Here is a 226511-nt window from a genome sequence, read left to right as displayed (position 1 = left end):
CGGTCGCGCAGCCGTGCCGGCGTCGTCGAAGGTGAAGCCGCGGCTGCCCAGCGCCGACAGGCCAGCGGCGGCATAGGCCGTGTTGAGCGCGGCATTGACGCCGCCGAACGCCGGGATGCCGGAGAAGCGGCCATTGGGAATGTCGCCGCTGCCGCCGCGGATGAAGCCCGGCTCGCCGCCGCCGGCCACGCAGCCCAGCCCGCCCGCCGGGGTGAACGGCGTGCCCGCGCTGCTGGCGGTGCCGCTGCCCGGCACGGTGCAACCATCGTTCAGCGAGTCGAAGGCGAAGCTGCCACGCTCGCCGCGCGTTATCGATCCGCGATCGAGGTAGTTGCCCGACACCACCAGATTGCCGCGCCCGCCCGCAAAGTTGCCGCCGACCGTCAGGTCCAGGTTGACGACCGGCGTGCCGGTGGGATGGTCGATGTTGATCTGCCCCCGCCCCTCCACACCTTCGAAATCGTCGCGGATGATGAAGTTGACGACGCCGGTGATCGCGTCCGAGCCATAGACGGCGGAGGAACCGCCGGTGACGATCTCCGTCCGGGCGATCAGGGTGGTGGGGATGGTGTTGAGGTCGACCACCTGCTCCGGCCCGTAGATGGCGAAGCGGCGGCCGTTCACCAGCACCAGGTTCCGCTGCGACCCGAACCCGCGCAGGTTCACGTCCGCAATGCCGCCCGGCACCGTGTTGCTGAAGGCGTTGCCCAGCTGTGACCCGACCGCTTGCGGCAACTGTACCAGCGTGCGTTCGATGTTCACGTTGCCCGCCAGCTTGATCTGCGTCTGGTCCACCACGGCGACCGGCGTCGGCGAGTCGAAGCCGGTGCGGGCGATGCGTGACCCCGTGACGACGATGCTCGTCTCGGCTTCTTCGACATTCGCGCCATCGCCGGGTTGTGCCTGCTGTGCGATGGCGGGCTGCGCCAGTGCGAGCAACATGGAACCGCCAAGCAGTACCGAACGCAGTGCGATGCGCGAAGCCATAAGTCTCTCCCCGTGTGACACCAAGTTGTTAGCGTTAACAAAAACGCCTGCAGGTGTTCTACATTGTGGAATCAGCATACAGAGATTGGCACATCGGCGTCAATCTACTTCAGGGCAGCGGCAATATTCCCTCGCTGCGCACTGTCCAGCCCTCCTGCGGGAAGCCCGGTGCCGGTCCGGTCGCCCCGTCCCAGCCCGCCGCCATCATCCCCACCGCCAGCAGCAGCGCGCCGTTCGACGGAAAGTAGGTATCGGCAATGCGGCGATATTCTTGTCCGTCAGCACCGCCCGGCTCGCCAGCATGCAGTTCGTTGCGCGGCGTCATCCCGGTCCGGCCCCAGCGATTGTTGGCTTGGTCGGCGAACAGCCAGTCCACCGCTCCGGCCGCGTCACCCAGCCGGGCAGCGGTCATGGCCACCATCGGGTAGTCCCAGCCCCATAGCTGGCGCAAGTCCCACCCTGCCTCCGTCGCCGCCAGGGTACGCCGCATCGCCGCCGGATCGATGGCGGCGCCGGGAATGTAGCCATACGCCATCAGGAAGGACGGATGGTCGCGGTTGAGGCAGCCCTCCCCCGTCGCATCGCCGCGGCACCGGCCCAGCGTGGCCGGCCAGAAATCCGTCGCGCCTGCCACCGGCAGGTACAGGCCATCGGCCTGCTCAGGCGCGGGCAGACCGGCGATCACCTGATCCCACTCCGCATCGCGCGGCAACCCGGCCCGGACGCGCCAGTCCTGCGCGACCTGCAGCGCCCAGCGGTAATATTCCAGCTCGAACGCCGGGTCGCGTGTCGTCAGCGGATCGTGGTTCTCCTGCACCGGCACGATCGGCGGGCCCAGGGTGCGGCTGCCGTCCGCCGCAGCGTGCGGCCAACTGGCGAGCAGCCGGGCGGTTTCCTCCACCAGTTCGGCATGGGTCGCGACGGAGGACGGATCTGCGCGGCGCAGCAGTTCGGCCAGGAAGATCGGATGCGGCTGCTGCCACATGATGAAGGGATTGATCGGGCTCGGGCTCTCGCGCCCTTCCGGCCCGGTCATCTTGGGCCACCACGCCCCCGTGAGCCCATGCTGCCGTGCCCTTGCCAGCGCTTGCGGCAGATGCTCCCGATACCAGCCCATCATGCGCCGCAGATGCTCCGGCCGCCCCCAGCTGGCCCAGTGCGCTGCATGCCACGGCACCATCTCGCCATGGAACTTGCCGTTCCAGCTGTTGGAGAACAGCCCCTCCTCCTGTGGCGGAAGCGCACCGGCCTGGTTCACCCTGGCGAGATACTGCGACAGCACCACCCGCCGCTCCAGTTCCGCCGCGCGGGCATCGGTGCTGCCGGCGAAGTCGATCATGCCGCCGCTGCGCCAGTAATCGCGCCACCCCTCGTCCGCCGCGTCCGCCGCGTCCGCATTGGGTGCGGGCAGGAACGGTGCGCGGCCGAAACCGATGGCGGCGGCCAGCCGCTCGCCCTGTCCGTCGATGCGGAAGGCGTGGGCACCTGTCTGCGCCACGCTGCCGTCCATGGTGCGGATCGCCGCATGGATGACCGTATCGTCGATCGTCCGGCGCAGCAGTACGGCGCCGGGCATGGTGCCGACCACTTCGGTGCGATGCGCCTGCGGGTTCGACCAGTCGGACGGGTCGGGGTTGATGCTGCGGCCGACACCCGGATAGCCGACCGTCACCGCCAGTCGCCCGCTGGCGATCAGGGGAGAACGGACATCCACCAGCACCGTGTCCTCGCCCGCGGCGACGCGCGTTTCCACCACCACCGGCTGCCCGTCGAAGCGGAAGCGGCTGACCAGCACGCCGCGCCACAGGTCCAGCCGCTGGTCGGTGTCAGCCAGCTCCGCCAGCGTTGCCGGCCTGCCGTCCGCATGGCGCAGCTGCAAGGCGATGCGGGCGAGGGAGAAGCGATGCGGGTTCTCCCGCAGCCAGCGCAAGGCCGGGCGCGTCTCCAGCAGAGTGAAATCGTCGAACCAGGCATAAGGCTGCCGTCCCCGCCCCGGCACCGGCACGTCCGTTTCCCCGTCGGCCAAGGTCCAGCCGGCCGGGTTCGGATGGTTGTGCCAGGCCCACTGCGCCATGGTCAGCAACGGAGATTGCGGGGCGTAGGCTTCGGGAAAGGTCTGCAGGCCGGTGATGTCGGCGGTGAACCCCAGATCCCCGTTGCCCAGCATCACCGGCGCATGGGGATCGACCGCATCCAGCCGCACGTCGTGCCGGGCCACCAGCGCCTGCCGGTCGATCGGCTGCGCCGCCGCCGGCATGGGGCCTGCCGCCGCCAGCCATACGATCACGCCCGCCAGCACTGCCCGCAACATCCGGATCCCTCCTGCCTGCCGTTGACGGCCGTGCCCCTGCAACTTAGCCTTTCGGCCGATAATGTGAAAAGCATTCGGTCCGGGAGAGAGATATGTTGCGTGCCTTGCTGCGGCTCTCGGTCCCGCTCGCCCTGCTATCCGCCCCGGCACAGGCGCAGGACGCTGCGCCCGCCACCTACACCAATCCGATATTATGGGCCGACTACTCGGACCCCGACGTGATCCGGGTGGGCGACCGGTACTACATGGTGTCCTCCTCCTTCCACCTGTCACCCGGCTTGCCGGTGCTGGAATCGGCGGACCTGATCAGCTGGCGGATCATCGGTCATGTGCTGCCGCGCCTGCCGTTCGGCCCGCTCTACGACATGCCCGGGCCGCATACGCTGACCGATGCCATTTCCAAGCCGATCGGCGGCACCAAATATGCCAGCGGTCCGTGGGCCCCGGCGATCCGCCATCATGCCGGAAAGTTCTGGGTCTATGTCGCGACGCCGGACGAAGGCATCTTCATGATGCAGGCGAGCGATCCTGCCGGCCCATGGAGCGCACCCGTTGCGGTGAAGGCGGAACCGGGCCTGGAGGATCCCTGCCCCTTCTGGGACGATGACGGCACCGCCTGGCTGATCCACGGCAAGGTCGGCGCAGGGCCGCTGATCCTGCACCGCATGGCGCCGGACGGCACGCGCGTGCTGGACGAAGGCATCGTGGTGGCGGAGGACAAGGCGCGGTTGCCCGTTCTGGAAGGGCCCAAGCTCTACAAGCGGGATGGCTGGTACTACATCTTCGCGCCGATCGGCGGCGTGTCCACCGGTCCGCAGGCAGTGGGGCGGGCACGCAGCATTACCGGCCCTTACGAATGGCGCGACGTGCTGCTGCCGACCGACACCATCAGGGGGCCGCATCAGGGTGGCTATGTCGAGGATGCAGCGGGCCAGGGCTGGTTTGCGCACTTCAATTCCACCGGCGCCTTCGGCCGGATCACGCACCTGCAGCCGGTCCGCTGGCAGGATGGCTGGCCGGTGATGGGCGACGCTGCGCCGGGCGCCATCGCCGGTACGCCGGTGTCCCGCCACGCCGCGCCAATTACGGCGCCGGACGCCCCGCGCTTCACCATGCAGGCGGAGGACGAGTTTTCCGACCGGCAGCTCGGCCTGCAATGGCAATGGAACCACAATCCCGATGACGACCGGTGGAGCCTGACGGAACGGCCCGGCCACATGCGGCTGCGCGCCGCCCCGGCCCGGCACCTGGTCACCGCACGCAACACGCTGACGCAGATGCTGGTCGGGCCGCGCATGGTGATGACAGCGGCGGTGGACCTGTCGCAGATGGCCGATGGCCAGCGCGCTGGTCTGGCGCTGTTCGGCGTGCGCCCATCGTGGGTCGGCGCGGTGCGCGAGGGGGGAACCACCCGCCTCGCCTTTGCCAGCGAAGGGCAGGAGACGCTCGGCCCGCCGCTGCCGCACCAGGTCTGGCTACGGGCCGACGTTGGACCGGACCAGCGCGCCCATTACAGCTGGAGCGCGGACGGCGCACGGTTCGAGCCGTTCGGGGCGGTGCTGGAACTGTCGCAGTTCTCGTGGTGGCGCGGCTCCCGCCCGGCGCTGTTCACCTACACGCATGGGCAGGAAGCCGCCGGGCTGGTTGATGTCGATTTCTTCCGGGTCGAGCGGCCGCAATAGCCCAGCGCCAAGGGGCCGCTCCGCAGCACGGATCAGGCGCTGCGTGGGCGGGGCCGTGGCGGCATCGGCACATCCTGGGTGTGCGTCGGCATTGGCGGCATCTCCGGCGCATCCAGCCCGGTGACCAGATCCGCGATGCGTACCGGCCGGTTGGTCTCGAAACACTGGTTCGCCGCGACGCCGATCAGGATCGCCGCCGAACCCGCCCGTTCGTCGGCAAGCCGCAGCAACGGGTCGGCGGTGACATTCGGATCGAAGATCTCGGCCAGCATCAGCGTGTCGCCGCCACCATGTCCGCCGGTGCCGACGGCCGGCGTGATGTCGCGCGGATCGCCGCGCATGGGGATGATCCGGGTCTGGATCGCATCGCCCATGCTGCTACCGTTCAGCCCCGATATTCCCGCCTGCTCGATCACCACATGCTCCAGCCGCCCCTTCGTGCCGTTGAAGGCGATCGTGTAGCCCTCCCAGGCATTGAAGGCGTTCAGGCTGTAGTTCAGCGTGGTGCCGCCACCGTAACGGACGGTGACGTGCATGGTGTCCTCGATGTCGATCGTCGGCCGCCACACGCACTGGTCGCGATGATAACCGTCATACCGTTCCTGATCGAGGTACATGGCCTTCAGCGCCGGATCGCCCTCCAGGTCGAAGAAGAAGGTGCATTTCGCCTTCTCCGGGCAGGTGTGGCATCGTTCGTGCGGACCATCCAGGCCGAACCGGCGCGCCATTGCGGGGGTGTAGAACTCCCGCTTGCCGACCGCCTGCACCTCCACCGGCATGTCGGACAGCCACCAGTTGACCAGATCGAAATGGTGGCTGGCCTTGTGGATCATCAGCCCGCCCGAGATTTCCTTCTGCGAATGCCAGCGGCGGAAGTAGTCGGCGCCGTGCGTGGTGTTGAGCAGCCACTGGAAATCGACCGACAGCACATCGCCGATCTCGTTCGCCATCAGCAGCTCCTTCACCTGGCTGCGGTAGGGGGCGTAGCGGTAATTGTGCGTGACGCGGATGTGCCGGCCGGACCGCTGCACCGCATCCAGGATGCGCTGCGCCTTGGCCGCGGTGGTGGTCATCGGCTTCTCGGTCACGACATCGCACCCCGCCTCCAGGGCACGGACAAGGTACTCGTCATGCAGCGCATCCGGGGTGGTGACGATGATCACGTCCGGCTTCTGCTCGCGGATCATCTGATCGAACTCGCTCGCCAGATAGGACCGGGGCGCCGCCGCCCCCGCTTCCGCCGCGCTGCGCCCGACCAGCGCGAGCCGGCCGGGATTGGTGTCGACCACCGCGACCAGTTCGGCATGTGCCTTGTGCGGGCCCCAGATGGCCTGCTGGTACATGCGGTTGCGGCTGCCGACACCGACGGAGGCATAGCGCTTGCGCTGCCCTGCCCCGCCCGCGGCGCTGGCCGGCATCGCCTCCGCCGCAGCCGCCAGGACCGTCCCCGCCGCCAGCCCGCCCAGCACCGACCGCCGTTGCATCGGCAGCTTCCCCTGCTCATTCATGTTCGATCCTCTCCCAAGGTCCGCGATCATGCTGCTCTTGCCCCGGAGCCAGGAAGCGCCGGGCACAGCTTGTAAGTTGTGTGACAACAGGATTAGATGTTTTCGAACAGTGAGCAAGCAGAACCAAACTGCGCGCCGCCCAGGGAGAAAGACATGGCCGTTGCCCGACACGCGATCCGCAATGCCGCCGTTCTGCTGACACTCGCCGCCACGATGCCGGCGGTCGCGCAGACCGTGCCACTACCCGCCCAGAGCCGGGCGGCGGTGGACCCCAGCATCGACGGCGCCACGCGACTCGTCCCCGAATATCCCATGCCTTACAGCGGCACGACCGAGGCATCGGTAAAGACGGTGATGGACCGCGTGCTCGGCTATATCGAACGCGAGACACCGGTTGGCTTGGTCGATGCCGACGGGCGCGACGTGGCGGTGGGTGCGGCCCGGCCCGACAGCCGCTTCCGTCCGGGCTTCAAGCTGACCAGCTATGAATGGGGCGTCACCTATGCCGGCGCGCTGCTGGCGGGAGAGGTCACGTCCGATCCCCGTTACACGCGCTACGCCGCCGATCGCATCAACTTCGTTGCCGATCTTGCCGGGCGGTACCGTGCAGGCCGCGTCGATCCGCAGACGACGCCGGTACGCAACATGCTGGCGCCTGACCGGCTGGACGATTCCGGCGCCATGTCGGCCGCCCTGATCAAGGCGCAGCGCGCCGGCGTCGCAGGGGCCAGCGTCCGCCCGCAGGTGGAGGTCTATCTCGACTGGATCGCCAACCAACAGTTCCGCATGCCGGACCGGACGCTGGCGCGACAGCGGCCGACGCCGGTGACGCTGTGGCTGGACGATCTGTACATGAGCGTCCCGGGCCTGGCGCAGATGGGTGCGCTGACCGGAGAGCAGCGCTACTTCGACGATGCGGCACGGCAGATCCTGCAATTCTCCGGCCGGATGTTCGTGGCCGAGAAGGGGTTGTACATGCATGCCTGGGCGGAAGGCATGGACCCGCACCCGGCTTTCCACTGGGGACGCGCGAATGGCTGGGCGGTGATGGCCATGGTCGAACTGCTGGAGGTGCTGCCCGCGGACCATCCCAGCCGAGACGCGGTGCTCGCGCAGCTGCGTGCCCATGCGGCCGGCCTCGCCCGCGTGCAATCGGGCACCGGCCTGTGGCACCAGCTGCTCGACCGGCCCGACAGCTATCTGGAGACTTCGGCCAGTGCGATGTTCGCCTTTGCACTGGGCCGGGCCGTCAATCGCGGGTGGCTTGACCGGCGCGCCTATGCGCCGGTGGTGATGCTGGCCTGGAACGGGGTGACCACCAAGGTCACGGAGGCCGGCGAGGTGGAGGATGTGTGCGTCGGCACCGGCGTCGCCTTCGACCCCGCGTTCTACTACTATCGTCCACGCCATGTGCGCGCCGCGCACGGCTACGGCCCGGTGCTGCTCGCCGGGGCGGAGGTGATCACCATGCTGCGTGCCGGCGCACCTGCCATGAATGGCGGGCTGATCTTCCAGTGATGGCAAGCGGGGGCCGGTCCACCGGCCGGTCCCCCGCCCTTGTCAGAACTTCGCCGTCGCGCCGACAGTGAAGGTACGGCCGATCCGCGTCTCGAACAGGGTGTCCTGCCGCACGCTGTCGATATACAGCGTGTTGCGCTCGTCCGTCAGGTTCTGCGCCTCCAGGATCAGCTTGAGGTTCTCCGTCAGGTTGTACGAGGCCGAGGCATCGACGAACAGGGTCGGCGCATTGGCACGCACATCGCTGTCATTGGCGCCCGACGGGATCGCCCGGTTGAACCGGTCACGATAGCTGGCGGTGCTGCGGATGCTGAAGCGGTCATCCTCGTAATACAGCGTCCCGCTGGCTGCATGCTGCGACAGGTCGATCAGATCGTCGGTGGTGGTCTGCGTCGGCACGCCGTTGGCACTGGCCAGGATGTAGTCGATCTCCGACTGGACATAGGTATAGCTGCCAAGCACGCCGAAGTTGGACAGCGCACCCGGCAGGAAGCTCAGCGGGAACTGCGCGTTCAGCTCGAAGCCCTTCAGCGGCCCGCCCGGCGTGTTGCTCGACCGGTTGACGGTGAACAGGTCCGCCGGGGTCGACGGCGTGTTGTCCAGCAGCGCGTCGGGCAGCCCCAGGGAGCTGTACGGCACCTGGCTGGAGATCGACTGGATGTAGGTACTGATATCCTTGTAGAAGAACGCCGCCGAAAGCAGCGATCCCGGCGCGAAGTACCATTCCAGCGCGAAGTCGAGCGTGTCGGCCTCGATCGGGTCGAGGAACGGGTTGTTGACGTTGCCGGTCCGCGTGGCGACGGTCACGCCGGCGGTCGGGGTCAGCTGCCCCAGTTCGGGCCGCGACACGACCTTCGCTGCCGAGAAGCGCGCCTGCAGCTCGGGCGTGAGCTCGGCCACCAGGTTCACCGAAGGCAGCCAGTTTTCGTACGACCGGTTGACCTCGCCCAGTTGCCCGAGTGTCGGATATTGCGATCCGGCCGGTGCGGTGACCGGGATGTAGCCGAACGAATCCTGATCCGTATGCACGTAGCGCACGCCCGCATCGCCGCGGATGGGGATCGGCAGCGCGTCCCCGGTGTCAAACGTGATCATCAGGTACGCGCCCTTGATCCGTTCCCGCACGCCCGAACGGGCGGCACCGCACTCGATACCGCAATACTGGAAGTCGTCGAACCCGAAGGTCGCGCGCCACTTGTCGGGGTCGATTGCCGAGAACTCGGCGGGCGAGCCGGCGCCCAGCAGGTCGCCGAAGCCGGTGATCTGCCGGGTGATGCTGGCCAGCGTGGTTCCGGCGGGCAAGGCGCGCACCGCCACCTGGCTGGGGATCAGATTGTTGCCCCGCGTCTGGAAGTCGCTTTCACGGTACTGGCCGCCGGCCTTGATCGTCAGCCGTTCAAGCAGGTTCCATTCCACGTTGCCCTCGAACGTCTTGTTCTTGGTATCGTTGCGCAGCGGCCGGCCGGCGGTGCTGAAACCGCCCAGAACGGTGAAGTTGTTGTCCGGGCTGGGCGCGTAGCGGAAGTTGCCCGGATCGGCGACGTCGACGCCGAAGCCCAGCGTGGGAATGTTGCCCCCGTCACGGAAATCGACCGAGAAGCCGTCGACGTCGATGATGTCCATGAAGGTCTGCAGCCGCAGCGGGCTGTAGAAGCGCGAATGCGAGTAGCCGATCAGGCCGGAGAACTTGAACTGGTCCGAGAAGCGATGCTCGATGTTCAGGTTGCCCTGCTTGAAGGTCGAGATGAACTGGTCCACCAGTCCTTCGGAACGGATGTCCACGCCGTCGAACAGGCCGTAGACCAGCGATCCAAGTTCATCGAACTCGATGTCGCGCACCGATGTCATCGGCTTGCCGCCATTGGTGGCGGTCCGCCCGAACGAGATCGCGCTCATGTAATTGTCGCGCCGCTCAACATCGAACCGTGAATACAGCCCGTCCAGCGAGATGTCGGTGTCCTCGGTCGGGCGCCATTGCAGGCTCAGCGTGGCGCCGATACGCTCGGCATCCTGTTCCGAATTCACGTAGCGCGGAATGCGCGGGAAGAAGGCCCCGCCGCCCGGCTGGTTGCTGATGCCGCGCAGCGACTGGATGGTGTTGTAGGCCGCCGCCGTGCTGGTGCGCGGGTTGCCGGTGGAGCAATTGGCGGCGTTGGTACCGCGCGCGGCATTGGTCGCCGGGTTCTGCGGGGCAAACCCGACCGGCGAGCAGAAGCCGCCATCGATATAGGCCGGCAGCACGTTGACCGCGGAGTAGCCGACCTCGCGCAGGTTGCGCTTGCTGTAGGCGAGCGAGCCCAGGACCCCGACCGTCCCGTCGAACAGCTGCTTGGACACCAGGATCGAGGCGCGCGGGTCGACCGTCTTGGCCACCTCGTTGTACAGGCCGCGCGCCGTGGCGGACACCACGAAGTCGGTCTTGAAATCCAGCGGATGCGGGGCCCGCAGGTCCACCGTCGCGCCCAGGGAGCCTTCCTCGACGTCGGCCGACGGGGTCTTGCGCACCGCCAGCGAGGAGAATATCTCGGTTGGGAAGGCATTGAAGTCGAAGCTGCGACCTGAATTGCCCGCGCCGTAGATGTCGGACGCACCGGTCTGCGACGTGCCTTCCATGCCGTTGATGCGCACGCGCGTGAACGCCGCGCCGAGGCCGCGGACGGAAATGTTGCGCCCTTCGCCGCCATCCCCGCGCGACAGGGCGACGCCAGGAATGCGCTGCATCGATTCCGCCAGGTTCGCATCGGGGAACTTGCCGATATCCTCGGCAACGATGCTGTCGATGGCGGCCGTCTCGTTGCGCTTCAGGTTGATCGCGCTGGTCAGCGATGCGCGGAAGCCGGTGACCACGATCTCGGATGCCTCGCCCGGGGCCGGCGTGGGCGGCGTGCCGAGGGCCGTGTCGCCGCGTGGTGCCTGGGTCGCCGGATCATCCTGCGCGCCGGCACCGGGCACGGGCGTCACATCCTGAGCCGCGGCTGGCATCGCCAGCAGCGCCAGCGACAGCGCGATACCGGAGGCTGCACTCTTCAGCACGGCGCCGCGAATGGTTTCTGTGTTCATGCCCTCTCCCTTGTTCCAGCGAGAAGGCTGCGGGCTTGTGCCCGTCATGTCCTCATGCCCCCGCTTGCAGGCGATTACTATGCGGGTTCGCTCCGGTGTAAAGCGGGCTGCGTCCGGCATCGAAAACAAAAGATGCGCGATGCCGAAAGGTCACAAGCACGATTGCGCTGCCACTTCGGGCCGAGCATGCCCGCATGGCCGCAGCGGACCACAAGGTGGCGGGTGGCCGGAAGCGGCAAGCTGCAAGGTAGCCCTGCGCAAGGGTGTACTGGCGGACGGATCGGATACCCGGCGTGACGGCATGGACAGCCGCGGATCCATCGGGGATCACCCGGGGCAGAATGTGCCGGGGGGGTCTGGCACTTGGGAGGAATACGGGAATGGCTGAGACGTGCACGGTGCGGCTGCGCCGGGGATCCTTTGTGCTCGGAACCAGCATGTTCGCGATCGGCACCGCCTTCGCCAGCCCCGCCGTTGCACAATGCGCGCCCCATCCCACGCAGGCCGGCGGCATCACGATCTGCGCCGGGACGGATAATGACGGCCTCTCGGTAAGCACGCGCAGCACCACGATCAACGTGCTGGCAGGTGCGCAGGTGGACGGGCCGATGGTGATCGGCATCCCCGATGGCAGCAGCTGGGATCTGGAACGCGCCACGGTGGATGTGCAGGGGCGCATTGATGGCCGGAACGGCGCAGGCATCGACGTGCTGCCGGCCGTCAGACGCCCCGGCAGCTTCTCCAGCCCCCAGGGCACGGCGGCTGTTGTCACGATCGGGGCCGGGGGCGTCGTCACCGGCGCGGTCGGCATCCGGGCGCCGGTCATCACCCAGAACACGTTCTCCAGAAGCGTGCTGACGATCGACAATGCCGGCACGATCAGCGGCACCACCGGGATCGCCGTGGCCGCGGACAGTGATGGCTTCGGCACCGGCAGCAACATCACCAATCGCCAGGGCGGCACGATCGGCGCGATCCGTGGCCCCGTGGGCCGGCTCGACAATGCCGGCGTGATCGATGGCGGTTCGCTGTCGGCGATCGACACCACCGCCAGCTTCGACGAGCTGCCTGGGGTGAAGGCGAACAGCGGGACGATCCGGTCCAGCAGCAGTGCTGCCACCCTGCGGGACCTCACCCCCGCCTATGCCAGGCTGACGAACACCGGCGCCATCGCCAACAGCGGCAGCGGCGCGGCGCTGGGCGGTCGGGATGTGCGGCTGGACAATCTGGCTGGCGGCGTGGTCACCGGCGGGACGAACGGCATGGCGATCGACGCCACCAATATCGTCGTACTCGTCAACCGCGGCAGGATCGAAGGCGACGTGATGGCCCGTGCCACTTTCGCCGGCATGGATGCCAGCACGATCGACAGCGTCGGCGGCATCATCGACGGGGACGTGACGCTGGGCCGCACGAACGACACGCTGTTTGCCCGCTATGACGGATCGGCGTCGCTGTTTACCGGGATCACAGGCGCGATCGATGGCGGCACCGGCACCGACATCGTGCAGGTCCGCACGATCGGCGACCTGGTGATCAATACGCCTGTGGCGCTGTTCACCGGGTTCGAACAGCTCGGTCTGGATGTGGCCAAGGGTGGCAGCGTGGTGCTGGGGGCAAACTTCGTCGCACCGGGGGCGGTGGTCGTGACCGGAGCGGGCACGGTGATCAATCGCGGCACGATCGAGGTAGCCGGACAGGCGCTGACCGGCCGCGGCGCCTACGTCGACACCATAATCAACGATGGGACGATCCGCTCGACCGCGACCGACGGCTATGACTTCGCAGTCCGGACCGACGGAGCTTTCACCAATGCCGGCACGGTCGAAGCCGTGGGGCGCGGCATCTATGCCAGCGGTCCGTTCACGAACAGCGGCACGGTAACGGCCGGCAACACCGGCGTGATTGCCTATGGCGGGGTCAACAATAGCGGCACGATCCGCTCCACCGGCGGCGTGGGGCTGGAAGCGTATGGCGGCAGTGATGGCATCGCCACGCCCCGGAACAGCGGCCTGATCGAAGGCAGCGTGGCTGGCGTGGTGCTGAACGGTGCGCTGGTGAACAGCGGCACCATCCGGTCCGCGGGAACGGGTATCTCCATGGGTTTGGCCGCATCGGTCGAGAACCTGGCCGGCGGGACCATCACCGGCGGCACGCAGGCGATCGGGTCCCTGAATGGCGGCAGCCTGTACAATGCCGTGGTGCGGAATGCCGGCACCATCAATGGCGACGTGATCCTGGGCGGGCCCGGCGCGGGCTACGCCTACAGCCGCTTCTTTGCGGAGGATGGCGGCGTGCTGAATGGCAACCTGACTCTGGGCGCGTCGGACGTGCTGATCACCAGTCTGATCAACGCGGGGCCTGGCCAGTTTGCCGGCATCAACGGCAGGGTCGTCGCGAACGGCGGCAACCTGCGGTACCGGGTGGCGGCCGATGCCGAAGCTACCTACGCCCCGCCTTCCGGGTTCGGGTCCACAGGGTACGAGGTTGCCGAAGGCGCGACGCTGGTGCTGAAGGGCAATGGCACCACCGCGCAGACGCTGACGCTGGCCGGTGCCGGCACCGCGGATGTCACGGTGGACATCTCTACCAATGGCAAGCAGGCCATCTTCGTCACGGCCCCAGTGCGGGCCGACGGTCGCAGCCCTATCTCTTCCGCGATGAACGTGATCAGCCGCGGCAGCCTCACGATGGAGCGCGTCGCAGGGGATTACACCGCCGCCAGCACGGCGGTCCTGCTGACCGGGCAGACCTTCACCAATGCCGGTACCATCACCCTGCGCGAGACAGGCACCCCGGTGCCGTACCCGTATGACGACCTGCGCCCCGCGGCGATCCGGGACGACATCCACCGGGAAAGCACCGTCATCAACGACGGCACGATCAACCTGGCCGGCGCGATCGGCGTGCGCAACGTCGCATCGCTGACCAACACTGGCAGCATCGTGCAGGTGGCGGGGGCCGCTGCGACTGCGGCGCGCCAGGTGCAGCTGGTGACCAACAGCGGTACCATCCGGACGGACGGCCCGGCGTTGCAGGAAATCGCCCGCGTGGAGAATCTGTCCGGCGGCACGATCGCCAGCGCATCGGGGTTCGCGGTGTAATCCTATTCCGGCCATGTGACCAATGCCGGTACGATCATCGGCACGGTGGACGTCGGCTATTACAAGCAGTTCGACGGCACGCCGGGCCGGGGCTTCGGATCGGCGACCTTTGTCGCGGCTGGTGGTACCGTCAGCGGCGATGTGCTGTTCGGCGAAAGCAGCGACCTTTTCGTACAGACCAGCGATACGACCGGCATCGCCGGTATCGTTGATGGCGGCCGTGGGAAGGATACCCATGCCCATCTGCGCGACGTCGATGCGACCGTCTCGCTGGACCCCAACCCATCCATCATCAATTTCGAAGACGTCGCGGTGCAGGCGACCACCGCCGGCGCGACGGTGATCGTTACTGCCAGCGCGGCCCATGCAGGCGACCTGTTCGTGGGTGGCGCGGGCAAGGTGGTCAACCAGGCCATGATCACCGGCGCGGTCTATACCCCGACCAACTACAACCCGTATGAGACCGGGCAGACACTCATGAGCAGCATGGCCGCGCTCGAGAACCGCGGCACGATCACGGGCGGCGTTGCGGGGACGATCGGCAGCTTCACCAACAGCGGTACGGTGACGGCCCTGTCGGGCGATCCGTACACCGGGCCCTTCTACGGCGTCCAGCTGTATGCTGCCGGTATCACCAGCCTGACCAATTCGGGCACGATTGCCGGTGGCGCATACGGCGCGGTGGGCATGTTCGGCGATGGCGGATCGACCGTCCTCAACACCGGCACGATCACCGGGGAAGTCTGGTTCTCTGACTACGCCACCGCCGGTGACCGGTTCGAGAACCGGGGCACCATGGCCGGGCTGGTCTGGATGGGCACGGGTGACGATGTGTTCGTGCAGGTTGCCGGCGCACGGCTGGAGGCGGCGATCGGCGGCGCGGGCAACGACCTGTTCGTGATGCAGGCCGACGCGAATGGCAGCCTGGCGGCCAACCAGGTGTACGGGTTCGAACGGCTGATGCAGACGCGCACGCAGGCGATTACCTATCTCGGCGCGTTAGCCGTGCCGACCATCGAGCTTGCCGGCGGCACCCTGATGGTGGCGACCGGCGGCGCGCTGGGCACCACCGGGCCCGTCGCCGTGACTGGCGGCGATGCCGGAGTGACCGTGGTCAATCGCGGCCGGATCGCTGGCGGCGTGCAGCTGGGTTCGGGCAACGATACCTATTTCGAGGGAACCGGGTCGAGCGTCCGCTTCGTCGATGGCGGGGCGGGTCGCGACACCTATGGCGTGCTGCTGTCCGGCGACCGGCAGGGGATCGGTGCGCGCAGCGGGTTCGAACGGCTGGCGGTGGAGGGGCCGGGCACGCTGTCGCTGACACCCGATCAGGACTTCACGGAAGTGACGCTGGCGGGCGCCAACCTGGCGCTGGCCTCCAGCACCTTCAGCATCGGTGCGATCACCGGCAGCAACCTGGTCGAACAGGTGGTGCTGGCGGGCGATGTCGCTTCGGTCGCCCTGGGCGGCGGTGACGACATGCTGACCCTGTCCGTGGCGGCGCCAACGGGCCGCTACGATGGCGGTGCGGGGACGGATCTGCTGCGCCTGACCAATCCGGGCACCACGGTCCTTCGCGGCAGCGTGGCGGGGTTCGAGACGGTCGCGGTATCGGCCGGAACCCTGACGGTCGCAGGCACGCTGGGCCGGGCGGGCGAGACCGTCGCGCTGGCGGGCGATGTCCGGCAACTGGCGCTGGCCGATGGCGGCGCCATCGACGGCACGGTGGATCTGGGAGCGGGCGACAGTCTGTTCACCATGTCCGCCGGTGGCGTGCTGGCCGGCACGGTGGCCGGTGGTGCGGGGATGGATGTGGCACGCTTCGACCTGGCGCGGTCCACAACCCTGTCGGGCATGCTGACCGGCTTCGAAGTGCTGCAAACGCGCGGCCTCGGCGGGCTGACCCTGGCGCGCAACGCCTATGCCTTCACCTCCGTGGACGTCGCGGGCGAACTCGCGATCGCTGGAGACGCATCGCTGGCGGCCAGCCAGGTCCGGCTGGCTACGACCGGCAGCCGCCTGACGCTCGGCGGACGGTTCTCCGGCTCCGTCTCCGGCAATGGCGGCGGCACTGTGGTGGTGAGCGGCGGCAGCCAGGCTGCCCCGGTTGCCTTTGCCGCCATCGATGGCCTCACCAGCCTGCAGATCGCTGGCGGCTGGTCCACGGTGGCGGGCCGGGCCGGCGTGAGCGCGATCACGCTGACGGGCGGCAGGCTGACAGGTCTCGCCGGATCGACGATCGTGGCGGACCGGATCGCGGTCGGCCGCGGGGCGCTGTTCGGCTCCACCGGCACGGTGCAGGCGAATGTCGTGGTCGACGGTACGTTGAGCCCGGGCGCATCGCCCGGCACCATGACGGTCCTGGGCAATGTGTCACTGGCGCCGACATCGCTCACCCTGTTCGAGATCGCACCCGGCCAGAGCGACCGGCTGGCGATCGATGGCCGGCTGACGATCGCGTCCGGCGCGACGCTGGAGCTGGTCGCGACGCAGCGCATCCTGCCCGGCCAGTCGCTGGACCTGATCACCACCACCCGCGGCATCGACGGCAGCTTCGCCAATGTGGTCAAGTCGGCCGGCCTGTTCGGCTTTGTCGTGCAGGATGCCGACAGCATCACGCTGCTGGGACAGTTCATGGACGATCCGGCCTTCGATCCGCAGGTGCGCGGGACGATCGCCTATGTGAACGACCTGCTGACCAGCGGGCGTGCCGGTGCGGGCCTGCTGGCTGCGGCCCCCCTGCTGGTGGATGCGCGGGGCGGAACGAACCGGAGCGCCTTCGCTCAGATTGCACCGCAGGCCTATGCCACGGCCAGCCAGATCAGCGTGGAACAGGGGCTTGAGCTGGCGCGGCTCGGCCGCAGCGGCGTGCTGGCGGCGCCGTCCGACGACGTTGCGGGGCCGTACACCTTCGCCTCCGTCCTGGGCCGCACGGGTGAGCTCGGCGGTGCGGCCGGCGTCGCCAATGCGCGGCTGGACGGTCACGGCGTGCTTGGCGGGATCGGCTGGGGCAATGCCGGGCTGTCGCTCGGCGCCTTCGTGGGGTGGAGCGACAATCGACAGACGTTGCGCTCGCTGGGTGCTCGGACCGATGCGGACGGTGTGATTGCGGGCGTTCATGCAAGATGGCGGAGCCTTGGCGGTATCGGTGTTACCGCCACGATCGCCTATGACGGCGCCAACGCGACGACCACGCGCACGGTGCTGGCCGATGATGTGACTGGCGGGTACGACCTGCGGACATGGACCGGCGACATCGCGGTGGACTACGCGGTGCCGCTGGCCGGCGGCTGGACCCTGCGGCCGTCGGTGGGGGCGACCTTCATCCGCACCCGGCAGGATGGCACGGCCGAGAGTGGCAGCAGCGCTCTTGCCCTGACGGTCGCTGAGCGGCGGCAGGACTGGACGTTCGTGGACGGCACGGTGGATCTGCGCGGCGGTCAGGGGGCAGGCCTGCGTCCATGGCTGACGGCCGGGATCCGTTACCGTGTCGACGGTGCGGGCCCGCGGGCGCTGGCCGGCCTGCCCGGCGGAGCGCTCGCACTCGCCGCAGACGGTGCCGCCCGCGACGCTGCAACCGGGATCCTGGCACTGGGGGCCGATGTGATGCTGGCTCGCGGCGTGACATTGTTCGGCGCGGCTAACGGAGAGGCCGGCAAGGACGTCAGCCAGGGCGCTGCCCAGGCCGGATTGCGGGTTGCGTTCTGACCCTGTGCCGGGAGGCGTCTTCGCCAGCAACGATCGTGCAGGAGGCCGGCCACGAAACAAGGCAGCGTCGCCTGACAGCGATCCCGATGATCGTAGCGTCAGCGGGAGGTCGACGGTGTCGCTGGCGGTGTACCTTGCGAAACGGAGAGCCTGATGGCCAAGGCGCTTTGTAGGGAGCGGTCGATCCACCCGCTTCCTACATCGTCAGTACGATCTTGCCGCCTCCGCCTTTCTCCAGCAGCGCATGCGCGGCGGCCGCGTCACTTAGCGGCATGTGCCGGCTGACCGGCAGGGTGAACGTGCCGTCGCGAAGATCGTCGGCAAACGCGCGCAGCCTGGACGGGTCGGGTTGCGCGAACACCCGGCTCACCTCCACTCCTGCTTCTTTCGCAGCATTGTCCGGGAGCACCGATGCGTAGCCGAACCGGCCGCCGGCTTTGACCTTGCGAAGAAGCCTCGCCGCAGTCTCTCCACCCACCGTGTCGGCGACGGCATCGACGGGTTCAAGCCTCGCCATGGCGTCCTCGTCGTCGAGAGCCACGGCCGCGTGAGCGCCCAAGGCTTCCGCCTCCTCCAGCTGCCGCCCCCGGACGCCTGCGATGACCTTCGCGCCCTCTTTCAGGGCGACGTGCACAGCCGCGCGCCCCACACTGCCGAGCGCACCGCTGACCAGGATGGTCCAGCCAGGCGCCACTTTCGCGGCCACCCGGACGAGCTGATCGCCTGTCAGCGACACAAGCGGGATGGCCGCCGCGTCGATCGCATCGACACCATCGGGGAGGTGCGTCAACAGCGCTTCAGGCACCGCCACGACATCAGCGTAGGTCGCATCGGCCATGGCGATCACGCGATCGCCGGGTCTGAAGTTGCGGACCTCGCTCCCGATTGCCATCACGACGCCGCTCACATCCTTGCCCAGGATCGCGGGCAGCTGCAGCGGGAAGTCCTTCTGCCGGACACCGGAGCGGACTTTCCAGTCGATCGGGTTCACACTCGTCGCGACGGACCTGATCAGCACGGTGTCGGGACCCGCCACGGGGGGCGGGACATCATCCTCATACGTCAGGACGTCTGGTCCGCCGTACTGATACATCCGAACAGCTTTCATCGTCCGAGCCTCCAATCGTCGCTGGCGAGGATCATACGCGTGAGCCTCGATTGAGGCACCACGGGCTCAGGTCAGCCTGCCGCGAACGGGCTTCATTCCCACAGGAAATGACCTGCCCTGCTGACGGAACGGGTTCCACCGGGTATCCTGCAATCTGATGGACCGGCGAGAACTGACCCTGTGGATCGCACGCGAGATCCTGCCGCACGAGCAGGATATCCGTCGCTGGCTCGCCCGCACCGTTGTCAGCTTCCATGATGTCGAGGATATCGTGCAGGAATGTTATGCCCGCTTCGCGCGGTTGCAATCGGTGGCGCATATCGCGCAGCCGCGCGCTTACTTCCGCGTCACCGCGCGCAACATCGCACTGCGTCAGCTGCGGCGGGCCCGGATCGTGCGGATCGACGCGCTGACGGAGATCGACGCGATCACCCTGCCCGCCGATGAGCCGTCGCCCGAACGGATCACCGGCGACCGGCTGGAACTGGCGCATGTGCGGGCGCTGATCGCGGCCCTGCCCCCGCGTTGCCGGCGTGTGCTGGAGATGCGCCGGGTCGAAGGTCTGTCGCAGCGGGAGATCGCGGTCCAGCTGGGCATCAGCGAGAACGTGGTCGAGAACGAAGCCGCGCGGGGCTTGCGACAGATCCTGCGGCAGCTGGCGGGCGAACGGATAGAGAGCGGCACGGAGGCGAGCGATGTCCGACGCACGCGAGATTGAACAATCGGCCTGCGAGTGGGTGGTGCGCGCCCCCCTGTCCCCGGCGGAGGAGGCTGCGCGCGACGCTTGGGTCGCCGCTGACGAGCGCCACGCCGGCGCCCTGTTACGGGCAGAAGCGGCATGGCACCTGCTGGGCGATGTGCCGGATAGCGCAGCGACCTTGTCCATGGCTGATGCTGCCACGGTGGCGCCCGGTCCGGCTCCCCGGCGCCGCTGGAGGCTGGCGCTGTCCGGCATGGTGGCTGCCGCAGCTGCGGTGACGCTCGCGCTGGTGGCACCCTGGCAGGTCGCCGGCGACCGGATGGCGACCCGCAGCGGCGAGATCCGCCGGGTTCCCCTGGCGGACGGGTCGGTCACGCTGATCGACGGCGGCAGCGAGCTGGTGGTCGATCTGCAGCCGAAGGAACGGCGCGTCACTCTGGTCCGCGGCGAAGCCTGGTTCGACGTGCAGCGTGATGAGCAACGCCCCTTCGTGCTGGATGCCGGACGCGCGCAGGTGCAGGTGCTGGGCACCGAATTCGCGGTGGAGCGGATCGGCGGCTCCGTCCGGGTGTCGGTGACCGAAGGCTCCGTGTCGACCTGGTCCACCGCCACACCGGGTGTCCAGCAGATCCTGCATGCCGGCCAGTCGGCCCTGTTCCCCGCATCGGGCCAGACCCCGCAGGTGATCACGGAGCCGGAGGCGATGGAGCGGCGGCTCGCCTGGCGCCAGGGCAGTATCGCGCTGAGCGGGGAGACGCTGTACGAAGCGGCGTTGCGTTTCAACCGGTACAACCACCAGCAGCTGGTGATCGAAGGCGCGGCCCTGCGCCAGCAGCGTCTGGTCGGCCTGTTCCGCATCGGTGATCCGCAAGGCTTCGCTGCCGACGCTGCGACATTGCTCGGGGCTTCGGTCGACGTGACGGGCAACACCATCCGCCTCCGCGAAAAAGATTCCGCGCAACCCTGACGGAAAACCGGTGACGCGGAGTCCTGTTTGTTGAAGCCGGACAAACCGGCCGTACACAGGGGAGAGAACCATGCACCTTCGGGCCGTAACGCTTGCCGGCGTTTCCGTCATCGCTGTCGCCACGATGCCGGCCGCTGCTGCCGTGGCGCAGGAACGGGCATTCAACGTGCCGGCACAATCGGCGGAAACCGCGGTTCCCCTGTTCGCCCGCCAAGCCGGAATACAGGTGCTCGCGACGCAGGATGCGCTGCGCGGGCAAAGCCTGCGTGCCGTGCGTGGCACCATGACCGTCGAGCAGGCGCTCCGGCTCCTGCTGCAGGGCAGCCACCTGACCGTCAGCCGCAACGAAGGCACCATCCTGCTCCGCCGGCAGCCGCCGATCGCGGGACGCGTCGGGCCGATGCTGGTATCGGCGCAGACCCAGGTACAGCCACAGGCCGGCAGCAGCGCGGCAGGCACGCTGGGGCAGGTTCCGCCGCAGCAGAACCCGGTGGAGCAGGCTCCCCTGCCGGCTGGCAGCGATGCCGCCAGCGAGATCGTCGTCACCGGCTTCCGCGCCGCCATCGACCGCTCGCTGCAGGAGAAGCGGCAGGCCAACGGCATCGTCGACGTCATCACCGCCGAAGACGTGGCCGACTTCCCCGACAACAATCTGGCAGAAGCGATCCAGCGCCTGCCGGGTGTGTCGATCGCGCGCGATGCCGGCGAAGGCCGGCAGATCACCGTCCGCGGCCTCGGCCCGCAATTCACCCGCGTGCGCGTGAACGGGGTGGAAGGGCAGAGCACCGCCGGCGGCACCGACAGTTCCGGCGGCAACAACCGCAACCGCGCCTTCGACTTCAACGTCTTCGCGTCCGAGCTGTTCAACAACATCACCGTGCGCAAGACCGCCAGCGCCGAGACGGAGGAAGGATCGCTGGGCGCCACGGTGGATCTCACCACCGCCCGCCCGTTCGATTATGGCGAGTTCACCGCCGTCGTCAGCGCCCAGGCCGGCTACAACGACCTGTCGCAGAAGGTCGATCCCAAGCTGAGCGCGGTGATCAGCGACACCTTCGCGGACGAGACCTTCGGCGCGCTGCTCTCCGTCTCCTACACCGGTCGGCGCATCTACGAGGAAGGGCATGGCTCCGGCGGCTGGCTGGATGGGCAGAATGTCGGCGGGTACAGCCCTGCCTCGCCGTTCCAGGCAGCAAACGACGTTGCGACCTACAGCCCGCGCTTCCCGCGCTACGGCCGGCTGACGCATGATCAGGAACGGCTGGGTATCACAGGCTCGCTGCAGTGGAAGCCGGGTGCCGACACGCTGTTCAGCGTGGATGTGCTGTATTCCCGGTTCGACGCCACCAGGACGGAAAACTGGCTGGAGAACCTGTCCTTTGCACGGCCGGCATCGCAGGGCGGCCGCCCGGAAGCCGTGGTGCTGGATGGCGAGATCGATGCCGATGGCGACATGATCTACGGCCTGTTCAACGATGTCGACATCCAGACCGAGACCCGCCGGGACGAGCTGAGCACGGAATACACGCAATACACGCTGACGGGCGAGCACCGCTTCGGCGACCGGCTGCGCGTCAACGGGCTGGTCGGCTTCTCCCGCTCGTTCTTCGACAATCCGGTGCAGACCACCGTCATCCTCAACCGCAACAATACCGATGGCTACAGCTACGATTACCGGGGCAATGCGGACCTGCCGCTGATCAATTACGGCTTCGACGTCACCGATCCGAACAGCTTCGCCTTCGGCATTCCGCGGTCGGAGATCCGGCTGCGGCCGAACTCCGTCGACAACCGGATCCTTACCGGCCAGCTCAACCTGGCGTACGAACTGACCGACAGCTTCACGCTGAAGGCTGGTGGCAACATCAAGCGCTACAAGTTCGAATCCGACGCGCTTGCCCGGGTGAACGAAGGCGTGGTGCCGCAGCTGCCCGCCGGGACCAGTCTGACCGGCCTGACCTATCTGGTGGACGGGTTCGGTCGCAATCTGGGCGATCCGGCCGGCAACACCGATGCCTGGATCGCGCCCGATATCGATGCGTTCGCCGACCTGTTCAGCATCTACAACAATCAGGGGCTGTTCGAACTTTCGGGTGCCAGCAACGGCAATGCACGGGGCAACATCCGCGGCGTGACGGAAGTGGACACGGCCGGGTACCTGCAGCTCGACTTTGATGTGGATGTGGGGATCCCGCTGCGTGGTGATCTGGGGCTGCGCTACGTCCACACCGACCAGCGTTCGCGCGGCTACCAGCTGGTCGCCGGTGCGGCGCAGCTGGTGGAAGCGGAACGCTCCTACGACGACTGGTTACCCGCCTTCAACCTGACGGCGGAGGTGACGCCCGACATCCTGCTGCGCCTGGGCGCGGCGAAGGTGATGACGCGGCCCAACCTCGGCTCGATCACACCCGGCGGCAGCCTGAGCACCGTTGGCGTGTTCTCCGTCAGTTCGGGCAATCCGCTGCTGGATCCGATCCGCGCCAACACGCTGGACCTGTCGGCCGAATGGTACTTCGCGCCAGAGGCGTTCCTCGGCGTCGGCCTGTTCTACAAGGACATCAAGACCTACATCCAGACGTCCCGCGTGGTGCAGCCCTTCAACCAGTCCGGCCTGCCGCTGGCATTGCTGGACGGCCTGGGTGTCTCCCCGTCGGACGAGTTCGTGTTCAACCTGCCGGTCAATACCGAAGGCGGTCCGCTGAAGGGGGTGGAAGTCAGCTACCAGCAGCCGTTCAGCTTCCTGCCGGGCGCGCTGGCCAATCTGGGCACGCTGCTGAACTACACCTACGTGGATTCCAAGATCACCTACTTCTCGCGTCTGTCGCCGACCGGCTTCACGGATGCCGACCTGCTCGGTCTTTCCAAGCATGCCTTCAACGCGACGCTGTATTACGAGGATGACGTGTTCAGCGCGCGGGTGTCGGCGGCCTATCGCGACGATTATCTGACAGCCATCCCCAGCGGCACCAGCTTCAACAACGCGGACGGGGTCCGTAACTCGCTGACGCTGGACGGGTCGATCGGCTACTCGCTGACCGACAATCTGCGGCTGACGCTGGAAGGACTGAACCTGCTGGATACGTTCAACGAGCAGTTCACCGATACCGGGCGTGACAGCATCCTGGTGAACACCCATACCGGGCGGCAGTTCTACTTCGGCGCACGCTTCCAGTTCTGATGGGGATCGACAGCATGGACCAGCACCTCGCCTTCACCCGCCGCCAGACGCTGGCTGCGGCGGGGCTGCTGGTCCTGGCGGGGTGCGTCACCGCGGAACCCCCGGCCGGCCATTTCGACGCAGTGGTCGCGCCCCTTGCGCGAACGGATGTGCCGGCAGGTCCGCGCCACGCCAGTGTCGGCGGGGCGCTGGCCGCCGCTCCCCTGGCCGGCACCAGGCCGTTCCGGATCTGGATCGCCCGGGGTGACTGGCAGGAGCAGCTGACCCTGTCGGCCCCGCATGTGCATCTGCACGGGGAGGAGCGCGCAACGACGCGGCTGTGCTTCACCGCGGCATCCGGGCTGATCGCGCCGGACGGGCGGCCGTATGGCACCTTCCGCACGCCCGTACTGACGGTAACGGCACCGGGTTTCCGGGCCAGCGACCTGACGATCGAGAACACGTTCGACGGCATTGCCGAGATGCGCAGGACCGGCGCCCGCCTGTTGTCGGACGATCCGCGCGGCCCGCAGGCGGTGGCGTTGATGCTGAACCAGAACAGCGATGATGCCGTCCTGGAACGCGTCACCATCGCCAGCCATCAGGACACCTTCTTCCCCGATGCCGGGCGCACGATGCTGCGCGACTGCCTGATCAGCGGCAGCTACGACTTCATCTTCGGCGCAGGCGCGGCACTGTTCGAGGGGTGCGAGATCCGGTCCCGGTTGCGGCCTGATCCCGCGCAGGTCACCGGCTACATCGCTGCGCCCAGTACCCTGCTGCGGCACGCGACCGGGCTGGTGTTCGATCGCTGCAGGCTGACCCGCGACGATGGCGTGGACGATGGCAGCGTCTACCTGGGCCGCCCGTGGCGCCCCTCCGCCGCCTTCCCCGATGGACGCTACGGCAATCCTGAGGCAGCGGGCATGACCGCCTATCTCGCCTGCTGGATGGACGCCCATATCGCTCCGGCCGGATGGACGGAGATGTGGTACACCGATCGCAGCGGCAATCCCCGGACCATGCTCCAGCCGGAAGAGGCGCGCTTTGCCGAGCATGGCAGCACCGGACCCGGGGCGCGAGGTGAGCGGCGGGGATCGCAGATCGACGCAGGTGAAGCGGCAGTTCTGCGGCGGCTGCCGCGCTGAAGGCTACAGGCTGCGGCATGTCTGGTGAGAAATTGCCTCATCACCTCGGCCTCTTGCGGAACCGTTCGCTGGTCAGCTGAACGGCACGACCCTCGTCACCGGGCGGCAGGGTCGGAATCCCGCCTGAGGGATGCGGCCATGGCGGGGAGGATGGCGTGCGCCCGCCACAGGGTCTCCGCCCGCCATGCGCGGCATCGGCGATATCCGCCGAAGAATTTACGATCGAGATTCTTGGCGGACGTGTCCAGCTCCTGTCAGCATCGCCAGATCGTCTTTGACGGATGCGGCAAAGACTTTCGACGTGACACGATGCAGCACGCTCCTCTCAGCACACGGACCGCCAGGCGGCACGAACCCCAGTGACGAGGCTGGAGCCTGGAAGACTGTCATGAAACAGGCGGTGATTATGCAGGCAAAGGCGCAAACGGAAGCGGAAACAGGAACGAACGTGACTGCGGCAACGCCAGCGGATCGGCAATGGCGACCAGAGCACCTGCACCTGGCCATGAACTCGTGACAAACTCCATGAAGGATGGCGCGCTGCCGGGAAACACGGGTCCGCTCGACATCACCAGTGCAGCCGCTGGCGATCAGATTGCCCTCACCTGGCTGGAGCGTGGCGGCCCGGCGGTGTCACCACCAGACTGCTCGGCAGGCTTTGGCAGCGAGTTGGTGTAAAGATACTTGGCCAGCCAGCTAGGGGGCTCGATCGACTATGACTGGTCGGCAGACGGGCTGATCGTCAGGCCGCATATCGAGCGGGCGTGGCTGGCCTTGTAGGCGGGAGGCGTGCGCGATTGCGGGAGTCTACACTGCCCGGCTGCAGCAGCTGCGCCTTCTCGAGGTTCAGTTCACTGATGCAGCCCGGACAGGCCCCTGCCCTCAGCTCTCGGTGGCGATGATGATGTCATACAGGCGCTTCGCTGAAGGCGTCGGCTCGCCCAGCGCAAACCCGAGCAGGAATGTGGTACCGGGCGTGCTTTCCACCCCATCATCTGCCCGCCGCATCGCCCAGTCGCCGAACTGACGGGTCAGCACGACCCGATCGAAAAGCACATCCATGTCGCGGTGCCTCCGGTCACCACGAATGCGGTCTATCGTGACCGCGACCCCGTCATGTTCCCCTTCGATGACCTGCGCAAAATTCCGTCCGTCCCACCACAGCATGCCCGTCACGCCGACCTCGGTATTCCACGCAATCGACTCTGCCACGATGGCATCGAGCGCGGCCAGGCTGCCGTCAATCAGTGACCTGCTGGTGTAGATTATTCGCCGCATCAGATCCGCAACGTACCGAAGGCGGATTGGAAGCACGCGCAGCAAGAATTATGCGCGCGATCGGCGCATCACCGTCAGCCCGTTTCATGCCCCGGAAGAGATGTTCGAGATTGCCGGCAAGCTGTACCAGAAGTCCCGCTGACGGAATACCGTCGACCACCTCCAGCGCGCCCGGCGGATCGCCCGGCAACGCGACCTCGTCGTTGCTCCAGATGCTGGCGACCTCCTTGTAGTCGTCCGGGCTTCACATGTAGAGCCGGTGATGCGAGCCCTCGGCTAGGTACTTCTTGCATTCGGGGATCTTGCTCAGGTCTATGTTGGGCCTCGGCGGCACGCCGCCACCGCTGGACAGGAAGCTGGCCGCATCGCGTCTCGGCCATCGTCATCGACAAATCGCCGCCATCGTCGGTGTCATCACCATCCGGGCCGTTGACCAGCATGTTCACGCCGGCAAATACCAGTTCGACATGGCCCAGCTCCTCAACGGTGATTGACGCGACCAGGCTGTAGAAGGGCCGCAGCCTCGACTTGAGGTTGAGTCGCGGCAGGATGATCCACTGCAGCGTCGCCGTCAGCATGAGGGATGACGGCAAGAGCTGAAGCGCTGGGGGTGGAAGACACCATCAGCCTTGGCGGCCTGCTGGCATCCGGACGCGCCATCCCCGCTATTCTGGCCAAGTTCGAGGCGCTGTGCCGGTCCAGGATCGCCCTTGTGCAGCGCATGACCGACAGGATGTCCCCGCCGTTCGTCGGTCCGGAAGGATATCGACGGACGTACGAACCGCTCAGGCGGTCGGCGTGACAGCGGTGCTTCCAGCCTGACGAATTGCCGTCCGGGTCTCGCCACGAACGATCAGGCAAAGAAACACCGGACAAAGCTGATTGTTATCACGATATCTTTTACGGCAATACAGACACGATCAGAAGGAGCGAGATGATGACCACCCTCTATCACACCAGTGCCTCCGCAACCGGAGGGCAGCGTCAGCGTCGATGATGGCTCGCTCACCCTCGCGCTCGTCACCCCGAAGGAGCTTGGCGGATCGGGCGGCGCAGGTGCCAATCCGGAACAGCTGTTCGCCTGTGGCTATGCCGCATGCTTCCTCAGCGCGCTCCTCTTCATCTCTGGCCGCCGCAAGATCAGCCTGTCCGACGACAGCAAGGTCACCGCGCAGGTCGGCATCGGCGCCCGCGCCGACGGTGGCGGCTTCGGCCCCGATGTGGGCCTGTCCGTGTCGCTGCCTGGCCTGGAGCCGCAGGTTGCAGAGGACCTGCTGACCGAGGCGCACCGCGTCTGTCCATATTCGCATCCCGCCCGCGAAGGGCTGGATGTCCGCCCAAACCTGACCGCCTGAACCCTCACCGACGCAGAAGGAGAACCACGATGTTCCGCAAGATCATGAACCTTTCCCTTGCCCTCGCCGCGATCGGCCTGGCGGGTACCACCCTGACCAGCGCCGCGCAGGCCCAGCAGACCAGCGCAGCCACTCCTGACGGCGTGAAGAACGTCGTCCTGGTCCATGGCGCCTTTGCCGATGGTTCGGGCTGGCGCGCCGTATATGACGACCTGACCAGCCGCGGCTATCGCGTCACTTTGTCCAGAACCCGCTGACCTCCCTGGACGATGATGTCGCCGCAACGACGCGCGCGCTGGACCAGCAGGATGGCCCGGCAATCCTTGTCGGGCATAGCTGGGGCGGCACGGTGATCACCCAGGCCGGGGTCCACCCGAACGTCGCCGGGCTGGTCTATGTCTCCGCCCTGTCCCCCGATGCCGGCGAGACGACTGCCAAGCTGTATGAAGGCTACACCACGCCGCCGGAATTCGTGATCAAGACCACTGGTGACGGGTTCGGCTACATCGATCCCGCCATGTTCAAGGCCGGCTTCGCCGCCGACACCAGCGACGCCGATGCCGCATTCCTGCGCGACTCCCAGGTGCCGATCAACATGGCATCCTTCACGCAGGAGCTGACCCAGGCTGCCTGGCACACCCGCCCCAGCTGGGCGATCATCCCGACCGACGACAAGGCCTTCGACCAGCGCATGCTGCAGGCCATGGCTGCGCGGATCGGCGCGGAGGTCACGGAGGTGAAGGCGAGCCATGCGGTCTTCATGACCCAGCCAGCGGTGATCGCGCAGGTGATCGACCGCGCCGCCCGCAGCGAGACGGCCGCGGCCCGCTGACAGACCGCTCCGGCCGGCGGGGGCGGCAGGTATCGTGCGATGATCTGCCGCCCTCCATCTTTCCCCGATGCCCTGCTACGGACCAGCCCCGATGCGCGACACCCTGCCCCCTCTCTCGGCCTGGACATCCGCCCTGGTGGCGACGGCCGTGGGCTTTGGCGGCACGATCGCGCTGGTCGTGCAGGCGATCCGCGGCATGGGCGCCACGGTGGAGCAGACCGGATCTGCCATCACCGCGTTGTGCCTGGCGATTGCTGTCGCGGGCGGAGCGCTGTCGCTGCGCTTGCGCATCCCGGTCGTGCTGGCCTGGTCGACACCGGGCGCGGCACTGCTGGTCACGGCACCGCCGACATCCTGGCCGGTCGCATGCGGAGCATTCGCGCTGGCCGGGCTGATCGGCGTCGCGTTCGGCGCGGTGCCGTTCCTGGGCCGGCTGGCGGGGGCGATCCCGCCGCCGGTCGCTTCCGCGATGCTGGCGGGCGTCCTGCTGCCATTCGGGTTGGAGACGTTCCGGCAGGCGGATGCCGACCCGTTCTTCGTCCTGCTGCTCTGCGCGATCTTCGTGGCGGCGCGGCAGCGCGTGCCGCTGTATGCACTGCTGCTGGTTTTGGCCGTGGGTGTCGCCCTGACGCTGGCCCGCGGCGATCTCGGCGAACTTCCGGCCGGTGCCACCTTCGGCAGCCTGGTCCCGGCCGGCATGGCGTTCGACGCCGGCGCGATCCTGAGCATCGCCCTGCCGCTGTTCGTGGTCACGCTGGTATCGCAGAACCTGCCTGGCATCGCCGTGCTGCAGCTGGCCGGCTACTCCCCCCGCCCCGGCCCACTCGTGGTCGGCACGGGCCTGGCCAGCGTGGCGGCGGCGCCGTTCGGTGCCCATGCGGTCAATCTCGCGGCGATCACCGCCGCATTGTGCACCAGCCCCGATGCCGATCCTGCAAAGGAGCGGCGCTGGCGGGTCGGCCTGATCTATGCCGGCTTCTATCTGCTGCTGGCGATCTTCGCCCCCGCCCTTGTCCGCACCTTCCTGGCGCTGCCGCACACGGCCATCGCCGTGCTGACGGGACTGGCGATCGTGCCGACCCTGACCGCCGCGCTGGAGGCCATGCTGAAGGGCAGCGAGCACCGCGATGCCACGATCCTGACGCTGCTGGTGACCGCGTCCGGCCTGACGCTGTATGGCATCGGCTCGGCCTTCTGGGGTATCACGGCAGGCCTGGGCACGATCGCCATCGCCAGATTGCTGCGCGTGCGGAGGACAGCTGCTTGAGGCCGGCTCGCACACGGATCATCCCTGCAGCCATCGCCGCCTCGCTGGTGCTGCTCGGTGCCATGCTGTGGATCATGGGATCGGCCGTGGTGATCGACCGGTCGGGCAACGTCCTTTCCGCCGCGATCACCGGTAGTGGCGGGACGACCCAGCCCCTGCATCACCTGCCCGGCCGGATCTTCTACACGATGCCGCGCGTCGAAGGCGCGATCGAGCTTCGCTGCCGCGATGGCGCGCGCGGGCGCTGGAGCTACGTCACACGGCATATGCACAGCTGGCTGCGTGTCGGGCCGGGTGCCGGCTGCGGCCGGGTTGTTCAGCTGCGCTGATCCGCCGTCGCCGATGCGTGGCGGACGGTGCGGCCGGCAACGGCATCGACGCCCCGCCCCTGCCGCCGCACCTGTTGCAAGATTGGTAGCTTCCATGTGAACCTCCGGAGGCGGCACCATTGCCGACACCCGGATCTTGCCCGCGCCCGCTACCCCAGGATGGCAGGCGCATGTGCACGGCTTACCTGTGTAGCTTTCCGCTCCGATCCATCGTCGACAACATGGGCAGCCTCTTTCCGTTCAGGCCTTGCATAATAAAGTATTATCGCGATATGCAATGATGATATTCAGGTGCAGGGAATTGAAATGGTTGATGCTGCCGGGCCGGTCCCGCTTGAGGACCAGCTGTGCTTTGCCGTCTACACGACAGGGATCGCGATCCAGCGCATGTACAAGCCGCTGCTGGACAGGTTGGGCCTGACCTATCCGCAATATCTGGTGCTGAACGTGCTGTGGCGTTCCGACGGACGCACGGTGGGTGGTCTGGCGGATGAACTCGCGCTGGAATCGAGCACGCTGACCCCGCTGCTGAAACGGCTGGAGGCAGCCGGACTGCTGCGCCGCACGCGCAACCCGCAGAACGAACGTCAGGTCGTGGTCACGCTGACGCCGGAGGGGCAGGCCTTGCGCGCGCGCGCCGGATGCCTCGGGGACGCGCTGCTGACCGCCTCTGGTGAGACACCGGCGGCACTGGCTGACCTCAACCGCCAGATCCGCCAGCTCGGCACGGCGGTGTACGGGCATATGGCCGATCATGCACCCGCTGGCGCCGGCACGGGCACGAAGCGCGACTGAGATCGATCCGCCTGAACGTTCAAACCAGCTTTCCCGTGACGTCCGCCACGGGCCATTCGTGGTTTCGCCTTGATCAGGAAGGCTGATAGGCCATGACAGGCCATGCCTGCTGTGAACCTCCCGGCCTTCCTACCTGCGCGATCGTTCTGGCTGCTGACCCTTTGCCTGACCTGCGTGCCCGCGGTCTGCCACGCGCAACGCGCGGGATTGTGGGAGACGCGGATCAGCGTCGCCGGAGCCCCTGCTGCCGAGCCGATCCGGTCATGTGCAGCCCATGATGCACCGTTGCGGCTCCTGAACGAATGGCCCGCGAACTGCGATGCTGACGAGGTCAGGAAGACGGCTACCGGATTTGCTGCGAGCGCCCGCTGCCAGACCGGGCAGCCGGGTATGGTGCTGATCATACGGCGCGAACTGTCGGGTGATCTGGACCGGCACTATCGGACCCTGATGCAGACCCGCCTGCAACAGTCGGGCGCCCAGATCCAGCCGACCCAGCGTTCGGAGGCTACAAACCGCTATCTCGGGCCATGTGACCCGATCGCCCGGACGGCCACGTCTGATCCGGACCCAGGCCCCGACACGGTGTGGGCAGTTGTGGGCGCCGCGATGATCTTCATCGTCCAGCTGTTGGCGTTCGCAGCAACCATGTATGCAGTGTTCCGCGGGATGGCCTGGTTGTCCTTGCGGCTGGGTCGTCGCGCCTACGAACGGGCAATCGTCGCCAACATCACTGTCGATCAGGCGGGTGCGGCGACCATCCCCGTACTGGCGACCTTTACCGGTGTTCGCGGCTTCCCGTGGTGGTATGCGATCGCGGCGAACAACGCCAAACCGCTGCTGGTGATCGGACCCGACGGCATCCGCTTCCGCGTCATTCGCCAGCATGAGCGGCGATACGTCGACATCGAATGCGTCGATGTCCGGCAGGCCCGCGGCACCGTCAATCTGGATTTCACCTTTCGCGGGTCCCTCCTCACCTTCGCAGCCAATCTCGGTGCCGTGCCGCTCACCGCGCATGTGCTGTCCCTGTTGCCTGCATCGGTGCCGCTCTCGCCCCGCGCCATCGAACTGAAGGCGATGGTCAGCTGAGCCGAAAGGTCGCATAGCGATGCTGTAACTGGTACGCTTGCCTGTCGGACCGCTGGCGGTGACAATCGAAGAAATCGCGCCTGGCGCGACACGAACACATTGAAGGCTGAATGCTACGATGGCTCTGCCAGTTAAGACGCTGATCGCTGCCGCCACGATGCTCGCCAAGGATGAGCGCGCGCAGCGCGTCGCCAAGTCGCTGTGGGACAAGGGCAAGGATGCCTGGGACAAGCGGCAAGGTGGACGGGCAACGACAGCGGATCGGCCAGCGACCGCCGCCGGGGCGGCCGCGCAGGATGCGTCCGGGCCAACCCAGTCGGGCTGGCGGCGCGGCGGCGACCGGCAGCTGCGCTTCCAGGATGGCCAGACGGGCGACCTCATCCGGTTTGCCTATACCGACGAACACGGGCTGACCTGTCAGCGGACGGTCGGCAACTGGCGCATCGTGGGCGGCCAGCTCAACGGCTACTGCCTGAACCGCAAGCAGGACGAGAATTTCGCTGTCGACCGGATCGGCGACTGGGAAGAACTGTCGCTACAAGCCGACCGCTGAACAGATGCGCCTGTGTCTCGCCGGCATGGCCCTGCTCACGATCGCAGCTGCATCGCCTTCCGCCAATCCTGCGCGCCCCGCATCGCCGCACGATCAGGAGAGATGGCTGGCCAAGATCCAGGAGTCCTTTCCCCGGACGAACACTCCCGCGCCAACGGGCGGCCGGGTCAGGGTCCAGGTGACGATCGGCGTGAACGGGCAAGTGGCTGCATGCACCGTCGTGAACACCAGCGGCGCGCGCGCACTGGACGAGGCGGCCTGTGACGGGATGAAGCGGTATGCCCGCTACAACCCGGCGATCGGCGCCGATGGTCAGCCCCGCGAAAGCCTGGCCCGCACAACAATCATCTATGTGAACAGCAAGTAAAGTCATCCCGGCCCGGTTCCGGGGCTCGGCTGCCGCGCTCGGGACCACGGCCGGCGATGTTTCGGCTTCTGATGCATGTCAGGGATTGCAATCTCCCCTGTCACGCAACATATGAAGTTTCATGAAGCGGGACAGCAGATTGTCGGGCGTGCTGCACGTCCTCCTCCACATGGCCGAGATTGATGGTCCGGCCACATCGGAGATGATGGCGAGAGCCATGCAGACCAACCCGGTCGTCATCCGGCGCATACTGGCCGGCCTGCGCGATGCCGGCTTCGTCCGCTCCGAAAAGGGGCATGGCGGCGGCTGGACCATCGCCCGTGACCTCGCATCGATCACCCTGCGGGACGTGTATGCCGCCCTGGGCAGTCCGGAGCTGTTCGCGCTGGGCAACCGTACCGAGGCGCCCGGATGCCTGGTCGAACAGGCGGTCAACGCCGCGCTGGACGACGCGTTCAGGGATGCCGAGGCCATGCTGCTCGACCGCTTCGGCGCGGTCACGCTGGCGCAGCTCAGCGCCGACTTCCACGCCCGCATGGTCGCGAGCGGCCAATCCATCGATCTGGAGATTGTTCATGCAGCATGACGCCATCGTCATCGGCGGCAGCTATGCCGGTCTGTCCGCCGCGATCCATATCGCCCGGGCGCGCCGCTCCGTCTGCGTCATCGACAGCGCCATGCCGCGCAACCGCTTCGCCGATGCTTCGCACGGCTTCTTCGGCCAGGATGGTACCGAACCCCGGGTCATGATTGCCGAGGCGCGGGCGCAGCTCGAGCGCTATCCGACCGTCCGGACCGTGGCCGGCGCCGCCACCAATGCGGCAGCCATCCCCGGCGGGTTCGAGGTCCGGCTTGAAGGTGGCGAGACGCTGACTGGGGCCAGGCTGGTGCTGGCCTTCGGCATCGCGGACGTGCTGCCGGAGATATCCGGCCTGGCGGAGCGCTGGGGCAAGAGCGTGCTGCACTGCCCCTATTGCCATGGGTTCGAATACGGTGACCAACGTCTCGGCGTACTGCTGACGATGCCGATGTCGGCCCATCAGGCGCTGCTCATCGCCGACTGGGGCCCGACGACCCTGTTCCTTGATGGCGGCGAGATACCGGACGCCGAAGCGCGGGCGAAGCTCGCGCAGCGTGGCGTGGCGATCGAACCGGCACGCGTCCTGGCGCTTCGTGGGGACCGGTCGGCGCTGTCCTCGCTGATGCTGGCGGATGGGCGCGAGGTCGCGCTCGATGCGCTCTATCTCGCCCCCCGATCCAGGCTCAACAGCGCCATTGCGGAACAGCTCGGTTGCGCGGTGGATGATGGTCCGTTCGGCCCGGTGATCCGCACAGATGCGGCCAAGCTCACCAGCGTGCCGGGCGTCTATGCCGCCGGCGATGCTGCGCGCGCCCCCCACAACGCCACCTGGGCCGCCGCCGACGGGGTGACCGCGGGTGTCTCCCTCCACCAGTCCCTGGTGTTCGCTCCGCTAACTGTCTGATCGTACAGATCGCTGCCGCGCAGGCTGATGCGGGGCGCCATGCAATGTCCGGTGAGTCAACGCTGGCACGTCCCGTCCAGGTCACCAGGCAGCGGCGCAGCCCCTCGGGGTTATGGGAGCCCCGTCGTTCGCGCCGTTACCGGCAGCAGGGCAACGGCTATCCCGCACTCATTCGTAATGACGAGTTCGAGATCGACATCATTGTGTCCAATCGCAATCTCGTCGGCAACAAGAGCGCGCGCTCCTTGGGCAGCACTCTGGTAGGCTGCCTTCGCATCTGCAAGCATCTCCCCCTCCACATCGATCGCACAATCCCAGCCCTTGCAGACATGCGTATAAAATCTTTCCATAAGGCGACCACTCCCAAGGCAGATGTTAAACCAACCTGATCTGGCAAGGTTCCGGGCTAACAGCGTCACCTATAGAGCATTCGACACCTATGCCCATATTTTATGCCCTACACCTTAACTCGGACAATTACGCCACTCTAAAACCGTTCTATTTACCTTCTGCTCGCATATACAAATTAGCCTGTTCAACATGCTTCATCCCTCGCCTGCGAATGCCTGAGGGTACGGGCATGACGTCGCTGGCAGGATGCGTCCCGCAATCTCCGTCCAATCTGTCCGGAGGTTTGCCCATGCCGGAGCGTTGCTGCCGCTGAGCGGTTAGGGCGAAATGGCCACCTCCACCACACCCTACGCCCTCGCTGTAGATGATAGCCCGCTGATCCTGCTGGATGTCGCCGACATCCTCGAAGAGGCAGGGTTCCGTACGTACGAGGCAAGCAGTGGCGACGCCGCGATCCTGATGCTGCCGGAATACGCCCATACCATCACGCTGCTCTTCTCGGACGTCGAGATGCCGGGTGACACCAGCGGGTTTGCTCTGGCGAGGCATGTTGCCGAGAACTATCCCTGGATCGAGATCGTCATCGCCAGCGGTCAGATCAGTCCCGAAGCCGGCGACATGCCGGAAAAAGCAACGTTCCTGTCCAAGCCGTTCACCGCGGACATGGTTCACGCCCATCTCCGGGACATTCTGCCCGACGGGAAGAAGCCGGTACAGCTGCGTAGCGCCGTCTGACGATCACCATACCGGACACCATCCCGCGCGCCGCGCCGGCACGGCGGGTGGTCCGGTCAGCTGCCGACGGTCGCTCCGGGTGACATGCGCTCCTCGGGCGTCATCTGCGCCTCCAGGGTCGCCAGCATCAGCGGCGCCCGTTCATGCTGTGCCTCCGCCGCCTGCGTCAGCCATTGCCATGCGGCCACCTTGTCGACCGGGCCACCTTCGCCCTTCAGCAACATCACCGCCACGTTGACCATGCCATCGCGATCACCGCGCACCGCGGCGTGGCCGAACCATTCGCGCGCCGCGGCAAGGTCCTGCGGCACGCCCTCGCCCTGGTGGAAGAAGGTGCCGAGCGACGTCATGGCGCCCCCATGCCCCAGAAGCGCGGCATCCTTGTAGAACGCAAGAGCGGTATCCAGGTTGCGCGGCACGCCCTCGCCCCGATCAAAGGCCAGGGCCAGGGCGAACAGCGCACCGGGATGCCGGGCATTGGCCGCCTCCCGATACCAGCCGAGCGCCTCGTCCAGATCCCTGGGCACGCCGTCATCGCCGAACTCCAGGATCTGCGCGAGGGCATATTGTGCTGCCGGCAGGCCGAAGCGGGCCGCCTGTCGGTAATAGCGGACCGCCTGCCGTGCATCCCGCTCGCCGCCTACACCATCGAACGACATGTCGCCCAGCACCTGTGCCGCCGCCAGGTGTCCGACATCCAGCGCGCGATCGTACCAGCGGCGCGCCTCCTCCATGTCGGGTGCCACACCTGCGAAGCCGGTGCGGTACAGATTGCCCAGGATGACCGCTGCCTCGCCCACGGCCGTGTTCAGTTCGGGCTGCTGCGGATCGAATACCGGCAGGTCCCGCGCAGGATTGAAGCGGGCTTTCGCGGCCTTCTTCAGCCATCGGACGCCTTCCTCCGGATCGGTCCAGTCGCCGGGTGCCAGCAGGTTGATCTTGCCGATGAACAGGGCCGCCTCCTCCCCGCCGGTGCGCCATGACAGGCGGCGATGTGCGCGGCGGAACCACGCCTGCGCTTCCTGGTACCGCCCCTGATCGAACAGCCAGAATGCGGTCGGCAGCGTCCGGTCGTTCGCGATCAACCTTCCGGGATTGAACACGGGAACGATGAACCCGGGGCGAAGGCCGCTGCTCGATCGGTCGGCGGAGTTGCGCCAAACATCTTCTTGCTGGATGAGCGAGCTTGCACCCGGTTCATACGCCGCGCGGCATTGTGCGATCGCTTCCGCCCAGCTGTTGAACGCACTGCCAAACGGATCGGACTGCTGGTCCGGGTTGCTCAGGTCAGCGGTGGCCAGCGTAGTGCCGGGGTCGGTCCGCGACTCACCGAAACGCCGACCGTCAGGTTCCGGGATCGGCGATCCAGGCGGGCTCAACGGAGGAGCGTTCCAATCCGGATTGCGCGGCAGGCGCGTCCGGGCAAGCAGCGGGACACCCGGCATGCCCATTTCGTTCAGAGCATCCTGAACGGCTCTGAAGTGCGGATCACGCGCCAGCACCTCGCACATGGCGTAACGTGGCGCTTCTGCCGTGGGCAGGCGCTGCCCCGTAACCTCGATCTCCCGCTCGGCCTCGCCCGAAGGGACCGGCGCCGCCTCCTGCGCGATGACAGTGGTGCTGCCGAGGACGCCGGCGGCAACCATCGTCGACAGAAGACCGGCACGTTGTCTGGCAAACACAACCTTCATCATGCTCCACCTCTCCGGCCGCCGGTTCTGGTCCGGTCGGCCAGGGTAGCATAGCATGCTAAGTCAGGGTGGGAAGCTGCTGTGGCAGGCGACGGCAGTGTGCTGCAAGACGTGCCCGGTCCTCCGCCGATTGTGGCAGTCCAGCCGCCCGGACGCTGCCTGTCTGCAATCCGCCGGAACCGGCTGCCCCGCCCGGCAAAACCGTTTTCCTACTCACCTGCGCCCCGCCTAGTGCCGCGCGCATGAGCCATCGTCGCAACAGTACCGCCCGCCCGCGCAAACCCGTGTCGCAGCGTCCCGCCAGCCGGCCGTGGACCGCCCGGCTCAAGCTGCCGCCGTTCCTGCCGGTGCCGCTGCGCACCCGTCGTGACGGATGGACGCCGGGGCGGCAGGCGCGGTTCATCGGTCTGCTGGCGCAGTTCGGCTGTGTGCGCCGCGCCGCCGCCGCGCTCGGCCTGTCGCGGGAATCCGCCTATCGCCTGCGCCGCCATGCCGGTGCCGGCTCGTTTCGCGCGGCGTGGGATACGGCGGTGCGGGGGGTGGCACAGGCCGGCTGGAAGTTCACAGGTGCGGAGCGGCGGCCGCTGGCGCTGTCCGGCCCGTTCCATGTCCGGCTGTGGCAGGGCCGCCCGGCGGCGATCTACAGAAAGCCGTGCGATTCCCGCCTGTTGTCGGAAGGGAACGCACTGGCCCGGCTGCTGGCGCAGCTACCGGCGGGCGTCGCGGACGACCTGCTGGACTACCTGGCCATACGCGAACAGATCCGCCGTTCGGTGTCACCCCCTGCATCCCGCCGCATGGCAGCCGCGTGACAATCCACCGATCGTTCAGCGATGCTCTTGCACGCGGGCGGTCGCGGCATAATCTTGGATCCGACCGACCTGCCTGAAGGGAGCGCATGGCACGAAAACCACACCGCGCCGGGGGAAACTCCGTCGCTGACCCGTTGGGGTTCCACCCGGAAGACCGCCGTGATGCGGCACGCCGAGAGCGGGCGGAGGTGCTGTTCGACGAACAGGCGATCCTCGGCGCACTGTTCGGCGAATTCGATGCCAATCTGGTGCAGATCGAGAACCGCCTGGGCGTGTTCATCGCCGCCCGCGGCAATCGCGTGGTGATCGAAGGGGCCGGTGACGATGTCGCCCGCGCCCGGCAGGTGCTGATCGCCATGCACGAACGGATGCTGGCCGGGCAGGCCGTGGACACCGGCACCATCGATTCGCTGATCGGCCTCAGCAACGAACCCGTGCTGGACGGCATCATCACCGGCGATGCCAAGGCGCCGCCGATCTCCATCCGTACCCGGCGCAAGACCATCGTGCCGCGCACCGCGATGCAGACGGACTACATGCGGCAACTCGCCAGCCGCGACATCATCTTCGCCCTGGGGCCGGCGGGCACCGGCAAGACCTATGTCGCGGTGGCGCAGGCGGTCAGCCAGCTGATCACCGGCAGCGTCCAGCGCCTGATCCTGTCGCGTCCGGCGGTGGAGGCGGGCGAACGGCTCGGCTTCCTGCCCGGCGACATGAAGGAGAAGGTCGATCCCTATCTGCGCCCGCTGTATGACGCGCTGTATGACTGCATGCCGCCCGAACAGGTGGACCGTCGCATCGCCAGCGGCGAGATCGAGATCGCGCCGATCGCCTTCATGCGCGGCCGCACGCTGGCCGACGCCTTCGTGATCCTAGACGAGGCGCAGAACACCACGCGCGAACAGATGAAGATGTTCCTCACCCGCTTCGGCCAGAACAGCCGCATGGTGGTGTGCGGCGATCCCCGGCAGATCGACATTCCCGGCGGCGCCACGCACAGCGGCCTGGCCGATGCGGTGACCCGGCTGGAAGGGGTCGAAGGCATCGGCGTGACCCGCTTCTCCGCCGGCGACGTGGTCCGCCACCCGATCGTGGGCCGCATTGTCGAGGCGTATGAGGGCGAGAACGCCGCCGGCTCGGTGGGCAGCTGATCGGTGGAGCTGGAGATCGACGTGGAGGAGCCCTGGCCGGCCGCCGACTGGCCGGCGCTGGCCGAGCGGGCGGCGGCGGCGGTGGCCGATGTGGCGCCGGAGCTGGCGAACGAACGCCTGTCCGCCAGCCTGCTGTTCACCTCCGATGCGGAGGTGCACGCGCTGAACCGCGAATGGCGGGACCGGGACAAGCCGACCAACGTGCTGTCCTTCCCCATGCTGGAACGCGATGACCTGCTGGACCTCGCGCCGGACGGTCCGCCCGAATTGCTGGGCGACATCGCGCTCGCGTTCGAGACCTGCCGGCGGGAGGCGGCCGACAAGGGCATCCCGCTCGACCATCATGCCGCCCACCTGATCGTCCACGGCCTGCTGCACCTGGCCGGCCACGATCACGAGACCGGCGATGCGGAGGCCGAAGCGATGGAGGCGCTGGAAACAAAGGCGCTTGCCGGACTTGGTATCGCGGACCCATATGGGGCCGTCCCGGCGATGGTGCCGGACCAGCAAGGGAACTGACCGGGGCAATGCCCGAACCTTCCAACACGTCCGCCGGAGACGCGGACAGTAGACGCGGGCTGTGGCACGCCATCCGCAGCTTCTTCGACGAGGACAGCGAACTCACCCTGCGCGCGCAGATCGAGGAAGCGATCAGCGAGGCGGAGGATGAAAATGCCAGCGGCGAAGGGGCCGGCAACGACCTGACGTCGGTCGAGCTGGTGATGCTGCGCAACCTGCTCCATTTCAGCGAGCATGACGCGGATGACGTCGCCATCCCCCGGGGCGAGATCATCGCCATCTCCGCCGATGCAACCTGGGCCGATCTGGTGGCGCTGTTTGCGGAACACGGCCATTCCCGGCTGCCCGTCTACCGGGAGACGCTGGACCGGGTGATCGGCATGATCCACATCAAGGACGTGTTCGGCTACCTCGCGGCCGGCCGCACCCCGCCGCCCGACTGGACCGTGCTGATGCGCCAGCCGCTCTACGTGCCGCAGGCCCGCGGTGCGCTGGATGTTCTGGCCGACATGCGCGCCAGCCGCACGCACCTCGCCATCGTGGTGGACGAGTTTTCGGGCACCGACGGCATCATCACGATCGAGGATCTGGTGGAGGAGATCGTCGGCGATATCGAGGACGAACATGATGACGCGCCCGTCGAACTGATCGTGCCGATCGGCGCCGGCATGTGGGACGCCGATGCCCGTGCGGAACTGGACGACGTTGCCAAGGCGGTGGGCGATCCGCGGATCGCGGAGGTGGAAGAATCAATCGATACGATCGGGGGCCTAGCCGTGGTGCTGGCGGAACATGTCCCGCCGCCGGGCACCGTGGTCACCCACGCCAGCGGCTGGCGGATCGAGGTGACGGCGGGTGACGAGACCCGCGTGACCCGCCTGCGCCTGCACGAGCCGGAGCCGGAGCTGGTGGAGGCGGAGCCCGGCTGATCCACGCCTCGCTTCATGCTGCACCTGCGAGAAAGAACTCGACACAGGTTGCATAATTTAGAACAGTGAACTCATGCGTCGTCTCCCCCCCCTGAGAGCGCTGGAAGCGTTTGTGCGCGTGGTCCGTCTCGGCTCGGCCCGGGCGGCGGCAGACGAACTCAGCCTCAGCCCCAGTGCGCTGTCCCGCCGGGTCGCGAACCTGGAGGATTTCACGGGCAAGAAGCTGTTCAGCCGCAGCGGCCAGGTCATGCGCCTGACCGACGAAGGCCGCGCCTTCTACGACGCGGTCGCGCCGCATCTGGAATCGCTGGCGGTGGCGGTGGAGTCCCAGTCGGAGAACCTGCAGCTGCTGCGCCTGCGCATCGGCGTGCTGCCGCTGTTCGGCACGCAACGGCTGTTCCCCCGCCTGCCCGAACTGCGCGCCAATCACCCGCGGCTGCACATCGACATCGACACCGGGCCCGACCCGATCGACCGGGTGGGCGACACGCTGGATGCCGCGATCCTGCTCAGCACCGAACCGCCCAAGGGGCTGTACCGGGTGGAGCTGAGCAAGAACACGGTGCACGCCATCTGCAGCAAGGCGCTCGCGGAGGAGCTCGGCCCCTCGCCCACGATCGAGGATCTGTCGCAGCAGACCTTCCTGGTGCACACGGAAATGCCGCTGAGCTTCGGCGCGTGGAAGAATGCCTTCGGTCTGAGCGATCTGCACCCGAACGCCATCGACCATTACGATTCCGGGCAGCTGATCCTGGAGGCGGCGGCCCAAGGGCTGGGCATCGCCATCCTGAACGACGATTACACCAAGCGGCTGAACGATCCGCGGCTGGCGGGCCTGTTCGACACGCCGGTGCCCAGCCCCTACAGCTATTTCTTTGTCTGCCGCCCGGCCGATCTGGAAAGCCGGCCGGTGCGGATCTTCCACGACTGGGTGGTCGCCGCGGGGCTGTAGAACCCGCCGACCGGGCCCGCGAGGAGCCCGGCCGGCCGGATAGTCACGGTCAGGAAATCGTCGCCTTGGCGATCTTGCCCGGATTGCGCGGCGGCTCGCCCTTGGGCAGCGCGTCCACATTCTCCATGCCGCTCTCGACCACGCCCCAGACGGTGTACTGCTTGTCCAGGAAACGGGCATCATCCAGGCAGATGAAGAACTGGCTGTTCGCGCTGTTGGGCGCGCTGGTGCGGGCCATGGAGCAGACGCCGCGGACATGCGGCTCCGCACTGAATTCCGCCTTCAGGTCAGGCTTGTCGCTGCCGCCCATGCCGGTGCCACTGGGATCGCCGCCCTGCGCCATGAAGCCGTCGATCACGCGGTGGAACACCACGCCGTCGTAGAAGCCGGCATTCACCAGCTCGGTGATGCGTTCCACATGGCCGGGCGCCAGGTCGGGGCGCAGCTTGATGACGACGTCGCGCGCCTCGCCATCGCCGGTGTCGAGGGTGAAGGTCAGGGTGTCGGCCATGCAATCTGCTCCCATTGAGGTTCGGCGCGGCATATAGGGTGCCCTCCCGCGAAGTCACGCGCTTGCTTTTGTGGCGGGCGCGCATAGACCCCGGCCATGGCTGACCCGGACGATACCGCCCTGCTGCAGGACTTTCCGTCGCGGGAGGATGGCGAGCAGCTGGACGAGGACAACCGGCTGAAGCCGGCCTTTGTCGATGCGGTGCGCGATGCGGTGAAGGAGGGCGATACCGGCCGCGCCTACGAACTGGTGGAGCCGCTGCACCCGGCCGACATCGCCGACCTGCTGGAACTGCTGGAGAAGCCGGAACGCTACGCCCTGGCGGCGGCGATCACCGACCTGATGACCGGCGAGGTCATCGCCGAGCTGAACGATTACGTCCGCGACGAGATGATGGAGGCGCTGCCCGCCGCCGCCGTCGCCACCATAGCCGAACAGCTGGACACCGACGATGCCGTCCAGCTGATCGAGGATCTGCAGCCGGAGGACCAGCGTGCCGTCCTGGCCGAGCTGGACCCCGAAGACCGCGCCGCGATCGAGAGCGCGCTCGCATATCCCGAGGAATCCGCCGGCCGCCTGATGCAGCGCGAGCTGGTCGCCGTGCCCGAACATATGAGCGTGGGCGACCTGATCGACTATCTGCGCGAGCGGGAGGAGCTGACCACCGAGTTCTGGGAAATCTTCATCGTCGATCATCGGCATCGCCCGGTCGGTACCTGCCAGCTGTCCTGGGTGCTGCGCAGCCCGCGCCATGTCGCGCTGGCCGATGTCATGAAGCGCGAACAGACGCTGATCCCGGTGGCGATGGACCAGGAGGAGGTCGCGCTCCGGTTCCAGAAGTACGGCCTGATCAGCGCCGCGGTGGTGGACGAGGGCGGCCGGCTGGTTGGCCAGCTGACGGTCGACGACATCGTCCACATCATCCAGGAAGAAGCGGGCGAGGATGCGCTGCTGATGTCGGGCGCCGGTGAAGGCGACATCAACGAGCCGCTGCGCGAGACCTACTCCGCGCGGGTCCGCTGGCTGATCGCCAATCTGGGCACTGCGGTGATCGCCAGCCTGATCATCCATGCATTCGGCGCCGCGATCGAGCAGCTGGTGGCGTTGGCGGTGCTGATGCCGGTGGTAGCCAGCATCGGCGGCAATGCCGGCACCCAGACCATGGCGGTGACGGTCCGGGCCATCGCCACCAACCAGCTGACGCAATCCAACACCCGCCGCATCCTGACCCGCGAGATGAAGGTGGCACTGATGAACGGCGTCACGGTGGCGGTGCTGGTCGGGCTGGCGACAGCGCTGGTGTTCACGCCGCAACTGGGGGGCGTGATCGCGCTGGCAGTCGTAATCAACATCTTGACCGCCGGCATGGCGGGCGTCGTGGTGCCGGTAATGTTCGACCGGCTGGATCAGGATCCGGCGGTGGCGAGCAGCGTCTTCGTGACGATGATCACAGATTCCATGGGCTTCTTCGCCTTTCTGGGGCTGGCGGTCGCCACCGGATTGACCGGGTAGTTCGCCACCCTATCTGCTGACACATGCCGCTCAACATGACGAAGGTCGCCTTCGCCTGCCCCACCATCGATGTGCTGCGCCAGCGGCTGGAGGTGTCGGGCCATACCACCACCCGGTACCTGCCCAAGCGCCATGAGGAGATGGTGGGCGGATCGCTGTTCTGGATCATGGATCACACGCTGGTCGCCCGCAGCCTGATCGAAGGGTTCGACCAGCCGGAAGATGGCGGCCGCTGGGCGATCCGCCTGGCGATGCCGCTGGTGGCGGTTCAGCCGCGCGCCCGCCGGGCGCATCAGGGCTGGCGCTATCTGGAGGAGGCCGATGCGCCGGCCGATCTGGCCGCGGGCGAACTGGCCGGCGCGGTGCTGCCGGGCAAGCTGCTGCGCGAACTGGCGCGGCTGGGGCTCGACTGAGCGGGAGTGACCGGAACGGCCCTGGGCGCTGTCCCGTTGATGCGGCGAGGAGAGAGTAGCATGACAGAACGCAATCCCCATCCCGACAACGACCTGATCGCCGAGATCACCGAAGGTGGCGGCACGTCCGGACAGGCCAGCGGATCGCGCGGAGCCCTCCGCGCCGACGTGGGCAGCCGCGCGGAACTGGAACGGGCGCTGGGTGACGAGGACGGCACCACTGCGGTGACCGGCAGCGACAATCCGGCGCAGGACGCGCTGAAAGGTGCCAAGACGATCGACAAGCTTAGAAGCGATGACCCCGGCTGACCCTTGCTGATCGCGAGAGTCGAGAGACGCCTCAGCCGTCCTGGTCCAGCCACCATTGCAACATGGTGCGGGCCACGGCGGCCGCAGGTGGTGGAACGAAGGCGGCATTGTCGCCACCTGCCAGCGCCTGTGCCACTTCTGCCCGGGTGAACCAGCGGGCATCCTCCAGCTCCTGAACGTCGAGCGTCAGCCGATCATCGCCGGCCTGCCCGATACAGGCCAGCATCAGCTGTGACGGAAACGGCCAGGGTTGACTGAACAGGTAGCGCACGTCGCGCACCGTCACGCCCGCTTCCTCCTGCACCTCCCGCGCAACGGCTTCCTCCAGCGTCTCGCCCGGTTCCACGAAACCGGCCAGTGCCGAGTAGCGTCCGACTGGAAACCGCGCCTGCCGGCCGAGCAACAGCCGGCGGCCATCCTTGCCATCATGTTCCACCAGCATGATCGCGACGGGATCAGTACGCGGGAAGTGGCTGGCGCCGCACGTATCGCAATTACGCTGCCAGCCGCCCTTCGCGATAAGCGTCGATGCCCCGCAGTTGGCGCAGAAGCGATGGCGTGCATGCCAGTCCAGCATGGATCGCGCACCGCCATACAGCGCCAGATCGGCCGATGGCAGGCGCTCGATGGCATCCCACAAGGTCTGTCGCGCCAGCACCGGATCGGCATCGCCGTGCAACGGAACGGCGGCGAAGCGCGGGCGCCCGTCAAGCAGGCCGAGGAACACCAGCTCCGCCGCCGCAAGGTCAGGCGAACGCCAGCGAAGCGCGCCGGCCGCATCGGTCCGCGGTGCCAACCCGTCCAGATCCAGCAGCAGCGCCGTGCCGCCGGCGATCAGCGCCGCGAGCCGCGCCGGATCGGTCCGCAGCGCATCGGCGCGATCGATCGGCGATCCGGCAAAACCGATCGCGCCTGCCGCGTGCCTCATCCGAGAGGCACGCCGGTGCTGCGGGCGACTTCAGCCAGGAACTGACCTTGCAGGCGATACTGTCCGCCGGGCATGAACTGGGAGAAGAGCGAGGCACGCACGCCCTGCCCCGTATGCACGAAGCCGAACGTGCCGGCGGCGCCCGACCACCCATACAGCCCCGCCTGCGCGCCCCGCCCGACGGCTCCGCCTGCGCCAAAGCCCGCGGGCTTGCCGTCGAGGTTGAAGCCGCTGTCGGCCGCCAGCGTGTCCGGCAGCAGGTCCGACGTCGCGAGCCGCACCGCCGCCTCGCTCATCACCCGGCGCCCGTCGATCTGGCCGAAGCCGACGATCATCTGCAGGAACCGGTCATAGTCGCGCGGCGTGGACACCAGCCCTGCCCCGCCGAACGGGAATGGCGGCTGGTCCAGGTAGATCGAGTTCGCCGCCAGATCGATCGGCACCAGGGTCTCGCCGGCGATGAGGTAATTGTCGGTCAGGCGGCCGATATCCTCCTGGCGCACCTGGAACCCGGTGCTGGCCATGCCGCAGGGGTCGAAGATCCGTTCCTGCAGGAAGCGGTCGAACGGCATGCCGGTGACCACCTCGATCACCCGACCCATCAGGTCGAGCCCGACGCTGTAGCTCCACCGCTCGCCCGGCTGGTGGACCAGCGGCACGGTGGCGAGATTGTCGGCAAAGATTTCCAGGCTGGCGGCAGGCGTGCCGGCGAAATTGCCCGGTGCCTGCACGCGGCTTACCAGCGCCGGGACCAGGCCCTTCTCACGATAGGCGGCGGCCAGCGGGCCCTGCTGCACGATCGAATAGCCGAGGCCGCCCGTATGCGTCAGCAGGTGGCGCATGGTCAGCGGGCGGACGGCCGCCTCCAGATTGTCGGGCGTGATTTCGCCATCGGGCTGCTTCTGCACCTGCAGCCGGGCAAAGGCGGGCAGGATGTCGGCGACCGGCTGATCCAGTGCGATGCGGCCATCGTCCACCAGCATCATCGCGGCCATCCCCGTGACCGGCTTGGTCATGGAATAGATGCGGTACAGCGTGTCGGCATCGACAGGCGTGCGGCTGATGAAGCCCAGCGTGCCGCGGGCGATCATAGCGGAGGGCTGCTGCCCCTGGCCGATGGCGATCACCATGTTGGCGACCTTGCGCTGGGCCACATAGCTTTCGGCCAGCTGCTCCAGCCCGCCGAGGGAGCCGGCATCCTGCGCCAGCAGCGCCGTCGAGGCCCCGCCCAGCAGGGCCAGCGCACCGGCGCCCGCGCCGCGGGCCAGCAGGGCGCGGCGATCCAGCATCAGTTCCACGGTCGCCATCCTTCACCCATTCCCACGTAGAGTAGCAGCGTGCAGCCACCCGGCAAGCTTGCGCCGATCGTGTGTGGTGCCTACGTAACACACCATGAACATCCTTGCTTTCCTGATCGGCCTGTTCGCCCTGTTGCTGGCGATCCCTTCAACCATCCCCTTCCTTGGCTGGGGCAACTGGCTGGTCCTGCCGATCGCGATCACCGGCGCGGTGGTCGGTGCCCTGTCGCGCAAGAACGGCGGACGCAATTTCTGCCTGGTCGTGCTGGTGCTGGCCGCGCTGCGGCTGATGATCGGCGGCGGCATCATCTAGGCCCAACGCCACCGCCTTGCGGAACAGGGTCGGCAGGCCGGCCTGCTCCGCCTCGCCCAGCGGCACCCATGCGCCATCCATCGGCGCCGCGCCGCTGACGGTGAGGGCATGGACCGTCAGTTCCAGGTCGAAGTGGGTGAAGCCGTGGCGCACCACCCCCAGCATGCGCCAGTCGCCTGCGAGCGGCCTGATGCCGCTGCCGTCGCCCGCCGCGCTCCACCCGTCATCCGGCAACGCACGCATTCCACCGAGCAACCCGGTGCCCGGCCGCTGCACCAGCAGCACCGCACCGGCCCGCTGGATCCAGAACGCGGCACCCTTGCGCTGGGGCTTGGCCTTCTTCGGCGCCTTGACGGGCAGCGCCTCCTGCCGCCCTTCGGCCCGCGCCAGGCAGCCGTCGGCCAGCGGGCACAGCAGGCAGCGGGGATTGCGCGGAAGGCAGATCGTGGCGCCAAGATCCATCATCCCTTGCGCGAAGTCGCCAGCCCGTGTCGCCGGCGTGATCGCGTCGGTCGCGGCGCGGATCAGCGGGCGAGCCTGCGGCAGCGGCGTGGCGATGTTGGCGAGGCGGGCAACGACCCGCTCGACATTGGCATCCACCACCACCGCGCGCCGGCCGAAGGCGATCGCGGCGATCGCGGCGGCCGTGTAGTCGCCGATGCCCGGCAGGCGACGCAGCGCCGCTTCGGTGTCGGGAAAGGCACCGAGGGCCGCCACGAGCTGCGCGCAGGCATGCAGGTTGCGGGCGCGCGAGTAGTAGCCGAGGCCCGCCCAATCGGCCATGACCGCCTCCGCCGGCGCTGCGGCCAGTGCGGCGACATCGGGCCAGCGCGCGGTGAAGCGTGCGAAATAGGGCCGCACCGCCGCCACGGTGGTCTGCTGCAGCATGACCTCGGACAGCCAAACCCGGTAGGGATCGGCCCGCTCCGCCGATCCCGGCGCGATGCGCCAGGGCAGCGCGCGTGCATGCGCGTCATACCAGTGGAGCAATGCGGCGGCCCTATCATCCATCCCGCGCCTATGGCATGGCAACGGGCGTGACGGAACGCAAAGCCAAGACCCCCAGGACCCCCTCGAAGACGGGCACTCGCAAGGAACCCGAACGCGCGCGGGGCGGGCCGGCGCGTCCGGTATCCGACCTGGTGCCGCAGATCGGCCGCGCGGCCTTTCGCCGCTTCGGCTTCGTGCAGGCGAGCGTGGTCACGCGCTGGCCGGAGATCGTGGGCGAGCGCCATGCGCGGGTCTGCCGGCCCGAATCGATCCGTTTTCCCATGGGCGAGAAGACCGAGGGCGTGCTGCAGCTGGTGGTGGTGCCGGCCCATGCGCCGATCATCCAGCATCTGGTGCCCGAAATCGTGGAGCGGGTGAACCGCTTCTTCGGCTATCGCGCGGTCGCGCGGGTCAAGCTGCGGCAGGGTGCGATCCCCGCCTCCGCCAGACCTGCGGCCGCCAGCACCGCGCCGCCATCGCTGAAGCCGATCTCGGCCGAAATGGGCGAGAGCCTGCGGGATGTGGGCGATCCGGAACTGCTGGCGGTGCTGGAATCCCTGGCGCGCAGCCTGTCTGCCCGCAACGAGACGGAAGGACAGGTGCGATGAAGCCGACCCGCATGCTGCAAGCTCTGGGCGTCGCACTGGCTGCGCTGGTTACGGTTGCTGCCACCGGCAATGCGCCGGGTACGGTCAGCGTGCAGCCGGGCGGCCATACGGTCGGCAATCCGGCCGCGCCCGTCACCCTGACCGAATATGTCAGCTATACCTGTCCCCATTGTGGCGCCTTTTCCCGCGAGAGCGAGGGCGCGTTGCAGGCGGGCTATTTGGCGCCGGGCCGGCTGAAGGTGGAGATCCGCCACCTGATCCGCGATCCGGTCGACCTGACCGTGGCCATGCTGGTGAATTGCGGCGCGCCTGCGCGCATCCCGCAGAACCATGCCGCCTTCATGCGGGCGCAGCCCGACTGGCTACCCCGCGCGACGAACGCCACCGCAGCGCAGCGCGCGCGCTGGACCACCGGGACCGATGCCGCCAAGCGGCGGGCAATCGCCAGCGATGTGGCGCTGTACGCCATTGCCGAGCGGCGCGGGATCAACCGTGTGGCGGCCGACCGCTGCCTGGCCGACCAGGGCCTCGCCACGCGCCTGGCCGAGGCGTCGGACGCCGGCTGGAAGGTGCCCGGCATCACCGGTACGCCCAGCTTCGCGCTGAACGGTACCGTGCTGACCGGTACGCATGACTGGGCGGGGCTGGAATGGCAGCTGGCCGCACGCTATCGCGGGCAATGACCTGCCGCCGAACCTTGAGGAACCGTTCTATGATCGCCGCCCGCCATCTCGCCCTGCTGGCCCCTGTGGCCCTTGCCCTGACCGCCTGCGGATCGAACGAGGGCGACACCCCGGCTGCCCTGCCCAGCGGCGAGGCGATTGCCGCTGCACCGGCCCCGGCTGGCCAGAGCTGGACCGAGACGGCCGCTGCCACGCCGGAAGGGGGCTTCGTGGTGGGCAACCCGAATGCGCCGCTGAAGCTGGTGGAATATGCCAGCCACACCTGCTCGCACTGCGCCGACTTCGCTGCCGAGGCTGCGGCCCCGATGGACGAGTACATCGCCAGCGGTCGCGTCAGCTACGAACTGCGCAACCAGATCCATGACGGGCTGGACCTGGCCATCGCCGTGCTGGTCCGCTGCAGCGGGGAGCCGGCCGCGTTCCATCCGCTGACCAAGCAGGCATGGGCCAGCTTTGCCGAGATCATCCAGACGGCGCAGGCCAACGGCCCGGCCGTCGAGGCGGCGATGCAGTCGACCGGCCCGCAGCGGTTGCAGCGCGTGGCGGAGAGCGCCGGCCTGATCGACTTCTTCGCCGCCCGCGGCATCGCGCGCGAGCAGGCGCTGCAATGCCTGGGCAACGAGCAGGTGGCACAGACCATCGCGCAGAATTCTAACGAGCAGTCGGAACGACTGGGCGTGACCGGCACCCCCACCTTCTTCCTGAACGGCGCCCGCGTCGACGGCACCAGCTGGGAAGGGGTGCAGGCCGCGCTGCAGCGCGCCGGCGCCCGCTAACACCTCCATGCTGATCCGCCGGCTGAAGCTCAGCGGGTTCAAGAGCTTTGTCGAGCCGGCGGAGCTGGTGATAGAGCCGGGGCTGACGGGTGTCGTCGGCCCCAATGGCTGCGGCAAGTCGAACCTGCTGGAGGCGATCCGCTGGGTCATGGGCGAGAACTCGCCCAAGAGCATGCGGTCGGGCGGCATGGAGGACGTGATCTTCGCCGGCACCGCACAGCGCCCGCCGCGCGACTTCGCCGAGGTGCTGCTGCAGGCGCAGGCGGGTGACGGCGAGCCGCTGGAGGTGACCCGCCGGATCGAGCGTGGCGCAGGCAGCGCCTATCGCGTGAACGGCCGCGACGTGCGGGCCAAGGATGTGGCGCTGGTCTTCGCCGATGCCGCCACCGGCGCCCACTCCCCTGCCCTGGTCAGCCAGGGGCGCATCGCCGGGATCATCGCCGCCAAGCCGGCGGAACGGCGCATGATGCTGGAAGAGGCGGCGGGGATCGCCGGCCTGCATGTGCGCCGCCGCGATGCCGAGAACCGCCTGCGCCAGACGGAAACGAACCTCGCCCGGTTGCAGGACCTGCTGGCCGGACTGGACAGCCGCATCGCGGCGCTGCGCCGGCAGGCCCGGCAGGCGGAGCGGTACCGTACGCTGAGCGATGCAATCCGGCTGGCCGAGGCGCGACTGCTGTTTGCCCGCTGGCGCGATGCCGCCGCGGCAGCGGACACCGCGCGCGCGGACGCGGCCGGAGCAGAGGCACGCGCCGCCGAAGTGCAGCAGCAGCTGGACGCAGCACAGGCGGCGCAGCGCATGGCGGCCGAGCAGCTCGCCACCGCGCGCGAGACGGTGGCCGACCGGCGGGACGAGGCGACGGCGCAGGGGCACCGCATGGCCGCACTCGCCAGCCAGCTGGAGGCCGCGGAGCAACGGCTGGCCGACCTGGACCGGCAGGCCGCCCGGCTGGAGGAGGATCGCGGCGACGCCGACCGCCTGACCCGCGACGCCGCCGCGGCGCTGACCCGGCTGGAAGGCGAACTGGCCACCGCGCAGGAAGGCCTGGCGGCGGACGAGGCGCGCCGGCCCGCCCTGGCCCGCGCGGCGGAGCAGGCCGAAGCTGCCGCCCGCGCCGCCGAGCTGGCACAGGCGCAGGCGCTGGCCGACCATGCCGGCGTAGAGGCGGAGTGGCGTGTGGCCGGAGCCGCGCTGGCGCAGGCGCAGGCGCAGGTCGGGCGGCTGGCGACGGAAGCTGACCGGCTGGCCGGACACCATGCTGCCCTCCCCTCCGCAACGGCCGAGGCCGAGGCCTTTGCAGCGGCCGGTGCCGCGGTGGAACAGGCGGCCACGCTGCTGGCCATGCGCCGCGACGAGCTGACGGGCATGCAGGCGCGCAAGGAGGAGTTGCGCCATGCGGGGGACCGCGCCGCCGCCGCCCTGTCCGCTGCACGAGCCGAGCTGGCCGGCGTGGACCGCGAATGGCAGGCGCTGCAGCGTGACCGGACCGCGCGGGCCAAGCAGACCGCCAGGGGTCCCGGCGGATTGCCCACCGCGCTGGACCGCGTGCGCGCGGCGCCCGGCTATGAACGCGCGCTCGCCGCCGTGCTGGGACGCGATGCGCGGGCCTTGCTGGGCACAGCCGGCGATGGCGAAGGACGGTTCTGGACCGGGGCGGCGGTGCCCGAGCGGGTGGCAGACAGCCTGGCAGCCCATGTGCCCGATGCTCCGGCCGAACTCGCCGCCCGGCTGGCGCTGGTGCAGGTGACGGAGCGGGATAACGGTCGCGCGCTGGAACCGGGCGAATGGCTGGTGACGCTGGAGGGTCGCTTGCGCCGCTGGGACGGTTTCGTCGCTCGCGGCGAAGGTGCGGCGGAAGCGGCGCGGCTGGAGGCGGAGAACCGCTGGCTGGAGCTCGATGCCGCGCTGCCGCCGTTGCGGGCAGCCGCGGATGGTGCGGAGGCCGAGCAGCGCGCCACTGCGGCGGAACTGAGCGACTTGCAACGCCAGCTGGTCGCCGCCGAACGTGGGGTCGGCGAGGCGGCGGAGGCGGAGCGTGCGGCCCTGCGCCGGCGCGATCAGGCGGAGGCGGCGCGGGAACGCACCGCCGGACGGTTGGCGGAACTGGCGCGTGCGGAGGAGGAGCTTGCCGGCCGCCAGACGCAGGCGGATACCGAACTGACCGCCGCAGCGCAGCGGCGCGCGGCCTTGCCCGATCCCGCGACCGGGCGCGCCGCGCTGGAGGCAGCGCGCACCCGCTACGACGCGGCGCGCACCGGCCTGCAATCCGCCGCCGCCGCGCTGGCCGCCCATGACCAGGCGCTGGCGGTCGGGCGGGAGCGGGCGGCGGCAGGGCGCGCCGACATCCGCGGCTGGCAGGCGCGTGCTGGGGATGCGGCCAAGCGGCTGGCCGGCATGGAGCGCCGCTTCGCCGAGATTGCCGAGGAACGCGCGGTGATCGCCGCCAAGCCGCCCGCGCTGGCGCGCGAACTGGAGGCAGGCGAGGCCGTGCGCGACCGGCTGAGCGCGCGCTTGCGCGAGGCGGAGGCGGTGCTGGCCCAGGTCACTGCCGCAGCAGCAGCCGCCGACAAGGCGCTGGCCGATGCCAATGATGCGCTGGCCGGTGCGCGCGAGGCACGCGCCGGGGCCGCGGCGCGGGCAGAGAGCGCCGATGCGCGGCGGGTGGAACTGGCCCGCAGCGCCGGCGAACGCTTCGGCTGCCCGCCCCCGGTGCTGACCCAGCGGTTCGACTTCGCGGCTGCCGATGTCGGGGCAGCGGACGCGCAGGGTACGGATCTGGACCGGCTGACGGCAGAGCGCGAGCGCATCGGCCCGGTCAATCTGGTGGCGGCGGACGAACTGGCCGCAGCGGAGGCCGAACAGGGCACCGGCGCGGCCGAGCAGGCGGAGCTGCTGGAGGCGGTCAGCCGCCTGCGTGGTTCCATCGGCAGCCTCAACCGTGAAGGGCGGGAACGGCTGCGGGCCGCGTTCGAGCAGGTGGATGGCCATTTCCGCCGGCTGTTCACGCAGCTGTTCCAGGGCGGGCAGGCCAATCTGGCGCTGATCGATGCCGACGATCCGCTGGAGGCCGGGCTGGAGATCTATGCGCAGCCGCCGGGCAAGCGCCTGCAATCGCTGACGCTGCTGTCGGGCGGGGAGCAGGCGCTGACCGCGGTGGCGCTGATCTTCGCGCTGTTCCTGACCAATCCGGCGCCGATCTGCGTGCTGGACGAGGTGGATGCCCCGCTGGACGATGCCAATATCGACCGGTTCTGCGACCTGCTGGACGCGATGGTGCGCGAGACCGCCACGCGCTACCTGATCGTCACGCACAATGCCGTGACCATGAGCCGGATGCACCGCTTGTTCGGGGTGACCATGGTGGAGCGCGGGGTCAGCCGCCTGGTCAGCGTGGACCTGGTCGCCGCGGAGGAGCTGCTGCTGGCAGCGGAGTGAGGGCGCTCAGATCAAGGCCAGCACTGCCCCGCCGATGGCCGCCCAGGGCAGCACCGCCGCCGCTGCGATGAACAGCAGGCGCCGGCGCAACGGCCATTTCTCCGGCGCGCGGGTCTCCGCCTCGACCAGCCAGTCATGATCGTCGCTGGCCACCGGCCGCATCGCCGGCGCGGGCGCGTTCGGCAGCAGGGGCAGGCCGCGCTCCTCCTCCAGCTGGCGGATCTCGCTGCGCAGCCGGGCGGCGCTGAGATCCGCGCGGGTGAGCGGTTCGGTAAAGTTGCAGCCGACGGTCGCGCCGCCGCGCCACACGATCTGGGCCCGGCGCCGGCGCCCGTCGCGCAGGGCAACCTCCAGTTCGGCAGGCGCGTCGGCACCGTCGGCCAGCTGCGCCAGAAAGCCGGTGACGGACAGGTTCTGGATGGCGGCGGGGATCGCCGCGCCGCCATCGGCCGCGAACAGCGTGACCCCCAGCCACAGGCCGGTCCGCGGCACTGCGCGGCGATCGGCATCACTTTCTGGCTGCAGTTCGGGCAGGCTCGCCATCACACATACTCCGGCACCGGGTCCGCAAGGGACGACTGGGCACCGGGTTTATGGCGGAGAGGTAAAGATTCCGTGTGAGACGCGCGCCGGAGCAGGCGTCAGAAGCTGTCCTCGTAGACGCGGCTGATGTCGCCGTTCCATTCGCCATGGAACTTGTCGAGCAGGCGCTGGGCCGGCACCTTGCCGCTGGCGACGATCTCCTCCAGCGGCTCCAGGAAGCCGGCCTCGCTGTCGCCGCTGGCGTTCAGGCGATTGCGGGCGACCAGCCCGGCTCGGGCGATCGGCAAGATCTCGCGGGCGAGGTCCAGCAGGCGGCGATTGCCGGGCACCGGCGCATCCAGCGCCTGGCGTGGCACGGCCGTGCGCAGTGCCTCGCGCTCCTCCATCGACCAGCCCTTCACCAGATCCCACGCGGCATCCAGCGCCGCGTCATCATACAGCAGCCCGACCCAGAAGGCAGGCAGTGCGCAGATGCGGTTCCACGGGCCACCATCGGCGCCGCGCATTTCCAGAAAGCTCTTCAGCCGCACTTCGGGAAAGGCGGTGCTGAGGTGGTCCCACCAGTCGCTGGCGGTCGGCTTCTCGCCCGGCAGCGCAGGCAGGCGGCCATCCAGGAAGTCGCGGAAGCTCTGCCCGGCGGCATCGATGTAGCGCCCGTCGCGAAACACGAAATACATCGGCACGTCGAGCATGTAGTCGACATAGCGTTCGTAACCGAAATCCTCGTCGAACACGAAGGGGATCATCCCGGTGCGATGAGGATCGGTGTCCGACCAGATATGGCTGCGATAGGACAGGAAGCCGTTGGGCTGGCTCTCGGTAAACGGCGAATTGGCGAACAGCGCCGTGGCCAGCGGCTGCAAGGCGAGGCTGGTACGGAACTTCTTGGCCATGTCGGCTTCGGACCCGTAATCTAGGTTGACCTGGATCGTGCAGGTGCGCAGCATCATGTCGAGGCCCATCGTGCCCACGCAGGGCATGTGCCGCAGCATGATCTCGTACCGGCCCTTGGGCATGATCGGCAGCTCGTCCCGCCGCTTGTCCGGCCACATGCCGAGGCCGAGAAAGCCGGTGCCGGTTTCGTCGCCGATGGCCTTCACCTGTGTCAGGTGCCGGCCCGTTTCCGCGCAGGTCTGGTGCAGGTTTTCCAGCGGCGCGCCCGACAGTTCCAGCTGGCCCGCCGGTTCCAGGCTGACGGTCCCGTCGGCCCCGCCCATGGCGATGACCTGGCCGTTTTCCTCGATCGGGTGCCAGTCGAAGCGGTCCAGCGCCAGCAGCAGGTCGCGGATGCCGCCGGGTTCGGCATAGGACGGCGCGTGATGGTCGGCCCGGTTGTAGACCAGCTTCTCATGCTCGGTGCCGATGCGCCAGTCCGCCTTCGGCTTCTCGCCCTTTTGCATCGGGGCGACCAGATCGGCGCGGCTTTCAATGATGGGTTCGGCGGCCTGGGTCGCGGTGCGCGTGCTCATGTTCGCGCCGTTACTGACAAGCCTTCCCGCGCGCCAGCGATAAAGCGGCGGCTCACCAATCGCCCGCGATCCCCATCCACAATGCGGTGGCGGCAATCGCCGCGGTCTCGCCGCGCAGGATGCGCGGACCCAGCGTGATCGGCCGCGCCTGCGGGTGCGCGCGGATCGCGGCGCGCTCGGCATCGTCCCAACCCCCTTCCGGCCCGGTAAGCAGCCCGGCCGGGCCCGGATGGGCGGCAAAGCTGGCCTGTGCCGCTGCCCCGCCCGCCTCGTCCGCGAAGAACAGCGCGCGGTCCGCCGGCCAGTCGCGCAGCAGGGCGTCCAGCTTCGCCACTGCAGCCAGCCGGGGCAGCGCGGTACGGGCGCACTGCTCGGCCGCCTCCATCACCTGCGCGCGGGCACGATCGGGGTTGAGCCTGTCCGCCACGCAGCGGCGCGCCAGCACCGGGTGGATGGCCCGCACCCCCAGTTCCGTCGCTTTTTCCAGCAGCAGGTCGAACCGGTCCTTCTTCAGCAAGGCCGGGCACAACCAGAAATCGGGCACCTGTTCGCGGGGACGCAGCAACTGGCGCGGGGTCAGGACCAGCGCCCTCTTGCCCGCCTCCGTCACCTCGGCCGCCCATTCGCCGGTCACATCGTCGCACAGCACCACGGCATCGCCGGGACCGACGCGCATGACCCGCAGCAGGTAATGCACCTGCGCCTCGGCGATGGTGATGGCGGTTCCGGCCGACAGGGGCTCGGGCACGAACAGGCGGGGCGCGCTGCGCGGCGGCCAGGCGGGGGTGGCAGGCATGGCTAGGCACTAGCGGTCCGTCTGGTTAGGAGGCAAGTCATGGCCGACACCGTCCTCACCCCCGACAGCCAGCATCGCGGCCTGGTCGCCCGCCTGCCGCAGCGCCCACGCGACCTGGCGTTGCTGGCCCGGTTCGACCGGCCGATCGGCTGGTGGCTGCTGTTCTGGCCCTGCGCCTGGGGCGTGTGGCTGACGGGCACGGGGTTGCAGCCGCTGCTGATCGGCTGGCTGCTGCTGGGCGCCATCGCCATGCGCGGCGCGGGATGCGTGTATAACGACATCGTCGATGCCGATCTGGACCGGCAGGTGGCCCGCACCGCCGCGCGCCCCGTTGCCAGCGGGCGGGTCAGCGTGAAGGCGGCTTGGACGTGGCTGCTGGCGCTGTGCGCGGTCGGGCTGCTGGTGCTGTTCCAGTTGCGTTGGCAGGCGCAGCTGGTGGCGCTGGGCAGCCTGTTCCTGGTCGCCGCCTACCCCTTCATGAAGCGGATCACCGGCTGGCCGCAGGCCTGGCTGGGGCTGGTGTTCACCTGGGGCGCGCCGGTCGGCTGGATGGCGCTGCGCGGTGACCGGCCGGAGGTGCTGGCCGCCCTGTATGTCGGCAGCATCTTCTGGTGCATCGGCTACGACACGATCTACGCGCTGCAGGATCGGGAGGATGACGCGATGGTCGGCATCCGCTCCAGCGCGCTGACCTTGGGCACGCGGGTGCGCGGCGGGGTCTGGGCCTGCTATGCACTGGCGGTAGCTGGCTGGGGCACCGCGTTCTGGCTGCTCAGGGGCGACTGGCTGGCGGTGCTGGCGATCGTTCCGGCGGCGGCGCATCTGGGCTGGCAGGTCGCGACACTGCAGGCGGACGATGCCGCCAATCCGCTGGCGCGCTTCCGGTCCAACCGGTTTGCCGGACTGCTGGTGGCGCTGGCCTGTCTGGTCGTCGGCAACGCCTGATCGGTCGTTTCGCCGGGTTACCACCAGCGTCCCGGTAACCTTCTGATAACCCTGCTGCCCCATGGTCCCGATTGTATGCACAAGACAGTCGGTTGCGGTTCGTCGCAGCCAGGCTGACACCTGTCGCAAAGCATCTGCGGCCGTGATCGCCGCTATCGGGGCCAGAGGGGTTTTTCGACGTGGCGATACGGAACGACGTCAGCAGTCTGCTCGACAGGCTCGGCCGGCAGGACCTGCGATACCGCGAATTCAGCGATCCGCTGGGCGACATGGAGATGTGGCCCATTTTCGAAGCCCTGCTGCAGGATCGCCGGATCGTGGGCGAGGCGTCGACCCCGCTGGACCAGCGCCGCCGTACCGCCGATGCGCAGCAGCGCATCAAGGCAGCACCGCCGCCAGCTGGCGGCAAGGCGGACGCCGGGCCGGCGATCCCGTACTCACCACCATCCCCACCCCGTCCCGCGGCCGCAGCTGACGACCCGCAGGTACGTGCCTTCTTCGGACAGCTGGGCGCCCGCGGGATCGAGCGCGACTCATGAGCCTGATCCTGTTTCATTCGCCCAAGGGCGGCGTCGGCAACACCTTCCTGGCGGCGCATTGCGCCATGGAGCTGGCGGCGCGCGGCCATGACACCGTCGCGATCGACTTCACGTACCAGGCCACCCTGAAACTGTTCTTCGGCCTGCTGCCGGACCAGCCGCTGGTGAAGGCCGGCGATCCCTCCGGCGACGAGATCGTCGTGGCCGGGGTCGAGCTGTTCGATGGCGAGGAGCTGGGCCGTTCCGCCGCCTTCCGGCAGCTGCTGCGGCAGCCGGGCGCGCAGCCCTTCCCCACGGACAAGGTGATCGTCGCGGACATCGCGGCGCACGACCGTGCGCTGCGCCAGCTGCTGATGCCGCATGCCGCGCTGCATGTGGTGCCGCTGGTGCCCCGCCCCGCCGCGCTGGCGGCACTCGTCCATGTCGATCCGGACATCCCGCTGATGGAACTGGAGCGCACCGCGCTGGTGCTCAACATGCTGGACGATACCCGCACGCTGGCGCGCCATTCGCGCGTGTTCCTGACCCAGGCCTTCGGCGACATGATGGCCGGATCGGTCCGCCGTGACGAAAGCGTGGCGGAGGCGATGGCCGGCTTCGATTCGCTGGCCAAGTTGTTCCCGCACAGTCCCGCATTGGGCGACGTGGCGCATCTGGTCGGGGTGCTGGAACAACGCGCCGGGCTGGTCGCGCATGAAGCGCAGGCGTCCGCGTGACGATGCCCCGCAGCCGCGCGGCGCGCGGCATCGTGTGGGTCGCAGTCGCCGCCATGGCCGTGCTGGTGGTGGGCGTGCCGCTGGCGCTGGGCGACCAGTGGACCTTTGCCTTCCTGACCATCGCCGGGGCCGTGTGGCTGGCCAGCCGGCGCACCCGCTCCGCGCTGCTGACGCTGGGCATCCTCAGCCTGATCGTGTCCACCCGCTACATCTTCTGGCGCACCACGCAGACGCTGTCCTTCGACAGCCCGCTGGAAACGCTGCTGGGCCTGGGCCTGTATGCGGCGGAGCTGTATGCCTGGATCATCCTGGTGCTGGGCCTGCTGCAGACCGCCTGGCCGCTGGAACGCGGCAACGTGGCGCTGCAGGGCGAGCCGGAGAGCTGGCCGCTGGTCGACGTCTATGTCCCGACCTACAATGAAAGCCTGGCGATCGTGCGGACCACCGTGTTCGCGGCGCTGGACATGGATTACCCGCCGGAGCGGTTTCGCGTCTACATCCTGGATGACGGCAAGCGGCCGGAGTTCCAGAACTTCGCGCGGGAGGTCGGCTGCGGCTATCTGACCCGGGCGGACAACCACCACGCCAAGGCCGGCAATCTCAACACCGCGCTGCGCAAGACCAGTGGCGAGCTGATCGCGATCTTCGATTGCGACCATGTGCCGACCCGCGCCTTCCTGCAGCTGTCGGTCGGCTGGTTCCAGAAGGACCGGCAGCTGTCGTTGCTGCAGACGCCGCACCACATGTATTCGCCCGACCCGGTGCAGCGCAACCTGCGGTCCGTGAAGGACCAGCCGGGCGAAGGCGACCTGTTCTACGGCCCGATCCAGAAGGGCAACGATCTGTGGAACGCGGCCTTCTTCTGCGGATCGTGCGCCATCATCCGGCGTGCCGCCCTGGCCGATGTCGGCGGCTTCGCGTTCGAGACGGTGACGGAGGATGCGCACACCGCGCTGAAGCTGCAACGGCGCGGCTGGAACACCGCCTATCTCGACACGCGGCTGTCCGCAGGTCTCGCGACGGAGCGGCTGGTGCTGCATATCGGCCAGCGTATCCGCTGGGCGCGCGGCATGACGCAGATCATGCGGATCGACAATCCGCTGCTGGGCCCGGGCCTCAGCTGGCAGCAGCGGCTCTGTTACCTGAATGCGATGCTGCACTTCCAGTTTCCGCTGCCGCGCATCGTGTTCCTGACCAGCCCGCTGGCCTACCTGCTGTTCGGCGCGAACATCATCCAGGCGTCCGCCTCCATGATCTTCGCCTATGCCCTGCCGCATCTGTACTGTTCCATGGTGGCGGGCAGCCTGACGCACGGGCCGGACCGGCGCCCGTTCTGGAGCGAGATCTACGAAACGCTGATCGCCTTCCACCTGGTCAGGCCTACGGTGGTGACCTGGTTCCAGCCGCGAAAGGGCAAGTTCAACGTCACCGACAAGGGCGAGACGCTGGACCAAAGCTTTTTCGACCGGCAGGCGGTGCGGCCGCATCTGCTGTGTATCGGGCTGATCGTGCTGGGCGTGGGCTGGGGCGCGGTGAAGCTGGTGTTCTATCCCCACCTGTTCGACATCCAGGGCGACACCTTCGCGCTGAACGCGGCCTGGGCGACCTTCAGCCTGCTGATCCTGATCGCGGCCGTCTCCGTCGCCTATGAAGTGCGGCAGGCCCGCCGTTTCGTGCGTATTCCGGCCGACCTGCCCTGCACCATCCACTTCGCCAACGGCCACATCCTGGACGGCCGGACGGAGGAGATCTCCATGGGCGGGCTGACCGCCCTGCTGCCCAAGGACATCCTGGTCGATACCAGCACGTGGGCCGCCACGCATGTGTCCATGCCCATGGCGCACGAGACGCTGACCCTGCCGGTGCAGCCGGTCAGCCTGAAGAACGGCACGGTGCGCGTGCGCTTCCCGCGGCTGGACCTCAGGCAGGAACGCCAGCTGGTGCGTGCCGTCATGGGCCGCGCCGATGCCTGGACCCGAACAACTCCCCGGCGGCAGGTGCCCGCCTTGACCGCTTTCAAGGACATTCTGGTGATCGCATTTGTCACGATCGGGCGCCTGCTCGGCTTCAACCGGGCGGAACGCCGCGCGGAAGCGGTCGCCATCCGCGTGCAGGAGGAGGAGAACCGCAAGCTGGAGCAGGAACTGGGCGGCCGCCAGGGCGCGCTGCGCGGCGCGGGACGGCCCGGCCTGGCCGATGTGGAGCCGGTCGTCCGCACTCGCGGTCGCACCCTGCCCGCGGCCGCCGGCGCGATCGCGCTGCTGCTGGCGGGTCTGCTGCTGCTGCCGGGCCAGGGCGGCGCTGCCAGGGCGCAGGCTGCCACGCAACCCGTCGCCGGCGCACCGGCAGCCGGCGCCGGTGCCGGCACCAGCCGCCGCGTGCTCACCCTGCGCGACCTGCGCATCCAGCGTCCCATCCGGCTGGAAGGCACCCGGGGCGAGATCGGCATCCCGTTCGGCATGCGGCAGGACGAGGTCGTCACCGGCGCGCGCATGGTGCTGAGCTTCGCCAGCAGCCCGGCGATGCTGGCCGATCTCAGCCAGCTGGTCGTGCTGCTGAATGACGAGGTGGTGCAGGTGATCCCCCTGACCGCCGCGGAGGCGGCCGGGCGGGTGGTCACCATCCCGGTCAACCCGGCGCTGTTCCTGGCCGGCGACAACCGGCTGAACCTGCGGCTGGTCGGCCATTACACCCGCGATTGCGAGGATCCGTTCCACTCCACGCTGTGGACCAATGTCAGCAATGTGCGGTCATGGCTGGACCTGGACGTGCAGCGCCTTCGCCTGCCGCCGGACCTCGCCCGCCTGCCCCGCCCGCTGTTCGATCCGGACCAGACGCAGACGCTGGTGCTGCCTTTCGTCTTCGGCGGCGCGCCCGATGCCCCCATGCTGGAGGCGGCGGCTGCCATCGCCGGCTGGATGGGCGCGGAGGCGAGCTATCGCGGGTTCGACTTCCCGCCGATGGTCGGCCAGCTGCCGCGCGGTGACGCCGTGGTGTTCCTGCGTGCAGGCCAGTCCCTGCCCGGCATCACCCTGCCCGTCAGCGGCGCACAGGCGCGGATCATCACCAATCCCGCCGATCCGTTCGGCCAGCTGCTGGTCGTCAGCGGCAACAGCAACCGGGAACTGAAGCTGGCGGCGGCCGCCATTGCCAGCGGCCGGGTCGCCTTCCGCGGGCCGGATGCCCAGCTGAACGGTGCGCGCATCCCGGCCTACCCGGCCTATGGCGCGCCACGCTGGCTGCGCACCGATCGGCCCGTAGCTTTGGGCGAGCTGGTCGCGGCCAACAGCCTGCAGGGCATGGGCCTGCGTCCCGGCGCCCTGTCCGTGCAGTTCCGCGCCGCGCCCGACCTGTTCTTCTGGCCGCGCGATGGTGGCCAGCTCGATCTCGATTACCGCTACCCCCAGGCGGACTGGATGGACAAGCGCGGCAGCCGCATGGACGTGTCGCTGAACGGCCAGTTCCAGCGCAGCCTGCCGCTGGCCCGTGCCAGCTGGTGGGAGCCGCTGTTCGGCAATTCCGCCGCCAGTTCGCTGACCAGCGATGCCCGCATCACCCTGCCGCGCTATGACCTGTATGGTCAGAACGAGCTGGTGTTCGACTACAACATGGTGCTGGCGAACAGGCAGGAATGCAGCGGCACCCTGCCCGAGAACGTCCGCACCGCCGTGCTGCCGACCAGCACGATCGACCTGACCGACGCCTACCACGCGCTGCGGATGCCCAATCTGGCGAGCTTCGCCAATGCCGGCTACCCCTTCACCATCCATCCCGATCTGGCGCGCACCGCCGTGGTGCTGGGCCGCGCGCCGACGGCCGAGACGATCCGCGCCTTCCTGGTGCTGATGGGCCGGTTCGGCGATGCGACCGGCGCCCCCGCCACCCGCGTGCGCGTGGTGGCGGACGGCAGCGAAGCGCAGTTGCGCGGGCTGGACGTGATCGTGCTGGGCGGTACCCGGCTGGCGGAAAACAATCCGCTATTCGCCAATGCCCCGGTTTCGGGCAGCGGCGGACGGCTGAGCGTGGTGCAGGGTTCGCCCGTCGCGCGCGCCTTTGACGGCTACACCCCCTTCTCCGACCAGCAGGGCAAGGCCGCCGAGTTCGTCGCCACGCTGGACGGGTTCCAGGGCATCGTGGGCTTCCAGTCCCCGTACAATGGCGCGCGATCCGTGGTGGCCATCCTGGCGGACGACCCGGCCCTGCTGCCGCTGCTGGTGCAGAACATGGCCGACCTGCAGATCAACGCCCAGATCGGCGGCGACCTGTCGGTGTTCAACGGCGAGGGCATGTCGAGCTATGCCGTCGGACCGGGCTACTGGAGCGGATCGCTGCCGCTGTGGGTCCGCATCGCCTACTGGTTCAGCCAGTATCCGCTGCTGCTCGCCGCCGGTGGCCTGCTGATCGCCTCCCTGGTGGCTGGCCCGCTGCTGGTGGTCCTGCGCCGCCGTGCCGCCCGCCGGCTTCAGGGAGACGAGGCATGAGCCGGCAGGTGAAGCGCAGCCTTGCGCTGCTGCTGGGCGCCGGCACGCTGGCGATGGGGGGCACGATCCTGCCAACCGACGCCGCGCAGGCACAGGCGACCGGCGTGGAGACGCTGCTGGCGCAGGCGCGCTACTGGCGCAGCCAGGGGCGGGAGGACCGCGCGCGTGACGCCTACCGCCGCGTGCTGCAGATCGACCCTGCCAATGCGGAGGCGCGGCGCGGTGTGGCCGGCGGCGGCACTCCCGCCCCGTCCCCCCGGGCCGCACCCCGCCCGGCTCCTGCGCCGTCTGCGCCTCCGGCCACGCGGACCGGCCCCCCTGCCGCCGCGCCAGCGCGACCGGCATCGCGGCCGGCCGCACCGCGCCAGACGGGTGGCGAGGATCGCGCGGCCGGCTTCCGGGCGCTGGAGGCAGGCCAGCTGGATCGTGCCGCCAATCTGTTCCAGGCCGCGCTGGGCCGCAGCCGTTCGGATGACGAGGCACTGGGCGGGCTCGGCATCGTCCGCCTGCGGCAGAGCCGCTTCGTGGAGGCGCGCGACCTGCTGACCCGGGCGACCGCTCTGGGCAGCGCGGCGCAATGGGCCGACGCGCTGCGCAGCGCGCGCTTCTATGGCGGGATCGAGGAAGCCCGCGCCACGCTGGCGGCCGGCGACCTGACCGGCGCGGAGACGCAGGCACAGGCGCTGGTGCGCAGCGGGTTCGAGACGCCAGCCCCGGCGCTGCTGCTGCTGGCCGAGATCTACGAGCAGCAGGGCCGCTACGCCGATGCGGCCGACATCCTGGCCCAGGCGGGCGCCGATCCCGGCGCAGAGGCGGGTCAGCTGCAAAGCCGCGCGGCGCGCAACCGTGCGCTGGCCGCCGCCCGCACCGGCGATGCCGAGACGGCGGAGGCGGCCTTCGTCAACGGCCTGCTGCTCGATCCTGCCGATCCATGGATCCGCTACGAGTTCGGCCGCTGGCTGATCGCACGTGGCCGGGCGGCCGAGGGCGATTCGATGATCGCCGCGCTGTCCGGCATCGGCACCGCCGATGCGCTATATGCCGCAGCGCTGCTGCAGGAGGAACTCGGGCGCCCGCTGGAGGCGCAGCGGCTGGTCGATCGCATTCCCGACGCGGAGCGGTCGCCGCTGGTGCGCAGCTTCGCCGGCACCCTGCAACTGGACCGGCAGCTGGAGGAAGCGCGCGCGCTGGCGGCACAGGGGCAGGCGGGACAGGCCGGCGCGACGCTGCGCCGCCTCGCCGCCGACCCGGCCTATGCCGCCCGGCGGCCGCAGATCGCACAGGCGCTGCTGGACGCCGGCGATCCGGCGGGTGCGACGGAACTGGCGCGAGCGGCCTTGTCCGGCGGCGCGGTGGATGCGGCGGGTTACGAGACGCTGGTACGCGTGCTGGCGAGCGCCGGTGCGGATGCGGAAGCCCGCGCCGCACTGGCGGGTGCCCGGCAGCGGCTGGGGCCGACACAGGTGGAGCGGCTGGATGCCGTGCTTGCCGTGTCGCGGGCGGACCGGCTGCGGCAGGACGGCCGGCTGGCCGAAGCTTTCGACCTGCTGCAGAATGCCTGGCGGGTGGAGCCGAACAGCACGGAGGTGCTGTTCCAGCTGGGCCTGCTGTACGAAACCGGCAACATGCCGGCGCAGGGCGCGCAGGCGTTCCAGCTGCTGCTGGCGCGGGAGCCGGACGACGTGCCGGCACTGCTCGGCCTGGCGCGCACGGCCACGGCGGCGGGCGACAACAGCCTGGCGGACGATGCGGTGCGCCGGGCCATGGCGCAGGCGCCGGAGGATCACGAGGTCTATCTGGCCGCCGCAGATCTGGCGCGGGCCCGGGGTGACGAGCGGCGTGCAGTGCGACTGCTGGAACAGGCGCGCCTGTTCTATGGCCGCAGCCAGGGACTGGCGCTGGGCGACCTGTCGGCCGGCAATCCGTTTGCCAGTTCGGCGCTCGGCACAAATCCGTTCCGCGCACAGCAGGCGCTGGCGCCCGCTCCTGCCAGCATCAACCCATTCGCGCTCACCGCAGGCGAGACGCGCCTGCCCGGCGCCATGGCTTCCGCAGGTTTTCCACAGGCCTATGCACAGGACGAACCGGCATTGGCGGCCGATCCGGTGCTGGCCCGGATCGACAGCGACCTACGCACGCTGCGCAACGAAGCCGGGCCGCGCGTGGAGGTCGATGCCGGGTTCCGCGACCGTTCGGGCGAGGAAGGCCTGAGCGCGCTCAGCGAGCTGAACGGCACGGCGCGCGTGTCGACCGATCTCGGCCGCGGCCGCATCGGGGTCGAGGCGGAACTGGTCGCGCTCGACAGCGGCGTACCCTCCCGCTCCGCCCAAGCCCGCTTCGGCCGCAATGCGACGGCGGAGGCGCAAGCCATCGTCGACGAACTGCCCACGCCGCTGGCACTAGCGCCGACGCAGCATGCAGCCGGCGTGGCGCCCAGCCTGTTCTATGCCGGTGATCTGCTGGATGCCCGGATCGGCACCACCCCGCTGGGCTTCGAATATCAGGAGATCACCGGCCGGCTGGAGCTGAAACCCCGGCTCGGCCCCAGCACCAGCGCGCGCGCCTGGGTGGAACGGCAGGCGGTGGACGACACCATCCTGTCCTACGCCGGCACCCGGGATCCGGTAACGGGCGACTTCTGGGGCCAGGTGATGCAGACCGGCGGCGGCGTGTCGCTGTCATGGGACCAGAATGGCAACGGCGTGTATGGCGACCTCGCCTATCACCAGTATCGCGGCCGCGCGGTGGCGAACAATGACAGCCTGCAGGCCAATGTCGGTGGCTACCTGCTGCTGCATCAGGGCGCGAACGACCGGATCATCGCCGGGGCCAACCTCAATTATCAGGCTTACGACAACAACCAGAACAACTTCACCTTCGGCCATGGCGGCTATTTCAGCCCGCAGACGTTCCTCGCGGTCAGCTTCCCGCTCCGCTACATCCATACGAGCGACCGGCTGGAGGTCGAACTGCAGGCGGCGCCGGGCTATCAGAGCTTCGACCAGGACCAGACCGCGATCTACCCCACCGATGCCGCGGCACAGGCGCAGCTGGATGCGCTGAAGCGGATCAACACCGATGTGCGCAGCTATTACGATGCGCTCAGCCAGACCGGGTTCGCCTTCTCCGGCAGGGGCCGCGCGACCTATCAGGTCAGCCCCCGTACACGCATCGTCGGCGATCTGGGTTACGACACATTCGGGATCTTCAATGAATTCACCTCGACCATCGGTATCCGCCAGCAGCTGGGCAATGGGGACTAGGGTGCGACAGGCGGTGACCCGGCGGCTGTTCTGCATCGGCGCCGCGACCGGCGTGGTGAGCGCCTGCATCGGCAGCGACAGCTCGGCCTCGCCGCCGACCCCCACGCCCAGCCCGACGCAGACCGGCGCCGTCCCCGTCAGCTGGGCCGGTTTCGGCGGAAGGTTCCTCGACCCGTCCGGCCGGGTCATCGACAATGGCAACAAGGGTGTCAGCCATTCCGAAGGCCAGGGCTACGGCATGGTCATGGCCGCCTTCGCCGGTGACCGCGATGGCTTCGCCCGCATGTGGGAGTGGACACGGACCACGCTGCTGCGGCCGGAGGGGCTGCTGTCCTGGCGCTACGACCCGGCCGCTACCCCGCCGGTGAACGATCCGAACAATGCCACCGATGGCGACATCCTGGTCGCCTGGGCGCTGGGCGTGGCCGGCGCGAAATGGAAGCAGCGTGACTGGCTGGCGCAGGCGGCGATCATGCGGGCAGCGATCCTGGCGCGGGCGACGGTGACGCTGGCGGGAAAGCGTCTGCTGCTGCCGGGCGTGGTCGGCTTCGTCACGGGGGAGCGTGCGACGCTGAACCCGGCCTATTACGTGTGGCCGGCGCTGGATGCGTTCCATCGGCAGGCAGCCGGCGAAGGCTGGGACCGGATCATCGCCGACGGCACCTGGCTGCTGACGCAGGCGCGGTTCGGTCAGCATCAGCTGCCGACCGACTGGGTGGAACTGGCGAGTAACGGATCGCTGCGGCCGGCGCCCGACCGCTCGCCCTGGTTCGGCTTCGACGCCGTGCGGGTGCCGCTCTACGCCCAGCTTGGCGGGCGCAGCGGACTGGCGCGGCCGGCGGTGGAGTATTGGCGGGCGCGGCGCGGCGCCGGGCAGGTGATTCCGGCCTGGATCGATGTCACCAGCGGGGCCACGGCGGAGTATGCCGCCAGTGCCGGGGTGGAGGCGATCGTCGCGCTGACCGCCGGCGGAACAGCGCCGGCGACATTGTCCGACGATTACTACGCCGCCGTGCTGCAGGTGCTGGCGACGCTGCGGCCGTGAACCGGCCTGCGTGATTAGCGCCGCTCTGGACAAGCAGCCCCGCCCCCCGGCATAGGCAAGCCATGCTTGACCTGCGCCTGATCCGCGATGACCCGCAATCCTTCGATGCCGGCCTCGCCCGCCGCGGCGTGGAGCCCGTGGGCGCCCGCATCCTGCAACTGGACGAACAGCGCCGCGCCGCCGCCACATCCGCGCAGGAGGCCCTGGCGCGCCGCAACGAGGCGTCCAAGGCCATCGGCCAGGCCATGGCCAAGAGCGACACCGCGACGGCGGACGCGCTGAAGGCGGAGGTCGCCACACTCAAGACCGACCTGCCCGCGCTGGAGCAGACCGAGCGGGATGCGGCGGCCGGGCTTGATGCCGTGCTGGCCGCCCTGCCCAACATCCCCGCCGCCGACGTGCCCGATGGCACGGACGAGGCCGGCAATGTCGAGGTCGCCCGCTGGGGCACCCCGCCCGAGTTCGACTTCACGCCGAAGGAACACGCCGATCTCGGCCCCGCGCTGGGCCTGGATTTCGAGACTGGCGCAGCGATGTCCGGCACCCGCTTCACCTTCCTGCGCGGGCCGATGGCACGGCTGAGCCGGGCGCTGGGCCAGTTCATGCTGGACCACCAGACCTCGGCGCGCGGCTACACCGAATGCGTTGTGCCGCTGCTGGTGCGGGACGAGGCGGTGTATGGCACCGGGCAGCTGCCGAAGTTCGCGGAGGACCTGTTCCGCACCACCGATGGCCGCTGGCTGATCCCCACGGCAGAGGTCAGCCTGACCAATTCGGTGCGCGAGCAGATCATCGCCGACCTGTCTGCACCCATCCGCCTGACTGCGCTGACACCCTGCTTCCGTTCGGAAGCCGGGGCCGCCGGGCGCGACACGCGCGGCTATATCCGGCAGCATCAGTTCGAGAAGGTGGAGCTGGTCAGCATCTGCCGGGCGGAGGACCACGCGGCCGAACACGCCCACATGGTCGCCAGCGCCGAAGGCGTACTGGAGGCATTGGACCTGCCTTACCGCCGGATGCTGCTGTGCGCCGGCGACATGGGCGCGACGGCCAAGCGGACCTTCGACCTGGAGGTGTGGCTGCCGGGGCAAGGCGCCTATCGCGAGATCAGCTCGATCAGCTGGTGCGGTGATTACCAGGCGCGGCGGATGAATGCGCGCTATCGGCCGGAGGGCCAGAAGGGCACCGCCTTCGCGCACACGCTGAACGGATCCGGCCTGGCGGTCGGCCGCACGCTGGTGGCGGTGCTGGAAAACGGCCAGCAGGCAGACGGTTCTGTCATCATTCCGGCCGCGCTGAAGCCCTATATGGGCGGCATCGAAGTTCTGGAGCCTGCCTGACATGCGCATCCTGCTGACCAATGATGACGGCATCCACGCCCCCGGCCTCGCTTTGCTGGAGCAGATCGCCGCCAGCCTGTCGGACGATGTCTGGGTGTGCGCGCCTGCGCTGGAACAGTCCGGCACCGGCCATTCGCTGACGCTGCACATGCCGGTGCGCCTGCACGAACACGGCCACCAGCGCTTCGCCGTGGGCGGCACGCCGACCGACTCCATCAACCTGGCCCTGCGCAAGCTGTTCGCGGACAGGAAGCCGGACCTGGTCATTTCCGGCATCAACCATGGCGAGAACCTGGCCGACGACATCACCTATTCCGGCACGATCTCCGCCGCAATGGAGGGCGCGCTGGCCGGCATCCCGGCCATCGCCATGAGCCAGGCGCTGCGCAATGCCGGCCACGGCTTCGCCGCGGCGGAAGGCTGGGCGGCAAAGGTGATCGAACCGCTGACCCGCTTCGCCATGGCCAGGCGCACGCTGGTCAACGTCAACTTCCCGGCGCTTCCCGCCGCCGAGGTGCGCGGGATCAAGGTCGCACGGCAAGGCTTCCACGATTACGCCCGCGGCTCGCTGGTCGAAGGGACCGACCCGCGCGGCCGCCCGTATTTCTGGTTCGGGCTGGAGGATGTGGAGCACACGCTGGACCACGGCACCGATCTGGAGGCGGTGAATGACGGCTTCATCTCCGTCACTCCCCTGCAGGTGGACCTGACCGACCATGCGGCGATGGGCCGCCTGGCGGAGGTGGTCGGCCAGTAGCCATGGACAAGCGCGACAGCCACGCGCAACGCATCCGCGCCCGTCGGTTCACGCCGCTGAAGCGCGCCTTGCAGGTGCCGGTCTGGGCCGATGTCGGCCTCCGGCTGGGGGGTGCGCTGTTCTTGGTGTTCGTCGTGGTGCTGATCCACTGGCTGGACCGGGACGGGCTGGTCGACAATTATGACGGCCATATCTCCTTCCTGGATGTCGTCTATTTCACGATGATCTCCATCACCACGACCGGTTTCGGCGACATCGCCCCGGTCAGCACGCAGTCGCGGCTGGTGGAGGCGGTGCTGGTGACGCCGATCCGTTTCGCCGTCATCTTCATCTTCGTCGGCGCGGCCTACAATTTCGTCATCAAGCGCAGCTGGGAGAAATTTCGCATGGACCGCATCCAGGACCAGCTGACCAACCATTACGTCGTGCTCGGCTTCGGTGTGTCCGGGGCGGAATCGGTGGCGGAACTGGTCGCCCGCGGCACCGATCCGCGCTGCATCGTGGTGATGGACATGAACCGCGACCGGCTGGCCCAGGCCGAGGAGATGGGCTGCAACGTGATCGAGGCCGATGCCACGCGGGACGAGCACCTGATGGCCGTGCGGATCGCGCAGGCGCAGACCGTGCTGGTATCGGCCGGGCGGGACGATTCCTCCATCCTGATCGTGCTGACCGTGCGCCATCTGGCGCCGGATGTGCCGATCAGCGTGGTGGTGCGGGCGGAGGACAACGAGTTGCTGGCACGGCAGGCAGGGGCCAACAATGTCATCAACCCGGTGCGCTTCACCGGGCTGCTGCTGGCCGGCAGTGCGCAGGGCGCGCATATCGCCGATTACCTGATGGACCTCGCCAGCGTGGGCGGCCGCGTGCAGCTGGTCGAACGGCCGGTGATGGCGGAGGAGGTCGGCAAGCCGATGAACCAGCTGGCGAATGGCGGCTATGCGGTGCGCATTTATCGCAACGAGCAGGCGATCGGCTTCTGGGAATGTGCCAACGGTGTGTTCGAGCTAGGCGACGTGGTGGTGGAGATACGCCCCAACGACCCCACCAGCACGGATCAGTAGGCGGTCAGTGCAGCCAGCAGTGGATCGCGCCCAGCAGCACGGTACCGGTGGTGAGATAGCCCGCATCGATCGCGAACAGCTTGCCCGGGCGCATCTGGAACAGATACATGATGCCGATCGCCGGCGTCAGCAGCATGGCACCGTACCCGAAGGCGATCATCATCTTGGCCCGGTCGGACGGGCTCGTCATGGCATACTGATGCCCCAGCGTCAGCGAGATCAGCAGCTCGAACGCGAACACCAGCACCATCACCAGCCAGGTCGGGTTGCGGCGCATCGGTCGCCCGCCCAGCGTGCTGGCCCTGGTCGCCATCTCGTCGCCGATGCCGGTCAGGCGGCCCCAGGCGCCGCCCAGCAGTACCGTGTACCACAGCACGCCCAACATGAAGAACGCCGCAGCGCCCAGGAACACCGCCAAGAAGTTCACATTTGCCATTCCGGTCGGCTAGCGCAGAAAGCAGGCTACAGCCAGCCCTCCGCCCGGTACCACGCGGCCGTTGCGGCCAGCCCGTCCTCCGTTGCGATCTGCGCCTGCCACAGCTCCGGCGGCGGCGACTTCCCCGGACGGCAGACCCAGTCCGGATGACTCATGTAGCCGACGCGGTCGGCTGTCAGCTTGGCCCGGTCGCCCCGCATCGCCTTGTCGAGCCTGGCCGCCAGCAGCAGCGCGCCGCGGGGCAGATGCGGTACCCGCACGCGCCGGCCCACGGCAGCGCCGATCGCCTGCGCCATGTCCCGGTGGCTCCACCCCCCTGCCCGCCCGTCGTCCGGTTCGAACAGGCGTTGCGACACGTCCGCGCCGCCCGGCACCAGTGCCAGCAGCAGGTGCGCCAGATCCGTCACATGGATCATCGACGCCCGGCCCGCCGGCGGCATCGGCACCACGCCCCAGCGTGCCGCCTTGAACAATTCCAGCATCTCGCGGTCACGCGGGCCGTAGATCGCGGGCGGACGCACGATCGTCCAGTCCAGTCCGCTGACCTGCACCAGTTCCTCCGCATGGAACTTCGACCGGCCATACGCGGACAGGCCCGGCTCCCGCGCGGACAGGCTGGACACGAACACGAAGCGGCGGATCCCGGCGGCCTGTGCGGCGTGGACCAGCGTCTCCGTTCCTGCGACATTGCCCTGGTGGAACCCGGCTGGGTCGGGTGTGCTGACCACGCCGGCCAGATGCAGCACCGCGCGCGTGCCTGTCACCAGCTGTGCGAGCGCCGCCTCGTCCGCCAGATCGCCGCGCACCCAGGTCACGCCGGGCCGGGACGGCTGTTCCGACCGGGCGAGGGCCCGCACCGGCACCCCGGTGCGGACCGCCAGATCGATCAGCGTGCTGCCGACGAACCCCGTTCCGCCGGTCACCGCCAGCGGTGCTGTGCCGGTCGTCACAGCAGGACCAGCTGGTCACGGTGGACCACCGCCGAGCGCGGCGCATAACCGAGCAGCACCGCATGTTCCTCTGTCCGCCGGCCCATGATCCGCTCCACCTCGATACTGGAATATTCCGCCAGCCCCTGCGCCAGCGCCAGCCCGTGTTCGTCGCGCACGCCCACGGGATCGCCGCGGCGGAAGCTCCCTTCCACCGCGCGGATGCCGCTCGCCAGCAGGCTCTTGCCATGCTCCAGTGCGTCGGCGCAGCCGCCATCCACCACCAGTACCCCCTTCATGCGCTGCCGCCCGCCGAGCCATGCCTTGCGCCCGCGATCGCTGCGGGTCGGCAGGAACAGCGTGCCGATATCATGGGTAATGGCCCGGCTCACCGGATCGGGATGCTGGCCATTGATGATGCCCAGCGTAATGCCGGCGCGGGTGGCGATCCTGGCGGCAACCAGCTTGCTGCTCATGCCACCCGACCCCATACCCGATCCGCTGTCGCCGCTGGCCATCGCCTGTATCGCCGGGGTCACGCCCGTGATCCGCGGCACCAGGCTGGCGCCCGGCTCCTTCGGGTTGCGGTCATACAGGCCATCCACGTCGGACAGCAGCATGACCACCTGCGCATTCGCGGCCTGCGCCACGCGCGCGGCCAGCCGGTCATTGTCGCCGAAGCGGATCTCGTCCGTCGCCACCGAATCGTTTTCGTTGATGACAGGGATGGCGCCGGCGTTCAGCAGGCGGCCAAGCGTTGCCGCAGCGTTGAGGTAGCGGCGGCGATCCTCCAGATCTTCCAGCGTCAGCAGCAATTGTGCGGCAATCAGGCCATGCTCGGCCAGCAATTGGGACCACATTCCCGCCAGCGCGATCTGGCCGACCGCAGCGCTCGCCTGCGCATCTGCCAGGCTGCCGCGCCCACCGCCCGGCAGGCCGAGCCGCGCCGCACCCAGCGCGATCGCGCCGGAACTGACCAGCACCACCTGCTGCCCGCGACCACGCGCGGCGGCGATCTCCGCCACCAGCCCTGCCATCCACGCCGCGTGCGGCACACCGCCCTTGCCGAACAGCAGGGCGGAGCCGACCTTCAGCACCAGACGCTGCACAATCTGCGGGTCGGCAAGGTCGGACATGCGGGTAATGGTCATGGCGGCAGCGTCTAGCGGCTCCGCCGGTCAGGAAACAAGAGCAGGATCAGTCCAGCGGCGACCACGACTCGCCATCGGCCGCCGGCTCTTCTTCCGACTCGACAGTCTTGGTCTCCGTGGCGGTGCGGGCCGGCAGATGGCTGATCACCGCATCCATCAGCGCGGACATGCCCGCGCCGGTCGCGCCGGAAATGGGGAACACCTGCTCCGCGCCCGCTGCGCGCAGCTCCGCTGCAAAGCCTTCGGCCAGCTCGGCATCGGCCAGGTCGATCTTGTTGAGCGCGATCAGCCGCGGCTTCTCGTCCAGCCCGGCACCATAGGCGGACAGTTCGTCCTCCACGATCCGCATCGCCTCCGCCGGATCCTTGTCCGAGATGTCGACCAGATGGATCAGCACGCGGCAGCGTTCGATATGGCCTAGGAAACGGTCACCGATGCCTGCGCCCTCTGCCGCGCCTTCGATCAGGCCGGGAATGTCGGCGACCACGAACTCGCGGTCCCGATGCTGCACCACGCCCAGACTGGGTACCAGCGTGGTGAAGGCATAATCGCCCACCTTGGCGCGGGTGTTCGATACCTGATTGATGAAGGTGGACTTGCCCGCATTGGGCAGGCCGACCAGGCCTGCATCGGCCAGCAGCTTCAGCCGCAGCCATACCCACAGCTCCTCGCCGGTGATGCCGGGCTGGTGGTTGCGGGGCGCGCGGTTGGTGGAAGTCTTGTAGCTGGCATTGCCGCGCCCGCCCATGCCGCCTTCCAGCAGCACGACGCGCTGGCCCGGCTCGGTAAAGTCGGCCAGCACGGTCTCGCGGTCCTCGTCCAGTACCTGCGTGCCGACGGGCACGGGGATCACCAGATCCGGCGCGCTCTTGCCCGTGCGATCCTTGCCCATGCCATGGCCGCCACGCTGCGCTTTGAAATGCTGCGCATAGCGAAAGTCGATCAGCGTGTTCAGGCCAGCGATGGCTTCGAGCACGACATCGCCGCCGCGCCCACCATTGCCGCCATCGGGGCCACCATATTCGATATACTTCTCACGACGGAAACTGACGGCACCAGGGCCGCCGGAACCCGCACGCAGATAAATCTTGGCCTGATCGAGGAAGTGCATGCCGCTCCAGATAGGTAAAGGGGGCGGGTTGCGCCAGTCAGCGGCGCAATATGGCGCCGATCGGATCGGCCCGCCCGCAATACATCATCGCGAACCGGCGGGTGACACTGGTGGAGCCGAGGGGGATCGAACCCCTGACCTCGTCATTGCGAACGACGCGCTCTCCCAGCTGAGCTACGGCCCCGTTCAGTGTCAGCCCCGTCATCGGCCTGGCCGGAGACGCGGAGCGCGCCCCTTAGCGGCAATCGCTAGCGGGTGAAAGGGGTTTGTGCCCCCTCCAACCGCTAGCGGATATGCGGTCAGTTCGCCGGTGCGTCGTTGGCAACAGGCTGGACCACAGGCGAGCTGTTGGCTGCCGCGGGAACGGCGATGATCGGGATGGTCGCGCCGGTCTCATCCGTCACGGTGCCGGCCAGTACCGGCTGCGACGCGTCGGCCAGGCTGGTGGCGACGCTCGGCTCGCCGGAACCGTAGATGGCGACATAGCCCGGCTGTGACGCGCCATAGCGGGCGCCATATTGCGAATCCCAGGCGCGCGATGCGGTCTGGTAACCCTCATATTCCTGGAAGAAGCCTTCGAACACCGCAAGGTAGCGTGCCAGACCCGCGCTGGCGAAGACATCCACGTCGGTCGGCGGCGTAGCGGCCGCCTCGTTGGCGATGTTCAGCGCCTCCTGACAGAAGGACGCCCGCGCACCGGGGCTGGCGAAGAAGTTGTAAACCGAGGTCATGTGCTCTTCCCGGTCGCGGATCGCGGCGCGCCGGTCATTGTTGTTGGCGCGGCGGAACTTCTGATCGATCGCGTTGTTCGCCGCGGTCAGCCGGCGGGCATTGCCGGTCAGGAACTTGCCGTACTGCTCCGTCACGGGCGCGAAGGCCGCGTCCTCGGAACAGTTCAGGGCGGCGACGTTCCAGGCGGAGCGGAAGTGCCACAGCGTCTCGTTCTCGTCGAGATTGCTGTTCACCGTGACCCGCTGCCCGTCGATCCCGCGTTGCGGGATGACCATCGCGTATGGCGCACCTGCCGGCGGGATCGGGCGGTACGGCACGGCCTCCACCACGGGCGGCGGCGGCGGGGGCGGCGGGGGCGGCGGCGGCGGTGCCTTGGCGCACGCTGCCAGCAGGCCGATCGCCGCCGTGACGAGGGTAACCTTCAACGCCTTGCCCAACGAGGCCGGCAAAGTGGATTGCATGTGAAAATCGTCCCTGATGTTACGGAGCCGCCCTCTCGGCCGCATCCGCCTTGCGCCATGTCCAGTGGCGGTGGTGTAACGCCTTCACAGCACAAAGAAAATGCCCGGATTGCAATGAAGCAATCCGGGCACGATCAGTCGATTTCCGGGCAGGCAGGCCGGGACCGGCACTGCCTGCCTCAACGGGGATCAGTCGCGCTGCGCGCCCATGAAGCGCAGCAGGAACATGAACATGTTGATGAAATCCAGATACAGGGTCAGCGCACCCATGATCACCATCTTGCCCAGCGGGAAGGCCGCCACGGCGCCAGGATTGGTCACCTTCATGCGCTGCACCTGCAGGTACTCTGCCTTCAGCCGTTGCGTGTCATAGGCGGTCAGGCCGGCGAAGATCAGCACGCCAATGAAGCTGATGGCCCACATCAGGGCTTCAGACTGCAGGAACATGTTGATCAGGCTGGCAATGATCAGGCCGATCACGCCCATGATCAGGAAGCTGCCCATTGCGGACAGGTTCTTCTGCGTGGTGTAGCCGAACAGGCTGAGCCCCGCGAAGGCGCCGGCCGTGGCGAAGAACGTCGCCGCGATGGACGCCCCGGTATAGACCAGGAAGATGGTCGACAGCGACAGGCCCATCAGCAACGCGAAGCCCCAGAACAGCATCTGCAGCGTACCGGTACTGAACTTGTTGGCGCCGAAGCTCATCGCGAAGACGATCGCCAGCGGCGAGAGCGCCACCAGCCACATCATCGGTCCGCTGGCGAAGCTGTAGGCCAGTCCGGACTGCGCGGTCAGCATCGCGACGACGCCGGTTAGCAGCACGCCCGATGCCATGTAGTTGTAGATGGAAAGCATGTGCTTGCGCAGGCCCGCATCGTTGACCGTGCGGACGTCGCCAGCCTGGCTCGGCGACGCACCGAATGCGGAGCGGCCGAAGCCCTGCCTGCCACGGGGGTCGTTCCAGTCTGCCATGTAAATCCAGTCTCCGTATATGACGGCCCGATGGGGGCCGCTCGTCACCAGGCAATATCATCCTTCGGCAGCGCGCTTTCAAGGAAAACCGGACGGCCGGCAAAAAGCGCCGAAATCAGCAATCCTTTGATACACGGCGTTCCCTGGCCGGGTCGGGAACCCTGCTCGTCGGGATGCTGCTCCGTCATCCTCTGCACACGGGAGACCTGCATGGATCACCGCAAGATCGGCCTCGGTATCCTTTCCATCATGCTCGGCCTTGGCGAACTGCTGGCCAGCCGCAAGATCACGCGCGTGAACTGATCGCCGGGGCCGGCCTGCTCGCCACGCCGATCAACGCCTGGGCGCGTGCCGCAGGCGAAGTGCTGGATATCGCCGCGACCAGCGCCGCCGTGCGCAACAGTCCGCGCAACGGGATCGCCTAGGGGCACCCTCGCCTTTGTGGTCGGCGCGCTGGTGCTGGATACGCTGCCCGCCCGCGAGTTCGCGCGGCGTTGACACCCCGTCAGGCGGTGCGCGCCTCCGCCGCCATGGCGGCACTCCGGTCGCGTGCCGCCCGCAGGCATTCGAGCGCCAGCTCGTTGATCGCGCCCGCTTCGTCGAGCACGTCCAGCCCGGCGCGGGTCACCCCGCCGGGGCTGGCGACGCGATCGGCCAGGACCCCGGGGTCCTCCGGGCTGCTCGCTGCCAGCGCCGATGCGCCTTCCGCCATCGCCACGGCCAGCCGGGCGGCCTTGTCCGGCGCCATGCCCAGCTCCCGCGCGGCCGCCGCCAGCGCATCGATGTAGCGATAGACGAAGGCCGGGCCGGAGCCGGCCAGGGCGGTAACCAGGTCGAAGTCGGCCTCGTCGAACCATTCCGGCGTACCCAGCGGCTGCATCAGCGTGAACACCGCCTCCCGCTCAGCATCGTTCAGCCTGTCCGCCGCCAGCGCCACAGGGCTCTTGCCCAGCGCCACGGCGAGGTTCGGCATGATCCGCACCAGCCCGCCCGCGTCGGCAAAGCGCTGGCGCAGGCTGGAAAGCTCGACACCTGCCAGCAGCGACAGCACGATGGTGCCGGGCCCGGCCAGTGGCGCAATCGACGGCGCCGCCTCATCCAGTCCCTGCGGCTTGATGCCCAGCAGGATTGCATCGAACTGCTCCCCCGCTGGCAACTCCGGCAGGTGCCGCACACCGGCTGGCAGGCCCGTTGCGCGCGGATCGACCACCGTGAAGCGGTCAACCTCCATGCCGCCGGCCAGCCAGCCGCGCAGCATCGCCCCGGCCATGTTGCCACAGCCGACCAGCAGGACGGTGCTCACCATCGGATCAGGCCTCCCCGGCGGCATCGACTAGGGCCGCTTCCAGTGCCTCGCGCGGGCGCTTGTCGCCCCACAGCACGAACTGGAACGCGGGATAGAACCGGTCGCATTCGGCCACGGCGCTCTCGATCGCCTGGCTCGCCATGGCGATGCTCAGCATGCCTTCGTCCCCCAGCATCAGGCCGTGGCGATACAGCAGCACGCCGCCATTCGACCACATCTCGAAATGGCCCAGCCAGACCTGTTCGTTGATCAGGGTCAGCAGCTCCTGCGCGTGGCGACGCTTGGCATCCGGCACGCGGATCTCGGGCAGGCAGAGGATCTGCAGCACGCGATCCTCCGCACGCCAGACGCAGCGCAGCTGGTAGCTGGTCCAGCTGCCCTGGATCTCGCCGCTGATCTCTTCCTCGCTCACCTGCTCGCACGGCCAGCCATGGGCCTCGAACAGCTGGGCCAGCATCTCGACCGGCGCGGCGTCGTCCGCTTCTTCCATCACATCCCGCTCGGTATTCATGCGGCCCCGTTCCGTTTCGTCGTCATGGCCCCGCTTTGCCCGCTGCGGCGGGGCAAAGGCAAACCGCCGGCGCAAGGCTGCGGGGCATAAGCGATATTGCCTGTTGGCAAGGTGTGCACAATCATCACGGAAACAAGCGGTGCGCCCGCCCGGTCAGTCAAGCGCGCGCACATCCTCCCCCCGCGCGCTGGTGAACTGGAAGCTGTCGACCCCGGCTTCCTTCAGCGACGCGACCAGCGCCTCCGCCTCGGCGGAGGTGTACGGTCCGGCCAGCAGGCGCGTGCGGCCGTCCCAGTCGGCCAGGTGCGGCTTGGCCGACTGCAGCAGCTCGCCGGCGGCGCGGCGGATCCGCCGCCAGTCGAACCCGAGCGCGGCGCTGTCGCGGCCGGTCGCCAGCTGCACCCAGTGCCGGCTGGGCACCGGCGGCGGCGCCGGCGGAGCCGGTGGGGCCGGCGGCGGCTTGGGGCGTTCCCGCGGCGGAGCGATGGTGGTGATGTCGACGCCGCCCGCAGCGACCGGATCGGGCATCGCCGCCGGCTGGACAAAGGTCGCGAACGCACCGGCCATGTCGAGCGGCACCTGGGTCTCCGCCACTTGAGGTGCGGGTGCGGGTGCGGGCGCTTCGGCGAACTCCGGTGCCGGTGCGACCGGGGGCGCCTCGGCGAACTCGGGTGCCGGTGCATCGGCAGTCACGGTCTCAGATGCAGGTGCGTCCTGAACAGGCGCAAGCTCGGCCGACGCCACGATGGCTGGTGCCGGCACGTACTCGGACGGCGGCACAGATCCCTCCGTCGGCACATACCCGGTCGGGGGCACATATGCCGGCGGTGGCGGATATGCAGGCACATAGTCGGGCACGGTCGCGACAGGCCCTGCCGCGAGCTGACCCGGCTGTTCCAGAACGGCGACCACCACCGGCTGCGATGCCGGGGTCGGGAGCGGTGCCGGAACCGGGGCTGACGCCGGAGCAGAATGGCTGACCGGGGCCAGTTCCTGGCTGACAGCCGCAAACACCGGCGGCAATTGCTGCGGCACAGGCTCGGGCAGAGGCTGAACGACCGGCACTGCCACCGGTTCGACCGCCTGCTGCTGGACAGGTTGCGCGGGCGCGGGCGCCGGCGTCGACCCCATGGCCGCGCCACCCGGCACCAGGCGGGCATCGACCGTTGCCACCTGAGGCGGCGTGACCGCCCGCGCCGGAGCTTGCCGCGCCAAAGCGGCAATCGCCGGATCGTCCTGTCCGATCTGATGCGCCTGCGGAAAACGGCCCAGATGCGCCGCGGCCGCCTGCTGTGCGCGGGTCAGCCGGGGCATGTAGCGAAGGTAGGGCGCCAGGCGGCTGGACAGCCGCTCCGGCAGCATGGTCTGGGCGATCGACACGGCCTCGTCCTGCTGCCCGTTGATGGCAAGCGCGAAGGCCCGCATGCGGAACGCCGACAGGTCGCCTTGCTGCAGCAGCGGCAGCAGCGTCGCCTCGAACCCGGTGCGATCGCCGGCGATCGCCTGGCTGATCGCCAGCCGCAACGTCACACGGTCATCCGGGCCCAGGCTCAGCGCGCGATCATATTCGACCTGCGCCGCCGCATTGTTGCCGACCAGATCATAGGCGAGCCCGCGATCGGCCGCATAGGCGGTCAGGTCGGTGCCGACGGCCTCCGCCGCATCGAACGCAGCCAACGCATCCGCCGGGCGGTCCTGCCGGACCAGCAGCACGGCATGGCCGGCCGCGACCCGCCCATCCTGCGGCGCGACATCGCGCGCGCGCGCGTAGAAGCTCTGCGCCGCCGCCAGGTCACCCAGATAGAGCGCGGCATCCCCGGCCTGCAGCAACGCCGCGAGATCCTCCGGTTGCTGCGCCAGAACGCGCATCGCCTCGGCCAGACGGTCGGCCTCGGGCCCGGGGATCGCCTGCACCACGGCCTGCGCGAACGCCGGCGTGGCGGGGAACAGCACCGGCAAGGCCAGGATTGCCAGGGGAAGCAGGTGTCGCCCGGCTGCTCTGGCCCGTCCCTCGGCCATCATGGCATATGGGGTGCAGCCGTCCGGCGCGCCTGCTTTCGCAGCACGCAGCGGACGGTCTGCAGGATGGCCCAGCTTACTGATTGCTCTGCCGCCCAAGGAAGCGGGGAATGCGCAACCCTCCGGAGGCCGGCTTGGGCGCCGGTGCGGGAGCCGGGGTCGGGGCAGGTGCAGGCTGCTCCGCCACCGGTTCCGGTGCGCGAGCCGCCGGGCGGGAGACGGTGGACATCCGCTCGAACAGCGAACCCGATGTAGCTGCGGTTGCATCCGCCGCCAGGCTCTGGCCACCGGCCACGATCCGGCGACGCTGCGCCGCCGCACTGACGGCATGCTGGTCCGCCGGGCGCGCGCTCATGTCGCTTTCGTCCAGCAACAGTTCGTCCTGCTGGTCGGAGTGATCGTCGTGCAACGTGTCCAGCGTCAGCTCCAGCGTATCATCATCCTGCCGGTCCGCATCGGAATCGTCCGTCAGGTTCGCCGCAACGGGTTCCGACTGGGTGGTGGTGGCAGCGGCCGGCGCGAACTGCCGCGGTTCGGTCGGCGCGGGACGCGGGGCCGGCTCGGCCGCCGCCGGGCTTGCTGCCGGAGGGGTCGAGGCGATCGCCGGACGGCGCAGACCGCGGCCGGCACCCAGGCCGGAGGGCTGCGTCGCGGCGGCTCGCTGCTGGACCGGGGTTGGAACCTGCTCGCCCGGGGTCTCGATCCCGGTGGCGACCACAGAGACGCGGATCTTGCCTTCCAGGTCGGGATTGAAGGCGGAACCCCAGATGATGTTCGCCTCGGGATCGACCAGTTCGCGGATGTGGTTGGCCGCCTCGTCGATCTCCAGCAGCTTCATGTCCTCGCCACCGATGATGGAGATGATCACGCCCTTGGCGCCCTGCATCGACACGCCATCCAGCAGCGGGTTGGCGATCGCCTTCTCCGCCGCTTCCAGCGCGCGGTTCGGGCCCTCGCCCTCGCCCGTGCCCATCATCGCCTTGCCCATCTCGCCCATCACGGAACGCACGTCGGCGAAGTCGAGGTTGATCAGGCCCGGCATCACCATCAGGTCGGTAATGGACCGTACACCCTGCTGCAGCACCTCGTCACCCAGCAGGAACGCCTCCTTGAAGGTGGTTTCCGCCTTGGCGATCAGGAACAGGTTCTGGTTGGGAATGACGATCAGCGTATCGACCGACTTCTGCAGTTCCTCGATCCCGGCCTCCGCCGAACGCATCCGGCGGGTGCCTTCGAACAGGAACGGCTTGGTCACCACGCCCACGGTCAGGATGCCCTTGTCGCGCGCGATCTCCGCGATCACGGGCGCCGCCCCGGTGCCGGTGCCGCCGCCCATGCCCGCCGCGATGAACACCATGTTCACGCCTTCCAGCGCCCGCTCGATCTCCTCGACCGTCTCTTCCGCCGCCGCGCGGCCGACTTCCGGGCGCGAGCCTGCGCCCAGGCCCCGGGTGCATTCGGGGCCGAGCTGGATGCGGTGCTCCGCCAGCGAATTGTTCAGCGCCTGCGCATCGGTGTTGGCGACGATGAAATCGACACCTTCGATCTGCGCCTCGATCATGTTGGCGATGGCGTTGCCGCCCGCCCCGCCCACGCCGATCACGGTGATCCGGGGGCGCAGTTCCTCAACCGAGGGCGGGCCGATATTGATGCTCATTGCAAAAGCTCTCCTGCGGAGCGGTAACGGATGGGACGTCTAGCGCTCTAATGCCATAAAGCGTGAATAACAGGCAAAATGCGGCAGGGCGCTATCCACAGTCTGCCCGACTGTGCCAGGTCGGGCCTGCCGGTCAGAAATACTCCTTCATCGCCCGCCATACGCGGATGGCGCCGGCAATGCCGGACTGGCGCTGCGCAGCGCCGTGCCGCGGACTGAGGAAGCGGATGTCGGCGGGGTCTTCCAGCACCTGCAGGATCAGGCCCGCCAGGGTGGAGAAGCCCGGCGCGGCATGCGCCTCCGGCAGGCCCTTCAGCGCGGGCGGCTTGCCGATCCGCACCGGTCGGCCCAGTGCCGACTGCATGTAATCGGCCAGCCCGGTCAGTTCCGCACCGCCGCCGGTCAGCACCACCTGCCCGCGCTGATGCCGGGCACCCGCGCCGGCATAGCCCATCGCCTCCAGCGCGCGCGCGATGTCGCCACCCTGCCGGTCAAGCTCGGTCACGATCGTGCTCACAAGATCGGCCCGGCTGATCCGGTTGCGATCGTCCGCTCCGCGCGCGAGCGGGCCGATCTGCTCGTCCCCCGGCCCGTTGACCGGGATCATCTCCCGGTGATCGGCCGGGCTGGCGATCGCCGAGCCATGGAAACATTTCAGCCGCTCCGCCTGATGGCGACGGATGCCCAGGCCGCTGGCGATGGCGTCGGTGATGTCGGCCGATCCGGTCGGGATGCACACCATGTCCACCAATGCGCCGCCGGCATGGATCGACACGGTGGTGACCTGCGCGCCCAGTTCCACCAGCGCCACCCCCAGATCACGCTCCTCCGCGCTGAGACAGGCAAGCCCGGCGGCAAGCGGGCTGGCGACCAGCGCCGCCACGTCCAGATGCGCGCTCTGCACCGCTTCGCGCAGATTGCGCATCGGTGCGCCTTCCGCCAGGACCATGTGGATGTCGACGCCCAGCCGATCGGCATGCAGGCCCAGCGGATTGGCGATGCCGTCGGCACCATCCAGGAAATAGCAGGCCGGTGTCGCGTGCAGCACCATGCGCCCGTCCGGCTCCAGCGTGTCGCGCGCGGCCAGCAGCAGCTGTTCCAGATCGTCTTCTTCCACCCGGCGACCGCCGATCTCGATCTCGATCGGGTCGACCCGCGTGGTCAGGCCGGCGCCGGACGCCGCGATCGTGACGGACTGGACGCTGGTGCCGGCCAGCTTCTCGGCCCGCTCCACCGCGTCGCGCACGGCGTAGGTCGCCGCCGCCATGTCGGTCACGAAGCCGCGCTTGATGCCCTGGCTCGCCCGGTGGCCACTGCCCAGGATCACGGGCGTGCCGTCCTCCTGCACGCCGGCGATCATGGCCGAGATGCGGAAGGAGCCGAGATTGACCGCGCCGATCACGCGGGTGATGCGGGGTTCGGCCATCAGATGTCGCCCGCCTTGGCCAGCGCGGCTTCCTGAGCACGGCCGGGAACGCGCATGTAGATGCGGTCGGGGTTGCGCATGTCGAACCGGGCGACGCTGCCGCCCAGTAGCCGGTTGACCCCGTCCAGCCGGGCAAAGCTGAGCAGCGCGGCGCGGCTGCGCTCCGCCCCTTGCGGCAATGCGAGCACCTGCCCGGTGGTGAAGGTCAGGTCCCAGCGCCGCTTGCCGACCCATTCCGCCCGCGCCACCCGGGGCTGCAGGGCAGGCGCGGCGCCGAGCAGTTCGTCCAGCGCCTCCACCTGCCGGTCGGCCTCCTCGCCGGCGATCTGCAAGCGGCCACGCGCCGCCTGCGGGGACACCCGCTCCAGCCGCTGTCCGCTGCCATCGATCAGCGCCAGCGAGCCGTCGCCACCTTCCAGCACCGCGCGCGGGCTGCGTTCGACGATATCGACCACGATCGTGTCGGGCAGCTGGCGCGAGACCCGCGCATCGGCGACCCAGGGCAATTGCAGCAGCGCGCTGCGCATCTCGCCCAGGCTGACCAGTGGCATCGCCCGGTCGCGCACACCCAGCACCCGCTCGTACACGGTGACCTCGTTCATCCGGGCTACGCCGCGCACCTCCACCCGGCGCACCTCGAACCCGGCATCGCCGATCGCGACGGCAGCCTGCTGTCCGATCATCGCCGGGATCCCGGCCAGGCTGGCGACCAGCCATGCGACCACCGCCGCCGCCAGCAGGATCAGACCCAGGAAGAACCTGTGCAGCTGCTCCTCGGTAAACGGCAGCAGCCGGGCCGCCGCATCCAGCATGCCGCCGGTATGCGCCTTGGCCGCCCGCGCCTTCTGCGCCGCGCCTGCGCCGCGCGCTTGGCGCCGGACGTTGCGCTGCCCGGTGCGGCGGATGGTCTGCGCCATCAGCCCGCCTGCCCGATATCGACCGGTGCCAGACGCCCGGCCAGCCGCAGCGCATCCTCCACGATCAGCTCCACCAGATCGGCGTAGGAGATCCCGCAGGCGCGCGCCTGCTCTGGCACCAGGCTGAGCGGGGTCATGCCCGGCTGTGTGTTGGTTTCGAGCAGGAACAGCCCGGCCTCGCTCTGCTCGTCATCCCAGCGGAAGTCGGACCGGCTGGTCCCGCGGCAACCCAGCAGCTGATGCGCCTGCAAGGCATATTCCAGGCACAGCCGCTCGATCTCCGGCGGGATCTCCGCCGGGCAGACGTGCCGGGTCATGCCCTCGGTGTACTTGGCGTCGAAATCGTAGAAGCCGCTTTCCGGCACCAGCTCCGTCACCATCAGCGCACGCGGGCCGTCCGAACCGGCCAGCACGGCCGTGGTCAGCTCGCGCCCGCGGATGTAGGGCTCTGCCAGCAGGCGGCCGAATTCCTGCCACGGACCAGCGGCATCGGGGCGGATCGGGTTGCCGTAATTGCTCTCGTCCATGACGATCGCCACGCCCACGCTCGATCCCTCGTTCACCGGCTTCAGCACATAGGGGCGTACCAGCGGATCACCTTCGTGCAGCGAGGCGCTGTCCACGATGCGCCCGCCCGGCATTGGTACGCCATGCGGGACCAGCGCATGCTTGGTCAGTTCCTTGTCGATCGCGATGACGGAGGTGGCGAGACCCGAATGGGTGTACGGCACGCCCATCAGGTCCAGCATGCCCTGCACCGTGCCATCTTCCCCCGGCACGCCATGCAGCGCGTTGAACACCACATCCGGCGCCGCCGCCGCGATGCGCGCGGCAACGTCCCGCTCCATGTCGATGCGGGTCACCCGGTGGCCACGGCTTTCCAGCGCGTCGGCCACGCCGGCCCCGCTGGTCAGCGATACGGGGCGCTCGCTCGCCCAGCCGCCCATGAGGACGACGATGTGCAAATGCGGCAGGCCGATGCCCGACTGGCCCTGCTGTTCGCTCATGGCCGGCCCACCCGCTTGATTTCCCATTCCAACGTCACGCCTGTCTGCTCCGCCACCCGCCGGCGGACTTCCTCGCCAAGCTGCTCGATATCCGCGCTGCTCGCAGTGCCGGTGTTTATCAAGAAGTTGGTGTGCTTCTCGCTGACCTGCGCCCCGCCGCGGGTCAGCCCGCGGCACCCTGCCCGATCGACCAGCTGCCAAGCCTTCTCGCCATTTGATACCTCGGGGGCCGGATTCTTGAAGGTGGAGCCGCCGGTCTTGCTGCGCAGCGGCTGCGTCGCCTCGCGCGCGGCAGCGATGCGGTCCATCTCCGCGCCGATGCTGGCGGGATCGTCCGGCATGCCGCGCAGCCGCGCCGCGGTGACGATCGCTCCGTCGGGCAGGCGCGAGTGACGATAGGAGAAGCCCAGGTCACTCGCGGGCACGCTGATCGCCGCACCATCGGGCATCACCACGTCGCAGTCGACCAGCACATCCGCCACCTCGCGGCCATAGGCGCCGCCATTCATGCGCACGAAGCCGCCGACCGTGCCGGGAATGCCGCGCAGGAACTCAAGTCCGCCGATCCCCGCATCGCGTGCGGTGCTGGCGACCAGGATGCCGCTGGCCCCGCCGCCACATTCCAGCACGTGGTCCCGGCGCACCTCCACCGTGGAGAACGGCTTGCCCAGCCGCACCACCACGCCGGGCACGCCGCCATCGCGGATGATCAGGTTGGACCCCAGCCCAAGCGCCATGACCGGCGTGACGGGATCGATCTGTTCCAGGAAGCCGAGCAGATCGTCCTGATCGGCGGGTTCGAACAGCCAGTCGGCCGCGCCCCCGCTCTTGAACCAGACGAGCTTGTCCAAGGGCGCGTTCGCGGTCAGCCGGCCGCGCACGACCGGCGCGTCATCCAGCCGGGTCATGCCGGCTGTCCGGCAACGGCCGGCAGGCGCTCGGCAATGGCGGGCGCCAGGTCCGCGGCCCAGCGGGTGATGTCGCCCGCGCCCAGGCACACCACCATGTCGCCGGGCTGCACCAGCGGCGCCAGTACATCGGCCAGGGCCCCGGCGTCGGGCACCAGCCCGGCCTGCCGCTGTCCGCGCGCCTGCAGCCCTTCGATCAGCGTCGCCGAACTGACGCCGTCGATCGGCGCCTCTCCTGCGGAATAGACCGGCGCGGCGAAGACCATGTCGGCATCGCCGAACGCACCCTGGAAGTCGCCCATCAGATCGCGCAGCCGGGTATAGCGATGCGGCTGCACAACTGCGATCACGCGGCCCTCGGCCGCCTCCCGCGCGGCCGACAGCACCGCGCGGATCTCCACCGGATGATGGCCGTAATCATCGATCACCGTAGCACCATTCACCTCGCCCACGCGGGTGAAGCGGCGGCGCACGCCGCCGAACCGGGCGAAGCCGGTGCGGATCACCTCGTCACCGCAGCCCAGCTCCGCCGCCACCGCGATCGCGGCCAGTGCGTTCAGCACATTGTGCCGGCCTGGCATGGGCAGGTGCACATCGGCGATTACCCGCCGGCTGCCATCGCGCGCCACATGCACCGCATCGAAGGTGTTGCCGCCCCCGCCGCTGCGCACATGGTCCGCGCGCCAGTCCGCCTGGGCGGAGAAGCCGTAGGTCACGATCCGCCGGTCGCGCACGCGGGCGATCACCTGCTGCACTTCCGGATGATCCAGGCACAGCACCGCCGCGCCATAGAACGGCACGTTCTCGATGAACTCCACGAACGCCTCGCGCACCGCGTCGAAGCTGCCGTAATGATCCAGGTGCTCCGGATCGATATTGGTGACGACAGCGATCGTCCCGTCCAGCCGCAGGAAGCTGCCGTCGCTCTCGTCCGCCTCCACCACCATCCATTCGCTGGCGCCGAGCCGGGCGTTGGAGCCGTACTGCTCGATGATGCCGCCATTGATCACGGTCGGGTCCACCCCGCCCGCATCCAGCAGTGCGGCGACCATGCTGGTGGTGGTGGTCTTGCCATGGGTACCGGCGACCGCGACCGTGCTCTTCAGCCGCATCAGCTCCGCCAGCATCTCCGCCCGGCGCACCACCGGCACGCGGGCGGACAGGGCGGCGGCGACCTCCGGATTGTCGCGCTTCACCGCAGTGGAGACGACCACCACCGCTACGCCGGCCACGTTGGCTGCCGCATGGCCGATGCTGACCGGAATGCCGCGGCCACGCAACCGCTCCACGCTGGCGCCCTCCGCCTGATCGGAGCCCTGCACGTGGTAGCCCAGATTGTGCATCACCTCGGCAATACCGGACATGCCGATGCCGCCGATGCCGACGAAGTGGATCGTGCCGATGTCGGTGCCGACGCCCTTCACTGCGCCGCATCCGTCGTGCTGACCGCGCCGGCCAGCGCCGCGCCGGTGGCCGGCTTGGCGGCAGCGGTGCGGATCACGTCCTGCACCGGGGTGCCGCCGAACCCTTCCACCAGGTCGGCCAGGTCGCGCGCAGCATCGGGTCGGCCGCAATTCCATGCGGCATGGGCGGCAACGGCAAGCCCCTCCGGATCGGCGGCGAGTTCGGCCACCTGTCGCGCCAGTTCCTCGGGCGTGAACAGATGCTGCCGGATCGACCGCGCCCCGCCGGCTGCCGCCAGTTCGACGGCGTTGGCAGCCTGATGATCGTCGGTGGCGATGGGCAGCGGGACCAGGATCGCCGGACGCCCAGCCGCGCTCAGTTCGGCGATGGTGCTGGCGCCGGCCCGCCCGACGAACAGATGCGTGCCCGCCAGACGCGCGTCCATGTCCTCGAAGAAGCTGGCGAGATCGGCCGCGATGCCGTTCTCCGCATAGAAGGCGCGCACGCCGGCCAGATCCTCCGGCCGGCACTGCTGCGTCACCTGCAACCGTGCGCGCAGCTCGGGCGGCAGCAAGGCCAGACCCCGCGGCACGACATCGGACAGGATCCGCGCACCCTGGCTGCCGCCCGTCACCAGCAGACGGATCGGCCCGTCGGGCGTAACCAGCGGATAGGGCTCGTCCCGCAGCGACAGCACCGCCGGCCGCACCGGATTGCCCACCACGTGCACCTTGCCTGCCAGTGCCGGATCGAGCCGGGCGACCTTCTCGTAAGCGGTGGCGATCGCATCCACCCGGCTGGCGAGCAGGCGGTTAACCCGGCCCAGCACGGCATTCTGTTCGTGGATCACAGTCGGAATGTTCTCGCCATTCGCCGCCAGCAGCGCGGGCAGAGCGGGATAGCCGCCGAAGCCGACCACGGCGGTGGGGCGCAGTCCCTTGTAGAGCGCGCGCGCCATGCGGCGGCCTTCCAGCATGGCCGACAGCGCCGCCGGCCAGCCGAGCGGATTTTTTGTGAACCGCCCCGCCGCCATGACATGGGCCGGCAGGAAATCGGGCTTGCCGGGGATCGCGGCCCCGCGCGCATCGGTGATCAGCGCCACCACATGACCGCGCCGCTCCAGCTCCTGGGCCAGGGCGTAGGCCGGTGTCAGGTGCCCGCCGGTGCCGCCGGCAACCAGCACGAAGTGGCGCGACACGATGCCAGGCAGCGGGCTTTCCCCGCCCGGTGCGGTCATCGCCCGCGCTCCTGCCCGGAGCCGGGCAGGCCTTCGCGTTCCACGAACGGATTGCGCCGCGTGATCGCCAGCAGCAGCCCCACCAGGAAGCACTGCGCGATGGTGGATGAGCCGCCATAGCTGACCAGCGGCAGCGTCATCCCCTTGGACGGGAACAGCTGCAGGTTGACCAGCATGTTGATGAAGGCCTGCCCGCCGAACAGGGCGATCAGGCCGGTAGCCGAAAGCAGGGTGAACAGATTGTCCTCGCCGATCATCCGCTGCACCACGCGCAGCACGATCGCCAGATAGACCAGGACGACGAAGGCGCAAACCAGCAGACCGAACTCTTCCCCGATCACGGAGAAGATGTAGTCGGTATGCGCCTCCGGCAGCATCATCTTGCGCCGGCCCAGCCACAGGCCGCTGCCGGTCCAACCGCCATTCATGATGGTGCGGCGGGCCAGGTCCACCTGGTCGTAGGCGGTGCCGCCGCCCAGGAAGCTGTCGATCCGGTGCCGGGCATTGTCATAGGTGAGATACGCGATCACCAGCGCGGCGAAGCCTGCCCCGCCCAGGATGCCGATGCGCTTCAGCGGCAGGCCCGCCAGCAGCACCAGCACGAACCAGGCGCCGGTGAACAGGATCGCGTCGCCCAGATTGGGCTGCAGCATCAGCAGCCCGACGACCAGCGCCAGCAGGCCGGCGCTGACGCCGATCACCGGCAGGTCGGGATCGCGCAGCCGCCAGCTGAGCACCCACGCGACCGTCACCAGGAAGACCGGCTTCAGGAACTCGGACGGCTGGAAGCGGATGCCCAGGTTCAGCCAGCGGCGTGCACCGTTGACCTCGCTCCCCACCAGCGGGACCAGCACCAGCGCCAGCAGCATCAGCACCGTCAGCAGGATCGATCCGCGCCGGATCAGCGGCAGCGACAGGAACGACGTGGCGATCAGCACCACCAGTCCCAGCAGCTGGAACTGCAGGTGCAGGTAGAAGAAGTACAGGTCGGGCAACGTGCCCTCGCTGCCCGACAGGCGCCGCGCGCTCGCCGGGCTGGCGGCTGCCACCGCCAGAGCGCCCAGCGCCATCAGCAGCAGCACCATGGCCAGCAACGGGCGGTCGATCTCCTGCCACCAGATGCGCAGCCGCTGACGCCGCGTGCGCGGAAACTGCACGCCGGCCGCCTGGCGGACGCCGGGCCGTGGCACGTAGGGGCGGGCGACATTCATGCGGCACGTTCCGGATCGCAGCAGGCGTCGTCCGCTCCGCTGGTGAGACTGAGGACGATCTCCCGGAAGGCATCCCCGCGCTTCTCGTAATCGCGGAACTGGTCAAAGCTGGCGCAGGCGGGGCTCAGCAGTACCACCTCGCCCGGCTGCGCGCAGGCGATCGCGCGCCGCACGGCCTCGCACATCATCTCGCACCGTTCGACCGGCATGTGAGATTCAAGGATATCGGCAAAGTGCGGCCCGGCCTCGCCGATCGTGTAGGCCCGCACGACATGGGGGAACCCGGAAGCGCATTCGTCCAGATCGTCACCCTTGGGCAAGCCGCCGACGATCCAGTGCACGTGCGGATAGGCGGACAGGGCCGGCGCGGTCGAGGCGGGGTTGGTGGCCTTGCTGTCGTTCACGAACAGCACCCCGTCGAACTCGCCGATCCGCTCCATCCGGTGCGGCAGGCCGGGATAGGTGCGGAGCGCGTGGGCCAGCGCCTCGGCCGGGATGCCGAGGGCCTGCGCTACTGCTGCCGCGGCCCAGATGTTCTGCGCGTTGTGCGGTCCTTGCAGCGCCGGGAAGGCAGCCTGGTCATGAACCGCGAAGTTCGGCTCCTCAGGCGGCAGCGACAGGGTGCCCGGCCCGGTCGGCAGGTCAAGGATGTGCTGCAGCAGACTCTCGTCCGTATCGGCCACGATGGCGGCATGCGGCTCCGTCTGCATTCCGAACAGGCGCAGTTTCGACTGCTTGTAGCCTTCGAACCCGTCATAGCGGTCGAGGTGGTCGGGCGTGACGTTCAGCAGCACCGCCACGTCGCAATCAAGGCTGCGGGTGAGGTCGATCTGGTAGCTCGACAGCTCCAGCACATAGACGCCACCTTCCGGCAGCGGCTCCTGCGCCAGGATCGGCAGGCCGATATTGCCGCCCATCGTGACCGGCAGGCCGGCGACCGCGCAGATATGATGCAGCAGTGCGGTGGTGGTGGACTTGCCATTGGTGCCGGTGATGCCAACTACCTTGTGTGGCGGCAGGCTGGCGCGCGCCTGCGCAAACAGTTCGATGTCGCCGATCACCGGCACGCCGGCGGCGCGCGCACGCGCGGCAATCGGGTGCGTGTTCAGCGGCACGCCGGGGCTGACCACCACGCCATCGAAGCCGGCAAGGTCGATTTCGAGTGGGTCGGCAATCGTGCAGCGCCCCGCCAGCGCCGCGCGGGGGCCGTCCTGCCGGTCCCACGCCGTCACATGGGCGCCGCTTGCCAGCAGCGCCTCGACCGTCGCCATGCCGGACCGGGCGAGGCCCAGCACGGCATAGCGACGACCGGCGAAGGTGGGGGAGGTGATCACCTGACCTTGAGCGTCGCCAGGCCCAGCACGGCCAGCACGATGGCGATGATCCAGAAGCGGATCACGACCGTCGATTCCTTCCAGCCGAGCTGTTCGAAATGATGATGGATCGGCGCCATACGGAAGATGCGCTTGCCCGTCCGCTTGAACCAGAACACCTGGATGATGACGCTGGCGGTCTCCATCACGAACAGGCCGCCGATGATCAGCAGCACGATCTCGTGATGTGCGGCCACCGCGATCGCGCCCAGTGCGCCGCCCAGGGCCAGGCTGCCGGTGTCGCCCATGAACACGGCCGCCGGCGGCGCGTTGAACCACAGGAAGGCCAGGCCCGCCCCCATAATCCCGGCGCAGAACAGCGCAAGTTCCCCGGTACCGCCCACATGCGGGATGCCCAGATACTCGGAATAGTCCACGCGACCGACCAGATAGCAGATGATCATGAAGGCGCCCGCGGCGATCACCACCGGCATGGTGGCCAGCCCGTCCAGCCCGTCCGTCAGGTTCACCGCATTGCCGAAGCCGACAATCACGGTCGCGGCGAACACGTAGTAGAACGGCCCCAGCGGCACGGCCAGCGACAGGAACGGGATATACAGGTTGGTGCTGATCTGGCTGACGATGATCCACGAGGCGACGCCGGCCACGGCGAATTCCAGCAGCAACCGCACCTTGCCGGACACGCCCTTGTGGCTGCTCTTCGTGACCTTGTCGTAATCGTCCATGAACCCGATGAGGCCGAAGCCGACGGTCACCGCCAGGCAAGCCCAGGCGAACGGGCTGGCCGGGTTCATCCACAACAGCATGGACAGCACCAGGCTGGTCAGGATCATCAGCCCGCCCATGGTCGGCGTGCCGACCTTCGCCAGGTGGGTCGGCGGCCCGTCGGCGCGGATCGGCTGGCCCTTGCCCTGCCGCACGCGCAGCATGTTGATGAAGCGGGGACCGATCATCAGCCCGATGGCGAGCGCGGTCAGCATCGTCGCGCCGGCACGGAACGTCTGATACCTGACGAGGTTCAGGAGGCCTTCGAAGCCGAGATATTCTGCAAGCAGGTACAGCATGAGTGCCTGTCAGTCCTGTTCCGGTCCGGCCCCATAAGGGAGCCCGACCGTGTCAATCAGCGGTTTTCTGGGCGAAATGGGCAATCACCTGCCCCAGCCCGATGGAATTGGAGCCCTTCACCAGCACGACGTCGCCGGCGGTCAGGCCCCAGTCCTCCAGCGCCGCGATGGCCTCGCCCGATCCTGTGCAATGGACAAAACCGGCCGGCTTGCCAAGCGCGCGCCGAACCGCTTTCCCCAACTCACCCGCCAAAGCCGTCATCTCCGGCCCGACCAGCACCGCATGGTCGACCCCGGCCGCGGCCAGCGGATCGGCCAGCTGCGCATGGAAGGACGGTGCGAACTCGCCCAGCTCCTTCATCGATCCCAGCACGGCGATCCGCCGCGTCGCCGGCGTCTGCCCCAGTTGCGCCAGGGTAGCGCGCATGGAGGCCGGGTTGGCGTTGTAGCTTTCGTCGATGAACAATGCATGGCCGCCCGGCACCGGCACGCGCAACCGCGCGCCGCGGCCCTTCAGCCCGCCCATCTCCGCCAGCGCCAGCCCCGCCGCACCCAGATCGGCCCCGGCGGCATGCACCGCGGCCATCACGCACAGCGAATTGGCGACCCAGTGCTCGCCCGGATGCGCCACATTGTAGCACAGGTGCCGGTCGCCCAGCCGCGCCGTGACCAGCGATCCGCCATTGGCCGCCGGGATCGCATCCACCAGCTGCATGTCGGCATGGGCTGCGCTGCCGAAGGACAGGATGCGCGCACTGGCCGCCAGCGCGGCATCGCGCAGCTGTTCGAAATGCGGGCTGTCGGCCGGGATCACCGCAGTGCCGCCCGGCGCGAGCCCGGCGAAGATCTCCGCCTTGGCGTCGGCGATCGCCGCCATGCTGCCCAGGTTCTCGATATGCGCGGGCGCGACGGTGGTGATCACCGCGACATGGGGGCGGACCTGCGCGGTCAGCCCGGCGATCTCGCCCGCATGGTTCATGCCCATCTCGAACACGCCGTAGCGGCTGGCGGCGGGCATCCGCGCCAGGCTGAGCGGCACGCCGACATGGTTGTTGTAGGACCGGATGGAGCGATGCGCGTGACCGGCGGCGTGGCGCTGCAGCGTGGCGAAGATCGCCTCCTTCACGCCGGTCTTGCCGACCGATCCGGTGACGCCGACGATCCGCGCCTTCGGCACCCGCCCGCGGGCCGTTGCCGCCAGCGCCTGCAACGCGGCAAAGGTGTCGGCGACCAGCACATGCGGGTAGGGAACGGGGCGGTCCACCAGGGCGGCGGCAGCGCCATTGGCAAACGCCTTGGCCAGAAAGGCGTGACCATCGGTGGTCTCGCCCGCCAGTGCCACGAACAGGTCACCGCTGCGCACATCGCGCGAGTCGATCTCCACGCCGGAAACCTGGAACGCACCGCTGGCCTGCCCGCCGGTCGCAACGGCGATCGCCTGCGCGGTCCACAGCGATAGCGGCACGGGTGGCCGGGGGGCGGCGGGCCAGCGCAGGGACCCGCGGGAGGTCTGGGCGACAGCGTTCATGCGTTGCACTCCGTCAGGCTGGCGGCACAATCGCGCACCACGGTCACATCGTCGAATGGCAGCACGCGGGCGTCGGCACCGCGGCCGATGATCTGCCCCTGTTCGTGCCCCTTGCCCGCCACCAGCACCAGATCGCCCGCACGCGCCTCCGCCAGTGCGGCGCGGATCGCGTCGCGCCGGTCGCCGATCTCGCGCGCGCCGGGTGCTCCCGCCAGTACGGCGCGGCGGATCGCGGCCGGGTCTTCCCCGCGCGGATTGTCGTCGGTCACGATCACCAGATCGGCGCCGGCAGCGGCAACCGCGCCCATGTCCGGCCGCTTGCCAGCATCGCGATCCCCGCCGGCACCGAACACGATGATCAGCCGCCCGCTCGTATGCGGCCGCAATGCCGCGATGGCAGAACCGAGCGCGTCCGGCGTGTGCGCATAATCGACATAGGCCGGGACTCCGTTAGCCAGGATCGCGGCGCGTTCCAGCCGGCCGCGTACCGGCTGCAAGCGGGCAAGTGCGTCCAGCGTGGCCGGCACCGCGCCGCCGGTCGCCAGTACCAGCGCCGCCGCCACCAGCGCGTTTGCCGCCTGATAGGCGCCGATCAGCGGCAGGGTGACGAAATGGCGCGCGCCGTCGATCTCCAGCTGCAGCCGCTGGCCCAACAGGCCGGGTTCGCGGCCGACCAGCCGCAGGAACTCTCCGCCTTCGCCCACCGTCAGCACCCGCAGGCCCCGGCCCCGTGCCACTTCCGCTGCCCGGGTGGACCAGGGATCGTCCGCCCACACCACCGCGGCACCGCCATCCGCCACGACCTCGCCGAACAGGCGCATCTTGGCGGCGAAGTAATCCTCCATGTCGGCATGGTAGTCGAGATGGTCGCGGCTGAGATTGGTGAAGGCTGCGGCGGCTACGGCCACGCCTTCGCTGCGGAACTGCGACAGGCCATGGCTCGACGCCTCGAACGCGACATGCGTCACGCCTTCGCGTGCCAGGCCGGTCAGGTTCGCCAGGAAGGTGACGATGTCGGGCGTCGTCAGACCGGTGGTCACGCTTTCGTCCGGCGTGGTCACACCCAGCGTGCCGATGGAGGCGGCCCGCTCGCCGGCGATGCGCCACAGCTGCCGGATCATCTCCACCGTCGATGTCTTGCCGTTCGTGCCGGTCACCGCGACCAGCGTGGACGGGATCGGCTGGTAGAAGCCGGCCGCCATCTCCGCGAACGCCCGCCGTGGCTCCGCCGCGGCCACCAGGACTGCGCCGTCGGCGGACACGCCGGGCCGGGCGACAATGGCGATCGCCCCTGCGGCGACGGCAGGGGCGATATAATCCTCGCCATTGACCGTCTGCCCGGCGAACGCGCCGAACACGCAGCCGGGCGTCACCTTGCGATGGTCGATGGCGAAACCCGTGACCGTGCGCCCTGCCAGCTCGCCCGCATCGCCGGGCAGCGCCAGGCCGGCGGCAGCGGCAAGGCTGTCCAGCCTCACTCCTTGCCGCCGTGGATCAGCGGGTTGAGGTCGGACAGGTCCACCTCGCGATTGTCGTCCGGCATCACGCCCAGCATCGGCCCGATGCGCGGAACCAGCCGGCCCACGATCGGCGCCGCATTCCACGCGGCGGTCCGCTGGAAGGAACTGGCTGCGGTGCCCTTGGGCTCGTCCAGCATGGCGATCACCACATAGCGGGGATTGTCCATCGGGAAGGCGGCGGCGAAGGTCGCCACCAGCGTGGTGCGGCGGTACCCACCGGCACCAGGCTTCTCCGCGCTGCCCGTCTTGCCGCCGATGCGGAAGCCCGGCGCGTCGCCCTTGCGGCCGGTGCCGCGGGTGGAGATCAGCCGCAACATCTGGTTCATGCGGGCGCTGGTCGCCTCCTGGAACACGCGCCGGCCCTTGGGCGCCTGCCCCGGTGCCAGCTTCATCAGCGTCGCCGGGCGCCAGATCCCGCCATTGACCATGGTGGCGTAGGCAGCTGCCAGATGCAGCGGGGTCACCGCCACGCCGTGGCCATAGGCGACGGTCATCGCCCTCAGCCGCGGCCACTCGCCCGACGGCCAGATGGGGAAGCCGCGTGCAGGCAGTTCGATCTGCGGGCGTGCGTTGAAGCCCAGCCGGGCCATCGCGTCCTTCATCCGTGCCGGCCCCAGCTCGTCCGCGATCTGCGCGGTGACGATGTTGGACGAATGCATCAGCGCCTCCGGCGCATTCAGCGAGGCGCCGATGAAGTGGCTGTCGCGGATGCGGAAGCGGCCCATCTGCAGCGGGCGGGCCGCCTGCCAGCGGCGCGAGATGTCGGTGATGACGCCGGCATCGATCGCCGCCGCCACGGTCAGCGGCTTGAAGGTGGAGCCCAGCTCGTACACCTGGTTGGTGACCTTGTTGAAGACCATGGCCTGCGCCGCCTGATCCATGTGGTTCGGGTCGAAGGCCGGCAGGCTGGCCATGGCCATCACCTCGCCCGTGTCGACGTCCAGCACGATGCCGGCGCCGCCGACCGCGTCCACCAGCCGCATGCCGCGGCTCAGCTCGTCCTCCAGCGCGCCCTGCACGCGAGCATCGATCGACAGGGCGACCGGCTGGTCGCGCAGGGCCGGATCGGACAGGCGCGCCTGCAGCGCGTCCTCCATCCCGACATGCCCTTCGCCATCCTTCACATAGCCGAGCACATGCGCCGCCAGCGTGCCTTGCGGATAATGACGGTCCGCCTCGCGCGGCAGTTCCAGCGCCAGTTCGCCGATGTCGAGCACGCGGTTGGCATCTTCGGGCAGCACGCGCCGGCGCAGATATTGCGGCTTGCCGCTGAGCAGCGCGCGGGTCAGCGCCGTCTCGTTCATGTCGGGGAAGATCGCCACCAGCGCGCGCGCGACCGCCGGTGCGCTCTTCACCAGTGGCGGGCCGCTATCTTCCAGCGCCTGCGGGTTGAACCACAGCGCATAGGCGGGGAAGGCGCGGGCCAGCACCACGCCGTTGCGGTCGGTCAGTTCCGCCCGGGGCGGCAGCAGCGCCTGCGCCATGGACTGTTCGGTGGTCGCGGGCTGCACCACGCCCAGCCAGGCGAGCCGCATGACCGCGACGACCGCGATCGCCAGGAAGGCGAGGCCCAGCCACAGAATACGCGCCTTGGCGGTGAACAGCAGGTTGCGGCGGCGATCGATCAGCGCGATGCGCGTTTCGCCGGCGCCCCGCGAGGCGGGTGCCGGCAGCGGGAACGGGATGGGGGCGCTGGGAACAGGCTGGCGCGCCGCGGCGCCGGCCACCTGGGCAGCCTGCCCGGCGGATACGAAGCGTGGCGCGACGAAGCGGGAAGCCGCCGCGACTGCTGTCATTCAACCCCGCCCCCGGCCAGTGCCGCCAGATGGATGCGCGCACTCTGCGCCGCCAGCTGCTGCCCGGCGCCATCGTCGGCGGATGCCAGCACGATCGTCTGCGCGGGCTGGTTTGCTGCCGCCGGCTGGACCATTGCGGCAAGGCGTGGATTGCCACCTTCCGCCACGGCGCTGGCCAGGCGGATGGGTGACGGCGTGCCGATCGCGGGCGGCAGGCTGAACGCCGCCAGCTGCCGCTCGCTGTTCAGGAACTGCGGCGCGGCCGGCGCGGTGTAGCCGAAGTCCACCCGGTTCCAGGCGGCGAGCTGGAGCTGGCTTGCGCGGGTCTCGAACTCGGTCGCCAGCAGCAGCTTGCGCTGTTCCAGCGCCACGATGCGCCGTTCCGCCCGGACGATCTCGCTCGTCACCGCCTGCACCTGCAGGTGCAGGGCCAGGTACAGCCCGCAGGCGATCGCCAGCAGGACGATCCAGCCCAGACGGATGCGGATGTGGGGCGTCATGCGGCCTCCCTGGCGGGTGCGGTTGTGCGGGTTGCGGCGCGCAGGGTGGCGGACCGGGAGCGCGGGTTGCGGGCAAGCTCGGCCTCGCCCGCGCGGATCGCACGGGTGACGCCGGTAAAGGTCGGCTGTGCGCCATCGGGCGCATCGGGCAGGTGGCGGCTGGCGCGGGCCGTGGCGCCGGCCGCATCGCGCAGGAAGTGCTTGACCATGCGGTCTTCCAGGCTGTGGAAGCTGACCACGGCCAGCCGCCCGCCTTCACCCAGCAGCGTCTCTGCACCGGCGAGGCCGGCCTCCAGCTCGTCCAGCTCGCCATTCACATGGATGCGGATCGCCTGGAAGCTGCGCGTGGCGGGATCCTTGGGCGCCGGCCCCTTGTTGCTGTGCGGGCGATAGCCCAGCGCGCGGCGGATCACCTCCGCCAGCTGACCGGTGGTGGCAAGCGGCCGTGCGGCGACGATCGCGCGCGCCACGCGGCGGCTCTGCCGTTCCTCGCCATACTGGTACAGTACGTCCGCGATCGCCTCTTCCCCCGCCTCGTTCAGGAAGTCGGCCGCATTGGGGCGGCTACGGCTCATGGTCATGTCCAGCGGGCCGTCATGGCTGAAGGCGAACCCGCGCTCCGGCTGATCCAGCTGCATGGACGACACCCCGATATCCATCACCACCCCGTCCACCCGACCGATTCCCGCCTGCTCGAGCGCGGTAACCATCTCGGAGAAACGACGCGGATGGAGAACCAGGCGTGGCGGATTTTCGGAGCATTCGGGCCACTTATCCCCGGCCGCGATGGCATCGGGGTCCCGATCGAAGGCGTGAACTGTCGCACCGGCATCCAGCAGCGCACGGGTGTAGCCGCCCGCGCCGAAGGTCGCGTCGACCATCAGGTCGCCCGGCCCGGGCGCCAGAACCTCGATCACCTCGGTCAGCAGGACAGGAATGTGGGGGGCGACCGCCTCGGGAACGCTCACTTGCGCTTCCCCTTCGCTTCGGTTTCGAGCTGCCGGCAATTGGCCTGCGCGGTCTCGAACCCCTTGGGCATGGCATGGAGTTCTTCGGGGCTCCACAGCGTGAAGTAGCTGCCGGCGCCATTGAAGTAGACCGCCTCGCCCAGCCGGCCGAGTTCGGCCAGATGATCGGGCAGGACAAAGCGGCCGCTGGCATCGAAGGGCAGCTTCGTGAAGCCCCACAATTGCTGCGCACGCATGTCGTAGTCAAATTCTTGGTTGGTACGGGCGGCGCGATCTTCCTCGCGCTGCAGCTGCTCCTCGAAGGATGCCGTGCGCGACAGGCCGAAACCCATCAGGCAGTTCCAGCGTTCATGTTTGGTGAGGCAGAGGATGCGTTCGTCGCCGGCATCGGCGAAGGCCTTGCGGAAGTCCGGCGGCAGGACGAGCCGGCCCTTCTCGCCCCGAAGCGAAAAGCCTTGCCCGCTATACCCGGCCGGCACCCCAACCACGATCCTGCCCCCCAAGTTAAACCCGTCGCCACACACCTTCTCCGCCCGGCACGCACGCTGTTGCGCGGCCGGCCACCCCGCCCTGCGAGATGCACGATGAATGTGTGCCCGATAGGCCAAGCGTATATAGCGGGCTGAGGCGGGAAGGAAGGGGAAATTGCGGGAAGTTAGGGGCAGTACGTCCCACTACGGATTGTTATGCACAGCCTTGTCCACAGGTTGTAAATCGGGTGGGTCAGCCAAGTCATTGTTCTGCTTGATACTGCCGGTGGGAGCGAGCGCCCTTTGCACCAATGCCAACAGCGCCTCCTCGGCTCCGGCAGGCGGGTGGTAGAGGTCCAGCACAGCCGCATCGGCGAGGATGACCACATGCCCTTCCCCGACCACGCAATCCGCAAGGATTTCAGCGCCTTGTAGCACACAGCCTGTGCTTTCAGGCAGTGTCGCAAAGGTGCCTGAAACCTGGTGTGGCAGCAGTATTCCCGCAATTTCCCGCACCTGCCGAACGGGCGCCTGATCGGCGTCAAAGCGCAGGTCGAGGCCCCAGTGGCGCAGCAATGGCGACAACAGCACCACATCCTGCGGGCGCCGCCGATCACCCAGCGGGTAACGTGATTCGGCACTGAGCAGCGGGTCGGCGAACAGCAGCACGCGCCCGCCGGCCCGCACCCACTGGTCCAGCGCAACATTCTCCGCCGGATTCAGCACGCGGGGCTGCGCGATCAGCAGGGCATGATGGCCGGCAAGATCCTCCGCCAGCAGGGTGGCAAGCGGATGCAGCGCAAGGTGCTGTTCCAGCAAGGCCCGCGCCCAGTGCGCGGTGGCGGTGCCGGCCAGCACATCCTCCATGCCGTCACCCTCCCCCCAATAGATCGGGATGGTGCCGAACAGTGCCAGCTGCGGCTGGTCTGGCGTGGCGGGTGCGGCCACATCCGGGCGGGAGACGTCCTGAGCAGCGAGCGCGGGGGCGCCGGTCAGCAGCAGCAATGCGGCGAGCAGCGCCTCAGGGCGCCGGCGACGGCGCACCGGCACCTCCGGACGGGGCAGCCGCGGCGCTGTCGGTCGACATGTCCGGCACCACGCCGGCATCGGCCAGCGGATCGCTGGCCGGCGCCCGGGGCGGCGTCACCGCCACAGTCGGTGCCGCCTCCGGCACCACCAGCGCCTGGTTCTGCTGGGCATTGCGCATGATGATGCTGGCAAGCCCGACCAGCAGGATCATCGCCGCCAGCCCGATCAGGCCGACCTGCACGCGTTGCGTCGCCTGCCGCTTGCCGGTGAAGGGCAGCACCGGCCCGCGACTCGCGCTCCTGTCCGGTTTGCCGTCCGTCATGCCAGCCATCCGAACGGCGGCAGGCCTTTGCCGACCAGCCATTCACGATTGTAGAGCGTCGACAGATAGCGGAAGCCGGTATCGCACAGGATGGTCACCACGCGTGCTTCGGGCCCGCGCTCCGCTGCCAGCTGCCGGCCCAGGGCCACGGCACCCGCGACATTGATGCCGCTCGACAGGCCCAGGCACATGCCTTCCTCGCGCAGCAGCCGGGCGACCCAATCCAGGCCTTCCTCGTCGGCGATGCGGAACTGCCGGTCGACCGGCGCTCCTTCCAGGTTGGCGGTGATGCGGCCCTGCCCGATCCCCTCGGCCACAGAACTGCCCTCGGACCGCAGTTCGCCATGTTCATAGAAATCGTAGAGCGCGGCACCGTGCGGATCGCTCAGCGCGATGACGATGCGCTCGTCCTGCTCCTTCAGGCCGAGGCCGACACCGGCCAGTGTCCCACCGGTACCGACCGCGCAGGTAAACCCGTCGAGCCGCCCGTCCATCTGCCGCCAGATCTCTGGCGCGGTGCTTTCGATATGGGCGCGGCGATTGGCGACATTGTCGAACTGGTTGGCCCAGATCGCCCCGGGCGTGTCTTCCGCCAGGCGGCGACTGGTATGCACGAAATGGCCGGGATTGTTGTACGGCGCCGCCGGCACCGTCACCAGCTCCGCCCCGAGGGCGCGCAGCGTGTCCATCTTCTCCCGGCTCTGCGTTTCCGGCATGACGATGATCGTACGGTAACCCAGCGCATTGGCGACCAGCGCCAGGCCGATGCCGGTGTTGCCGGCCGTGCCTTCCACGATGGTGCCGCCCGGCTGCAGGACGCCGCGTGCCTCCGCATCGCGCACGATCCACAGCGCTGCCCGATCCTTGACCGAGGCGCCGGGGTTGGCCCATTCGCATTTGCCCCAGATCTCGCATCCTGCAGCCTCGCTTGGGCCACGCAGTCTGACGAGCGGGGTGTTGCCGATGAGGTCGAGCGTGTCCGGACGCGCCGCAGGTGCCATCATGCCCTAGCAGGTAAGGCCCGCACGGCACGGGCGCAAGCCAAGCACTGTTTGACGGCCCGGCAGCTAGTCTATCTCGGCGATCCGCACGCGCAGGCCGTCCATCTCCTCGGTCAGCGGGATCTGGCACGACAGGCGCGATGTGGCATCCCGGGTGTCGCTGGAGTCGAGCAGGTCGTCCTCGTCGCGTGACATCGGGGGCAGCAGCGGCAGGAAGTCGGGCTCGATATGGACATGGCAGGTCGCGCAGGAGCAGCAGCCCCCGCACAATGCCAGCAATTCGTCGAAGCCGTTGTCGCGGATGGCTTCCATCAGCGTCAGCCCGTCGCCGACAGCAATGGTACGCTCATCCCCGGACGCGCTGGTGACGATCAGTGTGGGCATGACAACTCCGACTAGGTGCGCTTCCTGCGGGCTGCTACGGGCTCCACCGGGCAATGGCAAGCGAGGCCGGCATGGCGTTGAGCGCGGAACAGATCAGGACCGGCCTCACGGCCGTTGCGGCGCTGGAGCCGGGCATCGCGCGCGCGCTGGAGCGGGCCGGCATGCCGGAGCCGCGGATCAGCCAGCCGGGTTACCGCACCTTGCTGCGCACCATCGTGGGCCAGCAGGTCAGCGTCGCTTCCGCCGCCAGCGTGTGGGCCAAGCTGGAGGCGCTGCTCGGCCCCGAGATCCCGCCCGAGGCGCTGCTGGCCGCGGAGTTCGATGCGCTGCGCGGCTGCGGCCTGTCGCGGCAGAAGCAGGGCTATGCCCGGTCGCTCTGCACGCTGGTGAACGAGGGACAGCTGGACCTGACCGCCCTGCCCGCCGACGACGAGGAAGCGATCGCAGCGCTGACGCAGATCAAGGGCATCGGGCGATGGTCGGCCGAGATCTACCTGCTGTTCGCGGAAGGGCGGCCGGACATCTGGCCGGCCGGGGACCTGGCGGTGCAGGCGGGCATCGGCAAGCTGCTGGACCTGCCTGCCCGGCCTGACGAGAAGGCCACCCGCCTGCTGGCGGAAGGCTGGCAACCCCATCGTGGTGCCGTGGCGATCCTCACCTGGCACTGCTACAACAACCCGGCGCTCTAGCCGCCCCTGCGGGAGACGAGGAACGCCAGCAGGCAGGTGCCCAGCAGCGGCGCCAGCCAGTCGATGAACTGGTCCTTCGTCTGCCAGACCTTCGGATCGAACGGCCCCCACCATGGCATGTTGGCGCGTCGCCCCTGCCCGAACTGCTCGATCCAGCGGTACTCCGCCTGCGCCATCTCGCGCCCGATGAAATAGGCGGAGGCAAGTGCCGCGCCCGCCCACCAGTTGCGGGTCAGCAGGCCCACCGCCGTCTGGATGGCCAGCGCGGCGAGCAGATGTTCCAGATAGTTCACGCGGATCCTCATTCCGGCAGCAACGGACGCCCTTCCAGCCGCGCCACCGCATGGCGCACCACCTTGTCCAACGCCTCGTCGGAGAAAAAGCCGCCCGGGATCAGGCAGCGTTCGATCAGCACGCGGCGATAGGCGGCAAAGGTGTCCGCGTCGGGCGGCACCGGGTTCTGCCAGAAGGCGTCCAGCCCGCCCTGGAACGTCAGGTCTGGCACGTCATAGACGGCATGACCCAGCACCGCCACCGGCACGCCGCTGGCCAGGCCGAACGTACCGCTGGTGCTGTTCACCGTCACCATGCCCCGCGCGCGCTGCGTGATGGGCACGATGTCACCCCAGGGCAGATAATCGACCCGGTCTGCCACGCCGAACAGGGTGGCCATGTCGGCGGTCTCCTGCTCCCAGTTGCGCACGCCATTGTCCAGCGGGTGCTCCTTCACCACCAGACGCATGTCTGCCGGCGCATGGGCAGCGAAGGATTCGATCACCAGCCGGATGGCCGGCGCCATCCCGGCAAACGGCGAGTGCAGGCGGATCTGCGCGTCGGATTCCAGTTGCAGCGGAAACACGAAGTATGGTTCGTCGGCCTGCTGCAGCCTTGCCAGCAGGGCTGCGCTGCGCTTCTCCCGATCCTTGCGGCCGCGCAGCTTGCGGTACCAGCCGACCCCTTCGACCACCGGGTGCCATGGCCGGTGATTGTTCCAGTGGGGGTAGCGCCAGCGGGTGAGCACGTCGGCCACATTGTACACCAGGCCTTCCGTCGCGCGGCGGCGGAAGGATGCGGGCACCTGCCGATGGGGCGGCACCGGCGGCAGGGCGGCGGCGGTGTCGCGATACCATTGCGGATCGCGTGGCAGGCTGGAATGTCCGTTCACCCCGCCAAGCTCCAGCGTGACCCAGTCCGGACGGATATAGCCTTCGTCGAACACGTGCACCGGCACGCCCAGTTCACGGCAGATCCGCGTGGCGGGCAGGTGATGGTCCCGGCAATCCCCGAACATCACCACATCCGTTACCGTCAGGTCGTGCAGCAGGCCCCGGAACACCTCAGGCCATTCCGCCAGCGTGCCGCGATAGTCGATGCCGTTGGGCAGGCGCCAGAACAGCTGGTCGCCGCCGTTGAAGTTGACCTTGTGGACCCGGTGCCCCGCCGCGATCAGGCCCTGCCCCAGCCGGCGGAACAGCGGCCCCATCAATCCCTGCAGCAGCAGCACCGTGCGCGGGTTCGGCACGGCTTGCGGAACAGGCGGGGCATGGGGGGCGGGTTCGCTGGCGGACCCGTATGTGACTGACATCGAAGAAATAAGCTCCCCGCACGCCGTACCGTGCGACTGTTCTGAAAACCCGCGGTAACTGCGCCGGGCCCGACCGGCAAGCCCGTGGTGGTGCCACGATGACAGTTGGCGCAAGTGGCGCTATGGGGCGCCCCGCCCGCACGGAACGGGACAATCGACGGGTCGACGGATACAGTGCGCGTGATGAATGATGACGATCCGGCCATTGCAGTACTGCTGACTGCCGCCGTGCTGCTGGACCGCCTGGTCAGCCCGCGCCCGCGGATCACCCGCGGGCTGGCCGGGCGCAGCGTCGGCGGAACCTGGCTGCTGGCCTGCATGGTGCTGGCATCGCAGGGCCTGTTCCTCGCGCTGTGCGGCAGCGGCCTGGTAGCCGCCTGCCTGGTGCTGGCGGTACAGGCGGTGCTGGTGGTCGCGTCCAATGCCAAGCGCGCCGTACTGGGCGAGCCGCTGCTGTTCCCCGACTTCGCCATGATCCGCAGCATCGTCAATCATCCGGAATTCTACTGGTCGGCCGTGCCCGTGTGGCAGCGCATCGCGGCGGCGCTGTCTGCCTTCGCCCTGATCGCGACGCTCGCCCACCTGTTCGTGCCCGATCCCGCCACGCATGCCGCCGGCCTGGCGCTGTGTGGCGCAGGCATCGGGTTGCTGTGGCTGACCTTGCGCACGGCCCCGTTCCGCGCGCTGGCGCCGACGCCTGACGCGGTCGCGGATGTCGACCGGCATGGCCTGGCCCCGACACTGCTGCTGCACTGGCTGCGCTGGCGCAGCATGCCTGACCCGCTGCCCTGCATCGATCCCCCACGCCTGCCGCCGGTGCTGCCTGCGCCCGAGGTGATCGTGATCATCCAGTGCGAAAGCTTCGCCGACCCGGCCGAACTGTTCGCCGACCCGCAGCTTGCCCTGCCCGCACTGGAGCAGGCGCGTGCCGAAGCCTGGCAGTGGGGCCGGCTGCAGGTCAGCGGCTTTGGCGCCTATACGATGCGGGCCGAATATGGCGTGCTGTGGGGGCGGGAGGAGGATGCGCTGGGCTTCCGCCGCTACGACCCGTTCCTGACCGCGATCGGGGAACGGTCCTACGCCCTGCCCCGCCGGCTGCCCGGCTGGCGCAGCCTGTTCCTGCACCCGCACGATCTGCGCTTCTATGGGCGCGACCGGATCATGCCTGTCGGGGGGTTCGACGCGCTGCTGGGGGAGGACGCGTTTACCCCGCCCGGGCCCGAGGAAGGTCGCTACGTCACGGATGCGGCCATGGCCGACACCATCCTGGCGGAGGCACAGGCGGCGACCGGGTCGACCCTGCTGTATGCGGTCACCATCGAGAATCATGGTCCCTGGGCGCCGGACAGGACCGGGCCAACGCCCGACCTGCGCCAGAGCTACCTGCGCCTGGCCCGGCATGGCGATGCGATGCTGGCGCAGCTCCGGTCCGGTCTGGCTGCCCTCGGCAAGCCGGCGCTGCTGGTGTTCTTCGGCGATCACCGGCCCAGCATTCCGGGAGTCACCGCACCCGGCGGCGATCGCCATACCCCCTACGTCATGCTGCGGATCGACGCCGCCGGACAGAACCTTGCCGGCACGAACCGTCAGTCCGACCTGACACCCGCCGCCCTGCACCATGCCATGCTGGCAGAAGTGCTGGGCTCACCCGCCTGAACCCCGCGCCCCTCGTGGAGGCGGCGCCAGTGACAGCAGCAGCCGGTCACGCAAGGGGCGCGGCAACAGGCGGTCGAACAGCCGCAGCGCCGCAAACGGCCATGGCATGATCGCATGCGCCACCCCCCGCTCGGCCGCCCGCGCGATGCGCGCCGCCGCCGCATCCGGCTGCAGCAGGACCGGGCGCGGGCCGGGCACCTGCCGTCCGGCTGCCGTGTCGATGAAGCCGGGCGAGACCAGCGTGACGGTGACGCCATGTTCGCGCACCGCCAGGCGCAGAGCATCGGCGAAGCGGGCCAGTCCGGCCTTGGTCCCGGCATAGGCCGCCGCGAAGGGCAGCGCATGAAACGCCGCTGCCGATCCCACCAGCACGATTCGGCCCGACCCGCGCGCCGTCATCCGATCCGCCAGCGCCGCCGCCAGCACGGTCGGTGCGGTGAAGTTGATGGCAGCCAGCCGGGCGACCAGCGCGGCATCTTCCACCAAGTCGCCCGGCGCGCGGATGTCGCCCAGCCCGGCGGCGAACACGGCCAGGCCGATCGCCTCCGCCGCATCATCCTCGGCCAGGGCCGCAAGCGCCGCGGGCAGGTCGGCCAGGTCTTGCGAGCGGATGTCGGCCGTGGCGCCGGCAGCAGTGCACGATGCGGCGACCGCCCGCAGCCGCGCCTCGTCCCGCCCCCATAGGAGCAGCCTGACACCGGGCGCGGCATAATGGTTGGCCAGGGCGCTGCCCAGGCCGCCGGACGCGCCGATCACCAGAATGCGGGTGGCGGACGGCATGTGACCTTCCGGCAACGAAAAACTAACCACTTGTCAACGCCAAGGCACGCACAAGCACTCTCCGTCTTGACTTAGACACACTGCTACTGTCCCACACGAGGCCAATGCCATCCCCCGATAATCATGCCGCACGGGTGAGGCTGTTCAAGAACGAGACGCTTGAACGCCTTACAACAATGTCGCCGAGAATGTTCGCGCTCTTCTGGGCGCTGGCGTTGCCGGCGATCGCCTGGGCGGGATGGGGCGCGGTCACGGGCGGTACCGGGCTGGCGCTCGCCGCGGCAGGACTGGGACTGTGGACCCTGTTCGAATATGTCATGCATCGCCACCTGTTCCACCTCCGGTCGGATGTGCCGGCAGTGCGCGCGATGATCTTCCTGATGCATGGCAACCACCATGACGATCCGGGCGATCCCCTGCGCGGCCTGATGCCCCTGCCCGCCAGCTTGCCGATCGCCGGCCTGGTCTGGCTGACGCTATATCTGCTGGCCGGCGCGCCGGGCACCTGGATCTTCCTGGGCTTCATGATGGGCTACGTCCTGTACGACGTCGTCCATTTTGCCTGCCATCAGTGGGACATGAGCGGTCCGGTGGGCGCCATGCTGAAACGGCACCACATGCGCCATCATTTCGTGGATCATGACGGCAATTTCGCCATCACTGCGATCTGGTGGGATCGGGTATTCGGCAGCCAGATCACCAGCCTGCGTCGTGCATCCGGTGACCGGCCGCATCGCGCCGCACGCAAGGCCAAGTCATGATCCTGTGCGGCCGGACCGTCGGCGCCGCGGCGCCGCTGTTCATCATCGCCGGTCCCTGTGTGATCGAAGGCGAATCGATGACGCTGACCATTGCCGAGCGGCTGGCCGAGACAGCCCGCCGGCTGGGCGTGTTCCTGATCTTCAAGGCCTCGTTCGACAAGGCCAACCGCAGTTCCGACGCATCCTTCCGCGGCCTGGGCATGGAGGAAGGCCTGCGCATCCTGCAGAAGGTCCGCGCCGAGACCGGCCTGCCGATCATCACGGACGTGCATGACATCGGGCAGGTCGCGCCGGTGGCGGAAGTGGTGGACGTGCTGCAGACGCCGGCCTTCCTGGCGCGGCAGACCGACTTCATCGCCGCGGTCGCCGCATCCGGCCGGCCGGTCAACATCAAGAAGGCGCAGTTCATGGCGCCGTCGGACATGCGGCAGGTGGTAGCCAAGGCGCGCAACGCCGCAACCGCCGCCGGCGTGGAGCCGGATGCGTTCATGCTGTGCGAACGGGGCACCTCGTTCGGGTACAATACCCTCGTATCGGACATGCGCGGGCTCGCCATCATGGCGGAGACCGGCTGCCCGGTCGTGTTCGACGCGACCCATTCGGTCCAGCAGCCGGGCGGCCTGGGTGAACGGTCGGGCGGGCAGCGGGAATATGTCCCGCTGCTGGCGCGGGCAGCGGTTGCGGCAGGGGTCGCCGGATTGTTCATGGAAACCCATCCCGACCCCGACGCGGCCCTGTCCGACGGCCCCAATGCTCTTCCGCTCGATCAGTTCGAACCCTTGCTCGCGCGGCTGCAAGCGATTGATTCCGTGGTAAAGGAACCTGCGCCCGCCGGTTGACGGCGTGAATGCGTCACTATTGTGGCGCGTTGGCAACGATCCATCGCAAAGCTGCTGCGCTTGCTCTCTTTTGGGCTGCACACGATCGAGGCTGCGATAAAGCGCGGAACTTACACGATTGTCCGGTAAACAACTTTCAATCTTCTTCCGGCCAAGGGTGTAACCGATCCGCTCCGTCTGTCGGGTGGTACGGGCATGGGCGCGATCGGCCAGGCTGGCCGATCCGGCGTCCGGCACGAGCAGAACCGAAGAGGCACACGGCGAAATGACGATCCAGACCATCACCACCCGCCAGTCGACATCGGCACTGCGAACGGTCGACACGGAACTGGAAGCGCTGCGCACGCTGCGGCAGGCGCTGAGCGAGGCGGAACTTGGCAGCGCGGTGGATCAGGCGATCCAGATCATCGCCGCGGCGACCGGCCGCGTCATCGTGACCGGCATGGGCAAGAGCGGCCACATCGCCCGCAAGATCGCCGCGACCATGCGGTCGACCGGAACATCGGCGCTGTACCTCCATCCGGGTGAGGCCAGCCATGGCGACCTGGGCGTCATCACGGAACAGGACGTGGTGCTTGCCATCACCTGGTCCGGCGAGACGACAGAGCTGAAGGACATCTTCTACTACTGCCACCATTACGGCATCAAGCTGATCGTCGCGACCTCCGATTCGGACAGCACGGCTGCCCGCCATGCCGATGTCTGCCTGGTGATGCCGCAAGTTCGCGAAGCCTGCCCCAACGCTCTGGCACCGACTTCCTCCACCACCGTGCAGCTGGTGCTGGGCGATGTGCTGGCGGTCGCCCTGATCGAGGCGCGCGGCTTCACCAGTTCCGATTTCCGGGTGTTCCATCCGGGCGGCAGCCTGGGCGCGCAGCTGGCGACGGTAGCCGACGTGATGGGCACGGATGACGCCGTGCCGCGCGTGGCGGGCGACGCGTCCCTCACCGGCGCCACGCTGGAGATGAGCCGCAAGCGCTATGGCTGCACCGCGATCGTGGACAGCCGGGGCCGGCTGGTCGGGGCTTTCACCGATGGCGACCTGCGCCGGTGCATTGCGACCCACGACCTGACCGATCCGATCGGCCTGCACATGTCGCCCCGCCCCGTCACCGTCACGGCCGACGTGCTGCTGTCCGAAGCGCTGCAGATCATGAACGGCAATGCCGTATCGGTATTGTTCGTGGTCGACCGGGCCGACGTGCTGGTCGGCATCATCCACATGCACGACATCGTGCGTGCGGGCATCGGCTGATCTGCGACCGTTGCCTGCGGACCGTCCCGCATGCCTGACCTGATCGTCATTCCCGCGCGCCACGGCTCCACCCGCCTGCCGGGCAAGCCGCTGCTGCCGATCGCCGGGCGCACCCTGCTCCAGCGTGTCGTCGCGGTCGGCCGGACCGCGGCGGCGCAGGCCGGCGATTGCACCGTGATGGTGGCAACCGATGACGCCCGGATCGCCGACCACGCCCGCGATCTCGGCGTCGAGGTCGCAATGACAGCCGAAGCGCTCGATTCCGGCTCCGCCCGCGCCTTTGCCGCCGCCGAGGGGCGCGTCGGCCCGGACGGGCTGGTGATCAACCTGCAAGGCGACGCGCCCTTCATCCCGCCGGTGGTCGTGGCCGATCTGATCCGTACCCTGCGCAACGGCCAGGCAGATGTGGCCACGCCGGTGTTCCGGCTGGACTGGGCGCGGCTGGACCGGTTGCGGGCGCACAAGCACACGGCGCCGTTCAGCGGCACCACCTGCATCCGCGCCGCCGATGGCCATGCGCTGTGGTTCTCCAAGACGATCATCCCCGCCATCCGCAACGAGGAGACGCTGCGTGCCGCCGGTCCCGTCTCGCCGGTGTGGCAGCACCTCGGGCTGTACGGCTACCGCATGGCCGCGCTCGCCTGGTTCGCCGCGGCCGCGCCGGGGGCGTACGAGGGGCTGGAAGGGCTGGAGCAGCTCCGCTTCCTGGAAAGCGGCCGCACGATCGCCACGGTGGAGGTTGCCGCACCCAGCCATGCGCTGTCGGGCATCGACACGCTGGCGGACCTGGAGCTGGCGGAGCAGACGATCCGGCGGCTAGGCGATCCTTTCCCCGCCTGATAGCGGCAGCGCGATGTCCGCATCCATCCCGTCCCCCGCTTTCGTCATCGTGCGTCACGGCAACACCTTTGCTGCAGGCGAGCCGCCGCGCCGCATCGGCAGCCGCACCGACCTGCCGCTGACCGATGCCGGGTGCGCTCAGGCGGATGCACTCGGCGCGCACTTCGCTGCCATGCGGTGGCGCTTCACCCGCGTGCTGACGTCCCCGCTCCTGCGCACGCAGGAGACGGCTGCCGCGATCCTGCGCCACCTCTCCGGCTCGCCGGCAGCCGAGCCGGCCGACTGGCTGCGCGAGATCGACCATGGGCCGGACGAGGACCAGCCCGAGCCAGCCGTCCTCGCCCGCATCGGCGCCGATGCACTGGCCGCCTGGGACAAGGCGGGCGTGCCGCCGCCCGGCTGGACCGTCGATCCGGACCTGCGTCTGGCTGCCTGGCGCGAACTGTTCGGACAGGATGGCGGGCCGGTACTGCTGGTGACCAGCAATGGCGCGGCCCGCTTCGCCCTGCTGGCGGCAGGCCTGCCCGGCGGTGGCAGCCTGAAGCTGCCGACCGGATCCTTCGGCGCCCTGCGGCGGCAGCCCGATGGCGCACTGCAGGTGGATTGCTGGGGCACGCGGCCATGAGTGCGGCCACCGACCTGCCTGTGCTGCGTGCCCCGCCATTCCCGTGGGCCGATGCCGGCGTTTCGACCGGCGCACCGGCCGACAGGGCACCCGACGATCTTTGCGCCCTGTTCGCGCAGGTGCGGGACGCGCGCGTGGGTGGCAGCTTCTGGGCTCCGCCGGCAGAGATTGCGCCCGCCGGCCGGTGGCTGCTGCGTCCCCGCGCGGCGGCGGATCATGTGGCTGACGAGGATGCAATTGCCTGTCCAGGCGAACTGGACCCGTGGTCGATCCTGCCCGACGCCGCCGGGCTGATTGCGCATGGCGATGATGAATGGGTGCCGCTCGCCCGCATCAACGATCTGCCGGTGCGCCTGTTGTCTTCCGGCCGCTTCGGCACGATAGGCGACAGCGATGCCGCACTGGACCGCCGTGCAGGAGAGGCGCTGACCGCCGCTGCGTGGCGCGATCCGTTTACCGGCGGTCCCTCCACCCTGCCGCAGGTGGTGGAACTGCTGGCGCTCTGGCGGCGCACGTTCGACGCCAATCGCGCAATTGCCGTGGCATCAGGCATGGCCTGGTGGAAGCGGCCGGAGATGCGGCGCTTCCTGTGGCATCCCTCCCGGCCACTCTATATGGCTCGTCGAGCTGGAAAAGCTCTTTCACTGGCGGAACGAGCTGGAGGGGGGCTGGCCATCTGGCCGTCGCGTGTGTCCTCCCGGCTGATCGTCGGGGCTAAGACCCGCGGCGTGCCGCTGGTCCGGGTGGAGGACGGCTTCGTCCGCTCCGTCGGCCTCGGCGTCGATCTGGTGCCGCCATCGTCTGTGGTGGTGGATTTCAGCGGCATCCATTTCGACCCGCACGGCCCCAGCGACCTGGAATCGATCCTGGAACAGGCCGCGATGCCGCCAGCGCTGCTGGCCCGCGCTGTGCGGCTCCGCGAACGGATCGTGGCAGCCGGGATCAGCAAATATGCTGTCGATGGCGCACCCCAGCCGGCGCCGGAACGTGCGCCGGGCAGGCGGCTGGTGCTCGTCCCCGGTCAGGTCGGCAACGACATGTCGGTGCGCGCGGCGGCGGGCGACCTGCTGGCAGCCGAAAATGTGAACGCGGAACTGCTGCGCCGGGTCCGCGCGGTGGAGCCCGATGCGGAGATCTGGTTCCGCCCCCACCCGGACGTCGACAGCGGCCTGCGTCAGGGCGCAGTGGCGGACGAAGAGGTCCTGCGGCATGCCGACCGGATCGTGCGCGGCGGCGGCATGGCACCGCTGCTCGATACGGTGGACGCGGTGCACACGCTGACCTCGCTCACCGGGTTCGAGGCGCTGATGCGCGGGGTGGCGGTGACCTGCCACGGCACGCCGTTCTATGCCGGCTGGGGCCTCACCCGCGACCTCGCCTCCGCGCCAACGCGGCGCATGCGGCGCCTGCGGCTGGACGAACTGGTGGCAGGCGTGCTGATCCTTTATCCCCGCTACCTCGATCCGGTGACCGGCCTGCCCTGCCCGCCTGAAGTCCTGGTGGGCCGCATGGCCGGAACCCGGACCCGCGGCCGGCTGGACTGGATCGGCCCGCTCCGCCGGTGGCAGGGCCGCATGCTGGGGGTAGTGCGATGAGCCAGGTGATCCTCGACATTTCGCGCCTGATCTCGCGCATCCGCTACTCGACACCGTCGGGCGTGGACCGGGTGGAGATGGCCTATGCCCGCGGGCTGCTGGCGCATTATGGCGACGATCTGGCCTTCGCCGCCCTGCACCCGGCGGGCCTGTATGGCCGTGTGCGTCGCACGGCGGCGCTGGCCTATCTCGATACGCTGGAACGGCGCTGGTCCTCGCAGGTGGATGGTCCGCTGCGCCGGTCGCTTCCCTCCATCCTGCCGCAGCTGGATGCGCTGCTGCCGACCCGCCGGGGTGTCGGTGGCGGTGGTGTCTATGTGCAGGCATCCCCCCACCACCTGACCCGCGCCGACGTGGTGCGCCGGATCATGCGGCGGGAACGTGCCCGCTTCCTGTGCCTGGTCCATGACCTGATCCCGATCGAATTCCCCGAATATGCCCGCCCCGCCGGCGCGGCGCTGCACCGGCAGCGGATCGAGACAGTGGCGACGATGATCGCGGAGACGGATGGCGGGGCGATCGTCAACTCCGCCGCCACCGGTCGCTCCCTGCAACCATGGCTGCGGCCCGGCACGCCGATCCATGTCGCCCTGCTGGGCACGGAGGCCCTGCCTGCAGCCGAGCCGGAACGCGGCGACAACCGACCCTATTTCGTGTGCCTGGGCACGATCGAGCCGCGCAAGAACCATCTGCTGCTGCTGCATCTGTGGCGCCAGCTGGTGCAGACGCTGCCGGCGGCCGAGGTGCCCCGGCTTGTCATCGTCGGACGGCGCGGGTGGGAAAACGAGCAGGTCGTCGACATGCTGGAACGGTGCCCGGCACTGGCCGGCCATGTCGAGGAGCTGGGCGGATGCCCCGACCGCCGCCTGTCCGTCCTGCTGCGCGGCGCGGCGGCGCTGGTGATGCCGTCCTTCGCCGAAGGTTACGGCATGCCGGTGGCGGAGGCGCTGTCGGTCGGCACGCCGGTCATCTGCAGCGACCTGCCTGCCCTGCGCGAAGTGGGCGGTGCGGTGCCGGATTACCTGGACCCGCTGGACGGACCCGGCTGGCGCCGGGCCGTGCTGGATCACGCAAGCAGCGGACCGATGCGGGCCGCGCAGATGGAACGCCTGCCCGACTGGCACAATCCGAGCTGGACGGAGCACATCGCCATCGTGGCCGACGCCATCGGGCAGCTCCAGCTTTAGGCCCGGCGGGTCAGCCCCGCCACTCCCGCCGTTCCTCTGCCTGCCGCAGCACGTCGTACGCGACCTGGTATGCATGGAAGGTCCGCGCCGCCTCGGCATCATTGGGGCGCACGTCGGGATGCACCTCCTTCGCCTTGGTACGCCAGGCCTTCTTCACGGTCTCGAAATCGGCATCGGGGTCGAGGTCCAGCACCTCCAGCGCGCGCATCTCGTCCGGGCTGCGGCTGCCATCGCCGCTGCCGCCCCAGCCATAATGCTGCGCCTGGGCATAGCCGGCATTGGTGTTGCTTTCGGCGCCCTCGCGCGCTGCCGCCTCTTCCGCCTCGAGCCCGGCAAAATAGTCCCAGCCACGATTGTATTCCGCGGCGTGCGGCTGACAGAAGTACCAGCGTTCAGGGCTGTTCGGCGCCTTGGGCGCCGGGCAGTTGCCCGGTTCGGCGCAGCCATGCCGGTCGCACAGCCGCACCTTGGCAGCCTCCTGGCCGGACTCGCCATAGGCGCGCCAGCGCGGGAAGCCCCAATCGAGCGTGCGGCTGCTTCGCGCCATCTACCAGGAACCTGCAATCATGGTGCCGATATAGGGCCGCCGGTCGCAGGTGCAAAGCGGCCGGCGGCCACGAACCGTCCGGTTCGCGGGCCGCCGGCCACAAATTGCACCGCAGATCAGTGAATGATGCTGCTCAGTTGATGACCACGGTCACGGCGCGGCGGTTCTGGGCATAGGCCGCTTCGTTGGAGCCGACCGCCTTCGGCCGTTCCTTGCCATAGCTGACCGTGGTGATGCGGTTGGCCGGGATGCCCAGGCTGACGAGGTAGTTGCGTGCGGCGTTCGCCCGACGCTCGCCCAGCGCCAGGTTGTAGTCCCGCGTGCCGCGCTCGTCGGCATGGCCTTCGACCGTGGCGCGGACCTGCGCATACTGCGTCAGGTACTGTGCCTGCTGACGCAGGGCGGCCTGATCCTGGCTGTCGACATCGTACTTGTCGGTGTCGAAGTAGATCGTGTCCTGCCCGCGCATGGTCTGCTGAAAATGGGCCTGCGTACCCGGCGCGGCGGCACCCGGCGCGGTGGTCGCCGGCGGCGGGGTGGGCGTGGTCTGCTGCGGCGGCGGCGGCAGTTCTTCCGGCGCCTTCTTGGAGCACGCGGCAAGGCCCATCGTGCTCACGGCGGCCAGGGCGAGAACCAACTTCTGCATGCCTATATCTCCTCACTCACAGTTCAATAAACGGCCCGTCGCGTCTTCGGAACGCTTCAGGGCAGAACAGGTCCCCATGACGGGTCGGACGCATTCACCGGCGTGTCAAGCTTGCGCTCGTTCCGTCCGGTCAGGTCGACCTGCCAGATGGAGGTTTCGCCACCGCCCTGTGCCGTGCGGAAGAACTGCACGATCCGGCCGTTCGGGGCCCAGGTCGGCGCCTCGTCCTGCCAGCCATCGGTCAGGTGGCGCATGTTGCGTCCGGCCGGGCTCATCACCGCCACCCGCAGGTTGCCGGCAATGTGGGTGAAGGCGATCTGGTCGCCGCGCGGGCTCCATTCCGGGGTTGCCGCCCGGCCGCCAAAGAAGCTGATCCGCCGCTGGTTCGATCCGTCCGCGTTCATGACATAGACCTGCTGGCTGCCCGAGCGGTCGGACTCGAACACGATCTGCGTCCCGTCGGGGGAGTAGGATCCGCCGACATCCAGCCCCGGGCTGTCGGTCAGCTTCACGCTCTGCCCGCCGGTCGCCGGCACGCGGTAGATGTCCGTATTGCCGGACATCGCCATGGAATACAGGATGCTGCGGCCATCGGGCGACCAGCGCGGGGCAAAGGTCGGGTTCTGGCTTTCGGTCACCAGCGTCTGCCGGCCGGTCCCGATGTCGTAGACGAAGATCCGCGGATAGCCGTTGAGGTAGCTGAGATAGACGATCTTGGAATAATCGGGCGAGTAGCGCGGCGTCAGTGCCATGGACTGGCCATTGGTGATGAAGCGCAGATTGGCCCCGTCGCTGTCCATGATCGCCAGCCGCTTGACCCGGTTGTCCTTGGGACCGCTCTCCGCGATGAAGGCGATCTTGCTGTCGAAGAACGGGCTTTCGCCGGACAGCCGGGAATAGACCATGTCGGCACAGCGATGCGCCGCGCGCCGCCAGTCGGACGGGGCGACCTGCCAGCCTTCACGCACCAGCTGCTGACCCAGCTGCACGTCGTAGAGGTAGCAGCCGATGGTCAGCTGGCCATCAGCGCCGGCCCGGACATATCCATGCACCAGCATCTCGGTCGATCGGCCACGCCACTGGTCAAAGGCCGGGGCGGTGATCTGCGGATAGGCCGGGCGCGGCAGGGATCCCGGCCCGGTCGGGCGGAACAGGCCGTTGTTGCGCAGGTCGGAATAGACCACCTCCGCCAGAGCCTGCCCCAAGGCGGTGGTGCCCTGCGCGTTGGCAGGCGTGGCCTGCTCCCGGTCCGTGGCGAAAGCCGGGATGGCAATGCCCAGATCCTGCCACTCGCTTTCATCCGTGACAGAGCCGGTCAGGCCGCCGCCATCCTGCGCGTCGGCGACGGGCGCCTCCGCCGCCGGTGGCACGGTCACAGGCACGGCCACCTGGGCCAGGACCGGACCTGCGCACAGGGCCAATGCGGAAGCGAAGAGCGGGAGGAGAAACAGCTTCATGGGGATCACAATCTCCGGTCGAAGCGCCACGACGTGACGCGGCGCCACTTGTCGTAGAACTGGTCGGGCAGGTTGAAGGGGGCAGCCAGTTGCACGGCCCGGATCGCACGTTCTGCATGCAATTGCGCCTGCGGCCGGTTGGATTCGGTGATGCCCGACTGGCTGACCACGCGTGGCGTGCCCTTCAGGCTGCCATTCGGGTTCAGCTCCCAGCTGAGCACGGTGACGAGCTGGTCCGCATCGACGCCCTGCGGCGCACTCCAGTGCGGGCGCAGCTGGCGGTTGATGGCCTGCGACAGGGACGCCTGCTCCGCCGCGCCGAAGGCGGCAGCGGGCGTACCGCTGGACTGGCTGCGCTCACCGGCACTGCTGCCGGCCAGGAAATCCGCACCGATCCGGCTGCCGCCGGGGCGTTCGGTCGCGCGGCTCGGTTGCGGCGCGGGCCGGGCTGCGGCGCGGCTCGGCTGGGTAGCCGGGCGGGCGGCGCGGCTCGGCGCCGGGCTCGGGCGGGTCTGTGCCGGGCGGGACGGCGCGGGGCTCGGCCGGGCGCTGGACCGCGGGCTTGGTCGTGCCGATGGGCGTGGTGCGGGCTGCGTGCGCTCCACCGGGCGCGGGGGCGGCGGGGGCTCCGCCACCGGCTCTGGCGCCGGGGCAGGTTCCGGTGCGGGGGCGGGCGCCGGCGCGGGTTCGGGCGACAGCTCGGGTGCGATTGCCGCCTGCGCCTGCGCCGACGGATCGGGCGCGGTCGATTGCAGGCTGACCTCGGTCGCCAGGCTGACGCTGATCGATTCCGGCGGCGCCAGCGGCACCGACGGTGCCTTGTCATGCAGCCACAATGCGGCGAACAGCGCGACATGCGCGACTGCCGCAATGGCAAGGCCCAGGCGCTCCTCGCGCGTCAGGTGAACAGCCCCTTCCATGGCGATGTGGCTATGGAGCAGTGGCTGAACCGTTGGTGACCAGCGAGATGGAATTGAACCCGGCCCGGTTCAACTCACCCATCACCGCCACCACCCGGCCGTAATCCAGCGCCCGATCCGCGCGCAGGGTCACCAGCGGCGGTTCCGCACCGCTGCGGGCGGCGAGGGATTCGAGTGCGGCCGGCAGGCCACCTTCGGGCACCTGCCCGTCATCGATGAAGATGAAACCCTCACTGTCGATCGACACGGCGACGCTCTCCGGATCCTGGTCGGCCGGTGCGGCCCGGCTGTCGGGCAGCTCCACCGGTACCGCGCTCTGAAGCAGCGGCGCGGTGACCATGAAGATGATCAGCAGCACCAGCATGACGTCGACCAGCGGCGTCACGTTGATCTCCGCCACGGCAGCCCGCCGGCGCGATCGCCCGCGGCCCCGTCCGCCGCCCGATGCGACACCCATTGCCATCAGCCGCGCTCCAGCTCGCGGCCGATCTGCGCCGCCACCTTGTCGGCGAAGCGCTGCATCCGCGCCTCGTACCCGTTCACCCGGTGGCTGAAGCGGTTGTAGGCGATCACCGCCGGAATGGCCGCGAACAGACCGATGGCAGTGGCGAACAGCGCCTCCGAAATGCCCGGGGCGACGACCGCCAGCGAAGAGTTCTGCTGCGATCCGATCTGGAAGAAGCTGTTCATGATGCCCCAGACGGTGCCGAACAGGCCCACGAAGGGGGCGACGGAACCGGTGGTCGCCAGGAAGTTCAGCCGGTCCGCCAGCGTGTCCGCCTCGGCCGAGACCTGCCCTTCCATCGCGAGCGCGACACGGCCGCGCACACCGGCGGCATCGCGCACGCCATCGGCCGTGGAGGCATCCAGTTCCGCGATGCCGGCGCCGGCGACGCGGGCGAAGGGCGTGTCATGCCGTGACTTGCTGCCCACCAGCCGGGCGGGATCCTCGGCGTCCCAGAACGCCCGCTCGAAATCGGTGGACGCGCGACCGGTCTTGGCCATGCGCAGGGAGAAGCTGACGATGATGGTCCACACCCAGATGCTCGCCAGCACCAGCCCGGCGATCACCAGCTGGACCACGATGTCGGCATCCGCGAACAGCTGCACCGGGTCGAGCCTGGTCGGTGCGGCGGTGGTGGCGCTGGCAGCCAGCAGGGAGACGATCATGGAGATTCCTCGGACGCAATGAAAGACTGGAAGGCGGCCCGCCACGCGGCGGGCTGGCGGGTCGGGCGACCGCCGGGACCGACAAAGCCGACACGCACCTGCGCCTCCGCCAGCATCGGACCCTCGCCCATGCCACGGTCCCTGCCCTCGTCAAGCTGAAGGACAGCTTGCTGGATCAGCCGAACACTGGCCGCGCCGACCTGCTCCGCACGGGTGCGGATCAGCACGGCATCGTCCAGCCGGGCGGGCGCGAGATAGCGGATCGACAGCTCCGACACGGCATAGGTGCCCGTACCGTCCTCTGCCGCGGCGCGCTGGTCTACGCCCAGCAGGCGCAGCAGGTCCGACCGCGCGCGTTCGCACCAGCGCAGGTAATTGGCGTGGTAGGCGATGCCGGACAGGTCGGTGTCCTCGTAATAGACCCGGAGCGCGAACAGGTGGGTCGTACCCTGCAGGATACCCGTCGCCGGGCGCGGTGCCGCCATCGCTCAGGCGGCAATCATGCGGCCGAGCGGCATGCCGCCGAACAGGTGGACATGCAGATGGGCCACTTCCTGCCCGCCATCGCCGCCGATATTGGCCAGCAGGCGATAGCCCGGCTCCACCAGGTCCAGCTGCCGCGCCACCGTGCCCACCGCGCGTACGAAGCCGGCGATCAGCTCGGCCGGCGCATGGGCGGAGAAGTCGTCCCAGCTGACGTAACCGCCCTTGGGCACCACCAGCACATGCACCGGCGTCTGCGGGGCGATGTCATGGAACGCCAGCGCGTGATCATCCTCGTACACCTTGTTGCACGGGATCTCCCCGCGCAGGATCCTGGCGAAGATGTTCTGGTCATCGTACGGCAGGGTCGGGTCGATCGGCATCAGGCTCCCCTTGCGGCTTTCTCGACAAGGCCGGACACGCCCTCGCGCCGGTTCAGCTCCGCCAGCACGTCGTCGAACGGTACGCCGCGTTCGGCCAGCAGCACCATCAGGTGAAACAGCAGGTCGGCGCTTTCGCCCACCAGCTTGTCCGGTTCTGCCAGGGCGGCAATCACCACCTCGACCGCTTCCTCGCCCAGCTTGCGCGCGGCCAGCGGCGCACCGCCGGCGAGCAGCTTCGCCACGTACGACGAGTCAGGCGCAGCCCCGCGACGTGCGGCGATGGTGGCTTCGAGCCGGGCGAGCGTATCCGTCCCCATCAGCTGCGCGCCGGCAGGCCGGCTGCACGCAGGGCGGCATGCGCCTCCGACACGCTGTGCGTGCCGAAATGGAAGATGGAGGCGGCCAGCACCGCGCTGGCGCCGCCCCTGGTGACGCCTTCGACCAGATGCTCCAGCGTGCCCACGCCGCCGCTGGCAACCACCGGCACGCTCACCCGGTCGGCAATCGCGCGGGTCAGTTCGAGGTCGTAGCCGCCCTTGGTGCCGTCGCCGTCCATGCTGGTCACCAGCAACTCGCCAGCGCCCAGCTCCGCCAGGCGCATGGCATGGTCGACCGCGTCGATGCCGGTCGCGCGCCGGCCGCCATGGGTAAAGATCTCCCACCGGCCATCGCCGCTCCGCCGTGCATCGACCGATGCGACCACGCACTGGCTGCCGAACCGCTGCGCAATGTCGGCCACCAGCTCGGGCCGCTCCACTGCGGCGGAGTTCACCGCCACCTTGTCTGCCCCTGCCAACAGCAGTGCGCGGGCATCCTCCGCCGAACGGACGCCGCCGCCCACGGTCAGCGGCATGAAGCACACAGCGGCCGTGCGGCTGACGATGTCGAGCAGCGTGCCGCGCCCTTCATGCGTGGCGGAAATGTCCAGGAAGCACAGCTCGTCCGCGCCCGCCGCATCATAGGCACGCGCCTGCTCCACCGGATCGCCGGCATCCTGCAGGTCGACGAAGTTGACGCCCTTCACCACGCGGCCATCGGCCACGTCCAGGCAGGGGATCACGCGGATACGGACGGTCATGCCGGTTCTGCCACCTTCAGCGCCTCTGCCAAGTCCAGCCGGCCATCATACAATGCCCGCCCGGTGATGACGCCCTCGATCCCGTCTGCCACATGCGCGGCCAGCGCGTGGATGTCGCCGATGTCGGCAACGCCGCCGCTGGCGATCACCGGGATCGACACGGCCCGCGCCAATGCCACGGTCGCCTCGACATTGCAGCCCTTCAGCAGGCCGTCACGGCCGATATCGGTGAACAGCAGCGCGGCGACGCCGGCATCCTCGAACCGGCGAGCGAGGTCGGTGGCGGGCACGTCGCTGACCGCCGCCCAGCCTTCGGTCGCCACCATCCCGTCACGGGCATCGACCGCCACCACGATGCGGCCGGCATGCGCCGCCGCCATCTGCCTGACGAACTCCGGATCCTTCAGCGCCGCGGTGCCCATCACCACGCGGGCGACGCCCAGCGCCAGCCAACCCTCGACCGCGGCCGCATCGCGGATGCCGCCGCCCAGCTGGACCTGCCCGGGAAAGGCACGCAGGATTCCCTCCACGGCCGTGCGGTTCTCCGCCCGGCCGGCGAAGCTGCCATCCAGGTCTACCACATGCAGGTGGGTGGCACCGGCATCGGCGAACAGGCGCGCCTGCGCGGCCGGATCGTCGCCATAGATGGTGGCACGGTCCATGTCGCCTTCGGCCAGGCGGACGACCTGACTGGACTTGAGGTCGATTGCGGGAAACACGATCATGGCGTCGCGGTTAACATCCCCTGCCCGGTTCAGGAAGCCACGAAGGCATCGCGTGGCACATGCGTGATGCGGCAGGCCAGATCCGCCTCGCCACTCGCCACGATGAAACGGTCCGGCTCCTCCACGATGCCGGTCGTGAACACCACGTCCTGCACATACATCTGCTCGCGCAACGGCTCGGTCAGCGCCGGGTTCGCCTCCAGCAGCGGCGGATGACTGGTGGCCAGCACATTCCATGGTTCATCCGGATCCAGCAGCGACCAGTAGGTGCGGTACTTGCCGACGATGCCGGACGGCTCCACCCCGTGCCACAGCGTCAGCCAGCCGCGCTGCCCTGCAACTTCGGTCAAGACCGGCGGAGTGCCGCCGCCGATGCGGGCGGTGCTGACGGTGCCGGCATGCGGGCGGATGCCCGGCTGCAGATGGGGCTGCCAGTGCCGCGCGTCGGGGCTGGTCGAATGATTGATGGACGGGCCGGCATGGTAGGGGCTGCCCGGCGGATAGGCGAAGTACAGGTCGCCCAGCGGCCGGGTCTGTGCCCAGAACTTGCCGCCGATCAGCCCTTCGAAGATCAGCATGTCCTTGTTCTGGTGATCCAGCACGATCCCCTCGAACGTCCAGTCCAGCGCATTGTCGGAGGAGTACAGCGTGGTGGAATGCCGTTCGGGGCTGACCGAGCAGGTGGTCATCCACCATTTGTCCCCTACCCGGCTGATCCGCGCATCCTCCACGCCATAGCACTGCCAGTTGCCGGCCGGGGCGATGACCTTGTCATAATGGAGCGCCACGACCTGCGTCCCGTCCGCCGACAGCTCCACCGGCAGCAGCCAGCTGAGCGACGTCAGCGCCATTACCTTCCAGCCATGTTCGCGCAGCAGGAACTTGCGAGGATCGGCCGTATCCGCCTGGCCCAGCGGCCAGGCGTCCAGCACATAGGCCCCGTCCTGCCAGCGGATCGCATGGACATGCCCGTCGAAGATCGGCTCGCGCAGCGCCTCCGCCACGCGCACCATCAGCAGCAGATTGCCGTCGGGCAGCCGCGTCATGCCGGGATTGAACGCCCCCAGCACATAGGTTTCCACCCCGATGCCGGCGAGCGGCGACCGGGCCAGGTCGATCTGGTCGGGTGTCAGGACCAGGCTGTCGAAGGAGAAGCTCATTCCTCGTTATTGCGCGGCACCAGGATCAGTTCCTGCACCACGGTCCGGCTTGGCTGGGTCAGCATGAAGTGCACGCCCGCCGCGATGTCCTCGGCCAGCAGCATGTTGTCCTCGCCGATGCGCCGCTGCTGGTCCTCGTCGCTCATGCTGTCCGTCGTCATGGCGCTGGCGGTCAGCCCGGGGATCACCAGCCCGACCTTGATCCCCTGCGGGCCGACCTCCCGCCGCAACGCCTCGGCAAAACCGTGGATGCCCGCCTTGATCCCGGCATAGACGGTGGAGGATGGCCCCAGCTTGCGGGTGGCATAGGATCCGGTGAAGATGATGTCGCCGCCCGCCGCCTGCATCTGCCGGACGGCCTTGTGCGCACCCAGCAGGTACCCGGTAAAGTTGATCTCGATCGCGTCGCGCACTTCCTGCTCGCTCATGGCGGTCAGCCCGACCGCCGGCACCGCCGCGTTGAGGATGGCGATGTCATAGCTGCCCAGCTGCGCTGTACCTTCGGCGAAGAACCGGTCTAGCTCGCCTGATCTTGCCAGATCGCAGGTCATGCCATGACCGCTGCCGACGGTGTTGAGCTGCTCCAGCGTCTCGGCGAGGTCGGCTTCATTGCGCCCGCAGGTGAACACCGTGGCGCCTTCACTGGCCAGCAGCACGGCGACCGCCCGGCCGATCCCGGTGGTGCCGCCGGTGATGATCGCCTTGCGCCCGTTCAAGGCGCGTCGGGCAGTATGAACATCAGCGATATGCGGGTCGGCCTCGGCCATCCGGGTCTCCTTTGCACCGGAGACGGCGGGCAGCCTCACGGGTTCCAGTCGAGGAAGCGCGCCAGCAGCTGCAGGCCGTAGGCCTGGCTTTTCTCCGGATGGAACTGCACGCCCACGATATTGTCCTTGCCCACGGCGGCTACCAGGCCGCCGCCATGGTCGGTCATCGCGGCGATGCGCCGGCCATCATCGGGCTGGAAGTGGTAGGAGTGGAGGAAATAGGCCTCGCCGCCGCGGATCAGCTCCGCCCCGTCATGGTGGCCCGCCGGCTCCACATCGTTCCAGCCCATGTGCGGCACCTTGATGGCGGGATCGCTCCGCTCGATCCGCTGGACCGCGCCATCGATCCAGCCGAGACCCGGCGTCACGCCATGCTCGTGGCCTTCGGTCGCCAGCAGCTGCATGCCGACGCAGATCCCCAGGAACGGCACGCCGTCGTCCAGCACGCGGCTTTCCATCGCTTCCACCAGGCCGGGAATGGCGCGCAATCCTTCGGCACAGGCGCGGAAAGAGCCGACGCCCGGCAGCACGATCCGGCGCGCGCCGCGCACCAGCGCGGGATCGGCGGTCACGGCGACATGCTCCGCCCCGGCCGCCTTCAGCGCATTGTGCACCGAATGCAGGTTGCCCGCGCCGTAATCGATCAGGGCGATCGCCTCAGCCACCCAGCTGCCCCTTGGTGGACGGGATGGCGCCGTTCTTGCGCGGGTCCAGCTCCACCGCCTGGCGCATGGCGCGCGCGAAGCCCTTGAAGATGGCTTCGCAGATGTGGTGGTTGTTGGTGCCGTACAGCAGTTCGACATGCAGGGTGATGCCGGCCGCCTGCGCCACCGAGTGGAACCAGTGGTCGATCAGTTCGGTATCCAGCGTGCCCAGCTTCACCTGCGTGAACCCCGCATGCCACACCAGCCAGGGGCGGCCGGAGATGTCCAGCGCCACCCGCACCAGCGTCTCGTCCATCGGGGAGTAGGCGGTGCCATATCGGCCGATGCCACCCTTGTCGCCCAGCGCCTGTCCGATCGCCTGGCCCAGCGCGATGCCGCTGTCTTCCGCCGTATGATGCTCGTCCACATGCAGGTCGCCATCGACCTTCAGCGTCACGTCGATCAGCGAGTGACGGCTGAACTGTTCGATCATGTGGTCCAGGAAACCGATGCCGGTGTGGATGTCGAACCGGCCGGTACCGTCCAGATCGACTTCGACAAGGATATCGGTTTCCGCGGTCCTGCGGGCAATTCGGCCGGTGCGCATGCGGCTGGCTATAGCCCGGCCTGTCGCAGGCGCAAGCATTGGCGCTTGACCCCGGGCACCGGCGCCGCCACCTAGCGCCCTGCCATGAGCGACACGACACCCGATAGCCTGATCCCCTATGACGAGATCGTGCAGGAAGCCCTGCGTGCAGTGGTGGGCCGCGTGCTCGGATCGGTGGAGCGGGGCGGCGGCGCGCTGCCGGGCAACCACCACTTCTACATCACGTTCAAGACGGCGGCGCCGGGCGTGTCGATCCCCAAGCATCTGTCGGAACGTTTCCCCGACGAGATGACGATCGTCCTGCAGAACAAGTTCTGGGACCTGAACGTCGGCCCCGACGGCTTCTCCATCGGGCTGACCTTCAGCGGGATCCCGGCCAAGCTGCAGATCCCGTTCAGCGCCATTACCGCGTTTGTCGATCCGGCGGTCGATTTCGGCCTGCAGTTCCAGGCAGCCGAAGCGGAGCCGGCGCAGCACGATGCCGCCGGCAATGATGGCACGGCCGGCGATGCGGAACGCGGCGATGATGCCGGCGTTGCTGCCAAGGATGACGGATCGAACGTCGTCACGGTCGATTTCGGTCGCAAGAAATAGGTTTCCGGCGCGTTCGACCGCTGCCGGGCAGCAGGGGTGAACGGGGCACATGAGCATGTTTTCGACGCAACGCGGCCTGCGGCGGCGCAGCGCACGCAAGGTCACCCGGGTGGCGCATCGCGTGAGCGACACGGCACATCGCGCGGGCAACAAGGTCACCGCCGGCGCGCGGAAGGTGCCCGGCCCCAGCCCGAACCCCGCGACCAACCTGCTGATCGCCGATATCTTCCTGCAAGGTGCCACGCTGCTGTTCCGGCAGACCATGCAGAAGGGAATGTTGCGGCTGCGCTTCGATGCGGACCGGGCGAAGGACATCGTAAAGGGACGCACCCTGATGCAGAGCGCGATCTCCTACGCTGCCGGCAGCATGGCGACGAAGTCCATCCCGGGATTCCTGGTCGTGAGTACGGGCCTGGTCGCCAAGTCGATCGTCGATCGCGCCATGGGCTCGCGCAAGGCGGGTGCCGAAGGTACCCGCGACCTGCTGGAACAGGCGGAAAATGCACCGGACGACAGCACGGGACGGGGCTGATCGGCCGGCGCGTGTCAGCCTGCCCTTGATCCCGCCCCCCTCCATGCGCCATGTGCGCGCATGGACCCGGCCCCCATCGCCCCGCCCCAGCCTGCTTCCGCCGACTTTGCGCCGCTGACGGTGCCGCGGCGCGGGCTGATGTTCATCCTGTCCTCGCCCTCGGGCGCGGGCAAGACGACAATCGCCCGCAAGCTGCTGGAGGTGGATGGCGGCCTGGACCTGTCCGTCTCCGTCACCACCCGGCCCATGCGCCCGGGCGAGGTGGACGGGCGCGACTACTATTTCACCGATCGCGCCAGCTTTACCCGGATGGAAGCCGCCGGCGCTTTCCTGGAATGGGCGGAGGTGTTCGGCAACTGCTACGCCACCCCGCACGCGCACATCACCGAAGGGCTGGCACAAGGGCGGGACTTCCTGTTCGACATTGACTGGCAGGGCGCGCAGCAGCTGCGCACCCGCATGGGGCCGGATGTCGTCTCCGTGTTCCTGCTGCCGCCCGACATCGCCACGCTGGAGACGCGCCTGCGCGGCCGCGGCACGGATGGCGAGGCGGTCATCAACGGCCGCATGGCGCGCGCCCGGGCGGAGATCAGCCATTGGGACGCCTACGACTACGTTGTGGTCAATGACGATATCGACGGCTGCTTCGCCACCGTGCGCACCGTGCTACAGGCGGAGCGTCTGCGCCGTACGCGCCAGATCGGCCTGAGCGATTTCACCGCCCGCCTGATGCGCTGATGCTTGCTCCTGCCGGGCGGAGCGGTTAGCCGCGCCTGCAATACCCAACGGGAGCCTGCCATGTCCGCCGACCTTGCCACCGCCATCGCCGCCGCCTGGGACGATCGCGCCAGTGTCACGCCCGCCAGTGGCGACGTGCGCAATGTCGTGGAACGCGCGCTGGCCCTGCTCGACAGTGGCGAGGCGCGCGTGGCGGAGCCCGACGGTACCGGTGGCTGGCGGGTCAACCAGTGGCTGAAGCAGGCAGTGCTGCTGTCCTTCCGTCTCAACGAGAATCAGGGCATCCCTGCCGGTGCGGGCGGAGCGCCCGCCTATGACAAGGTGCCCAGCAAGTTTGCCGGATGGACCGATGCCCGCTTCGCCGAGGCCGGCTTCCGGGTGGTGCCGGGCGCCGTCGCCCGCCGTGGCAGCTTCATCGGTAAGGGCGTGGTGCTCATGCCGTCCTTCGTGAACATCGGCGCCTATGTCGGCGAAGGCACGATGGTCGATACCTGGGCGACCGTCGGCTCCTGTGCGCAGATCGGCCGCAACGTGCACATCTCCGGCGGTGCAGGCATCGGCGGCGTGCTGGAGCCGCTGCAGGCCGAACCCGTCATCATCGGCGATGGCGCGTTCATCGGCGCCCGGTCCGAAGTGGCCGAGGGCGTGCGCGTCGGCGAAGGCGCGGTGCTGTCGATGGGCGTCTATCTCGGCGCCTCCACCAGGATCATCGATCGTGCCACGGGCGAAATCCATCGCGGCGCGGTGCCGCCCTATGCGGTGGTGGTGCCTGGCAGCCTGCCCGGCAAGCCGCTGCCCGATGGCACACCCGGCCCGTCGCTGTACTGCGCCGTCATCGTCAAGACAGTGGACGCGCAGACCCGCGCCAAGACCGGCATCAACGAATTGCTGCGGGACTGACGCACGGGGCTTACCCACCCGGCAGGAACCATCCGCTCGGCTGAGCCGTAGCTTGCGTGCCGTTCATGAACGGGCGGCATGGGCAAGGAGGCGGTGCAATGGTGGGCGATCCCAATACGCAAGACGGCGGGGCGCATCTGGATACGACGGAAGCGCGTGCGGGCAGCACATCGGGCACGGTACGCCGGGTCCTGATCCTCGGCACCCTGGCCGCGATCATCCTGCTGAGCGCCGTGTGGATCTTCGGTGCTGCTACCTCCAATGATGACACGCACGAAGCCACCGCGTCCGAGCGTGTCGCCGATTCTGAGGCCGCCGCGCAGGAGAACGATGACACGGATGGGCTGGTCGGCATGGACAGCGACGCTGCCAGCTTCGGCTCCGAAGGCACCAGCCGCCGCCTGCAGGAAAATTGAGCGGAGCCGCGACATGGATCAGGATGAGCGGGACTTGGCCTACGCTGAATTTGGCAAGTGCGTGAACATGACGCCGGCCGAGCTGGAGCGCTGGCTCGACACGGATGAATCACTTTCCGTCGGCGATACGCACGGTGATGGCGAAAGCACCGGGCACAAGTCTGGCAGACGGATCATAGAGCTGCGCCATACGAAGAAGGCCGACCTGTCGGATGACGATTATGCGCACATGCGCAAGGTCGTCGGCTATGTGCATCGTCACTTGGCCCAGCGGCCCGATGGCGACATCGCCGGTACCAACTGGCGCTACTCGCTGATGAACTGGGGCCATGATCCGCTGAAGAATCATGGCTGACACCGGCCTGCAGCGCTTCGTCAGCGCGCAGGACAGCACCTACGTACAGGCGCTGGCGGAGGTGCGCGCCGGCGACAAGACGAGCCACTGGATGTGGTTCGTGTTCCCCCAGCTTGCTGGCCTCGGCCGCAGCCCGACCGCACAGTTCTACGGGATAGCGGACCGGGCAGAAGCCTGCGCCTATCTCGCGCACTCCGTGCTCGGTCTACGCCTGCGCGAGATCACCGGCGCCATGCTCGCATGGGCAGGCCGCCGCAGCGCCACCGCGATCCTGGGGTCCGTGGATGCGCTGAAGTTCCGCAGTTCCATGACCCTGTTCGAAGCGGTTGCCGAGGATCCCGCCCTGTTCGCACAGGCGCTGGATGGTTTTTGTGACGGGCAGCGCGATCCTTTGACGGTGCGGCTGCTCGCCACCGCCTAGGCAGGATCCTCCACCGGCGTTTCCAGCGGCAGATCGCCTGCATGATCCGCGCCATAGGCCTCGGCCCGCTGCAGCACGCGCATCATGTTGCGGCTGCTGATCTTCTCCAGATCCTCCTGGCTGTACCCGCGTCGCGCCAGTTCGGTGAACAGGGCAGGATAGCCGGCGACGTCTTCCATGCCGACCGGGCCGCTCGGCATGCCGTCATAATCGCCACCGATGCCGATATGGTCGATGCCGGCAACGTTGCGGATATGATCCACATGGTCGGCCATGTCGGCGATGGTCGCCTGCGCCGGCGGGTTGATCTTGAGCCATTCGGTCAGGCCGGCATCCACCTGGTCCGCCGCATCGGGATACAGCGCCTCCAGCCGGGTCACTTCCGCGGTCTGCCGCGTGTTCCATTCACGCACATTGTTGCTGATGAAGCCCGGCAGCGCCACGACCATCACGATCCCGCCATTCTCCGGCAATCGCTGCAGCACGCTGTCCGGCACGTTGCGCGGGTGGTCTGCCACGGCCCGGGCGCCCGAATGGCTGAAGATCACCGGCGCGCCCTGCTGCGCCCTGATGACATCCAGCGTGTCCAGCATGGTCGCCTCGCTCACATGGCTGAGGTCCACCAGCATGCCGATGCGCTGCATCTCGCGCACCACCAGTTCGCCGAACCCGGTCAGCCCGTCATGCTCGGGGTCCGCCGTGGCGCTGTCCGCCCAGGGCGTATTGCGGTTGTGGGTCAGCGTCAGGTAGCGCGCGCCGAGCGCATACATCTGGCGGATCACCGCCAGGCTGCTGCCGATCGAGTGGCCACCTTCCATGCCCATCAGGCTGGCGATCTTGCCCTGCTGCATCGCCCGGCTCACATCTGCGGAGGTCAGCGCCAGGGCCAGCTCGTCCGGATAGCGGGCGATCAGCCGCCGGGTCACGTCGATCTGCTCCAGCGTGGCGACCACCGCCTCCGGCTCCGGCAGGGCGGCGCTGACATAGACCGACCAGAACTGCGCCCCGACCTTGCCGGCCGCCAGGCGGGGCAGGTCGGTGTGCATGGCGGTTTCCAGCGGCCCCGCCCCCTGTGCCCGCGTATTGCCGAAGTCGAAGTTCAGCAGGACGTTGTTGTACCGGCCGCGCAGCTGCCAGGGCACGTCATTGTGCCCGTCCCACACCGGGGCTGCCTCCAGCGCGGCATCCGCCACCTCCTCCGGCGGGGGTGCCGGCGTCGCCAGCATGTCCAGCGTCAGGCCTTCCGGCCGGCGGATGTCCTGCGCATTGACGGAGGCCGCCATGGTCAGCGCCAGCGCGGTTGCGCCGGTGAGTGCGGCAGATCTCATTGTGTCCCTTTCAGTCGCTCCGCCAGGGCGATCGCCGCGGCGGGCGCACGTTCCTTCGCGCCGTTGATCAGGAAGGCGAACACGTCGCCTCCCGTTGCCGGCTTATCGACCGCTGCGCCCACCATTGGCAAGCCCGGCGGAACATCGCCCTTGGCCCAGGCCCGGCACATGGCAGCAAGCCGCCCGATTTCCGCAGGCGGGTAGCCGGTCGGCTCGTCCGGCCGCATCTCCTGACAGCGCAGATAGGTGAAGCCGGCAGTCCGGTCGGCGATGCGCGGCCGGTCCGGGTTCTCGGACCACACGATCGCCACGTCAGCCGCGCGGGCGATGTCGACGAACGCGGCACAGGCGAAGCTTTCATGCCCCACCTCGATTGCGTGGCGCAGCGGCAGGCCGGCATGTTCGCGCGGCAGCAGCGTCAGGAAGGCGGCAATGTCGTCCGCATCGAAGGTCTTGGTGGTGGCCAGCTGCCAGCAGATCGGCCCGAGCCGGTCGCCCAGTTCGGCGATGCCCTGGTCCATGAACCTGCCGACCGACTCGCCCGCTTCGGCCAGTACCTTGCGGTTGGTGGCATAGGTATAGCTTACCCAAACGGCTTACACGCAGCAAGCATGCCAAGTGCACGTCGAAGCTATTCGCAGGTGAGCTTTGACGCGGACCGATTGGCCGGACGCTGCCCCACCTGGGGTTAAGTCGCCAAGCCCACCTTGAGCGTGCGAGCCGGCAATTTTGGGAGAAGTGGCCGTTTACGGATGACGTTCCCCCCATCCATCGAAATACAGCCATACTATTTACAAGCGACTACATCGCCTTTATATATTAGCGTGAACCTTCGAAGTTATATATACCGGCCTCACCTTCGACGCCAGCTTGCTGGCAAGTAGGCTTTTTTCAAAACGTCATGGAGGCGGTAATGCAGAGTACTGCAGAGAGCGACGTAAGATGCTTTTTCAACGCTGCTTCGACGATTATTTGTAAGACGAGCTAAGCGGTCTTTGGCTTACCTTCTTAGACCAGATAACGATCAGCTTGCTGAAGCGGAGCTAGACGCCTATCATGGCGTACCATTTCTTGTATCCGCAGATTGGACCTACCTGGACCATCAGAATGCTTTCATTCGAGAGCGCGCTGTTGGTTTGTGGAGTTCCTCCGGCCGTTTTCGCAACGAGCTGACGATCGGCGAACGGCTGAGCGAGAATGCCACTCTCGCGTATAGCCATGATCTAAAGAACTTCACATCGTACCTTGAGCGGCGACGCCTGAACTGGCGAACCCTGAACTACCAAGGCCTCATCGACACGTACGATGCTGACATGGGTGCTGGTAAATGGAGCGAAACGGGTAAGCCGCTTGCAGCGGAAACAATCAACCGCAGAATGCGAGTTGCCTGCCAATTCCTTCTCTGGGCAGGCGACCGAGACCATCGGCCGCCTTTTGTCGTTCCGACCGTACCGAGTCGGCGACGCTCCAGCACCACAAGGTTCGCCTTCGACATTGTCGAAAAGCGAGTTGGAAAGCGTCCACTATATTCATCACAACTAAGATTGCCGACTCGGGAAGAGATCAGGTCCTTCATTGAAGAGGTCCGGTGTCGCCACGGCCGAACACGAGCGCTCGCAATCCAGTTTATATTCGAGACGGGAACCCGTAGGCAAGAAACCTCTCTGATCAGAGCAGAACAAATCCCTGATCCAGAATACGTCGAACTTGATCGATTCGGCCGGATTGCAATTTGCTACGGAACAAAAGGCCATCGTACAGTAGGCGATCCATCCTTGGCAGGGAAGCCACGAGCTTTGCGGATAAGGCGTGATTTCCTAGTCGAGTTGCACAACTACAAACAACTTGGTCGGAAGCAAGCCCTAAGGAATTTCGAACAGAAAAACCCCGGCCAGCCATCTCCACCGCAGTTCTTCTTAGATGAAAGTACAGGAAGGCCTCTTTCATCACAAGCAATTTATCGCGCTTGGAAGACCAACTCCAATAACCCTGTCTCTAAACGAAGTCCGCACTCCGGCCGGCATTGCTTCGCGTGCTATCTCCTGCTGGATATCATCGCCGCAGAAGCAGAGAACCTTGGTCTGTCAAAGGGTTACCCGCAATCACATCTTAGAACCCGAGTTGACGATGTGATTACGACGCATATTAGGCCGGTTCTGGGGCACGTATCAGAAACAACAACTGAGCGCTACTTAGATTGGGTAATCGACCAGCTGTGGGTCGTTCCTGCTCGCGTAAACTACTCGCGTCATCTGGATGAGGCATGATGCGCTTACCACCTGAAAGCGCGTCCCCGGGGAGTGCTGTTACTGGCACCTCACCCAATGTCTTGTTGTTCCCAACTCAGGATACTCTTGCCTGGGAGGTGATACCCGACAACGGAACACCGCCTTATACCATGGACCTAAATGAATTTAGCAGCGGCGACCCAAGTACCGCCGTCCGTTCACGCTTCAACCTTATCAGACAGATTGCTCCGGCGATAAGGATACGCTCGCGAGGTCGAGCGATACATTTCAAGTACGATACCGCTTCCAATCTCAGGACACTTTGGCAGTTTCTCGACAGCTTAGCGGAAGCAGTCGGAACGGATATTGATGACCTATCCCTTATCTCCGATGCTATGGGATCCTTACTGAAAACTTGGTTGCTCCGCAAAAAGGAGCTGGCATTGACCACCGCGCGTGCAAACCTCGCGGCACTTCACCTATTGTTGTCTTTGAGCCGCCAGATGGCAGGCATCTCGCAGGACGTATTGCTCTGGCCTACTATTCAGCAAGATCGCGGCACTAAGCACGTTGATGTCGAACCTGAAGCACTCGCTCAGTTGTATCGCTATGCAAAGCAATTACATCGAGGATTTCGTTCAGCTGAATCGGAGGGTCGAGCTCTTTTAGAACAGGCTCACTCAGCAAAAACCACGATTACTTCCGCAAGAGCATGTAAATCCTGCAGCGATGTAGCCTTTCTGGTTAACGCCTTCCTAGTTGATGGACTAGTCGACAGCAGCCTCAACCTTCGACCGTACGCTGGCGCCAACTTTTTCAACCAGGTTATCACACAAGGCCCACTCTACATTCGAGAAGATGATAGACGACCCTTTGATGCTGTACGTTGGTATGCACCAGCATCTGAAGATGCTGCGGCCGCGTTTATTCTAGTACTACTCCACACAGGGTGGAACCCTGAGACTATCTTCAACATCGATATCACCTCTCCTGATAACTGGTACAGTGATCGCCTAAGTGATTCCAATGAACCGAGCACTAAGAGCACTACTGTTGCGATTTATGGCTTCAAAGGGCGATCGGCGAAGGAGCAGATATCGTTCTGCTTGAAAAATCCTTGGGCGCACCCGTTCCAAGTTATCAAATATATGATTCGCCGAACTGAGCCGCTTAGGCGCTCTCTTCGTGAGGAGCTTGAAGCCCTCGAGTCGATCGGCAGTCCAACTCTGCCTCAGCGCCAAAGAAAATCAGAACTGAAGATAATGATTAGATCACCTTGGCTCTACGTTAAGCGCGGCGGTGGATCTCCCCGCGGCGACCTTAGCAGAGTGTCGATGCTGTCAAGTAGGACTATGTACAATTCCTTCAAATCTGTCTGTGAACAGGCTATTGAGCATATTAGCCCAATTATAACAAAGCACAAACGAGAGACTATTGCAACTAGCCTTGAAGATCTGAAGTTAACCGACGTGCGAGATGGTTTTGCTGCGTTCATTTACGATAATAGCTTGTCTAACATTCTACTCCTAAAACATGCGCTTGGTCACGGCAGCATAAAGGTCACCCGCCATTATTTAAGGCAGCGCAGGCAACTCAAGGATCGCTTCTCTCAGTTCACAATTTTTCAAGAGTCATTTTTCGCTGAAGTAAGAGACTTTAATGCAGTAGATTCAACGGTTTTGTTTTTAAGGGTTAGCAGCGGTCAGATTTCGAACGAACAACGTCAACGACTTGCTGACTACCGGCTGCGCACCAGAATGAACATGGGATGCCTGGATCCATACGACCCACCTGACATGTTCTCGAACTCCCGCGGCGGCTACTGTACTGTTCAGAGATGCACGTTGTGCCGGCATGGCGTCGTTTTCGACGATAGCTTCCCGGAGATCGCGATGCGTAAGGCTGAGCTGCTCCACATTAGATCAACGAGCCCCGCCGACAGTTTCGCGAACTCTACGTTCGCGGTGGAGCTTTCGGCAATAGAGATTCTTCTTGAGCAGGTTTTTCCCCTTCTTCAAAATGAGATCGACAACCTGACAAACGAACATTTGCAAAAGCTTCGCGCAGGCGAGATCTTTCTTTTTAATCAATCACCCGCAATTTAAGGGCGCACCTTGATTAACGAGATCATCCAAACACCTGGCCATAGGGACTTTGTCGCCTCTTACTCAGTTGACGTCCTATCTGAGACCTGGACAGTTCCATGGGAGTCTATCTCTGATGTCGAGGTGCTTCCTCAATATACCATGTCGTCGGATATATGGGTCCTGCCGCTCGCCTGGGTAGCGTGGGGTCCACAACGCCGGCTCGGTATGCGCACGATTGACTTCACGAGAAGTCTTCCGACAACGTGGCAGCGAAGCGAGCCACGGGCGGAGTTTGCGCTACGTCGATTGAAGCGAATGGCTTTTCTACTGTTCACACGTACCCTGAGGCTAAGAGAACGGGTTAAATCTCCGCCACAGCCTGGATCATGGGCTCAGCATGTTAGAGGTTTGCTAGCCGTCGCAAAGACGGCGCTTTCGATTACCGGCCTTGGCTCCGCTCAATCTACCTGCGAAGATGGGGATCCCATCTTTGCAGCACTCTTAGGTTCCCAATTCAAGAGTAAAGTCTTAGACGAGCATTCTAGTGACCTGGCGCGTGTAGCGCCTCGTCTCAACGCCTTGGCACAGACTTCCAGTTTCGATGATTGGCATGTTACGAAGGTTCCACCCGAAAGTGGCAAGAACCCCGACAGTCGGACTTGGGCGCCATTTTCCGATGACTTCACTTATCTCCTGGCCGATTCAGCTTTGTGGTTTGCGGAAGTCTTGGGGCCTGATGTTTTACGTTGCTGGGCCGGATTGCGAAAGCTCCGCGAGCAGAGGATTACCACCTCGAATCCATTGAAGGCAAAGGTACAGCGAGACGTCTATGTCAAAAGCTTTGTCACCTCGTCCCTTCCAACTGACCAGTCTTTCAAGTACTCGATAAAGCTGAAGATGCACAAGGACGGTAGATACCAGATAATTGAAGTAAACCGTTGGTCTGATCTTGACCCTGATAGCTTGAGACAACTTGCAGCTAAAATCCAAGCTTCACACGCCATAATTCTAGGTTTGTGCATGGCTCCGAGAAACGGGGAACTAGCATCACTTCCGCGAGAATGTTTGCGAACTTTAGATGATCTTAGTTTGGTTCGTGGCTATACATTCAAATTGTCCGAAACTTTCGAAGAGAGGGATTGGCCCATCCCTCGCGTTGCTGTGGCAGCAATACGACAGCAGCAGGTTATCGCGAGCCTACTAGATCCTGCGGGTGATCATCTGTTTGTCTCTTTTAGGCAAGAAAGATCTCGGCTTTATGCAACAGAGAAGTTACTTCTCAAGCCCACAGCTTTCACCGATGCTATCGTGATACCTGGTCGCGGGCCACTCACATCTTTATGCAGTGGCAATGTTCACAGTCACCGATTGCGCAAGACAGTTGCTCGCCTTGCTGCACTTTCCTTGGTCGGCGCTAACCAGATCCTTTTTGACATCTTAGGGCATCGTGATCCTGAGATGACAATGAATTATATACTAGCTGATCCATTGCTGCAGGAAGAAATGCAACAGATCACCAAGGAAGCGGCGATAGCAATCGCCCAGAGCGCTTTCGATAACAGCGATGGTAATGGTGGAGCAGCTCGAGATAAGGTGTCGCACTTAGCTGCTCGGCTGAAGGTCCGTTCTGCTAACGATGAGCTCGGTAACAGCTCGTTGTTAGAGGCGGCAAAGCTTCTTTCTCAAGACGGTCGAGTGACTCTTGTTCGTAAAGGTGTCTTGTGTACCAAGACGACTAATCAGAGGGGTGAGTGTAATCGCTCGATCGGAATACCTGACATCGGAAACTGTAGCGTTTCCTGTCTACACCGGTTAGAACTTGCTGCAGCCAGACACGATCGAACACGGGCCGTATTTCAAATCCTTGATGAGATGAAAGCGTCCGGCCCATTGCTGCGGCGATGGTGGCAGGCACAACTATTGACTCAGCTGTACCCCTTTGAGGATTTGCGGCTAGAGTTGTTAGGCAACGCTCAAGTACAAGCGGCTTTGATTGACATACCTGACCACCTTATAGCAAGACTTTGGACTTCCGGGAAAGAAGAAGCAGATCGCCTGTTGGAGGACCTACGATGATCTCTGACAAACTTCGGGCAGTGAAGCAACAGGAGCAACTAGCCACGGTTACAAAGGTGACAAAGGCCATGCGCCTTATAGAAAAAGAAATCCTTAGAAAGGGCTATTATCCAAGAAACAAGGGGCAAGTGACCATGGTTGAGCTTGCTTCAAGAGCTGGGATCGGGCGGTCGACACTTAAGAACCCCGGACATAAGGAGCTTCAGGTCGTAGTTAAAGCTTGGGTCAAAAGAATGCGAGTAAAATCAGCTGTAGTACGTAAGCCGGCAGGCACTCGCCCTTCCGCTTCTCAGCTGCGACCTTCTGAGACATTGGCCTTTCAGCAACTGAATACCTTCAAGGTTCACTATGAAGAGCTTCTTAGAAGAGTTTCAGTCTTAGAGTTGGAAAATGCTGCTCTTCGAAAGAAGGTGCTGACCGCGTTCCCGCACCAGGTGATCTGATACCAACCTGCATTGATCAGAACTCACGCGTCCATTGGCCGCGGCCGATGGTCATGATGCGCCAGGGTTGAGCCTGTTCCAGGCCTCGCAGCAATGATCGACAATGTTGTTTGAGTAGCCCCTAGATTTCTAGACGCCTTCCGCTTTCAACATCCGCTGCCGTTCGAACTCGACGGGTGACAGCATTCCGTTCCTGACCTGCTTGCGCACCGGGTTGTAGAACATCTCGATGTAATCGAACACGTCCTGCCGGGCTTCCTCGCGGGTTTTGTAGGTCCGTCGCCGGATGCGCTCACGCTTGAGCGAGGAGAAGAAGCTTTCGGCGACGGCATTGTCATGGCAGTTGCCGCGTCGGCTCATCGAGTGCTCAAGGTTGTGAGCCCGGATGAAGGCTGCCCAGTCCATGCTGGTGAACTGCGAGCCCTGGTCCGAGTGGATCAGCACCCGCTGCTTCGGCTTGCGCCGCCATACCGCCATACCGCCATGTGCAGCGCCTGCAGCACCACGTCGGTGGTCTGGCGGCTCTGCATCGACCAACCCACCACGCGGCGCGAGTAGAGATCGACCACGACCGCCAGATACGCAAAGCCCTCCAGGGTGCGGATGTAGGTAATGTCTGTCACCCAGGCCCGGTCTGGCGCTGCCACATCGAACTGGCGATCCAGCGTGTTGTCGACCGCCAGGGAAGGTTTGCCGTCATAGCTGCCAGGCCGGCGCTTGTAGCCGACCTGGGCCCTGATACCCGCCAGCCTGGTTAACCGCGCAACGCGGTTGGGGCAGCAGGTCTCGCCGTGATCCAGAAGGTCATCGTGCAGCTTGCGGTAGCCATAGACCTTGCCGCTGTCGTTCCAGGCCTTGCGGATCAGATCGGTCTGCCGGGCATCTTCCCGAGCCCGCCGGCTAAGCGGGCTCTTCTGCCAGGCATAGAAACCGCTGGGCTGCACGGCAAGGCAGCGGCACATTGCCCGCACGCCAAAACGATCGCGATGCTTGGCAATGAACGCGTATCTCACTTTGCATCTCGAGCGAGATACGCGGTGGCTTTTTTTAGGATGTCGCGCTCCTCGGTCACCCGGGCCAGCTCGCGCTTCAGCTGGCGGATCTCGGCATCCTTGCCAGCATCGCCGGATACGACCTTCGCCAGCTGCCGCTTCCACGCATACAGCGAATGCGGGCTGACCCCGAGCCGCTGCGAGAATTCCGCTACTGGATACCCGCGCTCGGTGATCTGGGCCACCGCATCGCGCTTGAACTCATCGCTGAGATTGGGCTTCCCCATCATCGCCTCCTGTCCTCAAAATTAGGATCGAAGGCGTCCAGAAATCTAGGGGCTACTCAGCCCTTCAACTCCACGTGCTCGATGTTCCCAGTGAGTCGGTCTCACCTGGTGAGGTCAGAGCCGGGTTCTGCAATCTACAATTGTTCATTTATATTAGACCGGTTCCAAAGGGCTTGGGGGTACAGCTGCCACCGTTTGGCTCGTGCAGGATCCAACCACGGGCACCGAGGGTTGCGGCGATCGGATGCCGCGGCCTGCCCGTCCATCTACCCTGCTGCTGACAGGCACTACGGCCATCTTTATTGGAACGGCCTCGATGTACGAAAGGGGATCGTTCAGCGTACTCTCTCCACCCTGGTCGGTGACCCACGGGAATGCGCCACCCGATGAGTCTCAGAAGGCTGGTACGATATGTTTTGCAGTGATGGGGCCTCATACGTTACACTTGGGCCCATGATCCACACGCTGATCGGCTATGCCCGCTGCTCGACCGACAAACAGGACCTTGCCGCTCAGCAGGATGCCTTGCTCAAGTTGGGCGTGGCGGCCGATCGTATCTACACTGACAAGGGCTTCACCGGTACGAACCGGGATCGGCCCGGTCTCGACCAAGCGCTGGCGGCGGTGCGAAGTGGGGATACGTTGGTGGTGCCTAAGCTCGACCGGCTCGCCCGATCAGTTCCAGATGCACGTGCGATCGGTGACAGCCTGACTGCACGCGGTGTGAAGCTGCAGCTAGGTGCCAGCATCCATGATCCGGCGGACCCAATGGGCAAGCTGTTCTTCAACATCCTGGCGACGTTTGCCGAGTTCGAGGCGGACCTCATTAGGCTGCGAACCCGTGAGGGCATGGCGGTCGCACGATCAAAGGGGAAGCTGCGCGGCAAGAAACCGAAGTTGTCCGATCGCCAGCAGAAGGAGCTTCGTCGGATGTACGATACCGGCGACTACTCAATCAGCGACCTGGCAGAGCTGTTCTCCATCTCGCGGCCGACCGTGTACCGGACCTTGGCGCGTCAAACGACTGTCCTGGCGACGGCGGCATGACCAACTTCGAGACCGGGGCGTCTGAAGGGGAGCAATGCGGGTTACGCAATGTTCGCAACAGACTTGATAACCGTCGCGCCGGTTCGAAGGCGATGATAGGGTAGCTCGTGGCTCGCAGCGATCTTCTTGTCTCCCTTGTCCGCGCCGGGGCTGCCGGAGACCGCGACGCGTTGCGGTCCACGGCCGAGGCGCTGGCAGCAGACGAGCGTGCCAAGAACCATCACATCGTAGCTGATCGCATACAGCGGGCACTCTCCGCTGTACCGGTGACGCCGCCCGCTCTGACCGCGGCTTCCCCGCACCTTTATGCGGCGAGCGGCCGTGAGGCGATCCTTGAGATTGAGGCGCGTCTCTCCCTTGGCGAGCTGATCCTACCGCTCCCGGCAGGCGAGAGTGGCCGCCAATTGATCGAGGAGCACCGACGCGCCGACGTGCTGCGGGCCAGCGGTTTCGAGCCTCGTCACCGCGTGCTGCTGTCGGGGCCGCCAGGTAATGGCAAGACCTCATTCGCCGAGGCTATCGCCGAAGGACTCGGGCTTCCCTTTTTTGTAGTGCGTTACGACGCGCTAATCGGCAGTTACCTGGGTGAGACTAATGCTCGCCTACGCAAGCTGTTCGACTATGTTCGAACGCAGCCTAGCGTCCTGTTCTTCGACGAGTTCGATGCGATCGGAAAGGAACGTGGCGATACGCACGAGACCGGTGAGATCAAGCGCGTGGTGTCCTTCCTGCTGATGCAGCTTGACCAACTGCCGAGCTATGTCGTGGTGGTCGCGGCAACCAATCACGGTGAACTTCTCGACCGTGCCGTTTGGCGGCGTTTCCAGATGCGTTTAGCCTTGCCTGCGCCACGTCGATCCGAGATTGCCGTTTTCCTTGACCGGATTATGTCGGGTTGGAAGGTGGCACCGGCCCTTTCTGTTTCGAAGATCGCGACCAAACTTGGTCACGTCAGCTATGCAGAGGCGCTCGACTTCTGCCAAAATGTACGACGTCGCCAAATCCTCGGTTTGGGCGAAGTATCGGTCGATGCCGCGCTCACCATGGAACTCGACCTATGGACGAAGCGCGTGACACCTGAGATCCTGAATGCCGAGCGACCCAACCAAGCCCCTCCTACGCCTGACGCCACAAGCTGATCGACCGCGCGCTGTTGGCGTGGCCCGCGCCATGCCACGGCCCGACGGTTTCGCTGTTGAACGCCAAGATCAACGGATCGGACCCAAGTTCAGCCGCTTAGCTGATGTGTTGGCGCGTGGCGGTGGCGCACTTGAGCTTCGGGCCGATCCAACAGCGCTCGCGCCGGAACGCCTTCTGGTTTTCGAAGTGCGGGGCGCGATTGCTCCCTTTGCTGAGGCTATTCGGCGTGCTGGTCTTGAGCTCGTCGACGAAGAAGAGCTCGCTGGCGACGAAGACGACAAGGCCCCGGTAGCCTACCTGATGGTTCCCGACCTCGTGGCGCTGCAGAACATTGCCTCCATGTGGCGTCGCTGGCGTGCCGGGCAGCTCGTCCGCGGTGAAACCGTGTGGGCTGACGTTTTCGAGAGGCTCCGCGACCTGAGAACGTGGGGGCCTGCCGACCGCGTGCAGCCACATGATGCGGACATTCTGGCCGCCGAGATTGAGGGCCTTGTAGATAACGACCTTATCCGGCTTGAGATCGAACTCGTGTTCCGCGCCGGCGAACCCGCCGCGCGTGATGCCGAAGCAATCGTGGCAGCCGCAGTGGCAGCTCGGGGCGGCCTTGTCGTCTCCCGAGCTCGTATTCCTGAAATCGCCTATCATGCGTTACTTGCCGATTTGCCGGTGTGGGCAATTCAGGAGGTCTTGGCTCACGGCCCGGGCGGAATAGCCGGGCTGGAGCCCGTCATTTATCTTCGCCCGCAGAGCGTTGCTACCGGGATCGAAGTTGACGAACCGCTTGTCCCCGATCCTGTCGCTCACGAGGCGCGTCCGCTCGGCACGCCGATCCTTGCGTTGCTCGACGGCGTGCCAGTTGCCGGCCATCGCCTACTGGTCGACCATATCACGCTGGACGATACGTTTGATCTTGAACCCGGCGCGCTTGTTGCTCAGCGGCGCCATGGGACAGCAATGGCCTCCCTAATTATACATGGTGACCGCAACCGACGCGAGCCAAGCTTGCCGCGTCGTGTTCACGTCATACCCGTCATGGGAAATGGCGATGCCTTCCCGCACGATCGCCTTGTAGTCGACCTGATCTACCTTGCGGTGCTTCAGCTACGCGAAACAGCCCCTGACGTGGTCATCGTTAATCTCTCGCTCGGCAATGCGCACCGCCCCTTTCACGGGCAGCTATCGCCTTGGGCAAGGCTAATTGACCGCCTCGCTCAACGCTTCGGTCTGCTTTTCATCGTTAGCGGCGGTAACCAGACGAACGACATCGGCGTCCCAGCATACCAGAACAGCATTGCCTTTGAAGATGCTGCGGAGCCCGATCGGGTGACAGCAATGGTCACTGCCATCAACAACATCGCCGCAGATCGAAGGCTGCTCTCCCCGGCTGAGACAGTCAACGGGATCACTGTTGGCGCCTGCAACGACGATGCCGTCTCCCCGGCAGATCGCGCGCTGGCCCGTGTTCTGGTCGACCCCTTCCCCGGACGCCGTATGGCAAACCCGTCGAGCGCATTGGGGCCCGGCTTTGCCAACGCGGTCAAGCCCGACATCCTGATGCCCGGATCGCGAGAACATCTCAGGGTGGTACGCACTCACGCTCATATTGACGTTCGCTCAAGCGGACCTGCGCGGGGTGCCGGCTTGCGTGTCGCTGCACCACCAGCGGGAGGGCGAGAGGACCTAGATGGCTATACAAGCGGCACCAGTGCAGCAGCGGCGCTTGCGTCTCGTACCTGCCACCGTATCCACGATGCTCTGGAGGCGGCCTATGGAGACGAGTTTCTACGCCTGCCATCGATCAACCGGGCCGTGCTCTTGAAAGCGCTGCTAATTCATCCCGCACGCTGGCCAGAAGACATGGCCGAGGTAATCCGCCGGACCATCGGTCCGATTGGGCGCGGGCAAGCCAGTCGGCAAAAAGATAATATTCGACGCTTCTTGGGCTTTGGTTGCGTTGATGCAGATGAGGCGCTGGCCTGCACAGCCGACCGTGCAACATTCTTCGCCACGGGCATGCTCGCTCGCGACCGCACCGCCACGATCGAGGTGCCCGTGCCGGCAGCGATCGGCGGTCAAGCGCGCCCGCACCTTCTTGCGGCGACGCTCGCCTGGTTCACGCCTGTGTCGCCCGGCCGCAAGAGCTATCGCAGCTGCAAGTTGCGCATCCTTGACCCCGATGAGACGGAGGCGCTGGCGATCAAGGCGCACTCAAATCAGCCTGACGGCAACCAGACAAACCGGGGCACAGTCTTCACACGCGTCTGGGCCGGCGACCAAGCGCCTGCTGTGACGCCGAACATGACGGTCGCGCTAAAAGTGCAGCGCGAGCCCGATCAGGCGGCGATAATCGACGAGCCTATTGCCTATGGACTGGCGGTAACGTTGGCGATGCCCGGCGAACTCCGCCTTTACAACGAAGTAGTGGCCCGGATCGCACCGCCCGTCCGAGCCGGCGGTGCCTGATGGCCGACCACTGACCTCTGCCGGTGTATTGTCCATGCTCGCTTGAGACTGAGATCACTGCACAGGACTCACACAAGTTCAGGCTAGCACAGCTCGGCCGAAAGTTGCGCCTGGGACGCAAAGGTATCGAGTGTGCCGGGCGCGCGCTGCGTCATGCTTATAGGCCAGAATGAATAATACCGGTCTCTTTTGGGTAGTCTGCTGAAGCCTAGTCTTCCATACATCGTTCGCATACGGGAAAGAGACCGCTTTGTACCTGGTCTTCTAGAGGTATACCCAAAAGGCATCGTTTTTGGCGGAGATTGGCAGAGCTTCGGGCATAAGGTACGTCGGCACGTTTGTGGCACGGGCGCTTCTGTGTGGCGCGAAAGAGCTCTTCTTGCACCCGCGCGTGCTCAGACCTACACAGCGCCTACGAGCCGCTAATCCCTCGAGGTGCTTCCATGACTCTCCAGATTAACATCACGCCGAACGGCCGCATGAGCCTGCCCGCTGACGTTCGAAAGCGCCTGGGCCTGACAGGTGGCGGAGCGGTCTATCTCGACGAAACGGAAGATGGCATCATCTTGAGAACAGCTACTCAGTCAGTGGCGCGAGCTCAGGCTCTGGCCAAGCAGTACACCGGCGATAATCCCGATGCTTCGGTCGATGCCTTCCTTGCGCGACGCCGTGAAGAGAGCGGAGAGTGAGTGTGGTACTCGATGCCTCTGCCCTCATCGCAATGCTCAAAGGGGAGCGGGGCGCGGCTAAGGTGGCAGCTGGCATCGCAGGCGCGCGGGTTAGCAGTGTGAACTATGCCGAGGTGGTTAGCCACTTTGTCCATGCAGGTATGCCCGAACGGCAAGTCGACGCCATGCTGGATCCCCTTCCCCTTACCTTGGTGCCGGCAGACAAGGCGCTTGCGCAGATTGCTGGACGAATGCGGGCTGCAACAGCCGAAGCAGGCTTGAGCCTTGGTGACCGCTTCTGCCTGGCGCTCGCGCGGCGCGATGGATTGCCGGCGTGGACCAGTGACCAGAGCTGGAGAAAGATCGCCGATGCTGTCGAAGTCAAGGTTGTAGCGATCCGCTAGCTGCCGGCTCGTACGTGTGCGGCCGCGCCAGGCGGCTGATGCCGCACCCGCCTGGGCTCCCGAAGCTAAGGCTGACTGTTTACTGCTCTTGCTTCCCCATTCCGCGGAGCATCGCATTCAACGTCGCGATCTCGCGGTTCTGGCTGTCGATCGTCTTCTGCGCTTCGCGGCGCACATCGACGTTCTCGGTATTGGTAAGTGCAATCTGTGACATGTCGACCGCGCCGCGGTGATGCTCGATCATCTTTCGGATCCACGTTTCGCCAGCATCCGCGCCTGCCGCTGCCATCATCTGCTCGTGCATCTTCATTTCAGAAGGCGCGTAGGGATTGGCAGCGGTCGGCTGCATCATCTCGGCATGGTTCATCTGACTGTGGTCCATACCCTGCTGACCTTGATCCTGAGCGAGCGCTGGGCTCGCCATTAGCAAGGCAACGGTCATAGTGGCTGCGATCTTCATTGCACGCTCCTCAAAGCTCAACCCGTCCTAAGCGTGATACGCGGAGCGTTCCATCAGCCCTTAGAACCAAAGTCTCACGCCCGTCACAAAGCTGAAGCCGCCGGTGCTCTCGCCTTCGTCCCGCGCGTAGCGAGCGGTGTCGCCAAACTTCCGCTCCCACGACACGCCGATGTACGGCGCGAACTCCCGACGGATTTCGTAGCGAAGGCGCAGCCCTAGTTCGGCATCGGAAAGGCCGGAACCGATCTCCTCCGCTGGCATGTCCTGGGCGGCGAAGTTGAGCTCGGCGCGAGGTTGGAGCACGATCCAGTTGGTGATGCGCTGGTCGTAGTAGGCCTCCGCCCGTGCGAGCACGTCACCCTTGTCCGACAGGAACAACGTCCCCTCAACGTCGAAGAAGTACGGCGCGAGAGCTTCAAAGGCGACGCTCGCGTAAGCCCTGCTCGGATCGGGTCTGATGTCGTAGCGAATGCCCGCCTGCAAGTTGACGTATGGGTCAAGAGCGCGGCTGTAGAGGAGCTGTATCTCCGCATCCTCGACTGAACGGCCGAAATCTCCCGCTCCTTCGGTCTTCACCACCAAGCGGTTGATGTCACCGCCGAACCATCCCTCACCGTCGAAGCGGTAGCCATCGCGGCCATCCCTAATCTGCACTTCGGCGAGGTTGAAGATAATCTGGCTGAACGAGCCCCCGCCGTGCTCCTGCTTTAGTTCGCGGACCTCTCGGGCCATCTCCCTCTCGCCGTAAAACTCGCTGGCAGCGCTGCCCGGAAAGGCATTCGGTGCGGCGGCGCCACCTGGCGGCAAGTTGGTTCCGATGGGACCGTGGTGCTCGGCCATGTTGCCGCCACCCATTTGGTGACCTGCATGAACATCTGTCGCGCTCTGCTGCGCCGGCATTGCCCTCATGTCATGGCCAGCGTGCGGATTGCTCTGCGGCGTTGGCGTAGGTGCTGCTGGCATCGCATGGCCTGCATGGACGTCGTTCGGCGATTGCGCAGCAGGTGCAGCGCCCTCCATGGCTCCCATGTCATGTCCGGCATGCGGGTCTGGACGTGTCTCCTGCTCTTCTTGCGCGGCGCTCGGTGCAGCCGGCATGTTATGCTCCGCATGTACATCGCTCGGGGGCGGACTTTGCGGCGCGGGGCTGGTATGACCAGCATGCCCGCTATGCTGCGCGAGTGCCGGAGAAGCGAGCGCCAACCCGGCGACACCGGCGACTAGAGCCGCCTTCATGCGACCTCTCCTTGCTCGTTCCTGACCTGAACCACCTGCATCATGCCTGCGTGCATGTGATAGAGCATGTGGCAATGGAACGCCCAGTCACCGGCCTCCGCCGTCATATCCCAGCTCACCTTACCGCCCGGCTGCACGAGGACGGTGTGTTTGCGCGGCGCGTAAGCACCGTGCCCGGTGACCAGCTCGAAAAAGTGGCCGTGGATGTGGATTGGGTGGCCCATCATGGTGTCGTTGACCAGCGTGATCCGCACCCGCTCGCCGGTGCGGAACGGGATGGGCTCCTTCACCTCCGACAACTTCTCGCCGTCGAACGCCCACATGTAGCGCTCCATATTGCCGGTGAGATGGATCTCCAGCTCGCGACCCGGCGCGCGCGTGTCGGGGTTGCGATCGAGCGCCATGAGCTGCCGGTAGTTGAGCGCGCGGTGCGGCACGTCCTCTAGCCCCTGACCGGGGAAGTCGGTGCGATCGACGGGCATGGGCGAGATGGTCTGGACGCCCGGCCCCTTCTTCACGCCGGGTGCATTGGAGAAGTCGCGCATGGAGTGGTCCATGCCGCCTGAGCCGTGGCCCATCGCTGCGTGATCGGCCGCCGACATGCCGGCCATGCCTGCGGCGGCCGCGCCCGTGGCCGCCTGGCCGTGGCCCATCGCCGCGTGCTCAGCTGCCGACACTGCGGCGCTGCTTGCAGCTGCGCCATCATGGTTCATCATGCTGGGATCCATCGCGGGCCCAGGGGCGGACGGCGAGCCTGCTGCCATGCCGTGGCCCATCGCCGAGTGATCCATGCCGCCACTAGTGCCATGGTCCATGCCACCCATGCCCATGTCCTTCATGGTCGCCAGCGGTCGTTGGCGGAGCGGCGGGACAGGCGCGATCATTCCTTCACGAGGAGCCAAGGTCGCCCGAGCCATGCCAGACCGGTCGACGCTCTCGCCCACCAGCGTGAAGGCACGATCCTCAGACGGTATCACGATCGCATCGTAAGTCTCGGCAGGACCGAACTGGAATTCATCGATCTCTACTGGCTGCACGTTCAAGCCGTCCGCCGCCACGATCGTCATCGGCAGACCGGGAATCCGGACGTTGAAGGTGGTCATCGCGGACGCGTTGATGATGCGCAGCCGGACCCGCTCGCCCGGCCGGAACAGTGCCGTCCAATTATCCTGCGGACCGTGACCGTTCACCAGATAGGTGTAGGTTGTGCCAGTCACGTCCGCGACGTCAGCCGGATCCATGCGCATCCCGCCCCACATGAGGCGTTCTGACGCACTTTGGCCCTCGCCGGCGAGAAGACCGCCAAGCGTCTGCCGCTGCCGATTGAAGTAGCCTGCCTCCAGCTTGAGCCGCCGGAAGATCGCGTGCGGGTGAATAGGACTGTGGTCGGACAGAACGATGACGTGCTCGCGGTCGAACTGGACGACGTCCTCGCCCTGGGGATCAATCACGATGGGACCATAGTGGCCCATCTGCTCCTGCAGCCCGGAGTGGCTGTGATACCAATAGGTGCCCGACTGGATGACCGGGAACTCGTAACTGAATGTCGAACGAGCAGGAATGCCGGGAAAGCTGACACCCGGCACGCCGTCCATCTGAAATGGCAGCAGCAAACCATGCCAGTGTACCGAAGTTTCCTCATCCAGCATGTTCTCGACATGCAGACGGACGTTCTGACCTTCGCGCAGCCGAATGAGCGGAGCAGGAACGGTACCGTTGATGCCGATGGCGTGGCTCTGCCTTCCATCGATGGTCATCATCTGATGCGCGATGCGCAAGCGGATATCCTCGCCAGACACGGTCGGGAGCGGCCTGGAGATGCCTTGGGATATGGGCTGCGCCCACGCGGGCATGTGGCTCGCTAGCGCGAACCCACCGCCTGCAAGGGTCGCGCCGCGGAGCAGCGCCCGACGATCAAACTGTGCGTTCATGAAGCTTTCGGACTCGATTGCTGGTGTCATGAGGGTACGCGGGCCGCAGCCTTATCCCTGAAATCTTTTTCCTGAGCGGCAGGCCATCATTCGCTCGTCGCAAGCATATCTGCCAGTTTGGCGCGGGCACGATAAAGCCGGGTTTCGACGGTCTTTGCGCTCACCCCCAGTGTTTCCGCCGTCTCGGCCTGGCTCAGACTCTCGATGGTGCGAAGGATCAACACTTCCTTCAATGGTGCTGGCAGGTTCGCGATGGCCGTCGTGACCCGGGCAAGCTCTTGCCGATCCGCTGCAGCTGTATCCACCTCAGGCTGTGCCTCGGGCACGTGCCGCGCGTCTTCGATCGGGGCTGCGAGCGAAAAGAACCGGCGCACTGCGCGCTTTCTGCCCCAATCGCGACATTTGTTGATGGCAATGGCACACAACCAGGTGAGCAACGACCGTGCGGGATCGAACCGGCGAAGTGCTCTCCACGCCGCGACGAACGTCTCTTGAGTGAGGTCCAACGCTTCGTCGGCATCGCCGATATGCGATCGGATCAATCGGAAGACAGCTGCACGATGTCGGCGCATGATCTCGGCAAAGGCCGGCTGCTGACCAGCGAGGCTGAGGGTCACCAGCTCTCCGTCGGAGGCTGACTGATAATCGAGGCTCACTGCCTGTCTTGGGTGAGCGCCTTCACCACCGCCCGATCAAACTTCTCGGCCTGATCGGGCCTCAGGATCTGACGCATCGCGAACATGTGCGCGAGCGTCTCTTTTTGTAGTTCGCCCATCGCTGCATGGCTGCGGTCGACAGCTTGTGCCACGCGCGGGCCATAGCCGTGCTCGGCTTCGATGGCGGCGGCAAGGCGGGCATTATCGGCCCGCATCTCCTCCTCCAATGCACGGCGCTTAACCGCGAACGCTCTCTCCAGCTCGGTCAGTTGCGCATCCTGCGTCGGGTTTAGGGCGAGCTCATCATGAACGATGCGGTGAAGCTCACTGCCCGGGGGACGAGATGGGGCAAACAGCTCCCTGCCGAGCAGGACACCGCCGACCGCTGCCACGAACGCCGCGAAGACAATCAGGAACGTACGCGTCGACACCTTTGTCACCGCGTACCAGCAAGCAACGCGGACGGCGCCAGCGCGGTACCGAGACCAAGAGGCGCAACCTGACCTTCTGCTTCAATAGTGATCGCAGGTGAGCCCGCGCTCACCACGCCCAGACCGAGCGATGACAGCACTATCACCGCCCCGATGCCGAAGCCGAGGGTGGCGCGCGGCGGCTCGCCGAGCCGGGCCAAGACAGCAGCTTCAATACCCTGCAATCCCGCGTGGTCGGGCTCTGCCGTCAACCGTGCGAGCATCTGATCCAAGTCTTGCATCTTCGTCCCTCCGGCCCTGCCCTGATCTTGATACGTTCGAGCGGCACCAAACCCTCACATGAGTTCGACCCGCAGCCAAGGGGTGGTGGCTGTTCGCGCGTAGAAGCAGGGATAGTTCAGCAAGGAAAAGTCTCATGCGTAGTGTGTATCTGGCTGCCGCCCTCACGTTCGCCGCCCTGACGACCGGCGTGGCGAGCGCACACCCCAGGCTCGTCGCCGCGACCCCCGCGGCGAGTTCCTCGGTTGCCGCTCCGTCTCGGGTCCAACTGCGTTTCAGTGAGCGCCTGATGCCGCGTTTTACCGGCGCCGAGCTGGTGATGACCGGTATGCCAGGCATGACCGATCACCCGCCGATGAAGGTGGCGAGCAGCGCCGCTGTTGACGCTGACGGCCACACGCTTGTTGTCACGCCAGCACAAGCACTGCCGCGCGGAACCTACCGTGTCGACTGGTACGTAGTCTCGGCCGATACGCACCGGATCACCGGCACCCATATCTTCGAGGTCAAGTGACCGACTGGCCGCTCATCGTAGTCAAACAGGGGCTTCATGGGACACTGATGGTGCTGTTTGGTCTGGCATCCTTTGCTCTGTACACCCTGCCTGGCCATGAGCGCCGCTCGGCCTTTGCCTTACGAGTCTGGTTGAGCGGAAGCGCGGGCGTAGGACTGCTTCTCTCAGCGGCGCTCCTTGTTCTGATGGCGGCAGGTATGGCCGGCACGACGCCACTCGGCGTAGATCGTGAAACCATCACAATGGTCGCCACGGCTCCAGGCGTGGGTGCCGCCTTTATGGTGCGAATGAGCGCGTTGGTGCTCGCGCTGCTTGTCGCCCGCCGGGCGGCCTCCACAGTTCCTCTCGTGGTAGTCGCGGTCGCTGGCGGGGTGGCGCTCGGTTCCCTTGCCTGGAACGGGCACGGGGCGATGAACGAGGGCATCGCCGGATGGACACAACTTGGCGCCGTTATCGCCCACCTGCTCGCGGCCGGCATCTGGATCGGGGCACTCGTTGCTCTCCTCCTGCTCGTCGCACGGCGAGCTACGCGCACAACCCGGGCGCACCTGATAATCTCACATCGCGCGCTGCACGGCTTTTCCTCAGCGGGCACGCTCGCCGTGGGGGTTCTCGTCGTGAGCGGGCTGTTCAGCTCCTGGGTGCTGGTCGGCCCTGACAATTTGGACAGCCTGGGAGCGTCGCTCTACGGACAGCTCCTACTCGCCAAACTAGCACTGTTTGGCCTCATGCTGGTGTTGGCGGGTCTCAACCGGCTCCATTTGACGCCAGCATTCGCCGGAGCGCTCAACACCGGCGACACCCGCAGATCAGTAGGGGCACTGCGTCGTTCACTGGCCATCGAGACCCTCTGTGCACTAGCCATCCTTGGGCTGATTAGTTGGGCAGGCACGCTTGCGCCGCCGGCCTCTGGCGATCCTGAAGCGCAGCCACAAAAGGTCGCCGGACCGGTCGAGCTGCTCGGAAAGTTAAACGGGTGAACCTCATGAACAATCCCCCGCAAGTCCGTGAGAAGCGGGCTATCGTCCACCGAATGGTGATGGACAAACACATTTGTCCCTGGGGATTGCGCACCGTCCACCTCTTGAAGACGCAAGGCTTCAAAGTCGAAGACCGCTGGCTGACGACGCGACAGGAGACCGACGCCTTCAAGGCGAAGCACGACGTGAAGACGACGCCGCAAACCTTCATCGACGGCGAGCGGGTCGGCGGCTACGATGATCTTCGTCGCTTCTTCGGCAAGCCGGTAAAGGACCCGGACGCCACCAGCTACAAGCCGGTGATCGCCATCTTCGGCATGGGGGCATTGCTGGCGCTGGCGGTCAGCTGGCTCGTGTCCGGCCAACTGCTGACCGTTCTGACGATCGAGCTGTTCATCTCGATTTCTATGTGCCTGCTCGCCATGCAGAAGCTGCAGGACGTGAGCGGCTTCGCGACGATGTTCCTGGGGTACGACCTGCTTGCGCAGCGCTGGGTTCCCTACGCCTACCTTTATCCGTTCGGGGAAGGCCTCGCGGGCGTGCTGATGACCGCGCATGCGCTCGACTGGCTGTCTGTCCCGATCGCGCTGTTCATCGGCGGCGTTGGCGCGGTGTCGGTGTTCTACGCCGTCTACATTCAAAAACGGGAGCTGAAATGCGCCTGCGTCGGTGGCGGATCGAACGTGCCGCTCGGCTTCGTGTCGCTGACGGAAAATGTAATGATGTTCGCAATGGGCGTCCGGATGCTGATCGGGTAATCATTCCTATCATGGTTTAACGCGATCGAGCTTGTCGTATCCGATAGAGCGAAACTAAAGGAGCTTCTGGCATGGAAAGCAAGCAACAGGAGCATGGCGGCGGAGGCGGCCATTACGGTCGCTTCATGGCGATGGTCGGAACATCGACCTTCTGCATGTTCCTCCTAATGTACCTGAACACCTACAGCGCCGATCATATCTTCTTTTCCGAAACCCGCTTCTGGATGACGTTCGTCATGGGAGCGGTCATGGCGGTGGTGATGCTGCTGTTCATGTGGTCAATGTACAAGAACACCGCCAAGAACTTCATCATTCTGGGCGTCGCCGTAGTGACCTTCTCGCTCGCGCTTTGGCTGGTGCGCAGCCAGGAGACGATCGACGACGTCGAGTATATGAAGGCCATGATCCCGCATCATTCGATCGCGATCATGACCAGCGAGCGGGCGCATATCCGCGACCCGCGCACGCGCGAGCTGGCTCGGGACATCATCATCGCGCAACGACGCGAGATCGCCGAGATGAAGTATCTGATCGAGGATATCGAGAAGCACGGCGTCCGCACTGTCGAGCGCATGCCGACGCCGGCCGAACTCGGCTCGGCCGCGGCACCGGTTGGCTCCGCACAAGGAGGCGCACGATGAACCGCCTTGCGCTTCTTGCGGCTCTCGCGGCCGTTGCGGCTCTTCCCGGCTGCAACAGCAACACCGAACCTGGCAACGACAAGGAAGGGCAGCTTGACCCGGCACCGTCTCCTGCCCCCCGCATGCCGGCGGCGCAGGCACTATCGGGTATTGCGACCGAAGCCGTGCAGGCCGAGACAATGACCGACGCCGACATCGCCAGCCTGGGCGGCCCTGCCGGCAAATGCTCGGTGCGGCTGACCGCAGTCGGCTTCCCCTCGTTCATCTACGACGACCTCCAGGGGACCGGGGTGATCAAGCTGAACGGAAAGCTGATTCCACTTCGCGCGGCCGGAAATGGCCTGTTCGAGGATGGTGGCTTGCGGGTCATGCTGCGCCCCGTCGATCAGGAGTTCGGATCGGACGGACGGCGCGAGGCCGAGATGATCCTGATGCTGCCGGACGCAACGGATGAGCTTGGCTATCGTGGCTACGAGCAATGTCCGGAGGACCGGCAGGGGTGAAGATCGCCGGCGGGTGGCTCGGCTGAGCCTCTGTCGGCGGACACGCAAGGAGACAGAGCGATGAAGCAAATCCAGTGGCGCAGCTTTGGCTTTGGCGTGCTTGCACTGTCCATGCTTCTATTCGCCGCCGCGTTGATCACCGTGCTCACGGGCGCCTACGATGTCGCGGCTGATGACAGGCATACGCCTCTGGTCGGATGGGGCTTGGACACAACCATGCGTAACTCCGTGCAAAGCCGCGCCGACAATCTGACAACCCCCGCGTTCACGCCTGCAATGATCGCCAGTGGTGCCGGCGAGTACAAGGCGATGTGCCAGCACTGCCACGGCGGCATTGGCGCCGAGCGCGCCGAATGGGCTGGCGGCATGCGACCGCATCCGCCCGCGCTGGCTTCTGCGGCCAAGGGATGGTCGCCCGAGGAAGTCTTCTGGCTGGTGAAGCATGGGATCAAGATGTCCGGCATGCCGGCGTTCGGCGGTAGCCACGACGACCCCACAATCTGGAACATCGCCGCCTTTGTAAAAGCCATGCCGACGATGAGTGCTGAACGCTACGCTGCCTATGCCTCCGAAGGCGGAGATCACGGTAACGGCGACGAAGCCGGGCAGGCGCACCATAATTGACCCGATACTCCCCCGGGCCTCAATAGGCTGCTGAAGAGCAGCGCCTCGAAATGTCCGCTAACGCCAATCGCCTCCAAAACCTACAATTAGCAAACCGCCCCGTGCTGTCGTTCGCTACCTGTTCGCGTCTAGCGTACGTAGAACGCACTTTCGTGCAGTGACCCCTTGCTGCCGGCATCTGGTTTGGAGCGCCGGTTGCTCTCGTCCTGCTCGTCTCGCGACGGGCTACGACCCGAGCCCATCTGATACTCTCCCATCAGGCGCTGCATGGCTTCTCCTCGACGGGGACGCTTGCTGTAGGGTTCTCGTCGTCAGTAGGCTGATCAGCTCCTGGGTCTTGGTCGGGCCTGACAACTTGGGCAACCTGGGAACATCGCTTTACGGCCAGCTCCTTCTTGCCAAGCTCCTGCTCTTCGGCCTCATGTTGATGCTGGCAGGTTTGAACCGCTTCGGTTTGACGCCAGCTTTCGCTGGAGCGCTCAACACCGGCGATACCCGTGAGTCGCTACGGGCCTTGCGTCGTTCACTGGCGGTCGAGACCTTTGTGCGATCGCCATCCTCGGGCTGATTAGGTGGGCAGGCACCCTCGCGCCGCCAGCCTCTGGTATTTAGAGGAAGTGCGGGCGGCGCGATCGGCCGCCCACGCCACCCTTATGCCGCCATGGCTTCACATGTCTCCGCACACCGCAGGCAGGCAGCCACACAATCTTCCATGCCATCAAGCTTCTCGCAGCTTTCCGCACACGCCCGGCAGATCTGGGCGCAGATGCCACAGGTGAGCTTATGCTGCTCGGAGCCCCGCGCCATGAAGTCGAGCGACGTCGCGCAAATCTGGGCGCAATCGAGCATGATCTTGATGTGCTCAGGCGCCGCGTGCGCCCCTCCCGCGGGCAAGCAATGCTGGGTCACCATCGACAGACAGGTGACGTGACAATGATGGCAGGCATCCATGCATTGCTGCATCTCGGCGCTCATATGGTGGTGCATCCGGTCATCTCCTTAAGCTTGAGCCCCTCCCACCCTTGCTTACGCGGCTTGGCCGCTGAGCCCTCAAGCTGACGCTCGTCTAGAAGATCGACGCTTACTGCCGAGCGGCAGATCACATGCTCATACGCAGCGCCATCCACACGGCCATCGCCACCATCATGATGTTCTCTGTGAGCGACACGAACCCCAGTGGTACGTTGCTCGATCCGCCGACGCAGGCGCATTTCAGCTCGCGCCGATCGATGTAGACCGCCTTGAACACCGAAACCGCGCCTACCGTGCCGATGAACAACGCAATCGGGACCGACAGCCAGGTCAGCACGCCTGCAATCATCAGGATGCCGGCCGTCGCTTCGGCGAAGGGATAGATGTAGCTGTATGGCACCCAGCGCGCGGCCAGGACGTCGTAGTTCAGGAACATGGTCGCGAACTTCTCGACATCCTGAAGCTTCAACAGCGCGAGGACCGTCATGCTGAAGGCGATGAACCACTCCGCCGCTTGGAAGGTGAAAGGCGAGCCATATGCCGCCTGGCTTGCCGCAAGCGCCATGAACGCTGTGAGCGCGAACAACGTAGCAACCGGGCGGTAGCTGGTCGCACCTGGCTTCGCGACGTGCTTGCCAAGATGACGTCGAAGATCGTCGTAGCCGCCGATTCGCTCACCCCCGATAAACACCTGCGGCGTCGTCTTCACGTTGTGCGCCGTCTTGAAAGCGTCCGTTTCTTCGCGAGTAGTGAGCGGGTGATCTTCCACCTTGAAGCCGCGGCGACGAAGAAGATCGACAGCCTTCAAGCCATACGGGCAGGTGTGCCCTGGCATAACCATCCGATGGATAACCGCGCGGCTCGGCGTGGCGTTGCTCATGGGGATTCCTGCGCGTTGTTTCTCAATCCCCACCCATATAGGGTCAGTACCATAGTACGGAGTCAAGCCTTGAGCGCGATGACAATTGCAAAGCTGGCAAAGGCTGGAGGAGTCGGCGTCGAGACGGTGCGCTACTATCAACGGCGCGGGCTCATGAGTGAGCCCGCACGACAGGATGGCGCAGGTGCTGGCGGTCGCATCCGACGCTACGGTCCAACTGACGTTCACCGGCTCAGATTTATTCGGCAGGCGCAGATAGCCGGGTTCACGCTGGCTCAGATACAAGAGTTGCTGGAACTCGATATGACCGATGATCGGGCACGTGCGCGAGAGATGGCGCTTGAGCGCATCGTAGCGTTGGAAGAGCGAATTGCCGAACTGCAGACCGCTCGAGATGCGCTACGACGCTTGGCAGACGATTGCGGGTCAACGGCCTCTGGACCGTGTCCGATACTTGCATCGTTTGATCGCGCATCCTGACCTGAGGCTTTGTAGCGGAGAGGAAGTTCGTGAGACTCCGCGATCGAGCAACCCCGTGACTCACGTACAGTCGCCTGCTACCGCCCAATCGTGCTAGCTGATCTGCGCCTTGCAGGCAGGCGGTCGTTTGCCGTCTTGCTGCTCCTCGTTGCCACCGTGCTTGGTGGCGCGGTCGAGGCTGCCGCTTGCCAGGCTGAGAATGCGGCAACCTCGGTTATATTTCACGAGGGCAGCGATCGTTCGCAATCTGGCGCGGCTGAACAGCATGGCATGTGCGTTCACTGCCACTGCCATCATGTGTCGCAGGCACTTGCAGAAACGTCGGAGGTTGCTCCGTCCGAGTTGGCGAGTGCGGCACCCGTCAGCACCCCTGAAGATGTGCTCCAGCCTCTTGCCGGCGCTACACTCAAACGACCGCCCCGCGCTTAACCGAACACGCCGCGCCGTAAGCGCGGCCTGCTCTGGTTTTCAGGCAAGCGGGATGCATCATGACATCGTTGGATTTGCGGGGTGCCCTCCTGGGGGGGCTGGCCCTGGCGACGTGGTCCGCTCCGGCGGCATCACAGTCGAATGACATACTTACGTTGGGAGAGGCACTTGAGCTCTCCGGCGCAGCTACAATCGGTGAGCAAGCCTTCAATCCACGTCTCGTAGGGCCGCAGGAAGAAGTCACTGCGGCCGAGGCGGAGATCAGCCAGGCAGGGTTGCGGCCCAACCCGGTCGTCTCGCTCGAAGTGGAGAACGTCGCCGGCACCGGCGCGTTCTCGGGCGCACAGGCGACAGAGTTCACCCTCGCTGCCAGCTTGCCCATCGAGCGCGGAGGCAAGCGCCAGGCGCGGGTAAATGCGGCCGAGGCTGACCTGGCGGTCGCAGGTCTGCGCAGCGAATTGGCAGGTGCCGAGCTCGGGCAAGCCGTGCGCGAGCGCTACGTCATTGCCGTTGCGGCGCAGGCCCGGGTCGAGCTGGCGGAGAACGTCCTTGAGCGAAACCGTGAGCTGGCGCGGATCGCGCAGGCGTTGGTCGATGCGGGACGCGAACCTCCGCTGCGAGCGCTGCGGGCGCAATCCGAGCTGGCGCAGGCAGAGGCGCAACTCAAGGTCGCTCAAGCAGAGGCGCTCGCCGCTCGTCTTGGGCTCGGCGCGTTGTGGGCACCACAATCTACACCCGAGGTTCCGGCAACCTTCCCTGACATCGACCCGCCCGATGCGCTGCTTGCCAGCTATGCCGGGATTGAACTGAGGTTGGCCGCTGCCGAGCGCGAAGCGTTGCAAGCCGATGTCGCGTTGCAGCGCTCGCTCGGCGTGCCTGATCCTACCGTCTCTGCGGGCATCCGGCGACTTCAGCAAACGAGTGATCAGGCGTTCCTGGTCGGGGTGTCGATCCCGCTGCCGCTGCGCAATCGCAACCAGGGCAACATTGCCGCTGCCGAAGCGCGTGCCCGTGCCGCGTCTGCTCGGGAGTCCGTGGTGCAGGCTGACTACCGACAGGAGGTAGCACAAGCCCGCGCCGACTTCCTGGCTGCCGAGGCGCGCGCCGACACCCTCGAAAGCGGCTCGCTCCCGCAAGCCGAGGAGGCGCTGCGCCTTGCGCAGATCGGTTACCGCAACGGCCGTTTTCCGCAGCTTGAAGTGCTCTCCGCAGCCGAAGCTCGCGACACCATCCGCCGCTTCCTGATCGACGCCCGCGAAGCCCAAGGGCGCGCCGCGGCACGGCTCATCAGACTGGCAGCGCAATGAAGGATATCATCATGACCCGCAGAGGCTTGGCGCTCGCCGGAGCTGCGCTCGTACTCGTTCTCATACTCTGGTTGGCGTTACGACCGACTACGCCGGAAGAGCAACCGGCAGAAGCCGAGCATGCAGAAGAAAGCGAAGCACCAGAAGGTTTCGTCGCGATCACCCCTCAGCAACTCAGCAGCTCACAGATTGCAGTGCAGGATGTGCAGCAGGGTTCAGCAGTCGAGCTGGTATTTCCTGCGACAGTGGGGGCTCGGCCGACCGGGGCGGCCCGGCTTGATGCAAGAGCATCGGGCGTGGTGCGCAGCCTGTCCAAGACGCTTGGCGACCCTGTGTCGCGCGGCGAAACGGTCGCCCGCATCGAGAGCGGCGAAGCTGCCGGCCTGGCAGCGCAGCTCAGCGCGGCGCGGGCGCGGGTCACCGAGCTGACCGCAGCTTACGGACGGGAGCAGCGCCTGTTCTCCGAGAATGTGACAGCGCGGCAGGATCTCGAAGCTGCGCGAGCCACGCTTGCTGTGGCGCAATCGGAACTGCAGAGGGCGCAAGCGGCGGTCTCAGCAGCCGGCGTGAGCGGTGATGGAAGATCGCTGGCGGTCACCAGTCCCATCAGCGGCCGCATCACTGCGGCGCCCGTCGTGCTCGGCGCCTTCGTCAATGCTGGCGACGAGCTGTACCGGGTCGTCAATCCTTCTGCGCTGCAGGTCGAGGTCGCAATTCCTGCGGCCGATCTTGCCCGCATCGCGGCAGGCGACGAGGCGACGTTGGCTCTGCCGGACGGGCGTGAGATCAGCGGTCGGGTCCGTTCGCTAACCCCTGCGGTCGACATCGAGAACCGTGCTGCCACTGCAGTGATCTCGCTCGCCGGCCAGGTTGCGGGTCTTCAGCCGGGTGCGTTCCTCGAGGCGCGCATCAGGCCGTCAGGCGAGGTCGATGGTGACCTCGTCTCCATCCCGGAGGACGCGATCCAGACGGTCGAGGGACGGGACGTGGTGTTCCGGCAGGTGCCGGGCGGTTTCCAGACGCAGGCGGTCACTGTCGGCACCCGCTCCGCCGGCAAGGCAACGATAATTGCCGGTCTCAAGCCCGGGACGGTGATCGCAACCGCCAACGCTTTCCTGCTCAAGGCCGAACTCGGGAAGGAGGGCGCTGAAGATGATGATTGATAAGGGCGCACAATCGGATGCCCCCGCTCACGATGGCCTCATCGCTATCATTTTGGACTTCGCCGTTCGGTTCCGATGGTTGATGATCGCGCTAACTGCCGTGGTCGCCCTGGTGGGCGCGCTGAACCTGCTGCGGCTGCCGATCGACGCGGTACCTGACATCACCAACACGCAGGTGCAGATCAACACCGTCGCGCCTGCGCTTTCACCAGCACAGGTGGAGACCCAGGTCACCTATCCGATCGAGACCGGGTTGGCCGGGATCGAGGGGCTGGACGTGACCCGCTCCATCTCGCGCAACGGCTTCAGTCAGGTGACGGTGATCTTTGATGAAGGCACTGATCTCTACTTCGCGCGGCAACAAGTAAGCGAGCGCCTCGTTGCGATCGGCGCAAATCTTCCTGCAGGTGCTGAGCCCTCGATGGGGCCAATCTCGACCGGGCTTGGCGAGGTGCTGATGTATGTCGTCGAGTATCGTCATCCGGAGGGCAAGCGAGCGCCGCACGGCGGTGCCGATGGTTGGCAGACAGGTGGCAGCTTTGTCACCGAAGAAGGCGAGCAGCTGACCACACCGGTTGCTCGGGCGGCTTACCTGCGCAGCGTGCAGGACTGGGTCGTGGCGCCGCTGATGCGCAACGTCCCCGGCGTTGCTGGTGTCGACTCTATCGGCGGGTTCGAGAAGCAATATCTGGTCGAGCCGGACCCGGCGCGGCTGACCGGCTACGGCGTCTCTTTCGATGAGCTCATTGCCGCACTCGAGAGGGCCAATCTCGCCGAAGGCGCAAACTTCGTCGATCGTGCGGGCGAGGCGCTGCTGGTGCGCGTGGATGCCCGGCTCGGCGGCGTCCGGGACATCGAAGGGGTGGTGGTCTCCACTCGCGAAAGCGTGCCGGTCCGGATTGGCGACCTCGCCCAGGTCAGCATCGGCGGGGATCTGCGCACCGGAGCAGCTTCGCTGAACGGCGAGGAGGCGGTGATTGGCACGGTGCTGATGCGCACCGGCGAAAACAGTCGCACGGTCTCCGAAGCAGCAGCCGAGCGCCTGGAGGAGGTGCAAGCTTCGTTGCCCGAGGGCGTGCAGGCCCGGGTCGTCTACAACCGCGCGACACTGGTCGATGCCACGATCGCGACGGTCGAGAAGAACCTGCTGGAAGGTGCGCTGCTGGTAGTAGCGGTGCTGTTCCTGCTGCTCGGTAACTTCCGCGCCGCGCTCATCGCCGCGCTGGTCATCCCACTGTCGATGCTGCTGGCGGCGATCGGGATGAACCGGCTCGGGGTGTCTGGCAATCTGATGAGCCTCGGCGCGCTGGACTTCGGCCTGATCGTCGATGGCGCGGTGATCATCGTGGAGAACTCGGTCGCGCGCCTCGCTGCCCGGCAGCATCTTGAGGGACGGCTGTTGACGCTGGGCGAACGTCTGACCGAAGCCCGGCTTGCCGCGCAAGAGATGATCAAGCCGACCATTTATGGCCAGGCGATCATCCTGCTGGTGTTCGCGCCACTGCTGACCTTCACCGGGGTGGAGGGCAAGACGTTTTCGCCGATGGCGATCACCGTGATGCTGGCGTTGGCTTCGGCGTTTGTGCTCTCGCTGACCTTCGTACCGGCGATGGTCGCGGTGCTGCTCAACAAGCGGATGTCGGAAGAAGACGTCCGACCGATCCGTGCGGCCAAGGCGCGCTATGGGCCGGCTCTGCACAAGGTGGTCGCCCGGCCGTGGCCGATGATCGGCGCGGGCGCAGCCCTGTTCACCTTGGCGGCGATCGTGTTCCTCTCGCTCGGCAGCGAGTTCATGCCGCAATTGGATGAGCAGAACGTCGCCGTCCAGGGGCTGCGCATCCCCTCCACTCCGATCGAGACTTCGCTCGAAATGCAGCGCCGGATCGAGGATCGGCTCGAGCAGTTCCCGCAGGTCTCGCTGGTGTTCTCACGCACCGGCACGGCCGAGGTCGCCAGCGACCCGATGCCGCCGAACGTCTCGGATGCCTACGTCATTCTCAAGCCTCGAGAGGGATGGCCCGACCCATCGCTGCCGAAAGACGAGTTGGTCAGCGACATGGAGGAAAGCCTCGGTAGCCTGATCGGCAACCTCTATGAGTTCAGCCAACCGATCGAGCTGCGCTTCAATGAACTGATCGCGGGTGCGCGCGGCGACATCGCGGTGAAGATCTACGGCGACGACATGGAGCACCTCGCCGCAGTCGCCGGCGAAGTCACCGAGGTGATGAACGGCATCTCGGGCGCGGCCGACGTCCGGGCGCAGCAGGTGACCGGCTTCCCAACGTTGGACATCGCCTTCGATCGGGCGGCCATCGGCCGTTACGGCCTCGATATCGAAGACGTGACGCAGACAGTGGCAATTGCCCTTGGCGGACGGCCTGCCGGGCTCGTCTTCGAAGGCGACCGCCGCTTCGACGTGGTCGTTCGGCTGTCGGATCGGACCCGCAACGACTTCGATCGCATCGGCGCTTTGCCGGTCCGCCTGCCCGGTGGTGCATCGGTGCCGCTCCGTGCCCTTGCCTCCTTCAACGTAGTGGATGGTCTCGCCGAGGTCCGGCGCGAGGGAGGTCGCCGCGTAGTCATCGTTTCGGCCAATGTGCGCGGCCGCGATCTCGGCTCGTTCGTCGAGGAAGCACGCACGGCGGTGCAGGATCGGGTGGAGCTGCCAGGCGGAGCCTTCATCGAGTGGGGCGGCCAGTACGAAAACCTGCAGGCCGCGCAGGCAAGGCTCGGGATCGTGGTGCCCGTCTGCCTCGCGTTGATTCTCCTGCTGCTTTACGCGGCGCTGGGGGGATGGCTGCCGGCTTTGGCGGTGATCACCGCCATTCCGATGGCGCTGGCCGGCGGTGTGTTCGCGCTTGCCTTGCGAGGCTTGCCGTTCTCCATCTCGGCTGCGGTCGGCTTCATCGCCCTGTCCGGGGTGGCGACACTCAACGGTCTGGTGATGATGACCGCCATTCGCCAGCGCCTTGAAGGCGGCATGCCGCTGGCGGAGGCGATCGCTGACGGATCCCTGGCCCGCTTCCGTCCGGTGATCATGACCGCGCTGGTCGCGTCCCTCGGCTTCGTGCCCATGGCCATTGCCTCGGGCACCGGTGCCGAGGTCCAGCGTCCGCTCGCAACGGTAGTAATCGGCGGTCTGATTACGGCGACGGCACTCACGCTGTTTGTGCTGCCAGCTATCGCCAAATTGGTGCTCGACCCTCGTTGGGCCGATCGCGAATGGCGACAGCAATGGTGGGACCGGTTGCGCACGAAGGTTCTGCGAGCGGAACGGCGACCATTGCATGACATTGATTGAGAACGGAGCAATGACATGAGTGAAGCCGACTTCGATCTTGGTTCAGCTGACAAGCGCCGCACGCTATGGGTAGTTCTATGGCTCAACGTGGCGATTGCCGTCGGCTTCTTCATCACCGGCTATCTCGGTGACTCCAACGCGCTGCTGGCGAATGGTCTCGACAACTCCTCCGATGCCTTGGTGTATGGGCTCAGTCTGCTGGCGTTGGTGCGGTCGCGTAAATGGAAACGAGGTGCAGCGCGCTTTTCAGGCGTGATGCTGCTGGTCTTCAGCGTCGGCGTGATCGCCGATGCCGTTCACCGCTTTGTCGAAGGTTCGGAGCCCGGAGGAGGCATGATGATAGCGATAGCGGCGGTCGCGGCCGTGGTGAACCTGTTCTCGCTACGCCTCCTGCAAAGGCTGAAGAACAAGGACGTCAATTTGCGCGCAGCCACGACGTTCAGCTTCAACGACTTCGTGTCCAACGGCGGGATTATCGTTGCTGGAATTGTCGTCATGCTCACTGGCGCGAACTGGCCCGACCTGCTGGTGGGTGTCGCAGTTGCAGGCATTGCCTTGTATGGAGGCATCGACATCCTCCGCGACGCTCACATGGACCGTCACGAGGATCAGGGAACGAAGCACAAGGCGCGAAGGTGAGTTCTCAGCTGGCGCTGTGCTCGCCCTTGCACAGACTGTGGTCTGCAAGAACGTTCATGATGCGGCAGCTGCCGACCTGCCCACCACGACATTGGCCGATCATTCGGGTCAGTTCGTCCCGCAGGACGATCAGGCGGGAGATCTTGCGCTCCACTGCTTCCAAATGGCCCGACGCGATCCGGTCCACTTCCGTGCAATCGCCTTCGGGCTCATCAGCGAGGCCGAGCAGCGAGCGGATATCAGCGATATCGAAGCCAAGCCCACGCGCATGACGGATAAAGTTCAGGCGATCGAGATGACCGGAGCTGTAGCTTCGATAGTTTGAGCTCGTTCTCTCCGGCTCGGGCAACAGGCCGATGCGTTCGTAGTACCGTACTGTCTCCACCTTCGTGCCGGTGGCGTTAGCCAGATCGCCGATTTTCAGGTGCACTGCCCTTGACCCTGTAGTTGCTACAGGGTCCATATGGAGGGCCGGTCTGAGAAATCGAGGAGACGGCACATGGGAGCCTCTTGCTGCAGTAGCGCATGCACAAGCGACAGCAGTAACAATGAACCGCGGTGGCGGCGAGCGCTGTGGATCGCGCTCGCGGTCAACCTCGCGATGTTCGGCGTCGAGATCGTCGCCGGCGCGACTGCAGGCTCGCGCGCGCTGATGGCGGACGCGCTGGACTTCTTTGGCGACGCTGCGAACTACGCGATCAGTCTCGCTGTCGCAGGTCTTGCCTTGGGCTGGCGCGCTCGTGCAGCATTGTTCAAGGGTGCCACGCTGCTCGTACTGGGTCTGTGGGTCCTTGGGAGCACAGTTTATGCATCGTTCACCGGAGCGGCGCCGCATGCAGAAACGATGGGGATCATCGGCGTCCTGGCGCTTGTCGCCAACGTTGGTGTGGCGCTCCTGCTCTACCGCTTCCGATCGGGTGATGCGAACATGCAGTCGGTCTGGATCTGCTCGCGCAACGATGCAGTCGGCAATCTTGCAGTCGTGGCAGCGGCCTTTGGGGTCTTCGGCACCGGTACGGGGTGGCCGGATCTGATAGTCGCGGGCGTCCTCGCGGGGCTGGGCATTTCTGGAGGAGTTCAGATTATCAAACAGGCACGGGCAGAGCTTCGGCGGACACACAAGCGGTCAAGGGAGGTGAGCTCCACCTGAAGACGACCGTGCCGGAACACAACCTGCGCAGCGAGGCCGCGGCGGTTCAAGGAAAACGACATTGTTGATCGACGTCGAAGGCTTCGTGGTGCTGCTAAAACGGCCGGAGCCTAGAGCCATGAAAACCACCGCCGGCGACCGCGTGGTCGGCAACAATCGATAACAGGCAAATAGGCTCCACGCATGAGCGCCAATCAAGTCAGCCCTCTAGCGCATTGCCATGTATCGGCTATACTAGATACATGGAATCGGACCTCGCGATCTCTGCACTTGGTGCGTTAGCCCAAGGCACACGTCTTGACGTCTTCCGGCTGCTGGTGCGGCACGAGCCGGTCGGCATGGCCGCAGGTGAGATCGCCCGACGCCTTGAGGTGCCGCAAAACACAATGTCAGCTCACCTGGGCATTCTTGCTCGCGCCGGCCTCCTTCGTTCCGAGCGGCAGAGCCGATCGATCATCTACCGGGCTGATTTGGAGCGGCTGCGCGATCTGACGGTGTTCCTGGTTAAGGATTGCTGCGCCGGCTCACCGGACGTGTGTGCGCCGCTTGTGGCCGAGCTCACCCCTTGCTGCTGAAAGGACCCGCTATGGCCGTCGATATCGTGATCTACCACAATCCCGCTTGCGGAACTTCGCGCAACACCTTGGCGATGATCCGCAACGCCGGCATCGAGCCGCACGTCGTCGAGTATCTCAAGACCCCGCCTTCCCGAGCCCTGCTGGTCGATCTGATCGAGCGTGCCGGGATTACTCCTCGTGCCCTGCTGCGCGAGAAAGGCACACCCTACGCCGAGCTGGGTCTGGCTGACACATTGCTGTCGGACGATGCGCTGATCGACGCCATGATTGCGCACCCGATCCTCATCAATCGACCGCTCGTCGTATCGCCTTTGGGCGTGAAGCTGTGCCGCCCGTCAGAGGCAGTGCTTGATCTGCTGCCGGCAGATCAGCTCGGCGCGTTCACGAAGAAAGATGGCGAACAGGTGGTGGACGCATCGGGCCAGCGCATCGCTTGATGCTTCCAGCGGTCCTGATCTTCGTCGCCACGATCGCGCTCGTCATCTGGCAGCCAAAGGGGCTCGGCATTGGTTGGAGCGCTATGGGCGGCGCAATCGTGGCGCTGCTCGCCGGCGTGGTCTCGCTGTCGGATGTACCGGTGGTGTGGGACATTGTCTGGAACGCAACCGGCGCCTTTGTGGCAATCATCATCATCAGCCTGCTGCTCGACGAGGCAGGCTTCTTCGAGTGGGCGGCACTGCATGTCGCCCGATGGGGCAAAGGGAACGGGGTGGGCCTGTTTGTGCTGGTCGTCCTGCTGGGCGCGGCAGTGTCCGCGCTGTTTGCCAATGATGGTGCGGCTCTGATTCTGACTCCGATCGTCATCGCCATGCTGCGGGCACTGGGGTATGGCACGAAGGCGACGCTCGCCTTTGTCATGGCCGCCGGCTTCATCGCCGACACGGCCAGTCTGCCGCTGGTCGTTTCCAACCTCGTCAATATCGTGTCAGCCGACTTCTTCGGTCTGGGCTTCGCTGAATACGCGGGCGTGATGGTGCCGGTGGACCTGGTGTCGGTCGCTGCCACGCTGGCTGCGCTGCTGGTGTTCTTCCGCCGCGATATTCCGCGAGCCTATGATGTGGGCGCGCTGCGCGCGCCGCACGAGGCGATCCGCGATGCCGCCACCTTTCGCGGTGGCTGGATTGTCCTGGCAATGCTGCTCGCCGGTTTCTTCTTGCTTGAGCCATTCGGCGTGCCGATCAGTGCCGTGGCCGCAGCCGGGGCAGTCGTGTTGCTGGTAATTGCAGGGCGCGGCCATGTGATCCAGACCGGCAAGGTGCTGCGTGACGCACCATGGCAGGTCGTGATTTTCTCACTTGGCATGTATCTGGTCGTTTACGGCCTCCGAAATGCAGGGCTGACCGACAGCCTGGCCGTGTTGCTCGACCGGACGGCACAGGGCGGCGTCTGGGGCGCGGCGCTGGGGACGGGCGTGATCGTCGCGCTGCTGTCATCGGTGATGAACAACATGCCCACCGTGCTGATCGGCGCGCTGTCGATCGATGCCACAAACGCGACCGGCGCCATCAAGGAAGCCATGATCTACGCCAATGTGATCGGGTGTGACCTTGGTCCCAAGCTCACTCCGATTGGTTCACTTGCGACGCTGCTATGGCTCCACGTACTGAGGCAGAAGGGCGTGCGGATCGGATGGGGCTACTACTTCCGCGTCGGGGTGTCGCTCACCGTGCCGGTGCTGCTCATCACGCTAGCCGCGCTCGCACTCAGGGTCAGCATCTCATGACAGCGCTCGTGTACTTGGCGGCAGCACTCGCCGAGATCGGCGGTTGCTTTGCGTTCTGGGCATGGCTGCGCCTGGACAAATCGCCGGCCTGGCTGGCTCCAGGCGTTATATCCCTTGTACTCTTCGCATGGCTGCTGACGCGCGTAGACAGCGAGGCGGCCGGGCGAGCTTATGCCGCATATGGCGGCGTCTACATCTGCGCCTCACTGGTCTGGCTCTGGGGCGTCGAAGGCGTGCGGCCGGACCGCTGGGACGTGGGTGGAGCAGCCCTCTGCATTATCGGCGCCTGTGTCATCCTGCTCGGACCAAGGACTGCCTGATGCCGCTCCGCACATTGTCTGAACTCGATTATCTGCCAGCGCTCGACCGCGCCTATATCGTCCCGCAGCCAGCCTCGGGGCTTGGCACCCCCGATCCGGCGCCGCGCATCCTGCTGCTGTACGGCAGCCTGCGGGAACGCTCGTTCTCTCGCTTGTGCATCGAGGAGGCGGCCCGTCTGCTCCAGCTGTTCGGGGCCGAGACGCGCATCTTCGATCCCTCGACTCTGCCCTTGACCGACCAGGTGCCAGGTGACGATCATCCGGCCGTGCACGAGCTGCGCGAACTGGCAATGTGGTCAGAGGGCCAAGTGTGGTGCAGCCCGGAACGGCATGGCCAGATCACCGGCGTCATGAAGACCCAGATCGATCATCTGCCGTTAGAAATGAAGGGCATGCGCCCGACACAGGGCCGCACCTTGGCGGTGATGCAGGTGTCGGGCGGCTCGCAGTCGTTCAACGGGGTCAACACCCTGCGCCTGCTCGGCCGCTGGATGCGCATGTTCACCATCCCCAACCAATCCTCTGTCGCAATGGCCTACAAGGAGTTTGACGAGGCCGGGCGCATGAAGCCCTCGAGCTACTATGACCGGATCGTGGATGTGATGGAGGAGCTGGTGCGCTTCACCGTGCTGCTGCGCCCACATGCAACGCAGCTGGTTGATCGTTATTCGGAACGCAAGCAAGCCGGGGTGCCGGTGGATCTAGCATCAGACCTGTCGAGCATCGCGATCGCACCGCAAGGCGGACAAGAATGACCTCACTTCGCCTCCGCACTGCAACGGCGACGGATGCCGATGAGATACAGGCGATCTACGCGCCGATGGTTGAGCATACCGCAATCTCGTTCGAAGTGGATCCTCCGTCCGTGTCGGAGATGGCAGCGCGGATCGAGGCAACGTTGGCGGATTACCCGTATCTGATGGCAGAGCGGCACGGCCGAATTGCTGGCTATGCCTACGCCAGTCAGCATCGCACCCGCGCTGCTTACAGCTTGTCCGTCGATGTCACTGTCTACATCGCTGATGAGGTACGGCGTTCGGGGGTAGGCCGCGCCCTGTATACGGCGTTGTTAGCAGACCTCCAGGAGCGCGGCTTTCATGCGGCATTTGCGGGCATAGCGCTACCGAATGAAAGCAGTGTCGGCCTTCATGAAAGCGTGGGGTTCACCGCTCTCGGGATCTATCGGGAGGTGGGGCGCAAGTTCGGTCACTGGCATGATGTGGGATGGTGGCAGCGTCTGCTCTGACCATCCAAGATCGTCTCAACAAGGTACTGACCCTGTTCGTACTGCAGTCGGAGGGAATCCAGCTAAAGTAGGTTTGCTGGGTGCTCTGTAACTTCCTAGGCACCTAGGCAGTGAGGTGCTGGAAAAGTATCGAGCCACCAATTGCCACAAGCACCAAGCCTCCAAGGACGCCAGCATATCGCCCAAGATGCGGAGCGATGTGCTTACCGAGCATGACACCGCTAGTAGCGACAATCGTGGTGATGCCGCCGATGATGAGACACGCCATCCATACGTTCACATCCATGAGCGCGAGCGAAATACCGACCGCCGCAGCGTCGATACTCGTGGCGATCGCGGTTACCGCCAAGCGCCAGTAGGTTATATCGGTGCGCGGCTCCGTTGCCGGCTCGTCGGTGCCCATCAGGGCTTCGCGTACCATGTATGCACCAACCGCCAGCAGCAGGCCGAAGGCGACCCAGTGATCGTAGGCCACAATCCTGTCGTTCAGCATGTAGCCTAGAAAATACCCGATCGCCGGAGTGATCGCCTCGAAAAAGCCGAAGACTGCTCCGACCCTGACAGCGTCGCGCCAGCGATTGCCCTGCTCTGTTGCGCCTTTGCCGAGCGAAGCGGCAAATGCGTCGACCGACAAGCTCGCGCCCAATGCGCCAAGCGTTAAGATTCCAGCCATGTCATAATCTCGGGGCCGATAACCAAACGACGCACGCACCCCCGACCTCAAAGCGGAGTACAGCGTCATTGGTCTTGCTGGGCGAACCTGCGTTCGCTGCCACCGCCACGATCCCGGAGGGTCGAGTGTGTTGACGATGGCCCCACCGGAGTGGGTAGCTACTCCCCAAGAGCGAAGCCGCGATCTAATCGCGGTTGTCGGCTGAGGCAACCCACCCGCGACTTGTTTTACGTTGAAGCGATGCATGCCCGGATTGTGTCTGCCGACTTCGGCCGGTGCTGTTGGTCGGTGAACGAACGACGGCTTTTGGGATGCAGAAGAGCAAGGCTGAACGAGGGCAAAGGGGCGGAAACGGCCAGTCCGCTTACGAGCTTTGCACGAAGTCGCGCGCTCAGGGCAACCATGATTTGCAGCTGACGATTATCGACCGCTTCACCTTCCAGAGCGGCGCGGGCATGAAGGCCGATAATGGTAGCGGCACAGGCGCCGACTGCCTGTGGAGGTCACGATGACGATGCTGGACAATGCCGCGCGCGCGCTAGCTAAGGTTCGTAGCGGCGCTGACGACTACGAGGCCTTGGACGACCAGCTCAAAGCTGACCTCAAGGTCGAAGCGCGCGCTATGCTGCTGGCATTACGAGATCCGACCGACAGCGTGACCTCGGCCGGCGCGGAGATCATCCGCAATGTCCGCCAGTTAAGCCGGTTGGGTTAAAAAGGCGCGCGATCATGAGTGGCTCGATCTAATCCCCGCCGAAGGCTTTCGAGCCGGCACAGACCGCCGCGCGTTTATCGTCACCAAAACCCGCGACATGAATCCGGCTAGCGAGCAAGAATCCGCTAGCTTATGTGTATGACAGAACGAATATCGTTCTCAACCGCCGCTCAGTTGGCGATCGTCTCAATCTTCCCCTGACAGGTCGCTCCACAGTCCGAGTCCACGTGCGGACAGTGAGTCGGCCTCGGCCAACCCGCTCGCCTGACGCGAGCTGGGGCCAGGTCCCAAACGCCGCCACAGATCTCCCTCGATATGCTGAACCACAACCGGTGCCGTCCGCCCGCGCTCGTCAACCGCCTGCAATAGGTCGCCGCCGCGCCAAGGCAGGCAATACAGCTGGACGTGGGACAAGCGGTCCACGCCGTATTCGTCTAGATAGGCGACGATCTGCAGCAAGCCGGTGCGCAGCTCCGCCGGTGAGACCACATCATAGAAGTTGAAGCGCATGTCGATCCTCCTGACTGCGGGGGACCGGCAAAAGCCGGGTGTTCGTAACCTGGCGTCCGCCAAGGCGCCGCCGCCTTTAGGCGGTACCCTGGACATACGCGGCGGCCACCCGGCCGCGAAGCACGCGACCGGCCAGACGACCCGGGGTTACGACGCCCCCACGCTGGGATTGACCAGCGCTGCGCGACAGGTTGCAGAAGCCGGGAAACGCCGCAAGCGCAATCGCGACCTGTCGGATGATTGTTTCATGGATGCAGAGTCGCGCAAATTTATCCCACCAACCGGCTGGTTGCCTCGATGGTACGCCTGCACGCGGTGCTTGAACTGCCGCTGCCAGTCGATGAGTTGGTGCGCTGGAAGCAGCGCGGCATTCGCATGAGCGACAAGCGCGTGGTCCGTCGAGCACGCGGTCTGGGGCTCAAAGGCGATGTCGCCGATCTCGCTGACGAGACGTTGCAACCGGGGTCGTTGCTGGCCCTCGTCCAATCCATTCCGGAAGATGCTGCCGGCAAGCGCGACCGCGCTTTGCTGTCGGTCGGCTATGATGCGGGCTTGCGGCGATCCGGCTCGTGACGATCAGGCCCGAACACATCATGCGGTTGGGTGGCGGCGATGCCTCGGGGTTCATCCCGCACTCCAAAACCGATTAGGAAGCCGACGGTGCCTACGTGTGGTTGTCGTGCGCATCGGCCAACTACCTGGCCGATTGGACCAGCCATGGCGGCATCACCGAAGGCTCTGTGTTTCGCTCCTTAGCCTACACCTGCACAGCAGGCGAGATCGAGCCGCTCGTCGCCGCCGCATCGGCACTCGTTGCGGGTCGGTTGTGACTAGGACCTCTTCGCCGCCGGGGTCGATCTTGGCGCGATCATGCAGGGTTTGCGGTGGACAGGCGCGAAGCAGCCGCTCGCCTATGCATGGCACCTGGCCCCGCAATCCTCCGAGATTGCCTCTACGGTGCGGAAATTTTCCCTAAGAGGTCGACACGGCGTTGCGGTAAGCGGAGAGATTGCTAGCGACAATAGGCGCCAAATTAATGCCCTATCAACCAGCGAGACCCAAAGGCCACGACGCAGCAATACTAGGTGTCCGAGGCGTTATCGACGAGATGGTTGCTCGTAAGGTCCACTTTGGAGCTGGCGCTTATGATCAAATTTACAAAACAAAAGAGGCCTGAAGGCTGCAAGAAGCAGTCGCGCACCAGTCTCCAGCGCGGCTAAACAGACTGGGCGTCGAGCGGCTAGGCAGCTCCGATGCCTGCAGGCATCGGAGCTGCCTAATGCCCGGTCCCCGGAGCCTCTATTGTTACGAATGGGCCTTTGCATTATTCCAAGGCCCCATAAGGATCTGCCCAATGGTGCCACTTGTAGCTGCACCGTGCCAGCGACATGAACTCGTCGCCCCGGTGGATAGCACCGCACTGGTGCATTCTATCAGGAATCCAAGCACTCAGAAGATTGTCAGGTCGGAACGCTGGGTAGCTTTGCTACCCCAGAACGCGGCAGACGAGCTGCTCCGCCCGAGAGCGCGGTATCAACGTCGTCTTTACGAGGCTTTGTGCACGGCCGCCCGTCTAAGCCGCGCTTGCGAGCTATACACGTAGCGCGATCCCTTCAGTGCGAAGACGAAGCCCTCCGGCGTCTCGTCCCGCCATTTGCGAAAGCTTTCCGGCTTCTGCAGGCTGTGGAACGTCGCATTGATCTCGATCGCGGACACGGCGCGGGAGGCGAAGGCCAGCTCCCCCTTCTGCACCAGCCCTGGCGGGTAGAACACGCCGCCGCGCCATGGGGGATAGACCCAGCCGCCAATTCCCGTCCGGATCGCCATGGCGCCTGTCCCTTCCTGCATGGATCAGCGGAACCGCCCGGTCGCCCGGCGGGTTCGTCCGGCACATGATATCAGGAGCAGTGCCGTGACCAAGACCCTGGATGACATTTCTGAGGCATTGAAGGACATCGACTTCTGCATGCTCGTCAGCCGCGCGGCCGATGGCTCGCTGGCCGGCCGGCCCATGAGCAACAATCGTCAGGTCGCCTATGAAGGCACCAGCTGGTTCTTCAGCTCCGACGATACTCGCACGGTGGAGGACATCGCCCGTGACGCCTCCGTCGGCCTGACCTACCAGGGTAAGGCCGGGCTGAAGGGCCTGGTCGGCGCACCGGGCCTGTTCGTGCATGTCGAAGGGGAGGCGGTGCTGATCCGCGACAAGGCTGCTTTCCGCGAGCACTGGACGCCCGATCTGGACCGCTGGTTCAAGGATGGCGTGGATACGCCTGGCCTGGTGCTGGTGGAAGTGCGCGCCAAGCGGGTCCATTACTGGGATGGCGAGGACGAAGGCGAGGTTGGCGTGCCTGCGCAGGAGGCCTGAGCCAATGCCGGCGCGCGCGTTCACCCGTTGCGCGCTGGCGCTGTTCTACGGCGTGGCAGGGGTGTTCCACCTGGCCATGCCGGCCCCGTTCCTGACGATCATGCCGGCCGGCGTGCCCGCGCCCGAGCTGATGGTGCAGTTGACCGGATGGGCCGAACTGGCAGGTGCCGCCGCGCTGTTGCAGGGATGGTCGGCCGGCTTGCGGCGGGCCGGCGGGTGGGGGCTGGCGGCCTATGCGCTGTGCGTCTGGCCGGCGAACATCAACCACATGCTGATGGACATGGCCAACATCAATGGCGGGCGAAACCTCGCCTATCACATCCCGCGGATGCTGGCGCAGCCCGTGCTGATCTGGGCTGCGTTGTGGGCCGGCGGCGTCACGGACTGGCCATGGCGCCGCCGATGATCCCTCAGCTGAGGTGCTTGGACACCGCAGCGGTCATCTTGAACATGGAGATCTGGTCCTTGCCGATCACCGCGCCCAGCTTGTCGTCGGGGTTGATCTGACGCTTGTCCTTCTCGTCCTGCAGGTTCTTGGACTTGATGTATTCCCACACTTTGCTGGTCACCTCGGCGCGGGTCATCGGGCCCTTGCCGATGACCTGCTCCAGATCTTCCGACACCGTCACCGGCTTGTTCAGCGCGTTGTTCTTTGCGGCCATAACTTGCTTCCCTGTCCTTCCAGATTGACTGTCAAAAACCCGTCAACGCCCGGCTGTTCCCGTCAAGGGATCAGCCCTCGTCATCCTCGTCCCACGCCCCGGCGCGTTCGTCCCGGCTGTAGGTGCCGGTCAGCACCGCTGCGGCGAGCACATGCCCCTGCATCGCCGCCAGCACTTCGTCCCGGGTAGCCCCGGGCATCTGCGTCAGCGGCAGGTCCAGCGCGAACAGCTGGAACACGTAATCGTGGCTGCCATGCCCGGTCGGCGGATCGGGCAGCAGCCATTCGGAATTCCCGTAGGAGTTCTTGCCCACGCGCGGCGGGTTCTCCCCTTCCAGCAGCTGCCCGGCCGCGGGCGCCAGGCCCCAGACCAGCCAGTGGCAGAAGGGCTGCGGCGCAGGCGCGTCCGGATCCTCGACCAGCAGGACCATGTCCTGCGTACCGGCGGGCGGCTGCGTCCATTCCAGCGGCGGCGCAACGGCGTCTTCCTCGTCCGCGGTAAAGCTGGGGTCTAGCGCCTCCCCATGGGTGAAGGCAGCGGAGCGCAGCGTGAAGCCACCCTGGCCGACCAGTCCTTCGTCATCCAGCTGCGCGACGGCCAGTTTGCCATGGCCGGCGCGCACATTGCCCAGCGCGCGGCCGAGCCAGGCTGGCACATGTTCGAGCATCGGCAACGCATCTCCCTTGTAATTCGGGGGCGACTCCTGCCCGCTCCTGCAGGCCTTGGCAAGGGTCCCGGCACGGCTTCGATCGGTATAATGATCACCTTGCCGCACCCCTCCCGCCGAAGTAGTATCGCGGAAACAAAGGGATGGGTGACATGCGACGCATCGGGATGGGGCCTGCGCTATGTGCGATGGCGGCACTGCTGGCCGGCTGCGGCGGCGATGATGGCGGCAGTGGCAGCAGCATTTCCGGCGGCCCAGCACCTGTGGCGAGTGCCACGCCAACGCCGGCCCCGTCCACGGCCGCCTGCTCGCTGACCAGCCGGCAGGCCTGGGCGAAGGCCACGCTGGACGAATGGTACCTGTTCCCGGATAACCTGGCCTTTAACGTGCAACCGGCCGGCTACACCACGGTCGATGCCTATATCGACGCGCTGGTCGCCCCGGCCCGTGCCCTCGGGCGCGACCGGTACTTCACCTATCTCACCTCAATCCGGGAGGAGAACGCCTATTACGAAACCGGTACGAGCGCCGGCTTCGGCTTCCGGCTGAGCTATGACGAGCCCACCTTCCGTGTGTTGGTCAGCGAAACTTTCGAGAACACGCCCGCCTCCGCCGCCGGGATCGAGCGGGGCGCGGAAATCTTCGCGGTCAACGGGGTGAGCGTGACGTCCCTGTTCGCCTCTGGCGGCGCCAATGCCGTCTATGCCGCATTCGGCCCGCCCGACCCGGGTGTCAGCCGTATGCTCGGCATCCGCGCCCGCAGTGGTGCGGAACGCACGGTCACGATACAGAAGGCCAGCTTTGCGCTCGACCCGGTGTCCGACCGGTACGGGGCCCAGGTGCTGACGAGTGGCGGGCAGCGGGTCGGCTACATCAACCTGCGCACCTTCATCGACACGGCCGAGCCGGACCTGGCCGGCGCCTTCGCGCGGTTCAGGGCGGAAGGCATCACGCAGCTGATCGTCGATCTGCGCTACAATGGCGGCGGACTGATCCGCACCGCGCAGGCGCTGGGCAACCTGATGGCCGCGAACCGGGCCGGGCAACCCTTCGGCGAGATCACCTATCGCGCCAGCAAGTCGGCGGAGAACGAACGCTTTGCCTTCCAGCCACCCGCTCAGGCGATTGCGGCCACGCGGGTCGCCTTCATCGCCACCGGGGACAGCGCCTCTGCCAGCGAGCTCGTGATCAATGCATTCACGCCCTATCTTGGTACGAACATGGCGCTGGTCGGCAGCAACACCTACGGCAAGCCGGTGGGGCAGATCGCGATCGATCGCCCCGAATGCGACGACCGCCTGCGGGTGGTGGCGCTGCGCACCGTAAATGCCGCCGGCCAGGGCGATTATTATCGCGGGCTCGCCACCACCGTGCCCGTCACCTGCACCGCCCGCGACGACCTGTCTCGGCAGCTGGGCGATCCGGCAGAGGGGATGATCGCGACGGCGCTGCAATGGCTGGGCAGCGGCAGCTGCACGCCGATCTCCGTCACCGCCACGGCCAGCGCCAGCGCGGCACGCACCGGCACGCCGGCGGAACGCCGCCTGCTGCAGCCTGCCCAGCCGTCCACCACGGTTGAGCGCGAACTGCCGGGCGCGTTCTAGGCACCGCCAGGGGATCGGCCGGCAACGCCGCCGACCGATCCCCTCAGGCCCGCATCACAGGGTTGCGGCGTCGACATACTCGACCGGCAGGCCAACGCCCTGCAGCTGCGCCTCGATCGCCTGACGATCGCCGACCACCACGATGGTCAGCGCGCCGCCCTGCAGATACTCCGCCGCCGCCTTGTCGATCGCGGCGGCATCGGTGCCGCGATAGATCTGCGCCAGCTGCTCCTGGTAGTCGTCCGGCCGGCCCAGCGCGCGGTTGGCCAGCAGGGCGCCCAGCACCTGGCTGTTGGTCTGGAACCGGTTGGGCAGGCCGCGCACATTGCCTTCGGTCACGCGCTGCAGCTCCTCTTCCGTCACGCCCTTGCCTCCGGCGAAGGCGTTCAGGTCGTCCAGGATCAGGCGGATCGCGTCGCCCGTCCGGTCGGTCTGCACCGGGGTGGACACCACGAAGCTGCGCGGACCGACCGGCTGCGCTACCGAACTGCCGATGCCGTAGGTCCAGCCCTTGTCCTCGCGCAGGTTCATGTTCAGCCGGCTGAGGAAGCCGCCGCCGATCACCTCGTTGGCGAGCTCCAGCGCCTCCTGCCCCTGCTCCGTACCGACCAGTGGCAGCACGCGGCCCAGCAGCAGCACGCTCTGCGGGCTGTTCGGCCGGTCGACCACCACCAGCCGGCTCTGGCCCTGCGGGGTGGCGGCGGCCAGATCCTTGACCGGCTTGTCCCCGGCGGGTGCCTGCCAGTTGCCGAACGCCTGCTCCAGCGCGGGCACCAGCTCGGCCATGGTCACGTCTCCCACGGCGGTGATGCTGGCTGTGTCCGGCCGCAACCAGCGCGCATGTTCCGCCGCCAGCGCCTCGGGCGTCAGTGCCTCGATCACCACCGGCTTGCCGCTGGCACCGACATTGCCATAGGGATGCCCCTCGCCGAAGAGCAGCGGGTTCAGCGCGCGCCTGCCGAGGCCGACAGGGCTGGCCTGTTCCTGCTGGATCGCCGCCAGCCGCTGGTTCTTGACCCTGGCCACTTCGCCCGCCGCAAATGCCGGATTGCGCGCGATGTCCGCCATCAGCGCCAGCGACGGCACCAGATTGGCGCTGAGCGCGCTCATGCTGACGGACGAGGTGTCGATCCCCGTCCCGGTGCTGATCGATGCACCCAGCCGCTCCTGCTCCTCCGCGATCTGCACCGCGCTGCGGGTGGAGGTGCCTTCTTCCAGCATCTCCATCATCAGCGACTGGGTGCCCGCCCGGGCAGCACCGTCGGCTGCGCTTCCGGCATCGAAGGTCAGCGCCAGACTGAGCTTGGGCACAGCCGTGCGGCGCGCCAAGGCGACCTCGATGCCGTTCGACAGCGTTGCGCGCTCGACCTCGGGGAACGCCAGCTCGCCCACCGGCGCCACCTCCGGCGCGGTGCGCGGGGTCGAGGTGATCTGCGGCGCAGCCGGCTCGGGCGCAGGCGTGACGGGGTCCGTCCCCTCGTCACCCCAGCCGCCCATCGTGTCGCCACTCTCCGTTCGCGCGCCTGGCACCACCGACAGGGTGTAGGACGGACGGCCCAGCCAGCGCTGCAGCGCCTGCTGCACCTGCGCCGGCGTCAGCGCGGCCAATTGCGCCAGCTCCGCCTTGTAGTGCGCCGGGTCACCGGCATAGAGCTGCCCCTCGGCCAGGGTGGAGCCCTTGCCACCGAAGCCGCCGACCACTTCCAGCGCGCCGATCTGCGCGGAAACGATCTGCGTCGCCGCGCGGGCCAGTTCGTCCTGCGTCGGCCCTTCCGCCAGCAGGCGGGCGATCACCTCGTCGAAGCCAGCCTCGGCCGCGGCGGGGTCGACACCGGGGCGGACCTCCATCTGCGCGGACAGCCAGCTCAGCTGCTCGTCCTGCCCGGCGCTGGCCGATACCGCCACGGCCAGCTGCCGGTCGCGCACCAGCACATTGTCGAGCCGGGAGGAGGCCAGCCCGCCCAGCACCGCCATGCCGGCTGCCAGCGGAACGGAGTCGGGGTGTGTCAGCGCCGGCCCGGTCCAGGCGCGCATGACCATGGTGGTCGGCACCTGGTCGGCCATCTCCTCGCGCACGGGCGCGGCCAGCGTGACCGGCTCGGCCACCGTTGCCGCCACTTGCGGCCCGCGCGGGATGGTGCCGAACCAGCGTTCCACCAGCGGACGCGCGGTCGCGGCATCGATGTCGCCAGCCAGCGCCAGCACCACATTGTTGGGGCCGTAATTGTCGACGAACCACTTGCGCACGTCCGTCAGGCTGGCCGCATCAAGGTCGGCCATCGACCCGATCACGGAGTGGCGATAGGGGTGGCCCACCGGAAGCAGGCCGTCCTGCAGCTTGTAGCGCACCAGACCGTAAGGCTGGTTGTCGCCCTGCCGCTTCTCGTTCTGCACCACGCCGCGCTGCCGATCCAGCTTCGCCTGGTCGATTGCGCCCAGCAGGTAGCCCATGCGGTCGCTTTCCATGAACAGCGCCAGGTCCAGCGCGCCGGTCGGCACCGTTTCCACATAGTTCGTGCGGTCGGTGTCGGTGGAACCATTAGTCGCCGTCGAGCCCGCCGCTTCCAGCGGAATGTCGAAGTTCGGTACGTTCTCGCTGCCGGTGAACATCAGATGTTCGAACAGATGGGCAAAACCGGTGCGGCCGCGCGGTTCGTGCTTGCTGCCGACCCTGTAATACACCGTGACGCCGACCACCGGTGCCTTGCGGTCCGTGTGGACGATCGTGGTCAGCCCGTTATCCAGCGTGAACGTCTCGAACGGGATATCCACCTGCCGTACCAGATCGGCCAGCGGCGCAGGCTGGTCGGCCTGCTGCGCAGCGACGGCAATGGGGGTCAGGATGGTGCCGGCCAGGGCAGCCAGGGCGAAGCTCGTGCGGAGCAGGCGGTGCGGTTTCACCCCTGCTGGATAGCATCGGGCCCCCGCAGATCAAGCAAAGGCAGCGGCGCGTTTCAGCAGGTTGTACGCTTCCACGACCCGCTGCAGCTTCGCCTCGTGCGCACGATCCCCGCCATTGCGATCGGGGTGGTACCGTCGGACCAGTTCGGAATAGCGCTTGCGCAGCCCTGCACGGTCCGCCTGCGGGTCCAGCCCCAGCGCGCCCAGCGCCTCGTGCTCGCGTGGGGTGAAGCGGGTCTGCTGCGCCTGCCGCGCCCGCCGGTTGGTGACGCCGTGGCGGATGTCGTTGGCCCGCGCATTGATCGCGTCCAGCGGATCGGTGAAGTCGGCCCAGCGGGGCATTCCGTCGGCAGGCTCGGCGCGAAAGGCGCGCGTCTCCGTCGCCCAGCCGGAAATGGGGGATTGCGCCTGCAGGATCTCGTCCGCGCTCATGCCTTCGAACCAGTCATAACCGGCATTGAATTCGCGCACATGGGGCAGGCAGAACCAGCGCCAGTGGCCCGGCCCGTCAAAACTGCTGCCGCGGTCGCCAGGCGCGCGGAATTCGCCCGGGTCATCACACCCTGGCGCCTCGCACCGCTGCCCCCTGCCTTCATGCCGTCCGTGAAATCGCTGCTGCCGCATCCGCCAACAGATGGTAACGCCCGGCCGGATTTGAACCTGCCCGAAAGGACCAAAATATGAGCGGCCCCCTCGCCACCGAGATGGAGCAGCGCCTGCGCGCCGCCCTCGCCCCCATCCGGCTGGAGGTGATCAACGACACCGCGCAGCACCTCGGCCATGCGGGCGACGATGGCAGCGGGGAGTCGCATTTCACGATCGTGATCGAGGCGGATGCCTTCGCCGGGGTCAGCCGGCTGGAGCGGCAGCGGATGGTAAACCGTGCACTTGGCGACATTCCCGGCAGCCGCGTCCATGCGGTCGCGGTGCGCGCCTCCGCGCCGGGCGAACCGTTACGCTGAGGCGGAGCCCTGTTCATCGACCCCCTGCCCCGCCATGTCCAACAGGGCACTGGCGGGTGCCGGCCGGTATCGCTGCTCCTGCACCTGCTGCAAGATAAGCGGCGCGCGCTGCTGGCGCGGATCGGAGATCAGAAGGTGAAGTTGGTCGTCAGGAAGAAGGCACGGCCCGGCTCGTTGTAGTTGTTCGCGCCCGATCCGTTGTTGGCGCTTTCACGGAACAGCGCCTCGTCGAACAGATTGTTCACGCCTGCGCTGATCCGGAAATACTCGTTGGCGCGGAACAGCAGGTTGATGTTGACCAGATTGTACGGATCGCGGGGTCGCTGCTGCTCCTGCGTCGGCGCGCCCCCGCTGTACAGCACGCCGTTGGGCTGCTGCTCGCCATAGCGGGTAAAGGTGCCCACGAAGGTGAACTGGTCGGTGATCTCCCAGTCCAGCGTCGTGTTGACCGTGTAGTCGGGCACCACGGACAGCAGGCGGCCGGTCTCGCGGTTCTCGTTCTGGATCATGTAGGTGACGTTGGTGTTGATCGACAGGCCATCGAGCACCGGCACCAGCAGGTTGCCTTCCAGCCCTTCGACGACAGCCTTGCCCGAATTGTACCACTGGAAGATCTGCGCCAGGCGGCCGTTCAGCGGTGCCGTGCCGATGGGCACGTTGTTGGCGATGATCTTGTTGTCGTAATCGTTGCGGAAATAGGTTGCGGTCACGTTCCAGCCGGCCGGCGAGTAGGCGATGCCGATCTCCTTGTTGATGCTGGTTTCCGCCTCCAGATCGGCATTGCCTTGTACGTAGCAGCCGCCACCCAGATTGGGGAACGCGAAGGGACAGCCGAAGCCGGCAGTGTAGTACAGGTAATTGGGGTTCGACTGGTACAGGTTCGGCGCGGCGAATGCGCGCGCGATACCGCCCTTGATCATGAAGTCGGCGAACGGTTCCACCGCGGCGGAGAAACTGGGCGACCAGTTGTCACCAAAGGTGCTGTGATTGTCGAACCGGACGCCAGGCGTCAGGGTCACGATGCCGAGCGTGATGTTGTCCTCGACGAAAACGGCCAGCGTGGTGGCATCGGATTCCGGATTGCGCAGGCCGCCCGACCCCGGCTCGAGCCCCGGAATAGGCGCAGTGGTGCCTTGCGAGACCGCGAAGGCATCATTCAGATATTCGTGCCGGAACTCGGTGCCCAGCGTCAGGACATGCGACGCGATGGCGGTCTCGAACGGCAGGTCTAGCGATGCCTGCCCGTACCAGTTGCGCAAGGTCGCTTCGGAGAAGTTCGTGGTCGAGGTCGGCGTACCTTCGCCACCGCCGGCCAGTCCTTCGTTCAGCCGACGGTTCTTCGTCTGCTCGAACTGCAGCAGCGCCTCGAAATTGCCGAAAGGCAACAGCCCGTCATAACTTCCGCTCAGCGTGGTGCGACGCATCACGTTGGTCTCTTCACCGATCAGATCCTGCACGATCGGGCTGACGGCACCGCCGGGCAGGCGATATTCACCCTGATATTCGTTGCCCTGGCGGCTGTACGCGGCATTCAGGTCAAGCCGGTGCCCGGGTGCCACCTGCCAGCGCACCAGTCCGTTGATGTCCCTGTTCTCCACCCCTTCGCGCCCGCCCGGTGGCACGGTGCCGGCCGGCGCATCGGCGGCGGCGGCGTTGATCCGCGGATCGTCGCCGGTGGTCTTGCTCCAGTTGCCATAGACCCGGAAGCCCAGCCCGTCCGCCAGCGGCCCGGCGACCGAGGCGTTGCCGCGATAGGTCATGCTTTCCAGATCGCTCTCCGGCTTCAGGATGTAGGTCGACAAATTGCCGCGGAACTCGGTCGCCGGCCCCTTGGTGATGATGTTGATCACACCGCCTGCCGCGCCGGCCCCATAGCGCGCCGCGGCCGGGCCGCGCAGGATCTCGATCCGCTCCACCTCCTCGGCAGGGACCCAGTTGGTGTCGCCGCGGGTGTTGCGTTCGCCGTCCCGCCCCATGCGCACGGAATTGCGCGACTGCGCCGGCTTGCCATCCACCAGGATCAGCGTGTTTTCCGGCCCCATGCCGCGAATGTCGATCTGGCGGTTGTTGCCATAGGTGCCGGCGCTGCCCGCACCGGTCAGGTTCAGGCCCGGCTGGCGGCGCAGCAGGTCGGACAGGTCGTTGACCGGCGGCTGCTTGGCGATGTCCTCCGCAGTGATGGTGGTCGCGCCCAGCGCCTGCAGCCCCTGCACCTGCGCAGTGACGACGATGTCCTCCGGATCTCCGGATGTCTGGCTGTCGATGGCAACCTTCAGGTCCTGATCGGCCCTCTCGCCGCCTGCCGCATCCTGCGCCAGCGCCGGCATGGTCGCGACAAGGCAGATCGCGCTGGCTGACACCAGCGCGCTGGACCGGAAAAGCATGGTAGAACCCCCCGAACATACAAGACCCATCTGCGAAGACGTGCGAACGCTTCGCAGTAGCCTGCTCATGGCGGGAGGGTAGCCGGAACGCAAGCGCTAATGCGAGCGGGTCGCCGTTACACACCCGCTCATCAGAGGTATGTGAGCGGGTGGAGCGTGATCGCCCCACCCGCGGCTGTCATCAGGCGATCTGTTCCTTCTGCGCACCACTGTCGGGGCGTGCAGGGCCGAGGATCGGCTCCTCGCCCAGCGGTACGCTCTGCACCACCGTGAAGGTGCCCTTGCCGTCGAGCGACGGGCCGGACGTCCAGCGCCCTTCGGGCGGCGGGGTGCCGTCTGCGGCGTGGCCATAGAAATTGTAGTTGTTGGCCTGATCCTCCAGCTCCTGCGGGAAGGAGTTGGGGATCGGCAGCGAGCCTTCGGCGCCGCCCAGTTCCTCGATCACGGCCAGCCATTGCTGCTGATGCATGGTGTCGCGCGCGATCATGAAATGCAGCATGTCCTTCATGCCCTGATCGGTCGTCGCATTGTACAGGCGCGTCGCCAGCACGCGGCCGGTGCTTTCCGCCGCCACGTTGCAGTACATGTCTGCCGCGACATTGCCGCTGGCATAGATGTGGCTCATGTTGAACGGGACACCGTCGGCATCCACCGGCTGCGCCGCAAGGCCGGTCGACAGGATATGCTTGTGCAGCATGCCCTCGATCGTGTGACGGCCATTGCCGCCGCCCATCACGGCGCCGACGATGGAATCCTTCACACCCTCTTCCTGTTCGGCGACCGGGGCCGTCTCCAGGTTCAGCGCAACCGCGGTTGCCAGCATCTCGATGTGACCGATCTCCTCGGTCGCCGTGTTCAGCAGCATGTCGCGATATTTCGTGTTCGGCGCGCGGTTGCCCCACGCCTGGAAGAAATACTGCATGCAGACGCGGATCTCGCCTTCCACGCCGCCGATCGCCTGCTGCAGCATGCGCGCGAACTGGGGATCGGGCTTGTCCACCTTGACCGGATATTGCAGCCGCTTGTCGAAGTAGTACATTTCGTAGCTCCTTGAGTGGCATGGCTGAGGCCAGACTGGCCTCACGCTCATGCCTTCAATGGAGGCGCTGCGGATCGGCTCCGCATTTCACATATGTTCTATCCGGCGCTGACCAGCGCCAGTTCCCGGCGATAGCGTACCGCCTCCAGTGCGACCAAGCGGCTGCCGGATGCCTCAGCACGGCGCCACAGATCGTCCGCGGCGATCGGGTCGAGCATGCCGGCCCGGGCCTGCAAGGCCGTCAGCCGCATGCGATCGCTGGGGTGCCGGGCAGCGAAGCGATCCGCCAGATCCAGCGCCTCCGCCCCGCCCAGCCCGACTGCGATGCGCAGGAACACCTCGCTGGCGCCGGGGCTCAGGATGCCGTCGATCTCGTCCTTGTCGGTGTCGAACCGGTACTGGTCGGTCCAGCCCTGCGCCCCGCCAGAATGCATGACGTTGAGCGACACGGACAGCGCGGCAGGTGGCAGCTGCGAGTGGACGTCACGATGCGCGCGGTAATGCATGATCTTGCCGGGCGTCAGCTGCGCCCGCTCGACGAAGCGCAGGCCGGCATGTTCGCCGATGGCGCCGGCGACGTTCTCGTAATCATACTCGTAATAGTCGGAGGCATAGCCCGGGCCAAAATAGCCGTAGGTCAGGAAGTCGAAATTGTGATCGTGCGGCAGTTCGTACACGAAGGCGCTGCCGCCGCTGGCACGGAACATGTGCTCCTCCGGCGAAGGCCAGATCGCCGCGCGCAGGAAATAGGGGCGGCCCAGTGGCGACAGCATGATGACCTGCGGACCGTAGGCGGTGCTGCCGTCATCCGCCTTGTGACGGTTCGCCAGCTCGGCCACCATGATCTCCGCCAGGAAGTCGTGGTTCGCGCCCAGCCGGGCCAGCCAGTGCGCGGCACCCAGCAGGCTGTCTTCCGCCTGCGGGTCGAAACCCTGATACTCCAGCGCATCGATGCATTCTGCCACGCTGCAGGATGCGGCGACCGCGGTGGGCAGTTCGGTGGGTTCGATCACGCGGGGCATGTGGCCTCCAGGGCAAGCAGTTCCGGATGCGCCTCGACCAGCTGCGCACGCAAGGCGCCGGCCGCCCGGGCGAGGGGATCGTGCGGACGGCGGGCCAGCGCCACCAGCGCGGCGAAGCCGGTCGCGGTGTCGAGCGCCAGGCTTTCGCGCATGGCCTGCCAGCGCAGTGACGGGTCGCCATCCTCGCAGGCCATCTCGGCCATGACCGGCGCCGCTTCCGCCCGGCCCATGCGGCCGAGCAGCGCCAGCATCATTTCCTGCCGGCTGGAACGGATGGCGCCGCTGGCCTGCCGCAGCAGGCGACCATCGGGCAGCGCATGTTCGCGCGACGGCGCCGGATCGGCGGCTTCGCGCTGCAGACGCAGCGTCACCAGCCGTATGCGGGCCGACACGACCTGCAGCGTCTCGCTGCCAAGGTCCAGCGCGAGCCGGTCGCCGGCCGTCAGGGACAGGGTCTCGCTGTCGAGGTGGTAGGCGCCGTCAGGCCGCTTGGCGCAGCGCAGGATGCGCCCCTCGCCCGCGCCAGCCAGCACCGCCTCATGCCGCAGCGCGTCGGTATAGCCGGCCAGCTCATACGACCATCGGCCGGGCTCGCGGGCATGGATCGTTAGGCACGCCCGCCCCGACCGGGCGAGCAGCAGCGTGGACAGGGCGCCCGCATGGCTGTGCCGGAAAGGGGGATGGGCAAATTCCCGTTCCCGCAGCACGGGCACGAAGTGTCGCGCAAGTGCACCGGCCAGCTCCGGCGCGGTCACCGCATCGCTGAACATCGCCTCCAGCGCGGGGCAGGCTTCCAGCGGAGCGCCGGCGCCATAGCGATCGAGATCCTCGATCGCCGCGGCAACGGCATGATCCCGGCGCCACGCCGCGCCGGTGGCGCCCATCGCCACCTGCGCCTGCTGTTGCAGCGATCGGTCTGCGCGGAGCGCTGCGATCGCGGGATCGATCCGCATGGAAGCTTCCCCTGCCTGCCTGGCGCTTAGAGCGCGTCGTACAGGTAGGTCGCCAGGATCACGACGGAATCGTCATGGCCCGGCGCGCTGTAATGCAGGGAGCCGAACATGCCGACCAGGGTGTCGAGGTCGGGCAGGGCGGACAGGTCGATCTTGGGCAGCTGCATGGTACATCTCCGATGGCAAGTCGGGTGCGGCACCGCGCCGCCCCGCCCTGCACCTGCACCGCACGAAGACCCAACTTAAGTTAAAGGATTGTAATATGCCGCGCGTTTACGGGAACCGTCAGGCCCGCTGCAGCCGCAGCACCAGCCCCGCGGGCAGGGCTGCTGCGGGAGCATCGGAGGCCAGCCGCATGGCATCGGCGCGTGCGCGGGCCAGGATCGCCGATGGGAAGCCGGGCGGAACCAGCAAGGCATCCGCCGTGCCGAGCAGCCGCGCCTGCCGCAGGGTGAGATCGTCCGGATCGTCTGACCCGATCATCAGGTCGATCGTGGTGGCGTGCGTGCCACCGGCATCCGCATCGGCCAACCAGGTATCGACGCGCGCCGCGGCTCCTTCGCGCAAGGGGTCCAGCACGCCCCCCTGCGCCAGCGCCGCATCCAGCGCCCGCCGCCGCTCCGCGCCCGATGGCCATCGCCGGCGCAAGGCACCACGCGCGGCCTGCAGTGCCAGCGCGAGCCCGCCCAGATCGGCCGGCAGCAGCCCCTCCAGCCGCAGGCGCACCTGCTTGACGAGGCCAGCGGAGGTCCCATCGCTGCCCAGGGCGATCAGGACGGGTTCGCGTTCCAGCAGGCTGGGGGTGGTGAAGTCGCACAGTTCCGGCCGATCGACCACGTTGACCAGCAGACCGGCAGCGCGCAGCCGTGCGGCATCCGTCTCGCATGCACCGGCATCGTCATGCGCCACGAAGGCCAGCCGCGCCCCGGCGGCGATGCCGGCGTGCATCTCGGTAATGACCATGCCGCCGGCCCGCTCCACCAGCCGCCGCTTCGGCTCCGCCCCGTCTCCATCCCCCAGGACGATCACCGGGCGACCGGCGATCCGGTGGAACAGCGGCAAGGCGCGCATCGGAGTCTCCTACTGCAACCAGTCTGGCACCCGCTCTGCCGCAGTAATGGTCTCGGGCGCGATGCGGTCGGCCACGGTGGCGAAGCGGTCGCCATCGACCATCACTTCCGCCACGAAGCCACGGCTGTTGTAGCTGGACGCCATGGTCGCGCCATAGGCACCGGCGGTCCGGAACACCGCGAGATCGCCAGCCTCCACCGCGTCGATCTCCCGGCCCATGGCGAAGGTGTCGCCGGTTTCGCAGATCGGGCCGACGATGTTGGCGGTCATGCGCGTGCCATTGGGCCGCACCGCCTCGAAATCGTGCCAGGCGCCATACAGGGCCGGCCGCGCCAGATCGTTCATCGCCGCATCGACAATCACGAACGGGTCGCGGTTGGCGTTGCGCTTGACCCGGATCACCCGGGTCAGCAGCACGCCGGCATTGCCCGCGATCACCCGCCCGGGCTCGAACGTCAGCGCCGTGTCCCAGCCACGGGTAACGCGCGCCACCATGGCGCCATACTCCGCGGGGGAGGGAAACACTTCGCCTGCCTTGTAGGGGACACCCAGCCCGCCGCCCAGATCGGCATGGGTGACGGTGCAGCCGCCGGCACGCAGCTCCGCGATCATTCCGCCCAGTCGGACAAAGGCCGCTTCGAGCGGATCGAGCGAGGAAAGCTGGCTGCCGATATGCACCGCCAGGCCGCGCATCTCCAGGCCGGGCAGCGCCGCCAGCCGCGCATACATCGCCACGGCACGGTCGTTCGGCACGCCGAACTTGTTGTCGCGCTTGCCGGTGGAGATCTTCTCGTGCGTGCCGGCATCGATGTCCGGGTTGACCCGCAACGCGCAGGGTGCACGCAGGCCGCGCGCGGCGGCCAGGGCGGACAGCTCGACGCCCTCCTCCTCCGACTCGATGTTGATCTGCCCGACGCCGGCATCCAGCGCCGCCACCAGTTCGTGCTCCTGCTTGCCCACGCCGGAGAACACGATGTCGCCCGGCGCGATGCCGGCCGCCATGGCGCGCAACAGCTCACCGCCGGAAACCACGTCGGCGCCGAAGCCTTCCCGCTGCATCACCCGCAGCACGGCCAGGTTGGGGTTCGACTTGACCGCAAAGGCGGTATGCACGCGGCCGGCCGGCGCCACCGCGTCGCGGAACACGCGGGCGTGGCGTTCCAGCGTGGCGCGGGAATAGACATAGACGGGCGTGCCGACAGCCGCGGCGATGTCGGCCAGCGGCACGTCCTCGGCATACATCACGCCGTCACGAAGGTGGAAATGGTCCAAGGGTCTCAGTTCTCCGGGGGAGGCAGGTCGAAGGGATCGTCGGCCCGTTCCTCGGACCGGCTGCGCAGTTCGTCCGACCTGGGCGGCGCAGCCTGCGGATCGAGCTGCAGCAGCTCGCGCGGGGATGGCGGGTCGACCCGGCCATATGGCGCCGGCGGCAGGCGCTGGCCTGCCATCGGCGTCAGGTCGGCTTGCTGCGCACAGGCGGCCAGCAGCAGGGGCGTGAAGGCCAGCAGGTATCTGGTCACAAGGCTTACTCCAATCCCAGGGCGCCGCGCGCCTCGGCCACGCGCTTGCGCACTTCGGCGGGGGCTGTGCCGCCATGGCTGGCGCGGGCGGCAACGGACGCCTCCACCGACAGCGCGGCGAACACCGCATCCGTGATGCGGCCGTCGATCGCCTGCAGGTCCGCCAGCGACAGCGCATTCAGTGCCACACCGCGGCTTTCCGCCAGCTTTACGGCGGCACCGGTGATGTGATGCGCCTGGCGGAACGGGATGTCGGCCTGCCGCACCAGCCAGTCGGCCAGATCGGTCGCGGTGGCATAGCCCAGCTCCGCCGCCTGACGCATCCGGGCGGTGTTGAAGGTCGCGTCCGCCACCATGCCGGTCATCGCCGCCAGGCTGAGGCCCAGCAGACCATGCGCCTCGAACACCGGCGGCTTGTCGTCCTGCATGTCCTTGGAATAGGCCAGCGGCAGGCCCTTCATGGTCACGGTCAGCGCCACCAGGCAGCCGGTGATCCGCCCCGAATGGCCACGCACCAGCTCCGCCGCATCGGGGTTCTTCTTCTGGGGCATGATGGAGCTGCCGGTGCTGAGCGCGTCGGGCAGGCGCACGAAGCCGAAGGGCTGGCTGGCCCACAGGATGAACTCTTCCGCCAGCCGCGACAGATGCAGCGCGCATTGCGTGGCGGCCTGCAGGTAATCGAGCGCGAAATCGCGGTCGGATACCGCATCCAGGCTGTTGGCGGTCGGCCGGTCGAAGCCGAGCGCCTGCGCGGTCATGTCGCGGTCGATCGGGAAGCCGGTGCCCGCCAGCGCTGCGCTGCCCAGCGGGGATTCGTTCAGCCGGCGGCGTGCATCGGCCATGCGCGACCGGTCGCGGCGAAGCATCTCGTAATAGGCCAGGAGATGATGGCCCAGCGTCACCGGCTGTGCGGTCTGCAGATGGGTGAAGCCGGGCATGATGCTGTCGGCATGCTCGCCCGCGCGCGTCACCAGCGCCGCCTGCAAGGCAGCCAGGGCGCCGTCCACCTCGTCCAGCGCGTCGCGCACCCACAGGCGAAAGTCGGTCGCCACCTGGTCATTGCGGCTGCGCCCCGTGTGCAGGCGCCCGGCGGCAGGGCCGATCAGTTCCGCCAGGCGGCTTTCGGTGACCATGTGGATGTCTTCGAGGTCCCAGTCCTCCGGCACGCCGCTCGCGGCGTATTCTCCGGCAACCGTGTCCAGCCCTCGTTCGATGGCGAGCGCGTCCTCCGCCGTGACGATGCCGCAGGCGCCCAGCATGGCCGCATGCGCCTTGCTGGCGGCGATGTCCTGCCGCCACAAGGCCTTGTCGAACGGGATGGAGGCGTTAATCTCCCGCATCACGCTGGAGGGCCCTTCGGCGAAGCGCCCGCCCCACATCTGATTGGAGCTGCCATCCTTGGCCAAGCCGTCGCCCTTGCCGTTCACGCTGCGCACCACCTTCGGGTTTGCGGGCGCCCCATTGATGCTTGGCGCCCTGCTGCTGGGGGGGTGCGATAGGCAAAGCGCGGAGCCTGCGCAACCTGCCGAGGCGCCGCAGGCCGCTGCGCCGGCCGCCACGGGCACGATCGACCGCAGCTTCGCCGGGCGGATCATGCCCGCCGCCGATCTGACGGCGCCCGGCGGCGCGACCCTGTCGCTGGCGGCGACGCGGGGCAAGCCGGTACTGCTGAACCTGTGGGCCACCTGGTGCGTCCCCTGCGTGACGGAGATGCCGCTGCTGAACCAGCTTGCAGCCGATTACGACGGCCGCCTGGCGGTGCTCACCGTCAGCGAGGACCTGCAGGGAGAGGAAAAGGTCGTGCCCTTCTTCGAGCAGCGTGACCTGGCCAACCTGCCCCGCTGGATGGACGAGAAGAACGATCTCGCCGTGGCCTTCGGCGGCGGTGCAGCCTTGCCGCTGACCGTGCTGTACGATGCGCAGGGTCGCGAAGTGTGGCGGGTGATCGGCGGCTATGACTGGGCAGGCGCCACTGCACGACAGGCGATCGACAGCGCGCTTTGACCGGCCTGGCGCCGGAGAGGATCAAAGCTCCCGTTAATCATTGACTTATGTTGGTCCGGAACTCCCCATCGTGCCGGCCATTGCGACGGTAATTGCCCTGTCCGCATCGCAGATGCGTGACCGGGGCAGACACCCGAGGAGACGATGATGCGCCTGATCATGACCACCCTGACTGCCGCCGCCGCGCTTTCGCTGGCCGCCTGCGGCAACACGGAAGAGCCCGCCCAGGGCGACACAACCGGCAACAGCGCCGAGACGCAAGCCAGCATGACGGCCGAGCCTGCCCCGGCCCAGACCCCGACCGATTCCAGCGGCTATCTGACGATGGCCAGCGCCAGCGACCTGTTCGAGATCCAGTCCTCCGAACTGGCGCTGGAGAAGAGCCAGAATGCCGGCGTGCGGGAATTTGCACAGATGATGATCGATCATCACCGCAAGACCACCCAGGACGTGACCGCCGCAGCCCGAGCGGCAAGCCTCACACCGTCGACCCCGACGCTCAATTCCATGCAGCGCGACATGATGACGCAGCTGGAGGCGACGAGCGGCGCCGATTTCGACCGGATGTATATCGAGCAGCAGCGGCAGGCCCACCAGATGGCGCTGGCACTGCACAGCACCTATGCCGAGCAGGGCGATACGCCGCAGTTGCAGGCCGTCGCCCGCACCGCGGTGCCGATCATCCAGCAGCACATCACCGAGGCACAGGGCCTGAACCCCGCCTGATCTGCTGCAACGGGGATGGTACCGGACCTTGCCGGTGCCGTCCCCGGCCATGTCGGGGGATGGTGGGCGATGACGGGCTCGAACCGCCGACATCTTCCGTGTAAAGGAAGCGCTCTACCAACTGAGCTAATCGCCCGCACCAGGCCGCCGGCGCTTGGCGTGCCGCGCGGCCAGAGTCAACTCACCGCTCGGCGAAGGGGTTGCGGACCAGGATCGTGTCGTCACGTTCCGGGCTGGTGGAAACGGATGCTACCGGAGTTTCGATCAGCTCCTCGATCCGGCGGATATATTTGATGGCCTGCGCCGGCAGGTCGGCCCAGCGGCGCGCACCGCGCGTGGTCCCGGTCCAGCCTTCCATCTCCTCGTAGATCGGCTCCAGCGCGGCCTGATCGGTGGCACTGGACGGCAGATAGTCGATCTCCTGCCCGCGCAAGCGGTAGCCGGTGCAGATGCGGATCGTCTCGAACCCGTCCAGCACGTCCACCTTCGTCAGAGCGATACCGGTCACGCCGCTGATGGCGCAGCTCTGCCGTACCAGCGCGGCATCGAACCAGCCGCAGCGCCGCTTGCGAGCGGTGACGGTGCCGAATTCATGCCCGCGCTCGCCCAGGCGCTGACCGATCTCGTCGATCAGTTCGGTCGGGAACGGGCCGGAACCGACGCGGGTGGTGTAGGCCTTGACGATGCCCAGCACGAAACCGGCGGCGTTGGGTCCCAGGCCGCTGCCGCTGGAAACCGTGCCGCTGACCGTGTTGGAGCTGGTGACGAACGGATAGGTGCCGTGATCCACATCCAGCAACACGCCCTGCGCGCCTTCGAACAGGATACGGGCACCATCCGCCCGCGCATCGCGCAGCCGCTTCCACACCGGTTGCGCAAAAGCGAGCACGAAGGGGGCGATCTCGCGCAGTTCGGCCTTCAGCGCCTCGCGGTCGACCGGCGGCTCGCCAAAGCCGGCGCGCAGCGCATCATGATGCGCGCACAGCCGGTCCAGCATCGGCTCGATCGCGTCCAGATTGGCCAGGTCGCAGACGCGGATCGCCCGGCGGCCGACCTTGTCCTCGTATGCAGGGCCGATGCCGCGGCCGGTGGTGCCGATCTTGCCCTTGCCGGCCGCCGCCTCCCGCATCACGTCCAGATCGCGGTGCACCGGCAGGATCAGCGGGCAATTGTCGGCAATGGCGAAGTTGTCCGCCGTGATCGACACGCCCTGTCCTTCCAGCCGGGCGATCTCGCTCTGCAGTGCCCACGGGTCCAGCACCACGCCATTGCCGATGATCGACAGCGTGCCGGTGACGATGCCCGAAGGCAGCAGGGACAGCTTGTAGGTGGTATCGCCCACCACCAGCGTGTGGCCGGCATTGTGCCCGCCCTGGAAGCGTACCACCACATCGGCACGCGCGGCCAGCCAGTCGACGATCTTGCCCTTCCCCTCATCACCCCACTGGGCGCCGATCACGGTGACATTGGGCATGGGCATCTTCCTGCTGGATCACGAACCGCGCGGCCCTAGGGGACCGCGCGGCTGAGGGCAACCGCCCCGGTCTGCCCGTCCGGCAGCCGGGGTCCGGATCAGTTCACAAGGGGCGGATCGCGCCATCCGCCATGATGTGTGTGCAGCCGAGGGCCGCGGCATCGTCGTCCGCTGTCAGCGCGCTGATCGTGCGCCAGCCTTCGCGGCGGGCGCCCGACGCCTGCGCCGGATCATGGCCGAGCGGCAGGAACAGGCTGTCGCGGCGCTGCTCCACCGCGGCCAGCCGCTCGACCAGCTCGTCGGGATAAAGCGAGAAGCCGGTGGCGGCATCGTCCGTCCCGGCGATCTGGTAGCTGCCGCCGCGGCCCAGCGCGCCGCGTACACCATCGGCATACAGGGTGAAGCCGAACCAGCTCTGATAGCCGAAGCCGTGCCGTTCCGCCGGATCCAGCGTCAGCCGCGCGCGGCCGGCGACCCGGGCGGCGACCTGCCGCAGGCCGTCGATCCGGCTGGCGAGAATGCCCGCCGTGTCGAACTCCGCCAGGCGGCCGATCGCATGGTCGAACGGGCCGCTGGCATATAGCAGCGGCAGAAAGCCCTCGCCGCCGGCCGCCACCAGCGCGCCGGCATCCTTGCTGTCGAGCTCGCGCCGGATGGCCCGCGCGGTTGCCTCCTCCAGCGACTGATGCGTCGCCAGCAGGTCCACGCTGTCAGGCAGGGTGAAATCGACCGAGATGCCGGTGGCGCCAGCCGCCTCCAGCGCAGCGATCGCCAGTTCCACGATCTCGCCCGCGGCGGCCACGCCGTCGCTGCCGATCAGTTCGGCCCCCAGTTGCAGGTTCTCCCGCCGGGGATCGAGCATGTCGCCCACCATGCGGGCCACCTGCCCGGCATAGCACAGGCGCAGGGGGCGCGGCCGGTGCGCCAGGCCGGTGGCGGCAATGCGCCCCACCTGCGGTGTCATGTCCGATCGCAGCGCCAGCATCCGCAGCGATGCCGGATCGACGAAGCGGAACATGTGGCGGGTGTGCATGCCGGTCATCCGGCGCACCATCGCCGGCTCGAACTCCACCAGTGGCGGGCGCACCCGGTCATAACCATGCGCGTCCAGCAGGTCGAGCACGGCACGTTCCACCCGGGTGGCGGCGGCGGCGCTGTGGGGCAGGCGGTCTTCGAGGCCCTCGGGCAGCAGGTCGGCAGGATCGATCATGATGGGGCGGCCTTAGCGGCGGGCGGGACACAGGGGAAGCACCCCGACCCGCCCGCCCTGACGGATCAGAAGGACAGCGGCGTCACGACCTTCACGCCCTGCAGCCCCTGCGCCTTGGCGACGAGGTCGGGCGTGATCGGCTGGTCGACGCTCAGCAGCAGCACCGCTTCGCCACCCGCAGTGCGGCGTCCCAGGTGGAAGGTGCCGATATTGATGCCGGCCTCGCCAAGCAGCGAACCGATGCGGCCGATGAAGCCTGGCGCGTCCTCGTTCACGATATACAGCATGTGGGCCTCCAGCTCGGCCTCGATCCCGATGCCGAAGATTTCCACCAGGCGCGGCCCGCCATGGCCGAACAGCGTGCCGGCAACGGACCGGTCGCCCTGGCTGGTGGCCACCGTCACGCGCACCAGCGTGCTGTAGGTGCCTTCGCGCTCGTTGCGGATCTCGCGTACCTCGATCCCGCGCTCGCGCGCCAGGAAGGGGGCGTTGACCATGTTCACGCTCTGGCTGAAGCGCTGCATCAGGCCGGCCAGCACCGCGCCGACGATCGGCTTCTGGTTCAGCTGCGCCGCCGCGCCTTCTGTCTCCACGCTGACGCTCGGCAGGTCGCCATGCGCCAGCTGCCCGACCAGGGAGCCGAGCTGCTGCGCCAGCGCCATGTACGGCTTCAGCCGCGGCGCTTCCTCGGCGGACAGGCTGGGCATGTTCAGGGCGTTGGTGACGCCGCCGGTCGTCAGGTAGTCGGCCATCTGCTCGGCCACCTGCAGCGCCACGTTGACCTGCGCCTCCGTCGTGGAAGCGCCCAGATGCGGGGTGCAGATGAAGCCGGGCGTGCCGAACAGCGGGCTGGCCTTGGCCGGCTCCTCCACGAACACGTCCAGCGCGGCGCCGGCGATATGGCCGCTATCCAGCAGGTCCTTCAGGGCCGCCTCGTCGATCAGGCCGCCACGCGCGCAATTGACGATGCGCACGCCCTTCTTCGTCTTCTCCAGCCGCTCGCGCGAGAGGATGTTGCGGGTCTCGTCCGTCAGCGGGGTGTGCAGCGTGATGAAGTCGGCCCGCTGCAGCAGCGTCTCCAGGTCGACCTTCTCGACCCCCAGCTCCACGGCGCGATCAGGCGTCAGGAACGGATCATAGGCCACCACCTTCATGCGCAGGCCCAGTGCACGGCTGGCGACGATGGCGCCGATATTGCCCGCGCCGATCAGGCCGAGCGTCTTGCCGGTGACCTCCACGCCCATGAAGCGGTTCTTTTCCCACTTGCCGGCCTGCGTGCTGGCATCCGCCTCCGGGATCTGGCGGGCAAGCGCGAAGATCATGGCGATGGCATGTTCGGCGGTGGTGATCGAATTGCCGAACGGAGTGTTCATCACCACCACGCCGCGGGCGCTGGCTGCCGGGATATCGACATTGTCGACCCCGATGCCGGCGCGACCAATGACCTTCAGGTTGGGTGCGGCATCCAGGATGTCGGCCGTGACCTTGGTGGAGGAACGGATGGCGAGGCCGTCATACTGGCCGATCACCGCCTTCAGCTCGTCCGGCGTCATGCCGGTCTTCACGTCGACGTCGCAGCCATTCTCCTGGAAGATGCGCGCGGCGTTGGGATCCATCTTGTCGGAAATCAGGACTTTGGGCTTGGTCATGCGATTGCTCCATCTCCCACGCGGGGAGGATGCCGGGCGCGCGCAACGGCGCGGTACCCGGCAGATTTCAGGTCAGGTGGGAAGTGTCAGCCCTTGGCCTGGGCGTAGGCCCAGTCGAGCCACGGGCCGAGCGCCGTGATATCGGCGGCGTCGACCGTGGCGCCGCACCAGATGCGCAGGCCGGCCGGCGCGTCGCGATAGCCGGCGATGTCATAGGCGGCGCCCGCATCTTCCAGCAGCTTGGCGAAGCGCTTGATGATATCGGCGTCCGCGCCCTCCACCGTCAGGCAGACGGAAGTGTTCGAGCGGCTGGCCGGATCGGTGGCGAGATGACCCAGCCAGTCGCAATCCTGCACCAGCCGGTCCAGTGCCGCGGCATTGGCGTCGGCCCGCGCCTTCATGCCAGCCAGGCCACCGATCGACTTGCCCCATTCCAGGCAGGCGATCGTGTCCTCGACCACCAGCATGGAAGGCGTGTTGATGGTTTCGCCCTTGAAAACGCCTTCCACCAGCTTGCCGCCCTTTGTCAGGCGGAACACCTTTGGCAGTGGCCATGCGGGGGTGTAGCTTTCCAGCCGCTCCACAGCGCGCGGGCCCAGGATCAGCACGCCATGCGCGCCCTCCCCGCCCAGCGCCTTCTGGAAGGAGAAGGTGACGACGTCGCACTTGTCCCAGGCGATATCCTGCGCGAACACCGCGCTGGTGGCGTCGGCAATGGCCAGACCGGCGCGGTCCGCGGCGATCCACTCGCCATCGGGCACGCGCACGCCGCTGGTGGTTCCGTTCCAGGTGAATACCACGTCATGGTCCCAGTTCACCTGCGCCAGATCGGGCAGCTGGCCATAATCGGCGCGGATGACCGTCGGGTCCAGCTTCAGCTGCTTGAGCGCATCGGTCACCCAGCCTTCGCCGAAGCTTTCCCAGGCGATGGTGGTGACGGGTCGCGCGCCCAGCATGGTCCACATCGCCATCTCGACAGCGCCGGTGTCGGAGCCGGGGACGATCCCGATGCGGTGCGTGGCCGGCACTTCCAGCACTTCCCGGATCAGGTCGATGCAGGTGGCGAGGCGCGACTTGCCGATCTTGGAGCGGTGCGAGCGGCCGAGCGATTCGGTGGGGAGCTGTGCCGCATCCCAGCCCGGCGGTTTTGCGCAGGGGCCCGAGGAAAAGTACGGGCGGGTGGGAAGCGTGGCAGGCTGCGGACGAACGTCGCCCGCCAGGATCGTGGTATCAGTCATGTCAGTCTCTCCTCGCAGAGAGCTCGCGCGGCGTTGGGACCGCGTGGCCCGGCGCCGGGACTAGAGGCGGCAGGCATCAAGTCAAGCAATTAGCGGTTGCATCCGCGACCATCCACAGGAATGTCCGCGCCCATGCCTGCCCGCATCGTCGCTGCCACCGTCCTGTCCGCCACCATGCTGCTGACGGCCTGTACCGGGCGGCCGGACGCGACGCCCGCGCGCGGTGAAGGTCCGCGCACCACCTCCGTGCCGGTGGCGCAAACGCCGGCAGGGCGGCAGTGCCTGGTCGGCCTGACCGCGAGCGATGCGCAGTTCTCCATGCTGCCCGACCGCTATCCGGCGCCCGGATGCAGCAATGTCAACACGGTCCAAGTGTCCAGCCTGGCGGCGGATGGCGGCACGGTGATGGTCGGCAATATCGGCGCGCTGACCTGCGAGGTCAGCACCGCCTTTGCCGGATGGGTCCGCTATGGCGCGGATCGTGCGGCGCGCAGCGTGCTGGGTTCGCCGCTGCGCTCGGTCGAGACCATGGGCAGCTACAATTGCCGCAACGTCGCGGGGACCAGCCGGCTTTCGGCCCATGGCACTGCGTCCGCGGTCGATATCGGCGCCTTCGTGCTGCAGGATGGCCGGCGGATCACCGTCCTGGCAGGGTGGAACGGCGGCACGCCGGCGGAGCAGGAGTTCATGCGCACCGTGCAGCGTAGCGCCTGCCGCCGTTTCGCCACCGTGCTCAGCCCGGAATACAATGCCGCGCACCGCGACCACCTGCATCTGGAAGGCGTCGCGAGCGGGGGCAGCTTCTGCCGCTAACGTTCCACCAGCCGCAGCACGGTCGGCGGCGGAATGTCTGACAGCGGGAGGTCGCGATGCGGCGGCAGGGTGGGCCAGACGACGGCATGGCCTGACTGCTCGATCGTGTTGATCTGCATGCCTTCGGGCGCCGCAACCTCGCCGGCCAGTTCATCCGCCAGCCGCGTGTCCGGCCTCTCCTCCACCAGCGCCAGCGTCGCAGCATCCAGCACCAGCGCCAGGGGTACGCCATCGCGCACCACGCGGACCAGCAGGCAGTCCTTGCCCAAGGGCTCCGTCCCGCTGACCGTCAGCCGGCTGTCCAGCGACCCGCCACCGCCGAAATCCCACCGGAAATCCCGCCAGCGCGTGACCTGCACGCTGCGCCAGCCGTCAGCCTCCCGCCGGGCGACGAAGATCTGCGTCTGCCCGGCGGCGTCGAACTTGTGATAGGTTACCAGCACCCGCCCCTGCCGGTCGAAGCCGGGCACCGTGTTGTTGTTGATCATCCCGCCGCGCACCGGCACCGGGTCGATCACCTCCGCATCGGCCAGCCGGATCGGCAGCGTCAGCGCAGCGCCATCGGATCGCTCCCAGCTCTGCAGGTCGCGGCTGCGAGCGTAGGACAGGTCGTGATTGGTCGCCGCGTCGGGCGTGTCGCGCCACACCCAGGCAAGATGGAACCAGCCATCCGGGCCGAGCACCGGACCGACGAAGTAGGCGTTGCGCTGCCCTTCCCCGTCCACCAGCGGCGTCGCCAGAAGCTTGTGCCAGTCGCGGCTGCGCGGGTCGTACTGCGTGTAGATCTCGTTGCCATTGCCGCTGCCGCCATCGCGATACTTGAAGATCAGCTGCCCGGCGGCATCGCGCAGGAACACCGGATAGGTCATCCGCCGCTCCAGCAGCGGGTCCGCCATCGCCGGCACCCGCTCCAGCGTGCGGACGTCGTCACCGCCCCGGCTGCGGTAATAGACCAGCGGATCGTTGTGCATGTTGGCGACCACGTGCAGCTCGCCATTCGCATCCAGCGCCATGGCAATGGCATTGTGGCTGTCCCATCCGGTCCAGCTGTCCAGCCGGTGATAGGTCCAGTAGCTGCCGTCACGCGGCCGGCGGGCGACCGTCAGCTGGCGGTTGGCATCGTAATAGGCCACCAGGATCGCCCGTTCGCCGACCGCCATCGCGAACGGGACGTAGTGCCCCGACCATACCCGGTCGATCGCGGACAACTCTGCCGCCGGGCTGCTGGCGGGCTGCGCCGTGGACGATCCCCCGGTCGCCACGGCCAGCAGCAGCGCCGCCAGCCAGTCAGCTGCCTTCATGCAGATCGGCCATGGCGGCGGCGGCCATCATGAACCCCCCGACACCATAATATTGCGTGTCGCTGGCGGCCACCTGTTCCGGCCGGTCGCTCACCTGCTGTACCCAGCCCAGCCCGCCATCGGGCTGCACCGCGCGGGTCAGCGCCGCCCAGCCGCGCTCCGCCGCCGGGCGGTAGGTCGCCGCGTCCAGCAACCCGGCCTTGATGCCCCAGGCCATACCATAGGTGTAGAATGCCGTGCCGCTCGCCTCCGGGGGCGAGCCTTCGGGCGCCAGCAGCGATGGCGCCCAGTAGCCGTCGTCCTTCTGCAGGGTGGCCAATCTGGCAGCCATTTCCTGGAACAGACCTTCCATCCGCAACCGGTCGGCGCTACCTTCGGGCAGCAGCGGGATCATCCGCGCCATCCCGGCGAACACCCAGCCATTGCCCCGACTCCAGAACTGCTTGCGCCCCTGATCGTCACGCCGCTCGAAGAAGCGGCTGTCGCGGTAATACAGCTGCTCCACCGGATCGTAGAGGAAGTCGGTCGTGGCCCAGAACTCGGCCGTGGCGAAATCGCGATAGCGCGGATCGCCGGTCTGGTTGCTCAGCTCCGCCAGGGCAGGCGGCGCCATGAACAGGGCATCGCACCAGCACCAGCGCACCAGGCACTCGGCAGCGCTGTACCCTTCCGGCGGCACGACGAAGGCCAGCGTGGATTTCGGCCGGTCGGCCAGAACCTTGTCGAAGGTCGCCCTAGCCGGTCCGCGCGCCTCTTCCCCGCCACCATTCTCCGCCGCCCACAGATAGGCCTGCGTGATCACGTGATCGTCGGCGAAGTAGGGCAGGCGGCCCGGCTGCCAGCCGGTGCGCCGACCCATGTCGAGAACCGCCTGCCCGATGCGGGGCGGCGTGCCGGCTGCGTCGGCCAGATGCGTCAGGCCCACCCAGAACACCGCCTGCTCCCAGGCCCGCGGATCGCCGGTCTCCCGGCTGGCACGGGCGACGTGGCTGCCGTCCAGACGCGCCAGCTGCCAGTCAGCCATCCGCACGGCCAGCGCCCGCATCGCCGCCGGATCACGCAGCACGTCTCCGGCCACGGCACTGGTCGCCGGTGCAGCTGCAGTCGTCGCGCAGGCCGGGGCGAGCGCCATCAGCCCGGCCAGCAACGCATGCCGCATCATCGTTCTGCTCGGCACCCTCATCTCCTGTTCTCCCGCTGCCAACAAACATTGGCCGGCGGGACTTGGCAAGCCTGCACCACCTTTTTATCAGACAAATAAACGGTGAGAGGATTACACGCATGAGGTCACACGCACATACGGGCCGCCGGTCCGGCATGATCAGCCTGGCTGCGCTGCTCGCCACCGCGGCCGCGCCGGTCTGGGCGCAGAGTGTGCCGGGCGTGGCGCCGGTGCAGGTCGATCCTGCCCGGCCCAACTGGGAAAACCCGCAGGTCAACAGCGTCGATCGCGAACCTGCCCGCGCCACCGGCTTCCCGTTCGAGGATCGCGCCCGCGCACTGGCCGGCGATCCGGCAAAGTCCGATCGCTTCCTGTCGCTGAACGGCCAGTGGCGGTTTCACTTCTCCGACAATGCCGACACCCTGCCCGACGGGTTCGAGCAGCCCGGCTACGATGCCGGCAGCTGGCCGGAGATCGCCGTGCCGGCGGACTGGCAGGCGGAAGGATACGGCCAGGCGCGGTTCGCCAACATCACCTACCCGTTTGTTCCGAACCGGCCGCTGGTGCCGCATGACGACAACGAGGTCGGATCGTACCGGCGGACGATCACGATCCCGGCCGGCTGGGACGGCAGCGACGTGGTCCTGCATGTGGGCGCGGCCGGTTCCGCCTACACCGTCTGGGTCAACGGGCAGCAGGCCGGCTATGCCGAGGATTCCAAGCTGCCGTCGGAGTTCGACGTCACCCGCCACCTGCGTCCTGGCGAGAACGTGATTGCGCTGCAGGTGGTGCGCTTCTCCGACGGCTCCTACCTGGAGGATCAGGATTTCTGGCGCGTGTCGGGGATCGAGCGCGACGTCTGGCTGATGGCCGCGCCGCGCACCCGCATCCGCGATACCTTTGTCCATGCGGGCCTTGACCCCGCCTATCGTGACGGCGTGCTGGCGGTGGATCTGGCGGTGACCGCCGGCGCGGCCGGCACCGCCCGCATGGTGCTGCTGGATGGCGACCGGGTGGTCGCGCAGGAACGGATCGCGGTGTCGGCCGGCAGTGCGGAGCGCAACGTGACCCTGCGCGCCGAGGTGCCCGGCGTACGGCCATGGAGCGCCGAGACGCCGAACCTGTACCGGCTGGTGACAGAGCTGCTCGATCCGCGCGGCCGGGTGGTGCAGTCCACCGCGCGCAATATCGGCTTCCGCACGGTGGAGATGAAGGACGGCCTGGTCAGCGTGAACGGCCGGCCGATTACCGTGCGCGGGGTCAACCGGCACGAACATGATCCCGACACCTTCCACGTCATCAGCCGGGAATCGATGGAGCGGGACATCGTCCTGATGAAGCAGGCGAACATCAACGCCCTGCGCACGTCGCACTATCCCAACGATCCGTACCTCTACGAACTGGCGGACAGGTATGGCCTGTATGTCATGGACGAGGCCAATATCGAGAGCCACCAGTACATGGATGCGGGGCACAAATACCCCGAACGGCGGGCCGAACTGCAGCTCGGCTTCGATCCCGCATGGCGCGACATGCATGTGGAACGCGTGATGCGCATGGTGGAGCGGGACAAGAACCACCCGTCCATCATCTTCTGGTCGCTGGGCAACGAGGCCGGGATCGGCCCGGCCTTCTCCGACGCGGCGCTGGCGGCAAAAGCGCGCGATGGCGGGCGGCTGGTCAGCTATCTGGGCTGGGGCACGTGGGACGGGATTAGCGACCACCGCCCCAACTGGTATGCCGACATCTACGCCCCGATGTACGATCCCGCGGTGAAGATGGCGGACTATGCCACCAACTGGGACTTCCAGCAGCCGATGATCCAATGCGAATACCTGCATGTGCAGGGCAATTCGGGCGGCAACATCCAGGAATACTGGGACACGATCTATGCCCACCCGCACAAGCTGCAGGGCGGGTTCGTGTGGGACTGGGTCGACCAGTCGATCAACCGCACGACCGATGATGGCCGGCATTACTGGGGCGACGGCAGCAGCTTCGGCGCGCACCATGGGCAGGTGATCGAGTTCGGCGACGGCTTGTTGCAGCCCGACCGCACGCCCAATCCGCACTTCTTCGAGGTGCAGAAGGTCTACGCACCGGTACAGTTCGGCGGTTTCGATGCCGCGGCCGGCACGATGACAGTGACCAACCGGCACGACTTCGTCGACACGGCCGGATACGATTTCAGCTGGCAGGTGCAGGAGAATGGCGTCCGGGTCGCCGGCGGGCCGTTGACCGTGCCGGCGGTGGCCGCGCGCAGCAGCGCCAGCCTGCCGGTCGGCTGGGCCGGCTATCGCCCGACGCCGGGCGCGGAAGCCTTCCTGACAATTGTCGCCCGCGCCAGGACCGGTCAGGTGCCCGGGCTGGACGGCGGGCATGTGATCGGCTGGGAACAGTTTGCGCTGACCGCCGCACCCGCCGTCCTGCCCGCACCTGGCGCCGGACAGGTCGCCGTATCACGCGAGCGCGGCGCCGTGCGCCTCGCCGCCGGTGGTGCGGAACTGGTGATCGACCGCGCCACCGGGCTGGTCCGCACCTATCGCGCCAACGGGCAGGAGCTGCTGTCCGGCGGTGCGCCCAATTTCACCCGCGCGCTGATCGACAACGATCTGGGTGTCGGCAGTGCCAAGCGTGACATCCCGTGGCGCAAGGCCAGTCAGGAGCGGGAGGTCGAAGGTGTCGAGGTGGCGGAGGCCGATGGCCGCGCGATCGTGACCGTGCGGCATCTGACCGGCGGCGGCGTCGCGCGTTTCACCACCAGCTATGCCATGGCGGGCGATGGCAGCGTGGACGTGACCGCCAGCCTGGAGCCGTTGCAGGCCGACCTGGGTGATCCGCTGCGCATCGGCCTCAGCTACACCACGCCGGCCGCCTTCCAGACGGTGCAATGGTATGGCCGCGGTCCGCATGAAACCTATGCCGACCGCAAGACCTCCGCGCCTGTCGGCCTGTGGCGCGGTGACCTCGCCGCGCAGTACCACGACTACATGCGGCCGCAGGAAAGCGGCAACAAGGTGGATGTCCGCTGGCTGGAGCTGATCCGTGGTGATGCGGGCGGCGGCCTGCGGGTGGCGGGCGCGCAGCCGCTGTCGGTCAACGCGCTGCCGTTCGCCTACGCGGAACTGGAGCGTGCGGCCCCCGGGACGCGGCGCAGCAGCGACATCGTTCCCGGCAGCGAAGGCAGCCTGCTGGTCGACCTGGTGCAGTCCGGGGTCGGCGGCGATACTGCATGGAGCGACTTCGGCCGGCCGTTGTCACAATATCGCATCGGTGTCGCCCCGGTGACCTACAGCTTCCGGCTGTCCCCTGCGACCGGTGACGGTGCGGGTGCCGGGGCGCTTCCCGCCAGCGCCACGGAGGCCGCCATCATCGCCGAGTGACCCGGCAATCTCCGCTGCGCGTCAGGCGCGGCGGAGCACCGGGAAGGCGGCGGTCTGGTCCTGCGCTGCCGTCGCTGCGCGGGCCATGCCGACCGGCTCCACCACGCGCTGGCGCGGCAGTGGCGTGGCAGCGATGGAGGGTGCGATCCGGCCCGTTTCGCCAAGCTGCGCGTCCATCCACAGGCGCACGGCATCGGCGGCGTGGCCGGCATCCAGCTTGGTCATCATGTTGGCGCGGTGGATCTCCACCGTGCGCGGGCTGATGCCCAGGTCGCGCGCGATCAGCTTGTTCGACCGCCCGGCGGCGAGGCATTCCAGCACCTCGCGCTCGCGCCGGCTGAGCTGGCCGATGCGGCCCCGCGCCTCGATCTGCCGGCGGCGGACTTCCACCATGGGGCCAGCGGCGGCGATGATGCGCTGCAGCCGGCGGGCCAGCGTGCCCATCTCCAAGGGCAGGGCCAGGCAGTCGATCGCGCCGTCACCGATCGCATCCACCACCTGGTCGATGGTGAAATCGTCCACGGTCATCACCAGCGGCAACCAGACCCCGGCCTCGCCCAGCCGACGGATCAGCCCGGCGGTGCCGCCGGTGACCGTATCCTGCGCGGCCAGGATGATCCCTTCGACCGGGGGACGTTCGAAGAACTCTGCCAGCCCGCCATAGACCTCGGCATGGTGGCCCAGGGCGAAGGCGATGCGGGCCTGTTCGGCGCGGGAGCGGCTGGTGCCGCCGAGGATATGAAGGTGTGTGCGTTCCATGCCCTGCAGGATGCCGCCCGTTCCCCGATCATGCACGGCGATGTCCCGCCACGGTGAAGCGATCGGCACGCGCCAGAGGCAGGAATGGCGGTTTTCCGCGCCGCAGATAGCACCATTCTGGTGGGATCCCCGCGCCGCAAGATCGGGACAAGTGCCTAGCGGACTGTGCCTAGGCCGTTTTCCCTATCCGCAAACCATGTCGACCGGCAGCGACAGGGATCAGCCATCCTGCTTCTGGTAGAAGCTGTAGTCGGGCAGGGAATGGAAGGCATTGCGCAACGCCGCGCCCCAGGAATTGCTGATCTGCTCGAAATATGGGTTCGTGCTTTCGATCCGGCGGTCGTGCAGCGGCTCGAACGTGTCGCGCTCCAGCACCAGCAGGTCTAGCGGCATGCCCACCGACAGGTTCGCCTTCAGCGTGGAATCGAAGCTGACCATCAGCAGCTTGACCGCATCCTCGAAGCTCATGGTCCGGTCGTACCCGCGGATCAGGATCGGGCGACCATACTTGGTCTCGCCGATCTGGAAGAACGGGGTGTCGAAGCTGGCTTCGATGAAGTTGCCTTCGGGATAGATCAGGAACAGCCGCGGCTCCATGCCCTTGATCTGGCCGGCCAAGATCAGGGAGGCGGTGAACCGTCCCTTGCCGTCTGCGCCATTCTCCGTCTGCGTTTCCTTCACCGTCTCGCGTAACAGCCGGCCCATCTCGGCCGCGACCTGGAACATGGTCGGCAGCTCCAGCAGCGAGTTCTGGCGATCGGCGGGCGCCTTGGTGCGTTCCTCCAGCCGGCTCACGACCGCCTGCGTGGTGGCAAGATTGCCGGCGGTCATCAGGGCGATCGTGCGGTCGCCGCCGCCCCAGCGGAACATCTTCCGGAAGACGGAGATGTTGTCGACGCCCGAGTTGGTGCGCGTATCGCTCATCAGCACTAGCCCGCGATCGAGCACCATTCCAACGCAATAGGTCATCTGGAGATACGTCCTGCTTTGCGCCCGCCGCCAGCGGGCTGCCTGTTCATTGCTGCTGCTGGCCGGTGACCTGCTGCTGTTCGACGGCCACTTCCACCTGCAGATCCTGCATGGCGCCGCCGAAGCTCATGCCCGTGAGCGGCGCGGCATCACGGTAGTCGCGCCCGGTCGCCACACGGACGTAGCGTGGATCGGGGCAGATGCCATTGCTGATGTCGAAGCCGACCCAGCCCAGCCCCTGCACCCACGCCTCGGCCCAGGCATGGGTGGCGCTCTGGTTAACCCGGTCGTCCAGCATCAGGTAGCCGCTGACATAGCGGGCCGGCACCTCCAGCGCGCGGGCCGCGGCGATGAAGATATGCGCATGGTCCTGGCACACGCCCTTGCCGCCGGCGACCGCTTCCTCTGCCGAAGTGGCTACGCTGGTATGGCCGGTTTCGTATGCCACCCGGTCCAGGATGGCGGCGGACAGATTGTGCAAGGTGGGCACCATGCCCCTGGGGCTCCGTTCCACCTGGGCGATCAGCCGGCGGATCTGCGGGCCGGCCTTGGTCAGATCCGTCTGACCCAGGAACGACCACAGCGGCATGTGCCCCGAATGGGCCCCCAGCACGCCCGCTTGGTCGACCGTGTCGACCTGCCCGGTGGCGGTGATGACCAGTTCCTGCGCGCCCTCGTCCACGCTGATCAGCGTCACCCGGTTGTGGTTCTGGTCGTCATAGACCAGCTCCTCGCGCGCGCCGGCCAGTTCGATCGACCAGGCGTTCACCCGCTGTCCATGGGTCGCCTTGGGCGTCAGCCGCAGCCGCTGCAGCCCGTGCTTGACCGGCCGGCTGAAGCGGAACCGCGTGGAATGCCGGATGGCGAGGCGCATGCTGACGGGCGTCCTACTCGTTGAAACGGTATTGTTCGGCAATGGCGTTGGCCATTGCCTGATTGCGGCCGATGAATTCCACCAGGAACTGGTGCAGCCCCTGGTCGAAGATCGCCTCCACCGTACGGCCGGTCAGCCGCTCCTCCAGCTCGTTCATCAGCTGGTGGGCCGGCCCTTCCTGTCCGTGCAGCTGCGCCAGCGCGTCCAGGTTTTCGCGCAGGGCGGCATAGCAGAACGCCAGGCTGCGCGGGAACCGGCCGTCTAGGATCAGCAGCTCGGCAATGCTGCGCGCTTCCATCCGCCCGGCATTGAGCCAGCGATAGGCCCGCTCCCCCGACAGGGACCGCAGCACATTGTCCCACTGCCCGGTATCGAGCGGCGTGCCGACGTAGGACAGCGACGGCAGCAGCAGATAGTATTTTACGTCCAGGATGCGCGCGGTGTTGTCTGCCCGCTCAACGAAGGTACCCGCCCGGACGAAGGAATAGACCTCGTTCCGCATCATGGATCCGTGCGTCGCACCGCGTGCCAGCGTCGATTCTCGCCTGATCGCGGCCAGCGCCAGGTTCAGGCTGGTGTCGCGTACAGGCCGGGCCAGCAGGTCGCGCAGGGTCATCCACCCTTCGTTAACCGCCTCCCAGATCTCGGCCGTGATGGCGGAGCGGCAGGTGCGCGCATTGGTGCGGGCGCGTTCGAACATGGACAGCACGCTTTGCGGGTTGCCCTTCCCCCGCAAGACGAAGTCGCAGACATGCGCGCCGGTGAAATCGTCATGCTGCGCGGTATAGGCCGTCAGCTGGCCCAGCGTGGTCAGGACCGACTTCCACTCCTCGCTCGCGACATCCTCGCCGCGGGTGATCGCCATGCGGTGCCCGGCCGCGAGCAGGCGGGCGGTGTTCTCCGCCCGCTCGAGATAGCGGTACATCCAGAACATGCCGTTGGCGACACGCCCCAGCACCGGCACCTCGCCACGATCCCGCACGATCGATCCGTCCGCGCCAGCGCCCTGCCTACTCATCCAGCACCCAGGAATCCTTCGTGCCGCCACCCTGGCTGGAATTGACCACCAGCGATCCCTTCTTCAACGCCACCCGGGTCAGCCCGCCCGGCGTGATCTCCACCCCGCCCGGCGACAGGAGCACGAACGGGCGCAGGTCCACATGGCGCGGCGCCAGCCCGTTGCGGGTGAAGATCGGGCAGGTGGACAGGGCCAGCGTGGGCTGCGCGATATACTTGTCCGGCCGGGCCAGCACCTTGGCGCGGAACGCGGTCAGTTCCTTGCGGCTGGCGGCCGGGCCGATCAGCATGCCGTATCCGCCCGATCCGTGAACTTCCTTCACCACCAGTTCGGCCAGGTTCTCCAGCACATATTTCAGGCTGTCCGGATCGGCGCAACGCCAGGTCTGCACGTTGTTCAGCAACGGCTTCTCGCCGGTGTAGAACTCCACGATCTCCGGCATGAAGGAATAGATCGCCTTGTCGTCGGCAACGCCTGTCCCCGGCGCATTGGCGATGGTGATGCGGCCGGCGCGGTATACGTCCATGATGCCGGGCACGCCCAGCACGCTGTCCGGGTTGAAGGTCAGCGGGTCCAGGAACTCGTCATCGACGCGGCGGTACAGCACGTCGATGGGCTTGTACCCTTGCGTGGTGCGCATCTGCACCCGCCCGCCGATCACGCGCAGGTCGCTGCCTTCCACCAGTTCGGCCCCCATCTGGTCGGCCAGGAAGGCATGTTCGAAATATGCGGAATTGTAGATGCCGGGCGTCAGCACCGCCACGGTGGGGTTCGCCGCGGCGCAGTCGGGTGCGCAGGCGCTGAGGCTTGCGGCAAGACGACGCGGGTAATTGCTGACCGGCTGGACCTTCACCTTGGTGAACAGTTCCGGGAACATCGCCATCATCGTTTCGCGGTTTTCCAGCATGTAGCTGACCCCGCTGGGCGTCCGGGCATTATCCTCCAGCACCAGGAACTCGTCCGATCCGGTGCGGACCAGGTCGATGCCGGTGATGTGGGTGTAGATGTCGCCCGGCGGCCGCAGGCCCACCATCTGCGGCAGCCATGCCGGATTGTTGCGGAACAGGCGTTCCGGCAGACGCCCCGACCGGATGATGTCCTGCCGGTGATACAGGTCGTGCATGAACGCGTTCAGCGCGCGCACCCGCTGCTCGATCCCGCGCGACAGCTTGCGCCATTCGGCGGCGGTGATGATGCGCGGCACCATGTCGAACGGGATCAGCCGTTCTTCCGCATCGTCCTGCCCATAAACGTTGAAGGTGATGCCGGTGCGGCGGAAGAAGCTCTCGGCCTCGAAATTCTTGCGCCGCATGCCGGCGCTGTCCTGTTGCGACAGCCAGTGGTGATACTGGCGATAAGCCTCGCGTACCGTGCCGTCAGGCGCCAGCATCTCGTCGAACGTGGCAGGTGACGGCGCGTCCATGACGTCCTTTGTTGTTAGGTGCAGCGCACAATGGCACGGTGGAAGCCGATCGCCAAGATGCGCTTTGTCGATCAACCCGGACGGGTTCGTTCCAGTTCCACCGCCACCGCGCGGATCGCCTCCTCCGCATTGGAAAAGCCGATATGGGTGCAGCGCAGGGCGACCGCCCGATCCCGCTCCCCCGGATACCCCGCGGCGCTGCGCGGGGTGATGATCCCGTCGCGCGGGCTCCACAACGCCACCGTTTCCACCGGGGGCTTCACCGCCAGTTCCGCTTCGACCGGCGGCCGGTCCACCGCATGTCCGGCGAGCAGCTGGTACAGCCGCCAGGCATTGTTGGCATAGGGCGTGCCGGAGAACGGCGAGCCCATCGTCACCACCTTGGCGACATGCTCCGGCTGGTGCTTGGCGATCTCCCGCGCGAAGATGCCGCCCAGGCTCCAGCCGACCAGCACCACCTGCCGGCCGTACCGGTCATGCAGATGCGCCAGCCGCTCGCGCAGGATGGCGAACTTCTCCTCGGTCGGCCCGAAATTGAAGCCCAGGCCCCAACGCTTGGTGCGATGTCCGGCCTCCTCCAGCTTCTGCGCCATGAAGCGCATCCGCGTGGGGTGGGTCCCCAGGCCGGGCAGCAGCATCACGACCTGCGGATTGTCGGTCTGCGGCAGGGTGAAACCGGCGCGCAGCGGACGCATCACCGGCGCGGCAAAGGTCGCCAGTTCGCCCAGCAACAGCCGTGCGGCAGGGCCGTGCGCGCCGTCAGGAGCAGGCCCGCTGGCCAGTGCTGCGCGACGCGTCGCCTCCGCCAGGAACCCGGCAGAGAAGACGCCCGGGGTGCGCGGAGGAAGATTAGGAATACTGGCCATTGCGCCCACTGTAACAGAATTGTCTTTTACCTGCATGAACGAAAGGGGCACGGGTACCGTTTCGCCGATTGCATCAGCTCGATTGCACCGGCCGCCCACCCTGCCCATATTGCCGCCATGGCCGAACTCGTCATCCGCCGCGGGCTGCAGGAGCCCGACACCTCCGGCAATTTCGTACCCCACAAGCCTGCCCGGCCCGAGAAATCGGAAGGCGGCCGGCGGTTCGATCTGGTCAGCGAATACAGCCCCAGCGGCGACCAGCCGCGCGCGATCGGCGAGATCGTCGCCGCCACGCGCGAAGGCGAGCAGACGCAGGTGCTGCTGGGCGTGACCGGCAGCGGCAAGACATTCACCATGGCCAAGGTGATCGAGGAACTGCAGCGCCCCGCGCTGATCCTGGCACCCAACAAGATCCTGGCGGCGCAGCTCTACGGGGAGTTCAAAAGCTTCTTCCCCAACAATGCGGTCGAGTATTTCGTCAGCTATTACGACTACTACCAGCCCGAAGCCTACGTCCCCCGGTCCGACACCTATATCGAGAAGGAAAGCTCGGTTAACGAGGCGATCGACCGGATGCGCCACTCGGCCACCCGCGCCCTGCTGGAACGGGACGACGTGATCATCGTCGCTTCCGTGTCCTGCCTGTACGGCATCGGCTCGGTCGAGACCTACTCAGCGATGATTTTCGACCTGAAGGCGGGCGAGACGCAGGACCAGCGTGAGATCATCCGCAAGCTGGTGGCGCTGCAATACAAGCGCAACGACATCAACTTCGCGCGCGGGTCGTTCCGCGTGCGCGGCGACAATCTGGAACTGTTCCCCAGCCACCTGGAAGACACCGCCTGGCGCATCAGCTTCTTCGGTGACGAGATCGAGGAGATCGCCGAGTTCGATCCGCTGACCGGCGCCAAGGGGCAGGTGCTGCCCAAGGTGCGCGTGTTCGCCAATTCGCACTACGTCACCCCGGGGCCGACCATGCAGCAGGCGGCGCAGGCGATCCGCTTCGAGCTGCAGGAGCGGCTGAAGGAACTGCACGAGGAAGGGCGCCTACTGGAAGCCCAGCGGCTGGAACAGCGGACCAATTACGACCTGGAGATGATCGCCGCGACCGGCAGCTGCAACGGGATCGAGAACTACAGCCGGTTCCTGACCGGCCGCCTGCCGGGGGAGCCGCCGCCGACCCTGTTCGAATACATCCCCGAGAATGCGCTGCTGTTCGTGGACGAGAGCCACCAGACCGTGCCGCAGGTCGGCGCGATGGCCAAGGGCGACCATCGGCGCAAGATCACGCTGGCGGAGTACGGCTTCCGCCTGCCCTCCTGCATCGACAACCGGCCGCTGCGTTTCAACGAGTGGGATGCGATGCGCCCGCAGACCATCGCCGTGTCCGCCACGCCCGGCGACTGGGAGATGGACCAGACCGGCGGCGTGTTCGCCGAACAGGTCATCCGGCCTACCGGGCTGATCGACCCGCCCATCGAGATCAAGCCGGTCGAGGACCAGGTGCAGGACTGCATTGCCGAGTGCAAGGCAACCGCCAAGCTGGGCTACCGCACGCTGGTCACCACCCTGACCAAGCGCATGGCGGAGGATCTGACCGAGTTCATGCACGAGCAGGGCGTGCGGGTCCGCTACATGCATTCCGATGTGGAGACGCTGGAACGGATCGAGCTGATCCGTGACCTGCGCCTGGGCGTTTATGATGTGCTGATCGGCATCAACCTGCTGCGCGAAGGACTCGATATCCCCGAATGCGGGCTGGTGTGCATCCTGGATGCGGACAAGGAAGGCTTCCTGCGGTCCGAAACCTCGCTGATCCAGACTATCGGCCGGGCCGCGCGCAACGTCGAAGGGCGTGTGATCCTGTATGCCGACCGCGTCACGGGCAGCATGGAACGCGCCATCGCCGAAACCGACCGTCGACGCGAAAAGCAGCGCGAGTACAACGAGGAACACGGGATCACCCCGCAGACCATTCGCCGTGGCATCGCCGATATCGTCGCGCACACCGCCGCGCAGGATGGTGTGCTGATCGGCACCGGTGATGACGAGCGCAACAACCTCGTCGGCCACAATCTGCGATCGTATATCGAGGACCTGGAGAAGCGCATGCGCAACGCCGCGGCGAACCTGGAGTTCGAGGAAGCCGGTCGCCTGCGCGACGAGATCCGCCGGCTGGAGAACGACGAGCTCGGCCTGCCCGATACCGAGAAGAAGGCGCCGCTGGTGGGCCGCAGCAACGAGGGCAAGCCGGGCACCCGCAAGATGCGATACGGCAAGACGCAGAAGAAGTGGGGGAAGTAGCGGCAGGCCGCGCCGCCCCCCTCCTCCTCGATTACTGTCGGGCCAGCACTTCCGAGAGCAGCCACTGGAACTCCTCCGGTCGCTGCACCATCGGCGAGTGGCCCACCCCGGCCATTTCCACCAGGTCGGCCCTGGGGAAGCGCTTCAACGCCGCTTCCGCAGCCTGCGGAACCGTGGCGATCGTCACGCCATCCGGCGCGGTATTGCCGCGGAAGGCGGTAAGGTCTTCCTGCCCGATGATCAGCGTGACCGGCACCGTCACCTGTTCCAGCCGGTGTGCGGTCGGCTGCGTCTGGATCATGTCCGACAGCCGGGCCTGCGCGTCGCGCACACGGTCGCCACCACCGGTGGCATACTGGCCAGCCAGCATGTCCACCCAGCGCTGGTACTCAGGTGTCCAGTCGCCGCCATAATAGACCCGCTGCTGATAGGCGCGGATGCTCGCTGCATCGGTCTTCGCCTCCTCCGCCAGCAACGCACCCGGCGGAGCGTAGGGCGCGCCTTCCGCGATTGGGTCGTTCAGTCCCAGCGGGTTCACCAGCACCAGCCGCTTCACCTGATCCGGAAACAGCAGGGCGTGATGCAGCGCCAGCATCCCGCCGGTCGAATGCCCCACCAGCACCGGCCGCTCCACGCCAGCCTGCTGCAGCAGGTCGCGCGTCAGGGTGGCCAGCTGCGCAAAACTGTACTGGAATCCCGCGGGCTTGGACGATTTGCAGAACCCGATCTGGTCGGGCACGATCACCCGCCAGCCCTGTGCGCTGAGCGCGCGCGCCGTCTCCACCCAGGTCCCGGCGCAGAAATTCTTGCCGTGCAGCAGCACCAGCGTCTCCACCCGTGCCTGCCCTGCCGGCGGGAAGTCGAGCCAAGCCATGCGCACCTTGTGGCCCTGGGCCTCCGCCTCGAACCAGTGGACCGGTGCGCCATAGTCGAACCGCTCCAGATCCTGGCCCAGGGGCATGGTCTCCTGCGCCGGGGCGGCGGCTGGCAGGGCAAGGCAGGCGAGCGCGAATGCAAGGCGTTTCATGCCCCTTCAACCGCCCGGCATCGTGGCGGTTTCACCACCGCTTGCATCGGCGCGGCCGGGCCGCCATGGGGCCGCATGATCCGCCGCATCGCCTGCCGTCTGTCCCTGCTCGCCCTGATCCTCCTGCCCGCTGCCTGCGGGGGTGAAAGCGACGGGGAGTCACGCCGGTTCACCCGCGAACAGACGCATGGCAACACCGATGCGATACTGCCCAGCCCGGATACGTCGAACGCGGGGTGGATGGTCAGCGCCAACGGACAGTCGATCGCCTTCGGCAACAAGGGTGCGGAGCCGTTCCTCACCCTTACCTGCCGCCTGCGCGACAATCCGCAGCGGCTGGCCATCGTGCGTCATGTGCCTGCCCGTCCGGGCCAGCAAGCGCTGTTCCCGGTGATCGGCAATGGCGCGATCTCCCGCTTCAAGGTCGATGCCGCGCTGGTCGACGGCAAGTGGCGCTGGCAGGGGGCGGTGGACGCCACCGATCCGCAGCTGTCGGTCTTCGCCGGACCGCGCACCATCGAGGCGACGCTGCCCGGCGGCGGCACCTTGCTGGTCGGCGCCAGCCGCATCCCGGCGGAATTCGTCCGCTGGTGCCGCGCCGGCGGGGCGATGAAACGGGCGCAGCAGGTGGAGCAGGCGGTCGAGGCGCTGGACCAGTAGGGCCGGACCGGGCCCCTCAGCCCCCCGCCAGCGCCGGCAAGGTCCCTGGCCGCAAGACCTGCGGCAGCACCTCCGCATCCGCACCCGGCGCATACCACAGGTAGAGCGGCACGCCCGCCACGCCATGCTGCGTCAGAAAGCGGGTGATGGCCGGATCGCTGCGCGTCCAGTCTCCGCGTAGCGCCACCACGCCCGCCTGCTCGAAGGCGGCGCGGGTCGCCTCCCGTTCAATGGCGGCGCTTTCGTTGACCTTGCAGGTCAGGCACCAGTCGGCCGTGAACCACACGAAGACCGGCTTGCCGCTCGCCCGGGCCTGCGCCAGCGCCGCCTCGCTGAAGGGCTGAGCCGCCAGCAGCCCGCCCTCGTCACGCGCCGCCGGGGTGGTCTGCGCGAACGGCAGCAGCGCCACGGCCATGATCGACAGGGCAGCAGCGCCGGCAAGCTTCAGCCGGTCACCGCGCTGCCACAGCACCAGCAGCGCAACGACAAGCACCGCCAGCACCAGCGTGAGCAGCGCAAAGCCGGTGCCCCCCAGCCGCCACGCCAGCCAGAGCAGCGCCAGCGCGGTCAGCCCCATCGGCACCGCCAGCACGCGCTGCAACCGCGCCATCCATGCGCCCGGCCGCGGCAGCACCCGCCGCAACGCCGGCACGAAGCCGAGCAGGAGGAACGGCAGCGCCAGCCCCAGGCCCAGCGTGGCGAACAGCACCAGCCCCTGCCACGGGGGCAGCAGCAGCGCCGCGCCCATCGCCGCGGCCATGAAGGGCCCGGTGCACGGCGTCGCCACAAAGGCGGCCAGCAGGCCGGTGGCAAAGGCGCTGGACCGGCCGCCCGACCGGGTTACGGACAGCGATGGCAGTTCATACAGGCCGGCCAGATTGGCGGCGATTGCCACGCTCAGCACCAGCAGCGCCGCCACTACACCGGGCTGCTGCAGCTGGAACGCCCAGCCGATTTCGCTGCCGCCGGCGCGCAAGGCCAGCAGCAGTCCGCCCAAGGCCAGGCAGGCCAGCAATACGCCGGCGGTATAAGCGACCCCTTCCCGCCGCGCGCCCGTCGCACTCTCCCCGGCGCGGGCCAGGGTCAGCGCCTTGAGGCTGAGGATCGGGAACACACACGGCATCAGGTTCAGGATCAGCCCGCCCAGCAGCGCCCCGCCGACCAGCAGCCAGAACGGCGCGTCCACCATGGCCTGGTTGCCCACCGGCTCGCCACCCGCGGGCACCACGCCGGCGGTGCCGCTGAACCGCAGGCCTTGGGCTGCTCCGCCCAAGGTCAGAACCCCCTCGATCACCTGTGGGCTGGCATTGAGTCCTGCCCGTGGCAGCTCCGCGATCAGCATGTTGCCGTTGCGGAAGAAGCGCTGGTCACCGCCATAATCCACCAGCTGTTCCGTCTGCAGGAACAGATGCGGCGCCTCCAGCGGTGCGTCGCCGGGCAGCGGGATCGCGATACGCAGCGCATTGCCGGTCAACTGGAAGCGCGCCGGCTGGTCGATCAGGGCCGGCATGGCCGCACGCCACCCGTCAAAGCGCGTGTCGCGTTGCGGTTCGGGCAGGCCGGAGCCCGCGACCGCCAGCCGCAATGTCAGGTTCGCGCTTTCCGGCACGCAGATCTGGTCGGTGCAGGCCAGCCATTCGGCATGCACCTCGACCGGTACGATGCCGCTGGCACCCGCCGGCACGTTCACCGGCAGCAGCACGGCATAGGGCCCGGCATAGACATGGTTCATCAGGCCGCCGATCAGCAGGCGTTGCGGCACCGGGTATTGCGGTTCCCCCACGCTCCAGCCCGGTGGCACGGTCCATTCCAGCCGCATGCCGTACCCAGCATCGCCCGGATTGGACCAGTAGCCGTGCCAGCCTGCTTCCGGCCGGAAGGCCAGCGCCAGCGTGACTTGCCCGCCCGGCACTGCCGCCTGCTCGGCCGCGAGTTCGGCTGCGATATGCGTCGGGGGCGCAACCTGCGCGTGAACAGGAACGGTCCAGAGGATCAGCAGCGCCAGCAGGCACCGTATCACTGCCATCATGCTTGCGCCCATAGTGTCTGTGCCTCTAGGGCTCTGCCTCATGGCGGACAAGCGCGAACTCCTGATCCTGGGCGGTGGGCTGGTGGGCATGACGCTGGCGCTGGCCGCGGCCCGCAAGGGAATGACCAGTCACGTGGTCGACCGCGCCGACATGGCCGAACTGACGGCCGACGGTTTCGACGGTCGCGCCAGTGCGATCAGCACGGCCAGCTGGAACCTGTTCACCAACCTGGGCATCGCCGAAGGGCTGGAGCCGCTGGGCTGCCCGATCACCTCCATCGCCGTGACCGATGCGATGCGGCCCGGCCGGATCGACTTCCAGCCGGAGCCGCACGAAGGCACGCTGGGCCGCATGTTCGCCAATCGCGACCTGCGCCTGGCCCTGTTCCGCGCGGCCGAGCGCGAACCGCTGGTCCGGTGGCACCAGAAGGCGCATGTCGTCGCCCGCGAACGAGGCGAGCATGGCGTCGCCGCCACGCTCGCCGACGGCACCCGGCTGGAAGCGGCGCTGATGGTGGCGGCCGAAGGGCGGCAATCGCCCACGCGGGAAGAAGCCGGCATCACCGTTGCCCGGTGGGACTACCGGCATCGCGCGATAATCGCCGGGCTGATCCACGAACGCCCGCATGGCGGCGTCGCGTGGGAGATCTTCTACTCGGCCGGGCCCTTCGCCCTGTTGCCGTTGCAGGATGATGCGCAGGGCCGCCATCGCAGTGCGCTGGTGTGGACGGTCAGCGAGGATGATGCGGCCGGCGTGCTGGCGCTGTCCCCGCGCGCCTTCCTGGCGGAGGTGAGCAAGCGTATGGGCGGCATGTTCGGCGCGCTGGAACTGAACGGCCCGCGGGCCGGCTGGCCGCTTGGCTTCCATCATACGGCGAAGATCACCGCCGACCGGCTGGCGCTGGTGGGCGATGCCGGGCACGGCATCCACCCGATCGCCGGCCAGGGGTTCAACCTGGGCCTGCGGGACGTTGGTGCGCTGGTGCAGGTGCTCGCGGAAGGGCGCCGCCTCGGCCTGGACCCCGGCGATGCGCAGCTGCTGGCGCGGTACGAGACATGGCGCGGACTGGACACCTTCACCGTGGCGCTGGCGACGGACAGCCTGACCCGGCTGTTCGGCATTCCCGGCCGCCTGCCCAGCGTGGCGCGGCGGCTGGGCATGGGCGTGGTGCAGCGTACCCCTTCCCTGAAGCGCTGGTTCATGGACGAGGCGCGCGGCGTTTCCGGCGACCTGCCCGAACTATTGCGCGGCTGACGGCTCGCCCAGTGGCGGTTCCGCTGCCGGGCTCAGCTGCTCCACCGGTTGCCCGACGCCGTTGCGCAGGGTCCGCGCATCCAGGATTGCGGCCGTCTCCAGCAGGTCCAGCGCCTTCTGCGCGGCGGAGAAGCGGCGGGCATCGCCCAGCCAGTCGGCCGCGGTGCCGGCATTGGGCAGCAGCTGCACCTCCGCCATCGCGGAATCGATCCGGCCGGATTCGAGGAACAGCCGGGCGCGCTGCAGCCGCTGTTCGGCGGCGGGCGACGGCGTATCTTCCCGGCGGATCACGAACAGGTGCCCGGCCTCGCGCCGGATCCAGGTCCAAACGCCTTCGTCATCGGGCGCACCGGCCAGTCTGGTGTGCAGTCCGTCCAGCCGGGCGATCAGCTGATCGAGCGTGACGGGGTCGGCGGCCGCGGCAATCACCGTGCCGACGGCGTTCGGATGTCCGTCGGCAAAGCGCAGCCGCAACTGATCCGCCAGGTAGCCAAGCGGCGCGCCGCGATCGAGCGCCCGGCGCGCGGCAAACGCGATCAGCAATCCCTCTGCCCGCGCGGCATTGCCGGCGGCCGCCTCCGCCCGCAGATCCAGGCGGGCGAGCCGCTGCTCCAGATCGGCGAGGCGCGTCTCGATCGGCTCGGGCGGGAGCAGGGCCACCACTGGGCGCGGTGCCGTCGCGGGCATTGCCACTGCCGGTTTCGAAGGCTGCGCCGCCGGTTCGTCCAGCGTGAACAGGGTGCCATCCTGCAGCTGCTGCCGATGGTCGACCAGATAGATCGCCGCCGCGCCGACCAGGAACGAGCCGATCGCGAGGCCCAGCATGGCTCGCGTCCGACCGCTGCGCCGCGCCGGGCTGCCGGCAGGCTCATCGGCCGGGTAGCCGGCATCCATCATCGCGCCAAGCGGGCCAGTGCCCGTCCCGCCGTCTCCAAAACGATCCATCACCGCCAGTCTTGGCACAATTGGGCGGCCAGTGCCAGCAGTGCGGAATCGTTCGGCTGGCGCGCGTCGGCGACCTGGCGCCACCCCTGCCCCGCAGCCGCGGAGATGCGCGGGCCAAGAGTCGCCAGCGCCACTTGCCCGCGCGACAGGCCCATGCGCGTGAACTCGGCCGCGAGATGCGCGCTGGCGTCGGCGGAATGGAGCAGGACGATGCAGGGCCGCTGCAGCAGGGCCCGGAGATCGTCGTCACAGGGCTGCGGCACCACGTCATACACGGCCACGAAGGTGATCGCGGCACCGGGTGGCGGCACCACCGCCACATGGCTGCGCCCGCCCAGCCGCAGCAATCGCGCCGGGTTGCCGGGCTGTGTGTCGAGCACCTGCTGCAACCCGCCGGCACCGACCGCCTGCACGATCAGCCCGGCCTCCCGTGCCGCTTCCGCAGTGGCGGCGCCGACGCACAGCGCCGGTTTGCCCCGGTATTGCGCCAGGTGCGCCCCGCCATGGCGCAGGGCGTTTGCGCTGCCCAGCAGCAACGCATCGACCTGGGCAGGCGGAGGGGCGGACCAGGGCAGCGGCACCACGGCGAACAGCGGGTGGCCGTGGATCGGCAGGTCCAGCGCCGACCCGGCGGCGATAGTGGCGGCATTGCCGGGCTCGGGCCGGATGGCGATGACGGGCACGCAGCCGCTCATCCCGGTGGGCCGCTGAAATGCACCGCGATCCCCGGTGTCGCACGGGCCAGCAGGTCGGCCGCCAGCGCAGCGGGGTCGCTGCCTTGCCCCCACACCTTCTCCGCACCATCCGGGCTGAACAAGGCGGCGGTCACCATCGTGCCGTCGCACAGGACGGCGATCGGGCTGTGGCAATTGCCACCCAGCCCGGCCAGCAGCGCGCGCTCGGCCATCACCTCCACCCGGCTGGGCGTGTGGTCGATGGCGGCCAGCAAGTCCTGCACCCGCAGGTCGCCAGCCCGGCATTCCACGCCGATGGCCCCCTGTGACGGCGCCGGCAGCCAGTCTTCGGGATCGAGCGGATGGCCGACACCATCCTCGCCCAGCCGTTGCAGGCCGGCGGCCGCCAGGAAAGTGGCATCCACCTCCCCCGCCGCCAGCTTCGCCATGCGGGTTGCGACATTGCCGCGAAACGTCACCACCCGGCAATCGGGCCGCAGGTGCAGCAGCTGCGCCGCCCGCCGCGGGGCACTGGTGCCCACCACCGCCCCTTGCGGCAGGGCGGAGATGCTGGCCGCACCCAGCAGCCGGTCGCGCTTGTCCGCGCGCGGCAGGATCGCCGGCAGCGCCAGTTCCGGGGGACGCAGCGTCTCCACATCCTTCAGCGAATGCACCGCCCCATCGATGCGCCCTTCCGCCAGCCACGCATCCAGTTCGCGGGTCCACAGCGCCTTTCCGCCGATCTCGGCCAGCGAACGGTCCTGCACCTTGTCGCCGCTGGCGGTTACCGGGACCAGTTCGATGGCATCGGGCGAAATCCCGTGGGCTGTGGCCAGCCGGTCACGCGTTTCCTCCGCCTGCGCCATGGCGAGCGGCGAGCGACGGGTACCGAGGCGGAGAATGATTTCGGGCATTGCGGGTCCGCTTGCCCTAAAGCCGCTCTTTGTCCAAGGGCAAGAACACCATGCTGGTACTGGGTATTGAAAGCAGCTGCGACGAGACGGCCGCGGCGCTGGTCACCGCCGATCGCACGATCGTGGCGCAGGCGATCGCCAGCCAGGATGCGGACCATGCCCCCTTCGGCGGCGTGGTGCCGGAGATTGCGGCGCGCGCCCATGCCGAACGGCTGACTCCCATGATCGGGCGGGTGCTGGCGGAGGCTGGCATCACCCTGGCCGATTGCGATGCGATCGCCGCCACTGCCGGGCCGGGGCTGATCGGCGGGGTCATGGTCGGCCTGGTCACCGCCAAGGCGCTGGCCATGGCGGGCGACAAGCCGCTGCTGGCCGTGAACCACTTGGAAGGGCACGCGCTCAGCCCGCGCCTGGCCGATCCCGCGCTGGCCTTTCCCTATGCGCTGCTGCTGGTGTCGGGCGGTCATTGCCAGCTGTTGCGGGTGGACGGCGTGGGCCATTACGCCCGCATCGCCACCACCATCGACGACGCCCTGGGAGAGGCGTTCGACAAGACCGCCAAGATCCTGGGCCTTGGCTTCCCCGGCGGACCGGCGGTCGAGCGGCACGCCGCCATCGGCGATGCCCACGCCGTACCGCTGCCCCGCCCGCTGTTCGGCAGTGCCGAGCCGCATTTCAGCTTCGCCGGCCTGAAGAGCGCCGTATTGCGGGCGCATGACAGCGGCCGCCATGCCACAGCCGACATTGCCGCCAGCTTCCAGCAGGCCGCGATCGACTGCCTGCTGGATCGCACGCGGCGCGGGCTGGCCGGCATGGGCGCGGTCCGGGCGCTGGTCGTGGCGGGCGGGGTCGCCAGCAACCGCGCGGTGCGCGTCGCGCTGGAAGGTCTGGCGGCCGAGCAGGGATTGCGCTTCGTCGCCCCGCCGGCGGCACTGTGCACGGACAATGCGGCAATGATCGCCTGGGCGGGCATCGAACGGCTGCAGGCCGGCTTCACGCCCGATCCGCTGGACATCTCCGCCCGCCCGCGCTGGCCGCTCGACCCCGCGGCGGAGCCGGTGCGGGGCGCGGGGGTGAAGGGGTGAGCGTGATCAGCGTGATCGGCGCCGGCGCATGGGGCACCGCCCTGGCGCAGATGCTGGCCGCCAACGGCACGCCCGTGACCCTGTGGGCGCGGGAAGCCGGGCTGGCAGCGGCCATCAATAATGGCGACGGCAACCAGCCCTATCTGCCTGGCGCGATGCTGGCGCCCACCATCCACGCGACCGCCGATCTGGCGCAGGCAGGAGTGGCCGATATCGCATTGCTGGTGACCCCGGCGCAGCATCTGGGCAGCGTGCTGGCTGCCATGCCGGTGATCCCCCGTGACCTGGTGCTGTGCGCCAAGGGGATCGAGGCGGGATCCCTGCGGCTGCTGCATCAGGTTGCGCACGATGCCGCGCCGGGATCGGAGATCGCCGTCCTGTCCGGCCCGACCTTCGCACACGAGGTCGCCGCCGGCATGCCGACCGCCGTCACGCTGGCGTGCAGCGGTGGCGCGGCGCAATGGGCGCGGCTGGCCCCGGCCATCGCCCGGCGCACCTTCCGGCCCTACTACACTGACGATGTCGCCGGTGCCGAGGTGGGCGGCGCGATCAAGAACGTCCTCGCCATTGCCTGCGGCGTGGTGGACGGCCTCGGCCTCGGCCTCAACGCCCGCGCGGCGCTGATCTCGCGCGGCTATGCGGAGATGCTGCGCTTCGGCACGGCGCTGGGTGGCCGGGCGGAGACGCTGGCCGGGCTGTGCGGCCTGGGCGACCTGGTGCTGACCTGCTCCTCCACCGCCAGCCGCAATTTCAGCCTGGGCAAGGCGATGGGCGAAGGGCAGGCGCCCGCCGCCCTGCTGACCGACCGGCGCACCGTGGCCGAAGGTGCGCATACGGCACCCGTGCTGGCCGAACTTGCCGCCCTGCGGGGTATCGCCATGCCGATCTGCGATGCCGTGCATCGGCTGCTGCAAGGCGCACCGGCCCGTGCCATCGCCGACGAACTGCTCGCCCGCCCGCTGGCCGCCGAAGGGCTGCCCGGGTGACCCAGGCTGTGGATGCAAAGGAGCCGGCGGGCGGCGACATGGCGGCCCTGGCCAAGGGCGGCCGCACCAACCTGCTCGGCTTCATATTGCGGCTGGCGGCCCGCCTGCCCTTCCTGTTCATCGCCGGGCGCCTGTATGGCCCAGCCGAACTGGGGCGCTTCGCGTCTGCCGTCATCATCGTCGAAGTTTCGGCCATGCTGTGCACCATCGGCGAGAAGCGCGGACTGGCGCAGCGCCTGTCGGACGAGCCGGACGTGGCGGAGGGCGGGCGCCCGCCGCCGGCCGTGATCGCGGACGGTCTGCTGCTGGCGACAATCGCCGGCGGGCTGGCGGCGATCTGTCTGTGGCTGGTGCCCGCGCCGATGTTCCCCAGCGGCGACTTCTCCCGCTGGGACCGGCTGCTGGTGCTGGCGATACCCGCGCTGGCGCTGACGGAGATCGTGCTGGCGGCGCAGGCCTACCGCTTCGACATCGCGGCCACGGTGCGTGCGCGCGCGGTAGTGGAGCCGTGGACAATCAGCATCATGGCGGCAGTGCTGTGGTTCGTGCTGCCTGACAGCGGGCTGGCGCTGGCCTATCTCAGCAGCATCTATGCCGCGCTGCTGACGGCGTTGATCCCCTACAGCCGCAGCTATGGCCTTCCGCGTGGCTGGCGGCCGTCGCTGTCGCGCAGCAAGCGGCTGGTGGCGCGTGGCAGTCCGCTGGCGGCGGCCGACGCGATCGAATGGGGCACCCGCCGGCTGGACATCTTCATCCTGGGCCTGTTTGCGGTACCGGCTGCGGTCGGCATCTATTACGTGGCACAGCAGGTCGCCAGCCTGCCGCAGAAGCTGAAGACCAGTTTCGAACCGATCCTCGGCCCGGTGCTGACCCGCAAGCTGGCGGAAAAGGACTATGCCGGCATCGCCAAGCAGGTCTGCCAGGTCGGTTTCTGGATTACCGCGGCGCAGGCCGGTGTGTCGCTGGCGCTGGGGATCCCGGGGGAGGCAATCATGGGCATCGTCGGGCCGGGCTTCGTCGGCGGCAATGGCGCGCTGGCCTTCCTGCTGCTGGCGGAGGTGGTGGCGGCTACCGCGGTCGTGTCCGAAAGCGCGCTGGTCTATGTCGCGCGGCTGCGCAATCTATGGCTGTCGATCGCCACCATCGTGCTGCAGGGCGGGCTGACGGTCACCGCCATGCTGGTGGCCGACGCCTATGACCTGCCCGGCAGCTGGCGCGCGGCGCTGGCGGCGGCGTGCCTGATGGTGGCGCTGGCCGCGGCCTCGCTGGCCAAGGCGACGCTGCTCGGCCGGATCCTGGGTCACATGGTCAACAACTGGCGCTGGGCGCTGGTCTGGGCCGCGCTGGTGGCAACGGCCGTGGGGCAGATCGCCATCCGCCTGCCCGAATGGGCAGAGCTGGTGTTCGGCATCCCGATGATCCTGGCTGCCTATGGCTGGGTGATCTGGCGCAGGGGCTTCGGTCCGGAGGATCGCGTCCTGTTCACCCGCAAGCTGGCGAAGGAAGCCGAGGCCGACAGCACGGAGCCACTGGAATCGCCCAAGCCGCTGCGCGGGCCGGACCCGCTCTAGCTTGTCAGCCGCACCGGCTGCGCTCTACAGGAGGTGCCCATGACGCAATGGATCGAGGCCAACTGGCTGCTTGTCGTGATCGCGCTGGCCATCGCCGCGCTGATCTTGCTGTGGATCATCGCCGCAAACCGGCGCACGCGCGTGGACCTGAGCCGCGACGAGAGCACGGCTGATGCACCCGCCCGCCGTAACCAGGCGCTGATCGATGCGCCGCCAGCCGCCGGGCCTTCGCCGATCCCTGCACCAGCCGCCGCTCCTGCGCCATTCGCGCCCCCTGCGCCGTCCCCTGCCCCTGTTCCATCACCGGCGCCGTCCCCCGTCGCCGAGCCCGTGTCGATCCCGCTCGACGACATGGCGGGGGTGGAGGAGGCAATCCTGGCCGGCGCTACGGTGACGCCCCCGCCGCCGATGGTGGCGGACGTGCCGCAGCCTGCGCTCGATGGCCAAAGCGAATTGCTGCGGATCAAGGGCCTCGGCCCCAAGCTGGTGGACCAGCTGCAACTGCTCGGCATCACGCGGCTGGAACAGATCGCGGCGTGGGACGATGCCGAGATCGACCGCATCAACCCGCAGCTCGGCCGCTTCCAGGGCCGCATCCGGCGTGATGACTGGCCCTTGCAGGCCCGGTTGCTGGCAGCTGACGACATCGCCGGATATGAAGAACGCTTCGGCCGCGTATGATTGCGTACGGGGAACCTTCCCTCCCGCTGCCCTGTTCGTCCTGTCAAGCACTGGAGCACGCACCTGCTCCACAGGAGAACAATAATGGCGACGTTGAATAACGGACGGCCCAAGGTTCTGGTCGTGGAAGACGAGTTTATCATCGCACTGGACCTGTCCGAGACGGTCCGCGATCTCGGTTTCGAGCTGGATGGACCTTACGCCGACAAGGAACATGCGTTTGTGGCGATCGACCAGGACCTGCCGGATGCGGCGATTCTGGACGTCCACACCAGCGATGGAGAAGTGTTCCCGCTGGCCGATGCGCTGACGGCGGCGGGCGTGCCGATCATCTTCCATTCCGGCCATGTCACGCCGGGAGAGGTCCATGCCCGATACCCGCAGGCATGGGCCTGCACCAAGCCGTGTCCGCCCGATCACCTGATCGATGTACTGCGCGAGGCGGTGGAGCAGCATACCCGACATTGATCGGCCGATATGATTGGCGTCGGCGATTGGTTTCGCCGACGCCCGCCGCTATGGCCGCCCGTGATGGCGCCCCCTGCCCTGCCCGATGAACCTGCATTGACGCTGATCGCCCGGCTGCGACAGCGCCTTGGCGACCGCGCCATCGGCATTGCCGTGGCCGTCGGCATCGAGGTGCTGCTGCTGCTGATCCTGCTGACGCTGGGCACCGGCATCACCCGGCCGGGGGAGCCTGACGGTCCGGCGATCACCGCGTTCGACGTCGCGCCCGCTGCTCCACCTGTGGAAGAGGAAAGCGAAGCCACAACGGCGGCTGAACCGGTGCCGGAACCGGCGGAAACGCAGCCGACCCAACAGGAACAGCCACCGGCGCCCCGCCCCACCGTGGCTGACGTGCCCGCCCCGCCGCCGCCGGCGCTGGTCCTGCCCCGGCCCGCGACCATTCGCCCGCCAACCCCTGCCACCGCACCGCCGGCCCCTCCGCGCCGGCCCCCCGCTGCGCAGGGGCCGGTCTATGGCCCGCCCGCGCCGCCGGCGGGCGCGGGCGTTCCCGGTGACACCGAACGCGTCGGCAGCGCACCCAACGGGGAGCCGATGTATGCCGCCCGCTGGTACCGCGAACCCACCGACAACGAGCTGGCAGGCTATCTGTCGACCGCCACCGGGCCGGGCTATGGCCTGATCGCCTGCAAGGTGGTGACGGGCTACCGGGTGGAGGAATGCACCGGCATCTCCGAACAGCCGCAAGGGTCCAACCTGCTGCGGGCCGTGCTGGCGGCTTCGTGGCAGTTCCGGGTGCGCCCGCCGCGCATTGGCGGCAAGGAACAGTTCGGCGAATGGGTGCGGATCCAGATCACCTATAGCAACCGCCAGGTTCCGCGCTGACCCGGCGGCGGACGTTCAGTCCGTCAGCATCAGGGCGTCGAGCGGCATGACGCCTTCGCCTTCGGGATAGATGATCACCGGGTTGAGATCGATTTCCCGGATAGCGGGATTGCCCGTCATCACCTGCCCGACCCGCACGATCAACGCGGCCAGCGCCGCGACATCCAGCGCCGGGGCACCGCGATAGCCACGCAGGATCGCCGCCTGCTTCAGCTGCAGCAGGCCGCCATGCACGGCTGCCTGATCCATGTCGGGCGTGAACAGCGTCACATCTCCCAGGATTTCCGCCGTCACCCCGCCGAAGCCGGCCAGGACTACCGGCCCCCATTCGGGATCCGACCGGGCCCCGACGATCATCTCCGTGCCCATCCGCCCCATCGCCTCGACCAGCACGCCATCCAGCACGATGGCGGCATCATAGGCGCCAACATTGTCGAAGATGCGGGCAAAGGCCTGCTCCACGGCACCGGCATCCCGCAGGTGCAGTATCACGCCGCCGGCATCGCTCTTGTGGCCCAGGGCGGCGCTCTGCGCCTTCATCACCACGGGATAGCCGATCGCCTCTGCCGCAAGCACCGCCTCGGCCGCGCTGGCGGCGAACTGGCCCGACGGGAAGGCGATGCCGGCACCGCGCAGCAGCGCCTTGGCGCGGTATTCCGGCACCATGCCCCGCACCCCGCCCAGGTCAGGCAAGGCGATCGGCGGCCGCGTGCGATCGGTCAGGTCGCGGCGCGACAGGTCGGCCAGGCGGGCAATCGCGCGATAGGCGCGCTCGGTGCTGGGGAACCACGGGATGCCGGCTGCGCGCAGGTCCGCGACATATTCCGGCGGCACGTCGGCGCCTGCATCCACCCCGGCGAAGATCAGCGGCTTGCCTGCCACATTGCCGCCGGCGGCCCGGATGATGTGCGGGAACTTGATCCGGCTGGTGACGGGGTCCGACTGGATGATCGCCGCCACGACCGATCCCACGCGTTCGTCCGCCAGCAGGGCGGACAGGACGCGGGTGTAGATCTCCGGCTCCGCCAGCCCCGCCGCGGTGATGTCCGCCGGGTTGGAGACAGGCACGAAGTCCGGCAGCGCCGCGCGCAAGGCCGGGCTGTTCGCGTCGTTCAGGTCGACCAGATCCAGGCCGAGATCCTCCGCGATGTCGAACGCCAGGCCGCGCAGCGCGCCGCTTTCGCCCAGCACCGCCATGTTGACGCCCGGCAGGCTGGGGCAGCGCAGCGCGATCTCCGTGATGTCGCCAAGCTCCTCCAGCGTGTCGGCGAAGATGATGCCCAGCCGTTCCAGCTTGGCCCGCATCAGCTGGTGATCGCCAGCCATGGCGCCGGTATGCGTGGCAGCGCTCTCGCGCGCCCGGCTGCTCTTGCCCGGATGCAGCAGCACCACCGGCTTGCCGGCCGTGCGGGCACGGGCCGCCGCGGCCATGAAGGCGGCCGGCCGGCGGACGCTTTCGACATACAGGCTGATGACGTGCGTGGCGGGATCGTCCACCAGCCAGTCGATCACATCCTCGACCCCCAACGCCGCCTCGTTGCCGGTGGAGACGGAGGTGGAGACATGGCAGCCGCGCGGATGCAGCGTCGTCGCCAGCACCGCAGCCAGCGCGCCCGACTGGCTGGCGATACCCACCGACCGTGTGCCGGCGGGCGGCACCTGCATGTTGGTTTCCACGAACGAAAGCGGCACGCGATCGACATAGTTGGTCGCGCCCAGGCAGTTCGGCCCTTCGATCACCATGCCATGCGCTGCGGCGATGTCCGCCAGTTCGCGCTGCTCCGCCTCGCCCGCCTCCCCCGCCTCGGAGAAGCCGGCCGAGTAGATCACCACCGCCCCGCAGCCCCGTGCCGCCAGGTCGCGTACCGCTGGCAGCACGAAGGCGCGCGGGATGGCGAGCACGGCGCAGTCGATCCCGTCGGGCAGGTCGGCCACATCATGCCACACCTTCAGGCCCAGCAGTTCGTCGCGCTTGGGGTTCACCGGATAGATCGTGCCCGCAAAATACTGCACCAGATTGTTCAGCAGCGTGGCGCCCAGCGCACCTGGCCGGTCCGATGCGCCGACCACCGCGACGGAGCGGGGGCGCAGCAGCCGGTCGAGCTGTTCGTTGGTATAGCGTCTCTGGCTCATGGCCGTTCTCCCCTCCCGCCGTTTCGCTCAGCCGTCCTGCAGCTTGCTGGTGTCGAAGGTGCCCAGACCCGGCTTGTAGCTCTTCTCGTCCAGGAACTGCTTGGTGGCTTCCTTGCGCGCTTCCTTGCCGCCGAAGCTGTGCAGCGCCTCCTGCGTGCGAATCTGGTATTCCAGCGCATTGTCGTAGGTCATGTCGACGATGCGGCGCATCACCCACTTGGTGGCGCGCAGGGCATGGCCGTCCTTCTTCTTCAGCGCCTCGCAGATTTCCAGCACGCGGTCCTTCAGCCGCTCGGCCGGCACCGCTTCGGTGATCAGCCCCTGCTCCTCCGCCTGGCGGCCAGTCAGGTTCTCGCCCATCATGGCGTGGTACATGGCCTTGCGGAACGGCATCAGTTCCTGCGCCACCTTGGACGCGCCGCCGCCCGGCAGGATGCCCCAGTTGATTTCCGACAGGCCGAACTGCGCCTCTTCCGCCGCGATCGCGATGTCGCAGCCGAACAGCGGGCCGTAGCCGCCGCCGAAGCACCAGCCGTTGACCATGGCGATCGTCGGCTTCTCGTACCAGCGCAGCCGTTCGAACCAGCCGTAGCTCTCCCGCTGGCTCTGCCGGACCGCGCCCAGGCCCTTGTCCTCGTTCATGCGGAAGTATTCCAGCAGGTCCATCCCGGCGGTCCACGCGGTGCCCTCGCCCGTCAGGACCAGCACCTTCACGTCGTCCCGGAACTCCAGCTCCTCCAGCACCTGCTTCATGCGCCGGTTGAGCCGCGGGCTCATGCAGTTGCGCTTGTCCGGTCGATTGAAATACACCCACGCAATATCGTCGGCGACCTCGTAGCGGACGGTCTCTTCCTCCGGGCGGGGATCGGGCTGGGACGGCATGGCCATGTCACTCTCCTGCTGGTGGACGGCTGCACCGGATCGTGGCGCCCCGGCCTGTTGAACCCGGAATAACCGCCCAGATTGCTATGCGCAACAACAATGACTAGGATCCGACCATGACCGAGCAGCTCAACGATCCCCTGCCAATGCTGCCTGGCTATGCCCTGCGTCGTGCGGCCAACGCCTGCGCGGCGGAGCTGGGGGTGCGGCTCGCCACGCTGGACCTCCGGCAGTCGGAAGCCAGCGTGCTGATCCTGATCGGCGCCAATCCGGGCGTCACCGCGGCGGCGCTGGGCCGGCAGCTGGACATCCAGCGCGCCAACATGGTGCCGTTGCTGAAGCGGCTGGAGGAAGCCGAGCTGATCGACCGCGCCCCGATCGACGGCAAGAGCCAGGGCCTGGCGCTCAGCGAGCCGGGCATCGACCGGATGGCTGCGGCACGGACGATCATCGACACATACGAGGCCGAACTGCTCGCCCGCCTGCCGGCGGAACATCGTCCCCATCTGCTGCCCGCACTGGCCGCGCTCTGGCGGTGAGGGGTCGCGCTCCCTAGCTTGACGGTAGCAATGGGAGCAGAAGTGGATGCCGGATACGACCGAAGAGATCGCACAGGCGGCAGAGCCCCTGTTCGAACTGGATCGCAAGGCCCGCGACCTGCTGCATCCGCATTATCGCACCCCGCTGGTTCGAGTGCTGCGCGTGATCGGAGAGGCGGGCGACCAGCCGGAACTGCGCCTGCTATGCGCCGGCGTCGCGGTGGCAGGCGTGCTGCGCGGCGACCTGAAGATGGTTCGCGCAGGTGCCCGCATGCTGCTGGCGCACGAGGTCGCCACGGCGGCCAAGAGTGCGGTGAAGCAGTCGGTCGACCGCTGGCGCCCCCGCAGTTCCGCCGACGGCAAGGAACACCGGCCGCAAGCCGGCGGAGACCGGGACAAGGAGCTGTCCAGCTTCCCGTCGGGCCACAGCGCGGGCGCTCTGGCGGTGGCGGGTGCCTTCGCGGCAGAATATCCGCAGCATCGCGGCATGGCGCTGGCCGCAGCGGGTGTGGTCGGTGCCATCCAGGTGCCGACCTGCGCCCATTATCCCAGCGACGTGCTGGCCGGATGGGGTGTCGGCGGTGCTTCGGCGGGGCTGGTCAACTGGGTGCTGGCGCGCGTCAGGAGGGGAACCGAAACGCCTTGAACGGCTTGCTCCCCGTTGGGGGGAAGTACCATTGACCAGCACGACTGCGGCACCGCCGCGTGAACATTACTGGGACACGCTGCGGGCCGGCGCCATGCTGCTCGGCATCCCCTATCACGTGGCGCTCTGTTATCGACCCGGACAGGACTGGATCGTACGCACCGGCGAAGGCGTGCCCGGCATGGCGCTGCTGGCGGAGCTGATCCACCTGTTCCGCATGCCGACCTTCTTCCTGATCGCCGGCTATTTCGCCGCCATGCTGCTGGTGCGGCGGGCGCCGGGCGCCTGGCTGGGCGGGCGGGTCCGGCGACTGGGGCTGCCTTTCGTCGCGACGATCCTGACGCTGGTGCCGCTGCTCAATCTCGCCTGCGAGTTTTCGACCTTCCCGCCGGCCGAGGCCCTGCGATCCTTCCGCGACAATGCGCTGACATCGGGCGGGTACTGGGTGCGGCACCTGTGGTTCATCATCGTGCTGCTGTATTGCAGCGCCATCGTCGCCGCCCTGGTGCGCTGGATGCCGGGCCTGGCTCGGCAGCAGGTCGCCTCCCGCACCGATGCCGCACTCGCCCGCCATCTGCCGCTTGCGCTGCTGGCAACGGCCACGATCGTGGGCCTGTGGCAGGGCGCGGTGGTGGAGGCGTTCTGGGACTGGGGCTTTGCCACCAACCTGTACCAGCAGATCCTGCGGATCGACG

221 protein-coding genes, 2 tRNA genes, 2 pseudogenes and 1 riboswitch (2 of these 226 only partly in view) are annotated in these 226511 nt (G+C 67.3%); of the genes and pseudogenes, 112 read left to right on the top strand and 113 right to left on the bottom strand.

Going from position 1 to position 226511, the window contains the following annotated elements; all coding sequences use genetic code 11:
* Nucleotides 1-987, bottom strand: partial view of a TonB-dependent receptor domain-containing protein gene (locus PK98_RS01880; protein WP_039093861.1) — the 5' end (the start) only. It extends 2079 nt beyond the left edge of the window; the window shows 987 of its 3066 coding nt (coding positions 1-987); its start codon is at nt 985-987; its stop codon lies off the left edge, out of view.
* 109 nt (nt 988-1096) lie between these two features.
* Nucleotides 1097-3298, bottom strand: coding sequence for a hypothetical protein (locus tag PK98_RS01875; protein ID WP_052207897.1), 2202 nt, complete (start codon nt 3296-3298; stop codon nt 1097-1099).
* Nucleotides 3299-3390: 92 nt separating this feature from the next.
* Between PK98_RS01875 and PK98_RS01870 the strand changes: the two genes are divergently transcribed.
* On the top strand, nt 3391-4980 hold the full coding sequence (locus tag PK98_RS01870; protein WP_039093859.1) for a glycoside hydrolase family 43 protein: 1590 nt from the start codon (nt 3391-3393) through the stop codon (nt 4978-4980).
* A 32-nt stretch (nt 4981-5012) separates the two neighbouring features.
* Here PK98_RS01870 and PK98_RS01865 read toward each other — a convergent pair whose 3' ends face one another.
* On the bottom strand, nt 5013-6488 hold the full coding sequence (locus tag PK98_RS01865) for a Gfo/Idh/MocA family protein (protein ID WP_039093857.1): 1476 nt from the start codon (nt 6486-6488) through the stop codon (nt 5013-5015).
* A 153-nt stretch (nt 6489-6641) separates the two neighbouring features.
* Between PK98_RS01865 and PK98_RS01860 the strand changes: the two genes are divergently transcribed.
* On the top strand, nt 6642-8006 hold the full coding sequence (locus PK98_RS01860) for a glycoside hydrolase family 88/105 protein (RefSeq protein WP_039093855.1): 1365 nt from the start codon (nt 6642-6644) through the stop codon (nt 8004-8006).
* 42 nt (nt 8007-8048) lie between these two features.
* On the opposite strand, the gene PK98_RS01855 is transcribed toward PK98_RS01860, so the two are convergent.
* Nucleotides 8049-11066, bottom strand: coding sequence for a TonB-dependent receptor (locus tag PK98_RS01855; protein ID WP_052207895.1), 3018 nt, complete (start codon nt 11064-11066; stop codon nt 8049-8051).
* Nucleotides 11067-11446: 380 nt separating this feature from the next.
* Between PK98_RS01855 and PK98_RS01850 the strand changes: the two genes are divergently transcribed.
* Entirely contained in the window at nt 11447-14170 is a 2724-nt protein-coding gene (locus PK98_RS01850) for a beta strand repeat-containing protein (protein ID WP_039093853.1), read from the top strand.
* A 15-nt stretch (nt 14171-14185) separates the two neighbouring features.
* A complete protein-coding gene (locus PK98_RS01845; protein ID WP_039093851.1) occupies nt 14186-17878 on the top strand; it encodes an autotransporter outer membrane beta-barrel domain-containing protein in 3693 nt (1230 codons plus the stop codon).
* 196 nt (nt 17879-18074) lie between these two features.
* On the opposite strand, the gene PK98_RS01840 is transcribed toward PK98_RS01845, so the two are convergent.
* Nucleotides 18075-18914 (bottom strand): NADP-dependent oxidoreductase, encoded by an 840-nt coding sequence (locus PK98_RS01840; protein WP_200884959.1) that lies wholly within the window; start codon nt 18912-18914, stop codon nt 18075-18077.
* Nucleotides 18915-19143: 229 nt separating this feature from the next.
* Between PK98_RS01840 and PK98_RS01835 the strand changes: the two genes are divergently transcribed.
* The 6 genes from PK98_RS01835 to PK98_RS16985 all read left to right on the top strand — a co-directional run bounded on the left by PK98_RS01835 (nt 19144) and on the right by PK98_RS16985 (nt 25636).
* The gene (locus PK98_RS01835; RefSeq protein WP_039093847.1) at nt 19144-19704 is read left to right on the top strand and encodes an RNA polymerase sigma factor; all 561 of its coding nucleotides are present in this window, start codon (nt 19144-19146) and stop codon (nt 19702-19704) included.
* Nucleotides 19682-20653, top strand: coding sequence for a FecR family protein (locus PK98_RS01830; RefSeq protein ID WP_039093845.1), 972 nt, complete (start codon nt 19682-19684; stop codon nt 20651-20653). The genes PK98_RS01835 and PK98_RS01830 overlap by 23 nt, the downstream gene beginning before the upstream one ends.
* A gap of 70 nt (nt 20654-20723) precedes the next feature.
* A complete protein-coding gene (locus tag PK98_RS01825) occupies nt 20724-23831 on the top strand; it encodes a TonB-dependent receptor (RefSeq protein WP_039093843.1) in 3108 nt (1035 codons plus the stop codon).
* Nucleotides 23831-24958 carry a pectinesterase family protein gene (locus tag PK98_RS01820; RefSeq protein ID WP_052207892.1) on the top strand — a complete coding sequence of 376 codons (1128 nt, stop codon included), beginning with the start codon at nt 23831-23833 and terminating at the stop codon, nt 24956-24958. The genes PK98_RS01825 and PK98_RS01820 overlap by 1 nt, the downstream gene beginning before the upstream one ends.
* 388 nt (nt 24959-25346) lie before the next feature.
* Nucleotides 25347-25475, top strand: a complete 129-nt coding sequence (locus PK98_RS17475; protein WP_268745932.1) for a hypothetical protein — start codon at nt 25347-25349, stop codon at nt 25473-25475.
* Nucleotides 25472-25636 carry a hypothetical protein gene (locus tag PK98_RS16985; protein ID WP_161792389.1) on the top strand — a complete coding sequence of 55 codons (165 nt, stop codon included), beginning with the start codon at nt 25472-25474 and terminating at the stop codon, nt 25634-25636. Before PK98_RS17475 ends, PK98_RS16985 begins: the two co-directional genes overlap by 4 nt.
* A gap of 204 nt (nt 25637-25840) precedes the next feature.
* Here PK98_RS16985 and PK98_RS01815 read toward each other — a convergent pair whose 3' ends face one another.
* Entirely contained in the window at nt 25841-26272 is a 432-nt protein-coding gene (locus tag PK98_RS01815; protein ID WP_235425458.1) for a BLUF domain-containing protein, read from the bottom strand.
* Between the two features lie 278 nt (nt 26273-26550).
* Between PK98_RS01815 and PK98_RS17320 the strand changes: the two genes are divergently transcribed.
* From PK98_RS17320 to PK98_RS01755, 13 genes are all read left to right on the top strand, one after another.
* Nucleotides 26551-26730 carry a hypothetical protein gene (locus PK98_RS17320; RefSeq protein ID WP_039093841.1) on the top strand — a complete coding sequence of 60 codons (180 nt, stop codon included), beginning with the start codon at nt 26551-26553 and terminating at the stop codon, nt 26728-26730.
* Nucleotides 26731-26819: 89 nt separating this feature from the next.
* On the top strand, nt 26820-27038 hold the full coding sequence (locus PK98_RS01805) for a hypothetical protein (RefSeq protein WP_039093838.1): 219 nt from the start codon (nt 26820-26822) through the stop codon (nt 27036-27038).
* Nucleotides 27039-27195: 157 nt separating this feature from the next.
* Nucleotides 27196-27591: an Ohr family peroxiredoxin gene (locus tag PK98_RS01800; protein WP_268745931.1), complete on the top strand. Its 396-nt coding sequence runs from the start codon at nt 27196-27198 to the stop codon at nt 27589-27591.
* Nucleotides 27592-27620: 29 nt separating this feature from the next.
* Entirely contained in the window at nt 27621-27848 is a 228-nt protein-coding gene (locus PK98_RS17255; protein WP_200884956.1) for a lipase family protein, read from the top strand.
* Nucleotides 27845-28423, top strand: a complete 579-nt coding sequence (locus PK98_RS01795) for an alpha/beta fold hydrolase (protein ID WP_200885001.1) — start codon at nt 27845-27847, stop codon at nt 28421-28423. The genes PK98_RS17255 and PK98_RS01795 overlap by 4 nt, the downstream gene beginning before the upstream one ends.
* A gap of 91 nt (nt 28424-28514) precedes the next feature.
* Complete coding sequence (locus PK98_RS01790) at nt 28515-29690, top strand: benzoate/H(+) symporter BenE family transporter (protein ID WP_039093836.1); 1176 nt, start codon at nt 28515-28517, stop codon at nt 29688-29690.
* Entirely contained in the window at nt 29687-30019 is a 333-nt protein-coding gene (locus PK98_RS01785) for a hypothetical protein (RefSeq protein WP_039093834.1), read from the top strand. The genes PK98_RS01790 and PK98_RS01785 overlap by 4 nt, the downstream gene beginning before the upstream one ends.
* 306 nt (nt 30020-30325) lie before the next feature.
* Nucleotides 30326-30814 (top strand): MarR family winged helix-turn-helix transcriptional regulator, encoded by a 489-nt coding sequence (locus tag PK98_RS01780; RefSeq protein ID WP_039093832.1) that lies wholly within the window; start codon nt 30326-30328, stop codon nt 30812-30814.
* A gap of 111 nt (nt 30815-30925) precedes the next feature.
* A complete protein-coding gene (locus PK98_RS15880; RefSeq protein ID WP_152608508.1) occupies nt 30926-31906 on the top strand; it encodes a DUF3617 domain-containing protein in 981 nt (326 codons plus the stop codon).
* A 118-nt stretch (nt 31907-32024) separates the two neighbouring features.
* Nucleotides 32025-32459: a hypothetical protein gene (locus PK98_RS01770; protein WP_039093830.1), complete on the top strand. Its 435-nt coding sequence runs from the start codon at nt 32025-32027 to the stop codon at nt 32457-32459.
* A gap of 4 nt (nt 32460-32463) precedes the next feature.
* Entirely contained in the window at nt 32464-32826 is a 363-nt protein-coding gene (locus tag PK98_RS01765; RefSeq protein WP_081995992.1) for an energy transducer TonB, read from the top strand.
* 121 nt (nt 32827-32947) lie between these two features.
* The gene (locus PK98_RS01760) at nt 32948-33412 is read left to right on the top strand and encodes an Rrf2 family transcriptional regulator (protein ID WP_039093828.1); all 465 of its coding nucleotides are present in this window, start codon (nt 32948-32950) and stop codon (nt 33410-33412) included.
* Nucleotides 33402-34310 (top strand): NAD(P)/FAD-dependent oxidoreductase, encoded by a 909-nt coding sequence (locus PK98_RS01755; RefSeq protein WP_039093826.1) that lies wholly within the window; start codon nt 33402-33404, stop codon nt 34308-34310. Before PK98_RS01760 ends, PK98_RS01755 begins: the two co-directional genes overlap by 11 nt.
* Nucleotides 34311-34420: 110 nt before the next feature.
* On the opposite strand, the gene PK98_RS01750 is transcribed toward PK98_RS01755, so the two are convergent.
* Entirely contained in the window at nt 34421-34660 is a 240-nt protein-coding gene (locus tag PK98_RS01750) for a DUF6894 family protein (protein ID WP_039093824.1), read from the bottom strand.
* A 328-nt stretch (nt 34661-34988) separates the two neighbouring features.
* On the opposite strand from PK98_RS01750, the gene PK98_RS01745 reads away from it, so the two are divergent.
* On the top strand, nt 34989-35396 hold the full coding sequence (locus PK98_RS01745) for a response regulator (RefSeq protein WP_039093823.1): 408 nt from the start codon (nt 34989-34991) through the stop codon (nt 35394-35396).
* A gap of 56 nt (nt 35397-35452) precedes the next feature.
* Here the strand turns inward: PK98_RS01745 and PK98_RS15875 are convergent, their stop codons facing one another.
* Nucleotides 35453-37090, bottom strand: coding sequence for a tetratricopeptide repeat protein (locus PK98_RS15875; protein WP_161792388.1), 1638 nt, complete (start codon nt 37088-37090; stop codon nt 35453-35455).
* Between the two features lie 239 nt (nt 37091-37329).
* Between PK98_RS15875 and PK98_RS15870 the strand changes: the two genes are divergently transcribed.
* The 5 genes from PK98_RS15870 to PK98_RS01715 all read left to right on the top strand — a co-directional run bounded on the left by PK98_RS15870 (nt 37330) and on the right by PK98_RS01715 (nt 41450).
* Nucleotides 37330-37899 (top strand): hypothetical protein, encoded by a 570-nt coding sequence (locus PK98_RS15870; protein WP_052207882.1) that lies wholly within the window; start codon nt 37330-37332, stop codon nt 37897-37899.
* An 86-nt stretch (nt 37900-37985) separates the two neighbouring features.
* On the top strand, nt 37986-39050 hold the full coding sequence (locus PK98_RS01730; RefSeq protein WP_039093821.1) for a PhoH family protein: 1065 nt from the start codon (nt 37986-37988) through the stop codon (nt 39048-39050).
* 3 nt (nt 39051-39053) lie between these two features.
* A complete protein-coding gene (gene ybeY, locus PK98_RS01725) occupies nt 39054-39569 on the top strand; it encodes an rRNA maturation RNase YbeY (RefSeq protein ID WP_052207880.1) in 516 nt (171 codons plus the stop codon).
* Between the two features lie 8 nt (nt 39570-39577).
* A complete protein-coding gene (locus tag PK98_RS01720) occupies nt 39578-40498 on the top strand; it encodes a hemolysin family protein (RefSeq protein WP_039093819.1) in 921 nt (306 codons plus the stop codon).
* Nucleotides 40499-40571: 73 nt separating this feature from the next.
* Nucleotides 40572-41450, top strand: coding sequence for a LysR substrate-binding domain-containing protein (locus PK98_RS01715; RefSeq protein WP_081995990.1), 879 nt, complete (start codon nt 40572-40574; stop codon nt 41448-41450).
* Between the two features lie 49 nt (nt 41451-41499).
* On the opposite strand, the gene PK98_RS01710 is transcribed toward PK98_RS01715, so the two are convergent.
* A complete protein-coding gene (locus PK98_RS01710) occupies nt 41500-41961 on the bottom strand; it encodes a peptidylprolyl isomerase (RefSeq protein ID WP_039093815.1) in 462 nt (153 codons plus the stop codon).
* Nucleotides 41962-42057: 96 nt separating this feature from the next.
* On the opposite strand from PK98_RS01710, the gene mgtE reads away from it, so the two are divergent.
* Genes mgtE through PK98_RS01695 form a run of 3 tightly spaced genes read left to right on the top strand, consistent with a single transcriptional unit; the run spans nt 42058 to nt 44195 of the window.
* Nucleotides 42058-43473 carry a magnesium transporter gene (mgtE, locus tag PK98_RS01705; RefSeq protein ID WP_039093813.1) on the top strand — a complete coding sequence of 472 codons (1416 nt, stop codon included), beginning with the start codon at nt 42058-42060 and terminating at the stop codon, nt 43471-43473.
* 23 nt (nt 43474-43496) lie between these two features.
* The gene (locus PK98_RS01700) at nt 43497-43886 is read left to right on the top strand and encodes a DUF1489 family protein (RefSeq protein WP_039093811.1); all 390 of its coding nucleotides are present in this window, start codon (nt 43497-43499) and stop codon (nt 43884-43886) included.
* Nucleotides 43887-43946: 60 nt separating this feature from the next.
* Complete coding sequence (locus PK98_RS01695) at nt 43947-44195, top strand: hypothetical protein (protein ID WP_039093809.1); 249 nt, start codon at nt 43947-43949, stop codon at nt 44193-44195.
* Between the two features lie 31 nt (nt 44196-44226).
* On the opposite strand, the gene nudC is transcribed toward PK98_RS01695, so the two are convergent.
* The 3 genes from nudC to PK98_RS01680 form a co-directional block, all read right to left on the bottom strand.
* Nucleotides 44227-45123 carry an NAD(+) diphosphatase gene (nudC, locus tag PK98_RS01690; RefSeq protein ID WP_039093807.1) on the bottom strand — a complete coding sequence of 299 codons (897 nt, stop codon included), beginning with the start codon at nt 45121-45123 and terminating at the stop codon, nt 44227-44229.
* On the bottom strand, nt 45120-46430 hold the full coding sequence (locus PK98_RS01685) for a serine hydrolase domain-containing protein (protein WP_039093805.1): 1311 nt from the start codon (nt 46428-46430) through the stop codon (nt 45120-45122). Before PK98_RS01685 ends, nudC begins: the two co-directional genes overlap by 4 nt.
* Nucleotides 46431-46569: 139 nt before the next feature.
* On the bottom strand, nt 46570-47745 hold the full coding sequence (locus PK98_RS01680; protein WP_081995989.1) for an A/G-specific adenine glycosylase: 1176 nt from the start codon (nt 47743-47745) through the stop codon (nt 46570-46572).
* Between the two features lie 14 nt (nt 47746-47759).
* On the opposite strand from PK98_RS01680, the gene PK98_RS01675 reads away from it, so the two are divergent.
* From PK98_RS01675 to PK98_RS01660, 4 genes are read left to right on the top strand one after another with little or no spacing between them, the layout of a single operon-like run.
* A complete protein-coding gene (locus tag PK98_RS01675; protein WP_039096098.1) occupies nt 47760-48332 on the top strand; it encodes a DUF721 domain-containing protein in 573 nt (190 codons plus the stop codon).
* Entirely contained in the window at nt 48329-49015 is a 687-nt protein-coding gene (locus PK98_RS01670; RefSeq protein ID WP_039093804.1) for a DsbA family protein, read from the top strand. The genes PK98_RS01675 and PK98_RS01670 overlap by 4 nt, the downstream gene beginning before the upstream one ends.
* A gap of 29 nt (nt 49016-49044) precedes the next feature.
* A complete protein-coding gene (locus tag PK98_RS01665; RefSeq protein ID WP_039093802.1) occupies nt 49045-49791 on the top strand; it encodes a thioredoxin domain-containing protein in 747 nt (248 codons plus the stop codon).
* Nucleotides 49792-49798: 7 nt separating this feature from the next.
* Nucleotides 49799-53227, top strand: a complete 3429-nt coding sequence (locus PK98_RS01660; RefSeq protein WP_039093800.1) for a chromosome segregation SMC family protein — start codon at nt 49799-49801, stop codon at nt 53225-53227.
* A 6-nt stretch (nt 53228-53233) separates the two neighbouring features.
* On the opposite strand, the gene PK98_RS01655 is transcribed toward PK98_RS01660, so the two are convergent.
* The 3 genes from PK98_RS01655 to PK98_RS01645 form a co-directional block, all read right to left on the bottom strand.
* Nucleotides 53234-53770: a hypothetical protein gene (locus PK98_RS01655; protein WP_039093798.1), complete on the bottom strand. Its 537-nt coding sequence runs from the start codon at nt 53768-53770 to the stop codon at nt 53234-53236.
* Nucleotides 53771-53868: 98 nt separating this feature from the next.
* Entirely contained in the window at nt 53869-55239 is a 1371-nt protein-coding gene (locus tag PK98_RS01650) for a glutamate--cysteine ligase (protein WP_039093796.1), read from the bottom strand.
* Between the two features lie 52 nt (nt 55240-55291).
* Nucleotides 55292-56035: a 16S rRNA (uracil(1498)-N(3))-methyltransferase gene (locus tag PK98_RS01645; RefSeq protein WP_039093794.1), complete on the bottom strand. Its 744-nt coding sequence runs from the start codon at nt 56033-56035 to the stop codon at nt 55292-55294.
* Nucleotides 56036-56074: 39 nt separating this feature from the next.
* On the opposite strand from PK98_RS01645, the gene ubiA reads away from it, so the two are divergent.
* From ubiA to PK98_RS01600, 9 genes are all read left to right on the top strand, one after another.
* Nucleotides 56075-56980 (top strand): 4-hydroxybenzoate octaprenyltransferase, encoded by a 906-nt coding sequence (gene ubiA, locus PK98_RS01640; protein WP_039093792.1) that lies wholly within the window; start codon nt 56075-56077, stop codon nt 56978-56980.
* 179 nt (nt 56981-57159) lie between these two features.
* Complete coding sequence (locus tag PK98_RS15865; protein WP_052207876.1) at nt 57160-57519, top strand: hypothetical protein; 360 nt, start codon at nt 57160-57162, stop codon at nt 57517-57519.
* Nucleotides 57516-58235 (top strand): ParA family protein, encoded by a 720-nt coding sequence (locus tag PK98_RS01630; protein ID WP_039093790.1) that lies wholly within the window; start codon nt 57516-57518, stop codon nt 58233-58235. Before PK98_RS15865 ends, PK98_RS01630 begins: the two co-directional genes overlap by 4 nt.
* Nucleotides 58236-58237: 2 nt before the next feature.
* Nucleotides 58238-62716, top strand: coding sequence for a UDP-forming cellulose synthase catalytic subunit (bcsA, locus tag PK98_RS01625; protein WP_152608588.1), 4479 nt, complete (start codon nt 58238-58240; stop codon nt 62714-62716).
* Nucleotides 62713-65979 (top strand): cellulose biosynthesis protein BcsC, encoded by a 3267-nt coding sequence (locus PK98_RS01620; RefSeq protein ID WP_039093786.1) that lies wholly within the window; start codon nt 62713-62715, stop codon nt 65977-65979. Before bcsA ends, PK98_RS01620 begins: the two co-directional genes overlap by 4 nt.
* Nucleotides 65969-67024, top strand: coding sequence for a glycosyl hydrolase family 8 (locus PK98_RS01615; RefSeq protein ID WP_039093784.1), 1056 nt, complete (start codon nt 65969-65971; stop codon nt 67022-67024). Before PK98_RS01620 ends, PK98_RS01615 begins: the two co-directional genes overlap by 11 nt.
* A 62-nt stretch (nt 67025-67086) precedes the next feature.
* The gene (gene serS, locus PK98_RS01610; RefSeq protein WP_039093782.1) at nt 67087-68364 is read left to right on the top strand and encodes a serine--tRNA ligase; all 1278 of its coding nucleotides are present in this window, start codon (nt 67087-67089) and stop codon (nt 68362-68364) included.
* A gap of 1 nt (nt 68365) precedes the next feature.
* Nucleotides 68366-69121, top strand: a complete 756-nt coding sequence (surE, locus tag PK98_RS01605; protein WP_039093780.1) for a 5'/3'-nucleotidase SurE — start codon at nt 68366-68368, stop codon at nt 69119-69121.
* Nucleotides 69122-69123: 2 nt separating this feature from the next.
* Nucleotides 69124-70185, top strand: a complete 1062-nt coding sequence (locus tag PK98_RS01600) for a potassium channel family protein (RefSeq protein WP_052207872.1) — start codon at nt 69124-69126, stop codon at nt 70183-70185.
* A gap of 4 nt (nt 70186-70189) precedes the next feature.
* Here PK98_RS01600 and PK98_RS01595 read toward each other — a convergent pair whose 3' ends face one another.
* From PK98_RS01595 to PK98_RS01450, 31 genes are all read right to left on the bottom strand, one after another.
* Nucleotides 70190-70621 (bottom strand): DUF1761 domain-containing protein, encoded by a 432-nt coding sequence (locus PK98_RS01595; RefSeq protein ID WP_039093778.1) that lies wholly within the window; start codon nt 70619-70621, stop codon nt 70190-70192.
* A gap of 26 nt (nt 70622-70647) precedes the next feature.
* Nucleotides 70648-71571 carry an NAD-dependent epimerase/dehydratase family protein gene (locus tag PK98_RS01590; RefSeq protein ID WP_039093776.1) on the bottom strand — a complete coding sequence of 308 codons (924 nt, stop codon included), beginning with the start codon at nt 71569-71571 and terminating at the stop codon, nt 70648-70650.
* Nucleotides 71568-72701 (bottom strand): glutamate 5-kinase, encoded by a 1134-nt coding sequence (proB, locus tag PK98_RS01585; protein WP_039093774.1) that lies wholly within the window; start codon nt 72699-72701, stop codon nt 71568-71570. The genes PK98_RS01590 and proB overlap by 4 nt, the downstream gene beginning before the upstream one ends.
* A gap of 46 nt (nt 72702-72747) precedes the next feature.
* Nucleotides 72748-73812, bottom strand: coding sequence for a GTPase ObgE (gene obgE, locus PK98_RS01580; protein ID WP_039093773.1), 1065 nt, complete (start codon nt 73810-73812; stop codon nt 72748-72750).
* Nucleotides 73813-73920: 108 nt separating this feature from the next.
* Nucleotides 73921-73996 (bottom strand) — tRNA-Ala (locus PK98_RS01575).
* 115 nt (nt 73997-74111) lie between these two features.
* Entirely contained in the window at nt 74112-75005 is an 894-nt protein-coding gene (locus PK98_RS01570; protein WP_152608506.1) for a hypothetical protein, read from the bottom strand.
* 189 nt (nt 75006-75194) lie between these two features.
* Nucleotides 75195-75977, bottom strand: a complete 783-nt coding sequence (locus PK98_RS01565; RefSeq protein ID WP_039093772.1) for a Bax inhibitor-1/YccA family protein — start codon at nt 75975-75977, stop codon at nt 75195-75197.
* A 44-nt stretch (nt 75978-76021) separates the two neighbouring features.
* Nucleotides 76022-76165, bottom strand: a complete 144-nt coding sequence (locus PK98_RS16980; protein WP_161792387.1) for a hypothetical protein — start codon at nt 76163-76165, stop codon at nt 76022-76024.
* A gap of 317 nt (nt 76166-76482) precedes the next feature.
* Entirely contained in the window at nt 76483-77283 is an 801-nt protein-coding gene (locus PK98_RS01560) for a pyrroline-5-carboxylate reductase family protein (RefSeq protein WP_039093771.1), read from the bottom strand.
* Nucleotides 77284-77287: 4 nt separating this feature from the next.
* Complete coding sequence (locus tag PK98_RS01555) at nt 77288-77794, bottom strand: type III secretion system chaperone family protein (RefSeq protein WP_039096094.1); 507 nt, start codon at nt 77792-77794, stop codon at nt 77288-77290.
* Nucleotides 77795-77947: 153 nt separating this feature from the next.
* On the bottom strand, nt 77948-79816 hold the full coding sequence (locus tag PK98_RS01550; RefSeq protein ID WP_161792386.1) for a hypothetical protein: 1869 nt from the start codon (nt 79814-79816) through the stop codon (nt 77948-77950).
* A gap of 73 nt (nt 79817-79889) precedes the next feature.
* Nucleotides 79890-81470 carry a cell division protein FtsZ gene (gene ftsZ, locus PK98_RS01545; protein WP_039093769.1) on the bottom strand — a complete coding sequence of 527 codons (1581 nt, stop codon included), beginning with the start codon at nt 81468-81470 and terminating at the stop codon, nt 79890-79892.
* 133 nt (nt 81471-81603) lie between these two features.
* Complete coding sequence (gene ftsA, locus PK98_RS01540; protein WP_039093768.1) at nt 81604-82896, bottom strand: cell division protein FtsA; 1293 nt, start codon at nt 82894-82896, stop codon at nt 81604-81606.
* A complete protein-coding gene (locus PK98_RS01535) occupies nt 82896-83813 on the bottom strand; it encodes a cell division protein FtsQ/DivIB (protein ID WP_039093766.1) in 918 nt (305 codons plus the stop codon). The genes ftsA and PK98_RS01535 overlap by 1 nt, the downstream gene beginning before the upstream one ends.
* Nucleotides 83813-84820 (bottom strand): D-alanine--D-alanine ligase, encoded by a 1008-nt coding sequence (locus tag PK98_RS01530; RefSeq protein WP_052207868.1) that lies wholly within the window; start codon nt 84818-84820, stop codon nt 83813-83815. The genes PK98_RS01535 and PK98_RS01530 overlap by 1 nt, the downstream gene beginning before the upstream one ends.
* A complete protein-coding gene (gene murB / locus PK98_RS01525; protein WP_039093764.1) occupies nt 84817-85728 on the bottom strand; it encodes a UDP-N-acetylmuramate dehydrogenase in 912 nt (303 codons plus the stop codon). Before murB ends, PK98_RS01530 begins: the two co-directional genes overlap by 4 nt.
* Entirely contained in the window at nt 85725-87152 is a 1428-nt protein-coding gene (murC, locus tag PK98_RS01520; protein WP_039093762.1) for a UDP-N-acetylmuramate--L-alanine ligase, read from the bottom strand. Before murC ends, murB begins: the two co-directional genes overlap by 4 nt.
* Nucleotides 87149-88369: an undecaprenyldiphospho-muramoylpentapeptide beta-N-acetylglucosaminyltransferase gene (murG, locus tag PK98_RS01515; protein WP_052207867.1), complete on the bottom strand. Its 1221-nt coding sequence runs from the start codon at nt 88367-88369 to the stop codon at nt 87149-87151. Before murG ends, murC begins: the two co-directional genes overlap by 4 nt.
* On the bottom strand, nt 88366-89580 hold the full coding sequence (locus PK98_RS01510; protein WP_039093760.1) for an FtsW/RodA/SpoVE family cell cycle protein: 1215 nt from the start codon (nt 89578-89580) through the stop codon (nt 88366-88368). The genes murG and PK98_RS01510 overlap by 4 nt, the downstream gene beginning before the upstream one ends.
* Nucleotides 89577-90914 carry a UDP-N-acetylmuramoyl-L-alanine--D-glutamate ligase gene (murD, locus tag PK98_RS01505; protein ID WP_039093758.1) on the bottom strand — a complete coding sequence of 446 codons (1338 nt, stop codon included), beginning with the start codon at nt 90912-90914 and terminating at the stop codon, nt 89577-89579. Before murD ends, PK98_RS01510 begins: the two co-directional genes overlap by 4 nt.
* Nucleotides 90911-91978 carry a phospho-N-acetylmuramoyl-pentapeptide-transferase gene (gene mraY, locus PK98_RS01500; RefSeq protein WP_039093756.1) on the bottom strand — a complete coding sequence of 356 codons (1068 nt, stop codon included), beginning with the start codon at nt 91976-91978 and terminating at the stop codon, nt 90911-90913. Before mraY ends, murD begins: the two co-directional genes overlap by 4 nt.
* Nucleotides 91979-92030: 52 nt before the next feature.
* Nucleotides 92031-93506: a UDP-N-acetylmuramoyl-tripeptide--D-alanyl-D-alanine ligase gene (locus tag PK98_RS01495; RefSeq protein ID WP_039093754.1), complete on the bottom strand. Its 1476-nt coding sequence runs from the start codon at nt 93504-93506 to the stop codon at nt 92031-92033.
* Complete coding sequence (locus PK98_RS01490; protein WP_039093752.1) at nt 93503-94984, bottom strand: UDP-N-acetylmuramoyl-L-alanyl-D-glutamate--2,6-diaminopimelate ligase; 1482 nt, start codon at nt 94982-94984, stop codon at nt 93503-93505. The genes PK98_RS01495 and PK98_RS01490 overlap by 4 nt, the downstream gene beginning before the upstream one ends.
* The gene (locus PK98_RS01485; RefSeq protein WP_081995987.1) at nt 94981-96822 is read right to left on the bottom strand and encodes a peptidoglycan D,D-transpeptidase FtsI family protein; all 1842 of its coding nucleotides are present in this window, start codon (nt 96820-96822) and stop codon (nt 94981-94983) included. Before PK98_RS01485 ends, PK98_RS01490 begins: the two co-directional genes overlap by 4 nt.
* Nucleotides 96819-97322 carry a hypothetical protein gene (locus PK98_RS01480; RefSeq protein WP_039093749.1) on the bottom strand — a complete coding sequence of 168 codons (504 nt, stop codon included), beginning with the start codon at nt 97320-97322 and terminating at the stop codon, nt 96819-96821. Before PK98_RS01480 ends, PK98_RS01485 begins: the two co-directional genes overlap by 4 nt.
* On the bottom strand, nt 97319-98290 hold the full coding sequence (gene rsmH / locus PK98_RS01475; RefSeq protein WP_039093747.1) for a 16S rRNA (cytosine(1402)-N(4))-methyltransferase RsmH: 972 nt from the start codon (nt 98288-98290) through the stop codon (nt 97319-97321). The genes PK98_RS01480 and rsmH overlap by 4 nt, the downstream gene beginning before the upstream one ends.
* Nucleotides 98287-98898: a division/cell wall cluster transcriptional repressor MraZ gene (locus tag PK98_RS01470; RefSeq protein ID WP_235425359.1), complete on the bottom strand. Its 612-nt coding sequence runs from the start codon at nt 98896-98898 to the stop codon at nt 98287-98289. Before PK98_RS01470 ends, rsmH begins: the two co-directional genes overlap by 4 nt.
* A gap of 66 nt (nt 98899-98964) precedes the next feature.
* Entirely contained in the window at nt 98965-99804 is an 840-nt protein-coding gene (locus PK98_RS15860; protein ID WP_152608504.1) for a motility-associated ABC transporter substrate-binding family protein, read from the bottom strand.
* On the bottom strand, nt 99782-100111 hold the full coding sequence (locus PK98_RS01460) for a hypothetical protein (RefSeq protein ID WP_152608503.1): 330 nt from the start codon (nt 100109-100111) through the stop codon (nt 99782-99784). The genes PK98_RS15860 and PK98_RS01460 overlap by 23 nt, the downstream gene beginning before the upstream one ends.
* On the bottom strand, nt 100108-101115 hold the full coding sequence (locus PK98_RS01455; protein ID WP_039093742.1) for a cysteine synthase A: 1008 nt from the start codon (nt 101113-101115) through the stop codon (nt 100108-100110). The genes PK98_RS01460 and PK98_RS01455 overlap by 4 nt, the downstream gene beginning before the upstream one ends.
* A gap of 63 nt (nt 101116-101178) precedes the next feature.
* On the bottom strand, nt 101179-101496 hold the full coding sequence (locus tag PK98_RS01450) for a 2Fe-2S iron-sulfur cluster-binding protein (protein ID WP_039093740.1): 318 nt from the start codon (nt 101494-101496) through the stop codon (nt 101179-101181).
* Nucleotides 101497-101567: 71 nt separating this feature from the next.
* Here PK98_RS01450 and PK98_RS01445 point away from each other — a divergent pair, with 71 nt between their 5' ends.
* Entirely contained in the window at nt 101568-102185 is a 618-nt protein-coding gene (locus PK98_RS01445; RefSeq protein ID WP_039096088.1) for a DNA-3-methyladenine glycosylase family protein, read from the top strand.
* On the opposite strand, the gene PK98_RS01440 is transcribed toward PK98_RS01445, so the two are convergent.
* Together PK98_RS01440 and PK98_RS01435 are read right to left on the bottom strand one after the other, a co-directional pair.
* The gene (locus PK98_RS01440) at nt 102182-102478 is read right to left on the bottom strand and encodes a hypothetical protein (protein ID WP_081996126.1); all 297 of its coding nucleotides are present in this window, start codon (nt 102476-102478) and stop codon (nt 102182-102184) included. The two genes, PK98_RS01445 and PK98_RS01440, sit on opposite strands and share 4 nt — an antisense overlap.
* 8 nt (nt 102479-102486) lie before the next feature.
* Nucleotides 102487-103770, bottom strand: a complete 1284-nt coding sequence (locus PK98_RS01435) for a capsule biosynthesis protein (RefSeq protein WP_081995986.1) — start codon at nt 103768-103770, stop codon at nt 102487-102489.
* Between the two features lie 183 nt (nt 103771-103953).
* Here PK98_RS01435 and PK98_RS01430 point away from each other — a divergent pair, with 183 nt between their 5' ends.
* Nucleotides 103954-105426 (top strand): LTA synthase family protein, encoded by a 1473-nt coding sequence (locus PK98_RS01430; RefSeq protein ID WP_039093737.1) that lies wholly within the window; start codon nt 103954-103956, stop codon nt 105424-105426.
* Here the strand turns inward: PK98_RS01430 and PK98_RS01425 are convergent.
* Nucleotides 105415-106206 (bottom strand): SDR family NAD(P)-dependent oxidoreductase, encoded by a 792-nt coding sequence (locus PK98_RS01425; protein ID WP_039093736.1) that lies wholly within the window; start codon nt 106204-106206, stop codon nt 105415-105417. The genes PK98_RS01430 and PK98_RS01425 overlap by 12 nt on opposite strands.
* A gap of 188 nt (nt 106207-106394) precedes the next feature.
* Here PK98_RS01425 and PK98_RS01420 point away from each other — a divergent pair, with 188 nt between their 5' ends.
* The 7 genes from PK98_RS01420 (at nt 106395) to PK98_RS01390 (ending at nt 113308) form a co-directional block, all read left to right on the top strand.
* Nucleotides 106395-106967: a sterol desaturase family protein gene (locus tag PK98_RS01420; protein ID WP_235425357.1), complete on the top strand. Its 573-nt coding sequence runs from the start codon at nt 106395-106397 to the stop codon at nt 106965-106967.
* Complete coding sequence (kdsA, locus tag PK98_RS01415; RefSeq protein ID WP_039093734.1) at nt 106964-107806, top strand: 3-deoxy-8-phosphooctulonate synthase; 843 nt, start codon at nt 106964-106966, stop codon at nt 107804-107806. The genes PK98_RS01420 and kdsA overlap by 4 nt, the downstream gene beginning before the upstream one ends.
* A gap of 265 nt (nt 107807-108071) precedes the next feature.
* A complete protein-coding gene (locus PK98_RS01410; RefSeq protein WP_039093731.1) occupies nt 108072-109061 on the top strand; it encodes a KpsF/GutQ family sugar-phosphate isomerase in 990 nt (329 codons plus the stop codon).
* A gap of 30 nt (nt 109062-109091) precedes the next feature.
* On the top strand, nt 109092-109901 hold the full coding sequence (locus tag PK98_RS01405) for a 3-deoxy-manno-octulosonate cytidylyltransferase (RefSeq protein ID WP_039093729.1): 810 nt from the start codon (nt 109092-109094) through the stop codon (nt 109899-109901).
* 13 nt (nt 109902-109914) lie between these two features.
* Entirely contained in the window at nt 109915-110526 is a 612-nt protein-coding gene (locus PK98_RS01400; RefSeq protein ID WP_039093727.1) for a histidine phosphatase family protein, read from the top strand.
* The gene (locus PK98_RS01395) at nt 110523-112121 is read left to right on the top strand and encodes a capsular polysaccharide export protein, LipB/KpsS family (protein WP_039093725.1); all 1599 of its coding nucleotides are present in this window, start codon (nt 110523-110525) and stop codon (nt 112119-112121) included. Before PK98_RS01400 ends, PK98_RS01395 begins: the two co-directional genes overlap by 4 nt.
* The gene (locus PK98_RS01390; protein ID WP_039093723.1) at nt 112118-113308 is read left to right on the top strand and encodes a glycosyltransferase family 4 protein; all 1191 of its coding nucleotides are present in this window, start codon (nt 112118-112120) and stop codon (nt 113306-113308) included. Before PK98_RS01395 ends, PK98_RS01390 begins: the two co-directional genes overlap by 4 nt.
* Before the next feature lie 10 nt (nt 113309-113318).
* Here PK98_RS01390 and PK98_RS01385 read toward each other — a convergent pair whose 3' ends face one another.
* From PK98_RS01385 to hisB, 15 genes are all read right to left on the bottom strand, one after another.
* Entirely contained in the window at nt 113319-113855 is a 537-nt protein-coding gene (locus tag PK98_RS01385) for a J domain-containing protein (protein WP_039093722.1), read from the bottom strand.
* A gap of 133 nt (nt 113856-113988) precedes the next feature.
* A complete protein-coding gene (gene pal, locus PK98_RS01380; protein ID WP_052207857.1) occupies nt 113989-114501 on the bottom strand; it encodes a peptidoglycan-associated lipoprotein Pal in 513 nt (170 codons plus the stop codon).
* Nucleotides 114502-114557: 56 nt separating this feature from the next.
* Nucleotides 114558-115958, bottom strand: coding sequence for a Tol-Pal system beta propeller repeat protein TolB (gene tolB, locus PK98_RS01375; RefSeq protein ID WP_039093720.1), 1401 nt, complete (start codon nt 115956-115958; stop codon nt 114558-114560).
* 5 nt (nt 115959-115963) lie between these two features.
* The gene (locus PK98_RS01370) at nt 115964-116878 is read right to left on the bottom strand and encodes a hypothetical protein (protein WP_052207855.1); all 915 of its coding nucleotides are present in this window, start codon (nt 116876-116878) and stop codon (nt 115964-115966) included.
* A gap of 10 nt (nt 116879-116888) precedes the next feature.
* Entirely contained in the window at nt 116889-117341 is a 453-nt protein-coding gene (locus PK98_RS01365) for an ExbD/TolR family protein (RefSeq protein ID WP_039093717.1), read from the bottom strand.
* Nucleotides 117341-118048 carry a protein TolQ gene (gene tolQ, locus PK98_RS01360; protein WP_039093715.1) on the bottom strand — a complete coding sequence of 236 codons (708 nt, stop codon included), beginning with the start codon at nt 118046-118048 and terminating at the stop codon, nt 117341-117343. Before tolQ ends, PK98_RS01365 begins: the two co-directional genes overlap by 1 nt.
* Nucleotides 118045-118533 carry a YbgC/FadM family acyl-CoA thioesterase gene (locus PK98_RS01355; protein WP_039093713.1) on the bottom strand — a complete coding sequence of 163 codons (489 nt, stop codon included), beginning with the start codon at nt 118531-118533 and terminating at the stop codon, nt 118045-118047. The genes tolQ and PK98_RS01355 overlap by 4 nt, the downstream gene beginning before the upstream one ends.
* Nucleotides 118534-118536: 3 nt before the next feature.
* Nucleotides 118537-118914 (bottom strand): histidine triad nucleotide-binding protein, encoded by a 378-nt coding sequence (locus PK98_RS01350; protein WP_039093710.1) that lies wholly within the window; start codon nt 118912-118914, stop codon nt 118537-118539.
* Nucleotides 118914-119231, bottom strand: coding sequence for a phosphoribosyl-ATP diphosphatase (locus PK98_RS01345; protein ID WP_039093708.1), 318 nt, complete (start codon nt 119229-119231; stop codon nt 118914-118916). The genes PK98_RS01350 and PK98_RS01345 overlap by 1 nt, the downstream gene beginning before the upstream one ends.
* On the bottom strand, nt 119231-119992 hold the full coding sequence (gene hisF / locus PK98_RS01340) for an imidazole glycerol phosphate synthase subunit HisF (RefSeq protein ID WP_039093706.1): 762 nt from the start codon (nt 119990-119992) through the stop codon (nt 119231-119233). The genes PK98_RS01345 and hisF overlap by 1 nt, the downstream gene beginning before the upstream one ends.
* Complete coding sequence (gene hisA, locus PK98_RS01335; protein WP_039093704.1) at nt 119989-120717, bottom strand: 1-(5-phosphoribosyl)-5-[(5-phosphoribosylamino)methylideneamino]imidazole-4-carboxamide isomerase; 729 nt, start codon at nt 120715-120717, stop codon at nt 119989-119991. Before hisA ends, hisF begins: the two co-directional genes overlap by 4 nt.
* A 29-nt stretch (nt 120718-120746) precedes the next feature.
* On the bottom strand, nt 120747-121877 hold the full coding sequence (locus PK98_RS01330; RefSeq protein WP_039093702.1) for a glycoside hydrolase family 130 protein: 1131 nt from the start codon (nt 121875-121877) through the stop codon (nt 120747-120749).
* Nucleotides 121874-122644: an SDR family oxidoreductase gene (locus PK98_RS01325; RefSeq protein WP_039093700.1), complete on the bottom strand. Its 771-nt coding sequence runs from the start codon at nt 122642-122644 to the stop codon at nt 121874-121876. Before PK98_RS01325 ends, PK98_RS01330 begins: the two co-directional genes overlap by 4 nt.
* A 35-nt stretch (nt 122645-122679) precedes the next feature.
* On the bottom strand, nt 122680-123309 hold the full coding sequence (hisH, locus tag PK98_RS01320; protein WP_039093698.1) for an imidazole glycerol phosphate synthase subunit HisH: 630 nt from the start codon (nt 123307-123309) through the stop codon (nt 122680-122682).
* On the bottom strand, nt 123302-123895 hold the full coding sequence (gene hisB / locus PK98_RS01315) for an imidazoleglycerol-phosphate dehydratase HisB (RefSeq protein WP_039093696.1): 594 nt from the start codon (nt 123893-123895) through the stop codon (nt 123302-123304). The genes hisH and hisB overlap by 8 nt, the downstream gene beginning before the upstream one ends.
* 84 nt (nt 123896-123979) lie before the next feature.
* On the opposite strand from hisB, the gene PK98_RS01310 reads away from it, so the two are divergent.
* The 7 genes from PK98_RS01310 to PK98_RS01280 all read left to right on the top strand — a co-directional run bounded on the left by PK98_RS01310 (nt 123980) and on the right by PK98_RS01280 (nt 127851).
* A complete protein-coding gene (locus PK98_RS01310; RefSeq protein WP_039093694.1) occupies nt 123980-124489 on the top strand; it encodes an SspB family protein in 510 nt (169 codons plus the stop codon).
* Between the two features lie 49 nt (nt 124490-124538).
* On the top strand, nt 124539-125021 hold the full coding sequence (locus PK98_RS01305; RefSeq protein WP_052207853.1) for a hypothetical protein: 483 nt from the start codon (nt 124539-124541) through the stop codon (nt 125019-125021).
* Between the two features lie 60 nt (nt 125022-125081).
* Nucleotides 125082-125759, top strand: a complete 678-nt coding sequence (gene gmk / locus PK98_RS01300; RefSeq protein ID WP_052207851.1) for a guanylate kinase — start codon at nt 125082-125084, stop codon at nt 125757-125759.
* Between the two features lie 60 nt (nt 125760-125819).
* Nucleotides 125820-126659, top strand: a complete 840-nt coding sequence (gene dapD, locus PK98_RS01295; protein WP_039093692.1) for a 2,3,4,5-tetrahydropyridine-2,6-dicarboxylate N-succinyltransferase — start codon at nt 125820-125822, stop codon at nt 126657-126659.
* A gap of 98 nt (nt 126660-126757) precedes the next feature.
* The gene (locus PK98_RS17145; protein WP_039093690.1) at nt 126758-127075 is read left to right on the top strand and encodes a hypothetical protein; all 318 of its coding nucleotides are present in this window, start codon (nt 126758-126760) and stop codon (nt 127073-127075) included.
* 13 nt (nt 127076-127088) lie between these two features.
* Entirely contained in the window at nt 127089-127430 is a 342-nt protein-coding gene (locus PK98_RS01285) for a DUF3140 domain-containing protein (RefSeq protein ID WP_039093688.1), read from the top strand.
* Nucleotides 127423-127851, top strand: a complete 429-nt coding sequence (locus PK98_RS01280; RefSeq protein ID WP_039093686.1) for a DUF1810 domain-containing protein — start codon at nt 127423-127425, stop codon at nt 127849-127851. The genes PK98_RS01285 and PK98_RS01280 overlap by 8 nt, the downstream gene beginning before the upstream one ends.
* Here the strand turns inward: PK98_RS01280 and PK98_RS01275 are convergent.
* Together PK98_RS01275 and PK98_RS01270 are read right to left on the bottom strand one after the other, a co-directional pair.
* On the bottom strand, nt 127848-129179 hold the full coding sequence (locus PK98_RS01275) for a dipeptidase (protein ID WP_039093684.1): 1332 nt from the start codon (nt 129177-129179) through the stop codon (nt 127848-127850). The genes PK98_RS01280 and PK98_RS01275 overlap by 4 nt on opposite strands.
* Nucleotides 129176-129742: pseudogene (locus PK98_RS01270) on the bottom strand (DUF72 domain-containing protein); the annotation flags it as partial. The gene PK98_RS01275 and the pseudogene PK98_RS01270, both read right to left, overlap by 4 nt.
* Before the next feature lie 432 nt (nt 129743-130174).
* Between PK98_RS01270 and PK98_RS16620 the strand changes: the two are divergent.
* The 4 genes from PK98_RS16620 (at nt 130175) to PK98_RS16605 (ending at nt 136013) form a co-directional block, all read left to right on the top strand.
* The gene (locus PK98_RS16620) at nt 130175-131446 is read left to right on the top strand and encodes a tyrosine-type recombinase/integrase (RefSeq protein WP_152608502.1); all 1272 of its coding nucleotides are present in this window, start codon (nt 130175-130177) and stop codon (nt 131444-131446) included.
* A complete protein-coding gene (locus PK98_RS16615) occupies nt 131443-133512 on the top strand; it encodes a hypothetical protein (protein WP_152608501.1) in 2070 nt (689 codons plus the stop codon). The genes PK98_RS16620 and PK98_RS16615 overlap by 4 nt, the downstream gene beginning before the upstream one ends.
* A gap of 561 nt (nt 133513-134073) precedes the next feature.
* The gene (locus tag PK98_RS16610) at nt 134074-135570 is read left to right on the top strand and encodes a site-specific integrase (protein WP_161792385.1); all 1497 of its coding nucleotides are present in this window, start codon (nt 134074-134076) and stop codon (nt 135568-135570) included.
* Complete coding sequence (locus PK98_RS16605) at nt 135567-136013, top strand: hypothetical protein (protein ID WP_152608499.1); 447 nt, start codon at nt 135567-135569, stop codon at nt 136011-136013. The genes PK98_RS16610 and PK98_RS16605 overlap by 4 nt, the downstream gene beginning before the upstream one ends.
* A 129-nt stretch (nt 136014-136142) precedes the next feature.
* On the opposite strand, the pseudogene PK98_RS01260 reads toward PK98_RS16605, so the two are convergent.
* A pseudogene (locus PK98_RS01260) lies at nt 136143-137292 on the bottom strand (IS3 family transposase).
* Nucleotides 137293-137745: 453 nt separating this feature from the next.
* Between PK98_RS01260 and PK98_RS01250 the strand changes: the two are divergent.
* The 5 genes from PK98_RS01250 (at nt 137746) to PK98_RS01230 (ending at nt 143014) form a co-directional block, all read left to right on the top strand.
* Nucleotides 137746-138339, top strand: coding sequence for a recombinase family protein (locus tag PK98_RS01250; RefSeq protein WP_039093680.1), 594 nt, complete (start codon nt 137746-137748; stop codon nt 138337-138339).
* A gap of 107 nt (nt 138340-138446) precedes the next feature.
* Nucleotides 138447-139478: an AAA family ATPase gene (locus PK98_RS01245; RefSeq protein ID WP_039093678.1), complete on the top strand. Its 1032-nt coding sequence runs from the start codon at nt 138447-138449 to the stop codon at nt 139476-139478.
* Nucleotides 139479-139497: 19 nt separating this feature from the next.
* Nucleotides 139498-141942 carry a S8 family peptidase gene (locus PK98_RS01240; protein WP_235425356.1) on the top strand — a complete coding sequence of 815 codons (2445 nt, stop codon included), beginning with the start codon at nt 139498-139500 and terminating at the stop codon, nt 141940-141942.
* 443 nt (nt 141943-142385) lie between these two features.
* Complete coding sequence (locus PK98_RS01235; RefSeq protein WP_039093676.1) at nt 142386-142631, top strand: AbrB/MazE/SpoVT family DNA-binding domain-containing protein; 246 nt, start codon at nt 142386-142388, stop codon at nt 142629-142631.
* The gene (locus PK98_RS01230) at nt 142628-143014 is read left to right on the top strand and encodes a type II toxin-antitoxin system VapC family toxin (protein WP_039093674.1); all 387 of its coding nucleotides are present in this window, start codon (nt 142628-142630) and stop codon (nt 143012-143014) included. Before PK98_RS01235 ends, PK98_RS01230 begins: the two co-directional genes overlap by 4 nt.
* A gap of 79 nt (nt 143015-143093) precedes the next feature.
* Here PK98_RS01230 and PK98_RS01225 read toward each other — a convergent pair whose 3' ends face one another.
* The 6 genes from PK98_RS01225 to PK98_RS01200 all read right to left on the bottom strand — a co-directional run bounded on the left by PK98_RS01225 (nt 143094) and on the right by PK98_RS01200 (nt 148009).
* Complete coding sequence (locus PK98_RS01225) at nt 143094-143474, bottom strand: DUF305 domain-containing protein (protein WP_081995984.1); 381 nt, start codon at nt 143472-143474, stop codon at nt 143094-143096.
* Between the two features lie 60 nt (nt 143475-143534).
* A complete protein-coding gene (locus PK98_RS01220; protein WP_407637596.1) occupies nt 143535-144572 on the bottom strand; it encodes a copper resistance protein B in 1038 nt (345 codons plus the stop codon).
* Between the two features lie 134 nt (nt 144573-144706).
* Entirely contained in the window at nt 144707-146641 is a 1935-nt protein-coding gene (locus PK98_RS01215; RefSeq protein WP_039096077.1) for a copper resistance system multicopper oxidase, read from the bottom strand.
* Nucleotides 146642-146727: 86 nt separating this feature from the next.
* Complete coding sequence (locus PK98_RS01210) at nt 146728-147297, bottom strand: RNA polymerase sigma factor (protein WP_039093669.1); 570 nt, start codon at nt 147295-147297, stop codon at nt 146728-146730.
* Entirely contained in the window at nt 147294-147728 is a 435-nt protein-coding gene (locus PK98_RS01205) for a periplasmic heavy metal sensor (RefSeq protein ID WP_039096076.1), read from the bottom strand. Before PK98_RS01205 ends, PK98_RS01210 begins: the two co-directional genes overlap by 4 nt.
* A gap of 5 nt (nt 147729-147733) precedes the next feature.
* A complete protein-coding gene (locus tag PK98_RS01200; RefSeq protein ID WP_039093667.1) occupies nt 147734-148009 on the bottom strand; it encodes a hypothetical protein in 276 nt (91 codons plus the stop codon).
* Nucleotides 148010-148143: 134 nt separating this feature from the next.
* On the opposite strand from PK98_RS01200, the gene copC reads away from it, so the two are divergent.
* The 7 genes from copC to PK98_RS16205 all read left to right on the top strand — a co-directional run bounded on the left by copC (nt 148144) and on the right by PK98_RS16205 (nt 152595).
* Nucleotides 148144-148521, top strand: a complete 378-nt coding sequence (copC, locus tag PK98_RS01195; RefSeq protein ID WP_039093665.1) for a copper homeostasis periplasmic binding protein CopC — start codon at nt 148144-148146, stop codon at nt 148519-148521.
* Nucleotides 148518-149501, top strand: a complete 984-nt coding sequence (gene copD, locus PK98_RS01190) for a copper homeostasis membrane protein CopD (RefSeq protein ID WP_081995983.1) — start codon at nt 148518-148520, stop codon at nt 149499-149501. The genes copC and copD overlap by 4 nt, the downstream gene beginning before the upstream one ends.
* Nucleotides 149502-149506: 5 nt before the next feature.
* Nucleotides 149507-150259 carry a glutaredoxin family protein gene (locus tag PK98_RS01185; protein WP_039093663.1) on the top strand — a complete coding sequence of 251 codons (753 nt, stop codon included), beginning with the start codon at nt 149507-149509 and terminating at the stop codon, nt 150257-150259.
* A gap of 71 nt (nt 150260-150330) precedes the next feature.
* Entirely contained in the window at nt 150331-150900 is a 570-nt protein-coding gene (locus PK98_RS01180) for a DUF305 domain-containing protein (RefSeq protein ID WP_052207845.1), read from the top strand.
* On the top strand, nt 150897-151403 hold the full coding sequence (locus PK98_RS01175) for a DUF6692 family protein (RefSeq protein WP_039093660.1): 507 nt from the start codon (nt 150897-150899) through the stop codon (nt 151401-151403). Before PK98_RS01180 ends, PK98_RS01175 begins: the two co-directional genes overlap by 4 nt.
* Nucleotides 151404-151463: 60 nt before the next feature.
* Nucleotides 151464-152027 (top strand): c-type cytochrome, encoded by a 564-nt coding sequence (locus PK98_RS01170; protein WP_039093658.1) that lies wholly within the window; start codon nt 151464-151466, stop codon nt 152025-152027.
* 157 nt (nt 152028-152184) lie between these two features.
* On the top strand, nt 152185-152595 hold the full coding sequence (locus PK98_RS16205) for a CopD family protein (RefSeq protein WP_235425354.1): 411 nt from the start codon (nt 152185-152187) through the stop codon (nt 152593-152595).
* A gap of 83 nt (nt 152596-152678) precedes the next feature.
* Here PK98_RS16205 and PK98_RS01165 read toward each other — a convergent pair whose 3' ends face one another.
* Both PK98_RS01165 and PK98_RS01160 read right to left on the bottom strand, forming a co-directional pair.
* Nucleotides 152679-153014 (bottom strand): four-helix bundle copper-binding protein, encoded by a 336-nt coding sequence (locus tag PK98_RS01165; protein ID WP_039093656.1) that lies wholly within the window; start codon nt 153012-153014, stop codon nt 152679-152681.
* Nucleotides 153015-153126: 112 nt separating this feature from the next.
* On the bottom strand, nt 153127-153879 hold the full coding sequence (locus tag PK98_RS01160; protein WP_039093654.1) for a MauE/DoxX family redox-associated membrane protein: 753 nt from the start codon (nt 153877-153879) through the stop codon (nt 153127-153129).
* Nucleotides 153880-153957: 78 nt separating this feature from the next.
* On the opposite strand from PK98_RS01160, the gene PK98_RS16200 reads away from it, so the two are divergent.
* Complete coding sequence (locus PK98_RS16200) at nt 153958-154359, top strand: MerR family transcriptional regulator (RefSeq protein WP_081995982.1); 402 nt, start codon at nt 153958-153960, stop codon at nt 154357-154359.
* Between the two features lie 93 nt (nt 154360-154452).
* On the opposite strand, the gene PK98_RS16975 is transcribed toward PK98_RS16200, so the two are convergent.
* On the bottom strand, nt 154453-154626 hold the full coding sequence (locus PK98_RS16975; protein ID WP_161792384.1) for a hypothetical protein: 174 nt from the start codon (nt 154624-154626) through the stop codon (nt 154453-154455).
* Between the two features lie 221 nt (nt 154627-154847).
* Here PK98_RS16975 and PK98_RS01150 point away from each other — a divergent pair, with 221 nt between their 5' ends.
* The 4 genes from PK98_RS01150 to PK98_RS01135 are packed head-to-tail and all read left to right on the top strand — an operon-like array spanning nt 154848 to nt 161198.
* Nucleotides 154848-156095 carry a TolC family protein gene (locus PK98_RS01150; protein WP_039093650.1) on the top strand — a complete coding sequence of 416 codons (1248 nt, stop codon included), beginning with the start codon at nt 154848-154850 and terminating at the stop codon, nt 156093-156095.
* Nucleotides 156092-157258 (top strand): efflux RND transporter periplasmic adaptor subunit, encoded by a 1167-nt coding sequence (locus tag PK98_RS01145; protein WP_235425353.1) that lies wholly within the window; start codon nt 156092-156094, stop codon nt 157256-157258. Before PK98_RS01150 ends, PK98_RS01145 begins: the two co-directional genes overlap by 4 nt.
* A complete protein-coding gene (locus tag PK98_RS01140) occupies nt 157248-160559 on the top strand; it encodes an efflux RND transporter permease subunit (protein WP_039093648.1) in 3312 nt (1103 codons plus the stop codon). The genes PK98_RS01145 and PK98_RS01140 overlap by 11 nt, the downstream gene beginning before the upstream one ends.
* 15 nt (nt 160560-160574) lie before the next feature.
* Nucleotides 160575-161198 (top strand): cation diffusion facilitator family transporter, encoded by a 624-nt coding sequence (locus PK98_RS01135; RefSeq protein WP_039093646.1) that lies wholly within the window; start codon nt 160575-160577, stop codon nt 161196-161198.
* 4 nt (nt 161199-161202) lie between these two features.
* On the opposite strand, the gene PK98_RS01130 is transcribed toward PK98_RS01135, so the two are convergent.
* A complete protein-coding gene (locus tag PK98_RS01130; protein ID WP_456062128.1) occupies nt 161203-161628 on the bottom strand; it encodes a MerR family transcriptional regulator in 426 nt (141 codons plus the stop codon).
* Between the two features lie 69 nt (nt 161629-161697).
* On the opposite strand from PK98_RS01130, the gene PK98_RS01125 reads away from it, so the two are divergent.
* The 7 genes from PK98_RS01125 (at nt 161698) to PK98_RS01095 (ending at nt 166215) form a co-directional block, all read left to right on the top strand.
* On the top strand, nt 161698-162348 hold the full coding sequence (locus PK98_RS01125; protein ID WP_039096071.1) for a cation transporter: 651 nt from the start codon (nt 161698-161700) through the stop codon (nt 162346-162348).
* Between the two features lie 242 nt (nt 162349-162590).
* Nucleotides 162591-162923, top strand: coding sequence for an ArsR/SmtB family transcription factor (locus PK98_RS01120; RefSeq protein WP_039093644.1), 333 nt, complete (start codon nt 162591-162593; stop codon nt 162921-162923).
* 11 nt (nt 162924-162934) lie between these two features.
* Nucleotides 162935-163363, top strand: coding sequence for an arsenate reductase (glutaredoxin) (gene arsC / locus PK98_RS01115; protein WP_039093643.1), 429 nt, complete (start codon nt 162935-162937; stop codon nt 163361-163363).
* Complete coding sequence (locus PK98_RS01110) at nt 163363-164649, top strand: arsenic transporter (RefSeq protein ID WP_039093641.1); 1287 nt, start codon at nt 163363-163365, stop codon at nt 164647-164649. The genes arsC and PK98_RS01110 overlap by 1 nt, the downstream gene beginning before the upstream one ends.
* Nucleotides 164646-164969, top strand: a complete 324-nt coding sequence (locus PK98_RS01105) for a YnfA family protein (RefSeq protein ID WP_039093638.1) — start codon at nt 164646-164648, stop codon at nt 164967-164969. Before PK98_RS01110 ends, PK98_RS01105 begins: the two co-directional genes overlap by 4 nt.
* Nucleotides 164969-165724, top strand: a complete 756-nt coding sequence (gene arsH, locus PK98_RS01100) for an arsenical resistance protein ArsH (protein ID WP_039093636.1) — start codon at nt 164969-164971, stop codon at nt 165722-165724. Before PK98_RS01105 ends, arsH begins: the two co-directional genes overlap by 1 nt.
* Nucleotides 165721-166215, top strand: coding sequence for an arsinothricin resistance N-acetyltransferase ArsN1 family B (locus tag PK98_RS01095; protein ID WP_039093634.1), 495 nt, complete (start codon nt 165721-165723; stop codon nt 166213-166215). The genes arsH and PK98_RS01095 overlap by 4 nt, the downstream gene beginning before the upstream one ends.
* A 103-nt stretch (nt 166216-166318) precedes the next feature.
* Here PK98_RS01095 and PK98_RS01090 read toward each other — a convergent pair whose 3' ends face one another.
* Nucleotides 166319-166849 carry a manganese efflux pump MntP gene (locus tag PK98_RS01090; protein WP_456062127.1) on the bottom strand — a complete coding sequence of 177 codons (531 nt, stop codon included), beginning with the start codon at nt 166847-166849 and terminating at the stop codon, nt 166319-166321.
* A gap of 44 nt (nt 166850-166893) precedes the next feature.
* A riboswitch (yybP-ykoY riboswitch) is annotated at nt 166894-167057 on the bottom strand.
* A gap of 142 nt (nt 167058-167199) precedes the next feature.
* On the opposite strand from PK98_RS01090, the gene PK98_RS01085 reads away from it, so the two are divergent.
* Nucleotides 167200-167400: a hypothetical protein gene (locus PK98_RS01085; RefSeq protein WP_152608498.1), complete on the top strand. Its 201-nt coding sequence runs from the start codon at nt 167200-167202 to the stop codon at nt 167398-167400.
* Nucleotides 167397-167603 (top strand): hypothetical protein, encoded by a 207-nt coding sequence (locus PK98_RS01080; RefSeq protein ID WP_152608497.1) that lies wholly within the window; start codon nt 167397-167399, stop codon nt 167601-167603. The genes PK98_RS01085 and PK98_RS01080 overlap by 4 nt, the downstream gene beginning before the upstream one ends.
* Before the next feature lie 186 nt (nt 167604-167789).
* Here the strand turns inward: PK98_RS01080 and PK98_RS01075 are convergent, their stop codons facing one another.
* Entirely contained in the window at nt 167790-168113 is a 324-nt protein-coding gene (locus tag PK98_RS01075) for a hypothetical protein (protein WP_039093625.1), read from the bottom strand.
* A 297-nt stretch (nt 168114-168410) separates the two neighbouring features.
* On the opposite strand from PK98_RS01075, the gene PK98_RS01070 reads away from it, so the two are divergent.
* Entirely contained in the window at nt 168411-168686 is a 276-nt protein-coding gene (locus PK98_RS01070; RefSeq protein ID WP_039093623.1) for a hypothetical protein, read from the top strand.
* Nucleotides 168687-169658: 972 nt separating this feature from the next.
* On the opposite strand, the gene PK98_RS01065 is transcribed toward PK98_RS01070, so the two are convergent.
* Nucleotides 169659-169940: a DUF72 domain-containing protein gene (locus PK98_RS01065; RefSeq protein WP_039093621.1), complete on the bottom strand. Its 282-nt coding sequence runs from the start codon at nt 169938-169940 to the stop codon at nt 169659-169661.
* Nucleotides 169941-170025: 85 nt separating this feature from the next.
* On the opposite strand from PK98_RS01065, the gene PK98_RS01060 reads away from it, so the two are divergent.
* Together PK98_RS01060 and PK98_RS01055 are read left to right on the top strand one after the other, a co-directional pair.
* On the top strand, nt 170026-170481 hold the full coding sequence (locus PK98_RS01060; RefSeq protein WP_235425351.1) for a pyridoxamine 5'-phosphate oxidase family protein: 456 nt from the start codon (nt 170026-170028) through the stop codon (nt 170479-170481).
* Nucleotides 170482-170485: 4 nt separating this feature from the next.
* A complete protein-coding gene (locus PK98_RS01055) occupies nt 170486-170887 on the top strand; it encodes a DoxX family protein (protein WP_039093619.1) in 402 nt (133 codons plus the stop codon).
* 4 nt (nt 170888-170891) lie between these two features.
* On the opposite strand, the gene PK98_RS01050 is transcribed toward PK98_RS01055, so the two are convergent.
* The gene (locus PK98_RS01050) at nt 170892-171143 is read right to left on the bottom strand and encodes an SWIB/MDM2 domain-containing protein (protein WP_039093617.1); all 252 of its coding nucleotides are present in this window, start codon (nt 171141-171143) and stop codon (nt 170892-170894) included.
* A 70-nt stretch (nt 171144-171213) separates the two neighbouring features.
* On the bottom strand, nt 171214-171810 hold the full coding sequence (locus PK98_RS01045) for a YbhB/YbcL family Raf kinase inhibitor-like protein (protein ID WP_039093615.1): 597 nt from the start codon (nt 171808-171810) through the stop codon (nt 171214-171216).
* 152 nt (nt 171811-171962) lie between these two features.
* On the opposite strand from PK98_RS01045, the gene PK98_RS01040 reads away from it, so the two are divergent.
* The gene (locus tag PK98_RS01040) at nt 171963-173414 is read left to right on the top strand and encodes a S41 family peptidase (protein ID WP_052208319.1); all 1452 of its coding nucleotides are present in this window, start codon (nt 171963-171965) and stop codon (nt 173412-173414) included.
* A gap of 54 nt (nt 173415-173468) precedes the next feature.
* Here the strand turns inward: PK98_RS01040 and PK98_RS01035 are convergent, their stop codons facing one another.
* Together PK98_RS01035 and PK98_RS01030 are read right to left on the bottom strand one after the other, a co-directional pair.
* The gene (locus PK98_RS01035) at nt 173469-176315 is read right to left on the bottom strand and encodes a M16 family metallopeptidase (protein ID WP_152608496.1); all 2847 of its coding nucleotides are present in this window, start codon (nt 176313-176315) and stop codon (nt 173469-173471) included.
* 30 nt (nt 176316-176345) lie between these two features.
* Nucleotides 176346-176939, bottom strand: coding sequence for a J domain-containing protein (locus PK98_RS01030; protein ID WP_039093611.1), 594 nt, complete (start codon nt 176937-176939; stop codon nt 176346-176348).
* A 56-nt stretch (nt 176940-176995) separates the two neighbouring features.
* Between PK98_RS01030 and PK98_RS01025 the strand changes: the two genes are divergently transcribed.
* Nucleotides 176996-177277 carry a BolA family protein gene (locus tag PK98_RS01025; RefSeq protein WP_039093609.1) on the top strand — a complete coding sequence of 94 codons (282 nt, stop codon included), beginning with the start codon at nt 176996-176998 and terminating at the stop codon, nt 177275-177277.
* A gap of 128 nt (nt 177278-177405) precedes the next feature.
* Here the strand turns inward: PK98_RS01025 and PK98_RS01020 are convergent, their stop codons facing one another.
* The 9 genes from PK98_RS01020 to argH form a co-directional block, all read right to left on the bottom strand.
* Nucleotides 177406-179661 carry a FepA family TonB-dependent siderophore receptor gene (locus PK98_RS01020; protein ID WP_039093607.1) on the bottom strand — a complete coding sequence of 752 codons (2256 nt, stop codon included), beginning with the start codon at nt 179659-179661 and terminating at the stop codon, nt 177406-177408.
* 181 nt (nt 179662-179842) lie between these two features.
* Nucleotides 179843-180700: a manganese catalase family protein gene (locus PK98_RS01015; protein ID WP_039093605.1), complete on the bottom strand. Its 858-nt coding sequence runs from the start codon at nt 180698-180700 to the stop codon at nt 179843-179845.
* A gap of 98 nt (nt 180701-180798) precedes the next feature.
* On the bottom strand, nt 180799-181722 hold the full coding sequence (locus PK98_RS01010; RefSeq protein WP_039093603.1) for a hypothetical protein: 924 nt from the start codon (nt 181720-181722) through the stop codon (nt 180799-180801).
* Nucleotides 181710-182675, bottom strand: coding sequence for a hypothetical protein (locus PK98_RS15850; protein ID WP_052207841.1), 966 nt, complete (start codon nt 182673-182675; stop codon nt 181710-181712). The genes PK98_RS01010 and PK98_RS15850 overlap by 13 nt, the downstream gene beginning before the upstream one ends.
* A gap of 26 nt (nt 182676-182701) precedes the next feature.
* A complete protein-coding gene (locus PK98_RS16970) occupies nt 182702-182842 on the bottom strand; it encodes a hypothetical protein (RefSeq protein WP_161792383.1) in 141 nt (46 codons plus the stop codon).
* Nucleotides 182843-182960: 118 nt separating this feature from the next.
* On the bottom strand, nt 182961-183746 hold the full coding sequence (locus tag PK98_RS01000; protein ID WP_039093601.1) for a precorrin-2 dehydrogenase/sirohydrochlorin ferrochelatase family protein: 786 nt from the start codon (nt 183744-183746) through the stop codon (nt 182961-182963).
* A gap of 9 nt (nt 183747-183755) precedes the next feature.
* Nucleotides 183756-185018 carry a diaminopimelate decarboxylase gene (gene lysA, locus PK98_RS00995; RefSeq protein WP_039093599.1) on the bottom strand — a complete coding sequence of 421 codons (1263 nt, stop codon included), beginning with the start codon at nt 185016-185018 and terminating at the stop codon, nt 183756-183758.
* Between the two features lie 5 nt (nt 185019-185023).
* Nucleotides 185024-185266 carry a hypothetical protein gene (locus PK98_RS00990; RefSeq protein WP_039093597.1) on the bottom strand — a complete coding sequence of 81 codons (243 nt, stop codon included), beginning with the start codon at nt 185264-185266 and terminating at the stop codon, nt 185024-185026.
* 5 nt (nt 185267-185271) lie between these two features.
* The gene (gene argH, locus PK98_RS00985) at nt 185272-186645 is read right to left on the bottom strand and encodes an argininosuccinate lyase (protein ID WP_039096067.1); all 1374 of its coding nucleotides are present in this window, start codon (nt 186643-186645) and stop codon (nt 185272-185274) included.
* An 85-nt stretch (nt 186646-186730) separates the two neighbouring features.
* On the opposite strand from argH, the gene PK98_RS00980 reads away from it, so the two are divergent.
* Entirely contained in the window at nt 186731-187270 is a 540-nt protein-coding gene (locus PK98_RS00980; protein WP_039093596.1) for a TlpA family protein disulfide reductase, read from the top strand.
* Between the two features lie 147 nt (nt 187271-187417).
* On the top strand, nt 187418-187996 hold the full coding sequence (locus tag PK98_RS00975; protein ID WP_235425350.1) for a DUF4142 domain-containing protein: 579 nt from the start codon (nt 187418-187420) through the stop codon (nt 187994-187996).
* Between the two features lie 60 nt (nt 187997-188056).
* Here the strand turns inward: PK98_RS00975 and PK98_RS00970 are convergent.
* From PK98_RS00970 to PK98_RS00950, 5 genes are all read right to left on the bottom strand, one after another.
* Nucleotides 188057-188132, bottom strand: a tRNA-Val gene (locus PK98_RS00970).
* 45 nt (nt 188133-188177) lie between these two features.
* Nucleotides 188178-189470, bottom strand: coding sequence for an adenylosuccinate synthase (locus PK98_RS00965; protein WP_039093595.1), 1293 nt, complete (start codon nt 189468-189470; stop codon nt 188178-188180).
* A gap of 103 nt (nt 189471-189573) precedes the next feature.
* Complete coding sequence (locus tag PK98_RS00960) at nt 189574-190680, bottom strand: ATP phosphoribosyltransferase regulatory subunit (RefSeq protein ID WP_039093594.1); 1107 nt, start codon at nt 190678-190680, stop codon at nt 189574-189576.
* Nucleotides 190681-190745: 65 nt separating this feature from the next.
* On the bottom strand, nt 190746-192329 hold the full coding sequence (gene serA, locus PK98_RS00955; protein WP_039093593.1) for a phosphoglycerate dehydrogenase: 1584 nt from the start codon (nt 192327-192329) through the stop codon (nt 190746-190748).
* An 86-nt stretch (nt 192330-192415) separates the two neighbouring features.
* Entirely contained in the window at nt 192416-193567 is a 1152-nt protein-coding gene (locus PK98_RS00950) for a phosphoserine transaminase (RefSeq protein ID WP_039093592.1), read from the bottom strand.
* A gap of 132 nt (nt 193568-193699) precedes the next feature.
* Here PK98_RS00950 and PK98_RS00945 point away from each other — a divergent pair, with 132 nt between their 5' ends.
* Nucleotides 193700-194380, top strand: coding sequence for an extensin family protein (locus PK98_RS00945; RefSeq protein WP_039093591.1), 681 nt, complete (start codon nt 193700-193702; stop codon nt 194378-194380).
* Here PK98_RS00945 and PK98_RS00940 read toward each other — a convergent pair.
* Together PK98_RS00940 and PK98_RS00935 are read right to left on the bottom strand one after the other, a co-directional pair.
* Nucleotides 194377-195681 (bottom strand): BNR repeat-containing protein, encoded by a 1305-nt coding sequence (locus PK98_RS00940; protein ID WP_039093590.1) that lies wholly within the window; start codon nt 195679-195681, stop codon nt 194377-194379. The two genes, PK98_RS00945 and PK98_RS00940, sit on opposite strands and share 4 nt — an antisense overlap.
* Nucleotides 195668-196858, bottom strand: coding sequence for a glycoside hydrolase family 88/105 protein (locus PK98_RS00935; RefSeq protein ID WP_235425349.1), 1191 nt, complete (start codon nt 196856-196858; stop codon nt 195668-195670). The genes PK98_RS00940 and PK98_RS00935 overlap by 14 nt, the downstream gene beginning before the upstream one ends.
* A 104-nt stretch (nt 196859-196962) precedes the next feature.
* Here PK98_RS00935 and PK98_RS00930 point away from each other — a divergent pair, with 104 nt between their 5' ends.
* A complete protein-coding gene (locus PK98_RS00930; protein ID WP_039093588.1) occupies nt 196963-200226 on the top strand; it encodes a glycoside hydrolase family 2 TIM barrel-domain containing protein in 3264 nt (1087 codons plus the stop codon).
* A 21-nt stretch (nt 200227-200247) separates the two neighbouring features.
* Here PK98_RS00930 and PK98_RS00925 read toward each other — a convergent pair whose 3' ends face one another.
* The 6 genes from PK98_RS00925 to PK98_RS00900 form a co-directional block, all read right to left on the bottom strand.
* Nucleotides 200248-201054 carry a response regulator transcription factor gene (locus PK98_RS00925; RefSeq protein WP_235425348.1) on the bottom strand — a complete coding sequence of 269 codons (807 nt, stop codon included), beginning with the start codon at nt 201052-201054 and terminating at the stop codon, nt 200248-200250.
* A 150-nt stretch (nt 201055-201204) separates the two neighbouring features.
* The gene (locus tag PK98_RS00920) at nt 201205-201954 is read right to left on the bottom strand and encodes a proteasome-type protease (RefSeq protein ID WP_039093587.1); all 750 of its coding nucleotides are present in this window, start codon (nt 201952-201954) and stop codon (nt 201205-201207) included.
* A gap of 46 nt (nt 201955-202000) precedes the next feature.
* The gene (locus PK98_RS00915; RefSeq protein WP_039093586.1) at nt 202001-202828 is read right to left on the bottom strand and encodes a transglutaminase family protein; all 828 of its coding nucleotides are present in this window, start codon (nt 202826-202828) and stop codon (nt 202001-202003) included.
* Between the two features lie 13 nt (nt 202829-202841).
* On the bottom strand, nt 202842-203786 hold the full coding sequence (locus PK98_RS00910) for an alpha-E domain-containing protein (RefSeq protein ID WP_039096064.1): 945 nt from the start codon (nt 203784-203786) through the stop codon (nt 202842-202844).
* A gap of 52 nt (nt 203787-203838) precedes the next feature.
* Entirely contained in the window at nt 203839-205269 is a 1431-nt protein-coding gene (locus PK98_RS00905) for a circularly permuted type 2 ATP-grasp protein (protein WP_039093585.1), read from the bottom strand.
* A gap of 71 nt (nt 205270-205340) precedes the next feature.
* Complete coding sequence (locus PK98_RS00900) at nt 205341-206135, bottom strand: esterase/lipase family protein (RefSeq protein ID WP_052207839.1); 795 nt, start codon at nt 206133-206135, stop codon at nt 205341-205343.
* 117 nt (nt 206136-206252) lie between these two features.
* On the opposite strand from PK98_RS00900, the gene uvrB reads away from it, so the two are divergent.
* Nucleotides 206253-208439, top strand: coding sequence for an excinuclease ABC subunit UvrB (gene uvrB, locus PK98_RS00895; RefSeq protein ID WP_039093584.1), 2187 nt, complete (start codon nt 206253-206255; stop codon nt 208437-208439).
* Between the two features lie 31 nt (nt 208440-208470).
* On the opposite strand, the gene PK98_RS00890 is transcribed toward uvrB, so the two are convergent.
* Nucleotides 208471-209466 carry an alpha/beta fold hydrolase gene (locus PK98_RS00890; RefSeq protein ID WP_039093583.1) on the bottom strand — a complete coding sequence of 332 codons (996 nt, stop codon included), beginning with the start codon at nt 209464-209466 and terminating at the stop codon, nt 208471-208473.
* A gap of 75 nt (nt 209467-209541) precedes the next feature.
* Here PK98_RS00890 and PK98_RS16600 point away from each other — a divergent pair, with 75 nt between their 5' ends.
* The gene (locus tag PK98_RS16600; RefSeq protein WP_052207837.1) at nt 209542-210126 is read left to right on the top strand and encodes a hypothetical protein; all 585 of its coding nucleotides are present in this window, start codon (nt 209542-209544) and stop codon (nt 210124-210126) included.
* 16 nt (nt 210127-210142) lie between these two features.
* Here PK98_RS16600 and PK98_RS00880 read toward each other — a convergent pair whose 3' ends face one another.
* Nucleotides 210143-212155 carry a protein-disulfide reductase DsbD family protein gene (locus PK98_RS00880; RefSeq protein WP_235425347.1) on the bottom strand — a complete coding sequence of 671 codons (2013 nt, stop codon included), beginning with the start codon at nt 212153-212155 and terminating at the stop codon, nt 210143-210145.
* A 40-nt stretch (nt 212156-212195) separates the two neighbouring features.
* Between PK98_RS00880 and PK98_RS00875 the strand changes: the two genes are divergently transcribed.
* On the top strand, nt 212196-213410 hold the full coding sequence (locus tag PK98_RS00875; protein WP_039093581.1) for an FAD-dependent monooxygenase: 1215 nt from the start codon (nt 212196-212198) through the stop codon (nt 213408-213410).
* Here PK98_RS00875 and PK98_RS00870 read toward each other — a convergent pair.
* From PK98_RS00870 to hemC, 3 genes are read right to left on the bottom strand one after another with little or no spacing between them, the layout of a single operon-like run.
* The gene (locus PK98_RS00870; protein WP_235425346.1) at nt 213396-214355 is read right to left on the bottom strand and encodes an MICOS complex subunit MIC60; all 960 of its coding nucleotides are present in this window, start codon (nt 214353-214355) and stop codon (nt 213396-213398) included. The two genes, PK98_RS00875 and PK98_RS00870, sit on opposite strands and share 15 nt — an antisense overlap.
* The gene (locus PK98_RS00865) at nt 214355-215050 is read right to left on the bottom strand and encodes a uroporphyrinogen-III synthase (RefSeq protein ID WP_039093579.1); all 696 of its coding nucleotides are present in this window, start codon (nt 215048-215050) and stop codon (nt 214355-214357) included. Before PK98_RS00865 ends, PK98_RS00870 begins: the two co-directional genes overlap by 1 nt.
* Entirely contained in the window at nt 215047-215943 is an 897-nt protein-coding gene (gene hemC / locus PK98_RS00860) for a hydroxymethylbilane synthase (RefSeq protein ID WP_081995977.1), read from the bottom strand. The genes PK98_RS00865 and hemC overlap by 4 nt, the downstream gene beginning before the upstream one ends.
* Nucleotides 215944-215993: 50 nt before the next feature.
* Here hemC and tsaD point away from each other — a divergent pair, with 50 nt between their 5' ends.
* The 6 genes from tsaD to PK98_RS00830 all read left to right on the top strand — a co-directional run bounded on the left by tsaD (nt 215994) and on the right by PK98_RS00830 (nt 221616).
* The gene (gene tsaD / locus PK98_RS00855) at nt 215994-217028 is read left to right on the top strand and encodes a tRNA (adenosine(37)-N6)-threonylcarbamoyltransferase complex transferase subunit TsaD (protein WP_039096061.1); all 1035 of its coding nucleotides are present in this window, start codon (nt 215994-215996) and stop codon (nt 217026-217028) included.
* A complete protein-coding gene (locus tag PK98_RS00850; RefSeq protein ID WP_039093576.1) occupies nt 217025-218014 on the top strand; it encodes an NAD(P)H-dependent glycerol-3-phosphate dehydrogenase in 990 nt (329 codons plus the stop codon). Before tsaD ends, PK98_RS00850 begins: the two co-directional genes overlap by 4 nt.
* Nucleotides 218015-218052: 38 nt before the next feature.
* A complete protein-coding gene (locus PK98_RS00845; protein WP_052208315.1) occupies nt 218053-219585 on the top strand; it encodes a lipopolysaccharide biosynthesis protein in 1533 nt (510 codons plus the stop codon).
* Nucleotides 219586-219624: 39 nt separating this feature from the next.
* Nucleotides 219625-220266 (top strand): hypothetical protein, encoded by a 642-nt coding sequence (locus tag PK98_RS00840; RefSeq protein WP_039093575.1) that lies wholly within the window; start codon nt 219625-219627, stop codon nt 220264-220266.
* Nucleotides 220267-220350: 84 nt separating this feature from the next.
* The gene (locus tag PK98_RS00835) at nt 220351-220734 is read left to right on the top strand and encodes a response regulator (protein WP_039093574.1); all 384 of its coding nucleotides are present in this window, start codon (nt 220351-220353) and stop codon (nt 220732-220734) included.
* A 63-nt stretch (nt 220735-220797) separates the two neighbouring features.
* Nucleotides 220798-221616, top strand: coding sequence for a hypothetical protein (locus PK98_RS00830; RefSeq protein WP_081996121.1), 819 nt, complete (start codon nt 220798-220800; stop codon nt 221614-221616).
* Between the two features lie 15 nt (nt 221617-221631).
* On the opposite strand, the gene PK98_RS00825 is transcribed toward PK98_RS00830, so the two are convergent.
* Together PK98_RS00825 and PK98_RS00820 are read right to left on the bottom strand one after the other, a co-directional pair.
* Nucleotides 221632-223749 (bottom strand): acetate--CoA ligase family protein, encoded by a 2118-nt coding sequence (locus PK98_RS00825; protein ID WP_039093573.1) that lies wholly within the window; start codon nt 223747-223749, stop codon nt 221632-221634.
* A gap of 27 nt (nt 223750-223776) precedes the next feature.
* Nucleotides 223777-224637, bottom strand: a complete 861-nt coding sequence (locus PK98_RS00820) for a p-hydroxycinnamoyl CoA hydratase/lyase (RefSeq protein ID WP_152608495.1) — start codon at nt 224635-224637, stop codon at nt 223777-223779.
* 110 nt (nt 224638-224747) lie between these two features.
* Between PK98_RS00820 and PK98_RS00815 the strand changes: the two genes are divergently transcribed.
* The 3 genes in view from PK98_RS00815 to PK98_RS00805 are tightly spaced (at most 46 nt apart) and all read left to right on the top strand, a layout consistent with a single transcriptional unit that may run on beyond the window.
* Nucleotides 224748-225170 carry a MarR family winged helix-turn-helix transcriptional regulator gene (locus PK98_RS00815; protein ID WP_039093572.1) on the top strand — a complete coding sequence of 141 codons (423 nt, stop codon included), beginning with the start codon at nt 224748-224750 and terminating at the stop codon, nt 225168-225170.
* Nucleotides 225171-225216: 46 nt separating this feature from the next.
* On the top strand, nt 225217-225816 hold the full coding sequence (locus tag PK98_RS00810) for a phosphatase PAP2 family protein (RefSeq protein WP_052207833.1): 600 nt from the start codon (nt 225217-225219) through the stop codon (nt 225814-225816).
* A 31-nt stretch (nt 225817-225847) separates the two neighbouring features.
* Nucleotides 225848-226511: the 5' portion of an acyltransferase family protein gene (locus tag PK98_RS00805; protein WP_039093571.1), read on the top strand. Its footprint extends 521 nt past the window's final position; the window shows 664 of its 1185 coding nt (coding positions 1-664); it begins with the start codon at nt 225848-225850; its stop codon lies off the right edge, out of view.

Source organism: Croceibacterium mercuriale (genome assembly GCF_000802385.1).
In the GTDB taxonomy this organism is placed as follows: Bacteria; Pseudomonadota; Alphaproteobacteria; order Sphingomonadales; family Sphingomonadaceae; genus Croceibacterium; species Croceibacterium mercuriale.
This window is presented reverse-complemented; position numbering and strand designations above follow the sequence as displayed.

Excerpts from the sequence above, each read along its gene's own strand:
- PK98_RS01875 (WP_052207897.1), bottom strand. The coding sequence starts at position 3,298 with ATGTTGCGGGCAGTGCTGGCGGGCGTGATCGTATGGCTGGCGGCGGCA.
- PK98_RS01870 (WP_039093859.1), top strand. The coding sequence starts at position 3,391 with ATGTTGCGTGCCTTGCTGCGGCTCTCGGTCCCGCTCGCCCTGCTATCC.
- PK98_RS01865 (WP_039093857.1), bottom strand. The coding sequence starts at position 6,488 with ATGAATGAGCAGGGGAAGCTGCCGATGCAACGGCGGTCGGTGCTGGGC.
- PK98_RS01860 (WP_039093855.1), top strand. The coding sequence starts at position 6,642 with ATGGCCGTTGCCCGACACGCGATCCGCAATGCCGCCGTTCTGCTGACA.
- PK98_RS01855 (WP_052207895.1), bottom strand. The coding sequence starts at position 11,066 with ATGAACACAGAAACCATTCGCGGCGCCGTGCTGAAGAGTGCAGCCTCC.
- PK98_RS01850 (WP_039093853.1), top strand. The coding sequence starts at position 11,447 with ATGGCTGAGACGTGCACGGTGCGGCTGCGCCGGGGATCCTTTGTGCTC.
- PK98_RS01835 (WP_039093847.1), top strand. The coding sequence starts at position 19,144 with ATGGACCGGCGAGAACTGACCCTGTGGATCGCACGCGAGATCCTGCCG.
- PK98_RS01830 (WP_039093845.1), top strand. The coding sequence starts at position 19,682 with ATGTCCGACGCACGCGAGATTGAACAATCGGCCTGCGAGTGGGTGGTG.
- PK98_RS01825 (WP_039093843.1), top strand. The coding sequence starts at position 20,724 with ATGCACCTTCGGGCCGTAACGCTTGCCGGCGTTTCCGTCATCGCTGTC.
- PK98_RS01820 (WP_052207892.1), top strand. The coding sequence starts at position 23,831 with ATGGGGATCGACAGCATGGACCAGCACCTCGCCTTCACCCGCCGCCAG.
- PK98_RS17475 (WP_268745932.1), top strand. The coding sequence starts at position 25,347 with ATGAAACAGGCGGTGATTATGCAGGCAAAGGCGCAAACGGAAGCGGAA.
- PK98_RS17320 (WP_039093841.1), top strand. The coding sequence starts at position 26,551 with ATGTTGGGCCTCGGCGGCACGCCGCCACCGCTGGACAGGAAGCTGGCC.
- PK98_RS01805 (WP_039093838.1), top strand. The coding sequence starts at position 26,820 with ATGACGGCAAGAGCTGAAGCGCTGGGGGTGGAAGACACCATCAGCCTT.
- PK98_RS17255 (WP_200884956.1), top strand. The coding sequence starts at position 27,621 with ATGTTCCGCAAGATCATGAACCTTTCCCTTGCCCTCGCCGCGATCGGC.
- PK98_RS01790 (WP_039093836.1), top strand. The coding sequence starts at position 28,515 with ATGCGCGACACCCTGCCCCCTCTCTCGGCCTGGACATCCGCCCTGGTG.
- PK98_RS01780 (WP_039093832.1), top strand. The coding sequence starts at position 30,326 with ATGGTTGATGCTGCCGGGCCGGTCCCGCTTGAGGACCAGCTGTGCTTT.
- PK98_RS01770 (WP_039093830.1), top strand. The coding sequence starts at position 32,025 with ATGGCTCTGCCAGTTAAGACGCTGATCGCTGCCGCCACGATGCTCGCC.
- PK98_RS01765 (WP_081995992.1), top strand. The coding sequence starts at position 32,464 with ATGCGCCTGTGTCTCGCCGGCATGGCCCTGCTCACGATCGCAGCTGCA.
- PK98_RS01760 (WP_039093828.1), top strand. The coding sequence starts at position 32,948 with ATGAAGCGGGACAGCAGATTGTCGGGCGTGCTGCACGTCCTCCTCCAC.
- PK98_RS01755 (WP_039093826.1), top strand. The coding sequence starts at position 33,402 with ATGCAGCATGACGCCATCGTCATCGGCGGCAGCTATGCCGGTCTGTCC.
- PK98_RS01750 (WP_039093824.1), bottom strand. The coding sequence starts at position 34,660 with ATGGAAAGATTTTATACGCATGTCTGCAAGGGCTGGGATTGTGCGATC.
- PK98_RS01745 (WP_039093823.1), top strand. The coding sequence starts at position 34,989 with ATGGCCACCTCCACCACACCCTACGCCCTCGCTGTAGATGATAGCCCG.
- PK98_RS15875 (WP_161792388.1), bottom strand. The coding sequence starts at position 37,090 with ATGATGAAGGTTGTGTTTGCCAGACAACGTGCCGGTCTTCTGTCGACG.
- PK98_RS15870 (WP_052207882.1), top strand. The coding sequence starts at position 37,330 with ATGAGCCATCGTCGCAACAGTACCGCCCGCCCGCGCAAACCCGTGTCG.
- PK98_RS01730 (WP_039093821.1), top strand. The coding sequence starts at position 37,986 with ATGGCACGAAAACCACACCGCGCCGGGGGAAACTCCGTCGCTGACCCG.
- PK98_RS01720 (WP_039093819.1), top strand. The coding sequence starts at position 39,578 with ATGCCCGAACCTTCCAACACGTCCGCCGGAGACGCGGACAGTAGACGC.
- PK98_RS01715 (WP_081995990.1), top strand. The coding sequence starts at position 40,572 with ATGCGTCGTCTCCCCCCCCTGAGAGCGCTGGAAGCGTTTGTGCGCGTG.
- PK98_RS01710 (WP_039093815.1), bottom strand. The coding sequence starts at position 41,961 with ATGGCCGACACCCTGACCTTCACCCTCGACACCGGCGATGGCGAGGCG.
- mgtE (WP_039093813.1), top strand. The coding sequence starts at position 42,058 with ATGGCTGACCCGGACGATACCGCCCTGCTGCAGGACTTTCCGTCGCGG.
- PK98_RS01700 (WP_039093811.1), top strand. The coding sequence starts at position 43,497 with ATGCCGCTCAACATGACGAAGGTCGCCTTCGCCTGCCCCACCATCGAT.
- PK98_RS01695 (WP_039093809.1), top strand. The coding sequence starts at position 43,947 with ATGACAGAACGCAATCCCCATCCCGACAACGACCTGATCGCCGAGATC.
- nudC (WP_039093807.1), bottom strand. The coding sequence starts at position 45,123 with ATGAGGCACGCGGCAGGCGCGATCGGTTTTGCCGGATCGCCGATCGAT.
- PK98_RS01685 (WP_039093805.1), bottom strand. The coding sequence starts at position 46,430 with ATGGCGACCGTGGAACTGATGCTGGATCGCCGCGCCCTGCTGGCCCGC.
- PK98_RS01680 (WP_081995989.1), bottom strand. The coding sequence starts at position 47,745 with ATGGATGATAGGGCCGCCGCATTGCTCCACTGGTATGACGCGCATGCA.
- PK98_RS01675 (WP_039096098.1), top strand. The coding sequence starts at position 47,760 with ATGGCAACGGGCGTGACGGAACGCAAAGCCAAGACCCCCAGGACCCCC.
- PK98_RS01670 (WP_039093804.1), top strand. The coding sequence starts at position 48,329 with ATGAAGCCGACCCGCATGCTGCAAGCTCTGGGCGTCGCACTGGCTGCG.
- PK98_RS01665 (WP_039093802.1), top strand. The coding sequence starts at position 49,045 with ATGATCGCCGCCCGCCATCTCGCCCTGCTGGCCCCTGTGGCCCTTGCC.
- PK98_RS01660 (WP_039093800.1), top strand. The coding sequence starts at position 49,799 with ATGCTGATCCGCCGGCTGAAGCTCAGCGGGTTCAAGAGCTTTGTCGAG.
- PK98_RS01655 (WP_039093798.1), bottom strand. The coding sequence starts at position 53,770 with ATGGCGAGCCTGCCCGAACTGCAGCCAGAAAGTGATGCCGATCGCCGC.
- PK98_RS01650 (WP_039093796.1), bottom strand. The coding sequence starts at position 55,239 with ATGAGCACGCGCACCGCGACCCAGGCCGCCGAACCCATCATTGAAAGC.
- PK98_RS01645 (WP_039093794.1), bottom strand. The coding sequence starts at position 56,035 with ATGCCTGCCACCCCCGCCTGGCCGCCGCGCAGCGCGCCCCGCCTGTTC.
- ubiA (WP_039093792.1), top strand. The coding sequence starts at position 56,075 with ATGGCCGACACCGTCCTCACCCCCGACAGCCAGCATCGCGGCCTGGTC.
- PK98_RS01630 (WP_039093790.1), top strand. The coding sequence starts at position 57,516 with ATGAGCCTGATCCTGTTTCATTCGCCCAAGGGCGGCGTCGGCAACACC.
- bcsA (WP_152608588.1), top strand. The coding sequence starts at position 58,238 with ATGCCCCGCAGCCGCGCGGCGCGCGGCATCGTGTGGGTCGCAGTCGCC.
- PK98_RS01620 (WP_039093786.1), top strand. The coding sequence starts at position 62,713 with ATGAGCCGGCAGGTGAAGCGCAGCCTTGCGCTGCTGCTGGGCGCCGGC.
- PK98_RS01615 (WP_039093784.1), top strand. The coding sequence starts at position 65,969 with ATGGGGACTAGGGTGCGACAGGCGGTGACCCGGCGGCTGTTCTGCATC.
- serS (WP_039093782.1), top strand. The coding sequence starts at position 67,087 with ATGCTTGACCTGCGCCTGATCCGCGATGACCCGCAATCCTTCGATGCC.
- surE (WP_039093780.1), top strand. The coding sequence starts at position 68,366 with ATGCGCATCCTGCTGACCAATGATGACGGCATCCACGCCCCCGGCCTC.
- PK98_RS01600 (WP_052207872.1), top strand. The coding sequence starts at position 69,124 with ATGGACAAGCGCGACAGCCACGCGCAACGCATCCGCGCCCGTCGGTTC.
- PK98_RS01595 (WP_039093778.1), bottom strand. The coding sequence starts at position 70,621 with ATGGCAAATGTGAACTTCTTGGCGGTGTTCCTGGGCGCTGCGGCGTTC.
- proB (WP_039093774.1), bottom strand. The coding sequence starts at position 72,701 with ATGACCATTACCCGCATGTCCGACCTTGCCGACCCGCAGATTGTGCAG.
- obgE (WP_039093773.1), bottom strand. The coding sequence starts at position 73,812 with ATGCACTTCCTCGATCAGGCCAAGATTTATCTGCGTGCGGGTTCCGGC.
- PK98_RS01570 (WP_152608506.1), bottom strand. The coding sequence starts at position 75,005 with ATGCAATCCACTTTGCCGGCCTCGTTGGGCAAGGCGTTGAAGGTTACC.
- PK98_RS01565 (WP_039093772.1), bottom strand. The coding sequence starts at position 75,977 with ATGGCAGACTGGAACGACCCCCGTGGCAGGCAGGGCTTCGGCCGCTCC.
- PK98_RS16980 (WP_161792387.1), bottom strand. The coding sequence starts at position 76,165 with ATGACGGAGCAGCATCCCGACGAGCAGGGTTCCCGACCCGGCCAGGGA.
- PK98_RS01560 (WP_039093771.1), bottom strand. The coding sequence starts at position 77,283 with ATGGTGAGCACCGTCCTGCTGGTCGGCTGTGGCAACATGGCCGGGGCG.
- PK98_RS01555 (WP_039096094.1), bottom strand. The coding sequence starts at position 77,794 with ATGAATACCGAGCGGGATGTGATGGAAGAAGCGGACGACGCCGCGCCG.
- PK98_RS01550 (WP_161792386.1), bottom strand. The coding sequence starts at position 79,816 with ATGATGGCCGAGGGACGGGCCAGAGCAGCCGGGCGACACCTGCTTCCC.
- ftsZ (WP_039093769.1), bottom strand. The coding sequence starts at position 81,470 with ATGAGCATCAATATCGGCCCGCCCTCGGTTGAGGAACTGCGCCCCCGG.
- ftsA (WP_039093768.1), bottom strand. The coding sequence starts at position 82,896 with ATGGCCGAACCCCGCATCACCCGCGTGATCGGCGCGGTCAATCTCGGC.
- PK98_RS01535 (WP_039093766.1), bottom strand. The coding sequence starts at position 83,813 with ATGGCGCAGACCATCCGCCGCACCGGGCAGCGCAACGTCCGGCGCCAA.
- PK98_RS01530 (WP_052207868.1), bottom strand. The coding sequence starts at position 84,820 with ATGAGCGAACAGCAGGGCCAGTCGGGCATCGGCCTGCCGCATTTGCAC.
- murB (WP_039093764.1), bottom strand. The coding sequence starts at position 85,728 with ATGACCCGGCTGGATGACGCGCCGGTCGTGCGCGGCCGGCTGACCGCG.
- murG (WP_052207867.1), bottom strand. The coding sequence starts at position 88,369 with ATGACCGCACCGGGCGGGGAAAGCCCGCTGCCTGGCATCGTGTCGCGC.
- PK98_RS01510 (WP_039093760.1), bottom strand. The coding sequence starts at position 89,580 with ATGAATGTCGCCCGCCCCTACGTGCCACGGCCCGGCGTCCGCCAGGCG.
- mraY (WP_039093756.1), bottom strand. The coding sequence starts at position 91,978 with ATGCTGTACCTGCTTGCAGAATATCTCGGCTTCGAAGGCCTCCTGAAC.
- PK98_RS01495 (WP_039093754.1), bottom strand. The coding sequence starts at position 93,506 with ATGAACGCTGTCGCCCAGACCTCCCGCGGGTCCCTGCGCTGGCCCGCC.
- PK98_RS01485 (WP_081995987.1), bottom strand. The coding sequence starts at position 96,822 with ATGACAGCAGTCGCGGCGGCTTCCCGCTTCGTCGCGCCACGCTTCGTA.
- PK98_RS01480 (WP_039093749.1), bottom strand. The coding sequence starts at position 97,322 with ATGACGCCCCACATCCGCATCCGTCTGGGCTGGATCGTCCTGCTGGCG.
- PK98_RS01460 (WP_152608503.1), bottom strand. The coding sequence starts at position 100,111 with ATGACGGACGGCAAACCGGACAGGAGCGCGAGTCGCGGGCCGGTGCTG.
- PK98_RS01455 (WP_039093742.1), bottom strand. The coding sequence starts at position 101,115 with ATGATGGCACCTGCGGCGCGTCCGGACACGCTCGACCTCATCGGCAAC.
- PK98_RS01450 (WP_039093740.1), bottom strand. The coding sequence starts at position 101,496 with ATGCCCACACTGATCGTCACCAGCGCGTCCGGGGATGAGCGTACCATT.
- PK98_RS01445 (WP_039096088.1), top strand. The coding sequence starts at position 101,568 with ATGGCGTTGAGCGCGGAACAGATCAGGACCGGCCTCACGGCCGTTGCG.
- PK98_RS01435 (WP_081995986.1), bottom strand. The coding sequence starts at position 103,770 with ATGTCAGTCACATACGGGTCCGCCAGCGAACCCGCCCCCCATGCCCCG.
- PK98_RS01430 (WP_039093737.1), top strand. The coding sequence starts at position 103,954 with ATGAATGATGACGATCCGGCCATTGCAGTACTGCTGACTGCCGCCGTG.
- PK98_RS01425 (WP_039093736.1), bottom strand. The coding sequence starts at position 106,206 with ATGCCGTCCGCCACCCGCATTCTGGTGATCGGCGCGTCCGGCGGCCTG.
- PK98_RS01420 (WP_235425357.1), top strand. The coding sequence starts at position 106,395 with ATGTTCGCGCTCTTCTGGGCGCTGGCGTTGCCGGCGATCGCCTGGGCG.
- kdsA (WP_039093734.1), top strand. The coding sequence starts at position 106,964 with ATGATCCTGTGCGGCCGGACCGTCGGCGCCGCGGCGCCGCTGTTCATC.
- PK98_RS01410 (WP_039093731.1), top strand. The coding sequence starts at position 108,072 with ATGACGATCCAGACCATCACCACCCGCCAGTCGACATCGGCACTGCGA.
- PK98_RS01405 (WP_039093729.1), top strand. The coding sequence starts at position 109,092 with ATGCCTGACCTGATCGTCATTCCCGCGCGCCACGGCTCCACCCGCCTG.
- PK98_RS01400 (WP_039093727.1), top strand. The coding sequence starts at position 109,915 with ATGTCCGCATCCATCCCGTCCCCCGCTTTCGTCATCGTGCGTCACGGC.
- PK98_RS01395 (WP_039093725.1), top strand. The coding sequence starts at position 110,523 with ATGAGTGCGGCCACCGACCTGCCTGTGCTGCGTGCCCCGCCATTCCCG.
- PK98_RS01390 (WP_039093723.1), top strand. The coding sequence starts at position 112,118 with ATGAGCCAGGTGATCCTCGACATTTCGCGCCTGATCTCGCGCATCCGC.
- PK98_RS01385 (WP_039093722.1), bottom strand. The coding sequence starts at position 113,855 with ATGGCGCGAAGCAGCCGCACGCTCGATTGGGGCTTCCCGCGCTGGCGC.
- pal (WP_052207857.1), bottom strand. The coding sequence starts at position 114,501 with ATGCAGAAGTTGGTTCTCGCCCTGGCCGCCGTGAGCACGATGGGCCTT.
- tolB (WP_039093720.1), bottom strand. The coding sequence starts at position 115,958 with ATGAAGCTGTTTCTCCTCCCGCTCTTCGCTTCCGCATTGGCCCTGTGC.
- PK98_RS01370 (WP_052207855.1), bottom strand. The coding sequence starts at position 116,878 with ATGGAAGGGGCTGTTCACCTGACGCGCGAGGAGCGCCTGGGCCTTGCC.
- PK98_RS01365 (WP_039093717.1), bottom strand. The coding sequence starts at position 117,341 with ATGGCAATGGGTGTCGCATCGGGCGGCGGACGGGGCCGCGGGCGATCG.
- tolQ (WP_039093715.1), bottom strand. The coding sequence starts at position 118,048 with ATGATCGTCTCCCTGCTGGCTGCCAGCGCCACCACCGCCGCACCGACC.
- PK98_RS01355 (WP_039093713.1), bottom strand. The coding sequence starts at position 118,533 with ATGGCGGCACCGCGCCCGGCGACGGGTATCCTGCAGGGTACGACCCAC.
- PK98_RS01350 (WP_039093710.1), bottom strand. The coding sequence starts at position 118,914 with ATGCCGATCGACCCGACCCTGCCGTACGATGACCAGAACATCTTCGCC.
- PK98_RS01345 (WP_039093708.1), bottom strand. The coding sequence starts at position 119,231 with ATGGGGACGGATACGCTCGCCCGGCTCGAAGCCACCATCGCCGCACGT.
- hisF (WP_039093706.1), bottom strand. The coding sequence starts at position 119,992 with ATGACCGTCCGTATCCGCGTGATCCCCTGCCTGGACGTGGCCGATGGC.
- hisA (WP_039093704.1), bottom strand. The coding sequence starts at position 120,717 with ATGATCGTGTTTCCCGCAATCGACCTCAAGTCCAGTCAGGTCGTCCGC.
- PK98_RS01330 (WP_039093702.1), bottom strand. The coding sequence starts at position 121,877 with ATGAGCTTCTCCTTCGACAGCCTGGTCCTGACACCCGACCAGATCGAC.
- PK98_RS01325 (WP_039093700.1), bottom strand. The coding sequence starts at position 122,644 with ATGGCCGAGGCCGACCCGCATATCGCTGATGTTCATACTGCCCGACGC.
- hisB (WP_039093696.1), bottom strand. The coding sequence starts at position 123,895 with ATGCGCACCGGCCGAATTGCCCGCAGGACCGCGGAAACCGATATCCTT.
- PK98_RS01310 (WP_039093694.1), top strand. The coding sequence starts at position 123,980 with ATGAGCGACACGACACCCGATAGCCTGATCCCCTATGACGAGATCGTG.
- PK98_RS01305 (WP_052207853.1), top strand. The coding sequence starts at position 124,539 with ATGAGCATGTTTTCGACGCAACGCGGCCTGCGGCGGCGCAGCGCACGC.
- gmk (WP_052207851.1), top strand. The coding sequence starts at position 125,082 with ATGGACCCGGCCCCCATCGCCCCGCCCCAGCCTGCTTCCGCCGACTTT.
- dapD (WP_039093692.1), top strand. The coding sequence starts at position 125,820 with ATGTCCGCCGACCTTGCCACCGCCATCGCCGCCGCCTGGGACGATCGC.
- PK98_RS17145 (WP_039093690.1), top strand. The coding sequence starts at position 126,758 with ATGGTGGGCGATCCCAATACGCAAGACGGCGGGGCGCATCTGGATACG.
- PK98_RS01285 (WP_039093688.1), top strand. The coding sequence starts at position 127,089 with ATGGATCAGGATGAGCGGGACTTGGCCTACGCTGAATTTGGCAAGTGC.
- PK98_RS01280 (WP_039093686.1), top strand. The coding sequence starts at position 127,423 with ATGGCTGACACCGGCCTGCAGCGCTTCGTCAGCGCGCAGGACAGCACC.
- PK98_RS01275 (WP_039093684.1), bottom strand. The coding sequence starts at position 129,179 with ATGAGATCTGCCGCACTCACCGGCGCAACCGCGCTGGCGCTGACCATG.
- PK98_RS16615 (WP_152608501.1), top strand. The coding sequence starts at position 131,443 with ATGATGCGCTTACCACCTGAAAGCGCGTCCCCGGGGAGTGCTGTTACT.
- PK98_RS16605 (WP_152608499.1), top strand. The coding sequence starts at position 135,567 with ATGATCTCTGACAAACTTCGGGCAGTGAAGCAACAGGAGCAACTAGCC.
- PK98_RS01250 (WP_039093680.1), top strand. The coding sequence starts at position 137,746 with ATGATCCACACGCTGATCGGCTATGCCCGCTGCTCGACCGACAAACAG.
- PK98_RS01235 (WP_039093676.1), top strand. The coding sequence starts at position 142,386 with ATGACTCTCCAGATTAACATCACGCCGAACGGCCGCATGAGCCTGCCC.
- PK98_RS01225 (WP_081995984.1), bottom strand. The coding sequence starts at position 143,474 with ATGAAGATCGCAGCCACTATGACCGTTGCCTTGCTAATGGCGAGCCCA.
- PK98_RS01220 (WP_407637596.1), bottom strand. The coding sequence starts at position 144,572 with ATGCCGGCTGCACCGAGCGCCGCGCAAGAAGAGCAGGAGACACGTCCA.
- PK98_RS01215 (WP_039096077.1), bottom strand. The coding sequence starts at position 146,641 with ATGAACGCACAGTTTGATCGTCGGGCGCTGCTCCGCGGCGCGACCCTT.
- PK98_RS01200 (WP_039093667.1), bottom strand. The coding sequence starts at position 148,009 with ATGCAAGACTTGGATCAGATGCTCGCACGGTTGACGGCAGAGCCCGAC.
- copC (WP_039093665.1), top strand. The coding sequence starts at position 148,144 with ATGCGTAGTGTGTATCTGGCTGCCGCCCTCACGTTCGCCGCCCTGACG.
- PK98_RS01185 (WP_039093663.1), top strand. The coding sequence starts at position 149,507 with ATGAACAATCCCCCGCAAGTCCGTGAGAAGCGGGCTATCGTCCACCGA.
- PK98_RS01180 (WP_052207845.1), top strand. The coding sequence starts at position 150,331 with ATGGAAAGCAAGCAACAGGAGCATGGCGGCGGAGGCGGCCATTACGGT.
- PK98_RS01175 (WP_039093660.1), top strand. The coding sequence starts at position 150,897 with ATGAACCGCCTTGCGCTTCTTGCGGCTCTCGCGGCCGTTGCGGCTCTT.
- PK98_RS01170 (WP_039093658.1), top strand. The coding sequence starts at position 151,464 with ATGAAGCAAATCCAGTGGCGCAGCTTTGGCTTTGGCGTGCTTGCACTG.
- PK98_RS01165 (WP_039093656.1), bottom strand. The coding sequence starts at position 153,014 with ATGCACCACCATATGAGCGCCGAGATGCAGCAATGCATGGATGCCTGC.
- PK98_RS01160 (WP_039093654.1), bottom strand. The coding sequence starts at position 153,879 with ATGAGCAACGCCACGCCGAGCCGCGCGGTTATCCATCGGATGGTTATG.
- PK98_RS16200 (WP_081995982.1), top strand. The coding sequence starts at position 153,958 with ATGACAATTGCAAAGCTGGCAAAGGCTGGAGGAGTCGGCGTCGAGACG.
- PK98_RS16975 (WP_161792384.1), bottom strand. The coding sequence starts at position 154,626 with ATGCTGTTCAGCCGCGCCAGATTGCGAACGATCGCTGCCCTCGTGAAA.
- PK98_RS01150 (WP_039093650.1), top strand. The coding sequence starts at position 154,848 with ATGACATCGTTGGATTTGCGGGGTGCCCTCCTGGGGGGGCTGGCCCTG.
- PK98_RS01145 (WP_235425353.1), top strand. The coding sequence starts at position 156,092 with ATGAAGGATATCATCATGACCCGCAGAGGCTTGGCGCTCGCCGGAGCT.
- PK98_RS01140 (WP_039093648.1), top strand. The coding sequence starts at position 157,248 with ATGATGATTGATAAGGGCGCACAATCGGATGCCCCCGCTCACGATGGC.
- PK98_RS01135 (WP_039093646.1), top strand. The coding sequence starts at position 160,575 with ATGAGTGAAGCCGACTTCGATCTTGGTTCAGCTGACAAGCGCCGCACG.
- PK98_RS01125 (WP_039096071.1), top strand. The coding sequence starts at position 161,698 with ATGGGAGCCTCTTGCTGCAGTAGCGCATGCACAAGCGACAGCAGTAAC.
- PK98_RS01120 (WP_039093644.1), top strand. The coding sequence starts at position 162,591 with ATGGAATCGGACCTCGCGATCTCTGCACTTGGTGCGTTAGCCCAAGGC.
- arsC (WP_039093643.1), top strand. The coding sequence starts at position 162,935 with ATGGCCGTCGATATCGTGATCTACCACAATCCCGCTTGCGGAACTTCG.
- PK98_RS01110 (WP_039093641.1), top strand. The coding sequence starts at position 163,363 with ATGCTTCCAGCGGTCCTGATCTTCGTCGCCACGATCGCGCTCGTCATC.
- PK98_RS01105 (WP_039093638.1), top strand. The coding sequence starts at position 164,646 with ATGACAGCGCTCGTGTACTTGGCGGCAGCACTCGCCGAGATCGGCGGT.
- arsH (WP_039093636.1), top strand. The coding sequence starts at position 164,969 with ATGCCGCTCCGCACATTGTCTGAACTCGATTATCTGCCAGCGCTCGAC.
- PK98_RS01095 (WP_039093634.1), top strand. The coding sequence starts at position 165,721 with ATGACCTCACTTCGCCTCCGCACTGCAACGGCGACGGATGCCGATGAG.
- PK98_RS01085 (WP_152608498.1), top strand. The coding sequence starts at position 167,200 with ATGCAGAAGAGCAAGGCTGAACGAGGGCAAAGGGGCGGAAACGGCCAG.
- PK98_RS01080 (WP_152608497.1), top strand. The coding sequence starts at position 167,397 with ATGACGATGCTGGACAATGCCGCGCGCGCGCTAGCTAAGGTTCGTAGC.
- PK98_RS01075 (WP_039093625.1), bottom strand. The coding sequence starts at position 168,113 with ATGCGCTTCAACTTCTATGATGTGGTCTCACCGGCGGAGCTGCGCACC.
- PK98_RS01070 (WP_039093623.1), top strand. The coding sequence starts at position 168,411 with ATGGTACGCCTGCACGCGGTGCTTGAACTGCCGCTGCCAGTCGATGAG.
- PK98_RS01065 (WP_039093621.1), bottom strand. The coding sequence starts at position 169,940 with ATGGCGATCCGGACGGGAATTGGCGGCTGGGTCTATCCCCCATGGCGC.
- PK98_RS01055 (WP_039093619.1), top strand. The coding sequence starts at position 170,486 with ATGCCGGCGCGCGCGTTCACCCGTTGCGCGCTGGCGCTGTTCTACGGC.
- PK98_RS01050 (WP_039093617.1), bottom strand. The coding sequence starts at position 171,143 with ATGGCCGCAAAGAACAACGCGCTGAACAAGCCGGTGACGGTGTCGGAA.
- PK98_RS01045 (WP_039093615.1), bottom strand. The coding sequence starts at position 171,810 with ATGCTCGAACATGTGCCAGCCTGGCTCGGCCGCGCGCTGGGCAATGTG.
- PK98_RS01040 (WP_052208319.1), top strand. The coding sequence starts at position 171,963 with ATGCGACGCATCGGGATGGGGCCTGCGCTATGTGCGATGGCGGCACTG.
- PK98_RS01030 (WP_039093611.1), bottom strand. The coding sequence starts at position 176,939 with ATGCGGCAGCAGCGATTTCACGGACGGCATGAAGGCAGGGGGCAGCGG.
- PK98_RS01025 (WP_039093609.1), top strand. The coding sequence starts at position 176,996 with ATGAGCGGCCCCCTCGCCACCGAGATGGAGCAGCGCCTGCGCGCCGCC.
- PK98_RS01020 (WP_039093607.1), bottom strand. The coding sequence starts at position 179,661 with ATGCTTTTCCGGTCCAGCGCGCTGGTGTCAGCCAGCGCGATCTGCCTT.
- PK98_RS01015 (WP_039093605.1), bottom strand. The coding sequence starts at position 180,700 with ATGTACTACTTCGACAAGCGGCTGCAATATCCGGTCAAGGTGGACAAG.
- PK98_RS01010 (WP_039093603.1), bottom strand. The coding sequence starts at position 181,722 with ATGCCCCGCGTGATCGAACCCACCGAACTGCCCACCGCGGTCGCCGCA.
- PK98_RS15850 (WP_052207841.1), bottom strand. The coding sequence starts at position 182,675 with ATGCGGATCGATCCCGCGATCGCAGCGCTCCGCGCAGACCGATCGCTG.
- PK98_RS16970 (WP_161792383.1), bottom strand. The coding sequence starts at position 182,842 with ATGCAGCTGCCCAAGATCGACCTGTCCGCCCTGCCCGACCTCGACACC.
- PK98_RS01000 (WP_039093601.1), bottom strand. The coding sequence starts at position 183,746 with ATGCGCGCCTTGCCGCTGTTCCACCGGATCGCCGGTCGCCCGGTGATC.
- argH (WP_039096067.1), bottom strand. The coding sequence starts at position 186,645 with ATGTGGGGCGGGCGCTTCGCCGAAGGGCCCTCCAGCGTGATGCGGGAG.
- PK98_RS00980 (WP_039093596.1), top strand. The coding sequence starts at position 186,731 with ATGCTTGGCGCCCTGCTGCTGGGGGGGTGCGATAGGCAAAGCGCGGAG.
- PK98_RS00975 (WP_235425350.1), top strand. The coding sequence starts at position 187,418 with ATGCGCCTGATCATGACCACCCTGACTGCCGCCGCCGCGCTTTCGCTG.
- PK98_RS00965 (WP_039093595.1), bottom strand. The coding sequence starts at position 189,470 with ATGCCCAATGTCACCGTGATCGGCGCCCAGTGGGGTGATGAGGGGAAG.
- PK98_RS00960 (WP_039093594.1), bottom strand. The coding sequence starts at position 190,680 with ATGATCGATCCTGCCGACCTGCTGCCCGAGGGCCTCGAAGACCGCCTG.
- serA (WP_039093593.1), bottom strand. The coding sequence starts at position 192,329 with ATGACCAAGCCCAAAGTCCTGATTTCCGACAAGATGGATCCCAACGCC.
- PK98_RS00950 (WP_039093592.1), bottom strand. The coding sequence starts at position 193,567 with ATGACTGATACCACGATCCTGGCGGGCGACGTTCGTCCGCAGCCTGCC.
- PK98_RS00945 (WP_039093591.1), top strand. The coding sequence starts at position 193,700 with ATGCCTGCCCGCATCGTCGCTGCCACCGTCCTGTCCGCCACCATGCTG.
- PK98_RS00940 (WP_039093590.1), bottom strand. The coding sequence starts at position 195,681 with ATGAAGGCAGCTGACTGGCTGGCGGCGCTGCTGCTGGCCGTGGCGACC.
- PK98_RS00930 (WP_039093588.1), top strand. The coding sequence starts at position 196,963 with ATGAGGTCACACGCACATACGGGCCGCCGGTCCGGCATGATCAGCCTG.
- PK98_RS00920 (WP_039093587.1), bottom strand. The coding sequence starts at position 201,954 with ATGACCTATTGCGTTGGAATGGTGCTCGATCGCGGGCTAGTGCTGATG.
- PK98_RS00915 (WP_039093586.1), bottom strand. The coding sequence starts at position 202,828 with ATGCGCCTCGCCATCCGGCATTCCACGCGGTTCCGCTTCAGCCGGCCG.
- PK98_RS00905 (WP_039093585.1), bottom strand. The coding sequence starts at position 205,269 with ATGGACGCGCCGTCACCTGCCACGTTCGACGAGATGCTGGCGCCTGAC.
- PK98_RS00900 (WP_052207839.1), bottom strand. The coding sequence starts at position 206,135 with ATGGCCAGTATTCCTAATCTTCCTCCGCGCACCCCGGGCGTCTTCTCT.
- uvrB (WP_039093584.1), top strand. The coding sequence starts at position 206,253 with ATGGCCGAACTCGTCATCCGCCGCGGGCTGCAGGAGCCCGACACCTCC.
- PK98_RS00890 (WP_039093583.1), bottom strand. The coding sequence starts at position 209,466 with ATGAAACGCCTTGCATTCGCGCTCGCCTGCCTTGCCCTGCCAGCCGCC.
- PK98_RS16600 (WP_052207837.1), top strand. The coding sequence starts at position 209,542 with ATGATCCGCCGCATCGCCTGCCGTCTGTCCCTGCTCGCCCTGATCCTC.
- PK98_RS00880 (WP_235425347.1), bottom strand. The coding sequence starts at position 212,155 with ATGATGGCAGTGATACGGTGCCTGCTGGCGCTGCTGATCCTCTGGACC.
- PK98_RS00875 (WP_039093581.1), top strand. The coding sequence starts at position 212,196 with ATGGCGGACAAGCGCGAACTCCTGATCCTGGGCGGTGGGCTGGTGGGC.
- PK98_RS00870 (WP_235425346.1), bottom strand. The coding sequence starts at position 214,355 with ATGGATCGTTTTGGAGACGGCGGGACGGGCACTGGCCCGCTTGGCGCG.
- PK98_RS00865 (WP_039093579.1), bottom strand. The coding sequence starts at position 215,050 with ATGAGCGGCTGCGTGCCCGTCATCGCCATCCGGCCCGAGCCCGGCAAT.
- hemC (WP_081995977.1), bottom strand. The coding sequence starts at position 215,943 with ATGCCCGAAATCATTCTCCGCCTCGGTACCCGTCGCTCGCCGCTCGCC.
- tsaD (WP_039096061.1), top strand. The coding sequence starts at position 215,994 with ATGCTGGTACTGGGTATTGAAAGCAGCTGCGACGAGACGGCCGCGGCG.
- PK98_RS00845 (WP_052208315.1), top strand. The coding sequence starts at position 218,053 with ATGGCGGCCCTGGCCAAGGGCGGCCGCACCAACCTGCTCGGCTTCATA.
- PK98_RS00840 (WP_039093575.1), top strand. The coding sequence starts at position 219,625 with ATGACGCAATGGATCGAGGCCAACTGGCTGCTTGTCGTGATCGCGCTG.
- PK98_RS00835 (WP_039093574.1), top strand. The coding sequence starts at position 220,351 with ATGGCGACGTTGAATAACGGACGGCCCAAGGTTCTGGTCGTGGAAGAC.
- PK98_RS00830 (WP_081996121.1), top strand. The coding sequence starts at position 220,798 with ATGGCGCCCCCTGCCCTGCCCGATGAACCTGCATTGACGCTGATCGCC.
- PK98_RS00825 (WP_039093573.1), bottom strand. The coding sequence starts at position 223,749 with ATGAGCCAGAGACGCTATACCAACGAACAGCTCGACCGGCTGCTGCGC.
- PK98_RS00820 (WP_152608495.1), bottom strand. The coding sequence starts at position 224,637 with ATGGCCATGCCGTCCCAGCCCGATCCCCGCCCGGAGGAAGAGACCGTC.
- PK98_RS00815 (WP_039093572.1), top strand. The coding sequence starts at position 224,748 with ATGACCGAGCAGCTCAACGATCCCCTGCCAATGCTGCCTGGCTATGCC.
- PK98_RS00810 (WP_052207833.1), top strand. The coding sequence starts at position 225,217 with ATGCCGGATACGACCGAAGAGATCGCACAGGCGGCAGAGCCCCTGTTC.